General features: G+C 69.2%; 216 protein-coding genes, 3 tRNA genes and 1 pseudogene (2 of these 220 only partly in view). 157 read left to right on the top strand and 63 right to left on the bottom strand.

Annotation, left to right across the window (positions count from 1 at the left end):
• The 9 genes in view from HRC28_RS20315 to HRC28_RS20275 are tightly spaced (at most 22 nt apart) and all read left to right on the top strand, a layout consistent with a single transcriptional unit that may run on beyond the window.
• Positions 1 to 1,618, top strand: partial view of an AAA family ATPase gene (locus tag HRC28_RS20315; RefSeq protein ID WP_237111583.1) — the 3' portion only. Its footprint begins 35 nt before the window's first position; 1,618 of the gene's 1,653 nt are visible here — the last part of the coding sequence; the start codon falls outside the window, past its left edge; the stop codon is at positions 1,616 to 1,618.
• The gene (locus HRC28_RS20310; protein ID WP_182377201.1) at positions 1,615 to 2,895 is read left to right on the top strand and encodes a hypothetical protein; all 1,281 of its coding nucleotides are present in this window, start codon (positions 1,615 to 1,617) and stop codon (positions 2,893 to 2,895) included. The genes HRC28_RS20315 and HRC28_RS20310 overlap by 4 nt, the downstream gene beginning before the upstream one ends.
• The gene (locus tag HRC28_RS20305) at positions 2,892 to 3,833 is read left to right on the top strand and encodes a glutamate ABC transporter substrate-binding protein (protein WP_182377200.1); all 942 of its coding nucleotides are present in this window, start codon (positions 2,892 to 2,894) and stop codon (positions 3,831 to 3,833) included. The genes HRC28_RS20310 and HRC28_RS20305 overlap by 4 nt, the downstream gene beginning before the upstream one ends.
• 20 nt (positions 3,834 to 3,853) lie before the next feature.
• Complete coding sequence (locus tag HRC28_RS20300) at positions 3,854 to 4,966, top strand: hypothetical protein (protein ID WP_182377199.1); 1,113 nt, start codon at positions 3,854 to 3,856, stop codon at positions 4,964 to 4,966.
• A complete protein-coding gene (locus HRC28_RS20295; protein ID WP_182377198.1) occupies positions 4,963 to 7,368 on the top strand; it encodes a serine/threonine-protein kinase in 2,406 nt (801 codons plus the stop codon). The genes HRC28_RS20300 and HRC28_RS20295 overlap by 4 nt, the downstream gene beginning before the upstream one ends.
• Complete coding sequence (locus tag HRC28_RS20290; RefSeq protein ID WP_182377197.1) at positions 7,365 to 8,510, top strand: protein phosphatase 2C domain-containing protein; 1,146 nt, start codon at positions 7,365 to 7,367, stop codon at positions 8,508 to 8,510. The genes HRC28_RS20295 and HRC28_RS20290 overlap by 4 nt, the downstream gene beginning before the upstream one ends.
• Complete coding sequence (locus HRC28_RS20285) at positions 8,503 to 9,789, top strand: VWA domain-containing protein (RefSeq protein ID WP_182377196.1); 1,287 nt, start codon at positions 8,503 to 8,505, stop codon at positions 9,787 to 9,789. Before HRC28_RS20290 ends, HRC28_RS20285 begins: the two co-directional genes overlap by 8 nt.
• Entirely contained in the window at positions 9,786 to 10,553 is a 768-nt protein-coding gene (locus HRC28_RS20280; RefSeq protein ID WP_182377195.1) for an FHA domain-containing protein, read from the top strand. The genes HRC28_RS20285 and HRC28_RS20280 overlap by 4 nt, the downstream gene beginning before the upstream one ends.
• 22 nt (positions 10,554 to 10,575) lie before the next feature.
• Complete coding sequence (locus HRC28_RS20275) at positions 10,576 to 11,475, top strand: SDR family oxidoreductase (RefSeq protein WP_182377194.1); 900 nt, start codon at positions 10,576 to 10,578, stop codon at positions 11,473 to 11,475.
• Here the strand turns inward: HRC28_RS20275 and HRC28_RS20270 are convergent.
• Positions 11,449 to 12,018, bottom strand: coding sequence for a class I SAM-dependent methyltransferase (locus HRC28_RS20270; protein WP_182377193.1), 570 nt, complete (start codon positions 12,016 to 12,018; stop codon positions 11,449 to 11,451). The two genes, HRC28_RS20275 and HRC28_RS20270, sit on opposite strands and share 27 nt — an antisense overlap.
• 411 nt (positions 12,019 to 12,429) lie before the next feature.
• Between HRC28_RS20270 and HRC28_RS20265 the strand changes: the two genes are divergently transcribed.
• The 3 genes from HRC28_RS20265 (at position 12,430) to HRC28_RS20255 (ending at position 14,909) form a co-directional block, all read left to right on the top strand.
• On the top strand, positions 12,430 to 12,600 hold the full coding sequence (locus HRC28_RS20265; protein WP_182377192.1) for a hypothetical protein: 171 nt from the start codon (positions 12,430 to 12,432) through the stop codon (positions 12,598 to 12,600).
• Between the two features lie 11 nt (positions 12,601 to 12,611).
• Positions 12,612 to 13,718 carry a 3-isopropylmalate dehydrogenase gene (locus HRC28_RS20260; protein WP_182377191.1) on the top strand — a complete coding sequence of 369 codons (1,107 nt, stop codon included), beginning with the start codon at positions 12,612 to 12,614 and terminating at the stop codon, positions 13,716 to 13,718.
• Positions 13,719 to 13,829: 111 nt separating this feature from the next.
• Complete coding sequence (locus HRC28_RS20255) at positions 13,830 to 14,909, top strand: branched-chain amino acid aminotransferase (protein WP_182380822.1); 1,080 nt, start codon at positions 13,830 to 13,832, stop codon at positions 14,907 to 14,909.
• On the opposite strand, the gene HRC28_RS20250 is transcribed toward HRC28_RS20255, so the two are convergent.
• Positions 14,902 to 15,660: an alpha/beta hydrolase gene (locus tag HRC28_RS20250; protein WP_182377190.1), complete on the bottom strand. Its 759-nt coding sequence runs from the start codon at positions 15,658 to 15,660 to the stop codon at positions 14,902 to 14,904. The genes HRC28_RS20255 and HRC28_RS20250 overlap by 8 nt on opposite strands.
• On the opposite strand from HRC28_RS20250, the gene HRC28_RS20245 reads away from it, so the two are divergent.
• The 3 genes from HRC28_RS20245 to cimA all read left to right on the top strand — a co-directional run bounded on the left by HRC28_RS20245 (position 15,659) and on the right by cimA (position 19,703).
• Positions 15,659 to 16,123 carry an MmcQ/YjbR family DNA-binding protein gene (locus HRC28_RS20245; protein WP_237111582.1) on the top strand — a complete coding sequence of 155 codons (465 nt, stop codon included), beginning with the start codon at positions 15,659 to 15,661 and terminating at the stop codon, positions 16,121 to 16,123. The two genes, HRC28_RS20250 and HRC28_RS20245, sit on opposite strands and share 2 nt — an antisense overlap.
• Positions 16,124 to 16,177: 54 nt before the next feature.
• On the top strand, positions 16,178 to 17,908 hold the full coding sequence (locus HRC28_RS20240) for a serine/threonine-protein kinase (protein ID WP_237111876.1): 1,731 nt from the start codon (positions 16,178 to 16,180) through the stop codon (positions 17,906 to 17,908).
• 178 nt (positions 17,909 to 18,086) lie between these two features.
• Positions 18,087 to 19,703 (top strand): citramalate synthase, encoded by a 1,617-nt coding sequence (gene cimA / locus HRC28_RS20235; RefSeq protein WP_182377188.1) that lies wholly within the window; start codon positions 18,087 to 18,089, stop codon positions 19,701 to 19,703.
• Between the two features lie 2 nt (positions 19,704 to 19,705).
• Here the strand turns inward: cimA and HRC28_RS20230 are convergent, their stop codons facing one another.
• On the bottom strand, positions 19,706 to 20,293 hold the full coding sequence (locus tag HRC28_RS20230) for a TetR/AcrR family transcriptional regulator (RefSeq protein ID WP_182377187.1): 588 nt from the start codon (positions 20,291 to 20,293) through the stop codon (positions 19,706 to 19,708).
• 74 nt (positions 20,294 to 20,367) lie between these two features.
• Between HRC28_RS20230 and HRC28_RS20225 the strand changes: the two genes are divergently transcribed.
• Both HRC28_RS20225 and HRC28_RS20220 read left to right on the top strand, forming a co-directional pair.
• Complete coding sequence (locus HRC28_RS20225; protein WP_182377186.1) at positions 20,368 to 20,925, top strand: NAD(P)H-dependent oxidoreductase; 558 nt, start codon at positions 20,368 to 20,370, stop codon at positions 20,923 to 20,925.
• Positions 20,926 to 20,961: 36 nt separating this feature from the next.
• The gene (locus HRC28_RS20220) at positions 20,962 to 22,383 is read left to right on the top strand and encodes an amidase (RefSeq protein ID WP_182377185.1); all 1,422 of its coding nucleotides are present in this window, start codon (positions 20,962 to 20,964) and stop codon (positions 22,381 to 22,383) included.
• A 1-nt stretch (position 22,384) separates the two neighbouring features.
• On the opposite strand, the gene bioD is transcribed toward HRC28_RS20220, so the two are convergent.
• The 4 genes from bioD to bioB are packed head-to-tail and all read right to left on the bottom strand — an operon-like array spanning position 22,385 to position 26,714.
• Positions 22,385 to 23,095, bottom strand: a complete 711-nt coding sequence (gene bioD / locus HRC28_RS20215) for a dethiobiotin synthase (protein WP_182377184.1) — start codon at positions 23,093 to 23,095, stop codon at positions 22,385 to 22,387.
• Positions 23,092 to 24,219 (bottom strand): 8-amino-7-oxononanoate synthase, encoded by a 1,128-nt coding sequence (locus tag HRC28_RS20210; protein WP_182377183.1) that lies wholly within the window; start codon positions 24,217 to 24,219, stop codon positions 23,092 to 23,094. Before HRC28_RS20210 ends, bioD begins: the two co-directional genes overlap by 4 nt.
• A complete protein-coding gene (locus HRC28_RS20205) occupies positions 24,216 to 25,499 on the bottom strand; it encodes an adenosylmethionine--8-amino-7-oxononanoate transaminase (RefSeq protein WP_182377182.1) in 1,284 nt (427 codons plus the stop codon). Before HRC28_RS20205 ends, HRC28_RS20210 begins: the two co-directional genes overlap by 4 nt.
• A gap of 9 nt (positions 25,500 to 25,508) precedes the next feature.
• Positions 25,509 to 26,714: a biotin synthase BioB gene (gene bioB, locus HRC28_RS20200; protein WP_182377181.1), complete on the bottom strand. Its 1,206-nt coding sequence runs from the start codon at positions 26,712 to 26,714 to the stop codon at positions 25,509 to 25,511.
• A gap of 72 nt (positions 26,715 to 26,786) precedes the next feature.
• On the opposite strand from bioB, the gene HRC28_RS20195 reads away from it, so the two are divergent.
• Complete coding sequence (locus HRC28_RS20195) at positions 26,787 to 27,287, top strand: TetR family transcriptional regulator (RefSeq protein ID WP_182377180.1); 501 nt, start codon at positions 26,787 to 26,789, stop codon at positions 27,285 to 27,287.
• A 214-nt stretch (positions 27,288 to 27,501) separates the two neighbouring features.
• A complete protein-coding gene (gene zwf / locus HRC28_RS20190; RefSeq protein WP_237111581.1) occupies positions 27,502 to 28,941 on the top strand; it encodes a glucose-6-phosphate dehydrogenase in 1,440 nt (479 codons plus the stop codon).
• 6 nt (positions 28,942 to 28,947) lie between these two features.
• On the opposite strand, the gene HRC28_RS20185 is transcribed toward zwf, so the two are convergent.
• The 3 genes from HRC28_RS20185 to HRC28_RS20175 are packed head-to-tail and all read right to left on the bottom strand — an operon-like array spanning position 28,948 to position 32,245.
• Positions 28,948 to 30,438: an NAD(P)/FAD-dependent oxidoreductase gene (locus HRC28_RS20185; protein ID WP_182377179.1), complete on the bottom strand. Its 1,491-nt coding sequence runs from the start codon at positions 30,436 to 30,438 to the stop codon at positions 28,948 to 28,950.
• Positions 30,435 to 31,313: an SDR family oxidoreductase gene (locus HRC28_RS20180; RefSeq protein ID WP_202033135.1), complete on the bottom strand. Its 879-nt coding sequence runs from the start codon at positions 31,311 to 31,313 to the stop codon at positions 30,435 to 30,437. The genes HRC28_RS20185 and HRC28_RS20180 overlap by 4 nt, the downstream gene beginning before the upstream one ends.
• Positions 31,310 to 32,245, bottom strand: coding sequence for a patatin-like phospholipase family protein (locus HRC28_RS20175; RefSeq protein WP_182377178.1), 936 nt, complete (start codon positions 32,243 to 32,245; stop codon positions 31,310 to 31,312). Before HRC28_RS20175 ends, HRC28_RS20180 begins: the two co-directional genes overlap by 4 nt.
• 84 nt (positions 32,246 to 32,329) lie before the next feature.
• Between HRC28_RS20175 and HRC28_RS20170 the strand changes: the two genes are divergently transcribed.
• On the top strand, positions 32,330 to 32,983 hold the full coding sequence (locus HRC28_RS20170; RefSeq protein WP_182377177.1) for a TetR/AcrR family transcriptional regulator: 654 nt from the start codon (positions 32,330 to 32,332) through the stop codon (positions 32,981 to 32,983).
• A 21-nt stretch (positions 32,984 to 33,004) separates the two neighbouring features.
• Here HRC28_RS20170 and HRC28_RS20165 read toward each other — a convergent pair whose 3' ends face one another.
• The gene (locus HRC28_RS20165; RefSeq protein WP_182377176.1) at positions 33,005 to 33,178 is read right to left on the bottom strand and encodes a hypothetical protein; all 174 of its coding nucleotides are present in this window, start codon (positions 33,176 to 33,178) and stop codon (positions 33,005 to 33,007) included.
• Between the two features lie 346 nt (positions 33,179 to 33,524).
• Between HRC28_RS20165 and HRC28_RS20160 the strand changes: the two genes are divergently transcribed.
• Positions 33,525 to 33,950, top strand: a complete 426-nt coding sequence (locus tag HRC28_RS20160; protein ID WP_182377175.1) for a hypothetical protein — start codon at positions 33,525 to 33,527, stop codon at positions 33,948 to 33,950.
• A gap of 45 nt (positions 33,951 to 33,995) precedes the next feature.
• On the opposite strand, the gene HRC28_RS20155 is transcribed toward HRC28_RS20160, so the two are convergent.
• Entirely contained in the window at positions 33,996 to 35,327 is a 1,332-nt protein-coding gene (locus HRC28_RS20155; RefSeq protein WP_182377174.1) for an HNH endonuclease signature motif containing protein, read from the bottom strand.
• 72 nt (positions 35,328 to 35,399) lie between these two features.
• Positions 35,400 to 35,828, bottom strand: a complete 429-nt coding sequence (locus HRC28_RS20150) for a hypothetical protein (RefSeq protein ID WP_182377173.1) — start codon at positions 35,826 to 35,828, stop codon at positions 35,400 to 35,402.
• Positions 35,829 to 35,982: 154 nt separating this feature from the next.
• Here HRC28_RS20150 and HRC28_RS20145 point away from each other — a divergent pair, with 154 nt between their 5' ends.
• From HRC28_RS20145 to HRC28_RS20135, 3 genes are read left to right on the top strand one after another with little or no spacing between them, the layout of a single operon-like run.
• The gene (locus HRC28_RS20145; RefSeq protein WP_182377172.1) at positions 35,983 to 37,002 is read left to right on the top strand and encodes an ATP-binding cassette domain-containing protein; all 1,020 of its coding nucleotides are present in this window, start codon (positions 35,983 to 35,985) and stop codon (positions 37,000 to 37,002) included.
• On the top strand, positions 36,999 to 37,670 hold the full coding sequence (locus HRC28_RS20140) for a methionine ABC transporter permease (protein ID WP_182377171.1): 672 nt from the start codon (positions 36,999 to 37,001) through the stop codon (positions 37,668 to 37,670). Before HRC28_RS20145 ends, HRC28_RS20140 begins: the two co-directional genes overlap by 4 nt.
• A gap of 11 nt (positions 37,671 to 37,681) precedes the next feature.
• Positions 37,682 to 38,614, top strand: a complete 933-nt coding sequence (locus tag HRC28_RS20135; RefSeq protein WP_182377170.1) for a MetQ/NlpA family ABC transporter substrate-binding protein — start codon at positions 37,682 to 37,684, stop codon at positions 38,612 to 38,614.
• Positions 38,615 to 38,686: 72 nt separating this feature from the next.
• On the opposite strand, the gene HRC28_RS20130 is transcribed toward HRC28_RS20135, so the two are convergent.
• Positions 38,687 to 39,523, bottom strand: coding sequence for a 3-methyladenine DNA glycosylase (locus HRC28_RS20130; protein WP_237111580.1), 837 nt, complete (start codon positions 39,521 to 39,523; stop codon positions 38,687 to 38,689).
• A gap of 32 nt (positions 39,524 to 39,555) precedes the next feature.
• On the opposite strand from HRC28_RS20130, the gene HRC28_RS20125 reads away from it, so the two are divergent.
• The 7 genes from HRC28_RS20125 to HRC28_RS20095 all read left to right on the top strand — a co-directional run bounded on the left by HRC28_RS20125 (position 39,556) and on the right by HRC28_RS20095 (position 47,884).
• Positions 39,556 to 40,368, top strand: a complete 813-nt coding sequence (locus HRC28_RS20125; protein ID WP_182377168.1) for a fumarylacetoacetate hydrolase family protein — start codon at positions 39,556 to 39,558, stop codon at positions 40,366 to 40,368.
• Positions 40,365 to 41,828: a glutamate--tRNA ligase gene (gene gltX, locus HRC28_RS20120; protein WP_182377167.1), complete on the top strand. Its 1,464-nt coding sequence runs from the start codon at positions 40,365 to 40,367 to the stop codon at positions 41,826 to 41,828. Before HRC28_RS20125 ends, gltX begins: the two co-directional genes overlap by 4 nt.
• 37 nt (positions 41,829 to 41,865) lie before the next feature.
• Positions 41,866 to 42,840, top strand: a complete 975-nt coding sequence (locus tag HRC28_RS20115; protein WP_237111579.1) for a type II CAAX endopeptidase family protein — start codon at positions 41,866 to 41,868, stop codon at positions 42,838 to 42,840.
• 56 nt (positions 42,841 to 42,896) lie between these two features.
• Positions 42,897 to 42,968, top strand: a tRNA-Gln gene (locus HRC28_RS20110).
• 115 nt (positions 42,969 to 43,083) lie between these two features.
• A tRNA-Glu gene (locus HRC28_RS20105) sits at positions 43,084 to 43,156 on the top strand.
• A gap of 243 nt (positions 43,157 to 43,399) precedes the next feature.
• Positions 43,400 to 45,769 carry a M4 family metallopeptidase gene (locus HRC28_RS20100; RefSeq protein ID WP_237111578.1) on the top strand — a complete coding sequence of 790 codons (2,370 nt, stop codon included), beginning with the start codon at positions 43,400 to 43,402 and terminating at the stop codon, positions 45,767 to 45,769.
• A 99-nt stretch (positions 45,770 to 45,868) separates the two neighbouring features.
• Complete coding sequence (locus HRC28_RS20095; RefSeq protein ID WP_182377166.1) at positions 45,869 to 47,884, top strand: ATP-binding cassette domain-containing protein; 2,016 nt, start codon at positions 45,869 to 45,871, stop codon at positions 47,882 to 47,884.
• Here the strand turns inward: HRC28_RS20095 and HRC28_RS20090 are convergent.
• A complete protein-coding gene (locus tag HRC28_RS20090; RefSeq protein ID WP_182377165.1) occupies positions 47,881 to 48,348 on the bottom strand; it encodes a hypothetical protein in 468 nt (155 codons plus the stop codon). The genes HRC28_RS20095 and HRC28_RS20090 overlap by 4 nt on opposite strands.
• 127 nt (positions 48,349 to 48,475) lie before the next feature.
• Here HRC28_RS20090 and HRC28_RS20085 point away from each other — a divergent pair, with 127 nt between their 5' ends.
• The gene (locus HRC28_RS20085) at positions 48,476 to 49,972 is read left to right on the top strand and encodes an AlkA N-terminal domain-containing protein (RefSeq protein WP_182377164.1); all 1,497 of its coding nucleotides are present in this window, start codon (positions 48,476 to 48,478) and stop codon (positions 49,970 to 49,972) included.
• Between the two features lie 26 nt (positions 49,973 to 49,998).
• The gene (locus tag HRC28_RS20080; protein WP_182377163.1) at positions 49,999 to 50,478 is read left to right on the top strand and encodes a methylated-DNA--[protein]-cysteine S-methyltransferase; all 480 of its coding nucleotides are present in this window, start codon (positions 49,999 to 50,001) and stop codon (positions 50,476 to 50,478) included.
• A 113-nt stretch (positions 50,479 to 50,591) separates the two neighbouring features.
• On the opposite strand, the gene HRC28_RS20075 is transcribed toward HRC28_RS20080, so the two are convergent.
• Positions 50,592 to 51,314 carry an IclR family transcriptional regulator gene (locus tag HRC28_RS20075; protein WP_056714163.1) on the bottom strand — a complete coding sequence of 241 codons (723 nt, stop codon included), beginning with the start codon at positions 51,312 to 51,314 and terminating at the stop codon, positions 50,592 to 50,594.
• 51 nt (positions 51,315 to 51,365) lie between these two features.
• Here HRC28_RS20075 and leuC point away from each other — a divergent pair, with 51 nt between their 5' ends.
• From leuC to HRC28_RS20055, 4 genes are all read left to right on the top strand, one after another.
• Positions 51,366 to 52,796: a 3-isopropylmalate dehydratase large subunit gene (leuC, locus tag HRC28_RS20070; protein ID WP_182377162.1), complete on the top strand. Its 1,431-nt coding sequence runs from the start codon at positions 51,366 to 51,368 to the stop codon at positions 52,794 to 52,796.
• A gap of 3 nt (positions 52,797 to 52,799) precedes the next feature.
• Positions 52,800 to 53,399: a 3-isopropylmalate dehydratase small subunit gene (gene leuD / locus HRC28_RS20065; protein ID WP_182377161.1), complete on the top strand. Its 600-nt coding sequence runs from the start codon at positions 52,800 to 52,802 to the stop codon at positions 53,397 to 53,399.
• Between the two features lie 61 nt (positions 53,400 to 53,460).
• A complete protein-coding gene (locus tag HRC28_RS20060; RefSeq protein WP_182377160.1) occupies positions 53,461 to 55,401 on the top strand; it encodes an LTA synthase family protein in 1,941 nt (646 codons plus the stop codon).
• Positions 55,402 to 55,576: 175 nt separating this feature from the next.
• The gene (locus HRC28_RS20055) at positions 55,577 to 56,263 is read left to right on the top strand and encodes an HU family DNA-binding protein (RefSeq protein ID WP_182377159.1); all 687 of its coding nucleotides are present in this window, start codon (positions 55,577 to 55,579) and stop codon (positions 56,261 to 56,263) included.
• 66 nt (positions 56,264 to 56,329) lie between these two features.
• Here HRC28_RS20055 and cofC read toward each other — a convergent pair whose 3' ends face one another.
• Complete coding sequence (gene cofC, locus HRC28_RS20050; RefSeq protein ID WP_237111577.1) at positions 56,330 to 56,968, bottom strand: 2-phospho-L-lactate guanylyltransferase; 639 nt, start codon at positions 56,966 to 56,968, stop codon at positions 56,330 to 56,332.
• Between the two features lie 82 nt (positions 56,969 to 57,050).
• Between cofC and HRC28_RS20045 the strand changes: the two genes are divergently transcribed.
• A complete protein-coding gene (locus tag HRC28_RS20045; protein WP_182377158.1) occupies positions 57,051 to 57,812 on the top strand; it encodes a lysophospholipid acyltransferase family protein in 762 nt (253 codons plus the stop codon).
• Positions 57,809 to 58,837: an NAD(P)H-dependent glycerol-3-phosphate dehydrogenase gene (locus HRC28_RS20040; protein ID WP_237111576.1), complete on the top strand. Its 1,029-nt coding sequence runs from the start codon at positions 57,809 to 57,811 to the stop codon at positions 58,835 to 58,837. The genes HRC28_RS20045 and HRC28_RS20040 overlap by 4 nt, the downstream gene beginning before the upstream one ends.
• A gap of 3 nt (positions 58,838 to 58,840) precedes the next feature.
• On the opposite strand, the gene HRC28_RS20035 is transcribed toward HRC28_RS20040, so the two are convergent.
• Positions 58,841 to 59,926 carry a PLP-dependent aspartate aminotransferase family protein gene (locus tag HRC28_RS20035; protein ID WP_182377157.1) on the bottom strand — a complete coding sequence of 362 codons (1,086 nt, stop codon included), beginning with the start codon at positions 59,924 to 59,926 and terminating at the stop codon, positions 58,841 to 58,843.
• A 24-nt stretch (positions 59,927 to 59,950) separates the two neighbouring features.
• Between HRC28_RS20035 and HRC28_RS20030 the strand changes: the two genes are divergently transcribed.
• Positions 59,951 to 61,075, top strand: a complete 1,125-nt coding sequence (locus HRC28_RS20030) for a D-alanine--D-alanine ligase family protein (protein ID WP_182377156.1) — start codon at positions 59,951 to 59,953, stop codon at positions 61,073 to 61,075.
• A gap of 1 nt (position 61,076) precedes the next feature.
• Here the strand turns inward: HRC28_RS20030 and HRC28_RS20025 are convergent, their stop codons facing one another.
• Both HRC28_RS20025 and HRC28_RS20020 read right to left on the bottom strand, forming a co-directional pair.
• Positions 61,077 to 61,562 carry a DUF3515 domain-containing protein gene (locus HRC28_RS20025; RefSeq protein WP_182377155.1) on the bottom strand — a complete coding sequence of 162 codons (486 nt, stop codon included), beginning with the start codon at positions 61,560 to 61,562 and terminating at the stop codon, positions 61,077 to 61,079.
• Between the two features lie 3 nt (positions 61,563 to 61,565).
• Positions 61,566 to 61,799, bottom strand: coding sequence for an Lrp/AsnC ligand binding domain-containing protein (locus tag HRC28_RS20020; RefSeq protein WP_200954689.1), 234 nt, complete (start codon positions 61,797 to 61,799; stop codon positions 61,566 to 61,568).
• A gap of 123 nt (positions 61,800 to 61,922) precedes the next feature.
• Between HRC28_RS20020 and HRC28_RS20015 the strand changes: the two genes are divergently transcribed.
• Positions 61,923 to 62,891, top strand: coding sequence for a thiamine-phosphate kinase (locus HRC28_RS20015; protein ID WP_237111875.1), 969 nt, complete (start codon positions 61,923 to 61,925; stop codon positions 62,889 to 62,891).
• 106 nt (positions 62,892 to 62,997) lie between these two features.
• Here the strand turns inward: HRC28_RS20015 and rpmB are convergent, their stop codons facing one another.
• Positions 62,998 to 63,183, bottom strand: coding sequence for a 50S ribosomal protein L28 (gene rpmB, locus HRC28_RS20010; RefSeq protein ID WP_056714197.1), 186 nt, complete (start codon positions 63,181 to 63,183; stop codon positions 62,998 to 63,000).
• Positions 63,184 to 63,326: 143 nt separating this feature from the next.
• On the opposite strand from rpmB, the gene HRC28_RS20005 reads away from it, so the two are divergent.
• The 14 genes from HRC28_RS20005 to ftsY all read left to right on the top strand — a co-directional run bounded on the left by HRC28_RS20005 (position 63,327) and on the right by ftsY (position 77,319).
• Positions 63,327 to 65,018 carry a DAK2 domain-containing protein gene (locus tag HRC28_RS20005; RefSeq protein ID WP_182377153.1) on the top strand — a complete coding sequence of 564 codons (1,692 nt, stop codon included), beginning with the start codon at positions 63,327 to 63,329 and terminating at the stop codon, positions 65,016 to 65,018.
• A gap of 12 nt (positions 65,019 to 65,030) precedes the next feature.
• Positions 65,031 to 67,292 (top strand): ATP-dependent DNA helicase RecG, encoded by a 2,262-nt coding sequence (locus tag HRC28_RS20000; RefSeq protein ID WP_182377152.1) that lies wholly within the window; start codon positions 65,031 to 65,033, stop codon positions 67,290 to 67,292.
• A gap of 10 nt (positions 67,293 to 67,302) precedes the next feature.
• A complete protein-coding gene (gene rsmD / locus HRC28_RS19995) occupies positions 67,303 to 67,896 on the top strand; it encodes a 16S rRNA (guanine(966)-N(2))-methyltransferase RsmD (protein ID WP_182377151.1) in 594 nt (197 codons plus the stop codon).
• Positions 67,893 to 68,384, top strand: coding sequence for a pantetheine-phosphate adenylyltransferase (gene coaD / locus HRC28_RS19990; protein WP_182377150.1), 492 nt, complete (start codon positions 67,893 to 67,895; stop codon positions 68,382 to 68,384). The genes rsmD and coaD overlap by 4 nt, the downstream gene beginning before the upstream one ends.
• A gap of 82 nt (positions 68,385 to 68,466) precedes the next feature.
• Positions 68,467 to 69,033 carry a YceD family protein gene (locus tag HRC28_RS19985; RefSeq protein WP_182380797.1) on the top strand — a complete coding sequence of 189 codons (567 nt, stop codon included), beginning with the start codon at positions 68,467 to 68,469 and terminating at the stop codon, positions 69,031 to 69,033.
• 43 nt (positions 69,034 to 69,076) lie between these two features.
• A complete protein-coding gene (gene rpmF, locus HRC28_RS19980; protein ID WP_182377149.1) occupies positions 69,077 to 69,262 on the top strand; it encodes a 50S ribosomal protein L32 in 186 nt (61 codons plus the stop codon).
• A 10-nt stretch (positions 69,263 to 69,272) separates the two neighbouring features.
• The gene (gene rnc / locus HRC28_RS19975) at positions 69,273 to 70,001 is read left to right on the top strand and encodes a ribonuclease III (RefSeq protein WP_182380795.1); all 729 of its coding nucleotides are present in this window, start codon (positions 69,273 to 69,275) and stop codon (positions 69,999 to 70,001) included.
• Positions 70,002 to 70,019: 18 nt separating this feature from the next.
• Positions 70,020 to 70,877, top strand: a complete 858-nt coding sequence (gene mutM / locus HRC28_RS19970; protein ID WP_182377148.1) for a bifunctional DNA-formamidopyrimidine glycosylase/DNA-(apurinic or apyrimidinic site) lyase — start codon at positions 70,020 to 70,022, stop codon at positions 70,875 to 70,877.
• A gap of 84 nt (positions 70,878 to 70,961) precedes the next feature.
• Complete coding sequence (locus HRC28_RS19965; RefSeq protein WP_182377147.1) at positions 70,962 to 71,150, top strand: hypothetical protein; 189 nt, start codon at positions 70,962 to 70,964, stop codon at positions 71,148 to 71,150.
• A gap of 257 nt (positions 71,151 to 71,407) precedes the next feature.
• Entirely contained in the window at positions 71,408 to 75,001 is a 3,594-nt protein-coding gene (smc, locus tag HRC28_RS19960; RefSeq protein WP_182377146.1) for a chromosome segregation protein SMC, read from the top strand.
• Positions 74,998 to 75,381, top strand: coding sequence for a hypothetical protein (locus tag HRC28_RS19955; protein WP_182377145.1), 384 nt, complete (start codon positions 74,998 to 75,000; stop codon positions 75,379 to 75,381). Before smc ends, HRC28_RS19955 begins: the two co-directional genes overlap by 4 nt.
• Complete coding sequence (locus HRC28_RS19950; protein WP_182377144.1) at positions 75,378 to 75,851, top strand: thioesterase family protein; 474 nt, start codon at positions 75,378 to 75,380, stop codon at positions 75,849 to 75,851. The genes HRC28_RS19955 and HRC28_RS19950 overlap by 4 nt, the downstream gene beginning before the upstream one ends.
• A gap of 114 nt (positions 75,852 to 75,965) precedes the next feature.
• Positions 75,966 to 76,154 carry a hypothetical protein gene (locus HRC28_RS19945; protein ID WP_182377143.1) on the top strand — a complete coding sequence of 63 codons (189 nt, stop codon included), beginning with the start codon at positions 75,966 to 75,968 and terminating at the stop codon, positions 76,152 to 76,154.
• A gap of 34 nt (positions 76,155 to 76,188) precedes the next feature.
• Positions 76,189 to 77,319, top strand: a complete 1,131-nt coding sequence (ftsY, locus tag HRC28_RS19940) for a signal recognition particle-docking protein FtsY (RefSeq protein ID WP_182377142.1) — start codon at positions 76,189 to 76,191, stop codon at positions 77,317 to 77,319.
• A gap of 73 nt (positions 77,320 to 77,392) precedes the next feature.
• Here ftsY and HRC28_RS19935 read toward each other — a convergent pair whose 3' ends face one another.
• Together HRC28_RS19935 and HRC28_RS19930 are read right to left on the bottom strand one after the other, a co-directional pair.
• Positions 77,393 to 77,674: a choice-of-anchor J domain-containing protein gene (locus HRC28_RS19935; RefSeq protein WP_182377141.1), complete on the bottom strand. Its 282-nt coding sequence runs from the start codon at positions 77,672 to 77,674 to the stop codon at positions 77,393 to 77,395.
• A 152-nt stretch (positions 77,675 to 77,826) separates the two neighbouring features.
• Positions 77,827 to 79,221 carry a S8 family peptidase gene (locus HRC28_RS19930; protein ID WP_182377140.1) on the bottom strand — a complete coding sequence of 465 codons (1,395 nt, stop codon included), beginning with the start codon at positions 79,219 to 79,221 and terminating at the stop codon, positions 77,827 to 77,829.
• A 209-nt stretch (positions 79,222 to 79,430) separates the two neighbouring features.
• On the opposite strand from HRC28_RS19930, the gene HRC28_RS19925 reads away from it, so the two are divergent.
• The 5 genes from HRC28_RS19925 to HRC28_RS19905 all read left to right on the top strand — a co-directional run bounded on the left by HRC28_RS19925 (position 79,431) and on the right by HRC28_RS19905 (position 85,133).
• The gene (locus HRC28_RS19925) at positions 79,431 to 80,768 is read left to right on the top strand and encodes an ammonium transporter (RefSeq protein ID WP_202033133.1); all 1,338 of its coding nucleotides are present in this window, start codon (positions 79,431 to 79,433) and stop codon (positions 80,766 to 80,768) included.
• A complete protein-coding gene (locus tag HRC28_RS19920; RefSeq protein ID WP_056714250.1) occupies positions 80,765 to 81,103 on the top strand; it encodes a P-II family nitrogen regulator in 339 nt (112 codons plus the stop codon). The genes HRC28_RS19925 and HRC28_RS19920 overlap by 4 nt, the downstream gene beginning before the upstream one ends.
• Positions 81,104 to 81,200: 97 nt before the next feature.
• The gene (locus tag HRC28_RS19915; RefSeq protein WP_182377139.1) at positions 81,201 to 82,550 is read left to right on the top strand and encodes an ammonium transporter; all 1,350 of its coding nucleotides are present in this window, start codon (positions 81,201 to 81,203) and stop codon (positions 82,548 to 82,550) included.
• A complete protein-coding gene (locus tag HRC28_RS19910) occupies positions 82,547 to 82,885 on the top strand; it encodes a P-II family nitrogen regulator (protein WP_056714252.1) in 339 nt (112 codons plus the stop codon). The genes HRC28_RS19915 and HRC28_RS19910 overlap by 4 nt, the downstream gene beginning before the upstream one ends.
• 19 nt (positions 82,886 to 82,904) lie before the next feature.
• Complete coding sequence (locus HRC28_RS19905; RefSeq protein WP_182377138.1) at positions 82,905 to 85,133, top strand: [protein-PII] uridylyltransferase; 2,229 nt, start codon at positions 82,905 to 82,907, stop codon at positions 85,131 to 85,133.
• On the opposite strand, the gene HRC28_RS19900 is transcribed toward HRC28_RS19905, so the two are convergent.
• Positions 85,120 to 85,395, bottom strand: coding sequence for a hypothetical protein (locus tag HRC28_RS19900; protein ID WP_182377137.1), 276 nt, complete (start codon positions 85,393 to 85,395; stop codon positions 85,120 to 85,122). The genes HRC28_RS19905 and HRC28_RS19900 overlap by 14 nt on opposite strands.
• 101 nt (positions 85,396 to 85,496) lie before the next feature.
• Between HRC28_RS19900 and ffh the strand changes: the two genes are divergently transcribed.
• The 13 genes and pseudogenes from ffh to HRC28_RS19840 all read left to right on the top strand — a co-directional run bounded on the left by ffh (position 85,497) and on the right by HRC28_RS19840 (position 97,221).
• The gene (gene ffh, locus HRC28_RS19895; protein ID WP_182377136.1) at positions 85,497 to 87,065 is read left to right on the top strand and encodes a signal recognition particle protein; all 1,569 of its coding nucleotides are present in this window, start codon (positions 85,497 to 85,499) and stop codon (positions 87,063 to 87,065) included.
• A 13-nt stretch (positions 87,066 to 87,078) separates the two neighbouring features.
• Positions 87,079 to 87,822, top strand: coding sequence for a hypothetical protein (locus tag HRC28_RS19890; RefSeq protein WP_182377135.1), 744 nt, complete (start codon positions 87,079 to 87,081; stop codon positions 87,820 to 87,822).
• Complete coding sequence (locus HRC28_RS19885) at positions 87,819 to 88,199, top strand: NYN domain-containing protein (protein WP_182377134.1); 381 nt, start codon at positions 87,819 to 87,821, stop codon at positions 88,197 to 88,199. The genes HRC28_RS19890 and HRC28_RS19885 overlap by 4 nt, the downstream gene beginning before the upstream one ends.
• Before the next feature lie 161 nt (positions 88,200 to 88,360).
• Complete coding sequence (locus HRC28_RS19880) at positions 88,361 to 89,434, top strand: amidohydrolase family protein (RefSeq protein ID WP_182377133.1); 1,074 nt, start codon at positions 88,361 to 88,363, stop codon at positions 89,432 to 89,434.
• 100 nt (positions 89,435 to 89,534) lie between these two features.
• A complete protein-coding gene (locus HRC28_RS19875; RefSeq protein WP_182377132.1) occupies positions 89,535 to 91,436 on the top strand; it encodes a S8 family serine peptidase in 1,902 nt (633 codons plus the stop codon).
• The gene (locus tag HRC28_RS19870; RefSeq protein WP_182377131.1) at positions 91,433 to 92,149 is read left to right on the top strand and encodes a hypothetical protein; all 717 of its coding nucleotides are present in this window, start codon (positions 91,433 to 91,435) and stop codon (positions 92,147 to 92,149) included. Before HRC28_RS19875 ends, HRC28_RS19870 begins: the two co-directional genes overlap by 4 nt.
• On the top strand, positions 92,146 to 93,018 hold the full coding sequence (locus HRC28_RS19865; protein ID WP_182377130.1) for a hypothetical protein: 873 nt from the start codon (positions 92,146 to 92,148) through the stop codon (positions 93,016 to 93,018). The genes HRC28_RS19870 and HRC28_RS19865 overlap by 4 nt, the downstream gene beginning before the upstream one ends.
• Before the next feature lie 155 nt (positions 93,019 to 93,173).
• Positions 93,174 to 93,689, top strand: coding sequence for a 30S ribosomal protein S16 (gene rpsP, locus HRC28_RS19860; RefSeq protein ID WP_182377129.1), 516 nt, complete (start codon positions 93,174 to 93,176; stop codon positions 93,687 to 93,689).
• A 4-nt stretch (positions 93,690 to 93,693) separates the two neighbouring features.
• The gene (locus HRC28_RS19855; RefSeq protein ID WP_182377128.1) at positions 93,694 to 93,933 is read left to right on the top strand and encodes an RNA-binding protein; all 240 of its coding nucleotides are present in this window, start codon (positions 93,694 to 93,696) and stop codon (positions 93,931 to 93,933) included.
• Between the two features lie 87 nt (positions 93,934 to 94,020).
• Positions 94,021 to 94,608: a ribosome maturation factor RimM gene (gene rimM, locus HRC28_RS19850; RefSeq protein WP_202033132.1), complete on the top strand. Its 588-nt coding sequence runs from the start codon at positions 94,021 to 94,023 to the stop codon at positions 94,606 to 94,608.
• A pseudogene (gene trmD, locus HRC28_RS25675) lies at positions 94,605 to 95,294 on the top strand (tRNA (guanosine(37)-N1)-methyltransferase TrmD); the annotation flags it as partial. The gene rimM and the pseudogene trmD, both read left to right, overlap by 4 nt.
• Positions 95,295 to 95,360: 66 nt before the next feature.
• Positions 95,361 to 95,777 (top strand): GNAT family N-acetyltransferase, encoded by a 417-nt coding sequence (locus HRC28_RS25670; protein ID WP_272902685.1) that lies wholly within the window; start codon positions 95,361 to 95,363, stop codon positions 95,775 to 95,777.
• A gap of 172 nt (positions 95,778 to 95,949) precedes the next feature.
• Complete coding sequence (locus tag HRC28_RS19840) at positions 95,950 to 97,221, top strand: ammonium transporter (RefSeq protein WP_182377126.1); 1,272 nt, start codon at positions 95,950 to 95,952, stop codon at positions 97,219 to 97,221.
• 69 nt (positions 97,222 to 97,290) lie between these two features.
• On the opposite strand, the gene HRC28_RS19835 is transcribed toward HRC28_RS19840, so the two are convergent.
• Entirely contained in the window at positions 97,291 to 98,514 is a 1,224-nt protein-coding gene (locus HRC28_RS19835; protein WP_182377125.1) for a Fic family protein, read from the bottom strand.
• A 185-nt stretch (positions 98,515 to 98,699) separates the two neighbouring features.
• On the opposite strand from HRC28_RS19835, the gene rplS reads away from it, so the two are divergent.
• The 11 genes from rplS to HRC28_RS19780 all read left to right on the top strand — a co-directional run bounded on the left by rplS (position 98,700) and on the right by HRC28_RS19780 (position 109,655).
• Positions 98,700 to 99,062, top strand: coding sequence for a 50S ribosomal protein L19 (gene rplS / locus HRC28_RS19830; protein WP_182377124.1), 363 nt, complete (start codon positions 98,700 to 98,702; stop codon positions 99,060 to 99,062).
• A gap of 158 nt (positions 99,063 to 99,220) precedes the next feature.
• Positions 99,221 to 100,093 (top strand): signal peptidase I, encoded by an 873-nt coding sequence (gene lepB, locus HRC28_RS19825; RefSeq protein ID WP_182377123.1) that lies wholly within the window; start codon positions 99,221 to 99,223, stop codon positions 100,091 to 100,093.
• A 12-nt stretch (positions 100,094 to 100,105) separates the two neighbouring features.
• Positions 100,106 to 100,828 carry a ribonuclease HII gene (locus HRC28_RS19820; RefSeq protein WP_182377122.1) on the top strand — a complete coding sequence of 241 codons (723 nt, stop codon included), beginning with the start codon at positions 100,106 to 100,108 and terminating at the stop codon, positions 100,826 to 100,828.
• A gap of 10 nt (positions 100,829 to 100,838) precedes the next feature.
• Positions 100,839 to 101,156, top strand: coding sequence for a DUF2469 domain-containing protein (locus tag HRC28_RS19815; RefSeq protein WP_056714307.1), 318 nt, complete (start codon positions 100,839 to 100,841; stop codon positions 101,154 to 101,156).
• Between the two features lie 114 nt (positions 101,157 to 101,270).
• The gene (locus HRC28_RS19810) at positions 101,271 to 103,037 is read left to right on the top strand and encodes a pilus assembly protein TadG-related protein (protein WP_182377121.1); all 1,767 of its coding nucleotides are present in this window, start codon (positions 101,271 to 101,273) and stop codon (positions 103,035 to 103,037) included.
• Between the two features lie 167 nt (positions 103,038 to 103,204).
• Positions 103,205 to 103,627 carry a TadE/TadG family type IV pilus assembly protein gene (locus HRC28_RS19805; RefSeq protein ID WP_182377120.1) on the top strand — a complete coding sequence of 141 codons (423 nt, stop codon included), beginning with the start codon at positions 103,205 to 103,207 and terminating at the stop codon, positions 103,625 to 103,627.
• Between the two features lies 1 nt (position 103,628).
• Positions 103,629 to 105,410: a hypothetical protein gene (locus HRC28_RS19800; protein ID WP_182377119.1), complete on the top strand. Its 1,782-nt coding sequence runs from the start codon at positions 103,629 to 103,631 to the stop codon at positions 105,408 to 105,410.
• A gap of 128 nt (positions 105,411 to 105,538) precedes the next feature.
• Positions 105,539 to 105,907, top strand: a complete 369-nt coding sequence (locus HRC28_RS19795) for a YraN family protein (protein WP_182377118.1) — start codon at positions 105,539 to 105,541, stop codon at positions 105,905 to 105,907.
• Positions 105,907 to 107,535: a YifB family Mg chelatase-like AAA ATPase gene (locus tag HRC28_RS19790; RefSeq protein ID WP_182377117.1), complete on the top strand. Its 1,629-nt coding sequence runs from the start codon at positions 105,907 to 105,909 to the stop codon at positions 107,533 to 107,535. Before HRC28_RS19795 ends, HRC28_RS19790 begins: the two co-directional genes overlap by 1 nt.
• Complete coding sequence (dprA, locus tag HRC28_RS19785; protein WP_182377116.1) at positions 107,532 to 108,665, top strand: DNA-processing protein DprA; 1,134 nt, start codon at positions 107,532 to 107,534, stop codon at positions 108,663 to 108,665. The genes HRC28_RS19790 and dprA overlap by 4 nt, the downstream gene beginning before the upstream one ends.
• A gap of 48 nt (positions 108,666 to 108,713) precedes the next feature.
• The gene (locus HRC28_RS19780; protein ID WP_182377115.1) at positions 108,714 to 109,655 is read left to right on the top strand and encodes a tyrosine recombinase XerC; all 942 of its coding nucleotides are present in this window, start codon (positions 108,714 to 108,716) and stop codon (positions 109,653 to 109,655) included.
• On the opposite strand, the gene HRC28_RS19775 is transcribed toward HRC28_RS19780, so the two are convergent.
• A complete protein-coding gene (locus tag HRC28_RS19775; RefSeq protein ID WP_182377114.1) occupies positions 109,603 to 110,178 on the bottom strand; it encodes a M23 family metallopeptidase in 576 nt (191 codons plus the stop codon). The two genes, HRC28_RS19780 and HRC28_RS19775, sit on opposite strands and share 53 nt — an antisense overlap.
• Positions 110,179 to 110,425: 247 nt before the next feature.
• Here HRC28_RS19775 and HRC28_RS19770 point away from each other — a divergent pair, with 247 nt between their 5' ends.
• On the top strand, positions 110,426 to 113,356 hold the full coding sequence (locus tag HRC28_RS19770; protein ID WP_182377113.1) for a BTAD domain-containing putative transcriptional regulator: 2,931 nt from the start codon (positions 110,426 to 110,428) through the stop codon (positions 113,354 to 113,356).
• A gap of 20 nt (positions 113,357 to 113,376) precedes the next feature.
• Here the strand turns inward: HRC28_RS19770 and HRC28_RS19765 are convergent, their stop codons facing one another.
• Positions 113,377 to 114,636, bottom strand: a complete 1,260-nt coding sequence (locus HRC28_RS19765; RefSeq protein WP_182377112.1) for a hypothetical protein — start codon at positions 114,634 to 114,636, stop codon at positions 113,377 to 113,379.
• A gap of 176 nt (positions 114,637 to 114,812) precedes the next feature.
• Between HRC28_RS19765 and HRC28_RS19760 the strand changes: the two genes are divergently transcribed.
• The 17 genes from HRC28_RS19760 (at position 114,813) to HRC28_RS19680 (ending at position 134,068) form a co-directional block, all read left to right on the top strand.
• A complete protein-coding gene (locus tag HRC28_RS19760; protein ID WP_182377111.1) occupies positions 114,813 to 115,442 on the top strand; it encodes a response regulator transcription factor in 630 nt (209 codons plus the stop codon).
• 105 nt (positions 115,443 to 115,547) lie between these two features.
• On the top strand, positions 115,548 to 118,928 hold the full coding sequence (locus HRC28_RS19755) for a DUF11 domain-containing protein (protein ID WP_182377110.1): 3,381 nt from the start codon (positions 115,548 to 115,550) through the stop codon (positions 118,926 to 118,928).
• A gap of 2 nt (positions 118,929 to 118,930) precedes the next feature.
• Positions 118,931 to 119,797 (top strand): DUF4255 domain-containing protein, encoded by an 867-nt coding sequence (locus tag HRC28_RS19750; RefSeq protein ID WP_182377109.1) that lies wholly within the window; start codon positions 118,931 to 118,933, stop codon positions 119,795 to 119,797.
• Positions 119,797 to 121,845 carry an ATP-binding protein gene (locus tag HRC28_RS19745; protein WP_182377108.1) on the top strand — a complete coding sequence of 683 codons (2,049 nt, stop codon included), beginning with the start codon at positions 119,797 to 119,799 and terminating at the stop codon, positions 121,843 to 121,845. The genes HRC28_RS19750 and HRC28_RS19745 overlap by 1 nt, the downstream gene beginning before the upstream one ends.
• A gap of 109 nt (positions 121,846 to 121,954) precedes the next feature.
• The gene (locus HRC28_RS19740) at positions 121,955 to 122,704 is read left to right on the top strand and encodes a DUF4157 domain-containing protein (RefSeq protein WP_182377107.1); all 750 of its coding nucleotides are present in this window, start codon (positions 121,955 to 121,957) and stop codon (positions 122,702 to 122,704) included.
• A 126-nt stretch (positions 122,705 to 122,830) separates the two neighbouring features.
• The gene (locus HRC28_RS19735; protein WP_182377106.1) at positions 122,831 to 124,387 is read left to right on the top strand and encodes a phage tail sheath subtilisin-like domain-containing protein; all 1,557 of its coding nucleotides are present in this window, start codon (positions 122,831 to 122,833) and stop codon (positions 124,385 to 124,387) included.
• A gap of 13 nt (positions 124,388 to 124,400) precedes the next feature.
• Positions 124,401 to 124,847 carry a phage tail protein gene (locus HRC28_RS19730; protein ID WP_056714350.1) on the top strand — a complete coding sequence of 149 codons (447 nt, stop codon included), beginning with the start codon at positions 124,401 to 124,403 and terminating at the stop codon, positions 124,845 to 124,847.
• Positions 124,847 to 125,293 carry a hypothetical protein gene (locus HRC28_RS19725; RefSeq protein ID WP_182377105.1) on the top strand — a complete coding sequence of 149 codons (447 nt, stop codon included), beginning with the start codon at positions 124,847 to 124,849 and terminating at the stop codon, positions 125,291 to 125,293. The genes HRC28_RS19730 and HRC28_RS19725 overlap by 1 nt, the downstream gene beginning before the upstream one ends.
• The gene (locus HRC28_RS19720; RefSeq protein WP_182377104.1) at positions 125,290 to 125,448 is read left to right on the top strand and encodes a DUF6760 family protein; all 159 of its coding nucleotides are present in this window, start codon (positions 125,290 to 125,292) and stop codon (positions 125,446 to 125,448) included. Before HRC28_RS19725 ends, HRC28_RS19720 begins: the two co-directional genes overlap by 4 nt.
• 129 nt (positions 125,449 to 125,577) lie before the next feature.
• The gene (locus HRC28_RS19715) at positions 125,578 to 127,773 is read left to right on the top strand and encodes a hypothetical protein (protein WP_182377103.1); all 2,196 of its coding nucleotides are present in this window, start codon (positions 125,578 to 125,580) and stop codon (positions 127,771 to 127,773) included.
• Positions 127,774 to 127,842: 69 nt separating this feature from the next.
• Positions 127,843 to 128,280 (top strand): phage tail protein, encoded by a 438-nt coding sequence (locus HRC28_RS19710; RefSeq protein ID WP_182377102.1) that lies wholly within the window; start codon positions 127,843 to 127,845, stop codon positions 128,278 to 128,280.
• An 11-nt stretch (positions 128,281 to 128,291) separates the two neighbouring features.
• Positions 128,292 to 129,074, top strand: a complete 783-nt coding sequence (locus HRC28_RS19705; protein ID WP_182377101.1) for a LysM peptidoglycan-binding domain-containing protein — start codon at positions 128,292 to 128,294, stop codon at positions 129,072 to 129,074.
• The gene (locus HRC28_RS19700) at positions 129,061 to 130,854 is read left to right on the top strand and encodes a VgrG-related protein (RefSeq protein ID WP_182377100.1); all 1,794 of its coding nucleotides are present in this window, start codon (positions 129,061 to 129,063) and stop codon (positions 130,852 to 130,854) included. Before HRC28_RS19705 ends, HRC28_RS19700 begins: the two co-directional genes overlap by 14 nt.
• Complete coding sequence (locus HRC28_RS19695; RefSeq protein ID WP_182377099.1) at positions 130,854 to 131,138, top strand: PAAR domain-containing protein; 285 nt, start codon at positions 130,854 to 130,856, stop codon at positions 131,136 to 131,138. The genes HRC28_RS19700 and HRC28_RS19695 overlap by 1 nt, the downstream gene beginning before the upstream one ends.
• Positions 131,139 to 131,140: 2 nt before the next feature.
• A complete protein-coding gene (locus HRC28_RS19690; protein WP_182377098.1) occupies positions 131,141 to 131,548 on the top strand; it encodes a GPW/gp25 family protein in 408 nt (135 codons plus the stop codon).
• A complete protein-coding gene (locus HRC28_RS19685) occupies positions 131,545 to 133,497 on the top strand; it encodes a putative baseplate assembly protein (protein ID WP_182377097.1) in 1,953 nt (650 codons plus the stop codon). Before HRC28_RS19690 ends, HRC28_RS19685 begins: the two co-directional genes overlap by 4 nt.
• Before the next feature lies 1 nt (position 133,498).
• Positions 133,499 to 134,068 carry a phage tail protein I gene (locus HRC28_RS19680; protein ID WP_182377096.1) on the top strand — a complete coding sequence of 190 codons (570 nt, stop codon included), beginning with the start codon at positions 133,499 to 133,501 and terminating at the stop codon, positions 134,066 to 134,068.
• A gap of 67 nt (positions 134,069 to 134,135) precedes the next feature.
• Here the strand turns inward: HRC28_RS19680 and HRC28_RS19675 are convergent, their stop codons facing one another.
• Positions 134,136 to 134,366 carry a hypothetical protein gene (locus HRC28_RS19675; RefSeq protein WP_182377095.1) on the bottom strand — a complete coding sequence of 77 codons (231 nt, stop codon included), beginning with the start codon at positions 134,364 to 134,366 and terminating at the stop codon, positions 134,136 to 134,138.
• A gap of 87 nt (positions 134,367 to 134,453) precedes the next feature.
• On the opposite strand from HRC28_RS19675, the gene HRC28_RS19670 reads away from it, so the two are divergent.
• The 9 genes from HRC28_RS19670 (at position 134,454) to HRC28_RS19630 (ending at position 142,668) form a co-directional block, all read left to right on the top strand.
• Positions 134,454 to 135,380 (top strand): zinc ribbon domain-containing protein, encoded by a 927-nt coding sequence (locus tag HRC28_RS19670; RefSeq protein ID WP_182377094.1) that lies wholly within the window; start codon positions 134,454 to 134,456, stop codon positions 135,378 to 135,380.
• A 228-nt stretch (positions 135,381 to 135,608) separates the two neighbouring features.
• Positions 135,609 to 136,547, top strand: coding sequence for a 30S ribosomal protein S2 (gene rpsB / locus HRC28_RS19665; protein WP_182377093.1), 939 nt, complete (start codon positions 135,609 to 135,611; stop codon positions 136,545 to 136,547).
• Positions 136,548 to 136,637: 90 nt separating this feature from the next.
• The gene (gene tsf, locus HRC28_RS19660) at positions 136,638 to 137,447 is read left to right on the top strand and encodes a translation elongation factor Ts (RefSeq protein WP_182377092.1); all 810 of its coding nucleotides are present in this window, start codon (positions 136,638 to 136,640) and stop codon (positions 137,445 to 137,447) included.
• Positions 137,448 to 137,624: 177 nt separating this feature from the next.
• The gene (locus HRC28_RS19655) at positions 137,625 to 138,815 is read left to right on the top strand and encodes an SPFH domain-containing protein (protein WP_182377091.1); all 1,191 of its coding nucleotides are present in this window, start codon (positions 137,625 to 137,627) and stop codon (positions 138,813 to 138,815) included.
• A gap of 1 nt (position 138,816) precedes the next feature.
• Complete coding sequence (locus HRC28_RS19650) at positions 138,817 to 140,073, top strand: TFIIB-type zinc ribbon-containing protein (RefSeq protein ID WP_182377090.1); 1,257 nt, start codon at positions 138,817 to 138,819, stop codon at positions 140,071 to 140,073.
• Positions 140,070 to 140,375: a hypothetical protein gene (locus HRC28_RS19645; RefSeq protein ID WP_182377089.1), complete on the top strand. Its 306-nt coding sequence runs from the start codon at positions 140,070 to 140,072 to the stop codon at positions 140,373 to 140,375. Before HRC28_RS19650 ends, HRC28_RS19645 begins: the two co-directional genes overlap by 4 nt.
• 78 nt (positions 140,376 to 140,453) lie before the next feature.
• The gene (gene pyrH, locus HRC28_RS19640; RefSeq protein ID WP_182377088.1) at positions 140,454 to 141,167 is read left to right on the top strand and encodes a UMP kinase; all 714 of its coding nucleotides are present in this window, start codon (positions 140,454 to 140,456) and stop codon (positions 141,165 to 141,167) included.
• 40 nt (positions 141,168 to 141,207) lie between these two features.
• Positions 141,208 to 141,762 carry a ribosome recycling factor gene (gene frr / locus HRC28_RS19635; RefSeq protein WP_202033447.1) on the top strand — a complete coding sequence of 185 codons (555 nt, stop codon included), beginning with the start codon at positions 141,208 to 141,210 and terminating at the stop codon, positions 141,760 to 141,762.
• Between the two features lie 21 nt (positions 141,763 to 141,783).
• Positions 141,784 to 142,668 (top strand): phosphatidate cytidylyltransferase, encoded by an 885-nt coding sequence (locus HRC28_RS19630; RefSeq protein ID WP_182377086.1) that lies wholly within the window; start codon positions 141,784 to 141,786, stop codon positions 142,666 to 142,668.
• On the opposite strand, the gene HRC28_RS19625 is transcribed toward HRC28_RS19630, so the two are convergent.
• The 5 genes from HRC28_RS19625 to HRC28_RS19605 form a co-directional block, all read right to left on the bottom strand.
• The gene (locus tag HRC28_RS19625) at positions 142,658 to 143,818 is read right to left on the bottom strand and encodes an aminotransferase class V-fold PLP-dependent enzyme (protein ID WP_202033131.1); all 1,161 of its coding nucleotides are present in this window, start codon (positions 143,816 to 143,818) and stop codon (positions 142,658 to 142,660) included. The two genes, HRC28_RS19630 and HRC28_RS19625, sit on opposite strands and share 11 nt — an antisense overlap.
• The gene (locus tag HRC28_RS19620; protein WP_182377084.1) at positions 143,815 to 144,606 is read right to left on the bottom strand and encodes a tryptophan 2,3-dioxygenase family protein; all 792 of its coding nucleotides are present in this window, start codon (positions 144,604 to 144,606) and stop codon (positions 143,815 to 143,817) included. The genes HRC28_RS19625 and HRC28_RS19620 overlap by 4 nt, the downstream gene beginning before the upstream one ends.
• Before the next feature lie 32 nt (positions 144,607 to 144,638).
• Complete coding sequence (locus HRC28_RS19615; protein ID WP_182377083.1) at positions 144,639 to 145,310, bottom strand: hypothetical protein; 672 nt, start codon at positions 145,308 to 145,310, stop codon at positions 144,639 to 144,641.
• Complete coding sequence (locus HRC28_RS19610) at positions 145,307 to 147,358, bottom strand: hypothetical protein (RefSeq protein WP_182377082.1); 2,052 nt, start codon at positions 147,356 to 147,358, stop codon at positions 145,307 to 145,309. The genes HRC28_RS19615 and HRC28_RS19610 overlap by 4 nt, the downstream gene beginning before the upstream one ends.
• 113 nt (positions 147,359 to 147,471) lie before the next feature.
• Complete coding sequence (locus HRC28_RS19605) at positions 147,472 to 148,575, bottom strand: hypothetical protein (RefSeq protein WP_182377081.1); 1,104 nt, start codon at positions 148,573 to 148,575, stop codon at positions 147,472 to 147,474.
• A gap of 147 nt (positions 148,576 to 148,722) precedes the next feature.
• On the opposite strand from HRC28_RS19605, the gene HRC28_RS19600 reads away from it, so the two are divergent.
• The gene (locus tag HRC28_RS19600; protein ID WP_182377080.1) at positions 148,723 to 149,088 is read left to right on the top strand and encodes a hypothetical protein; all 366 of its coding nucleotides are present in this window, start codon (positions 148,723 to 148,725) and stop codon (positions 149,086 to 149,088) included.
• 65 nt (positions 149,089 to 149,153) lie between these two features.
• Entirely contained in the window at positions 149,154 to 150,287 is a 1,134-nt protein-coding gene (rlmN, locus tag HRC28_RS19595) for a 23S rRNA (adenine(2503)-C(2))-methyltransferase RlmN (protein WP_182377079.1), read from the top strand.
• Between the two features lie 16 nt (positions 150,288 to 150,303).
• On the opposite strand, the gene HRC28_RS19590 is transcribed toward rlmN, so the two are convergent.
• Entirely contained in the window at positions 150,304 to 152,049 is a 1,746-nt protein-coding gene (locus tag HRC28_RS19590; protein WP_182377078.1) for a TIGR03767 family metallophosphoesterase, read from the bottom strand.
• 120 nt (positions 152,050 to 152,169) lie between these two features.
• On the opposite strand from HRC28_RS19590, the gene HRC28_RS19585 reads away from it, so the two are divergent.
• The gene (locus HRC28_RS19585) at positions 152,170 to 153,300 is read left to right on the top strand and encodes a glycosyltransferase family 1 protein (protein ID WP_182377077.1); all 1,131 of its coding nucleotides are present in this window, start codon (positions 152,170 to 152,172) and stop codon (positions 153,298 to 153,300) included.
• Here the strand turns inward: HRC28_RS19585 and HRC28_RS19580 are convergent.
• Positions 153,269 to 154,234: a Rossmann fold nucleotide-binding protein gene (locus HRC28_RS19580; protein WP_182377076.1), complete on the bottom strand. Its 966-nt coding sequence runs from the start codon at positions 154,232 to 154,234 to the stop codon at positions 153,269 to 153,271. The genes HRC28_RS19585 and HRC28_RS19580 overlap by 32 nt on opposite strands.
• Before the next feature lie 118 nt (positions 154,235 to 154,352).
• On the opposite strand from HRC28_RS19580, the gene HRC28_RS19575 reads away from it, so the two are divergent.
• Both HRC28_RS19575 and HRC28_RS19570 read left to right on the top strand, forming a co-directional pair.
• Positions 154,353 to 155,639, top strand: coding sequence for an O-acetylhomoserine aminocarboxypropyltransferase/cysteine synthase family protein (locus HRC28_RS19575; RefSeq protein ID WP_182377075.1), 1,287 nt, complete (start codon positions 154,353 to 154,355; stop codon positions 155,637 to 155,639).
• Between the two features lie 7 nt (positions 155,640 to 155,646).
• Complete coding sequence (locus HRC28_RS19570; RefSeq protein ID WP_182377074.1) at positions 155,647 to 156,780, top strand: homoserine O-acetyltransferase; 1,134 nt, start codon at positions 155,647 to 155,649, stop codon at positions 156,778 to 156,780.
• Here the strand turns inward: HRC28_RS19570 and HRC28_RS19565 are convergent.
• From HRC28_RS19565 to HRC28_RS19555, 3 genes are read right to left on the bottom strand one after another with little or no spacing between them, the layout of a single operon-like run.
• Positions 156,739 to 157,524 carry an SDR family oxidoreductase gene (locus tag HRC28_RS19565; RefSeq protein ID WP_182377073.1) on the bottom strand — a complete coding sequence of 262 codons (786 nt, stop codon included), beginning with the start codon at positions 157,522 to 157,524 and terminating at the stop codon, positions 156,739 to 156,741. The two genes, HRC28_RS19570 and HRC28_RS19565, sit on opposite strands and share 42 nt — an antisense overlap.
• Positions 157,521 to 157,994: a nuclear transport factor 2 family protein gene (locus HRC28_RS19560; RefSeq protein WP_182377072.1), complete on the bottom strand. Its 474-nt coding sequence runs from the start codon at positions 157,992 to 157,994 to the stop codon at positions 157,521 to 157,523. Before HRC28_RS19560 ends, HRC28_RS19565 begins: the two co-directional genes overlap by 4 nt.
• Positions 157,991 to 158,845, bottom strand: coding sequence for a TIGR03619 family F420-dependent LLM class oxidoreductase (locus HRC28_RS19555; RefSeq protein WP_182377071.1), 855 nt, complete (start codon positions 158,843 to 158,845; stop codon positions 157,991 to 157,993). The genes HRC28_RS19560 and HRC28_RS19555 overlap by 4 nt, the downstream gene beginning before the upstream one ends.
• 192 nt (positions 158,846 to 159,037) lie before the next feature.
• On the opposite strand from HRC28_RS19555, the gene HRC28_RS19550 reads away from it, so the two are divergent.
• On the top strand, positions 159,038 to 159,883 hold the full coding sequence (locus HRC28_RS19550; protein ID WP_202033130.1) for an IclR family transcriptional regulator: 846 nt from the start codon (positions 159,038 to 159,040) through the stop codon (positions 159,881 to 159,883).
• A gap of 3 nt (positions 159,884 to 159,886) precedes the next feature.
• Here the strand turns inward: HRC28_RS19550 and HRC28_RS19545 are convergent, their stop codons facing one another.
• Genes HRC28_RS19545 through HRC28_RS19535 form a run of 3 tightly spaced genes read right to left on the bottom strand, consistent with a single transcriptional unit; the run spans position 159,887 to position 162,140 of the window.
• Positions 159,887 to 160,678, bottom strand: coding sequence for an SDR family NAD(P)-dependent oxidoreductase (locus HRC28_RS19545; RefSeq protein ID WP_182377070.1), 792 nt, complete (start codon positions 160,676 to 160,678; stop codon positions 159,887 to 159,889).
• Positions 160,678 to 160,980, bottom strand: a complete 303-nt coding sequence (locus tag HRC28_RS19540; protein WP_202033129.1) for a hypothetical protein — start codon at positions 160,978 to 160,980, stop codon at positions 160,678 to 160,680. Before HRC28_RS19540 ends, HRC28_RS19545 begins: the two co-directional genes overlap by 1 nt.
• A gap of 17 nt (positions 160,981 to 160,997) precedes the next feature.
• Positions 160,998 to 162,140: a Rieske 2Fe-2S domain-containing protein gene (locus HRC28_RS19535; protein ID WP_182377068.1), complete on the bottom strand. Its 1,143-nt coding sequence runs from the start codon at positions 162,138 to 162,140 to the stop codon at positions 160,998 to 161,000.
• A gap of 139 nt (positions 162,141 to 162,279) precedes the next feature.
• Here HRC28_RS19535 and HRC28_RS19530 point away from each other — a divergent pair, with 139 nt between their 5' ends.
• Both HRC28_RS19530 and HRC28_RS19525 read left to right on the top strand, forming a co-directional pair.
• Positions 162,280 to 162,900: a TetR family transcriptional regulator gene (locus tag HRC28_RS19530; protein WP_182377067.1), complete on the top strand. Its 621-nt coding sequence runs from the start codon at positions 162,280 to 162,282 to the stop codon at positions 162,898 to 162,900.
• Entirely contained in the window at positions 162,897 to 163,664 is a 768-nt protein-coding gene (locus HRC28_RS19525) for an SDR family oxidoreductase (RefSeq protein WP_182377066.1), read from the top strand. Before HRC28_RS19530 ends, HRC28_RS19525 begins: the two co-directional genes overlap by 4 nt.
• A gap of 51 nt (positions 163,665 to 163,715) precedes the next feature.
• Here the strand turns inward: HRC28_RS19525 and HRC28_RS19520 are convergent, their stop codons facing one another.
• On the bottom strand, positions 163,716 to 164,474 hold the full coding sequence (locus tag HRC28_RS19520) for an SDR family oxidoreductase (RefSeq protein WP_182377065.1): 759 nt from the start codon (positions 164,472 to 164,474) through the stop codon (positions 163,716 to 163,718).
• A 101-nt stretch (positions 164,475 to 164,575) separates the two neighbouring features.
• On the opposite strand from HRC28_RS19520, the gene HRC28_RS19515 reads away from it, so the two are divergent.
• The 8 genes from HRC28_RS19515 to HRC28_RS19480 all read left to right on the top strand — a co-directional run bounded on the left by HRC28_RS19515 (position 164,576) and on the right by HRC28_RS19480 (position 174,139).
• Entirely contained in the window at positions 164,576 to 166,228 is a 1,653-nt protein-coding gene (locus tag HRC28_RS19515) for a class I adenylate-forming enzyme family protein (RefSeq protein WP_182377064.1), read from the top strand.
• A complete protein-coding gene (locus HRC28_RS19510; protein ID WP_182377063.1) occupies positions 166,225 to 167,478 on the top strand; it encodes an NADH:flavin oxidoreductase in 1,254 nt (417 codons plus the stop codon). The genes HRC28_RS19515 and HRC28_RS19510 overlap by 4 nt, the downstream gene beginning before the upstream one ends.
• Before the next feature lie 49 nt (positions 167,479 to 167,527).
• The gene (locus HRC28_RS19505) at positions 167,528 to 168,481 is read left to right on the top strand and encodes an ABC transporter permease (protein WP_202033128.1); all 954 of its coding nucleotides are present in this window, start codon (positions 167,528 to 167,530) and stop codon (positions 168,479 to 168,481) included.
• Positions 168,468 to 169,505: an ABC transporter permease gene (locus tag HRC28_RS19500; RefSeq protein ID WP_202033127.1), complete on the top strand. Its 1,038-nt coding sequence runs from the start codon at positions 168,468 to 168,470 to the stop codon at positions 169,503 to 169,505. The genes HRC28_RS19505 and HRC28_RS19500 overlap by 14 nt, the downstream gene beginning before the upstream one ends.
• Positions 169,502 to 170,557, top strand: a complete 1,056-nt coding sequence (locus tag HRC28_RS19495; RefSeq protein WP_182377060.1) for an ABC transporter ATP-binding protein — start codon at positions 169,502 to 169,504, stop codon at positions 170,555 to 170,557. The genes HRC28_RS19500 and HRC28_RS19495 overlap by 4 nt, the downstream gene beginning before the upstream one ends.
• Positions 170,547 to 171,530 carry an ABC transporter ATP-binding protein gene (locus HRC28_RS19490; protein ID WP_182377059.1) on the top strand — a complete coding sequence of 328 codons (984 nt, stop codon included), beginning with the start codon at positions 170,547 to 170,549 and terminating at the stop codon, positions 171,528 to 171,530. The genes HRC28_RS19495 and HRC28_RS19490 overlap by 11 nt, the downstream gene beginning before the upstream one ends.
• Before the next feature lie 3 nt (positions 171,531 to 171,533).
• Positions 171,534 to 172,943 carry an amidase family protein gene (locus HRC28_RS19485; protein WP_202033126.1) on the top strand — a complete coding sequence of 470 codons (1,410 nt, stop codon included), beginning with the start codon at positions 171,534 to 171,536 and terminating at the stop codon, positions 172,941 to 172,943.
• Between the two features lie 212 nt (positions 172,944 to 173,155).
• Positions 173,156 to 174,139, top strand: coding sequence for a type IV toxin-antitoxin system AbiEi family antitoxin domain-containing protein (locus HRC28_RS19480; protein WP_182377058.1), 984 nt, complete (start codon positions 173,156 to 173,158; stop codon positions 174,137 to 174,139).
• A 191-nt stretch (positions 174,140 to 174,330) separates the two neighbouring features.
• On the opposite strand, the gene HRC28_RS19475 is transcribed toward HRC28_RS19480, so the two are convergent.
• Entirely contained in the window at positions 174,331 to 175,950 is a 1,620-nt protein-coding gene (locus HRC28_RS19475; protein ID WP_182377057.1) for an ABC transporter substrate-binding protein, read from the bottom strand.
• A 119-nt stretch (positions 175,951 to 176,069) separates the two neighbouring features.
• Entirely contained in the window at positions 176,070 to 176,969 is a 900-nt protein-coding gene (locus tag HRC28_RS19470) for an RIO1 family regulatory kinase/ATPase (RefSeq protein WP_182377056.1), read from the bottom strand.
• Between the two features lie 169 nt (positions 176,970 to 177,138).
• Here HRC28_RS19470 and HRC28_RS19465 point away from each other — a divergent pair, with 169 nt between their 5' ends.
• The 5 genes from HRC28_RS19465 (at position 177,139) to HRC28_RS19445 (ending at position 181,207) form a co-directional block, all read left to right on the top strand.
• The gene (locus HRC28_RS19465) at positions 177,139 to 178,596 is read left to right on the top strand and encodes a M1 family metallopeptidase (RefSeq protein ID WP_182377055.1); all 1,458 of its coding nucleotides are present in this window, start codon (positions 177,139 to 177,141) and stop codon (positions 178,594 to 178,596) included.
• A 114-nt stretch (positions 178,597 to 178,710) separates the two neighbouring features.
• On the top strand, positions 178,711 to 178,881 hold the full coding sequence (locus tag HRC28_RS19460; RefSeq protein WP_156392224.1) for a hypothetical protein: 171 nt from the start codon (positions 178,711 to 178,713) through the stop codon (positions 178,879 to 178,881).
• A 24-nt stretch (positions 178,882 to 178,905) separates the two neighbouring features.
• A complete protein-coding gene (locus HRC28_RS19455; protein WP_237111575.1) occupies positions 178,906 to 179,442 on the top strand; it encodes a PH domain-containing protein in 537 nt (178 codons plus the stop codon).
• Between the two features lie 23 nt (positions 179,443 to 179,465).
• Positions 179,466 to 180,440 carry a tetratricopeptide repeat protein gene (locus HRC28_RS19450; protein ID WP_182377054.1) on the top strand — a complete coding sequence of 325 codons (975 nt, stop codon included), beginning with the start codon at positions 179,466 to 179,468 and terminating at the stop codon, positions 180,438 to 180,440.
• Between the two features lie 35 nt (positions 180,441 to 180,475).
• Complete coding sequence (locus HRC28_RS19445) at positions 180,476 to 181,207, top strand: EI24 domain-containing protein (RefSeq protein WP_182377053.1); 732 nt, start codon at positions 180,476 to 180,478, stop codon at positions 181,205 to 181,207.
• Between the two features lie 66 nt (positions 181,208 to 181,273).
• Here the strand turns inward: HRC28_RS19445 and HRC28_RS19440 are convergent, their stop codons facing one another.
• On the bottom strand, positions 181,274 to 181,933 hold the full coding sequence (locus HRC28_RS19440) for a hypothetical protein (protein ID WP_182377052.1): 660 nt from the start codon (positions 181,931 to 181,933) through the stop codon (positions 181,274 to 181,276).
• Complete coding sequence (locus HRC28_RS19435; RefSeq protein WP_182377051.1) at positions 181,930 to 182,838, bottom strand: LysR family transcriptional regulator; 909 nt, start codon at positions 182,836 to 182,838, stop codon at positions 181,930 to 181,932. Before HRC28_RS19435 ends, HRC28_RS19440 begins: the two co-directional genes overlap by 4 nt.
• A gap of 72 nt (positions 182,839 to 182,910) precedes the next feature.
• On the opposite strand from HRC28_RS19435, the gene HRC28_RS19430 reads away from it, so the two are divergent.
• Positions 182,911 to 183,891: an EamA family transporter gene (locus tag HRC28_RS19430; protein ID WP_237111574.1), complete on the top strand. Its 981-nt coding sequence runs from the start codon at positions 182,911 to 182,913 to the stop codon at positions 183,889 to 183,891.
• Here the strand turns inward: HRC28_RS19430 and HRC28_RS19425 are convergent.
• The 3 genes from HRC28_RS19425 to HRC28_RS19415 are packed head-to-tail and all read right to left on the bottom strand — an operon-like array spanning position 183,815 to position 188,655.
• Positions 183,815 to 184,594 (bottom strand): NUDIX domain-containing protein, encoded by a 780-nt coding sequence (locus HRC28_RS19425; protein WP_182377049.1) that lies wholly within the window; start codon positions 184,592 to 184,594, stop codon positions 183,815 to 183,817. The two genes, HRC28_RS19430 and HRC28_RS19425, sit on opposite strands and share 77 nt — an antisense overlap.
• Positions 184,595 to 184,598: 4 nt before the next feature.
• Complete coding sequence (gene glgB, locus HRC28_RS19420; RefSeq protein WP_182377048.1) at positions 184,599 to 186,497, bottom strand: 1,4-alpha-glucan branching protein GlgB; 1,899 nt, start codon at positions 186,495 to 186,497, stop codon at positions 184,599 to 184,601.
• Positions 186,498 to 186,507: 10 nt separating this feature from the next.
• On the bottom strand, positions 186,508 to 188,655 hold the full coding sequence (locus HRC28_RS19415) for an alpha-galactosidase (RefSeq protein WP_182377047.1): 2,148 nt from the start codon (positions 188,653 to 188,655) through the stop codon (positions 186,508 to 186,510).
• Between the two features lie 71 nt (positions 188,656 to 188,726).
• On the opposite strand from HRC28_RS19415, the gene HRC28_RS19410 reads away from it, so the two are divergent.
• The 4 genes from HRC28_RS19410 (at position 188,727) to HRC28_RS19395 (ending at position 192,023) form a co-directional block, all read left to right on the top strand.
• On the top strand, positions 188,727 to 189,989 hold the full coding sequence (locus HRC28_RS19410) for a multidrug effflux MFS transporter (RefSeq protein ID WP_202033125.1): 1,263 nt from the start codon (positions 188,727 to 188,729) through the stop codon (positions 189,987 to 189,989).
• Between the two features lie 106 nt (positions 189,990 to 190,095).
• A complete protein-coding gene (locus HRC28_RS19405; RefSeq protein ID WP_202033124.1) occupies positions 190,096 to 190,776 on the top strand; it encodes a CPCC family cysteine-rich protein in 681 nt (226 codons plus the stop codon).
• A 127-nt stretch (positions 190,777 to 190,903) separates the two neighbouring features.
• The gene (locus tag HRC28_RS19400; protein WP_182377046.1) at positions 190,904 to 191,383 is read left to right on the top strand and encodes a DUF6584 family protein; all 480 of its coding nucleotides are present in this window, start codon (positions 190,904 to 190,906) and stop codon (positions 191,381 to 191,383) included.
• Positions 191,384 to 191,408: 25 nt separating this feature from the next.
• Positions 191,409 to 192,023 carry a hypothetical protein gene (locus HRC28_RS19395; RefSeq protein ID WP_202033123.1) on the top strand — a complete coding sequence of 205 codons (615 nt, stop codon included), beginning with the start codon at positions 191,409 to 191,411 and terminating at the stop codon, positions 192,021 to 192,023.
• A 9-nt stretch (positions 192,024 to 192,032) separates the two neighbouring features.
• On the opposite strand, the gene HRC28_RS19390 is transcribed toward HRC28_RS19395, so the two are convergent.
• The 4 genes from HRC28_RS19390 to glp are packed head-to-tail and all read right to left on the bottom strand — an operon-like array spanning position 192,033 to position 198,363.
• Positions 192,033 to 193,367 carry a hypothetical protein gene (locus HRC28_RS19390; RefSeq protein ID WP_237111573.1) on the bottom strand — a complete coding sequence of 445 codons (1,335 nt, stop codon included), beginning with the start codon at positions 193,365 to 193,367 and terminating at the stop codon, positions 192,033 to 192,035.
• Positions 193,364 to 195,106 carry a maltose alpha-D-glucosyltransferase gene (gene treS, locus HRC28_RS19385; RefSeq protein WP_182377045.1) on the bottom strand — a complete coding sequence of 581 codons (1,743 nt, stop codon included), beginning with the start codon at positions 195,104 to 195,106 and terminating at the stop codon, positions 193,364 to 193,366. Before treS ends, HRC28_RS19390 begins: the two co-directional genes overlap by 4 nt.
• Complete coding sequence (locus HRC28_RS19380; protein ID WP_182377044.1) at positions 195,103 to 197,127, bottom strand: maltotransferase domain-containing protein; 2,025 nt, start codon at positions 197,125 to 197,127, stop codon at positions 195,103 to 195,105. The genes treS and HRC28_RS19380 overlap by 4 nt, the downstream gene beginning before the upstream one ends.
• A gap of 9 nt (positions 197,128 to 197,136) precedes the next feature.
• Complete coding sequence (gene glp / locus HRC28_RS19375) at positions 197,137 to 198,363, bottom strand: gephyrin-like molybdotransferase Glp (protein ID WP_237111572.1); 1,227 nt, start codon at positions 198,361 to 198,363, stop codon at positions 197,137 to 197,139.
• A gap of 304 nt (positions 198,364 to 198,667) precedes the next feature.
• Here glp and glgP point away from each other — a divergent pair, with 304 nt between their 5' ends.
• Positions 198,668 to 201,274: an alpha-glucan family phosphorylase gene (gene glgP / locus HRC28_RS19370; RefSeq protein ID WP_182377043.1), complete on the top strand. Its 2,607-nt coding sequence runs from the start codon at positions 198,668 to 198,670 to the stop codon at positions 201,272 to 201,274.
• A 10-nt stretch (positions 201,275 to 201,284) separates the two neighbouring features.
• On the opposite strand, the gene HRC28_RS19365 is transcribed toward glgP, so the two are convergent.
• From HRC28_RS19365 to glgX, 3 genes are all read right to left on the bottom strand, one after another.
• Positions 201,285 to 202,736, bottom strand: coding sequence for a S28 family serine protease (locus tag HRC28_RS19365; RefSeq protein ID WP_182377042.1), 1,452 nt, complete (start codon positions 202,734 to 202,736; stop codon positions 201,285 to 201,287).
• A 68-nt stretch (positions 202,737 to 202,804) separates the two neighbouring features.
• The gene (locus tag HRC28_RS19360; RefSeq protein WP_182377041.1) at positions 202,805 to 203,410 is read right to left on the bottom strand and encodes a hypothetical protein; all 606 of its coding nucleotides are present in this window, start codon (positions 203,408 to 203,410) and stop codon (positions 202,805 to 202,807) included.
• Position 203,411: 1 nt separating this feature from the next.
• The gene (gene glgX / locus HRC28_RS19355) at positions 203,412 to 205,520 is read right to left on the bottom strand and encodes a glycogen debranching protein GlgX (RefSeq protein ID WP_182377040.1); all 2,109 of its coding nucleotides are present in this window, start codon (positions 205,518 to 205,520) and stop codon (positions 203,412 to 203,414) included.
• 118 nt (positions 205,521 to 205,638) lie between these two features.
• On the opposite strand from glgX, the gene HRC28_RS19350 reads away from it, so the two are divergent.
• The 6 genes from HRC28_RS19350 (at position 205,639) to HRC28_RS19325 (ending at position 211,482) form a co-directional block, all read left to right on the top strand.
• Entirely contained in the window at positions 205,639 to 206,424 is a 786-nt protein-coding gene (locus tag HRC28_RS19350; RefSeq protein WP_182377039.1) for an enoyl-CoA hydratase-related protein, read from the top strand.
• A gap of 5 nt (positions 206,425 to 206,429) precedes the next feature.
• Positions 206,430 to 206,798: a hypothetical protein gene (locus tag HRC28_RS19345; RefSeq protein WP_237111874.1), complete on the top strand. Its 369-nt coding sequence runs from the start codon at positions 206,430 to 206,432 to the stop codon at positions 206,796 to 206,798.
• 172 nt (positions 206,799 to 206,970) lie between these two features.
• The gene (locus HRC28_RS19340) at positions 206,971 to 207,771 is read left to right on the top strand and encodes an electron transfer flavoprotein subunit beta/FixA family protein (protein ID WP_182377038.1); all 801 of its coding nucleotides are present in this window, start codon (positions 206,971 to 206,973) and stop codon (positions 207,769 to 207,771) included.
• A 12-nt stretch (positions 207,772 to 207,783) separates the two neighbouring features.
• Positions 207,784 to 208,746 (top strand): electron transfer flavoprotein subunit alpha/FixB family protein, encoded by a 963-nt coding sequence (locus HRC28_RS19335; RefSeq protein ID WP_182377037.1) that lies wholly within the window; start codon positions 207,784 to 207,786, stop codon positions 208,744 to 208,746.
• 118 nt (positions 208,747 to 208,864) lie between these two features.
• On the top strand, positions 208,865 to 210,145 hold the full coding sequence (locus tag HRC28_RS19330; RefSeq protein WP_182377036.1) for a phospholipase D-like domain-containing protein: 1,281 nt from the start codon (positions 208,865 to 208,867) through the stop codon (positions 210,143 to 210,145).
• A 68-nt stretch (positions 210,146 to 210,213) separates the two neighbouring features.
• The gene (locus HRC28_RS19325; protein WP_237111571.1) at positions 210,214 to 211,482 is read left to right on the top strand and encodes a glutamate-5-semialdehyde dehydrogenase; all 1,269 of its coding nucleotides are present in this window, start codon (positions 210,214 to 210,216) and stop codon (positions 211,480 to 211,482) included.
• On the opposite strand, the gene HRC28_RS19320 is transcribed toward HRC28_RS19325, so the two are convergent.
• A complete protein-coding gene (locus tag HRC28_RS19320; RefSeq protein WP_182377035.1) occupies positions 211,402 to 212,322 on the bottom strand; it encodes a DMT family transporter in 921 nt (306 codons plus the stop codon). The genes HRC28_RS19325 and HRC28_RS19320 overlap by 81 nt on opposite strands.
• A gap of 100 nt (positions 212,323 to 212,422) precedes the next feature.
• Between HRC28_RS19320 and HRC28_RS19315 the strand changes: the two genes are divergently transcribed.
• The 7 genes from HRC28_RS19315 to HRC28_RS19285 all read left to right on the top strand — a co-directional run bounded on the left by HRC28_RS19315 (position 212,423) and on the right by HRC28_RS19285 (position 215,535).
• On the top strand, positions 212,423 to 213,073 hold the full coding sequence (locus HRC28_RS19315; RefSeq protein ID WP_182377034.1) for a CDP-alcohol phosphatidyltransferase family protein: 651 nt from the start codon (positions 212,423 to 212,425) through the stop codon (positions 213,071 to 213,073).
• 13 nt (positions 213,074 to 213,086) lie between these two features.
• Complete coding sequence (locus HRC28_RS19310; protein ID WP_182377033.1) at positions 213,087 to 213,548, top strand: VTT domain-containing protein; 462 nt, start codon at positions 213,087 to 213,089, stop codon at positions 213,546 to 213,548.
• A 19-nt stretch (positions 213,549 to 213,567) separates the two neighbouring features.
• The gene (locus HRC28_RS19305; protein WP_182377032.1) at positions 213,568 to 213,732 is read left to right on the top strand and encodes a hypothetical protein; all 165 of its coding nucleotides are present in this window, start codon (positions 213,568 to 213,570) and stop codon (positions 213,730 to 213,732) included.
• A 7-nt stretch (positions 213,733 to 213,739) separates the two neighbouring features.
• Positions 213,740 to 214,387 (top strand): nicotinate-nucleotide adenylyltransferase, encoded by a 648-nt coding sequence (gene nadD, locus HRC28_RS19300; protein ID WP_272902642.1) that lies wholly within the window; start codon positions 213,740 to 213,742, stop codon positions 214,385 to 214,387.
• Positions 214,384 to 214,767 (top strand): ribosome silencing factor, encoded by a 384-nt coding sequence (gene rsfS / locus HRC28_RS19295; protein ID WP_182377031.1) that lies wholly within the window; start codon positions 214,384 to 214,386, stop codon positions 214,765 to 214,767. The genes nadD and rsfS overlap by 4 nt, the downstream gene beginning before the upstream one ends.
• Before the next feature lie 5 nt (positions 214,768 to 214,772).
• On the top strand, positions 214,773 to 215,387 hold the full coding sequence (locus HRC28_RS19290) for a histidine phosphatase family protein (protein ID WP_182377030.1): 615 nt from the start codon (positions 214,773 to 214,775) through the stop codon (positions 215,385 to 215,387).
• 75 nt (positions 215,388 to 215,462) lie between these two features.
• Positions 215,463 to 215,535: transfer RNA gene (locus tag HRC28_RS19285), tRNA-Ala, on the top strand.
• A 42-nt stretch (positions 215,536 to 215,577) separates the two neighbouring features.
• Here the strand turns inward: HRC28_RS19285 and HRC28_RS19280 are convergent.
• The gene (locus HRC28_RS19280; protein ID WP_182377029.1) at positions 215,578 to 216,951 is read right to left on the bottom strand and encodes a cytochrome P450; all 1,374 of its coding nucleotides are present in this window, start codon (positions 216,949 to 216,951) and stop codon (positions 215,578 to 215,580) included.
• Positions 216,948 to 217,289 (bottom strand): hypothetical protein, encoded by a 342-nt coding sequence (locus HRC28_RS19275; RefSeq protein ID WP_182377028.1) that lies wholly within the window; start codon positions 217,287 to 217,289, stop codon positions 216,948 to 216,950. Before HRC28_RS19275 ends, HRC28_RS19280 begins: the two co-directional genes overlap by 4 nt.
• A 183-nt stretch (positions 217,290 to 217,472) precedes the next feature.
• Here HRC28_RS19275 and HRC28_RS19270 point away from each other — a divergent pair, with 183 nt between their 5' ends.
• Positions 217,473 to 219,263, top strand: coding sequence for a histidine kinase (locus HRC28_RS19270; protein ID WP_182377027.1), 1,791 nt, complete (start codon positions 217,473 to 217,475; stop codon positions 219,261 to 219,263).
• Positions 219,260 to 219,919: a response regulator transcription factor gene (locus tag HRC28_RS19265; RefSeq protein WP_182377026.1), complete on the top strand. Its 660-nt coding sequence runs from the start codon at positions 219,260 to 219,262 to the stop codon at positions 219,917 to 219,919. The genes HRC28_RS19270 and HRC28_RS19265 overlap by 4 nt, the downstream gene beginning before the upstream one ends.
• 69 nt (positions 219,920 to 219,988) lie before the next feature.
• On the opposite strand, the gene HRC28_RS19260 is transcribed toward HRC28_RS19265, so the two are convergent.
• Positions 219,989 to 220,558 (bottom strand): TetR/AcrR family transcriptional regulator, encoded by a 570-nt coding sequence (locus HRC28_RS19260; RefSeq protein WP_272902684.1) that lies wholly within the window; start codon positions 220,556 to 220,558, stop codon positions 219,989 to 219,991.
• 144 nt (positions 220,559 to 220,702) lie between these two features.
• Here HRC28_RS19260 and HRC28_RS19255 point away from each other — a divergent pair, with 144 nt between their 5' ends.
• The 4 genes from HRC28_RS19255 (at position 220,703) to HRC28_RS19240 (ending at position 224,127) form a co-directional block, all read left to right on the top strand.
• Positions 220,703 to 221,500: an SDR family oxidoreductase gene (locus tag HRC28_RS19255; protein WP_182377024.1), complete on the top strand. Its 798-nt coding sequence runs from the start codon at positions 220,703 to 220,705 to the stop codon at positions 221,498 to 221,500.
• A gap of 13 nt (positions 221,501 to 221,513) precedes the next feature.
• Complete coding sequence (locus tag HRC28_RS19250) at positions 221,514 to 221,930, top strand: ester cyclase (RefSeq protein WP_182377023.1); 417 nt, start codon at positions 221,514 to 221,516, stop codon at positions 221,928 to 221,930.
• Between the two features lie 84 nt (positions 221,931 to 222,014).
• On the top strand, positions 222,015 to 223,184 hold the full coding sequence (locus HRC28_RS19245) for a glycosyltransferase 87 family protein (protein WP_182377022.1): 1,170 nt from the start codon (positions 222,015 to 222,017) through the stop codon (positions 223,182 to 223,184).
• 52 nt (positions 223,185 to 223,236) lie between these two features.
• The gene (locus HRC28_RS19240) at positions 223,237 to 224,127 is read left to right on the top strand and encodes an SGNH/GDSL hydrolase family protein (protein WP_182377021.1); all 891 of its coding nucleotides are present in this window, start codon (positions 223,237 to 223,239) and stop codon (positions 224,125 to 224,127) included.
• Between the two features lie 9 nt (positions 224,128 to 224,136).
• Here the strand turns inward: HRC28_RS19240 and HRC28_RS19235 are convergent, their stop codons facing one another.
• The 3 genes from HRC28_RS19235 to HRC28_RS19225 form a co-directional block, all read right to left on the bottom strand.
• The gene (locus HRC28_RS19235) at positions 224,137 to 225,183 is read right to left on the bottom strand and encodes a M36 family metallopeptidase (RefSeq protein ID WP_237111570.1); all 1,047 of its coding nucleotides are present in this window, start codon (positions 225,181 to 225,183) and stop codon (positions 224,137 to 224,139) included.
• A 69-nt stretch (positions 225,184 to 225,252) separates the two neighbouring features.
• A complete protein-coding gene (locus tag HRC28_RS19230) occupies positions 225,253 to 225,639 on the bottom strand; it encodes a hypothetical protein (RefSeq protein WP_182377020.1) in 387 nt (128 codons plus the stop codon).
• A 78-nt stretch (positions 225,640 to 225,717) separates the two neighbouring features.
• Positions 225,718 to 225,846, bottom strand: partial view of a hypothetical protein gene (locus HRC28_RS19225; RefSeq protein WP_182377019.1) — the 3' portion only. The gene runs 153 nt beyond the window's last position; the window shows 129 of its 282 coding nt (coding positions 154–282); its start codon lies off the right edge, out of view — the gene reads right to left on this strand; the stop codon is at positions 225,718 to 225,720.

The raw sequence follows: 225,846 nt of genomic DNA, 5'->3' as shown, positions 1-225,846 counted from the left end.
GCTCGCCGCGCTCGTCGCTGCGGCCCGCGCTGCTGGCGTCGACGAGACGGCCGCACGCGCTGAGGGCGAGGCCGTGGCAGCGACCGTGTCCGAGCGCTCCCGCGGTGCGTTCGTGGTGTGGTCGGAGCAGACCGGTCGCGCGGTCTCGGCCGAGGAGCACGCCCAGGCGGCCAAGCGGGGCAACCGGTTCCGCGCCGGCCCGACGCCGCTGATGGCGCAGTTGCTGCTGGCGAAGTCGACGCACTCGGCTGACTACGCCGGCGCACTGGCCGACGTGGCCCTCGCCGGGAGCGCACTGGGGGAGCCCGGTCCTGACGCGATCGGTGCCGCAACGACGGTGACGACCGCGCAACTGGGTGGCGGGTTCACCGTCCGCAATCTCGAAGGTCCCGCGTCGGGCAGGGGAGCGTTCGACCTCCCCGAGCGCCAGCCGGTCCCCGGTTTCGGTGACGACATGCTCGACCAGGTCCGTCGCGTCGGTGAGCAGGTACGACGCCAGCTGGGTGCGCTGGACGGCGCCGTGCCGCCGGACCCGTCGCTGGTTGAGGTGCGAGGTGCGCCAGCACCGAGCCTCGAAACCACCGAGGGGACACAGGCCCAGGCCGCCGAACCGGAGACCCCGGTCGTCGAGGAGCCCGAGCCCGAGGAGCCGACGAAGAGCGTCGAAGAACTCCTCGCCGAGCTGGACGCCCTCACCGGCCTGAAGAACGTGAAGGGCGAGATCCACCGGCAGGCCGCCGTACTCCGGGTGGAGGGGCTGCGGAAGAAGGCCGGCCTCGAGAGCCCGACCATCACGCGGCACCTCGTCTTCAACGGCAACCCCGGCACCGGCAAGACCACGGTCGCGCGACTGGTGGCCGGCATCTACCGCGCCCTCGGGCTGCTCTCCAAGGGTCAGCTCGTCGAGTGCGACCGGTCCGAGCTGGTCGCCGGCTACCTCGGGCAGACCGCCCAGAAGACGGCCGAGCTGGTGAAGTCCGCCGAGGGCGGTGTGCTGTTCATCGACGAGGCGTACTCGCTCTCGGGTGACCAGTACGGCAAGGAAGCCATCGACACCCTGGTGAAGGAGATGGAGGACAAGCGCGACGACCTCGTCGTCATCGTCGCCGGCTACCCGCTCCCGATGGCCATCTTCATCTCGGAGAACCCCGGCCTCGAGAGCCGGTTCCGCACCACCATCGACTTCGCCGACTACACCGACGACGAGCTGGCCGAGATCTTCGCCGGCATGGCCAAGGGCGCCGATTACGACGCCGGTGACGACGTGGTTGCCCGGCTGCGCGAGATCCTCGGCGAGGCCCACCGCGGCCCGTCGTTCGGCAACGCGCGCTTCGTCCGCAACCTGTTGGAGGCGGCCATCGGCCACCACGCCTGGCGGTTGCGGGAGATCACCGAGCCGACGCTCGAGCAGTTGCGCACCCTCGAACCGGACGACCTCGTGGTCGACCCGAACGAGGCGTCGGCCGAGCCTGCCGTCGAGGACGGCGTCGTCGTACCGCCCGAGGACGCCGCGCCGGCCGAACCGGTCGACCCGTTCGGCGACGACGCCACGGCCGCCCGCCCGGCCCCTGAACCGACCCCGTTGGTCGAGCCTGTCGAGACCCAGGAGGAATCGTGAGCCAGACCGCCACCCCCCAGGCGGCACCGCCGCCCCCGGCTGCCGCACCGGCACCCGCGCCGGCGCAGGCGACCGCAGTCCAGCCCGCACCAGGTCTCGTCGACACCCCCGCGCTGCTGAACCGCTGGCAGTTGATCGGCATGTCCGTCGCGATCCTGTTCGGGATCCTGAGCGCACTGATGCAGTTCCTTGGTTGGCAGTCCGACGGTCGAGCGGCCGACGACACCGAGCAACTGGTGCGGGTCCAGGAGATCCAGTCCTCGCTGCTCCGCGCCGACGCCCTCGCGACGAATGCGTTCCTTGTCGGTGGTCTTGAAGACCCCGACCAGCGCAAGGAGTACGACGACGCGATCGCGTCGGTGCTGCGCAACATCACCGATGCCGCCGATGCCCAGCCCGCTGATCGCGCGGTCCTCGCGGACCTCAATGTGCAGGTAGCCAACTACGCCACAGCGGTCGCCCAAGCCCGCGACAACAACCGGCAGGGCTTTCCCGTCGGTGCGGAGTACCTCGGCGGTGCGAGCAGTGCCCTGCGGGGCGAGGCACTGCCAATCCTCGACGCCTTGGTGAAGGCCAACACCGATCGGGCGGAGGGCGCCATGGCCGGGCAGCACCCGTTCTGGCTGTTCGTGCTCGGGATCCTCGCTCTGGTGGCGCTCGTCTGGCTCAACCGTCAGTTGGCGCAACACTTCCGTCGTCGGATCAACAAGGGCCTCGCCATCGCGGCGGTGATCGTGCTTGTCGTCACCGTCGTGACGGCATTCGCCGCACTGCTGCGCGATAATTCGAATGACAGCTTGCGCGGCGGTGACCTTGCCGTGGCGATTGATCAGGCGGACGCGCGTACTGCAGCGAACGACTCCAAGGCAATCGAGAGCCTGCGGCTCATCAAGCGCGGATCTGGCCCGGCATTCGAGGCGCAGTGGGGGGAGTCCGCGAAGTCGGTGGAAGCATCGCTCAGGCGTGACACCGGGGAGTCCTGGACGGACTACAAGGCTGTCCATCAGAAGATCGTCGAGCTCGATGACAGCGGCGACTGGGCCGCGGCACGCGACCTCGCGACGACTCCCGATACGGAAGGATCCTCTGCTGCGCTCGACCGGTTCGACAGCGCATCGAAGGAGATCGTGGCCACCGCGGGCGAGAACGTCACCGACGACCTTCGCAGCGGCCGGACTCTGGCACTGATCCTGAGTGGCGTCACGCTGCTGCTCGGTGTGCTGGCGGCCGCGGCTGTTACTCGAGGTATCGGCGAGCGTCGGAGGGAGTTCTCATGATCTGGATCCGGACACGACGCGCCCTACTCGGCGCCGCTGCCGGGGTGCTGTTGCTCGGCGCTTGTGGGTACGACGCGACGGTGGTTCCCAAGCCAGACGTTGAAGAGTCCAGTCAGGCGGCTCCGGCGGTACCCGTCGAGTGTGACAACGCTACGGAGTCGTACGCGTCGAGCGGCGATCGCACTGCGGCCCTGCGTGAGCTCACGGATCGTGGTCAACTCGTCGTCGGCGTCTCGGCGGACACACTGAAGCTCGGGTCTGCGAATCCGTTCAACAAGAGCACCATCGAAGGTTTCGACATCGATGTCGCAAAGGCGATCGCCGGTGCGTTGGGCGTCCAGCTCAAGCTGCGCGTCATTGTGGCGGCCGATCGGATCAAGCTGCTGAAGTCCGGTGACATCGACATCGTCGCCCGCAACATGACGATGAACTGCGCTCGTTGGACGGAGATCGGGTTCTCCGCGGTCTACTACAACGCCACGCAGAAGGTGCTGGTCCGAAAGGACGCCGACGGGCGCTACCTCAAGTACAAGGGTCCTCAGGACCTGGCCGGCCTCCGCGTCTGTGCGCCGGCCGGCTCGACGAGCATCGACAACATCACCAGGATCGAGCCCGACGCGGTCCCGGTGGCCGCCGCCAACCACACCGGCTGCCTGATCAAGTTCCAGAACGGTGAGGTCGAGGCGATCACCGGTGACGACACCGTGCTGGCCGGCCTCGTCGCGCAGGACAAGTACGCCGTCGTACCGGATCAGCAGAAGCTCACCGATGAGCCCTACGGCATCGGAGCCAACAAGGACGACGTCGACCTGATCAGGTTCATCAACTCCGTCCTTGACGAGCGTCGGAGCAACGGTGCGTGGCAGTCGTCGTACAACACCTGGCTCAAGCCCTATCTGGGGGACGCTTCGGCACCCGCGCCGAAGTACGGCCGGTGATCGTGGAGCAGGTGACCGCGATGACCGCCACTGCGCCGACCGCGCCCGGCAAGCTCGGGGACGCGCTGGATCCTGCTGCGATCCAGCGCTACCTCGGCGAGCTGGACGCGTGGTTGCGGGCGCGGCGCTCCGAGCTCGACGAGCTCGACCGGGCCGCCCTCGGTGCGGGCCGGGGTGCCGAGCTCACCGGCGACATGTCGCTGGCGCTCGCGTTGTGGAAGGCGACGTCGGACCGGTACCAGCTGGTTTCCGCGACCTGGGACGGCGGCCGCGTGCTCACGCAGGAACGGGAACGGATCTCCGCGCTGATCTGGGGACGCCTCGACGGCGCCACCGAACTGCCCGGCGGGTTGGCGGTCTCGCTGCCCGAAGCGGGACGGCTGTGTGACGCGCTCACCGGCCAGTTGCGTAGCCGCCTGGCGCTGGTCCCGGGTGCTGATGAGTCGGCTGCGCGGGTGCGTGAACTGCGCGCCCAGCTGGAGCGGATCCGGGACCAGGTCGGCCTCGAACCGGCCACCCGCCGCGACGACGCGGTCCACACGCTCGCCGGCCTGATGAGTCGGCTCCAGGAGATCGCGGCCCGTGCCGAGCGCGGTGCCGACGTCGGTGGCCTGCTCGGTCCCATCGAGGCCGAGGCCACGACGTTCGAACGCGACCTCATCGTCGGCAACGCGCGCCGCCGTGACGCCCGCAGCCAGGTGCTGTCGGCCCGCGAACTGCGCGCCGACCTCGAAGCCCGTGAAGCCGCGCTCGAGAAGCTTGCCGCCACCTGCGTCGCGACCGTCGACCCGGCGCCGCGGTACGCCGTCCCCGACGTCGAACTTCTCGGTCCGGTCCCGGTCACGCCGGACGAGATCGGCGCCTATCTTCAGCGCCTGGACCGGGTTTCCCAGGCATTCGAGGTCGTCCAGCACGCGTACTCCGACGCCCTCGAGGAGCACGCCCAGCTCGTCGCGCTGCTCGATGCGTACGTCGCCAAGGCCCGCGCCGCCGGCGTGGCTGATCACCCCGACCTCGTCGAGAGCGAGCGCGCCGCCCGCGGGCTCCTCGAACGACGCCCGTCGCCGATGGCCGTCGCCCGGCAACTCGTCACCACTTACCAGACCTGGCTAGCGAAAGAGAGCACCTCATGAGCTCAGGAGCCTGCACCCAACCCGGTTGCACGGGCAGCATCGTCGACGGCTACTGCGACGTGTGCGGCATGGCCGGAACCGGCGGGGTCTCGACAAGCTCGACCAACGGGGGAGGTGCTGCTCCGGCCGCGTCCACGCCCGCAGCCTCCATGCCCGCCGCGACCGGTGCCGCCAACACCTGCCAGCAGGCGGGCTGCACCGGCCGGATCCTCGACGGCTACTGCGACGTCTGCGGCTCGCCAGCCGTGCCGGGTGCCAAGGTCGCCGAGGTCGCCGCGCTGCAGGAGTCCCAGCCGCTGTCCGGCCGCGAGGGTACGGCGGCGACGGCCGCCAGCCGCGTCCAGTCGGCCGCGATCGGCTCGAAGCGGGCCGGGTCGACCGGCAGCCTCGCCACTCGCCGCACCCGCACCGGGTCGCAGCGGATGCGGTCGGCCCGCCTCGGCGCCGGCCTCACCGTCGTACCGCCTGCGCCGCCGGTGGATGCCGCCAAGGCGATCATGGCCAACCCGCAGGTCCCCGAGGACAAGCGGAGTTGCTCCAAGTGCGGCAAGGCCGTGGGCCGCGCCATCGACGGCGTGCCGGGCCGGAGCGAGGGCTTCTGCCCCAACTGTGGCCAACCGTTCTCCTTCACGCCCAAGCTCGTCTCCGGTGACCTGGTCGCCGGCCAGTACGAAGTGGCGGGCGCTCTCGCGCACGGTGGCCTCGGCTGGATCTACCTCGCCCGTGACCGCAACGTCTCCAACCGGTGGGTCGTGCTCAAGGGCCTGCTCAACTCCGGCGACCCCGACGCGCTGGCCGCAGCGATCGCCGAGCAGCAGTTCCTCGCGCAGGTCGAGCACCCGCTGATCGTCGAGATCTACAACTTCGTGACGCACGAAGGTGCCGGCTACATCGTCATGGAGTACGTCGGCGGCAAGTCGCTCAAGCAGATCCTGAAGCAGCGGATGTCGGCCAACAACGGCGCCTACGACCCGTTGCCCGTTGACCAGGCGCTGGCCTACATCCTCGAGCTGTTGCCGGCCTTCCAGTACCTCCACGACCTCGGTCTCGTGTACTGCGACTTCAAGCCCGACAACATGATCCAGGTCGGCGACGCGATGAAGCTGATCGACCTCGGTGGCGTGCGCCGGATCGATGACCAGGAGTCGGCGATCTACGGCACGGTCGGCTACCAGGCGCCCGAGGTGGCCGAGGTCGGGCCGACGGTGGCGTCCGACATCTACACGATCGGTCGCACCCTCGTCGTCCTCACGATGGAGTTCCGCGGCTACCAGGGCACCTACCTGCACAGCCTGCCGCCCGTGGACGCGACGCCGCTGTTCCAGCAGTACGACTCGCTCTACCACCTGCTCGCGAAGTGCTGTGCGCCCGATCCGGCCGACCGCTTCGCCTCGGTCGACGAACTGCGCACCCAGGTGCTCGGTGTGCTGCGCGAGATCGTCGCCCGCCGCCGCCAGGGTACGGCGACCACGTCGGCTGCCTCAGTGCTCTTCGAGTCGCCCGCCACGGCCCGTCCGATCACCGAGTGGAGCCAGCTGCCGAAGCTGCGCGAGGACACCACCGACCCGCAGTACAGCTGGCTCTCCACGATCAGCTCGGACGACCCGAAGCAGCGCCTTGCCGACCTGCTCCAGGCACCCGAGGACAGCGCCGAGGTGTGGCTGGCACGGTCCCGTGCCTCGCTGGACCTCGTCGATCCGGTGGCCGCGAAGTCCCACGCGCAGGCGCTGCTCGCCGACGACCCGTGGGAGTGGCGCGCACTGTGGATCGAGGGACTCGCCGCCGTACAGGCCGAGGACTGGGAGATCGCGAAGGCGTCGTTCAACGCCGTCTACCAGCAGGTGCCCGGTGAGCTCGCGCCCAAGCTCGCCCTCGCCTTCGCGTGCGAGCGCGGGGGACTGCCCGAGGTCTCCGAGGGGCTCTACCAGGTGTGTGCGTCCACCGACGCCGCCTACGTCCCGCCAGCCGCCTTCGGTATGGCGCGGGTGCGTGCCGGGCGCAAGGACACGGCCGGCGCTGTGGCTGCGCTGGACCTGGTGCCGACCACGAGCCGCGGCTACACCGAGAGCCGCCAGCAGCGGGCCGAGGTGTTGCTGTCCGGTGGCGGCCAGGACATTGCGGTGCTCGACCAGGCGATGCGCACCATCGAGACCTCCAGCGTCGACGGCCAGACCCGCCAGCGCTTCACCGTGCGGATCCTCGGCGAGGCACTGCCCGTCGTGTCCGGCGCGGCCAAGGTGCCGGCCGGTGCGAAGATCGGCTCCGTCGCCGCCACCGAGGCCGGGGTGCGTGACGGACTCGAGAACGCCCTGCGTTCCCTTGCCCGTGACAGCATCGACCTCAAGGAGCGGGTGGCCCTGGTCAACCAGGCCAACGCCGTCCGGAACTGGAGCCTCACGTGACCTGTCCCTCCTGCGGTGCCTCGGTCGCCGCCGGTGCTCGCTTCTGCGAGAGCTGCGGCGCGCAGATCGGCCAGCCGGACGCCGTACCAGCTGCGCCCGCGGCCGTCGACGACCACCCGCTGGGGGACGCTCCGATCAGCGCTCCGACGCGCAAGCCGGCGTCGTCACTGCCCGACCCGCCGCCCGTCGGCCGCCGCCCTTGCGTTGAGTGCGGGGGAGAGGTCGGTCCCGATCTCTATTGCCTGAAGTGCGGCACCAAGGCACCGAGCGAGCGCGACCACTTCCGTGAGCAGCCGGCGCCCTGGGTGGCTGGCGTCTGCGACAAGGGTGTCGGCAAGGCCCGCAACGAGGACTCGATGGCACTGCTCGCCGGTGCCGAGCCCGGCTCCCGTGCGGTGCTCGTGGTGATGGACGGTGTCTCGAACTCCGTCGACTCCGACGTCGCCTCCATGGCCGGCGCCCGCGCCGCACGCGAGGTGCTGCGGATGCCCCTCCCTGCCGGCATGGGTACGACGGGAGGCCGGCAGGCTGCGGGCGCGAAGGTGTTGGCGGATGCTGCGGCAGCCGCGAACACCGCGATCATCGCCGTCACCGACCCGGACTCGACGAACCCCGCGTCGGCGACGTTCAGCGCCGCCGTCCTCGAGGGAAACCAGGTCAGCTGGGCCAACATCGGCGACTCCCGCACGTACTGGCTGCCCGACGCCGGCACCCCCGTGCAGCTGAGCGTGGACGACTCGGTCGCCCAGGAGCAGATCGCCGGCGGCATGGCCCGCGAAGCGGCTGAGACCGGACCGCAGGCCCACGCGATCACGAAGTGGCTGGGCCGTGACTCGGAGGACTTCGTCCCGACGGGCGGCACCCTCGAACTCACCGAGTCCGGCTGGTTGCTGGCCTGTTCCGACGGCTTGTGGAACTACTGCTCCACGCCCGAGGCGATGGCCGAGCAACTCCGCGCGACGGCGGCGACCGATCCGGCAGCCATCGCGCTGGCCCTGGTCGCGTTCGCCAACAGTTGCGGCGGACACGACAACATCACTGCAGCGCTTGCCCGGGTCGATTTCCCTGTGCTCGGGCACAATGACCAGACCCCAACGCCCGCTGTGCCGGGCACCCCAGGAGGAGAGCCGACCGATGGCTGAGTTCACCGCCGCCGTCTACCAGAACGAGTTCCTCGCTGACGGAGGGACCGACGTCAACGCGATCGTGACGATCACCTGCAAGGGTGCCGGCACGGCCGGGCAGTCCGGATCGGGTGGTGCCGGCGAGATCATCATCGTCGACACGTCGGGATCGATGGGGCCGGCCACGATGGCTGCCGCCAAGGATGCCGCGCAGGCCGCGGTCGCCGAGATCGTCGACGGCACCTGGTTCGCCGTCATCGCCGGCGCCGACCGCGCGATGCTGGCCTATCCGCAGGTCGCCAGTGGCCCCGGCATGATCCGGATGGACGAGCGCGCGCGGGCCGACGCCTCCGCCGCCATCGGCCGTTTCGTCGGAAGCGGTGGTACGGCGATCAGCACCTGGCTCGACCTCGCCGGTCAGCTCTTCAACTCGGTGCCCGAGGCCACCCAGCGCCACGTCCTGCTGCTCACCGACGGTGAGAACCGCGAGCGTCCCGGTCGACTCGACGAGGCCATCAACCGGGCGACCGGCTACTTCCAGGCCGACTGCCGTGGGGCGGGCACGGACTGGCAGGTCGCGGAGATCCGGCGGATCTCGCAGGCCCTGCTCGGGACCGTCGACATCATTCCGCGGCCCGACCAGATGAAGGCCCAGTTCCAGGAGATCATGCGCGCCGCCATGTCGCGCGGTGTCGCGGACGCCTCGCTCCGGGTCTGGACGCCGCAGGGCTCGCAGGTGCTGTTCGTCCGCCAGGTCTCGCCGACCGTCGAGGACCTCACCAACCGTCGGACGCCGGTCAACCCGCTCACGGGCGACTACCCGACGGGTGCGTGGGCCGACGAGTCCCGCGACTACCACGTCGCGATCCGGGTGCCGGCCAAGGCGATCGGTCAGGAGCAGCTGGCCGCTCGCGTGCAGCTCGCGCTCGGCGACGACGTCGTCACGCAGGCGCTGGTGAAGGCCACCTGGTCCAACAACTCCGAGCTCACCGCCAAGATCGACCGGCAGGTCGCCCACTACACCGGGCAGGCCGAGTTGGCCGACATGATCCAGGAGGGTCTGGCCGCCAAGGCTGCTGGCGACGAGGCGACCGCAACGACCAAGCTCGGCCGTGCGGTCCAGCTCGCTGCCGAGACCGGCAACGACGAGGCGACCAGCAAGCTGAAGAAGGTCGTCGACGTCGACAACGAGAAGGAAGGCACCGTGCGCCTGAAGCGGGCGGTCGAGAAGGCCGACGAGATGGCGCTCGACACGGCTTCCACGAAGACCACACGGATCCGCAAGGACCCCTCGTGAGCACCTGCCCGTCCGGGCACGACTCGGCGTCCGACGACTACTGCGACGTCTGCGGCCTGCCGATCCCGGCGGACGGCGGATCCAGTACTCCGTCCGCGCCCGCCGAGGCACCGGCCGACGACGCGCCTGCTGATGCCGGCGCCACGGCCTGCCCGCACTGCCAGGCCACCAACCCGCCGAACGCCCTGTTCTGCGAGGCCTGCGGCTACGACTTCACCACCGGGTCGATGCCGCGACCGTTCACGCCGCCGTCGATCCTCGACCTCGGCGCCCCGGACGCGGGTACGGCGGAAGCGAAGCCTGCCGCGCCCGCTGACCCTGCTCCGGCGGCTCCCGCGGCCACCCCGCTCGCGCCGCCCCTGAAGGGCTCGTGGGTGGCGGAGATCTGGATCGACCCGGACTGGTACGCCGACCAGGAGTCCACGGACCCGCTCCCGTCCGCGGGGGTGCCGACCGTCGTACAACTGAAGACGACGTCGATCCTGGTGGGTCGGACCTCGCGCAGCCGTGGCATCCACCCCGACATCGACCTCGTCGCCGACAATGGCATCAGCCGCCGGCACTGCCAGTTGACCACCGACGGCACGCGCTGGTGGGTCGAGGACCTCGGCTCGTCCAATGGCACCTACCTCGGCACCATCGGCTCGCTGCCCAAGGACCCGATCCCGGCGGGGGAGAAGCGCGAGATCGGCCCCGACGGCCGGGTCTACCTCGGTGCCTGGACCCGCATCGTCGTCCGCAAGGCGACCCCCGGCGAATTCTGACGATCTCTGTCACGATCACCGCATGGCGATCAACGAGCAGGTCATCTTCATCACCGGCGGCGCCCGTGGCATCGGGCTCGAGACCGCGAAGGCGCTGGGGGCACGTGGCGCGAAGTTGGTCCTGACCGACCTCGACACGCCTGCTCTCGACGCCGCCGTCGAGGCCATCGGCGCGGACCGCTGTGTCGGGATCGTCGCCGACGTCTGCGACCTCCCAGCGATGGAGGCGGCCGTCGCTGCGGCCGTCGAGAGGTTCGGCCGCATTGATGTCGTCCTCGCGAACGCGGGCATCGCCAGCTACGGGTCGGTGCTGACGATCGATCCGGCTACGTTCCAGCGGACCATCGACATCAACATCGTCGGCGTCTTCAACACCGCCCGTGCGTCCATCCCGGCACTGGAGCAGAGCAAGGGCTACCTGCTGGTGGTCTCGTCCCTGGCCGCCTTCGCCGCGTCGCCGGGACTGGCGGCGTACAACGCGAGCAAGGCCGGCGTGGAGCACTTCGCCAACGCGCTGCGACTGGAGGTGGCGCACAAGGGAATCGCGGTCGGGTGCGCCCACATGTCGTGGATCGACACCCCGCTCGTCCAGGACGCCAAGGCGGACCTGCCCACGTTCAAGGAGATGATCAGCAAGCTGCCACCGCCGATCAACCGGACCACCAGCGTCGACGCGTGTGTGAAGGCGTTCGTGAAGGGCATCGACAAGCGTGCCCGCCACGTCTACTGCCCGGGCTGGGTCCGGGGGATCGGGCTCAACCGCAACGTCATGAACTCCGCGGTGGGTGCCCGGCCCATCCTGAAGCTGGTGCCGGACCTGTTGCCGCGGATGGACGCCGAGGTCCGGGCGCTGGGGCGCTCGACCAGTGCCCGCAACGTCGCGAACGACGAACGATCAGTGGCGGGTGGCGATCAGGGCTGACGCGTCGGCCGCAACCATCACCTCGACGGTCGTGAACCGCTCGTCGGTGAGCCACTGCTCGCGCAGGGTGTCGACGCGACCGCCGGTGATCGGCGGCCACATCTCGCACGGGAAGAAGTCGTCGAGGACGACGATGCCGCCCGGCTCGACCAGGTCGGCGATCTTGTCGACCGCCACGGCCGACGGGTCGCCCGAGTCGAGGAAGAGCAGCGAGAACGGGCCCTTGTCCATCAACGTCGACCAGTCGGCGGCAAGGACGTCGACCAGCGGGTCGTCGACGAAGATCTCGGTGGCTGCGGCCGCGAGCTTGGGGTTGAGCTCGGCGGTGATGATCCGCGCCTTGTCGTTGCGGACGCCGGAGCGCAGCCACGCCGTACCGACGCCACAACCGGTGCCGAACTCGGCCATCAGGCCCTCGCGGGTTGCGGCGAGCGTGGCCAGGAGCCGGCCGGTCTCGTTGCGGCAGAACGCCACGTAGCCCGCCCGTCGGCACACGTCGAAGGCGCGGCTGACCACGTCGGGCAAGTCGGGGGGCGCGCTCATGCATCGAGTCTTACATCCGGTGTCTCAGATGTTGTGACCGCGATCTCGCATACCGAACATGACCGGATCGTGGAATCGGCCTGACACACGCCGCGACGTACGGCTATCGTTCTTCCATCATGCGTGGCGCCCTTCTCGTAATCGGCTGCCGCGGCGAGGCCTGAAGAAGGCCACCTCGCCGCGGTGACTGCGGCGATCCCTTGATCCAGCTGCCTGGCCTTCGATCATCAGAATCGAAGCCTTGGCGCATCTCCGACGCACCGCGGCGGGACACACCGATCGGTCTCTGTCACCTGACAGGCAACGCGATCCGTTGATCCGACGCAGTCGACTCCCGTGAGATCCACGAGCTGACGCCCACCCGCCGCGGTGGGAGACGCCAGGGCGAACCCACCCGGAAGTAGACCCGCCATGTTCACGACCACGCACCGCACCTCGACGCCCAGCGACCTGTCGGCCGCCGAATGGGGTCCCGCTCGCCACGATCCGGAACACCCGCTGCACAGCGCGCTGCTCGACGGCGACCCGTTCGCAGCGGTTGCCCTGCGAGACGGGGACGACGCTCGTCCTGACGACAACTAATCTCTAGTCACATGACCGAATCCTCTGCTGCTGCCGGCTCCGTCACCCCCACGACCGGCCAGGTCAACCTCGCCGTCATCGCCGGTGACGGCATCGGTCCCGAGGTCACCGCCGAAGCGCTCAAGGTGCTCGAGGTGGCCGCGCCGGCCGAGGTGAAGTTCGCCCGGACGGCGTACAACCTCGGCGCCGAGAACTACCTCGCCACGGGCGAGGTGCTCCCGGACTCCGTCCTCGAGGAGATCCGTCGTCAGGACGCGATCCTGCTCGGCGCTGTCGGCGGCAAGCCGAACGACCCGAACCTGCCCCCCGGCATCCTCGAGCGTGGCCTGCTGCTCCGCCTGCGCTTCGAACTCGACCACTACGTCAACCTGCGCCCCTCGCAGCTGTTCCCCGGCGCCACGTCGCCGTTGTCCGATGCCGTGCTCGGCAAGGGCGACATCGACTTCGTCGTGGTCCGTGAGGGCACCGAGGGCCCGTACACCGGCAACGGTGGCGCGCTGCGCGTCGGCACGCCCGCCGAGGTCGCGACCGAGGTCTCGGTCAACACCGCCTTCGGTGTGGAGCGCGTCATCCGCGACGCCTTCGCCCGCGCCCAGAAGCGCCCGCGCAAGAAGCTGACGCTGGTCCACAAGACCAACGTGCTGGTCAATGCCGGGTCTGTCTGGTGGCGCCTGTTCGAAGAGGTGGCCAAGGAGTTCCCGGACGTCACGACGGACTACAGCCACATCGACGCCGTGATGATCTACCTGACCACGGACCCGCAGCGCTTCGACGTGATCGTCACCGACAACCTGTTCGGCGACATCATCACCGACCTGGCCGCCGCCATCACCGGTGGCATCGGCCTGGCTGCGTCCGGCAACGTCAACCCCGATCGCACTGCGCCGTCGATGTTCGAGCCCGTCCACGGCTCGGCACCCGACATCGCCGGTCAGCTGATTGCGGACCCGACGGCCGCGATCCTGTCCGGTGCCCTGCTGCTCGACCACCTGGGCCACCCCGAGGCCGCCGCCCGCATCGAGAACGCCGTGCTTGCGGACCTCGCTGCGCGCACGCCGGGCCAGTCGCGTCGGACGCCCGAGGTGGGCGACGCGATCGCTGCCCGAGTAGCCGGCTGACCGCCGAGGCCCCAGCTCAGTGAGCGTTGCCTCGGCGGAATTTGCACTCCGGCGAGCGCAACCAGGTCCTCGCCGTTTCGCGCTGAGTTAATGAGGACTAACCTGATGACCATGCAGATCACCACCACTCTTTCTGCGGAACAGACCGACGACGCGCGGCTGGCAGAGATCCTGTCCAATCCGGGCTTCGGCGTGCACTTCTCCGACCACATGTTCACCGTCGAATGGACCGCCGAGAAGGGTTGGTACGACGCCCGCGTCACGCCCTACGGTCCGATCACCCTGGACCCGGCTGCGGCCGTCCTGCACTACGCGCAGGAGACCTTCGAGGGCATGAAGGCCTACCGCCACGGCGATGACTCGCTCTGGCTGTTCCGGCCCGAGGCGAACGCCGAGCGGATGAAGCGTTCGAGCCACCGCCTGGCCCTGCCCGTTCTCGAGCCGGCCGACTTCGTCCAGGCTGTCGAGGAACTCGTCAAGGTCGACGCCCGCTGGGTGCCCGGCAACGAGGACGGCGGCGAGAAGAGCCTGTACCTGCGGCCGTTCATGTTCGCCTCCGAGAAGTTCCTCGGTGTGCGACCGGCCCAGCACGTCACCTTCATGGTGATCGCCAGCCCCGCGGGCGCGTACTTCAAGGGCGGCATCAAGCCCGTCACGTTGTGGCTCACCGAGGAGTACACCCGCGCCGGCCGCGGTGGCATGGGTGCGGCCAAGACGGGCGGCAACTACGCCAGTTCGCTGGTCGCACAGCAGGAGGCCTACGCCCAGGGCTGCGACCAGGTCGTCTTCCTCGACGCCCAGGAGGGCAAGTACGTCGAGGAGCTCGGCGGGATGAACATGTACTTCGTCTACGACGACGGCTCCATCGTCACGCCCGAGACCGGCACCATCCTCGAAGGCATCACCCGCGCCTCGATCATCGAGCTCGCCGGGAAGATGGGCCACCAGGTCACCGAGCGTCAGTTCGGCATCGACGAGTGGCGTGCTGACATCGCCAGCGGCCGGATCACCGAGATCTTCGCCTGCGGCACGGCCGCGGTCGTCACGCCCGTGGGTTCCTTGAAGACCAAGGACGGCGACGTGGCGGCGCCCCCGAGCCAGGACCTCACCATGCGGATCCGCGAGGCCCTCGTCGGCGTCCAGCTCGGCCGAGCTGACGACACCTTCGGCTGGATGCACCAGATCAGCTGAGGAAGTCGGCGATCGCACCGGCGACGTCGGCCGGGTGCGTGACCACCAGTCCGTGATCGGCACCGGGTACGACGACGTCGGTGGCGCCCGGGAACCAGGCGAGCACGGTGGTGCGGACCTCCGCCCACCACGGACCACTCTCGGCCGCGCCGACGTGCAGCACGGGCGTCGCGATCCGTCGGGCGTCGTCGGCGGTGAAGGTCCACCCCAGCAACGCAGGAAGGTCCTGCTCGAAGAACGTGCTGGCGTCGCGGCGCATCTGTGCCCGCGCGTCAGGCACGTGCCGTTCGAGTGCCGACCACCAGTCGGGTGTGGTGGTCCGGTCCCAGAAAGCCTCCAGCGCTGCCGTAGGTCCCAGCTCTGCGCTGACGGACATCAGGTCGGCACAGACCGCGACGAATTCGTCGCGGTGGCTGGTGATCAGCGGTGGCGGTTCGATGAGCGTGATGCTGCGGACCATGCTGGGCGTCTGCGCGGCGACGGCGAGGGCGACGGCGGCTGAGTAGGAGTAGCCGACGACGTCGACCGCCGGGAGGTGGAGGGACTCCACGAGCGCGACACAGTCGGCGGCGTCCCGGACGATCGAGCCGGGGAGCTCGGGTCCGGTGCCGGTGTAGCCGCGACGGTGGGGGAGCAGCCGTCGTCGTCCCGCCAGGGCGGGCTCCCTGGCCAGGGGCAGCAACTCGTCGGCACCCAGTCCGGTCTGGATGAACAGCACGGCGTCGCCGGCGCCGAGGTCCAGGAGCGACATGGCTCATCGTCCCACGGCCGGCGCCAAGGGGGTGTCCGTGGGAAGTGCTTCACTGGCGGGCATGGCGCACCCGATCATGTTCAGCGACGACGACCCGGGTCTCCGCGAACTGCGGAAGATCTGCCTGGCCCTGCCTGGCGCCGAGGAGAAGGTCAGCCACGGCCGGCCGACGTTCCGTGCGGGCAAGATCTTCGCCGTCTTCGGGGGGTCCGAGAAGATCCGGCCCGGCGAGCACCGGATGGTGCCGAACGCGTTCATCTTCACCCCCGACAGCGTCGACCTGCCGGCCATCGACGAGGACGACAGGTTCTTCGTCCCCGCCTACTACGGTCCGTACGGCGGCCGGGCAATCGACCTGGCTGCCCCCGACATCGACTGGGCCGAGATCGCGGAGCTGGCCGACGCGTCGTACCGCCGGGTTGCGACGAAGCGGCTGGTCGCCGAACTCGACGCGCGCGGCTGACGCCTGCAGTTGACGTTGAAGTCGCGCGCCGCTGGGTAATCTCATTTCGTGACGATGCGACCCGAGAGTGGCGCGCCCACTCGCGTGGGCGACTACACGCTGCTGACCCAGCTCGGCGAGGGCGGCATGGGCATCGTTCATCTCGCCCAGGGCTCCGACGGTCGCCGGGTGGCGCTCAAGGTCCTGCGGCCGCAGATCGTCGGCGACAAGGAGGCCCGCGGTCGCCTTGCCCGCGAGGTCAGTTCGCTGACCCGGATCCGCAGCCCCTGGGTCGCCGAGATGCTCGCCGCCGACCCGTGGGCCGAGATCCCCTATGTCGTCACGCGGTACGTCCCCGGACTCACCCTGCACGAGCACATCGCGGCCGAAGGACCGATCGAGGGCCGCGACCTGCACTGGCTGGCCGGCTGCCTCGCCGAGGGACTCGCGGCCGTCCACGCCGTCGGCGTACTCCACCGCGACATCAAGCCGGGCAACGTGTTGATGGAGGGGCGCACGCCGATCCTGATCGACTTCGGCCTGGCCCGGGTGGCCGACGACATCCGCCTCACCCAGACGGGTTGGCTGCTGGGCACGCCCGGCTACCTCGCCCCGGAGATCCTGTACGGCGACGACGCCACCCCCGCTGCCGACGTGCACGCCTGGGCAGCGACCGTGGCCTATGCCGCGACCGGGCGGGCGCCATACGGCCGTGGACCGGCGATGGCGATCATGGACCGCACCCGTCGCGGTCAACACGACCTGTCCGGCATCGAGCAACCGCTGGCCGACGTGCTCGCGCTGGCGCTGCACCCCGATCCGCTGGAGCGTCCGCTGCTCGAGGAGTTGCTGGCCTGGGTGCGTCCGTTGAGCACCCGCCCCGAGTTGCCGCCGGTGCCGCCGCCGGGTGGCGTCTTCGCCGGTCCAGCCGCTGTCGAGGACGACTTCACGCTGCCGCTGGCCCTCGCGGGTCAGGCGTCTCCGCCTGCTCCGCCGACGCCAAGGACGATCGCGGACGTGTTTCCTCCGCCGCCTCCGCCGCCCGTCGTGGGCACCCGCGCCCTGCCCACCGAGATGGGGCTCCCGGCAGCCCTGCCGCCGACCACCCTGCCGCCGACCGCTCCGGGGCCGGCCGTCCACCTGCCGCATCCGCCGCCTCCGCCGACGGCGATGGACCGCATCGAGCGGGAGTGGGACCAGGCGCACGGTTTCGATCCCGACGCGCCGTTCGCGCCGCAGCCCCAGGCGCCTCTGGGCGAGCGTCTCCGTCGCTGGACCGCCATCGGCGTGGCCGCGATCGCGCTCGGTGCCGGGTTCGCGGCGGCGCCGTGGATTGCCACCCTTGTCGTGGTGCTGGCTGTGTGGCTGCTGCGCGCCGGTTCGCTGGCTGCGTCGGCGGTCGCCGATCGCCGTACCGTCCGGGGCATCAAGTGGTACGACGGCCTCCGACTCATCACGACCAGCCCCTGGCACCTGGTCCGTGCGATCACCGGCACCGTGGTGCTGGTGGCGTGGAGCGCAGGACTCGGACTCGCCGCCGGGCTGATCTGTTACGCCTTCGCCCTCGACGTGCCGAGCACCCTGATGGCGTGCGGCGCGACGCTGGGCGTGGCGCTCTGGTCGGGGCCGGGTGCGAGTCGGTTCCGCTCGCCGATCGCGCGGGTGCTCTACCCCGTGTGCCGCCCGACGTTGCCCTGGTTGTTCTGCTGCGCCGGACTGCTCGCGGTCTCGGCGGTCCTCGGCGTGCTGGTGGCCGGTCAGGGCACCCACTGGATCCCGTGGTCGAACGGGCCTTTCGGACTCTGATCCGCTCCGCCCGCGATTCGTGGCAGACTTGGCTGCGTGACCAGCACCACGAGCATCCCCAAAATCATTATCGTGTAGCGCGTCCGCACGCCGGACGCGCCAGCCTCTCGTTCTCGGGAGGCTTTTGTTTTGCCCGGGGTCTCGACAGGCTCGACCACCGAATGGACAGAAGTATCTGATGAACCAGTTCGACCAGCCGCTCGACCTGCACGGCGCGTTCCACGTCTACGACACGACCCTGCGTGACGGCATGCAGCAGGAGGGCCTCAACCCCACCGTCGCTGACAAGCTCGCGATCGCGCGTCACCTCGATGGACTCGGCGTCGGCTTCATCGAGGGCGGCTGGCCCGGTGCGAACCCGAAGGACACCGAGTTCTTCCGGCGCGCTGCCCTCGAGCTCGACCTCAAGCACGCACGGCTCACGGCTTTCGGCGCCACCCGCAAGGCTGGCATCCGGGCTGCCGACGACCCGCAGGTCGCGGGGCTCCGCGACAGCGGTGCCGGTGTCGTCACCCTCGTCGCGAAGTCCCACATCGGCCACGTCGAGAAGGCCCTGCGGACCACGCCTGAGGAGAACCTCGCGATGGTCCGCGACACCGTCAGTCACCTGCGCGCCGAGGGGCAGCAGGTCTTCCTCGACGCCGAGCACTTCTTCGACGGGTACCGGCTCGACCGGTCCTACGCGCTCGAGGTCCTGCGGGCGGCGTACGACGCCGGGGCGGAGGTGATCGCCCTCTGCGACACCAACGGCGGCATGCTCCCCGGCTGGGTCTCCGACGTCGTGCACGACGTCGTGCAGTCGGCCGGCGTCCGCGTCGGCATCCACTGCCACAACGACACCGGCCTGGCCGTCGCGAACACGCTCGCGGCCGTCGATGCCGGTGCCACCCACGTCCAGGGCTGCATCAACGGCTACGGCGAGCGCACCGGCAACGCCGACCTCGTCAACGTCGTCGCGAACCTCGAGCTCAAGCTGGACCGCCAGGTGCTGCCGCCCGGCCTGCTCCGTGAAGCCACCCGGATCGCGCACGCCGTCGCCGAGGTGACCAACGTTCCGCCGGCCGCGCGCCAGCCCTATGTGGGGACCAGCGCCTTCGCCCACAAGGCCGGGCTGCACGCCAGCGCGATCAAGATCGACCCCGACCTCTACCAGCACATGGACCCCGCTGGCGTCGGCAACGACATGAGGTTGCTGGTGTCCGAGATGGCCGGTCGCGCGTCGATCGAACTCAAGGGCAAGGAGCTCGGCTTCGACCTGTCGGACGCGCCCGACGTCGTCAACCGGGTGACCGCACGGGTCAAGGAGATGGAGTCGCGGGGCTACACCTTCGAGGCTGCGGACGCATCGTTCGAACTGCTGCTCGTCGAGGAGGCCGAGGGCCAGCGGCCGTCGTACTTCGAGGTCGAGAGCTGGCGCGTCATCACCGAGACGCTGACCCACGCCCAGCCGGGCGAGGAGGCCGTCTCCGAGGCGACCGTCAAGCTGCAGGCGGCGGGGGTGCGTTACGTCGTCACGGGCGAGGGCAACGGTCCGGTCAACGCGCTGGATCACGCACTGCGGACGGCGATCGGGCAGGCTTTCCCGGAGATCGTGAAGTTCGAGCTGATCGACTTCAAGGTGCGGATCCTCGACCAGGGTCACGGCACGGACGCGATCACGCGCGTGCTGATCGAGACCACCGATGGTGCCTCGTCGTGGGTGACGGTCGGTGTCGGCGCCAACATGATCGAGGCGTCGTTCGAGGCCCTCGCCGACGGACTCACCTACGGCATCCTGCGCCACCACGCTGACTGACGTCAGGCGACGATGCGTCGTACCAGCTCTTCCCAGCCGGCCATGACCTGCTCCTCGGACATCTGGGCCTGGTCGAACTGCTGGCGCAGGACGGGCAGGGCGAGCGGCGCGACGAGCGCTGTGGCGAGATAGGGCAGGTTGCCCTCGACGCCGAGTTCGGCCAGCAGGATCCGTACGTGCATGGTGACGAAGCCGGTGACGGCGTAGTTGTCGCCCCAGGTGCGGCCGGCGGCGTCGATCAGCGCGCCCTGCTGGAGGTGCAGGTGCATCCGGGACGCTCCGAAGGCCAGGAGGCGCTCCATCGGTGGGGCGCCCGGGCCCAGCGGTGGCGGCCCGCTGATGACAGCTTCCTGCCAGGCTCTCTCGGCGTGGTCGAGGAGCGAGGCCATCAGTCCCTCGCGGCTGCCGAAGCGCCGGAACACGGTGCCCTTGCCGACGCCGGCCTTCGCGGCAACCGCTTCCATGGTCACCCCGTCCACGCTGCAGCCCTGGATCAGTTCGCTCGCGGCGCTCAGCAGGGCCTCGCGGTTGCGGGCGGCGTCGGCGCGTTCGGTGGGCGGTGTGGCGAGAAGAGGGAGGGGCTTCGACATGGCTTCCTCAGCCTAGTTGGCGAAAGTTTTCGCGGCACTGGAATAGAAACGGACCGTGGTCCGTTTCGACCGACATGACTGACACCAAGAACACCCGCGTCGCCGTCCTCGTCGGAAGCCTCCGCGCCGATTCCGTGAACCGCCAGATCGCCGAGATCCTCCGCGACCAGGCTCCCGCCGGTACCGAGGTCGACATCATCGACGGCCTCGACCAGGTCCCGTTCTACAACGAGGACCTCGACGCCGGTTCGGCTCCCGCCACCGCGGCTGCGCTCCGTGACCGCGTCGCCCTCGCCGACCGCGTCCTCGCCGTCACCCCCGAGTACAACGGCACCATGCCGGCCGTGCTCAACAACGCCATCGACTGGCTGTCGCGCCCGTACGGCGCCGGTGCCATCGTCGGCAAGCCGTTCGGCGTTGTCGGCGCCACCCCGACGCCGTACGGCGGCAAGTGGGCGCACGCTGACACGGCTCGCTCCGCCGGTATCGCCGGTGCTGTCGTCGTCGAGGACGTCACCGTCTCGCAGTCCGCGATCGGTATCGACCTGGGCACCGACGCCGACGTGCAGGCCAAGCTCCTCGGTGCGCTGAGCACCCTGGTCGACTTCACCCCGGTCGTCACCGCAGCCTGACCACTACGGATTCGCCTTGATGGCTAGGGTCGGGGCGTGGAACTCCACGACCTGACCGCCCTCGAGCAGGGGGAGTTGATCCGCTCCGGCGAGATCAGCCCCGTCGAGCTCACCGAGCACTACCTCGAACGCGCCGCGCGTCTCCCTCAGGAGTACGTCGACGGCGCGTTCGCCTTTCGTGACCCCGATGCCGCGCGGCTGCGCGCCCGCGAGGTCGCTGCCGTCGGGCCGGTGGGTGACGGGGCGTCGCCGCTGGCCGGCGTACCAACGGCGATCAAGGACCTCAACCTGACTCGCGGGGTGCCGACGTCGTTCGGCTCGCCGGCCTTCGCTGGTTACGTGCCCGAGGTGTCGGACGCGGTGACGCTGTCGATCGAGGCGGCGGGCATGGTCAGTCTCGGCAAGACCAGCACGCCCGAGTTCGGGTCGCCCTGCTACACCGAGCCCGAGGGTCGGCCGCCTGCGGTGACGCCGTGGGACGTCACCCGGATGGCCGGCGGATCCTCAGGCGGTGCGGCCTCAGCCGTCGCGGCCGGGCTGGTCCCGGTCGCGCAGGGCTCCGACGGCGGTGGCTCGATCCGGATCCCGGCGTCCTGTTGCGGACTGGTCGGGCTCAAGCCCACGCGCGGCCGGATCAGCGGTTTCCCGATGTACGGCGACCCGGTCGGCCTCGCCGTCTCCGGACCGATCGCGCGCACCGTCGGGGATGCGGCCGCGATGCTCGATGTCCTCGCTGGCCGCCGGGCCGGCGATCCGTCGTGGGCACCCGAACCGTCCGGCACCTTCCTGTCCGCGGTCGGGCGCGAGCCCGGGCGGCTGCGGATCGCGTGCTTCGACGAACCGGTGATCGCCGACATCGAGGTGCACCCGGACGTGCGCCGCGCGTACCAGTCGGCCATCACGCTGCTGACGTCGCTCGGCCACTCCGTGGAAGGTGTCGAGGTGCCGATGCCGCGGGAGGCCGTGCCGGTCTTCGAGACCTGCTGGGCCGTGCTCACGGCACTGTCGACGGTTCCGCTGGACGCCCAGAAGAAGGGCATGCTGCGGCCGCTGACGCGCTGGCTCGGCGACCGCGGAGCGGCCGTCACCGCGCCGGAGTTCGGGCTGGCACTCGGCCAGTTGCGGCGGTACGCGGCCGAGGCGTTGGTCGCCCTGGCGCCGTACGACATCGTGCTGACGCCGACCCTGGCCACGCCCCCGCTCGCCGTCGGGGCGCTGCGCAACGACGCCGACCCCGCCGCGGACTTCGAGGCCCAGAAGCGCTTCACGCCGTGGACCTCGGCGTGGAACGTCACCGGCATGCCCGCGATCTCGCTCCCGCTCCACCACACGCCGGATGGCCTTCCGATCGGCATCATGCTCGCGGCACGTCCCGCCGAGGAGGAGCTGCTGCTCTCCCTCGCCGCGCAGGTCGAGGCCGCAGCGCCCTGGAAGGACCGCCACCCGCCGCTCTGGTGAGTCAGGCGAACCAGGACGGCGCGGCGGCCAGGAAGGCCGACTGGGGGAGGGAGCCGGAGTTCTCGGGGATCACGGCAACCACGGGGACGCCGGTGATGCGGGAGAGGTCGGTGCGGTTGCACTCCTCGGCCAGCGCGGGGGCGTCCGGCCACGATCCGATGACGAGACCGGCCGGCTCGACCTGACAGGCGCGCAGCGCGGTGACGGTCAGCTCGGTGTGGTTGAGGGTGCCGAGACCGGCCCGGCACACGACGAACACCTCGACGGGCGATGAGACGACGTCGCCGGTACGGCGGCGCAGGGCGAAGGTCAGGTCGCGCGCGATGTCGAGCAAGGTGCCGCCCTCGGCATCGATACGGACCAGGAGCCCGCCAGCGCCCTCGACCAGCACGACGTCGTACGACGGCAGGAGCTCGCGAATGCGCAGAACGTGCTCGCGCACGGTCGGAATGGCCACGCCCTGGCGTCGGGCGGCGGTGTCGGGCGCGAGCGGCTCGTCGAGTGCGACGAACTCCAGCACCTCCACACCGCTCAGCGCAGCGACGGTGTCCGTGTCATGGGGATCCGGGTCCGTGCCGCCGACCCCGGTCTGCACCGGCTTCACGACGAGCACGCGCTGTCCGGCCGCGGCCTCGCGTGCTGCGAGTGCGGCCGTTGCGACCGTCTTGCCGACTCCCGTGTCGGTGCCGGTGACGACGACGACTCGGGTCACTGGTGTTCCTTCACGAGGGCGACCAGGGTCGCGACGGCGCGCGCCCAGTCCTCCTCGGGGATGCCGGCGCTGGCCGTGATCCGCAACCGGGAGATCCCGTCCGGGACCGACGGCGGACGGAAGCAGCCGACGCGCAGGCCGGCTTCCAGGGCGGCGGCCTGGGCGGCGACAGCGGCCTGCGGTGAGGACATCGGGACCGACAGCACGGCGCCGGTCGGAGCGACCACACCCAGGGCATCGGCCAGGTCGGCAACGCGGGTCCGCACGGTCTGACCCAGTTCAGGGCGCGCGACGATCTCCCGAAGTGCGGCCAGCGCACCGGCGGTCGGCGCGGGAGCCAGGCCGGTGTCGAAGATGAAGGGACGCGCCCGGTTGACCAGGTGCTCGCGCACCGCCGCGGAGCCGAGGACCGCGCCGCCCTGACTGCCCAGCGACTTCGACAGCGTCGCGGTGACCAGGACGTGGGGGAGTCCGGCGAGTCCGAGCGTGGCGACGAGTCCCGGCCCGTGCACGCCCACGCCGTGCGCTTCGTCGGCGATGAGGAGGGCGTCGTACAGCTCGCACAGGGCGGCGAGTTCGCCCAGCGGAGCGGCGTCGCCGAGCACGGAGTAGACCGACTCGACGAGCACCATCGCCCGCTCGCCGGCCGCCTCGGCCGCAATCAGGGCGATGCGGACGGCGTCGACGTCGCTGTGCGGCACGACCGTCAACTGCGCGCGCGACAGCCGCACGGCGTCGACGAGCGAGGCGTGGATGTGGGCGTCAGAGATGACTCGCGTGGTCCGGTCGGCCAGCGCGGTGACAACAGCGAGGTTGGTGTGATACCCGGTCGAGAACACCAGCGCAGCCGGCTGTTCGAGATAGGCGGCCAACTCGGCTTCGAGTTCGGCGTGCACCGCCAGGGTGCCGGTCACGAGTCGCGAGGCGCTCGCGCCGGAGCCCCAGGTCAGGGCGGCGTCGGCTGCGGCGCGGCAGACCGCGGGGTCGCGGGCGAGACCGAGGTAGTCGTTGCCGGCGAGGTCGATGGTTGCGTCGTCGAAGGCCCGCGCGCGCAGCCGGCGGGTCAGCCCCGCGTCCTCGCGGCTCGTCGCCTCGGCGTCGAGCCATTCACTCCACTTGCTCATCCGGCACGCACCGCCGCTCCGATTCCGGCGATGAGGAGATCGAGTTCCTCGTCGCTGGTGACGTACGGCGGCATGGCGTAGACGAGGTCGCGGAAGGGCCGCAGCCACACGCCCGCCTCGATCGCGGCGTCGGTCGCCGCCGCGACGTCGACGGGGTGGTCGAGCTGGACCACTCCGACCGCGCCGATGGTGCGTACGTCGACCACGCCCGGCAACGCCCGCAGCGGCTCGAGGCCTGCGGCGAGGCGGGTTCCGATTCGCTCGACCGTGCCCGCCCAGTCCTGCGACAACAACAGGTCGATCGACGCGGTGGCAACCGCGCAGGCGAGCGGATTGCCCATGAACGTGGGGCCGTGCATGACGACACCGGACTCACTGGCAGAGATGCCGCGCGCGACCTCGTCGGTGGTGAGGACGGCGGCAAGGGTCAGGTAGCCGCCGGTCAGCGCCTTGCCGACGCAGAGGATGTCGGGGGTGACCAGTTCGCTGACGAACAGATGACCGGTGCGGCCGAAGCCGGTGGCGATCTCGTCGAACACCAGCACCAGGCCGTGCTCGTCGGCGATCTCGCGGAACACCTGCAGGCAGGCGGCCGGGTAGGGGTGCATGCCGCCCGCGCCTTGCAGCAGCGGTTCGACGATGATCCCGGCCAGTTCGTGGTGGTGCTGGTCAGCGATGTGACGCAGCGTCGTTGCCCAGGCAGCGATCTCGGCCTCGGTGGCGTCGGCTGCAGGCGGCTGGGGTGCGAACACCTGCTGCGGCAGCAGGCCGGCCCACATCGAGTGCATGCCGCCGACCGGGTCGGTGACGCTCATGCAGTCGAAGGTGTCGCCGTGATAGCCGCCGAGGACGGTCAGCATCCGCGTGCGGTCGGGGCGCCCGACGCCCCGCTGGTACTGCAGCACCATCTTCATCGCGACCTCGACGGAGACCGATCCGGAGTCGGCGAGGAACACTCGCTGCAGCGGTTCGGGAGTGATCGAGACGAGGCGCTTGCCGAGTTCGACGGCCGGCTCGTGGGTGAGCCCGCCGAACATCACGTGCGAGAACGAGCCGATCTGGTCGACGACCGCAGCGTCGAGCACCGGGTGCCGGTAGCCGTGGATCGCCGACCACCACGACGACATCCCGTCGACGACCTCGCGACCGTCGACCGTGAGCACCGCACCGGACGCCTCCGTCACCAGGCGCACCGGCGTCGGCTCGGTCATCGACGTGTAGGGATGCCACAGGTGCTCGCGATCGAACGCGAGGGTTTCGGTGGCGGCCAGGGCAGTCATGCGGGCGACTCAGGCGTTCGCCGGAACCTCGGTGCCGGCGCCGCGCTGGCGGATCACCGGCTTGTGGTCGTCCTCGACGACAGCGGTGTCCGAGAGCCCGGCCGCGCAGCCACCGCAGCTCGAACCGCATCCGGTCGTGGCCGAACCACACGGCGTGGTCGCCACCGCGTGCGCCGCAGCAGCGGAGGAAGGTGCGTTGAAGACGTCGTCGAACGTGCCGTCGTTGAAGGCGTTCTCCTGGCCGAGGATGACGAAGCCGTTGTCGCGCATCATCTCCAGGTCCGACTTGGCGTCCTGGCCTTCGGAGGTCAGGTAGTCGCCGAGGAAGATCGAGTTGGCGACGTGCAATGCGGTCGCCTGCAGGGTGCGCAGGTGCATCTCGCGGCCACCGGCGATGCGGATCTCCTTGTCCGGGCACACGAAGCGCGCCATGGCGAGGATCTTCACGCAGCGCGTGGGGGAGAGCTCCCAGGTGTTCTCGTACGGGGTGCCGTCGAAGGGCATCAGGAAGTTCACCGGGATGGAGTCCGAGCCGAGCTCCTTGAGGGCGAAGAGCGCCTCGACGAGCTGCTCGTCGGTCTCGCCCAGTCCGGCGATCAGGCCCGAGCACGGCGACAGGCCGGCGGACTTCGCCTTGCCGATGGTGTCCACGCGGTCGTCGTACGTGTGGGTCTGGACGATGTTGTCGTGGTTGGACTCGGCGGTGTTGATGTTGTGGTTGTAGGCGTCGACACCGGCGGCCTTGAGGCGCTCGGCCTGGCCGTCCTTGAGGAGGCCGAGGCAGGCGCAGACCTCGACGCCGTCGTACTCCTCCTTGAGGGCCTCGGTCATCTCGACGACCTTGTCGATGTCGCGGTTCGAGGGGCCACGGCCCGACGAGACCATGCACACGCGGGAGGCGCCGCCCTTGAGGCCGGCGCCGGCCTGCTTGATCGCGTCATCCTTGGAGAGCCAGGAGTACTTGAGGATCGGCGCTTCCGAACCGATCGACTGCGAACAGTAGTTGCAGTTCTCGGGACACAGGCCGGACTTGAGGTTGACCAGGTAGTTGACCTTGACCCGGTTGCCGAAGTGCTCGCGGCGCAGGCGGCCGGCGGCGGCGACGATCGACATCAACTCGAAGTCGGGTGCCTGGAGTACGGCGAGCGCGTCAGCCTCGGTGGCAGCGCCACCGTCGAGGATCCGGGTGGCCAACTGGTCGAACTGCGCGCTCATGGGTCTCCTTGACAAGATAAGTTGAACACTGTTCAGGTAGTCAGGATAAGCGAAGAAGACAGGAGGCGCCACATGGGCTATCGCCGTGGAGAAATCGTGGACCGCGCGATCGCGTTCCTCGACGACGTCGGGCTCGACGCGCTCTCCATGCGCAAGCTCGCCGCCGACCTCGGGATCCAGGTGGGGGCGCTCTACCACCACTTCGAGAACAAGGCCGCCCTGTACGCCGCCGTCTCCGACGAAATCCTGCGCCGCGGACGCCGCCCCGCCGAGATCGTCGCGTGGGATGCCGAGTTGAGCCTGCTCTGTTTCGAACTGCGCGACGCCATGCGCCGCCACCGCGACGGCGCCGCCCTCATTGCCCAGGTCCACCGGTACGACGCCGAGGTGCTCGAACGTCCGCTGCGCGCGGCCCTCGAGCGGGGCGGTGCGGACGCTCACCTGGCCCGCGTCGGGGCGCGGACGTTGGTCCGGTTGACCCTCTCCCACGAGGGCGACGACGCCGACGACTTCAGTCTCGGACTGGGCCTGGTCCTCGACGGATTGCGTCACCGGCTCAGCTCGCCCGCGTGATGGTTCGATGGCGTTGAGCCTGCAGCCACCGATCTCCGGCTACTGCGCGCCCCCATTCGGGCGCCCCGGACGGCGTTGTCGCACCTCGACGGGCCTCCGGCCCGCCTTCGGCACTCCGCCTTGCCGGGACACCCGACTGGAGACGCTCGCTACGCCGGAAATCGGTGGCTGCAGGCTAAGGTCCACGAAACATCCGGGAGGCACGATGGACGACATGGCGATGAATCCAGTGACGGTCGTGCTGTTCGGCGCGACGGGCGACCTGGCGCGGCGCAAGCTCCTGCCCGGGCTCCTCCATCTGTTCGAGACCGGCCTCATTCCGGACCTGCAGATCGTCGGCACCTCGCTCGACGAGCACACCACCGAGTCCTTCGTCGCGTTCGCCCATGAGGCATCGACGGAGTTCTCCGGTACTGACGGGGACATGGCTGCGTGGCCGGAGTTCTCCAAGCGCCTGCACTGGGCGCCGGGCGCCGAGGGGGCCGCGGGACTGCGCGCCGCCGTCGAGAAGGCGGAGGGTGGCGCCACGGGCGATCGCACCCGGTTGCACTACCTCAGCGTGCCGCCGAAGGCCGCGCTGGCGGTGGTGAAGACCCTCGAGGACGCCGACCTGGTGCGTGGCAGCCGGATCATCATGGAGAAGCCGTTCGGCGTCGACCTGGCCAGTGCGAAGAAGCTCAACGGGGAGCTGCACAAGACGTTCGACGAGTCGCAGATCTATCGGATCGACCACTTCCTCGGGAAGGAAGCGGCGCAGAACATCCTCGCGTTCCGGTTCGCCAACGGGCTCTTCGAGCCGATCTGGCACCGCAACAACATCGACCACATCCAGATCGACATCCCCGAGGAACTCGGGCTCGACCAGCGCGCGAACTTCTACGAGTCGACCGGCGCCTACAAGGACATGGTGGTCACCCACCTGTTCCAGGTGCTGGCGTTCATCGCGCTCGAGCCGCCGACGGCGCTCACGCCGCACGCGATCAACGAGGAGAAGAACAAGGTCTTCCGGTCGATGTTGCCGATCGACCCGGCGGACGTCGTACGCGGTCAGTACCAGGGGTACCGCGACATCAAGGGCGTCGCGCCCGAGTCGGAGACCGAGACCTTCATCGCGCTCAAGTGCTACATCGACAACTGGCGCTGGGCCGGCGTTCCGTTCTACTTGCGCACCGGGAAGCGGCTGGCCGAGGGGGCGCGGATCATCTCCATCGCCTTCAAGGAGCCGCCGAAGTCGATGTTCCCGAAGAACTCCGGCGTCGGCGAGCACGGCCCCGACCACCTGACCTTCGACCTCGCGGACAAGGCGAAGATGTCGCTGTCGTTCTACGGCAAGCGCCCCGGGCCGGGGATGAAGCTCGACAAGCTCTCGATGCAGTTCGCGATGGGCGACACCACGTGGGCCGGCTCCGTCCTGGAGGCCTACGAGCGCCTGATCTACGACGCCGCGCGCGGCGACCAGACGCTGTTCACCTCCGCAGAGGGCATCGAACGGTTGTGGGAGGTCTCCGAGCCGCTGCTCGACAACCCGCCGATCGTCCGGCCCTACCGCCAGGGCAGTTGGGGACCGAACCAGATCCACCAGCTCATCGCGCCGTACGCCTGGCGCCTGCCGTTCGAGCGGCAGTGGCGCGACCCGAACACCCTGGGAAGTTGACCGGCCTCACGTCGTACTGAAGGCGTAGTCCTCCAGCGGGAACCGGACTGCTTCGCGGTGCGCGGACACGGTCGACGTCGGCCGCAGCAGCACGGCCTCGCCGTGCTGGTTGAAGTAGTAGCTGCGCGCGGTCGAGCAGTCGCCGGCGTTGAACACCGAGTTGCCCATCAATCCGGTCATCCGGTCGAGGAATTCCTGGTTGGCTTCCTCGGAGACCTCGAACACGTCGGCGTCCCGCTTCTTCATCGCCTTCAGTAGTCGCGCCATGTGCGCCATCTGCGTCTCGATCGTCGTGAAGTACGACAGTCCGGAGTAGGAGTACGGGCTGTTGAGCGAGAAGAAGTTGGGGAAGCTCGGCACCGAGATGCCCTCATAGGCGCTGAACCGGTTGTCCCGCCACCACTTGCCGAGGTTGCGTCCCTCACGCCCGATGATCTCGATCGCCGGGAAGTTCACGTCCCACAGGTTGAACCCGGTGGCCAGGACCAGCACGTCGAGGTCCGCGCGGGTGCCGTCGACCGTGACGATCCCGTCGGCATCGACATGGTCGATCGTCGTGGTCTCCAGGTCGACGTGCGGCTGGGTGAACGTCGGGAAGTAGGTGTTGCTGAACGTCGGGCGCTTGCAGCCGAAGTCGTAGTCAGGCGTCAGTTTCGCGCGGAGCTCACGGTCCTTGACCTGGCTCCTGAGGTGACGTTCGCACACCTGCTTCCCGATGCGGTTGGCCCACGGCAGGTCCTTGAAGTGCAGGACGCCGGCCACCATCAGCAGCTCGAGGATCGAGGCGCTGACGAGGCGGGTGGCCTTCTGGGTCAGCGGCACCCTCGCGAACGCGCCCCGGACGACGCCGGGGACCGGGCCGTCCATCTTCGGGCTGACGTAGATCGGGGTCCGCTGGTAGACGGTGAGGTGGTCGGCGACCTTCGCCAGCTCGGGGATCAGCTGGACAGCGGTCGCCCCGGTGCCGATGATGCCGATCCGCTTGCCCTCGAGGTCGATGTCGTCGTTCCAGCGGGTGGTGTGGATGACCTCACCAGCGAAGTCATTGATGCCGGCGATGTCGGGGTTCTTCGGCTGGGAGAGGAAGCCGGTGGCCGTCAACAGGAAGCGTCCCCGAACCGTCTCGCCACCCTCGATGGACACCGACCATGCCGAGTCGTCCTCGTCCCAGTGGGCGCCTTCGACGACCGTGTCGAAACGCATCATTCGACGCAGGTCGTACTTGTCGGCGACGGTCTCGGCGTACTGCTTGAGCTCGGCCCCGGGCGCGAACAGCCGTGTCCAGTGCGGGTTCGGTTCGAACGAGTAGGAGTACGTCGACGACGGGATGTCGACCGCGAGACCGGGGTAGCGGTTGACGTGCCAGGTGCCGCCGAGGTCATCCTCGCGCTCGAGGATCACCAGGTCGTCGTACCCGCTCCGGCGAAGCTGGATGGCGGCTCCCATGCCGCCGAAACCTGCTCCGACGATGACAGCGTCATGGATGTGGGTGCTCACGGGTGGCTCCGATCGGTGGTGGCGGCTGCCGCGTCGAGGCGGGCGGTGTAGGCGGCGCGGGCGGTGTCATCGGGGTGCAAAGCGCGGTCGTCGCGCACGACCCGGCGGATGCGGTCGAGGACCGGTACGGGTACGAGCTGGCTGCCGACTGAGAGGGCCCCGACGTAACGGGGCACCGCGATCTCGGCCGCGCGGTTGTTGACGGAGTCGACGACGGCGCTGGCGATCCGGGCCGGGGTGACCTTCGGGATCGGCTTCATGTCGACGCCCGACGCGAGGTCGGTGTCGACGGCCGAGGGGAGGACGGCGGTGAGGGTGACGCCGTACGGCGCCATCTCCAGCCGGGTGGCGGCGGTCAGTCCGACGACGGCGTACTTGCTCGCGTTGTAGACCGCGAGCCCCGGGATGGGGAACTTGCCCGCGAGCGAGGCGACGTTGACGACGTGGCCGCGGCGCCGCTCGGTCATGCCGGGCAGCACCCGGCGCATGCCGTTCAGGACGCCGAACACGTTGACCTCCATGGTCAGTCGGTCCACGGCAACGCTCTGGTCGAGGAAGGCGCCGTTGGGCATCACGCCGGCGTTGTTGACCAGGACGTCGACCGGGCCGTACTCGGCCTCGGCGCCCGTCACGAAGGCGTTGTACGACGACGCGTCGGCCACGTCCAGGAGGTGGGCCGAAGCGCCGGTCGCCTGTGCGGTTGCCTTCGCGACGTCGAGGTCGAGGTCGCCGAAGGACACGCGGGCACCCCTTGCGAGGAAGGCCTCGACGGTCGCGCGGCCGATGCCGCGGGCGCCGCCGGTGACGACGACATGGGCGTCCTTGAGGTCGATATGCGTGGGGCCCTTCGACAGGCTCAGGACGGCGCGCTTCATCGGGCCACCTTCGGGGTCGTGAGGCTACGGGTGACGAGGTCAGGCGCCTGGGCGCGGGCGACCTCGCGGACGTGGTCGCGGCGCGAGCCGTCCATGAAGTTGGCCCCCATGGCAGCAAGGTCCGCGGTCGTGGGTTCGATCCGACGTACATGGGCACCTGCGCGGCGAAGCGCCTCGACTTCGTCGTCGACGCGGCGGGTCATCGGCTTGCGCAGTGCCCGCTCGAGGCGCTGCAGGCCACGAGCAGGGGCGCCGTCTTCGTTGGACATCGGCGCGACGATGACGACCTCGTCGATCCGGCCGTCCTCGACGGCAGGGAGGAGCAGGTCGGCGGAGGTGGGGGAGATGGTGCCGCCGTCGAGGTACGGACGGCCGCCGATGTCGACGGGCGGGAACCAGCCCGGGATCGCCCAGGAGGCCGCGATGGCCTGGCTGAGCCGGGTGGCGGGGGAGTCGGCGCGGCCGAGTGGGACCCGGTGGCCGGTGCGGGCGTCCGCGGCGATCAGCCAGGTGTCGGGGTGGTCGACCCAGCCGCCGGGAGCGAGGGCGTCGCCGAGGCGGACGAGCCAGTCGGCGTTTCCGCGGCCGCGGGGCAGCAGGCCGGCGATCCCGGCGAGCGGGTCCACCTTCCCGGTCAGTGCGGCGCGCGCGATCCCGAGTCCGGGAAGACCCAGGCCAGGCATCCCGGGCAGCGAGCCCGGAGCGCCCGGCGAGTGCAGATGCGAACGCACGCGCGGATCGGACTCGGAAGCGATGGCCCCGGCGGTGATCCCCGCACCGAGCATCGCGACGAGTTCGGCACCCGCCGACGTACCGACGAGGACGTCGGCAGTCGTGGGGTCCCACCCCTGTTGTTCGAGCTCCGCCAGCACCTCAGCGGTCCAGGCGAACCCGAGCGTGCCTCCGCAACCAATGACCAGTGCGCGCCCCATCGGACCCCCTGAAAGCAAAACGGAATGGAATGTCAGTTACGGAACGTATCGTCAGATTGGCCGCGAGGCAATAGGATGTCCGTCATGACGGCCGAGGTGGAGACCAGCGAATCAACCGCTGTGCGTCCGCCTTCGCGGCTCGAGTTGCGCAAGGCGCAGACGCGGCGCGAGATCATCGACGCCGCCTTCACCTGCTTCGCCGAGCAGGGTTATCACCCGACCGGGATCGCCGACATCGCCGCGCGGATCGGCATCGGCCACGGCACCTTCTACCGCTACTTCGAGAACAAGCGCGACATCGTCGAGCACGTCATCAACGACCTGATCGAGCGGATCGTCGAGACCCTGGGGGCCGAGAACGCCCCCGACGCCGTCGACACGCTCGAGGACTACCGTGCGCAGTCGGCGCGGATCGGCGAGGGGCTGGCGCGGATCTTCAGCCAGGACCCCCGCGTCCCGCAGTTGCTGCTGTCGGCAGCGGGCATCGATGACGCGATGCGCGAGAAGATGCTCGACCTCTTCGACCTGACCACCCCGCTGACGGCTGCGTATCTCGTTCACGGTGTCGAGGGCGGCTACCTGCGCAGCGACCTCGACGTCGAGCCCACGGCGCAAGCCATCAACGGGATGATCCTCGGCTCCGTTCTCGCCGCCCTGCGTGACCCGACACCCGAACGCCAGGCCCGGTTGAGCGCCGCCATTCGGGCTGTCATGTACGACGGCATCTCGGCCCGATGACGCCTGCGGGAAGGGCTGGCCTCAGGCCGCCATGTCCCGTAGTGCGTACTCGGCGACCGCAGCCCTGCCCGGGCCGGTCCACCTGAACACGAACACGCCCCGGGCGATGTCGAGGTAGAGGTCGAGTGCCATCGTGCCGAAACGGTCGAGGAGGACAGGCGCGTATTCGTTGCGGAAGTCGACGGGGTTGGCCACGAGTAAGCGGTCCTCTCGGGGATTGACTTGGTCGTCCGGGCGGTCAGGGGTGCGCCGCCGTCGGTCCCGCCGGTGCGGGTGTGGCGACAGAGCCTCTGAAAGGGCTATCGGCCGCGCCGGACCTGAAGTGAGATCTGTGTTCTCGCACCTGGGAGTTGGCAGGCCAGCCGATCAGCCCGTGACGAGCCACCCGGTTGCCTAGACTCTCGGTATGTCAGGGGCTGCTGCGCGAAGGTCGGGTGACCGCGAGTGGCGACCTAGTCCCGGCACCCGGATCACCTATGTGGCCTTGGTCCTTGCTGTCGCCGGGTGCACCCTGTGGCTAGGCAGCGAAGGTGCTCTGTCGATGAAGGAGCGCATTCTCTACGGCACGGGCGCCGTCACCTTGTTGTCCTTGCTTCCCGTGGTCCTGTTCCGCTGGCGAATCGTGGTCGAGCGGGACGATTTGCTCCTCGTGTTCCTGCGCGTGCGGCGGGTCTCTCTCAAGGAAGTCGTCGAGGCCAAATCTGTTGCACGCGAAGGCTTGGTCTTTGTCTGCCGCGACGGCTCGGAGCATTCCTTCGGTGGGCTCGGCAACTCGGCGTGGGCGCACCGGCGAAAGTGGCCGACTCACACGGATCTCGTTGCGCGGGACGTGTTGCAGGCCGCGGCAGGAGCCCGCGGCGAGGAAGGGCCGCTTGACTATCGCCTTCCGCCGGTGCGGGGGCTGATGGCGGCGGCGATGCAGTGGTCCGTCGGCGCCGCCATCGTCGGGTTCTTCCTGCGCGACTGACAGGGATCTCTGCGAGGGCATCACGGCACTCGCGCCTGAAGCACATCAGGCGGCGAGGTAGTTGACGAGTGTCTGTGTGAAGTGGAGTTCTGCGGGCGTGAGGCACTGGCCGCCGGGGGTGCCGGTGACTCTCCGTGTGCCGGTCGCATCGACCAGGTAGTGCGCCCCGTAGGGATCTCGCCACACGACGATCCCGGGGAAGGGTTGTCGCACTTCCCAACCCGCATGGGTCTTGATCCGGTGGTGGGTTCTTGTGAGTGGGCCGAGGTTCCCCACGGCGGTCTGACCGTCTTCGGAGTACGGGATCGCGTGGTCGAGGTCCATGCGTCTGCTGGTGTTGGCGGCGTAGGGGAACACGTCGCCGGGATGGATCAGATGGACCGCTTCGCGCATCCGATCGGGGATCTCGTACGCGTCGACCGGGGCCTGGTTGTTCAAGTCGATCACGGGCGTGATGCGTACGTTGGTTGAGGTGCGAGCGCCAGCGAGCCTCGAAACCTGGTGTGGCACCCAGTCGGTGGTCACGGGGCCGTGGCCTTCGAGTCTCGCGATGGGTGAGTCGCCGTACAGGTGGAGGTAGGCCTTCACCTTGACCTTCACCGGCCCCACGACAGGGTCGACGTGCGCGGCGGGGTTCGCGAGCAGTGCGATCGCTGCCACACGGCGTTCGTTGAGGGTCGCGTCGGGCATCGCCTCCTTCAGCTCCTCTGAATCGGCAACCGCGTTCACCGCGGCATCGATCCCCGCAATGGTGAAGACGTCGCCGTGGACCGTGTAGGTGGCCATGCCGTGCTTGTTGACCCGCGACATCCGCGCGAACACCTCACGCGCGGCAGCTTCTTCCTTCAACCGCGCCAGCTCAGGTGCAGCAGCGGCGACCTTGCCCTCGACCAGGGCCTCGAACCGGGCCCACGCCAACCTTCCGTCGCAGGACTCGGCGACCTCGGCATCGACCCACGCCGCCTCGGACTCCGACAGTTCACGGGTCGCCTCGGCGACGTGGCGGGCGTGGCGGCTGCTGGCCTCACCCGTGTCGATCAGCCCCTGGATCCGCGGCAACCGCAGCACGATGTCGACCGCGTCCGCGATCAACTTCCTCGCACCGAACGGCGAGGTCTGGATCCGGGCCCCGAACGCTGCGGCGGCGTACTCAGTGATCAACGGAGTCCCCGCACCACCAGCGCGTTTCGCCCGCTCCCGACCCCGCTTGTCCCCCGGTGGCAACCGGTCCGGGTGATGCAGGACCGCCCACTGATACGCAGCCTTCAACAGGTTCCGCTCAGCATCCAGACGCCTCGCGTGCTCGGCCTCGGCGAACGCCAGAACAGCAGCAGGCGACATCTCCACCACCTCGTCCTGCCCGCACCCGATTGCCATACGAGTATTGGATCACCGAGCACCGACAGTTCGAGTCGATCGGCCCGAGTTGTCCACAGGCGGTCCCGACGGTCAGGTCAGCGAGACCGTGCCCCTACACCAGTTGCCGTCGCCGCCAGCAACTCGGAGCGACACCAGTCGGCTCGGCCCATCGTCCGTGTCGCCGTCAGCCAGTTGCAGGGGTCGGTAGCTGCCATCGGCAAGCGGCTCCAGATCGGTCCGGGAGTAGTAGGGGGATTCCATCAACTCCCACCCCCGATGCTGGTGGTCGGTCAGTGACAGGTGGACCTGGACGATCCCGTCATCCAGTTCGGCGACGGCGACAACCTCGGCACCGCTGCATTGCCAGATGGCCGCGCCCGGATCGGTCTTGCTGTAGGCCTCTGAATCGAGTTCGGCCCTCACCGCCTGCACTCCTATCGTCGCCCCGGTGCCCACGGCAAGGCCCAGGCACAGGGCAACGGCGACGGTCGGGCCGAAGTGCCAGCGCTTGTTGGTCACCTCCGGACGATATCCGCGCCCGCAGTGACAGGTCCCCCTGATCGGGGGATCGGTGCTGCCGACGTCGTTTTGTGACCTGCATCGCTCGCCGCCCGAGCAAAAGTCCATAAAGTCAGTCGAGTAACATCGGTAACTCGAGTGGGGGAAGCTCCGGATGATCGAAATCGCCGGACTGACGAAGTCCTATGGCGCGACGACCGTGCTGGACGGCATCGACCTGACGGTCGGCGAGGCGCAGATCGCCGCCGTTGTCGGGCCGAGTGGTGCCGGCAAGAGCACCCTTGCTCGTTGCATCAACCTCCTCGAGCGACCGACCAGCGGGACCATCGCCGTCAACGGCCAGGACCTCACCCGCCTGTCCCGTCGCGACCTGCGTCAGGCTCGGCGCCAGATCGGAACCGTCTTCCAGTCAGCCAACCTGCTCCGTCGGCTGACCGCGGCCCAGAACGTCGCGCTGCCGATGCGTCATGCCGGTGTGTCCGACACCGAGATCCGTTCGCGTGTGGCCGACCTGCTCGACCGCGTGGGCATGCTGCACCGCGCCAACCACTACCCGTCACAACTCTCCGGCGGCCAGCGGCAGCGGATCGGCATCGCGCGCGGCCTCGCGCTGCAACCGGCAGTCCTGCTCTCGGACGAGGCGACCTCCGGCCTGGACCCCGACACCACGCGGTCGATCCTCGACCTGCTCACCGAACTCCGCGACGACCTCGGCGTCACGATCCTGGTGATCACCCACGAGATGGACGTGGTACGTGCCATCGCCGACATCGTCGCCCAACTCGACCATGGCCGGATCGTCGAGCAGGGCTCGGTCGCCGACGTCGTACGACGAAGCGACTCGCCGCTCTCGAGGGCACTCCTGCCGATGCCGCCCGTCCCCGCCGACGCCGCGCTTCGTCCGTGGAGCGTGCGTTACCGGCACGAGCAGGTCTCGCCCGTGTGGTTGGCGAAGGCCGGTCGCGAACTCGACACCGACATCGCCGTACTCGCCGCGCTGGTCGAGGCTGCGGGGGAGACCCGGGTCGGTCGGCTCACCCTCGGACTCGATCCCCGGCTCGACGACCGCCGAGTGGTCGAGGTGCTGGGTCGCCACGGTGTCGTTGCCGAGCCCGTCGATCGGGCGGTGCTCCGTCCGGTACCGGCCGCTGCCGACGAGGAGGGCGTGGCATGACCGTCCTGCTCGGTACCCCGTGGCCCGACGTACCGGACCTGCTGCTGCCCGCCCTCGGTGAGACCCTGCGCATGGTCGTCGTCGTGATGTCGGTCGTCGTCCTCCTCGGCGGCCCGCTCGGCCTCGTCATCTTCAACACCTCACCGCTCGGGCTCACGCCGAACCGGGCCGTGCACGTGTCGATCAGCTGGATCGCGAACCTTGGTCGCTCCCTGCCCTTCCTCGTCCTGATGGCCGCGGTGATCCCGGTGACCAAGCTGGTGTTCGGCACGACGATCGGCTTCAAGGCGGCGCTGATCCCGATGTCGATCGCCGGCATCGCGTTCTTCGCGCGCCTCACCGAGAGTGCCGTGCGCGACGTACCGCGCGAACTCCTCGACGTCGGCCTCGCCGCCGGCAGCAGCAAACGGCAGATCATCACGTCGATCCAGTTGCGCGAGGCACTGCCCGGACTCGCCGGCGGCCTGACCCTCAACGTCGTCGCAATGATCGAGTACTCCGCCATCGCGGGCGCCATCGGCTCCGGTGGCATCGGCTACCTGGCCGTCAACTACGGCTACCGACGCTTCGACGACAACATCATGATCGCCTGCATCGTGCTGCTGATCGCGATCGTCCAGCTCATCCAGTTCTCCGGTGACCGGATCGTCCGGGCTCTCACCCACTGAAAGGAACCAGCATGTCCACCACCCAGCAGCCCGGTAAGAAGATCGCCGAAGAGGTCGGTGACCTCATCGACCTCGGCGGCGCCCGCAAGAAGTGGCTGTGGCCCGCGGTCGGCGCGGTCGTCGTCCTCGCCCTGGCACTCTTCCTCATCTTCAAGGTCACCGGCGATGACGAGAAGGCCGTGGCCGGCAGCCACTTCGGCAACGACTTCGAGATCGCCTACCAGGCGAGCAGTGCCAGCGAGAAGGCGTTCCTCGACTACCTCAACAAGGAGGTCGCGCCCGACTACGGCGTGACCATCAAGGGCGTCGGCATCGAGGACGGCAACCAGCTCGACCAGGCCACCGCCGACGGCAAGTACATCGCCAACATCTACCAGCACAAGCACTGGCTCAAGCAGGTCACCGACGCCACCGGCATGAAGCTGTCGGCACTCGGCGAGGTCTTCCAGTGGTCGTACTCGGTCTACTCGAGCAAGTACTCCTCGCTCGACCAACTCCCCAACGGCGCCGAGGTCGCACTCCTCAACGACCCCGCGAACACCGCGCAGGCACTGTGGATCCTCGAGCGGGCCGGCAAGCTGACCTTCAAGGACGGCGTCGACCCGTGGGCCGCCACCGAGCAGGACATCGACAAGAACATCGGCGGCTACAAGTTCACCTACATCGAGTATGGCGCAGGCCCGCGCACCCTCGATTCCGTCGACGCGGTCATCGACTACAACATGTCCTTCGTCGACGCGGAGACGCCTGAGAAGTACCGCATCTTCGAGCCGGACGCCCCCAAGGAGTTCGCCGGCCAGCTCGTCATCGGCAGTGAGTACGCCGACGACCCGCAGATCGAGAAGCTGAAGAAGGTCTTCTTCGACGAGCGGGTCCAGCCGTACCTGGCCGAGAACACGGACCCGAACCTGTCGGGCCAGTTGGCCCCGGTCTCGGCCAGCTGAGGCTCGACGTACCAACCGGATTTGTCGCGATCGCTCCCATTTCGCAGCAAATTCGGTTGGTACGTCGCCCGTTCAGGCCAGCAACCGCTCGCACTCGGCGACCAGCCGCTCCCGCAGCGGCGCACCCCGCTCCGCGAACCCACGCTGCGCGTCGACGTACTCGGACTTGCCCTCAGCGGTCTCGATCCGGACCGGCTCGAAGCCCAGGTCGGCGAGGTCGTACGGCGCCGCGCGCATGTCGAGCGTCCGGATGTCCCAGGCGAGCTCGAAGCAGTCGGCCACCAGGTCCGACGAGACCATCGGTGAGAGCCGGAAGGCGTGCTTGTAGAGGTCCATGCCGGCATGCAGGCAGCCGGGTTGCTCGAACGACGGTCGGTCGTCGGGGCCGGGGGTGAGTGTGTTCAAGGGCCGCGCCGGCGGGGTGAAGAAGCGGAACGCGTCGAAGTGCGAGCAGGCGATCCGGTGCTCGGTGACGACCTGGTCGGTCCCAGATGGGCCGAGGCGCAGTGGCCAGTCGGCGTGCCGGGTCGCGTCCTCGGTGAGGCGGTAGACCATCGCCCACTCGTGCAGGCCGAAGCAGCCGAAGTGCGGGGCGCGGCCGGCGGTCGCGGAGAGCAGGCGGTGGAGGGTCTCGATCAAGGGCTGCTGCGAAGCGACGTACTCGGCAGTGACGGCGGGACCGGGCCCGTAGCCCTTGAGGCCGGCGTACTCCTCGGCACCCTCCAGCGCGACGCCGTACCCCGGGTGCCAGCGGCGCAACTGTGCCGGGCGGTGCGAGTAGTAGGTGAACAGGAAGTCGAAGACCGGATGCTTCACGCCGGTGTCGCGGCGGACCAGGTGCGGGGCGACGTACGCATCGATGCGCGCCGCGTGGGCCGTGGCCCGCTCCCGCCATTCCTCCGCATTCACGACGAGCAAGCCTAGGTCGATAGTCTCGACCAGTGCGCATCGTCAGATTCACCACAGGCGAGGAGCCGTCCTACGGCGTCCTGACCGGAGACCTCGACGAGTACGGTCAGCCGGACGAGGACGCGGTTGTCGTCGCCCTCGTCGGCGACCCGCTCTACGTCGGCATCAAGCTGCTCGAGAAGGAGCACCGGCTCGCGGACGTCCGCCTGCTGGCGCCCGTCCTGCCGCGCAGCAAGGTCGTCGGCATCGGCAAGAACTACGCGGCCCACGCCGCCGAGATGGGCGGTCCGGTCCCCGACGAGCCGCTGATGTTCCTCAAGCCGAACACCAGCGTGGTCGGCCCCGGCGACGCGATCCAGTACCCCCGCCAGTCGAAGTTCATCAGCTTCGAGGGCGAGGTCGCCGTCGTCATCGGTCGCATCTGCCGCGACGTCCCGGCCGAGCAGGCCACCGACGTCATCCACGGCTACACGATCGCCAACGACGTCACCGCCCGCGACCTGCAGAAGACCGACGGCCAGTTCACGCGCGCCAAGGGGTTCGACTCGTTCTGCCCGCTCGGCCCGTGGATCGAGACCGACCTGGACCCGCAGGACTTCATCGACGGCCGCCGGATCCAGACCTACCTCAACGGCGACCTCAAGCAGGACGGCTCGACCGCCGACATGATCCACGACATCCCGGCGCTCATCGCGCACGTCTCCAGCGTGATGACGCTGCTGCCCGGTGATGTCATCCTCACCGGCACCCCCGAGGGTGTCGGTCCCATGGAGGTCGGTGACGAGATCGAGATCTCGATCGAAGGCCTCGGCACCCTCACGAACAAGGTGGAAGCACGCGCATGACGAACGTACGGGTCCGGATGGCTCCTTCTCCCACGGGCAGCCCCCACGTCGGCCTGGTCCGCACGGCCCTCTTCAACTGGGCGTTTGCGCGCCACCACGGCGGCACCTTCGTGTTCCGCATCGAGGACACCGACAAGGAGCGCAGCACCGACGAGTCGCTCCGCTCGATCATCGACCTGTTCCGCTGGCTCGGGCTCGACTGGGATGAGGGCCCCGAGGTCGGCGGCCCGCACGCGCCGTACCAGCAGAGCGAGCGCAGCGACCTGTACGTCGACGCGCTGGCCAAGCTGAAGGGCAGCAGCTTCACCTACGACTGCTACTGCACGACCGAAGAGGCCACCGCGCGCCGCAAGGCCGCCGGCTCCAAGGTCCAGGGGTACGACGGCTTCTGCCGCGAGCTCGCGCAGAGCCAGGTCGAGACCTTCCTCGCTGAGGGGCGCAAGCCCGTCGTGCGCTTCCGGATGCCCGACGGTGCGATCACGTGGACCGACCTGGTCCGTGGCGAGGTGACCTTCGAGACGGAGTTCGTCCCGGACTTCGCGCTCTGTCGTGCCAACGGCGACCCGCTCTACACGCTCGTCAACCCGGTCGACGACGCGCTCATGGAGATCACCCACGTCCTCCGGGGCGAGGACCTGTTGTCCTCCACGCCGCGCCAGATCGCCCTCTACGAGGCGCTCAAGGAGGTCGGCATCGCCAAGGCGACGCCGGAGTTCGGCCACCTTCCCTACGTCATGGGCGAGGGCAACAAGAAGCTGTCCAAGCGCGACCCCGAGGCGGATGCACTGGGCTACCGCGAGAAGGGCTACCTGCCCGAGGGCCTGCTCAACTACCTCGCCCTGCTTGGCTGGTCGATCGCCGCGGACCGCGACATCTTCAGCCTCGAGGAGATGGTCGAGGCGTTCGACATCGCCGACGTCGTCCCGAACCCCGCGCGCTTCGACCTCAAGAAGGCCGACGCCATCAACGCGGCGCACATGCGGCTGCTCTCGGTCGAGGAGATCACGCACCGCGCGCTGCCGTTCCTCAAGGCCGCGGACGTCGTGTCCGATCCCGTTTCCGACGCGGACGCGCAGCTCCTCGAGCTCGCGATGCCGCTGGTCGCCGAGCGGATCAACAAGTTGTCCGAGGCGCCCACGATGCTGGACTTCCTGTTCGTCGACGAGGCCGACTTCGCGCTGGACCCCGAGGACGCCGAGAAGCTCCTCGGTGAGGCCGGGCTTCCCGTCATCCAGGCGTCGTACGACGCCGTGAAGGATCTGTCGACGTGGTCGACCGAAGCGATCCAGACGGCCCTCCAGGCCGCGCTGGTCGACGGCCTGGGCCTCAAGCCGCGCAACGCCTTCGGGCCGGTGCGTGTGGCGATCACGGGTCGCCGGATCTCGCCGCCGCTGTTCGAGTCGATGGAGCTGCTCGGTCGTGACCGCAGCCTCGGGAGACTGCAGCGTGCCCTTGCCTGATGCAGCAGTGGAGCCAAGTGGAGAGCGCCAGTCGGCCGTGACAGTGCGGTACGACCAACTCCAGCGGCTCGGTCCGCGGGGAGTCTGGCGGCCGTGGGTCGGCATTCCGATGCTGGTCGTCATGGTCATGGCGGCCCAGCTCGTCATGGCCGTCGTGGTGAGCCTGTTCCTGGCCGTCAGTGGCACCTCGGGCGACGCGATCACCGCCAAGCTCGACGGAGACCCGGTGACGCCGAGTTTCCTGGTGCTGGTCAACCTGGGCTGGGCCGTCGCCATCCCGGCCGTCTGGCTGGTGGCGCGTGCCCTGCACGGGCAGACGCCGGGCTGGATCGCCTCGGTCGTGGGTGGCATCCGCTGGCGCTGGCTGCTGACCTGCCTGGGCCTCTCGGTGCTCGCGTTGGCGGCAACCGTCGTGATGGCGAGCGTGCTGCCGGACCAGGGTGCGTCGGGCGTCGAGATGAGTGGGGAACTGAACCCCTGGACCTCCGCCGCTCGTGACTTCCTGCTCGTCACCCTCCTGCTCACCCCGCTGCAGGCGGCCGGGGAGGAGTACGTCTTCCGTGGGTACCTCGCGCAGGCGTTCGGCGGCGTCGCCGCCCGCTTCGGTCCCCGGGTGAGCGCGACGGTGGCGGTCGTCGTACCCGCGCTGTTGTTCGCGCTGGCCCACGGCCTCGGCCAGGACGTGCCGACGTTCTTCGACCGCTTCGCCTTCGGCCTCGTGGCGGGCGTGCTGGTGCTGCTCACCGGTGGTCTGGAAGCCGGCATCGCGATGCACGTCCTCAACAACTTTCTGGCCTTCGGACTGGCGTTGTCGTTCGGCGACATGACCGAGGCGCTGAACCCCTCTGGCGGCACCTGGTGGTCGATCCCGGTGACCCTCACGCAGTCCTTCGCGTACCTCGGTCTGGCCGTCTGGGCAGCTCGCCGGATGGGTCTGACGACCCGTGCAGACAGCACCCTGTCCGGGCCAATGGGTGGGGCCATTTTGGAGGCCCGGCAGGGCCGCGTGTAATGTTCCCCCTCGGCTCGCTCCCTCGGGAAACGGGCTGAAAGCAAGCAGTTCTGCAGTGGCCTATGGTGTAATTGGCAACACGACTGGTTCTGGTCCAGTTATTCTAGGTTCGAGTCCTAGTAGGCCAGCGAGTTCTTCCGAGAACCGCTGAAGCGGGGCCTGAATTTGGCCCGGTCGAAGCGTGATCGCTAGAGTTCACGTCGTTGTCAGCGGCCCCGCAAGGGATCGCGAACGACACGAGATGCCCCCGTTGTGTAGCGGCCTAGCACGGCGCCCTCTCACGGCGTTAGCGCCGGTTCGAATCCGGTCGGGGGTACAGAACAGCAGGGCCCGGTCCACCAGGACCGGGCCCTGCTGGCCTTTTGCGTTCTTGGCTCATCTTCTTGCATTGCGCTTACTCGCAGGTCCCGCTCCATTGACGCCGAATCAGCCGGGCAACAGGTTTACCTGTGGTCGGCCCTGCATTCATCCTCGCCGGGTTGGCCATCGGCCGGCTCGCCTGACTTCCCTGACCCGGGGAGCGACGAGCCCAACTCTCAAGAGGAGTGTGGGTTCAGAAGTGAAACGCAATTTGATGGGCGGCCTCGTCGCCACCCTTGTGACCGCCTCGGCACTTGCCGTGGCACCTCTCGCAGTTCAGTCCGCGAACGCGGATTCCGTCGTCGCCTCGGCGCCCGGCAAGGACGACCCTCACAAGCGGGCGCACCAGTCTGCGCAGGCGCTGGTCAGCAGCCGGGCCCCGCAGCTCAAGGTGAGCGGTAGTGAGAAGTTCGTCGCCGAACCCGTGATCAGCGGTGGAGCCGGCCTGCAGTTCGCGCCGTACACGCGGACCTATGAGGGCCTTCCCGTCCGCGGCGGCGACTTCGTGGTCGTCACCAACCGGGACGGCCAGATCCTCGACACGACCGTGGCGCAGAAGCGCGCGATCGGAGACCTCGCGGTGACGCCGAAGGTGGCTGCGGCATCGGCCACCACGACGGCGAAGGCGACGTTGAGCAAGGGCGAGCTGCGCGGTACGCCGGAGCTCGTGGTGCATGCGCTGACGACGCCCCAGCTGGCGTGGAAGGTCACCATCAGTGGCCTGACGACGGACGGCGACCGCTCGGTGCGGGACATCTACGTCGACGCCGTCCAGGGCGACGTCGTCGAGGCGGACGAACTGGTGCACTTCGCGACCGGCACCGGAAACGGCCACCACAACGGGCCGGGCCTGGCGCTCGAGACCACCCAGGGTTCCGGCACGTACTCGATGGCCGACCCCAACACCCCGGGCATCGACTGCCGCATCGACAACAACGCCACCACCAACGTCCCGGTCCTCTCGGGCCCGGACAACGTCTGGGGCGACGGCACCGGTCTCAGCAAGGAGACGGGCTGCGTCGACGCCCTCTATGCCCTGCAGACGCAGGACAAGATGCTCAGCCAGTGGCTGGGCCGCGACGGGTTCAACGGGACCGGCGGCGGCTGGCAGACCCGCGTCGGCAAGGACGAGGTCAACGCGTTCTACTGCCCGCCGGGCCTGAGCGAGCCGGGCTACTGCAACGGCACCGAGTGGGTCCGGATCGGCCACAACCAGGCCAACACGGAGTGGGTGACCAACCTCGACGTCATGGGCCACGAGTACGGCCACGGCATCGACCAGAACACGCCGGGCGGCCACTCCGGTGGGCAGAGCAGCGAGTTCGTCGGCGACGTCTTCGGTGCGTTGACCGAGCACTTCGCCAACGAGTCCAGCACGTACGACGAGCCGGACTACCTCGTGGGCGAGGAGGTCAACCTCGTCGGCGACGGCGAGATCCGCAACATGTACAACCCGTCGGCGAAGGGTGACCCGAACTGCTACTCCAGTTCGATCCCGAACACCGAGGTGCACTCGGCCGCCGGACCCGGCAACCACTGGTTCTACCTGCTCGCCGAGGGCACCAACCCGGTCGGCAAGCCGTCCAGCACCACCTGCAACAGCGGCGGCACGCTGACCGGCATCGGCATCCAGAAGGCCGGCAAGATCTTCTACAACGCGATGCTGATGAAGACCAGCAGCTCGAACTACCTGAAGTACCGCACCTGGACGCTCACCGCCGCCAAGAACCTCTACCCGGGTTCCTGCGCGGAGTTCAACGCGGTCAAGGCGGCATGGAACGCCGTCTCCGTCCCCGCCCAGACCGCTGACCCGACCTGCACCACGGCCGGCAACACGGTCACCGTCACCAACCCGGGCAACCGCACCGGCACCGTCGGCACGGCCACCTCGTTGCAGCTGACCGGTTCGTCTTCGGGCGCCGGCCAGACCCTGACCTGGTCGGCCACTGGCCTGCCGGCGGGCCTGTCGATCAACGCCAGCAGCGGATTGATCTCGGGAACGCCGACCACGGCGGTCACGGCCAGCGTCACGGTCACCGCCCGGGACACCACCGGTGCGACGGGCTCGACGAGCTTCACGTGGACGATCAGCGGTGGCGGCACGCCGTCGGGCAACCTGTTGAAGAACCCCGGGTTCGAGTCGGGATTCGTTGACTGGACCGGCACCAGCGGGCCGATCACCAACAACACCGGTCGTCCCGCACGCACCGGCACGTGGAAGATGTGGCTCGGCGGCAACGGCTCCACGTCGACGGAGAACGAGAACCAGTCGGTCTCGATCCCCGCGACGGCGACCACGGCGTCGCTGACCTTCTGGGTCAGGATCGACACGGCGGAGACGACGGGCTCGACGGCGTACGACACGGCGAAGGTGCAGATCGTCAGCGGTACGACGACGAGCACCCTGGCGACGTACTCCAACCTCAACAAGTCGAGCAGTTACGTCCAGAAGACGTTCGACCTGTCGGCGTACAAGGGCAAGACCGTCACCTTGAAGTTCCTGATGAACGAGGACTCGTCGCTCCAGACGAGCTTCGTGATCGACGACACCGCGATCAACGTCGGCTAGTCGAACGCACCACGAATCGGGCGGTCATCGGGGAACCGGTGGCCGCCCGTCGGCGCGCATCGATCAGGTGGGCGCCTTCCGTCGCTAGCGTGGGGATCGATGACCGCGGTGGCTCCCGACCCGGAGGTACTCGACGACGCCAGCGTCGCCGGGGGTCCCGTGCTGCGGGTGCGCGTCGGCTCCGCCCTCCATGTGTACGACGACGCGCGGGCCGCGCTCGGCAGGCTGACGTTCATGCGCCGCGACGCCTGCTGGTCGCTCGTCGACGACGGCGTCCGGGGCGGGGTGTTCCTCGACGGATGTCGCGTCCAGCAACTCCCGCTCTTCCCCGACCGACCGGTGAGCGTGCGCATCGGTGCGGCCGACGGGCCGACCGTGGACCTGGCGGTCGACCTGCCCGTGGAACCGGTCGTCGAGCCGGTCGTCGAGCCCGCGCCGATCGCCGTACCAGCGCCCATCCAGGGCCGTCGCGCCCTCGTCGCCGAGCACCTCGTGGTCCGCACGGCGACCGGACGTGTCCTGCTCGACGACGTCGACCTCGTCCTCGGCCCGGGCACCCTCACTGCGCTGATCGGACCCTCGGGTGCGGGCAAGTCGACGTTGCTGCGGGTCCTCACCGGCCAGCAACATCCCGCCGGCGGCTCGGTGCGCTGGCGTGGCGTCGACGTCCACCGTGACTACGACGCGGTGCGTTCCCAGATCGGCCTGGTGCCCCAGGAGGAGATCCAGCACCCGCAGCTGGAGGTGCGCCAGTCCCTGGAGTTCTCGGCGCAGTTGCGGCTCCCGTCGGGCACCACCGAGAGCGAGCGGGACCGTCGGGTCGAGGAGGTCATCAGCCAGGTCGGACTCGACCGGCTGCGCGGGCACCGGATCGGCAGCCAGTTGTCGGGCGGGCAACGCAAGCGGGTGTCGATCGCCACCGAACTGCTCACCGCTCCGCCGCTGCTGTTCCTCGACGAGCCGACCTCCGGCCTCGACCCCGGCATGGACCGATCGGTGATGCAGGAGCTGCGCGGCCTGGCGGAGGCCGAACGCGTCGTTGTCGTCTCGACTCATTCCGTGCTCGGGCTGGAGGCCTGCGACAACGTCGTGGTGCTCGCCCGTGGCGGTCGCGTCGTCCACGTCGGCCCGCCGGACGGCCTGCTCGAGCACTTCGGTGTGCCGGACCACCCTGCCCTGTTCGACCTCCTGGATTCCTCCCGGCCGCAGCCCCGCCACACCGAGGCGAAGGTGCGCACCCCGATCGTGGGGGCCGCGCCGTTCCGGCCGGTGGCGAGGTCGGCACAGGTCGCCACCCTGATCCGTCGCAATGTCGCGCTGCTGCGCGCGGACCGTCTGCACCTCGGCATGCTCGTGCTGATGCCGCTCGTCCTGGCCGGTCTCAGCCGGCTCGTCCAGGGCTCGGCGGGCCTGTCCCTGCAGGTCGCCGAGCGACTGCCCGGTGGCGCCGCGGACGGCACCGAACTCACCCAGCGCCTGACCCTGCTGGTCATCGCAGCGTCCCTGATGGGTGCTGCGATGACGGTGCGCGAACTCGTCGGGGAGCGTGCGATCTTCCGACGCGAGTACGCCGTCGGCCTCTCGCCCGGCGCGTACGTCGCCAGCAAGGCCCTCGTCCTCGGCCTCGCCTGCTTCGGGCAGGGCGTGCTGGTCACCTGGCTGTCGCTGATCGGTCTGCCCGAACAGGACCACGGTGGGGGAGTCCGTGGTTGGGGTTGGTGGGAGATCGCGCTCCCGATCGGACTGCTCGCTGCGGTCATGGCGCTCGCCGGACTCTGTGTCTCGGCGGCCGTGCGCACGGTTGAGCAGACGGCACCTGCCCTCGTGGGCCTGGTGATGAGCCAGATCGTGCTGGCCAGCGCCCTCGTCCAATTCGCTGGTCGACCGGGGCTCGAGCAACTCTCCTGGCTGGCGCCCAGCCGCTGGGCCTACGCCGCGATGGCGTCGAGCACCGACCAGCAACGGACGTTGAGCGGTGACACGGACGCGGTACGCGACCCGCTCTGGTCCTACGGCGCCGCGCAGTGGGACCACGCGATCCTGGCGTTGCTGGCGGCCGGCCTCGTCCTGTGGCTGGTCCTGCTCCGGACCGTCGGGCGGTCGCGCTCGGCCTAGGAGTCCTTCGGCGTTTCTCGGGGAGCAGTGGCCTTGCTCGGCTTTGCCCGGGACGCGCGGGTCTTCGGCGTCGTCGGCTCGGTGCCGACGAGGGCGAAGACCGGAGCAGTCACCTTCTCGAGTGCGCTGACCGCCTCGGCATGGCGCTCGGCCAGTGCCCGGACGACGCCCGCGAGGTCCTCCTGCGCCTCGGCCAGGGTGGCGACGGTGTCGGCCAGCTCGCGCTGGCGCACGATGAAGTCCTGGAGCGGCTGGGCCGTGGATCCGGCCAGACCCGTGACGGCGGTGGCCATTCCGGCGACGACGCCGGCGAGGTCGCCGACCTGGCGGGCGAGTTCGTCGGGCTGCGTCACACCGGTGATCGCGGTGTCGCGAACGGTGCGCAAGGTGTCGGCGGCGAGCTTGATGGCCAGCTGGTTCGACTTGATCAGCAGGTCCAGCGGGTTGAGCGGGGATTCAGCCATGGCGACAGGGTGGCAGACCGTTGGCTCGATGGGGAGGGAATGCGCTGCGCCGCGCCGAGAACGCCCCGTCCACCGCTGTGTCCGATTTCCGCGAGTCGTTGTCGGTGGCGGGAGGCAGGATGGACGCATGGAGATCACCACAGGGACCGAGCGGCTGGACTTCGACGGGTGCTACGTCGCCGTCCAGTCGCGGGATCGCCGGTTCGACGGGGTCTTCTACACCGCGGTCCGCACGACGGGGATCTACTGCCGTCCTTCCTGCCCGGCCCGCACGCCCGCTCCCCGAAACGTCTCGTTCCACCGGACCGCCGCGGCCGCCCAGACGGCCGGCTACCGAGCCTGCAAGCGGTGCCTGCCCGACGCCACGCCCGGCAGTCCGGACTGGGACCTCGCCGCCACCGTTGCCGGTCGCGCGATGCGCCTGATCGCCGATGGTGTGGTCGACCGCGAAGGGGTCAGCGGGCTGGCCAACCGGCTGGGCTACACCTCGCGCCACCTCTCACGCCTGCTCACGACCGAGCTCGGTGCCGGCCCTCTCGCCCTGGCTCGCACCCAGCGAGCGCAGACGGCCCGCGCTCTTGTCGAGAGCACGGCGCTGAGCCTGACCGACGTTGCGTTCGCGGCCGGCTTCTCCAGCGTGCGGCAGTTCAACGAGACGATGCAAGAGGTCTACGCCGCGACGCCGAGCGAGTTGCGGGGCCGGCGGGCCTCCAGCGGGAGCGCCGCGACCACGGGCGCCATCGAACTCCGGATCGCCGTCCGCACACCCTTCGCAGGCCGCGCCCTGTTGCGCTTCCTCGCCGACCGGGCGGTGCCCGGCATCGAGGTCACAGAGGTCCGCCCGGACGGCACCGGCTGGTACGCCCGCACCCTCGACCTGCCGCACGGCCCGGGCACTGCCCGCGTCGAGCTCGCCGACGTCGACGGAGTCGGGTCGTCGTACGTCGCGATGGTGCTGCGGCTCGACGACCTGCGCGACACGGCCGCCGCCGTCGCACGGATGCGGGCGCTCCTCGATGCCGATGCTGATCCCGTCGCCATCGACGCCCACCTCGGAGCCGACCCGGTGCTCGCACCTCTCGTCGCCCGACGTCCCGGTCTGCGCGTGCCCGGCCATGTCGACGGCACCGAGCTCGCGGTCCGCGCGGTCCTTGGCCAGCAGGTCACGGTGGTCGCGGCACGCACTGCCGCGGCCCGGCTCGTCGCCAACCACGGTCGACCGATCACCACACAGGTCGACGGTCTCACCCACCTCTTCCCGACGGCCGCCGCGGTGGCCGCCATCGACCCGGAGGAGTTCCGGATGCCACGGGCTCGCGCGCGGGCGTTGATCGGACTCACCGCTGCGTTGGCGGACGGCACGCTCGTTCTCGATCGCGGCCCGGACCGCAACGACGTCCGCCGGAACCTGGTGGCCCTCCCCGGCATCGGACCGTGGACGGCCGACTACATCGCGCTGCGGGCGCTCAGTCACCCCGACGTGTGGCTACCGACCGATGTCGGCGTGCGCAACGCACTGGTCGGCCGCGAGCCGGTCGACCCCGAGCGCTGGGCGCCCTGGCGCTCGTACGCCCTGCTCCATCTCTGGACGTCCCTCGCGGACGCTCCTGTCGCCCAGCTGTGACACCGACTGGAAGAATGAGGAACACCATGTGGACTGTCGTCGAATCGCCCATCGGGCCGCTGCGCATCGTGGAGCAGGCCGGTGCCATCACTGCGATCGAGTTCTCGCCCTTCCGTGACAACGACGGTCGGCCCCGCGGCCCGCAGGCCGACGAGGCACCCGTGCTGAAGAAGGCGGTCGGCCAGTTGGCGGAGTACTTCGCCGGCGACCGCACCGAGTTCGACCTGCCGCTCGCACCTTCAGGAACCAGTTGGCAGCGTTCGGTGTGGGAGCAGCTCGAGAAGATCGCGTACGGCGAAACGGCGTCGTACGGCGAGATCGCGCACCGGCTCGGCAAGAGCAACGCTGCGTCCCGGGCCGTCGGCACCGCCAACGGTTCGAACCCGATCCCGATCGTCATCCCGTGCCATCGCGTCATCGGCGCGGACGGCACGTTGACCGGCTACGCCGGTGGGATCCAGCGCAAGCAGGCCCTGCTCGAACTCGAGCAGGACGCCCTCTTCTAGGCCGACTTGGGGTTTGTGACCGTCGAGTTGTACGTAGTTACGCGGGTCGCCGAACACAAACCCCAACTCGGCGGTCACAAACCCCAAGTCGGCGGTCACAAACCCCAAGTCGGCTATTCGGCCGCAGCGCGGCGCAGCGACTCGGACAGCCGCTCGGCGGCCGCGAGCACGGCCGGTGCGTGCATCCGGCCGGGCTGGCGCGAGAGGCGCTCGAGCGGACCGGACACCGACACGGCGGCGATGACCTTGCCGCCGGGGGAGCGGACCGGGGCGGAGACCGAGGCCACGCCCTGTTCGCGTTCGCCGACGGACTGGGCCCAGCCACGGCGACGGATCGCGGACAGCTCGGCAGCCGAATAGGCGGCGTTCTGCAGGCCACGGTGGATGCGCTCCGGGTCGTCCCAGGCGAGCAGCACCTGCGCGGCGGAACCAGCGCGCATGGTCAGCTGGGAGCCGACCGGGATCGTGTCGCGCAGGCCGGAGGGACGCTCGGCGGCCGCGACGCAGACACGGTGGTCGCCCTGTCGGCGCCAGAGCTGGGCGGATTCGCCGGTGATGTCGCGCAGTCGCGCCAGCACGGGGCCGGCGGTCGCGAGCAGACGGTCCTCGCCGGCCGCAGCGGAGAGCTCCGCGAGGCGCGGGCCGAGCACGAAGCGGCCCTGCATGTCGCGGGCCACCAGCCGGTGGTGCTCGAGGGCCACGGCCAGACGGTGGGCCGTCGGCCGGGCCAGGCCCGTGCCGGCCACCAGGCCGGCCAAGGTCGCCGGGCCGGACTCCAGTGCCGTGAGCACCAGGGCCGCCTTGTCGAGTACGCCGACGCCGCTCGAGTTGTCCATATGGCAATACTGCCGTCTCGGATGATGGGATGCAAGTTGTACAGTGGTGCCATGGCAAAGACGCTCAGTGAAAAGGTCTGGGATGAGCATGTCGTCCGATCGACGGCAGGCGAGCCCGACCTCCTCTACATCGACCTCCACCTCATTCACGAGGTCACCAGCCCGCAGGCCTTCGATGGCCTGCGACTCGCGGGCCGTCCGGTCCGTCGTCCTGACCTGACGCTTGCGACCGAGGACCACAACGTCCCGACGCTCGACTGGGACAAGCCGATCGCTGACCCGGTCAGCAAGACCCAGGTCGACACGCTGCGCAAGAACGCTGCTGAGTTCGGTGTCCGCCTGCACCCGCTCGGCGACATCGAGCAGGGCATCGTCCACGTGGTCGGCCCGCAGCTCGGCCTGACCCAGCCCGGCATGACCATCGTCTGCGGCGACTCGCACACCAGCACCCACGGTGCCTTCGGTGCGATCGCGTTCGGTATCGGCACGTCCGAGGTCGAGCACGTGCTCGCGACCCAGACGCTGATGCAGGCCAAGCCCAAGACCATGGCCGTGACGATCAACGGCAGCCTGCCCGACGGCGTCACCGCCAAGGACATGGTGCTCACCCTGATCACCCACACCGGCACCGGTGGCGGCCAGGGCTACATCGTCGAGTACCGCGGCCAGGCCATCGAGGAGCTCTCCATGGAGGGCCGGATGACCGTCTGCAACATGAGCATCGAGTGGGGCGCCAAGGCTGGCCTCATCGCTCCCGACCAGACCACCTTCGACTACATCGAGGGCAAGCCCGAGGCGCCCAAGGGTGCCGACTGGGACGCTGCCGTCGCGCACTGGAAGACGCTCGTCACCGACGAGGACGCCGTGTTCGACAAGGAGATCGTCCTCGACGCCTCCGTCATGACGCCGTTCGTCACCTGGGGCACCAACCCGGGTCAGGGCGTTGCGCTGGGTGGCGTCGTGCCGACCCCGGCCGACTTCGAGGACGAGCAGGACCGCATCGCGGCCGAGAACGCCCTGACCTACATGGGCCTGGTCGCCGGTACGCCGATGCGCGAGGTCAAGGTCGACACCGTCTTCGTCGGCTCCTGCACCAACGGCCGGATCGAGGACCTGCGGCTCGCCGCCGACATCCTCAAGGGCCACAAGGTCGACTCGAACACCCGACTGCTGGTCGTTCCGGGCTCGGTCCGGGTGCGGATGCAGGCCGAGGCCGAGGGGCTGCACGAGATCTTCATCGCCGCGGGCGCCGAATGGCGCGGCGCCGGTTGCTCGATGTGTCTGGGCATGAACCCCGACCAGCTCACGCCGGGCGAGCGCAGCGCGTCGACGTCGAACCGCAACTTCGAAGGCCGTCAGGGCAAGGGTGGCCGTACCCACCTGGTGTCCATCCCCGTCGCTGCCGCCACTGCTGTGCGCGGCACCCTGTCGTCACCTGCTGACCTGGTCTCGACAAGCTCGACCACCGGATTTGGAGCCTGAGTCATGGAGAAGTTCACCAACCACACCGGCATCGGCGTGCCGCTCAAGCGCAGCAACGTCGACACCGACCAGATCATCCCGGCGGTCTACCTCAAGCGCGTCACGCGCACCGGCTTCGAGGACGGGCTGTTCGCCGCCTGGCGCAACGACCCTGACTTCGTGCTCAACAACGACGTGTACGCCGCCGGGTCGGTGCTCGTCGCCGGTCCCGACTTCGGCACCGGCTCCTCGCGGGAGCACGCCGTGTGGGCGCTGCAGAACTACGGCTTCAAGGCCGTCATCTCGGCCCGCTTCGCCGACATTTTCCGCGGCAACTCCGGCAAGGCCGGCCTCGTGGCCGCGCAGGTCGACGAGAAGGTCATCCAGCGTCTCTGGGACCACCTCGACGAGAACCCGGGTGCGCAGATCACGGTCGACCTCGAGAACAAGACGGTCAGCACGCCGGGCGGCGAGGTCGAGGACTCCTTCGACATCGACGACTACACCCGCTGGCGTCTGCTCAACGGTCTCGACGACATCGGCATCACCTTGGGCAACAAGGACGACATCGCGGCCTACGAGGCCGGACGGCCGTCCTGGAAGCCGGTCACGCAGCACGCCTGAGCGGCCCCAGCAAGCCTCAGCAATACGCGAGGGCACCCGGTGAACACGTAAAGTTCACCGGGTGTCCTCTGTCGTTGAGCCCCGTGTGACGGAGGGGTCTGCGCCCGACGACGAGCGGACCGCGTCCGGACCGGCACCGCTACGAACGGTGCTGCGCCGTGGCGTGATCGGCAGCCTCCAGGCCGCGGTGGCCGTGGCCGTCGTACTCGAGGCCTCGACGCTGGGCCTGTTCTACCCGCGCTGGTTCAAGGACCAGTTCTTCGACGGCGGTGCGTTCTACCTCGACACCCTGGTGATCTGGATCCTCATCGGATTCCTCTGGGCGGTGCTCGGGCGGCTGTGGTGGTCGATCGGACTGGTCATGGCGCTGGCGTTGGCCGTCGGCATCGGCAACCTGGTCAAGATCCAGATCCGCGAGGAGCCGGTCTACCCGAGCGACCTGGACTTCGTACGCCAGCCCGAGTTCCTGACGTCGATGGTCTCTCCGGTGTTCCTGGTCGTCGCTCTCGCGCTGATCGTGGGTGTCTTCGTGGCGGCCGTGCGGATCGGGCGACGGATGAGCGTGCGCTATCCGCGTCCGCGCCTTCGCTCCCTGCCGCGCGAGCACGCCCTGCTCGTCCTGGGCCTGCGGCTGGGCGTCGGCGTGATGGCGGCCCTCCTGTTGATGCAGACCACCCAGTTCAACCAGCCCGGCAACGTGTGGCGCGGCCTCTACGAACTGCGCGGCAACGACTGGCGCTACTGGAGCCAGAAGACCAACTACCGCTCCAACGGCTTCGTGGGCGGGTTCCTGTTCAACATGCCGGTCAGTGCCATGGCCAAGCCGCAGGGGTACGACGAAGCCGAGATGGCGCGGATCGCGGACCGCTACACCGCGCTGTCGAAGGACCTCAACGCCGAACGCACCGGCAGCCTCGATGACGTGAACATCGTCCTGGTGCTCAGCGAGTCCTTCACGGACCCCACCGAACTCAAGGGCTTCGACCTCGAGCGCGACCCGATCCCGCGCACGAGGGCCCTGATGCAGGACACGACCTCGGGCCACATGCTCGCCCAGATGTACGGCGGCGGCACGGCCAACATGGAGTTCGAGACCCTGACGGGCCAGTCCCTCGGGCTGTTCCGTCCGCAGATGCTGTCGCCGTACCAAATGCTCGTACCGGGGAAGGCGAACTACCCGTCGGCGGTGGGCTGGTTCAAGAGCCACGGGCACGACGCGATTGCCGTTCACCCCTATCGGGTGGGGATGTACAAGCGCGAGCAGGTCTACGAACGCTTCGGCTTCGAGTCGTTCATCCACGACACGACCATCGGCGAGACCGACACGATCGACGACAACCCCTTCATCTCGGACAAGGCGGCGTTCGACGAAGTCCTCACCCAGATCGACGATCACGACAATCCGTTGCTGGTGAATCTCGTGACCATGCAGAACCACATTCCCGTCGATCACAACTACGACGACCCGATCAAGGTGCACGGCGCCGGCGACAACGGCAAGAAGATCGGCCAGTACGCACGCGGCCTCGAACACACCGATGAAGCGCTGGCTGCCTTCCTCGAGAAACTCACGACGAGTCCCGAGAAGACGATCGTGCTGTTCTACGGCGATCACCTGCCGGGCATCTACGGGTCGAAGGTCAAGAACGACAACGCCGGTCTGTCGCTTTACCGAACGCCTTTCCTGATCTGGAGCAACGAGCCCGGACGCAACGTGGCGCGTCAGGTTCCGACGACGAGTCCGTCCTTCTTCCTGCCGTTGTTGTACGACGTCGCGAACGCGCCGATGCCGCCGTACCTCACCTTGCTCGACCAGGTGCATCAGCACGTCCCCGCCATCCAGCAAGGGCGCCTTCTCGACACCAGTGGTGAGCCGATCAAGGAGTCCGAACTGGACCCCGAAGCCGCGCAATTGCTGGCAGATCTTCGTCTCGTGCAGTTCGATTTCTCCATCGGTGGGCGTTTTGCGTTGGACCGGATGTGGCCCGGTTCGGCCTCCTGAAGGGCCAAATCGGCCGAAATACCGTGGTTTCAGGGAAAAAACAGGGCCAAACACGGCGTGGTGATTGTGAGTGTGGCCACTAATGCCTAGCGTGCCCTGAAAGGACGGCTGGGCGAGGGCTCGGCTGCAACAGCCCAAGGGACGCCCGATGAGGCGCGTTTCGGAAGGACAAGTAGTGAACAAGTCTCAGTTGATCGACGCGCTGGCCGACCGATTCGAGGGCAGCCGCAAGGACGCTTCCCACGCGCTTGACGCGGTTCTCGACACGATCACCCGCCAGGTTGCCAAGGGTGAGAAGGTCGCCATCACGGGCTTCGGCTCCTTCGAGAAGGCCGTGCGCAACGCGCGTTGGGTGCGCAACCCGCAGACCGGCGAGCGGGTCAAGACCAAGAAGAAGGCTGTTCCGAAGTTCAGCGCTGGCGCTGACCTGAAGAACGTCGTCTCCGGTGCGAAGAAGCTCGCGCCGCTTCCGAAGAAGGCCGCCGTCGCCACGAAGGCTGCTGCGACCAAGAAGGCTGCTCCGGCGAAGAAGGCTGCTGCTCCGGCCAAGAAGGCCGCCACCGCAGCGGTCAAGAAGGCTGCTGCTCCGGCGAAGAAGGCCGCAGCTCCCGCCAAGAAGGCGGCGGCTCCGGCCAAGAAGGCTGCCACCACGGCGGTCAAGAAGGCTGCTGCTCCGGCGAAGAAGGCGGCGGCTCCGGCCAAGAAGGCTGCCACCACGGCGGTCAAGAAGGCTGCTGCTCCGGCGAAGAAGGCCGCAGCTCCCGCCAAGAAGGCCGCTCCGGCCAAGAAGGCACCGGCCGCCAAGAAGGCACCGGCCGCCAAGAAGGCTCCTGCCAAGAAGGCTGCTGCTAAGAAGGCCTGACTTCACGCAGTTCCTTGATCGGGCCGTCCTCCTTCAGGAGGGCGGCCCGATTGCCTTTTCGTGCGGTCAGTCCCGGGTCAGTTGTACGACGGCCAGGGCCCGCGCGGTCGCAGGTCCGACGCCGAGCGTGACGGCGTCGCGCAGGTCGGCGAGGTCGTCGACGTCCCGCCGAAGCGTGGGCACTGCGCCAGGGACCTCCTGCGCATCGGAGCCATGGCGTTGCGCGGACTCCGGACCGAAGCGCGGGTCGAAGTCGTCGTACCCGGCGGAGTAGAAGGTGGTGCCCGTTCCGTCGGCATCCCTGACGAAGCAGGCCGTCGTCGTTGCTGCGAACTCCAGGGCTGCGGCGAGGTCGATCGGCGCGAGGGCGGGGAGATCGGCGCACAGTGCGACGGGTCGCAGGTCCGGCCGTTCGTCGTGGATCACCGTGGCTGCATGGCGCAGGGCAGCGTTGAGGCCGCCGCCGGGATCGGCGCAGGTCGTGGCGCCCCGATCGGCCAGGGTGGCCGCGAAGCCGGCGTCGTCGCTGACCACCAGGACCCCGGCGACACCGGGGGTCTGCAGGCAGGCATCGACCGCATCGGTGGCAAAGGCGCCGGCCAGCAGTCCGCGGTCCGTGTCGCTCAGCGTGGCCATGCGGGACTTCGCAGTGCCCGGGGACTTCACGGGCAGCAGGATGACGAAACCGCCCGGACGCGAGACCACGGCGTCCATCTTCGCAGGCACGTGAAGCGGCGCGTGTCGCGCCCTGAAGTGGTCGGGGTCACTGACCGGTAGCCTGCGTCTCGTGAAGGTGCGCAAGTTCCAGGAGAAGCGTGGCTGGGCGTTGAACGTGGCAGTCGCAATCGTGAAGCCGACGATGCTGGCCACCACGCGTCGGACCTGGCTGGGGAGTGAGAACTTCCCCGAAACGGGCGGCTACCTCATCGTGCTCAACCACCTGTCGCACGCGGATCCCCTGACTGCGGCCCACATGGTCTACGACCACGGTCGCCACCCGCGCTACCTCGCCAAGGCCAGCCTTTTCAGCAACCGCGTGCTGGGCACCTTCCTCACCTCTGCTGGCCAGATCCCCGTGAAGCGCGAGACCAAGGACGCCGTCGGCGCCTACGCCGCGGCGGTCGAAGCGGTCAACGCCGGCCAGGTCGTGGTGATCTACCCGGAGGCGACCATCACCCGCGACCCCGACCTGTGGCCGATGAAGGGCAAGTCCGGTGCGGCACGGATCGCCCTCGAGACCGGCTGTCCGGTGATCCCCGTCGGCCAGTGGGGCGCGCAGGACCTGCTGGCGCCGTACGACAAGCGGCCGCATCTGTTCCCGCGCAAGAAGGTCGAGATGCGGATCGGGTTGCCCGTGGACTTCACCGACCTGCGTTCCCAGCCGCGGACCCCGGCTGTCGTCAACGAGGCGACCGCCAGGATCATGGCCGCGATCACCCACGAGCTCGAACTGATTCGTGGCGACAAGGCTCCCGCCGAGCGCTACGACATGGCGGTGCAGGGTGACCGGTTCAAGAAGCAGAAGAAGACGAAGGCGAAGGGCGCGTGAACGGACTCGTGGGGAATCTGTCGGGCAACAAGGTTGCCGTGCTGGGTGCTGGTTCGTGGGGGACGGCGTTCTCCATCGTGCTGGCCGATGCCGGCAACGACGTGAGCATCTGGGCCCGCCGTGAAGAGGTGTCCGCCTCGATCAACGAGGGACACGAGAACGTCGACTACCTCCCCGGGATCGAGTTGCCGCGCACGATCACCTCGACCCCCGACCCGGAGGAAGCGCTCGCCGGTGCCGACATCGTCGTGCTGGCCGTGCCGTCCCAGTCGCTGCGGGAGAACCTCCCCGCCTTCCTGCCGTACGTCGACAACGACGCCGTTTTCGTCTCCCTGATGAAGGGCGTCGAACTCGGCACCCTGAAGCGGATGTCGGAGGTGATCGCCGAGGTCGGTGACATCGGTGCCCACCGGATCTCCGTCGTCAGTGGCCCCAACCTCGCCCGCGAGATCGCCCGTCGTGAGCCGGCGGCATCCGTCGTGGCGTGCGCGGACGAGAACGTCGCGACGCTGCTGCAGAACCGGATGCACTCGTCGGCCTTCCGCCCCTACACGAGCGTCGACGTCCTCGGCTGCGAGTTCGGTGGCGCCTACAAGAACGTCGTGGCGCTGTGCGTTGGCATGGCCGTGGGCCTCGGCTTCGGTGACAACACGACTGCCTCGCTGATCACCCGCGGGCTGGCCGAGACGGCCCGGCTCGCGATGAACCTCGGTGCCAATCCGCTGACGCTGATGGGTCTGGCCGGACTCGGCGACCTCGTCGCCACCTGCTCCTCGCCGCTGTCCCGCAACCGGACCTTCGGCGAGAAGATGGGCCAGGGCATGACGGTCGAGGACATCTACGCGTCGACCCGACAGGTCGCGGAGGGCGCGAAGTCCTGCTCGTCGCTGCGGGCCCTGGCGGCGCAAATGGGCGTCGATGCGCCGATCGTTGACGCCGTCGACGACGTGGTCGCCGGCAACCTGACGACGTCGGGCCTGATGGAGGCCTTCATCGCCCGCGACACGAAGTCCGAACTGTCGTAGCCGTCAGGCGTTGATGCGGTCCAGCGCCTGCACCAGGTCGTCCCAGAGGTCCTCGACGTCCTCGATGCCGACGGACAGTCGCACCAGTCCTTCGGGGATGGTCGTCGCCTCGAGCTTCCAGCGACGGCGCCGCTCGAACGTGGACTCCACGCCACCCAGGGACGTGGCGTGGACCCACAAGGACGTCGCACGGACCAGGAAGTCGGCTGCATCGGCACCGCCCACGATGACCGGGGCGATGATCGCGCCGAAGCCGGGGTAGCGGACCTCTTCGACCAGCGGGTGCTCGGCGAGGCGCCGGGCGAGCTCGACGGCATTGGCCTGGGCGCGCTCCAGACGCACGTGCAGGGTGCGCAGGCCCCGGAGTGCCAACCAGGCCTCGAACGGCCCGGGAACGGCCCCCATGAGGTCGCGGCGGCCCTTCAGGGCGGCGTACACGTCCTCATCGGCCGTGACGACGGCGCCCATCAGGACGTCGCTGTGGCCGGCGATGTACTTCGTCGCCGAGTGCACCACGATGTCGGCGCCGAGGGAGAGCGGCTGCTGGAGCAGGGGAGTGGCGAAGGTGTTGTCGACGATCACCCGGATCCCGAGTTCGTGCGCCGCGGTCGCCAAGGTCGCGATGTCGGCGATCTCGAGCGCGGGGTTGGTGGGCGACTCGAGCCAGAGCATCGCGCAGTCCTCGTCCGCCTCCATGGCGGCGATCACGGCAGCCGTGTCGGTGATGTCGAGGAGGGTGGCGTGCAGGCGGCCGCGTGACTCGAAGTCGGCCAACGCCGCGATGGTTCCGCTGTAGGAGTGGCGCGGTGCGATGACGCCGCCGTCCTGTCCGACCAGGTCCAGCAGTGTGGTGGCCGCAGCCATGCCCGACGCGAAGGCCAGGGCGCGGCCGCCCTCGAGTGCGCCGAGCGCTTCCTCGAATGCGGACCACGTCGGGTTGCCGTACCGGCCGTACTCCAGGTCGCCCGTCGCGACGTACGTCGACGTCATCGTGATCGGGACATTCAGCGGCTGGTCGGGGTCGTGGGGCGGACGGCCCGCGGTCACCGCGATGGTCGCCGGGTGGAGCCGTGACGTGGGAAACGACATACCTCAAAGGTAGGGTCAGCCGCGATGAATGCTCCCACCGGCCGCCGTATCCGCGTCGCCATCGTCTTCGGCGGTCGCTCCACCGAGCACGCCATCTCGTGCGTGACCGCTGGCAGCGTGCTGCAGGCGATCGACCGGGAGAAGTACGACGTCGTCCCCATCGGCATCGCGACCGACGGCCGCTGGGTACTGGAGGCCGACGACCCCGACCGGCACCGGATCACCGGTCCGGGACAGCTGCCGGCGGTCGACGGCGAGCGCGCCACGGTCAGTCTCACTCGTACCTCCGCGGGCACGGGTCTGGTGGTCAGCGAGCCCTCCGCACCGCCGCAGGCGTTCGGCGAGGTCGACGTCGTGTTCCCGTTGCTGCACGGTCCCTGGGGCGAGGACGGCACCATCCAGGGACTCTTCGAGATGTCCGACGTGCGCTACGTCGGCTCCGGGGTGTTGGCCTCGGCCCTGTGCATGGACAAGGCCTTCATGAAGGTCGCCCTCCAGGCCGCGGGTCTGCCCGTCATGCCGGGCACCACGATCACCGCACGCGAGTGGGCAGACCAGCAGATGGTCGTGCACCTGCGTTGCCAGGAGCTCGGCTACCCCCTCTTCGTCAAGCCGGCGCGCGGCGGCTCCAGCATCGGCATCGCCAAGGCGCACGGTCCTGACGACCTCGCCGCCGCGATCGAAGGTGCGCTCGCGCACGACCCGAAGGTGCTGGTCGAGGTGTCGGCCGAGGGAGCCCGCGAGATCGAGTGCGGTGTGCTCGAGGACCTCGACGGCAGCGTCGAGGTCAGTGTTCCCGCCGAGATCCGGATCACCGGCGACCACGAGTTCTACGACTTCGAAGCGAAGTACCTCCCCGAGGAGGCGACCGAGCTCGACGTCCCGGCGATCCTCGACGAGGACACCCGGCTGCGCATGCAGACGCTGGCGGCCGACGCCTTCCGTGCGGCCGGCTGCGAAGGCCTCGCGCGAGTCGACTTCTTCCTGATGCCCGACGGTTCGCTCGTCATCAACGAGCTCAACACGATGCCCGGCTTCACGCCCTTGTCGATGTTCCCGCAGATGTGGGCCGCGACAGGTCTGCCGTACAGCGATCTGATCGACCGCTTGCTGACCCTGGCCCTGCAGCGTCCCACCGGACTCCGCTGACCTACGCGCAGTCGTCGACCAGGGTGAAGTGCGCCTTGATCAACGGCGCGAGCACCGCCATGGCAGCCGGTCCCGCGTTGGGCCGGTACGTCGCCGGGATGCTGATCTCCACGCGCGGCTCGTAGCCGGCGGCGGTCAGCGTCAGGTCGAGCCCCTGGTCGTCGTACTGCTCATCGGGGATGAAGTAGCCGACCCCGTTGGCGGTCTCGCAGGAGGCGGTCAGGTCGAAGCCGTCGGGCGTGGGTACGCCGCAGCGCACCACGATGGCGGGATCGCCGTACGCGGCAGCCGGTGCATCCGCCGGCTCGATGTCGACGCGCATCTGTTCGGCCAGGGACTCCGGCAGTTCGGCCGCGAAGGCCTCGCACGCCTCGCGGTCGGCACCCGACAGGTCGGGTACGTCGACCTCGACCGGACCGCCGCATGCCGCCAGGACGACTCCGGCGGCAACCAGAACGGTCGCCAGCCGGCGTCGACGCAGATGCACTCGTCAGATGTGGACGACGGGGCAGGTCAGCGTGCGGGTGATCCCGTCGAGGTTCTGCACCTTGGAGACGACCAGCTTGCCGAGCTCGTCGACGTTGCGGGCCTCGGCGCGCACGATCACGTCGTAGGGCCCGGTGACGTCCTCGGCGAGGGTGACGCCCTTGATGTTGCCGACCTCGCGGGCGACATCCGCCGCCTTGCCAACGTCGGTCTGAATAAGGATGTAGGCCTGAACCACCATGGGTCATAGCTCCCGTCGACGAGATGATGAACGCTTCAACCTACATCGCGCAGGCGCCGCAGCAGAACCGGCGAGCACTCGGGCCGATCGGTCTGGTGGGATGGACCCATGACATCGGGGATCGACCGCGACGCGACGCTTTCCGACCTCGGCGAATTCGGGCTGATCAACAAGATCACCGCGATCGTCTCCAGCACCGCTCCGGGCGAGGACGTCCTGGTCGGTCCGGGCGATGACGCGGCCGTGCTGCGGGTCCGCAAGGGCCACGTCGTGGTGTCCACGGATGTGATGGTCGAAGGCCGTCACTTCCGCCGCGACTGGGCCGAGGCGGCCGATGTCGGCCACCGCGCCGCGGCCCAGAACCTCTCCGACATCAACGCCATGGGCGGACGCGCGCAGTGGCTGACGGTTGGCCTGGCCGCACCCGCCGACCTCCCCGCCTCGTGGGCCCTGGACTTCACCCGCGGCTTCGCCGAGGAGTGCGCCCTCGTCGGTGCCGGCCTCGTCGGTGGCGACGTGAGCCGCTCCGACCAGGTCGTCATCTCCGTCACCGCGATCGGCGCCTGCACCATCTCGCCCGTACTGCGCTCCGGTGCGTTGCCCGGCGACGTGGTCGCGATCTGTGGCCGCCAGGGCTGGGCCGCAGGCGGCCTGGCCGTGCTCGGCCGGGGCTTCCGGTCACCCCGCGTGCTGGTCGAGTCGTATCGGCGCCCCGCGCCGCCGTACGACGCAGGGCCGAAGGCCGCAGACGCCGGCGCGACCTCGATGATCGACATCTCCGACGGCCTGCTGTCCGAGGCGGCACACCTGGCCAGTGCTTCGGGTGTCAGCCTCGACATCGTGACCTCCTCGTTCGAGATCCCCGAGCCGCTCATCGCTGTCGGGGCCGCACTCGGCGCGGACCCGCTCCAGTTCATCCTGGGCGGGGGAGACGACCACGCGCTGCTCGCGACCTTCCCGGCCGGCGTCGCCCTCCCGGACGGCTGGACGCGGATCGGGTCGGTCAGTGCGCTGCCCGCCGGTGGGCAGTCCACGGTCACGGTCGACGGGGCGTCGTACGACGGCCCGACCGGCTGGTCCCACTTCTGATCTTCTCGCTACGGGTTCATACCTTGATGAACCGGCAGGGCGAGTGAAACGACGAAGGCCGCCACCGGTGAGGGTGACGGCCTTCGACGAAAACTGTGGATCAAGGTCAGCGGGAGACCTTGCCGGCCTTGAGGCAGCCCGTGCACACGTTGAGGCGCTTGGGGGTGCCGTTGACCGTCGCGCGGACGCGCTGGATGTTCGGGTCGAAGCGGCGCTTCGTGATCTTTCGCGACCACGGCCGGTTGTTACCGAACGAAGGCTTCTTGGCGCAGATGTCGCACACGGCGGCCATGGTGAACTCCTGAGGATTGCGGATCAAAGTCTGGTGTCGACCGGGCGCGCAACGCACTCCAGACAACCGGAAGAGAATAGCCGACGGGAGGCCGTGGGCAGAAATCGTCAGGTGGTCCGCGCCAGCCACTAGTGTGACCCCCGATGGACGAGGGGACGGGGCAGGAGACGGCCGGCAAGCCCGGAAAGAGCATCTCGCTCGACACCGTGGTGCGCTTCATCGACATCGCGGTCGACGCCCTGGCACAGGCCCGCGAGGAGATCGACGCCCTCAACGTCTTCCCGGTGCCGGACGGTGACACCGGTACGAACATGTACCTCACCGTCGTCGCCGCGCGCGACGCGCTCAAGGCCGCGATCGCCGACACCTCCGACGACCCGCCCCATCCGCTCGTGGCCTTCGCCCGCGGCGCACTGCTCGGTGCCCGGGGCAACTCCGGGGTGATCCTGAGCGAGATGCTCGGAGCGGTCGCCCGCCGGATCAGCGCTGCCGCGCCCGATGAACGCAATGCCATGGTGCTGGCCGATGCGCTGGCCCAGGCCTGCACGGCAAGCTATGCCGCCGTGGGGGAGCCGGTCGAGGGCACGATGCTCACCGTCCTCCGCGCCGCGTCCGAGGAGGCCGTGCAGTGCGCGGCCGACCCGGCGGCACGCAGCAGCGACGTGCTCGCGGCGGCCGCGGCGGCTGCGCGCGAGGCGCTCGGCCACACGCCCGAACAGCTCGAGGCCCTGGCCATGGCGGGCGTCGTCGACGCCGGCGGCCGCGGTCTGTCGGTCATCCTCGACGCCGCCGTGACCGTGCTGACGGGCCACCGGCCGATTCCGGTCACCGTGCCCCTCGGCAGCCATGTGATCCCGGTGCCGCTCCGGCCCGCCGCGGACCACGACCTCAGCGAGGACGGTCCGTCCTACGAGGTGATGTACCTCCTCGACGCGCCCGACCCGGCGGCCGGTGACCTGCGCGGGCGCCTCGGCGAGCTCGGTGACTCGGTGGTGGTGGTCGGGGGAGACGGCCTGTGGAACGTGCACGTCCACACCGACGACGTCGGGGCCGCGATCGAGGTCGCTCTCGAGATCGGACGACCGCACCGGATCCGGGTCACCCACTTCGCCGAGCAGATCGCTGCCCAGAACGCCCAGCCGGGCGAGCCCAGCATCCCCCTGGCCGGCCGCTGCATCGTGGCCGTCGCCGCCGGTCCCGGACTCGGCGAGCTCTTCGCCGAAGCAGGAGCCGTCGTGGTGCTCGGCAGCCCGACGCGTCGCCCGTCGACCGGTGAGTTGCTGGCCGCGATCACCGGCAGCGGGGCCAGGGAGGTCGTCGTACTCCCGAACGACGAGCCGACCGTCCGGGCCGCGCTCGCCGCCGCCAGTACGGCGGAAGCCGACCACCGGGCCCAGGGCCTGCGGGTCTCGGTCATCCCCACCCACGCGCAGGTCCAGGGCCTCGCGGCCGTCGCCGTCCATGAGCCCGGCCGGGCCTTCGACCAGGACGTCACCGAGATGACGGCCACCGCCCGCCACGTGCGCCACGGCGCCGTCACGATCGCGGCCAAGCAGGCCATCACCACGGGAGGTCCGTGCGAGCCGGGCGACGCCCTCGGCGTGGTCGCCGGCGACTTCGCGGTCGTCGGGCAGGAACTGGGCGCCGTGGCGATCCAGGTCCTCGAACGCCTCCTGGCTGCCGGCGGCGAACTGGTGACGATCGTGAGCGGCGAAGACAGCGACGGCCTCGCCGAGCGCACCGCCGCGTGGGTCGAGGAGGTCCACCCCGGTGTCGACGTCATGGTGTACGACGGTGGTCAGGAGCGATACCCGCTCCTGATGTCCGTCGAATGAGCTGAGGCGTAGGTGGCGATTACCTTCGATTCGTCCCTGACGACCGTGCTCGGCGCCGCGACGCCAGCCAAGCGCAAGAAGTTCAGCGACGGTCTCGGGCTGCACACCGTCGGCGACCTGTTGCGGCATTTCCCGCGGCGCTACCTCGAGACCGGCTCACTGACGAAGATCGACGACCTCCGGGTCGGCCAGATGCTCTGCGTGGTCGGCGAGATCACCGACTGCCGCACCGTCACCTACAACGACCGACGGACCGGCCGCCCGGCCGCTCGTGTCGAAGCAGTGCTGCGCACCGGCGGGCCGAGCCTGAAGATGACCTTCTTCGCCCGCAACGCCGGCACCGCGGCCTGGCACGCCAAGCGGGTCGCCGTCGGCAACCGCGGCGTCTTCCTCGGCAAGGCCGACCAGTTCCGGGACCAGTGGCAACTGGTCAACCCGCAGATGACGATCTTCGGCCAGGGCGACGGTGCTGAGGGCGACGAGGGCGAGCTCTCCGAGGACGTCCTCGACCTCGGCGCCTACTACCCGATCTACCCCCTCACCAAGGGCCTGGAGTCCTGGGACGTCGCCCGCGCCGTGAAGTTCGCACGGTCGGTCGTCGACAGTCCCACCGAGGTCATCCCCGAGCCCATCCGGGAGAAGTACGACGTCGTCGGTGTCGAGCGCGCCTACGACTGGGTGCACCAGCCGGAGGACGAGGACCAGGTCGAGCAGGCGCACCACCGGTTCCGGTTCGAGGAAGCGCTGATCACCCAACTGGTGCTCGGCCGGAGGCGCCGGGCGACGCGGTCCCTGGGTGCGACGGCCCGCGACGGCGGCGACGGGGCCCTGCTCGCGGACTTCGACGGGCGGCTGCCCTTCACGCTCACCGCCGGCCAGGTCGAGGTGGGTGCGCAGATCGAGGCCGATCTGGCCGCACCCCACCCGATGAACCGGTTGCTCCAGGGTGAAGTCGGATCGGGAAAGACGCTCGTCGCCCTGCGCGCGATGCTGCGGGTGGTCGACTCCGGCGGCCAGGCGGCCCTGCTCGCACCGACCGAGGTGCTCGCCCAACAGCACTACCGCTCGATCGTCACGATGCTGGGCGATCTCGCCATGGGCGGCACCATCTTCGGCTCCGGCGCCGGCACCCACGTGGAACTGCTCACCGGCTCGATGAACAAGACCCAGCGCACCGCGCCGCTCTCGCGCATCGCCAGCGGCGAGGCAGGGATCGTCATCGGCACCCACGCCCTGCTCCAGGACAACGTCTTCTTCGCCGACCTCGGCCTGGTCGTGGTCGACGAGCAGCACCGCTTCGGTGTCGAGCAGCGCGCGGCGCTCACCGACAAGGCGATCAACCCGCCGCACCTGCTGGTGATGACGGCAACCCCGATCCCGCGCACCGTCGCGATGACCGTGTTCGGCGACCTCGAGTCCTCCACGCTGACCGAACTGCCCGCCGGACGCGCACCGATCCAGACCAATGTCGTGCCCCTGGTCCAGCAGCCTGCGTGGATCGACCGGGTCTGGGCCCGGGTGCGCGAAGAGGTCGAGAAGGGCCATCAGGTCTACGTCGTGTGCCCGCGGATCTCCGGCGACGAGGCGGAGGCCGGTCAGGTCGACGCGGTGAACGTCGTGATCGACGAGGACGGCGAGGCCGTGGAGGTCGCCCCTCCGCCTGCCGCGGCAGCGGTCGAGGAAGTCATCGAACAGCTGGGCCACGGCCCACTGGCCGGGCTGCGGATCGGCCGTCTCCACGGCCGCCTCGCCAGCGACGAGAAGGACGCGACCATGCGCGCCTTCGCCGCCGGCGACCTCGACGTGCTGGTGTCGACCACGGTGATCGAGGTCGGCGTCGACGTCGCCAACGCCACCGCCATGGTCATCCTCGACGCGGACCGGTTCGGTGTCTCCCAGCTCCACCAGCTGCGCGGTCGGGTCGGTCGTGGCGGATTCCCCGGCCTGTGTCTGCTGGTCAGCCACACCGAGGTCGGCACGCCCGCACGCGAACGCCTCGACGTGGTCGCCTCCACCACCGACGGGTTCCTGCTCAGCCGGTTCGACCTCGAACAACGCCGCGAGGGCGACGTGCTCGGCGCCTCGCAGGCCGGACGTCGCTCCAGCCTCGAGAACCTCCGGGTGCTCCGCGACGAGGACACCATCGTGGCCGCACGTGAGGCCGCGGAAGGGCTGCTGGACCAGGACGCCGATCTCGCGCACGCAGCGGAACTGGCGGACGCCGTACTCGATCTGGAGCGGTCGCAGCAGGCCGGCTTCGTGGACAAGTCGTGAGGACACGCCCATGACACGCATCATCTCGGGAGTGGCCGGCGGGCGCCGCCTCCAGACGCCCAAGGGCGACCAGACGCGGCCGACCAGCGACCGGGTCCGCGAGGCACTGTTCTCCAGTTTCGAGGCCTGGGCCGGCTCGCTGCAGGGCCTGCGCGTCCTGGACCTGTACGCCGGATCGGGGGCCATCGGGCTCGAAGCCTGGTCCCGTGGCGCCGCAGCGGTGACGCTCGTCGAGTCCGACAGGAGCACCGCCGAGTTGATTCGCGGCAACGCCCGCAGCATCGGCTGCGAGGTGGCCGATGTGCTGGCGCGCAGTGTCACGGCTGTCCTCGCCGAGCCGCCTCGGGCGCCGTTCGACCTGGTCTTCTCCGACCCGCCGTACCCGCTCGACGACGCGACGGTGGCCGAGGACCTGGCCCTGCTCGCCGTGCAGGGGTGGCTTGCCGATGACGCGCTCGTGGTGGTGGAGCGTTCGCGGCGCAGCCCGCAGCCCTCGTGGCCCTCTGGCGTCGTACCGCTGTCGGGCAAACGGGGGCAGAAAAGGTACGGCGAGACGACCGTGTGGTTCGCCGAGCACCCGGGTACCACTAGCCTCGCCCCATGACCCGTGCGGTGTGTCCCGGTTCCTTCGACCCCGTGACCAACGGGCACGTCGACATCTTCCGGCGCGCGTCGGCGCTGTTCGACGAGCTGATCGTCGCCACCGGCACCAACATCTCGAAGTCGCGGCTCTTCGAGCCCGACGAGCGGCTCGAGATGCTGCGTGAGGCGTGTGCCGACCTCCCCAACGTGACCGTGATGGGCTTCACCGGCCTGATCGTCGACTTCTGCCGCGAGATGGACGCCCAGGCAATCGTCAAGGGCCTGCGCGGCGGCAACGACTACGAGTACGAACTGCCGATGGCGCAGATGAACGCCCACCAGACCGGGGTTGAGACGGTGTTCATCCCGACCACCGCGTCGCTGGGCTACGTCTCCTCCAGCCTCGTCAAGGAGGTCGCGGCACTCGGCGGCAACGTCTCCGAACTGGTGCCGCCGGCCGTCCACAAACGGCTCGTCGAGCGCCTCGCAGAACGGACGGGTCAGGAGTGAGCATCGACCGCGTTTTGCCCGGTCAGAGCGCTGACCCTAAGATTGATCCGATCTGTTGTGCCCGGACCTGGAAGTGATTCACCTGAACGACCTGGACCCGAGAGCGCCGCTCGTGCTCGATACACGCGAGCTCGGCCGCCGTCCGGGGTCCCAGCGTGAGGTGTTGCTGACAGTGCCGGCTCCGGCAGATCTGGGCATCGAAGTCCTTGCCGTACCCGAAGGCGCGCCGGTTGAACTCGACTTGCGCATGGAAGCGGTCATGGAAGGTGTGCTCATCACCGGTACGGCGCAAGCCGGGCTGGAGGGTGAGTGTGCGCGGTGCCTGGAACCGATCCGCGAAGACCTCGTGGTGAATTTCCAGGAACTGTTCGTCTACGACGACATCCGGGATTCCGCTGACGCGGAAGAGGACGACGAGGTCAGCATGCTGCGGGACGACCTGGTCGACCTGGAGCCGCTGCTGCGGGACGCGGTGGTGCTTGCACTGCCGTTCCAGCCGCTGTGTGAGGACGACTGTCCGGGGTTGTGTGTCGAATGTGGCGCACGGCTGGCGGATGACCCGGACCACACGCACGAGGCGGCGATCGACCCGCGTTGGACGGCGCTGACAGCGCTGACCGAAGAAGCCCACGAAGACCACAAGGACTAGCGCTCACCCGAGCGTCGACGTTCCCCGATTTCAAGGAGAAGACATGGCTGTTCCGAAGCGGAAGATGTCGCGCAGCAACACGCGGCACCGTCGTTCTGCGTGGAAGGCCGTCGCCCCGGTGCTGGTCACCTGTGCCAACCCGGCGTGCGGTGCCAAGCACCTCCCGCACCGTGCGTGCGGCACCTGCGGCCAGTACGGCGCGCGCGCCGCCCGTCGCCAGGTCCTCTGAGGCCTGCAGCATCACCGACTACGTCGAGCTGCGTCGAGCGCTCGGGGATCCCACGCTGGACCCCGAGCTGCTCGACCGCGCCCTGACGCACCGCTCCTACGCCTACGAAAACGGTGGTCTTCCGACCAACGAAAGGCTGGAGTTCCTCGGTGACTCGGTGCTCGGCGTCGTCGTCACCGAAACGCTCTACGTGATCCACCCGGACCTCTCCGAGGGCCGGCTCGCCAAGCTCCGTGCTGCGGTCGTCAACGCCCGCGCGCTGGCCGGTGTGGCCCGCGACATGGGTCTCGGCAAGCACATCAAGCTCGGTCGCGGCGAGGAAGCCACCGGCGGTCGCGACAAGGCCTCGATCCTGTCCGACACCGTCGAGGCCGTGATCGGCGCGATCCACCTCAGCGGAGGCGGCATCACCACCTCCTCGGAGGTCGTCCACCGGCTCTTCGACCCGCTCATCGAGGCTGCCTCGGCCCTCGGTGCGGGCCTGGACTGGAAGACCTCGCTGCAGGAACTCGCGGCCGAGCAGTCGCTGGGCGTGCCCGAGTACGTCATCGAGGACGACGGCCCGGACCACCTGAAGACCTTCACGGCGCAGGTCCGCGTCGGCGAACGGCTCTACGGCAACGGCACCGGCCGCTCCAAGAAGGAAGCCGAGCAGGGCGCCGCCGAGACGGCATACGGCGAGATCGCTGCCGACCTGGGCCTCGACGCCCACGGTCGTCCGATCGCTGCCGGCAGCTGATCCACCGCCGGTTCCACCGTGCCTGAACTTCCCGAGGTCGAGGTTGTCCGCGCCGGGCTCGAGCGCCACGTGGTCGGCGCAACGATCACCGCGATCGACGTCCTGCACGACCGTCCCGTACGACGCCACCCGTCCGGCGCTGCGGGCTTCACCGCCGCGCTGACCGGCCGCCGGATCGACGGCGCTCGCCGTCGCGGCAAGTACCTCTGGCTTCCTCTGGACAACGGCGACGCCATCTTGGGCCACCTCGGAATGAGCGGCCAGATGCTCGTGCAGCCCGTCGACGCCCCGGTCGAACGGCACCTGCGGGTCCGTTTCCGGCTGGACGGCGCGGCCGAGGGACGTGAGCTTCGCTTCGTCGACCAGCGCATGTTCGGTGGCCTGTCCGTGTCGCTCGGCGGTGCTGAACTGCCGCCCGAGATCGCCCACATCGCCCGGGACCCCATGGACCCGGAGTTCGACGACGAGCAGTTCATCGCCCGCCTCCGCAAGCGCACCTCCGGCGTGAAGCGCCTGCTGCTCGACCAGGGCCTCATCTCCGGCGTCGGCAACATCTACGCCGACGAGGCGCTCTGGCGCGCCGGCCTGCACGGCGAACGGCCGGGGGACCGGCTCACCCGCAAACAGGCGGTCGACCTGCTCCGCCACGCCCGCGAGGTCATGGGCGCTGCGCTCGCCCAGGGTGGGACGTCCTTCGATGCGCTGTACGTCAACGTCAACGGCGAATCGGGTTACTTCGACCGCTCGCTGCACGCCTACGGGCGCGAGGACGAGCCCTGTGACCGATGCGGCACGGCGATCCGGCGGGTCGCGTTCATGAACCGGTCGTCGTACTTCTGCCCACGATGCCAGCCCACTCCTCGTCGTAGGCTCTGAGATTGACCCGCGCACGCTGAAGTGGGACTCTTGTAGACGGCCCCCACCCCTCGGGCCGACCCTCGAACCGGAAGGCTCAACTTCATGGCCAAGGCGCTGATCGGACACCTGAACAGCGACCTCCGCGACCCCCGCCTCGCGCTTGAGAATTCTCGCCTGCGCAACCGGGTCGCCGAGTTGGAGTCCCTCGTCCTCCGTCTGTCTGAGGAGAACGACAAGTTGGTGTCGGCGCGGGCTGCCGAGATCCTGACCGGCGACATGCAGCCGGCGTGACTTGTAGCTGACTCCTGACGGCAGGTTTCCTGCCATTCAGGTGCACCACCCCGGACCACCCTCGCTCCAGCGACGGTGGTCCGTTTCATTTGTCGACATCCGACGACACCCGGATGCACGAATCCGACGGGGTCGCGGGGTAGCCTGAGTCCGCCGAGCTTCCCCCGCGACGGTCCGTTCCTGCACGAGGTGACAGGATCGACCGCCTGTGTCCGGCACACCGACACGTGTGCACTGGAACAAGCTAGGGAGATTGCGTGTATCTGAAGAGCCTGACCCTCAAGGGGTTCAAGTCCTTCGCGTCCGCGACGACCCTGCAGCTGGAGCCGGGGATCACGTGCATCGTGGGCCCCAACGGCTCGGGCAAGTCGAACGTCGTCGACGCCCTCGCCTGGGTGATGGGTGAGGCCAGCGCCAAGAGCCTGCGCGGCGGCAAGATGGACGACGTCATCTTCGCCGGTACGACGGGGCGCCCGCCGCTCGGTCGCGCCGAGGTGATGCTGACCATCGACAACTCCGACGGTGCGCTCCCGATCGACTACTCCGAAGTCACGATCAGCCGCACCATGTTCCGCACGGGTGGCTCGGAGTACGCCATCAACGGCACGTCCTGCCGGTTGCTCGACGTCCAGGAACTGCTGAGCGACTCCGGTATCGGCCGCGAGATGCACGTCATCGTCGGCCAGGGCCAGCTCGACCAGATCCTGCACGCGACGCCGGAGGACCGGCGCGGGTTCATCGAGGAAGCGGCCGGTGTCCTCAAGCACCGCAAGCGCAAGGAGAAGGCGCTCCGCAAGCTCGACTCCACCGAGGGCAACCTGACCCGCCTCAACGACCTGCTGAGCGAGATCCGTCGCCAGCTCAAGCCGCTGGGCCGCCAGGCCGAGGTCGCCCGCCGGGCCGCCACGGTCCAGGCCGACGTCCGTGACGCCAGGGCACGCCTGCTGGCCGACGACCTCGTCACGGCCCGTACCGCGCTCGAGCAGGAGCTCGCCGACGAGAGCGTGCTGGTCACCCGGCGCGCCGAGGTCGAAGCCGCGGTGGCCGTGGCCCGCGAGCAGGAGGCCGTCCTCGAGGCGGCCCTGCGCGAAGACCTCCCCGCCCTCTCCGTGGCGCAGGAGACCCTGTCGTCGCTCAACGCACTGCGTGAGCGGTTCCGCGGCACCCACAGCCTCGCGACCGAACGAGTGCGCAACGCTGCTGGAGCTGACGCCGACGGCACCCCGGACGGACGCGATCCCGACGAACTCGAGGCCGAGGCCGCGCGTCTTGCCGAGCAGGAGGCCGGGATCGTTGCCCAGGTCGCCGAGCAGCAGACCGCTCTCGAAACGGCGGTCCAGGGTCGTCGTACCGCTGAAGAGGCGGCAGCCGCCGAGGAACGCCGGGTTGCCGGCCTGCTCCGCGCTGCTGCAGACCGACGTGAGGGGCTGGCTCGCCTGCACGGCCAGGTCAACACGCTCCGCTCCCGCGCCAGCGCCGCTGAGGAGGAGATCGGTCGCCTCTCGACCGCCCGCGCCGACGCGACGACGCGCGCCGACAAGTCCCAGCGCGACTTCACCGCCCTCGAGACCCGCGTCGCTGGACTGGACGCCGGCGAGGAAGGCCTCGACTCCGAGCACGAAGCCGCGGTCGCCCAACTCGACGACCTGGCCGAGCGTCTCGGCAAGTTGCGCGAGGAGGCCCAGCAGGCCGACCGCGACAAGGCGGGACTGACCGCTCGCAAGGAAGCCCTCGAACTCGGCCTCGCCCGCAAGGACGGCGCCGGAGCACTGCTCGCGGCCAGCGACACCGTCTCCGGCCTCCTCGGCTCCGTGGCCGCCCTGATCAACGTGCGCTCCGGCTACGAAGGCGCGGTGGCCACCGCGTTGGGTGCCGCCGCCGACGCCGTCGCCGTCACCGACGCCGACACCGCCCTTGCGGCGATCGACCACCTCAAGGCCGACGACCTCGGCCGCGCCGGTCTGTTGCTCGGTGGGGGAGAGGCCGAGGACGTCAGCCAGTGGCCCGGGTTGCCGGCCGGGGCGTCGTACGCCGCCTCCGTCGTCGACTGCCCGGCCCAGGTCCGCCCGGCGCTGAACCGCCTGCTGCGCAAGATCGCCGTCGTCGACGACCTCGCCGCTGCCCGATCGCTGGTCGCCGACCTGCCCGACGTCGTCGCAGTGACCCGCGACGGTGACCTGCTCGGTGCGCACTTCGCGTCTGGTGGCTCGAACGCCAGCCAGAGCCTGATTGAGATCCAGGCGGCGGTCGACGAGGCCACCTCGTCGCTGGCCGAGGCCATCGCGTCGTCCGAGCGGTTGTCGTTCGACCTCGCCCGGATCGAGAACGAGAAGTCCGCTGCCCAGCAGCGGGTCGACGTGGCGCTGGCGAAGCTCCACGAGTCCGACGCCACCCTCGCAGCGGTGGCCGAGGAGCTCGGCCAGCACGGTTCGCTGGCCCGCGCCGCGCGCGCCGAGGCCGAGCGGATGACCGAGGCGATCAAGCAGGCCGAGACGTCCCGCGAACAGGCGCTCGTCGGGCTGGCCGAACTCGAGCAGCGCCTTGCCAGCGCCGAGGAGGACGGCGAGGAAGAGCCCGACACCACGGAGCAGGAACGCCTCGTCGAGGTCACCCGCGCCGCCCGCCAGTCCGAGATGGAAGCGCGGCTCTCGCTGCGCACCTCCGAGGAGCGCGGCCGTGCCCTGCACGGTCGGGTCGACCAGATGCGCAAGGCCGCGCAGGCCGAGCGGCAGGCACGTGCGCGTGCCGCCGAGCGTCGCTCCCGTCTGATTGCCGAGGGACGTGCCGGACAGGCCGTCGCCACCGCAGTGACGTTCGTGCTCGCGCGGCTCGAAGGTTCGGTCGAGCAGGCCTCCCAGCGTCGTCAGGCCGTCGAGGACTCCCGCCGCGGCCGCGAGCAGGAACTGATGACCGTCCGGCAGTCGCTGCGCGACCTCGGTCGCGAGCACGAGGAGCTCGTCAGCTCGGTGCACCGCGACGAGATGGCCCGCACGCAGCAGAAGATGCGGATCGAGCAGATCGAGATCAAGGCGCTCGAGGAGCTCGGACTGGAAGCCGACGGGCTCGTCGCCGAGTACGGCCCCGACCTGCCGGTGCCGGTGCTCTACGTGCCCGAGGACGAGGCCGCCGAGGCCCCGGCTGCTGCAGCCGAGTCCGAAGAGGAGGCCGAGCCCCGCACCGTTCCCTACGTGCGCGAGGAACAGATCAAGCGCCTGCGGTCGGCCGAGCGCGCGCTGAACATGCTCGGTCGGGTGAACCCGCTCGCCCTCGAGGAGTTCACCGCGATGGAGGAGCGCCACCAGTTCCTCTCCGAGCAGCTGGAGGACCTGCGGGCCACCCGCAAGGACCTCCTCGACATCGTCAAGGACGTCGACGTACGCGTGGAGCAGGTCTTCACCGAGGCGTTCGCGGACGTCACCAAGGCCTTCGACCAAACCTTCGCCCGCCTGTTCCCGGGCGGTGAGGGCAAGCTGGTCCTGACCGACCCGTCCAACATGCTCACCACCGGCATCGAGGTCGAGGCCCGTCCGCCGGGCAAGAAGGTCAAGCGGCTCTCCCTGCTCTCCGGTGGCGAGCGCTCGCTCGTCGCGGTCGCCTTCCTGGTCGCCCTGTTCAAGGCCCGTCCGTCGCCGTTCTACATCCTCGACGAGGTCGAGGCGGCGCTCGACGACACCAACCTCGGCCGCCTGCTGGAGATCTACGAGGAGCTGCGCGAGAACTCCCAGCTCCTCGTGATCACCCACCAGAAGCGGACGATGGAGGTCGGCGACGCGCTCTACGGCGTCACCATGCGCGGCGACGGCGTCTCCGCGGTCATCAGCCAGCGCCTGCGCGAGGCCGAGAGCGCGTGACCCTGCCACTCCGGATCCGGTTCCCCTTGGGGCTCGCGATCGGCTTCCTCGCGCTCGGACTGCTGCTGCTCGTCTGGGGCCTGGTCAACGACCGGATCCCCAACGCGGTGCTGGGCGCGATGTTCCTCGTGCTCGGCGGCCTGCAGTACACGGGGGTGGCAATCATCGTCGGCGCCAAGGAGGTCCAGGTGAAGAGCGCACTGCGGACCACTGCCCGACGCGTACCCATCGAGGGCCTCGCGGACCTGAAGATCGATGGACTCAAGTTGCTCCGGGCCAGCGACGGCCTGCGGATCACCAGCATCAGCGGTGTGGCCGCCCGGTCCTCGGACGTCGAGGAACTGCGCGCCGCCATCACCGAGGCCGGAGGCACAGCATGAGTGTCTCGACAGGCTCGACCACCGGAAAGGAGCGGCCCGACCGGGCATCGTACAAGGCGTGGCGGACCGCGACCACGCGCTGGTCCGACGACGATGTCTACGGGCACCTCAACAATGCCCGGTACTTCGACCTGATCGACACCGCGGTCAACGCGCATCTCGCCGACGCCACGGGCATCGACATCCGGAACCTGCCAGCGATCGGCGTGGTGGCCGAGGTGTCGTGCCGCTACTTCGCCGAGATGGGCTACCCGCGACCCATCGAGATGGGTCTGGCGGTGGAGCGGCTCGGCAACACGTCGGTGATCTATCGGGTGGGTCTGTTCCAGGGTGACCCCGACGGCGAGGGCGCGTTCGCGTGCGCCGAGGGCCGCTTCGTCCACGTGTACGTCGACAACACCGATCCCGCACGTCCACCGACGCCGATTCCGGACATCGTCCGCGAGGCCGTTGCGCCCTTGCTGGTCTGACGGGTGGTGTGACGCTCGCCTCCCGGGCGCCTTTCCGGCGCTGTCAATGCCGGATTCCTTGAGCGCTCCGTGCACGATGGGGGAGGAAGCGATCCCTACTCGGAGGAGTCGAAAGTGCTGTTCGTCGTGCTGGCCATCCTGCTCAGCCTCGCCATCTCAGGTGTCGTGGTCCTCTACGTCGCGTATCCGCACCGCGGCGAGGCCGTCCCGTACGCCCCTTGGCTCGGCGACGCCCTCGGCAAGGCCGTCGACGCCGCGCCCGTGATCGCTGACGACGAGCGGGACCTGCTGCGCATGCAGTAACTGCCGCGTGAGCGGAGCCTGATTGGATGGGCCCATGCCTGAGTTGCTCTATCTCATCATCGGGATCGCCGTCGTCGGCGTGCTGGCCATTGTCGGCTTCGTCGGCACCCGTGTACGACGTCCCGGTCGGCTGCCCGACAAGGCACCGACCGACGTCCTCGCGCCGCCGCGCGACGCGCCGGTGGTCGAGCCTGTCGAGACTCCGACCCTCGAGGTCGAGGAACCGAGTGAGCCGACCCTCGATCGCCCCGAGAAGCCGTCGTCGCGCCTGGTTCGCCTGCGCCAGCGGCTGGCCGGCTCCAATGCGCTGGGCCGCGGCCTGCTCGGGCTGCTGAGCCGGGAGAAGCTCGACGAGGACACCTGGGAGGCCATCGAGGACCTCCTGATCGGTGCCGACATCGGCGTCGCCCCCACCCAGGAACTGGTGGAGAAGCTCCGCACCCGGCTCCGCGTCGAGGGCGGGCAGGTCCCCGACGCCCGCGCCGTCCTGCGTGAAGAACTGATCAACCTGGTCGACCCGACCATGGACCGCGCCCTGCAGGTCACCGGCGCGGACGGTGCCCCCGGCGTCGTACTCGTCGTCGGCGTGAACGGCACGGGCAAGACCACCACCGTCGGCAAGATCGCCCGGATCCTGGTCGCCGACGACCGCACCGCGCTCCTCGCGGCCGCCGACACCTTCCGTGCAGCCGCCACCGAGCAGCTCGCCACCTGGGGTGACCGGGTGGGCGTCGAGGTCGTGCGCGGCCCGGAGGGTGGCGACCCGGCCAGCGTCGCGTTCGACGCGGTCAAGCAGGGCATGGACCGCGGCGTCGACACCGTCGTGGTCGACACCGCCGGCCGCCTGCAGAACAAGCAGGGCCTGATGGACGAGCTCGGCAAGGTCAAGCGCGTCATCGAGAAGCAGGCGCCCGTCACCGAGGTGCTCCTCGTTCTCGACGCGACCACCGGCCAGAACGGCCTGATCCAGGCCAAGGTGTTCTCCGAGGTCGTCGACGTCACCGGCATCGTGCTCACCAAGCTCGACGGCTCCGCCAAGGGCGGCATCGTCATCGCCGTCCAGCGCCAGCTCGGCGTACCGGTCAAGCTGGTCGGTCTGGGCGAGGGCCCCGACGACCTGGCGCCGTTCGACGCCGCTGCGTTCGTCGACGCGCTGCTGAGCTAGCAACTGTGGGTGACCGCGCGGCTCGTCATGAGCCGCGCGGCCACCACTGCTTCATGCCCGTATCAGCCGGGTGTCAGCCGAGCCCCACGTCGTCGACGTAGAAGCTCGTGACCAACGACGAGTCGCTGCTGAACTCAAAGCTGATCACGACCTGCTGGCCCGCGTAGGCCGACAGACTGACGGAGTCCGCGACCCACGCGTTCCGGCTGGCCGTGTTCGAGCGGGTCCGCACCGTCGCCAGCAGGGTGCCGGCCGTGTTGCGGACGCGGACGTACATGTAGTCGAACGCGGTGGTCGTGCCCTCGCTCGAGTTCATCCACCACCAGTACGTCAGCGTGCCGGTGCCGCTGACCACGACCGGCTGCGAGATCCGCTCGGTGCCACTGTTGTAGCCGAGCGCCCAGACGGAATAGCTGCCCGTGCGCGGCTTCGAGGTGGTGATGAGGGGATAGCCGGCAGCGGAGTACTGCGTCCAGCCGGTGGTACCGGACTCGAAGCCGCCGTTGATCAGACCGCTCGGGGGCGGCGGCGGGGGGGCGGAGGCGGCGGGGGCGGCGGCGTCCCGCCGCCGGTGATGAACGCGGTGTAGAGCAACCGGTTCGGTGAGCCCGTGCCGGCAGCCGTCACCTTGCCCTGCGTGCTCTGGTTGACGAGTGCGTCCCGGACCGCAGCAGGTGTCGCGGTGGGGTTGGCCTTGAGATAGAGCGCCACCGCGCCGGCGACGTGGGGCGAGGCCATCGACGTACCGCTGATGGTGTTGGTGGCCGTGTCTGCCGTGGACCAGGCACCCGGGATGTTCTGACCGGGGGCGAAGATGTCCAGGCAGGTGCCGTAGTTGGAGAACGAGGCGCGTGCGTCGGTGTTGGTGGTCGCGCCGACCGTGATCGCGGCGGGCGTCCGTGCGGGCGAGACGTTGCAGGCGCTCTGGTTCTCGTTGCCGCCCGCGACGACGAAGCTGATGCCGCTGTTGATCGCGTTGGTGACGGCCGTGTCGAGAGACGAGCTCGCGCCACCGCCCAGGCTCATGTTCGCGACGGCCGGCTTGGTCGCGTTCACGCGGACCCAGTCGATTCCGGCGATCACGCCGGCGTTGCTGCCGCTGCCGTTGCAGTCCAGGACCCGCACCGGGTGGACGATCGCCTTGTCGGCGACGCCGTACGTCGCTCCGGCGACGGTGCTGGCGACGTGGGTGCCGTGACCGTTGCAGTCGTTGGCCGTCCCGCCCGACGTGACGGCGTCGAACCCGTTGCCCACACGACCTGCGAACTCCGTGTGAGTCCGGCGGATGCCCGTGTCGACGATGTACGCGTGGACCCCGGCGCCCTCGTTGATGTCGTTGTAGGAGTTGTTCAGCGGGAGGTCGCGCTGGTCGATGCGATCCAGACCCCAGGTGGGCGCTGGCGTGACGATGTCCTGCGGCCCGACGTAGTAGTCCTGTTCGACGTATGCGACGTTCGGATGGTTGCGGACGTTGTCGATGCGGTCCGGCGGGATGACCGCGGCGAAGCCCTCCAGCGCGTGGCCGTAGCTGAACTTCACCGTGGCGTTGTTCTTCGCCACCATCTCCTTCTCGGTGTCCTTCGGGGAGGCGAGCCCCGGCTTGAACACGACGATGTACTGGTTCGGCACGGGTTGGCCGGCGTTCGGGTTGCTGATGCGCGCGGACTCGGCGTCGTAGTCCGGCAGGTCGCCGGGGTGCTCGGCGCCCGGAACGCGCTTGCCGCGCGGACCGTCTGCGGGTCCCGGGCGAGAGGGATCGTCGGGCTTCGGCGCGGCCGACGCAGGGTCGGCGCCGAAGCCGGTGACGATGAGGGCGAAGAACAGCAGTCCGATGGCCGAGGCTCGGCTGCGTGATGGTGAATGCGCGGCCGCGCTACGCGCAGCCCGAACTGAGACGTGCATTGAGAAACCGCCTGTCATGGGGAGTGAGGTTCCCTCCCTGCTCCCTCCGTTCGTGACGCTAGGCCGGTGCACCGCCAGGGGCAATGGCACATCAGCACTACGTGCCAGCACGGGTGCGTCATCGCCACGCCATCGCTTCGGAGAACTCGTTACACGGCCGTAACGCGACCCCACTCCGACCGAAACCAACGGCCAGCAGTGTTCGGAGCATGGAAAACGGCTACTACACCTGGATGCTGGTGTCGGCCTCGCTCGTCCTCTTGATGACCGCGCCCGGCCTGGCGCTCTTCTACGGCGGCATGAGCCGGACCAAGTCGGTCCTCAACATGATGATGATGTCGTTCAGCGCGCTCGGCGTCGTCGGCATCGTCTACGCGTTGTGGGGCTGGTCGATGTCGTACAGCACCACGTACCTCACGGCCGACGGCGAAGCGGGCAAGGAGATCGGGAAGCTGTTCTCCAACCCGTTCAAGCAGTTCGGCCTCGAGACGACCGACCCGACCAACTACGTCTTCGTCGCGTTCCAGTTGACCTTCGCGGTGATCACCGCAGCCCTGATCAGCGGTGCGATCGCCGACCGGATGAAGTTCTCCGCCTGGCTGGTCTTCCTGCCGATCTGGGTCACCCTGTCGTACTTCCCGCTCGCCCACATGGTGTGGGGCGGCGGCTTCCTCAGTGGCGTCGAGGGCGGCCTGGCCGACCTCATCTTCTCCGGTCCCGAGGGCGCCGAGGTGGCGCCGATCGACTACGCCGGTGGCACGGTCGTGCACATCAACGCCGGTGTCGCGGGCCTGGTGCTCGCCCTGCTGATCGGCAAGCGCATCGGGTTCGGCAAGGAGCCGATGAAGCCGCACAACCTGACGCTCACGATGATCGGTGCCGGCCTGCTCTGGTTCGGTTGGTTCGGCTTCAACGTCGGCTCGATCGTCAACCTCGACGCCTACACGACCGAGACGGCGCTGGTCTGGCTCAACACCACGCTGGCCACCAGCGCCGCGATGATGGGCTGGCTGCTGATCGAGAAGATCCGCGACGGCAAGTCCACCTCGCTCGGTGCCGCGTCGGGTGTGGTCGCCGGTCTGGTCGCCATCACGCCCGCCTGCGGCAACCTCGTGCCGTGGAGCTCGATGGTGCTCGGCCTGTTCGCCGGTGGCCTCTGCGCCCTGGCGGTCGGCCTCAAGTACAAGTTCGGGTACGACGACTCGCTCGATGTCGTGGGCGTCCACCTCGTCGGTGGCCTGGTCGGCACGATCGGCGTCGGTTTCCTGGCCTCCAACGAGGGCGGACTCCTCACCGGCGGCGGCGCCCAGCAGCTCGTCGTCCAGATCGCGGTCGCGCTCTTCGCGATCGTCTGGTCGGCTCTAGCCACCCTGATCGTCGGGCTGGCGATCAAGTACACCCTGGGTCTCCGTCTCGAGGACGAGGACGAGGTCGAGGGCATCGACTTCGTCGAGCACGGAGAGTCTGCCTACGATCTGGGTACTGGCGGCGGCGCCCGTCGTGCCTCGGTCCTCACGTCGTCCACCGCATCGGAGGGAAGCGCATGAAGCTCGTCACCGCAGTCATCAAGCCGCACAAGTGGGAGGACGTCCGCGAGGCCCTCGAGGCCTTCGGCGTCACCGGAATGACCGTCAGTGAGGTCAGCGGCTACGGCCGCCAGAAGGGCCACACCGAGGTCTACCGCGGCGCGGAGTACGACATCGCCCTGGTCCCCAAGATCCGGATCGAGATCGTCGTCGACGACCCCGACACCGAGGACGTGGTCGGCATCATCACCAAGACCGCCCACACCGGCCGGATCGGTGACGGCAAGGTCTGGGTCAGCCCGGTCGAGACCGTCGTACGCGTGCGCACGGGGGACAAGGACTCCGAAGCACTCTGAGCTCGGACCGCCGAGCCAGATAGACCCTTCACGTCGGCGTAACACGTGAAGGGGGTCCTGTTACGCCCGCGAAACATTTCGACCTCAGAGTTGGCGGATGCCTGATCTGCTCCTGGTGGCCCTGTCCAATGGCACAGCCGCCGAAACCGTGTCCACAGCGGACGGCGACACCGCCTGGCTGCTCGCTGCCGCTGCGCTCGTCCTGCTGATGGCGCCCGGCCTGGCCTTCTTCTACGGCGGCATGGTCCGCTCGAAGAGCGTGCTGAACATGATGATGATGGTCTTCGGTGCACTCGCCGTCGTCATGATCGTCTGGGTGCTCATCGGCTACTCGATCGCCTTCGGTGACGACATCGGTGGGGGACTGCTCGGCGACCCGTTCCAGTACGCCGGCTTCAAGGGCATGCTCGAAGAGGTCCCCGGGGCGCCGTACCCGATCACCCTCTTCGCGGCCTTCCAGGGCCTGTTCGCGGTGATCACGGTCGGCCTGATCGCCGGTGCGATCGCGGACCGCACCCGTTTCGGCACCTGGCTGATCTTCGCCGGGCTCTGGACCGTCCTGGTCTACGCGCCCGTCGCGCACTGGATCTTCGACTTCAGCGCCGGTGACCACGTCGGTGGCTGGATGGCCAACGAACTCGGCGCCCTCGACTTCGCCGGTGGTACGGCGGTCGAGATCAACTCCGGCGCCGCCGGCCTCGCCGCCGCGCTGGTCCTCGGTCGCCGGGTCGGCTTCGGCCGCGACCCGATGAAGCCGCACAACCTGACCCTCGTCATGGTCGGCTGCGGCCTGCTGTGGTTCGGCTGGTTCGGCTTCAACGCCGGTTCGGCGCTCGGCGCCAACAACACCGCCGCCATCGTCTTCGTGAACACCCTGCTCGCCGGTTGCACCGGCCTGCTGGCCTGGCTCGGTGTCGAGCGGATCCGCGACGACCACGCCACGTCCTTCGGTGCCGCCTCCGGCGTCGTCGCGGGTCTGGTGGCCATCACGCCGTCCTGTGGCTCGGTCACTCCGATCGGCGCCATGCTGGTCGGCCTCGTCGCCGGCGCGGTCTGCGCGCTCGCGGTCGGCCTCAAGTTCACCTTCAAGTACGACGACTCGCTCGATGTGGTGGGCGTCCACCTCGTCGGTGGCCTGGTCGGCACGATCCTGATCGGCTTCCTCGCCTCGTCGTCGGTCACCAGCGTCGACGGCCTGTTCTACGGCGGCGGCGCGGACCAGCTCGGCAAGCAGTTGATCGCGGCTGGCGCGACCCTCGCGTTCTCGTTCACGATGACCGCGATCCTGGTCTACGTGCTCGACAAGACCATCGGTTTCCGGATCGATCCCGAGCACGAAATGGCGGGTGTTGACCTGATCATCCACGGTGAAACGGCGTACGACCTGAACATCACCGGCGGTGCTCGCCCCCACTTCGGTCACGGGACTGGCACCCTGCAGTCATGAAGCTCATCAGCGCGGTCGTCAAGCCGCACAAGTGGGAAGACGTCCGACAGGCGCTCGAGGCCGTCGGCGTGAACGGAATGACCGTCAGTGAGGTCAGCGGCTACGGCCGCCAGAAGGGCCACACGGAGGTGTATCGCGGTGCGGAGTACGACATCGCGATGGTGCCGAAGGTCCGAATCGAGATCGTCGCCGACGACGCCGACGTGGAGCAGATCGTCGAGACGATCACCAAGGCTGCGCAGACCGGCAAGGTCGGCGACGGCAAGATCTGGGTGACGCCCGTCGAGTCCGTGGTGCGCGTGCGCACCGGGGACACCGGATCTGCTGCGGTCTGATCGGAGCTGATCAAGCCGGATGACTGCCGCTGACCGCGTTGTACGCACCGAGGCCGCCGACGCCCTGTGCGGCAAGGCGTACGCCGACGCGGGCGGCCCGGACAGCGGCGTGGCCCTGGTCGCGGTCGGAGGGTTCGGGCGCGGCGACATGGCGCCCTACTCCGACCTGGACGTGGTGCTCGTCGCCGAGGACGACGTCCAGCAGGACTGGTTCGGCGAGTTCGCGGCGCAGGTCTGGTACCCGCTGTGGGACTCCGGCAGCAAGCTCGACCACTCGGTCCGCACCCTGTCGGAGACGATCACCGCGGCGCAGAACGACATCCGCGTCGCGTCCGGCCTGCTCGACATCCGGCACATCGCGGGTGACTACAGCCTCGCGCTCCGGCTGCGCGCCACGGTCCTGGCCCAGTGGCGCCGGCAGGCGCGGCAGCGGTTGCCGGAACTCCACGAGATGGTGCGCACCCGGCACCGCCTCATCGGTGAGCTCGCGCACCTGTCGATGCCCGACCTCAAGGAGTCCGAAGGCGGGCTCCGTGACGCGACGGTCCTCAAGAGCCTGACCGCGACCTGGTTGGTCGATGTGTCTGCCGCCGACCTCGAACGCTGCCGCGGCCAGTTGCTCGACGTCCGCGACGTGCTGCACACGGCCGCCGGACGCGGCACCGACCGGATCGCGCCCGAGCACTGGGGCCCGGTCGCCGAGGGACTCGACCTGCCCGACGAGCGCGCCGCACAACGACACGTCCGCGAACTCGGTCGCCGGGTGACCCACCTGTCGCGGCTCGCCTGGCGCCGGACGGACGACGCCCTTCGTCGTACTCCTGCGGCGAAGCCGCGGCGCCCCGAGCTCACCCGACTGGCGCCGGGAGTGGCGCTGTCGCAGGGCGAAGTGGTGCTCGACAAGGGCGCGCGGCCCGCGAGCGACCCGGTGCTGCTGCTGCGTGCTGCGGCCGAGGCGGCCACCCGCGACGTGGTGCTCGCACCGCCGACCGCGGCCCGCCTGGTCCGGGAGTGCCCGCCGCTGCCGGTGCCGTGGCCCGACGAGGCCCGCCAGCAGATGGTGCGCCTGCTCGCGGCCGGTCACGGACTGCTCCCCGTGTGGGAGACCCTCGACGAGACCGGCGCGCTCGCGATGATCCTTCCCGAGTGGGAACGGATCCGGTTGCTGCCCCACGCCTCGGTGATCCACCGCTTCACCGTCGACCGCCACGTCGTCGAAACCTGCGTCGAAGCGGCCTCGCTGATCCGCGGCGTCTCGCGCCCGGACGTCCTGGTCGTCGCTGCCCTGCTGCACGACATCGGTAAGGGGGACCTGACCGAGCACAGCGTCGCCGGAGCTCCGATCGCCCGCGAGATCGCGGGCCGGATGGGCTTCGACGACGACGAGGTCGACCTGATCAGCCAGCTGGTGCGCTGGCACCTGCTGCTCGCCGACATCGCGACCACCCGCGACCCCGACGATCCGGCCACCCTCGACGCACTCACCGAGCACATCCGGACGCCCGAGGCGCTCGCCCTGCTCACCGCGTTGACCGAGGCCGACGCAAAGGCCGCCTCCCCGAAGGCCTGGTCGTCGTGGCGGGCCGGTCTGGTCCTGGACCTGTCCCGCCGTGCCCGCGCCTCGCTGGAGCGGGGGAGCGTGCCGCCCGCGTTCCGGGTCGAGGAGATCGAGATCCCGGCCGCGGCGACCCGCGGCGAACTCGCCATCTCCATCGAACCCGTCGCCGACGGGTCCCGCGTCACCACCGTCGGCCCGGACCGGGTCGGCCTGCTGGCCAGCGTCGCCGCGACCTTCGCCCTTCGCCGGGTCCCGATCCGGGCCGCGCGCATCTGGTCCCAGGGCGAGTACGGGGTTTCGGTGTGGGACGTGGCCGACGAGTTCCTCAACGCCGGCGCACTGCGCGACCAGTACGACGCGATCTCGGAGGGCCGCGTCGACGTCGCCACCCGACTGGCCCCGCGACCTCCTGCCCCCGGCGAACTCGCGCCCACGGTCGTCGTACGACCGGAAGCGAGCGACCACGCCACGGTCATCGAGGTGCGCGCGGCCGACCGGCTCGGCGTGGTCTTCCAGGTCAGTTCGGCGCTCGCAGCGATGGACATGACGGTGCGCTCGGCGCACGTCTCCACGCTCGGGCCGCAGGCGGTCGACGTGTTCTACGTGCAGGAGGCGTCGGCCGGCGCACTGTCGGAGACCCGATCGGCCGAGGCTGCGCACGCGGTGCGTGCGGCGATCACCGGCGCCTGATCCGCGCCGTCCCCTTCACCAGGTCGACCTTGACCGGCAGGTCGTCGTCATCGGGGCTCGGGATGACCGGGCCCTGGTTGTTGTGCGACTTCAGGTCACGATCGGCGCGGGCCCGGGCGGGGTCGAACACGTCGATGAAGTTGCCCAGACCGTCGGCCACGCCGCCGCCGACACCGTTGTCCGAGCGCAGGATCCGGTGGCCCGCCGCGATCACCAGCACCAGGACCAGAAGTCCGGCGATGGTGAAGACGGCGATGGTCATGCAATCGAGTCTAGATCCCTGAACTAGAGTGGTTTCCGGCCTGCAACGGCCGCCCCTGCACTTCGACCCGGCTCATTTCCCGTCTCCGCGAGGACCCGCTCTTGTTCGCCACACTGTCCGACCGCCTCACCGCGACCTTCAAGAACCTCCGCGGCAAGGGCCGGCTCTCCGAGGCCGACATCGACGCCACCGCCCGGGAGATCCGGATCGCGCTGCTCGAGGCCGACGTCGCCCTGCCCGTGGTCAAGGACTTCGTGGCGGCGATCAAGGAGCGCGCCCGCGGCGAAGAGGTCAGCGGTGCGCTGAACCCGGCGCAGCAGGTCGTGAAGATCGTCAACGAGGAACTGGTCCAGATCCTCGGCGGCGAGACCCGTCGCTTGCGCTACGCCAAGACCGGCCCGACCGTGATCATGCTCGCCGGTCTCCAGGGTGCCGGTAAGACCACGCTGGCCGCGAAGCTCGCGCTCTGGCTCAAGGAGCAGGGCAAGACCCCGCTCCTGGTGGCCTGCGACCTCCAGCGCCCCAATGCCGTCCAGCAACTCCAGGTCAACGGCGAGAAGGTCGGCGTCCCCGTCTTCGCGCCCGAGGTCGGCAACGGCGTCGGTGATCCCGTGTCCGTCGCCCGTGCCTCGATCGAGGAGGCCAAGCGCAAGCTGCACGACGTCGTGATCGTCGACACCGCGGGTCGCCTCGGTGTGGACAGCGAAATGATGGCGCAGGCCATCGGCATCCGCGACGCGGTCCAGCCGGACGAGACCCTGTTCGTCGTCGACGCGATGATCGGGCAGGACGCCCTGACCACCGCGCAGGCGTTCCTCGACGGCGTCGGGTACGACGGCGTCGTGCTCACCAAGCTCGACGGTGACGCCCGCGGTGGTGCAGCGTTGTCGATCCGCCACGTCACCGGCCGCCCGGTCATGTTCGCCTCCACGGGCGAGAAGCTCACCGACTTCGACGTCTTCCACCCCGATCGGATGGCCTCGCGCATCCTCGACATGGGTGACGTGCTGACCCTGATCGAGCAGGCGGAGAAGGCCTTCGACCAGGAGGAGGCGCTCAAGACTGCGCAGAAGCTCAGCGACGGCGACTTCACCCTCGATGACTTCCTGTCGCAGATGCAGCAGCTGAAGAAGCTGGGCTCGATGACCAGCATCCTCAAGATGCTCCCCGGCATGGGTCAGATCCGTGAGCAGCTCGACAACTTCGACGAGCGCGAGATCGACCGCGTCGAGGCGATCATCCGATCGATGACCCCGGCCGAGCGGGCCAACCCCAAGCTCATCGACGGCTCGCGTCGCTCCCGCATCGCCAAGGGTTCGGGTCGCTCCGTCACCGAGATCAACGGGCTGGTGGACCGTTTCTTCGAGGCCCGCAAGATGATGATGCAGATGGCCCGCGGTGGCGGCATGCCCGGAATGCCGGGGATGCCCGGCATGGGTGCCGGTGCCGGTGCCAAACGCGTCACGGCCAAGCAGAAGGCGAAGACCAAGGCCAAGGGCGGCCAGCGCAAGTCCGGCAACCCGGCCAAGGCCGCGCAGGAAGCTGCCGCAGCCAAGGCAAAGGCAGCCGAGGCCAAGCCGAACCCGTTCGGCATCGGCGAGGACATCGACTACGAAGCCGCCGCGGCCCAACTGGAACTCCCGAAGGACTTCTCGAAGTTCCTGAAGTAGGCGGCGCCGCGACATGTCGACCGTGAGCCGGGCACTCCGCCTGGCAGGCGAGAACCCCGGGAGCCCGGTGCCGTGTCCGGTCTGCGTCGCCGGCGTGAAGGGTGCGAACCTCGAGCGTCACCTCGGCAAGGTCCACCAGGGCGTTGCCGAGGCCGATGGCGCGCACGGGTCGCGTTGGGGAGGGCCTGAACGCATCGGCTCGCGTTGGTTGCTCGGTGTCGCCCTCCTGGCGGGTGCCGCGGCAGCCGCGTACACCGTGGCGTCGGGGAACCAGGACGACCGGATCATCCTCGGTGGCATCGGCCTGGTCGCCGTGGCAATGATCGTCTGGGGTGCCGTGGCCTGGGGTGCGCCGTTGTTCCCCGGCCGGTTGCGCGTCGACGAGCGTGGCGTCGTACTGCGGCACTCCTACGGGCTGGGTCGGCGTCGGCTTCGCACGATCGACCGGGTGGTTCTCGGTGGGGCCTGGGAGAGTCGGCCGACGGGCAACTCCGGCAATGACGACACCTACGAGAGTGTTGACGTCCGGGTCGGCAGCTACCTCCAACTGGTTGCCGGGCGTCGGCGGATCACGGTTCACTGCCGCACCGCGGGCGTCGTACGCACGACCTGGACCGGCTGGCAGCAGGGCGCGAAGCGCAAACGCGTCGACATCACCCTTGACCCCGCCGAGTTCGTCGCGCTGCAGTTCGCGCTCTGGGAGATCGGTGTCCTCGCTCCCCGCCCGGCCGGCGGAGCAGACGGGGATTCCCGATGACCGCCACCCTGATTGTCGACGGCGCCAACGTCGTGGGCGCTCGCCCTGACGGTTGGTGGAAGGACCGCGCCGGCGCGGCCCTTCGGCTGCACGACCAGTTGCTCGTCGCCGACATCGAGTACGACGTCGTCGTACTCGTGCTCGAGGGGCAGGCCAAGGGCGGCGTGCGCGCAGGCCGGGACGCCCACGTACGCACCGTCCACGCCCCCAAGGACGGCGACGCCACGATCGTCGAGGAAGCGCGCAAGGCAGTCGAGAAGGCCGCCGCGAAGGGTGGCCGGGTCGTGGTGGTGACCGCCGATCGCGCCCTCGACGCCCGCGTCCACGGCGCGGGGGCCACGACGCTCTCACCCACCTGGCTGCTGTCCCGCCTCTGACGCACGCGAGGTGCGGAGGTTTCTCTGTCGAAGTGCGCCGGTTTCTCACTCGAGGTGCGGAGGTTTCTCCGTCGGGGCAGAAACCCTCGAACCTCGAGTGAGAAACCCTCGCACCTCGAGTGAGAAACCCCCGCACCTCGTGCATTGGTAGCGTCGGCCGGGTGAGTGCGCTGAGGTTCTCCGGACCGGTCCTGCCCGACGGTGACGTGCGGGAGGTGTACGTCGTCGACGGCCTGATCACCTACGAACGGCCATCGGGCGCGGAGACGGTCGGCGAGGGGTGGATCGTGCCCGGTCTGGTCGACGCGCACAACCACCTCGGTCTCGAGGACGGGGGAGCGACGTCCGACGAGGTCATCGAGGAGCAGGCGCTGGCCGACCGCGCCAATGGTGTCCTGTTGGTGCGTGACTGCGGCTCACCTGCGGACACCCGCTGGGTGCACGAGCGCGAGGACCTGCCGCGGTTGATCCGCTGCGGTCGCCACGTCGCCCGGACACAGCGCTACATCCGGAACTACGGCCACGAGGTCGAACCCGATGGCCTGCCCGACATCGTGGGGGAGCAGGCGCAGGCCGGCGACGGATGGGTGAAGCTGGTCGGTGACTGGATCTCCCGTGACGCCGGCGACCTGGTGCCGTCGTTCCCCGACGATGCCGTTGCCGCAGCGATCGGCGTCGCCCATGCGCACGGCGCGAAGGTGACGGCCCACTGCTTCGGCGAGGCGGCCCTGTCGCCGCTGCTCGATGCCGGGATCGACTGCATCGAGCACGGCACCGGCCTCACCGAGGCGCACATTGCCCGGATGGTCGCCCAGGGCGTCGCGCTGGTGCCGACCGTGTTGCAGACCGACAAGCTCTCCGGGTTCGCCGACGCGGGCCGCAGCAAGTTCCCGGCCTACGCCAGCACGATGGAATCGCTGCACCGCACCCGTCGCGACGTCCTCATGAATGCGTACGACGCCGGGGTGGCCCTCTACGTCGGCAGTGACGGTGGAGGGTCGACCCGCCACGGAGTCCTTCACGAAGAGATCCGCGCGATGGTGGAGATGGGCCTGCCGGCCGAGTACGTGCTGGGCGCCGCGTCCTGGCGGGGCCGGGCCTGGCTCGGCTGGAACCCTGGCCTCGACGAGGGCGACCCGGCCGACTTCGTGGTCTACCCCCGCGACCCCGTCGCGGACCTGTCGGTGCTGGCCGAGCCGGCGTACGTCGTACTGCGCGGCAAGGTCGTCAGCTGACCCCTTCGGGCAATGATCCGAAAGGGATGTATCAGGGCGGTCGGTAGCGCCTCCTCAGGGTGAGTGGCACAAGTCACTCTCATCCTCGGAGGAGAACACCATGCCCAGCTTTCCCGACAACCTGGTCCACCCGTCTGGTGTGCCGCTCTCGCTGAACCCCGACCGCGTCCTGCTCGCGCCGCGGTCCACGCCCGTGGCCGGTGGCCAGGGCGACGTCCTCGCCTCTCTCGGTCTTGTTGCCGAAGGTGCTGAGGGTGCTGAAGGCACCGCTGGCGGCGCTGTCGCGGATGCCGCCGATGGCTCGGTCGCCGACAAGCAGCCCGTCAACGCTGGCCAGGACTTCGTCTTCGCCCGGACAGCGGACGGTTCGGCCGTCGACACCGACGCCCTCGACGCCGCGACCAGCGGCGGTTCGGTCGCCTGGTCCTCGCCGGTCTACACCGCCGACTTCGGCGCGGGTGCCGAGGAGCTCTCCCCGGCCGCGGACGCCGTCGTCCTCCTGGACGCCGACGTGGCGACCCCCGAGGACCTGGCCGCGGTCGAGGCTCTTGGCCTCCAGCGCGACGAGGTCCGTTCCTCGCTCCTCGGGGACCTCGACTACTTCAAGGTCGTGGACCCGGCAGCGACGCCGGCGTACGACCTGTCGGACCGGATCACCGCAGCCCTCGGCCGCGAGGTGGAGGTCCGGCTCGAATGGGTGCCGCTGCGCGTTCCGGTGGCCCACACTCCCAACGACCCGATGTACGTCGACCAGTGGGGCCTGCGCCAGATCGGGGCCGGTGGCCCGGGCACGACCGGATGGGACCTGACCATGGGTTCGCCCTCGGTCACGGTCGCGATCCTCGACGAGGGTGTCGAACTGGGTCACCCCGACCTGGCCGGTGCGTTCCTGCACAACGGCATCAACCTCGGCACCATGTCGGGCACCGGTGCTCCGACCGGAAACCACGGCACGCCGTGCGCCGGCATCGTTGCTGCGCGGACCGGCAACGGGGTCGGTGTGGCTGGTCTGGCCGGCGGCTGCCGCCTGCTGCCGATCGCCTTCGACCGGTGGACCGACACCGAGGTGGCGGCGGGTCTTCGCTACGCCCGACTCCAGGGTGCGCAGGTGGTCTCGATGAGCTTCGGGTGGAATGCCTGGAGCCACGCGGTCATCGATCCCGCGATCCAGGAGGCCCACAACGCGGGGATGATCATGTGCGTCGCCACGCACAACCACAACACCCTCAACGGCATCACGTACCCGGCGACCAACCCGCTGGTCATCGCGGTCGGCGCCAGCGACCAGGCCGACAACCGGAAGTCCCCGAGCAGCCCGGACGGTGAGGGTTGGGGATCCAACTACGGCCCGCAGATGTCCGTCGTCGCTCCTGGCGTCCGGATTCCGAGCACGGACCGTCTCGGCAGCGCCGGTTACACCGGCACGGCCTACACGGGCACCTTCAACGGGACCTCGGCGGCGACCCCGCACGTCGCAGCCCTGGCGGCGCTGATCCGTTCGCGGAACTCCTCGCTCAGCAACGTGGCGGTCCGCAACATCATCGAGAAGACCGCGGCCAAGGTCGGCACGGTGGCCTACGCCAACGTGTCGGGTCACCCGAACGGCACCTGGAACAACCAGATGGGCTACGGCCGGATCGACGTCCACGCCGCCCTGATCGCCGCCCGTCGGATCCCCAAGCGGTACTTCGAGAACGACCTCGTCAAGCACGTGCGGGACAACGTTTTCGTCGAGAAGCGGGTCAAGGAGATCCGCGAGATCGACGACTACAAGCTCGCCGGCCGCGAGATCGACGACATCTTCAACCCCGGCGAGATCCTCGTGAACCCGGTGCACGAGGAGTTCGACGGGATGAAGGAGGTTCTCGAGCGCCTGGACCGGATCGAGAAGCGAGTGGGCAGCCTCGGCAGCCCGTTCGTCGACGCCGAGGACCGGCCGGACGTGTCCGGCGAGGTGGTCGAGGCGGCCCTCGCCTCGACCAACGGCAACGGACCGTCGTGATCCTGATCCTTGCCTCCCAGCAGGACCCCGGCGCGGCAGCGCTGGTCGCGGGGTGGGCGGGCGCACGCCTGCTCACCCCGGCGGACCTGTCGCTGCCGGGCTGGGCGCTCGCTGCCGGCCCGTCCTCGGGGACGGGCCCGGCGGCCGGCCGCGGGATCGCCGACGGCGAACCGTTCGGGACCGATCAGGTGCGGTGCCTGGTCAGCCTGCTCGCGAGCGTGGAGGCAGCCGACCTCACCTGGATGTCCCCGGAGCACCGCGAGTACGTCGCCTCGGAGATGACGTCCTTCCTGGGCCACTGGCTCACCACCCTCGACCACCGCTGCCTGGTCGCGCCGTCGTACGCGAGCCTGGCGGGACCCTGCCCGCCCACCGCCGCATGGGCCGCAGCGGCCGGGGTGCCGCTGGCCACCGATGATGACGCCGACGCGCCGCGTGCGCTCGTGACCGTCGTGGGCGACCAGGTCTTCCGCGTCGGGGGATCGCAGACGTGCAAGATCGACGAGGCATTGACCCGACGGCTGTGCCGGATGGCCGCTTCGCAGGGCGTGGCCCTGCTCTCGGCCGTCGTCACCCGTGAACCGGGCGATCCGCTGGGGCGACTGGAGGCCGTTCTGTCGGCACCGGTCGTTCGAACGACCGAGGTGCGCCTGGCCGTCCGAGACCTGGTCGCCGACCGAGACAGGAATGCGCTCATGGAGGTGGCGTCGTGATCGTGCTCTACGGACTTCGCACGGACGAACCCCTCGAGAACGTCCGCCGGGTGCTCGCCGACCGCGGCACCCCCCATCTGTTCCTCGACCAGGCCTCCTGCGATCGCGTCGCGGTCGAGCCGGTCGGGAACCGGCTCGCGCTGCGGGTCGGTGACCTCGAGGTCCCGGTCCAGAACCTGCGTGGTGTCTACCTGCGCTCCTACGACCTGGGCGACGCCGTCGATGCCGCCGAGCACGACCGTCTCGCCCGGCTGTCCTTCGGCCTGAGGGAATGGGCCGAGGGAGTGCCCGAGCACGTCCGCGTGGTCAATCGGCCGTCGGCGGGACTGAGCAATCACTCGAAGCCGCGCCAGGGGACCGTGATCGAGCGGGTCGGGTTCGCCGTACCCGAGACCCTGCTGACCACGGACCCGGAGGCGGCGGCGGCGTTTGTCGCCCAGCACGGCCGGGTGATCGTGAAGTCGATCAGCGGAACCCGCAGCATCGTCCGGATCGTCGGGCCCGACGACGACCTGGGCGCCGTGCGGTGGTGCCCGACCCAGTTCCAGAGGTTCATTCCGGGCGTGGAGTACCGCGTCCACGTCGTCGGTACGCGCCTGTTCGCCCACCGGGTCCGTTCGCAGGCCGTCGACTACCGGTACGGCGGCTTCACCCTCGAACCCGTCGACCTCCCTGCACCCGTCGCCGAGCGCTGCCGCGCCCTTGCGCAGGCCCTGGACCTGGAGTTGGCCGGCATCGACCTCCGGTTCGGGAGTGACGGTCGCTGGTACTGCTGGGAGGCCAACACCTCGCCGGCGTACACGAGCTTCGACGGCCCCGACCACGAGATCGCCACCGCCCTGGCCGACCACCTGTCAGCCGATTCGTGAAGGGCCCGGGTCATCTGGCAGACTTGGCGGCTGAGTTCTGCAACGTCGGTCCCTCTCAACCGTCTGCGTGGAACCCATCCGAGTCCGGGCCCCGGTGTCCCCACCTGGTAGCCCGCGCCTCACCCACCACAAATCGTCAAGGAGACACCACAAACGTGGCCGTCAAGATTCGTTTGAAGCGCCTGGGCAAGGTCCGGGTTCCGCAGTACCGCGTCGTCATCGTCGACTCGCGCAAGAAGCGCGATGGCGCCGTGATCGAGGAGATCGGCAAGTACCACCCCAAGGAAGACCCGTCGTACATCGACATCGTCTCCGACCGGGCGCAGTACTGGCTGACCGTCGGCGCGCAGCCGACCGAGGCCGTCGAGGTCCTGCTCAAGATCACCGGTGACTGGCAGAAGTTCAAGGGCATCGATGGCGTTGAGGGCACCCTCAAGGTCAAGGAGCCCAAGCGCGCCAAGCTCGACATCTTCAACGAGGCCCTCAAGGAGGTCGCCAGCGAGCCCAAGGCCGCTGCCACGACCGCCAAGAAGAAGGCTTCGAAGAAGGACGAGAAGGTCGAGGAGAAGGTCGAGGAGGCCGCCGCTGAGGCGCCCGTCGAGACCCCTGCTGAGGCCCCCGCCGAGGAAGCTCCGGCCGCTGACGCTGCCGAAGCCACCGAAGAGGCCTGAGTAGATGCTCGCCGACGCGCTGGAGCACCTCGTCCGCGGAGTGGTTGACCACCCCGATGACGTCGTCGTGCGCGACAAGCAGCTTCGCCGTGGTTCGGTGCTCGAGGTCCGGGTCCACCCCGACGACCTCGGCAAGGTGATTGGTCGGAGCGGTCGCACGGCGACTGCCTTCCGCACGGTCATCTCCGCGATCTCCGGCAACAGCGGCACCCGGGTCGACTTCGTCGACACCGACCGCCGCTGAGTTCCACCCAGCATCATTCGAACGGGCGTCTCCCCTCGGGGAGGCGCCCGTTCGGCGTTCCCGCCCCTACCGCCTAATCTCTGACCCGTGGACAGCATTGAGGTCGTCGTCGGCCGGATCGGCAAACCCCACGGCATCCGTGGCGAGGTGACCGTCGACGTACGCACCGACGAGCCGGAGCGTCGGTACGTCGACGGCGCGGTGCTCGAGGTCGAGCCGCCCAAGGGTTCGGCCTTCTCTGGCCGCAAGCTCACGGTGTCCCGTACGCGCTGGCACCAGGGCGTCCTGCTCGTGACGTTCGCCGAGCTGGCCGATCGCAACGCCGCCGAGGCGGCCCGCGGATCGGTGCTGCGCGCGTTCGTGTCCGCCGACGAGGTGCCCGAGGACCCCGAGGAGTTCTACGACCGGCAGTTGATCGGCCTGGCGGCGCACAACCTCGAGGGCGAGGAGATCGGCAAGGTCTCCTCCGTGGTCCACGGCGCCCAGGACCTGCTCCAGATCCGTACGCCGGACGGCCGCAACACGCTGGTGCCGTTCGTGTCGGCGCTGGTCCCGGAGGTCGACGTCGCCGGGGGTCGTGTCGTGATCGCGGACCGTCCCGGACTGGTGACGCCGTTCCCCGATGACGCCGACGAGGCCGACGCTGCACCGGAGGCCACGGAGGCCGACGCGTGAGGCTCGACTACCTCACGATCTTCCCGGACTTCTTCGCGCCGCTCGAGCTCTCGCTGCCCGGCAAGGCGGCCGACAAGGGGTTGCTCGAGTTCCACGTCCACGACCTCCGCTCCTACGCGCACGACAAGCACCGCCGCGTCGACGACACCCCCTACGGCGGCGGTGCCGGCATGGTGATGAAGCCGGAGCCCTGGGGCGAGGCGTTCGACTCGCTGGTCTCGACAGGCTCGACCGACGGTCCAGCCACCACGATCATCTTCACGACGCCCTCGGGCGAGCCGTTCGACCAGCGCCTCGCGGAGGACCTCGCCACCCGCGAGCACCTCGTCTTCGCCTGCGGCCGCTACGAGGGCATCGACCAGCGCGTCATCGACCACGCCCGCGAGCGGGCGGAGGTGCGCGAGGTCAGCCTCGGCGACTACGTCCTCAACGGGGGTGAGGTCGCTGCGCTCGCGATCACCGAGGCCGTCGTACGTCTGCTGCCCGGTTTCATGGGCAACGCCCAGTCCCTCGTCGAGGAGTCGCACACCGAGGGCGGACTGCTGGAGTACCCCGTCTACACGAAGCCGGCCGAGTGGCGCGGCCGCGAGGTGCCCGCAGTCCTCCTGTCCGGTGACCACGGCAAGGTCGAGCGCTGGCGCCACCAGGAGGCGGTACGACGGACCGCGGAGCGTCGCCCGGACCTGCTCGCGCCGTCGACGCTCGATGACGGCACCCCGATCGTCCGTGCCAACGCGGGTGACGCGGCCGAGTTGCTGACGCTCCAGCGGGCCTGTTGGGTCCAGGAGGCCCTGGCCAACGACTCCCTCGACATCCCGGCCCTGCACGAGTCGCTCGACGACGTACGTGCGTGGCTGGGGGAGTGGGACACGTGGGTGGTGCGCCGCGCCGGGCGACTGGTGGGCGCCGTGCGCGGGCGTCTCGAAGGTGACTCGGCGTGGGACATCGGCCGGATCATGATTGCCCCCGACCTGCAGGGTGCGGGCCTCGGACGGGTGCTGCTGGACCACATCCAGGCCGTGGCTCCGGCCCGGGCGACGTCGTACGTCCTCTTCACGGGGGCCGACAGTGTGCGCAACCAGCGGATGTACAAGAAGGCCGGGTTCCGGCTGCGGGCGGATCTCGAAGCACCCCCAGGGGCCGTCGTCCTCACCAAACGACGTGCGTGAGCCTGCGTTCACGGCGATGACACACACCTGACGAACCTGTAACAAACCCGAAACGCGAGCCGGGGCTCGGTGAAACGACGGCACTTCAGGATCGGCGTCAGACGCGGCCCACCAACGACGGTGGCCTCAGTGGGTCGCAATGCTGGCCCGATCTCCCGAGGAGTTAGTTTCCATGAGCCTTCCTGTTGTCTGGCTGCTGATCACAGCAGCCCTCGTGCTCTTCATGACGCCAGGTCTGGCGTTCTTCTACGGCGGCTTGGTGAAGTCCAAGAGCGTCATCTCGATGATGATGCTCAGCTTCGGCTCGATCGGCCTCGTCGCTGTGCTGTGGATCCTGTTCGGCTTCAACCAGGCGTTCGTCGACGGATCGTCGGGCGACTGGATCCCCGAGGTCCTCGGCAACGCGTTCTTCGACTTCGGCATGAACGACGCCGCCAAGGCTGCGTTCGCGGGTGAAGAAGGATCGGGCCTCGTCATGGCCTTCGTGATCTTCGGCGGCACCTTCGCGATCATCACGGTGGCGCTGATCTCCGGCGCGATCGCCGACCGCGCCCGGTTCTGGCCGTGGATGCTCTTCGTGGGCCTGTTCTCGGTCCTGGTCTACTTCCCGGTTGCTTCCTGGGTGTTCTCCTTCGTCACCAACGAAGACGGTTCGGCCACCTTCACCGGCTGGGTGGGTCAGCTCGGCACGCACCTCGGCTACGACACCAGCACCATCGACTTCGCGGGTGGCACGGCCGTCCACATCAACGCCGGTGCTGCTGCCCTGGCCCTCGCGCTGGTTCTCGGCAAGCGCAAGGTCGGCTTCTCGAAGGAAGAGGCGCAGCCGCACAACGTGCCGCTGGTCCTCATCGGTGCCGCCATCCTGTGGTTCGGCTGGTTCGGCTTCAACGGCGGCGCGGCCACCTCGGACGGCCAGGCCGGTCTGATCTTCGTCAACACGCTGGTTGCTCCGGCTGCTGCGCTCGTCGGCTGGATCGTCGTGGAGCACTTCAAGGAGGGCAAGGCGACCGCTGTCGGTGCCGCCTCGGGCATCGTGGCCGGTCTGGTCGCGATCACCCCGTCCTGCGCCAACCTGACGCCGATGTGGGCGATCGTCCTGGGCCTCGTGGCCGGTGCGGTCTGCGCCGTCGCCATCGAGCTCAAGTACAAGATCGGTGTCGACGACACCCTGGACGTCGTGGGCATCCACCTCGTCGCCGGCATCATCGGCACGCTCTACCTGGGCTTCTTCGCCATCGACACCGGCCTGTTCACCGGTGGCAACATCGAGCAGCTGGTCGTCCAGGCCATCCCGGCGTTCGCGATCGGGGCGTACTCCTTCGTGATGGCCTTCGCCATCGGAACCGCGATCGAGAAGACGATCGGCTTCCGTGCGAAGGAAGAGGACGAGGTCGCCGGTATCGACCTGGCCCTGCACGGCGAGGGCTACGCCATCAACTGATGCGCAGCTGATCGAACCTGCTTCACGTCGCAGGCCCGTCCCGGTTCACCGGGGCGGGCCTGCGGCCGTTCAGGCCTCGCGCATCCGGCGACTCGACGCCTGGATCCGGACGCTGAGGTCGTGCACCTCGTCGAGGACGCCCTTGGCGAGCCACACCGGCGCCTGGCGCGAGCGCGCCGTACGGGTGAGCACCTCAGCATCGACGAGGGTGTCGATCGTCGTCCGCGCCGTTTCCTCCGACGCATCGATGCGTTCGGCCACGAGGGGAACGTTGATGATCGGCTCCTCGGTGAGCAGGTCGAGCAACCGGTGGACCGGCGTGCCCGCCCGCGGCTTCGCGAGTGCGTCGTGCCATTGGCCGCGTATTGTCTGGACGTTCTTCGCCGTGGTCCACGACTCCGCCGTCGCGATCCGGACGGCAGTGGAGAGCATGGCGACGAGGGTTTGCGCGTAGCCGTCGCGGTAGTCGTTGAGGGCGGCGAAGTACCGCTCGCGGTGCGAGACCAATGCCGAGGCGATCGGCACGGTCAGGTGCCGGGTCGCCCGCCGGCGCCGCAGCACCGCATGGATCAGCGCGCGCCCGATCCGTCCGTTGCCGTCGACGAACGGGTGGATCGACTCGAACTGGGCGTGCACGACCGCGGCCTGCACCAGGGGCGGTACGTCGTCCCGGTGGGCGAAGGCGAACAGGTCCTCCAGGTAGCCAGGCACCGTCTCCGGTGGCGGGGGCACGTGGAGGGCGCCCGTGGGGGAGTAGTCGCTCCCGCCGACCCAGTTCTGGCGGGTGCGGAACTTCCCGGCCCGCTCGGCCTCGTCGGGGTTGCGGCGGAACAGGTCGTGGTGCGCCTTGAGGATCGCCTCGGGTCGGATCTTCCGGGTGGTGTCGGCGTCATGGATCATCCGGGACAGCGCAGCCGTGGCCGAAGCCATGGACACGGCCGACGCGTTGGCGCCGACCCCGAGCAGCGCCCGCCCGTAGTCGGCGAGGCTCGCGTCGACGTTCTCGATCTTTGACGAGTCGACCGACTCGGTGCGCAACTGCAGGTGGTTCAGCGCCTTGAGCGTGCGTCCGTGGACGAGATCGAGGTGGCCCAGGTCGCCGGCGCTGGCCATCACCATCGCGGTGAGCGGTCGGTCCATCGCGTAGTTGAGGTCGCGGATGTACGGCGGCAGCGACACCGTGACCTCGCGTACCTTGCGCTCCGCTCGCGGTCCACGAGGGACGCTCTGCCGCCAGGGGCGGGTCTCCTCGGTGTGCGGCGCCCAGTCGCGGCGGGCCGGGGCGTCGGTCATGGGCGCCATTGTCGCAGCGGTCCGCTCTGGATTTTCGCGGTCTCGCTTCCTTGTGGGAGGATCGGAGGTCGGTGCAACGAACGCTTCTGCCACAGGGGAATCGCCGATCGCGCACCACCTTCCATCCCGATGATCCGTCATCACTATGTTCCGCGGCTGACCTGTGTGCATTCGCGAGGAGAATCATGACCAAGTTCAGCCCCTCCCTCGTCACCGACCTGGGCAACGCCCTCAAGCGTGACGACGTCCCCGCTTTCCGCGCCGGTGACACCATCAAGGTCCACGTGAAGGTCATCGAGGGCAGCCGCTCGCGTGTCCAGATCTTCCAGGGCGTTGTCATCCGCATCCACGGTGGCGGCATCGGCGAGACCTTCACGGTCCGCAAGGTCTCCTTCGGTGTCGGCGTCGAGCGGACCTTCCCGCTCCACTCGCCGATCTTCGAGACCATCGAGATCGTGACCCGCGGTGACGTGCGTCGCGCGAAGCTCTACTACCTGCGCAACCTCAAGGGCAAGGCCGCCAAGATCAAGGAGCGCAGGGAGATCTGACATATTGCGCGAGCGCGTCTCCGGCGTTGATCCGGGGCAGCAAGCTGCCCGAGGACGCCTCCCGCCGCGCTGCCGCGCTTGTCTTTCGCGAAGGCCCGACCGTTCAAGGTCGGGCCTTCGTGCATTTCACACCCACGGCGTGCCTAGACTCGACCATCGTGACCACCGAGCAGCCGGACGACATCGCCGACGCGCCTGACACGGGCGCCACGGGTGCCGACGAGCCCCGTCGCGGCCACAGGGCAGCGGACAAGGACGAGCGCAAGCACCTTCCGGTGTGGCAGGAGAGCATCCTTCTGCTGGCCGTCGCCCTCGGCCTTGCGGTGCTGATCAAGGCCCTGTTCGTGCAGGCGTTCTACATCCCCTCGGAGTCCATGGAGCCGGGGCTGGTCAAGAACGACCGGATCCTGGTCCAGAAGGTCTCCTACTGGTTCGGCAAGCAGCCCCAGCGCGGCGACGTCGTGGTCTTCGAGGACCCGGGCGAGTGGCTCGGCCCGACCGACAACGTGGGTCCCACCGGCATGGCGAGCGTGCTCTCCAAGATCGGCCTGTATCCCACGGGCGGCCACCTCGTGAAGCGTGTCATCGGTACGGCGGGCGACGTGGTGGTGTGCTGCGACGAACAGGGCCGGATCTCGGTCAACGGGCAGGTCCTCGACGAGTCCAGCTACCTCGGCCCCGACCCGGGTGCCTGCAACGCCGTGGTCGACGAGTGGATCACCAAGGAGAAGACCGCTCTCGGCAGCTCGTGTGGCTGGACCATCGGCCCGATCCCGGACGGCAAGCTGCTGGTTCTCGGCGACAACCGCGGTCACTCCGCAGACTCCCGCGCCCACCTGTGCGGCCCGGACGAGGACCCGTGCACCCAGAGCCCGTGGGTCGACACGGACCTGGTGGTCGGCAAGGTGTTCACGCTGATCTGGCCGCGCGACCGGTGGACCTGGGTCAGCCGGCCCGAGGTCTTCAAGGATGTTCCGGACGACCCGCCGGCCGACGTCCGCGAGCGAGCCGAAGAGCTCGCCACTCCCTGAGCGAGGTCGCAGATGTCGAGGCTTCCCACCGGAGCGACGGTACGACGCGACGCAGGTCTGTATGGCTACGAGCGGGCACTGCGACGCCACGGTCTCGAGCCGATCGCCGGCGTCGATGAAGCGGGTCGCGGAGCCTGCGCGGGACCGCTCGTCGCCGGTGCAGCGATCCTGCCTGCGGGCAAGGCCGGTGTGATCCCCGGTCTCGCCGACTCCAAGCTGCTGACCGCGGCTGCTCGCGAACGCTGCTACGACGAGGTCGTCAAGCGCGCGCTGGCCTGGTCGGTCGTGGTGATCTCCCACGACGAGTGCGACCGGCTCGGCATGCACGTGGCCAACGTCGAGGCGTTGCGCAGGGCGGTTGCGAAACTGGCCCTGCCGCCGGCGTACGTGCTGACCGACGGCTTCCCGGTCGACGGACTCGGTGCCCCCGGACTGGCGGTGTGGAAGGGCGATCGCGTGGCGGCCTGTGTCGCGGCCGCGTCCGTGCTGGCGAAGGTCACCCGCGACCGGCTGATGGTCGAGCTCGACAGCGAGTGGCCGTCGTACGACTTCCGCACCCACAAGGGCTACATCACTGCGACGCACACGGCAGCGCTCGAGGAGCACGGCCCTTCGCCCGTGCACCGGATGCGGTTCGTGAACGTGCGGCGCGCGGCGGGACTCGAGCCCTTTCCCGAGTCCTTTCCCGAGTCCTCTCCTGGGTCACTGCCGGACCTCGAACCATCCGAGGGCTAGGGTTGCCTGCGTGAGTGCCGAGGAGCTCGAGAAGTACGAAACCGAGCAAGAACTGAACCTCTACCGGGAGTACCGGGACGTCGTCGGCATCTTCAAGTACGTCGTCGAGACGGATCGCCGGTTCTACCTGTGCAACACGGTCGATGTGAAGGCCCGCTCCGAGGGGGGCGACGTCTTCTTCGAGGTAACGATCGCGGACGCCTGGGTGTGGGACATGTACCGCCCGGCGCGCTTCGCCAAGAACGTCAAGGTGCTCACCTTCAAGGACGTCAACGTCGAGGAGCTCGCGACCTCCGACATCGAGCTCCCGAAGATCCCGAAGCCCTGAGGACCTTCGTCCTGACTTCGTCCCGAGTACTGGATTGCTGGCCGGAATCGGCCGAACCTGCCTGTAGAGGGCGGTAAGCACTGCCCTCGTTGCACCGGTAGCGGGGGAGGCACCATGCAGCTGTCGCGTGGTCGCGGGCGTGAGCGGGACGAGCGCGGATCAACGCTCCTGTTCGCCACGGTGTTCCTCGCAGTGCTGATGATGAGCGGCGCGTTCGTGGTGGACCTCGGCATGCAGCGGGTCGCCCGCGCCGACGTACAGGCCGTCGCTGACGTCATCGCGCTCGACCTGGCGCGCCAGCTCGATGGGCGCACCGTCGCCGAACTGGAGCCGGTGCTCGACGCCCTGAGCGAGAAGAGCCTGTCCCGCAACGCGGGGATCATCGGTCCCGATGCCCCCGGCCTCGACTACGAGCTCGGCACCATGGCAGCCGGCGAATTCGTTCCCATGAGCGAGGGCGTCCCCACGGCGGTCCGGGTCGTCGCCCAGGCCGAGGTTCCGTACGCGTTCGCCGGAATCACCGGCGAGAACAGTGGCACCGCGACCCGGTCGGCGGCCGCGGAGAGCTCTTCGACCGCCTGCTTCAAGCTGGGGTCCTTCGTCGCTGCGATCCGTGGTGGCGACGAGACCGTCCTGGACCCGCTCAACGACCTGCTCGGCGTGAACCTCGACCTCGTGAGCTATCGCGGTCTGGCAGATGCCGACGTGCGGCTGTCCCAGCTGACAGCCAACCCCACCATCGGTAGTCCCGAGGCGCTGTTGCAGGGCTCGATCCTCTACAGCGACCTGCTCGCCGTGATGCTCGATGCCCTCGCCAAGGAGTCAGGCGGCAACAACACCGTCGCGATCACGGCACTCGGCAAGCTCATCAACTCCTCGGTGACCACCTCTGTGGGCGAGATCAGCCTGTCGAATGTCCTGCACATCTCGCCGACCGACCGCGCCGCGCTGGAGGTCGAAATGAGCGTGCTGGACCTGATCGGGTCGGCTCGCCTGTCCGACGGGCAGTACTTCGTCGGGGTCCCGAACATCCAGGGTGGTGTCCCCGGGGTCGGGTGGCAGTACACCGGTGCGATCTACCTCGTGTCCGCCGCCGAACTCGCCTGCGGCGCACCCAACTCGCCGGGCGCGACCGCCGACACCGCGCAGCTCGACGGGACCCTCGGCATTGAGTTCACCAACCTGCCCAGCATCAGTCCACCGGGTCTCGGCACGTTGCAGACGCCCAAGGGTGCCGGGTTCCTCGAGATCGAGGCCGGCAGCGGCACCGGGGCGCTGGTCTCGCCCCCGCCGGTGCATTGCGGGGTGAACACAGTGGCTGACCCCTCCACGTTCAGCGTCCGCGTCGCGAGCGCCCTGGCGTCGTACAAGTTGAATGCGAACGTCACCGTCAGCGCGGACGTCAAGCTCACCGACCTGGTCGGGCTCGGGCTCACCTCAGTGATCACCAACCTGCTCGGCAACATCTTGTTGCTCGGGACCAAGCTGTCGCTCGATGTGGAGGTGACGCTCAGCGTCGGTACGCAACTCTCCCCGTCGACGTCGACGGTGGGGCTGTCGTTACCGCCGAACGACGTCACGCCGGTGACGACAGGCGGCTCGATGAGCCTCAGCATGGCGACCCTCATGCCCACGGTGACGTCGGTGAAGATCGGCGGCAAGGCGGCCAACCTCGCTTCCGTCACCGCGGTCACGAACCTGATCGCCCACGAGCTGGTGACCGCCGGGCACGGGTTCGTCGAGAAGACCCTGACGCCGCTGGTCAACAACATCAACACGATGTACATCGGGCCCGTTTCCCGCATGATCGGACTCCGTCTCGGCGGGGCTGACGTGTTCGCCGTCGAGGCCACCTGCGGGCGTCCGAGACTGGTCGGCTGAGCGTCCCGAGAGCGACTAGTCAGAACGGACTACGCCATCTCCTTCGACCGGGCAGAATGACCCGGGATCGGTTCCGTCGTTGTACAGAAGACGATTAGTGTGTGCCCAACGCCGTTCGGGGGGCGTCATGGGAGCGATGGCGGGGAGGCCGGCCGATGAGGCGTTGTGTGTCCAGGGGGTTCGCTCGTGCGCGCCGTGACGTACGAGGGGCCGCGGCGGTCGAATTCGCCCTGCTCCTTCCAGTTCTGATGGTTCTGGTCTTCGGAATCATCAACTACGGCGACATGCTCAGCGTGCGCCAGTCGGTCAGCCAGGCGGCCTCGGAAGGTGCGCGTGCCGCGGCGGTGAACCCCGGTGACAACGCTGCGAAGCTCGCTGCCGGCAAGAAGGCCGTCGACGCGGCACTCGCCGCCCAGGACCAGAAGTGCAGCGCCTCGGGCTGCACGATCACCATCGCCCCGTGTGCGGGCGAAGGCACCAAGAGCTGCGCGACGGTCGTCGTCGAGATCGACTACGAAGGGATGATCGCCGGGTTCGGGCTCGTCCTGCCGGAGACGTTGACGTACACCGCCGTTGCAAGGGTGAGCTGACATGGCGACCCGCCGGCGGGACGAGCGCGGGGTCACTGCGGTCCTGATGGCCGTGATGATGAGCGGCGTCCTCCTCATGTCCGCAGCCTTCGCGGTTGACCTCGGGCAGCAACGGGTCGTGCGTCGCGACATGCAGGCCATAGCCGATGTCGTCGCGCTCGACCTCGTGCGCCTGCTCGACGGACGCACGGCGGCTGCCTACGACAAGTCTGCCTTCGACGCAGCCAAGAACAAGAGCGTCGCGCGCAATGACACGGCGCTGGGCGGAACTCTCGAGGAGAGTGACGTCAACTGGGACTTCGTCGTGCGGGATGCCGCCGACACCAAGTGGGACGTCATCGACAAGTCGTCCAGCATTGCTCCTGACGCCATCAAGGTCACCGCCAAGTCAGACACCGCGTTTGCCTTTGGCGGTGTGTCGGGGCTCGCCCGCGGCGGTTCGACCCGGGAGGCCGTGGCATCGCTCGAGCCATTCGTCTGTTTCTCGGTCGGCGCCAACCTCGTTGATCTGGACACCTCGTCGAACGTGCTGGTCCAGGCGTTGCAGACCTTCCTCGGCATTGATCTTCTTGCCGTTTCGCTCAGTGCTGTGGGCCCGGACGGGATCGCGAGCCTCAAGCAGGCCAAGGTGCCGCTCCTGGACCTCGCGGCCGCGCTCGACGTCGGTACCGTGGATGCGCTGGTCAGTTCCCCCACTCCGATCACGGTCGGGCAACTGCTCACCGCGAGCGCCGAGGTGCTGAACAACAAGGGCACCTTGGCCGACGCCAACGCGGCCCTCCTCCTCAATGCCCTGGCTGCCAAGGCGAACCTCGCCACGCCGACACTGCTGGTGTCGGACATCCTGACGCTCGGCCCCGGTGGCGGTTCGGCGCTCAATGCTGACCTCAGCGTCGCGGACCTGCTGGAAGTGCTGGTCTATGTCGCGGGTGATCACGCCGTCGGTGTCACGGTTCCGCTTGCCGTTCCTGGAGTGGCCAACATGTTGACCACGGTCGAGATCATCGAGATCCCCAAGGTCGCCTGTGCGCGCCCGAATCAGACGCCGGCGGTGGAGGCTGAGTCAGCCCAGATCAGGCTCACGTCCACCATCGACCTCGGTGCGGCGACGTTGGTGACGAATCTCCTGACGGAGTTGAACAACACGTTGTCGGCCCTGCTCGGTGCGCTGCTTTCGACGCGCGAAGAGCGGGTCAAGCCCGGCACATTGGCGAGCACACTCACGTTGTCCGTGACGTCCGCTCAGGCAAAGGCGAAGCTCAAGAACCCCGGCGGGCTGCGTTGTTCAGACCCTGCAGGTCAGACGGCGTCCTTCGACGTGACCACCTCGTTGGCGAATGTCGACCTGGCCCTGCGCCTGGGCTACGTGGTGCAGCGGCGCACGCGGACCCTTCCGCTCCTTCCCTGGGGTCCTTGGACCGACATCAAGACCGTGTCGGACACGATCCTCGGGCTGGGCGCGAATCTGGGCGACGCGACGCCGCGCGACGTGGACCTGGTCTACCCGGCTCCGCCGGACGAGACCATGCCGTTCAACTCCCACGACGCGGCGCTGGCGTTGACTCTGGCAGTGACGACGTCCCAGCAGAACGGCATCCTCGCGATCGTCGGCAGCCTGCTGACGCCCGTGATGAACACGTTGGTGAACCCGTTGGTGAGCAGTCTCAACGCCGGCCTGCTGCCGGCGCTGCGCACCACTCTCGGCACCTTGGGCATCAAGTTGGGCAACACGACGCTGAAAGCCAGCGGCCGTCCCGGCTGCAGCCCCCGACTCGTCGGCTGACCTACCGCGTCACTCGCGTCACAGCGGTGGCCACGAACTGACAACAACCCTGTGGATGACTCCGGTCGTCCACAGGGTTGTTTCGTCGTACTCCCGCGGAGTCGGGGCGCTCGTCGACGCTGGCACGCATGACAACCACGGCACAGGCGAAGCAGGCGCTCGGCGCGTACGGCGAGGAGGTGGCCGCGCGGCATCTGGGTGACCTCGGGATGGCGGTCCTCGAACGCAACTGGCGCTGCACCGAGGGCGAGGTCGACATCGTGCTCCGCGACGGCACGACCCTGGTGGTGTGCGAGGTGAAGACGCGCACCAGCCTGGTCGCCGGGACGCCCCATGAGGCGATCACCGACGCCAAGCTGGCCAGGCTGAAGCGGCTGGGTGAACGCTGGGCTGAGGAACGCGGCATCCGCCCGGCCGGCATCCGGGTCGACCTCGTCGCCGTGATGCGGCCGCGACGCGGACCGGCGCAGGTCGATCACGTCCCGGGGCTGTGCTGATGCCGTTCGCGACGGCGCACTGTGTGGCGCTCAACGGTGCGCTCGGACACCTGATCGACGTCCAGGCCGACGTCTCGCCCGGGCAGGCCAACGTCATGGTCGTCGGCCGGGCCGGTGCCGCCCTCCGCGAGGGCCTCGACCGGGTGCGGATGGCCATCATCAACAGCGACCTCGACTGGCCGGCGTCCAAGCGCACCACGATCCTGCTGTCGCCGGCCGACCTCCCGAAGTCCGGCACCCAGTTCGACCTGGCGATGGCGCTCACGGTGCTCGCGGCCGATGGGCAGCTCGAGCACCGCGACATTGCCGACACCGCCTTCATCGGCGAGCTCACGCTGGCGGGGGGACTGCGGCCCGCCATCGGCGTGCTCCCGATGACCCTGGCCGCGGCAGCCCGCGGCGTCCGACGGGTCTACGTCCCCGAGCCACAACTCGAGGAGGCCGCGATGGTCCCCGACGTCGACGTGATCGGTGTGCGGTCGCTGGCCCAGGTGGTCGCGTCGGTGCGCGGACACGCGGTGCCAGATGCGCCGCCCGTCGCGGAATCGTCCGGATCGCGACTGCTCAGCTGGCGCGGCGACGAACGTCTCGACGAACTGGACTTCGCTGACCTGCGGGGGATGGTGGACGAGAAGTACGCCGCAGAAGTAGCGGCTGCCGGCGGGCACGCCCTGTTGCTGTCGGGCGCCAAGGGATGCGGGAAGACCAGCATCGCCGAACGGATCCCGACCATCCTTCCGGACCTGACACCCGGGGAATCCCTCGAACTGACCGCTCTGCATTCGCTGGCAGGTGTCCTGGAGCCGGGGCAGGGCATGGTGGTGCGCCCGCCCTTTGCTGCTCCGCATCACGACGCGAGCAAGGCGAGCATCATCGGGGGCGGCCTCGGCCGCGTGCACCCGGGCGAGATCAGCCGGGCCCACTGTGGCGTGCTCTTCCTCGATGAATTCCCCCTGTTCAGGTCCGACGTCATCGACGCGCTGCGCCAGCCGCTGGAAAGCGGCGACATCACGATCGCCCGGCGCGACGAGTCCGTCACCCTCCCGGCCGGCGGAATGCTCGTCCTGGCCAGCAATCCGTGCCCCTGCGGCAACTGGGCTGCCAGCGCGCGGGCGAATCGGTGCACCTGTGCGCCGCCCGTTCGGCGGAGCTACGAGAGCCGGCTGACCGGACCGATCGCTGACCGGATCGACGTGCTCCGGCACGTGCAGCCGGCGACCGCAGCGAGCCACGATCCGTTCCGGCCGGTCGAGACGTCGGCCGATGTTCGGGTCCGGGTCACCGCGGCCCGCCTGCGCCAACAACGTCGCTTCGCGGACGCCAGTTGGCGTCTGAACAGCCAGATCCCGAGTCCACGGCTCAAGGACACCTGGCCCGTCGCCGAGAAGGCCCAGCAGATGCTGGACCAGGAGACCTACCGCGGCAAGCTCAGTGCACGCGGAGCAGTGCGCGTCCTGCGAGTGGCGTGGACGGTCGCCGACCTCGCGTCGGTGCGCACGGGCCGCGACGTCGTACCCGGACCGGCCGAGGTCGACACCGCGCTGCGCCTGCGCCGCGGCGAGGCCCTGGACCTGCGGGCGATCCACGGTGCGTACGACGACCTCGACGATGCGGAGCAGGCCGGATGACGACCGATGACGAGCGCCTTGCCCGCGCCACGATCAGCCTCGTCGCCGAGCCCGGCGATCTCCGCTGCCTCGGCCTGACCCGGGAGCTCGGGGGAGTGGAGTTCCTGCGGGCCCTGCACGAACATCCCGACCTCGGTTCGGTGCTCACCGCGGTGACGGCCCGGCTTGCCGACGTACGCCCCGAGCGCGAACTGGAGCGAGCGGAGCGGCTCGGCGTCCGCTTCGTGATCCCGGGCGACGCAGAGTGGCCCGTCCAGCTGGACGACCTGGCGCATCGTGCGCCGTTGCACGAACGGGGCGAGGTGCCGGTCGGACTCTGGGTGAAGGGCCCGCTGCGCCTGAACGAGCTCGACGGGTCGGTTGCGGTCGTCGGAGCGCGCGCCTCCACGACCTACGGCGACCAGGTCGCCGCCGAACTCGCCGCTGTCGTCGGAGCCGCCGGCCGACCCGTGGTGTCCGGCGCGGCATTCGGGATCGACTACGCCGCCCACCGCGGCGCGCTCAGTGCCGGTGCACCGACCGTGGCCGTGCTCGCCTGTGGCCCCGACCGCGCCTATCCCGCTGCCCACCGGGAACTGCTCGCCCATCTGGCGCAGCACCATGCGGTGATCTCGGAGTCCCCGCCGGGGGCGTCGCCGTTCCGGATCCGGTTCCTGGCGCGCAACCGGCTGATCGCGGCACTGGCGCGCGGCACCGTCGTGGTCGAGGCCGCCGTGCGCAGCGGTGCCCTCAACACCACCAACTGGGCAGAGCGCCTCAACCGGGTGGTGATGGGGACGCCCGGCCCGCTCACGAGCGTGGCATCCGTTGGCGTGCACCAGTTGATTCGCAGTGGAGCGGCGACGCTGGTGTCCAGCGGCGAGGAAGCCCTCGAGTTGCTCGGGTCGGCCGGCGACGATCTCGTGGTGGAGCCGCGCGGTCCCGAACGGGAGCGCGACCGGCTGCCGATCCGGGCGCAGCAGGTCCTCGATGCGGTGCCGGTGGTCGTGGCCGCGTCGACCGAATCGATCGCCCTGGTCGCGGGCCTGGCTGTGGCCAGCGTCGGCGAGGTCCTCCGTGGCCTGGCCGACGAGGGCTACGTCGAGCAACTCCCCGTCGGCTGGCGGTTGGCCGAGCGTGCGCGGTGCTGACGTGCGTGGCACCTCCGGGGACGACGGGCGGCGACCTACGATCGATCAGTGACCGCGACCGCCGACAGCCGCGATGCGTTGCCCGAGGGCTTCGCACGAGTGCTGGGTGACTACGAACGGCACCTCGTGTCCGAACGCGATCTCGCGGCACACACCGTGACGGCGTACCTCGGCGATCTTGTCGGGCTGCTGGACCATGCGGCGCGCCTGGGCCTGCACGACGTGGCCGACCTCGACCTGCGGACCCTGCGGAGTTGGCTCGCCAAGCAACAGACCATGGGCCTGTCCCGTACGACGCTCGCCCGTCGCGCCACCGCAGCGCGGGTCTTCACGGGCTGGCTGGCCCGGACCGAGCGTGCCCCGACTGATGCGGGCTCGGCGCTCGGCTCACCCAAGCCCCACCACACCTTGCCCTCGGTGCTGCGCGTCGATGAGGCCAACGAACTGATCGCCGCCGCCGCCGCGCTCGCCGACGACGGCAGCCCGATCGGCGTGCGGGACGTCGCGATGCTCGAACTGCTCTACGCAACCGGCATGCGGGTGGGGGAGTTGTGCGGGCTCGACGTCGACGACGTGGACCGGGACCGCAACGTGGTCCGGGTCTTCGGCAAGGGGCGCAAGGAACGGACCGTTCCCTTCGGGCATCCGGCAGCTGCGGCGATCGACCGCTGGGTCAGGACCGCCCGGACTGATCTCGCCCGACCGGGGTCAGGGGCTGCGCTGTTCCTGGGCGCGCGAGGTGCCCGGATCGACCAACGCGCGGTGCGCACGTTGGTGCACCGACGTCTTGCCGATGTCCCGGGGGCGCCGGACCTCGGGCCCCACGGCCTGCGCCACACCGCCGCCACCCATCTGCTGGAGGGCGGTGCGGACCTCCGTTCGGTCCAGGAGGTGCTCGGGCACGCGTCGCTGGCGACCACGCAGCGCTACACCCACGTCACCACCGACCGACTGCGAAGGGCCTACCAACAAGCCCACCCGCGGGCCTGATTTCCTGGTCCCGCCACAGCGGCAGCAGGCGGACGGGTCCACCGCCGACCAGGCGCAACGGATCGAGGTAGGTCTCGCCCCGGAGCCAGCCCCAGTGCAGGCACGCCCGCGGGAAGCAGTGTGAGCCGACCACCTCCAGATGGCCGATGGCGTCGCCTGCAACGAGCGCGTCCCCGGCTGCGACGTCCGCGGTCACCGGTTCGTACGTCGTCCGGGTGTCGCCGTGGCTGACCACGACCACACCCCGTCCGGCAATCCGCCCGGCGAACGCCACGCGCCCCGGCAGGGCGGCGCGGACCGGTTGGGCGGCGCGGCCGAGCAGGTCGACGCCTCGGTGTCCGGAGCCCCAGGGATCGGTCGGTGGGTCGAAGCGCTCGATGACCTCAGGGACAGGGGCCAGCGGCCACACCCCGACCGGATCGTCGGCTGCCCGGACGGGGCCGGGGCTGCCCAAGAGGGCAACGAGGGTGGCGACGGCGAGCATCAGGACTCGGGTCGAAGACCGCGGGGATCGGCTGGACATGGCGCTCAGGGTGCCCCGCGGCCCCGCAGAGGAGCCCTTTGGGGCCACCCGCCTGTGGACAAAATGCTGCCCGATTTGTCGTTGTGTCTGACAGAGGGACAATTTTCCGCTATGCAGGGAATCGAGGGTTTTCCCTGTATCGGGACAGGAGCCCTTGCCTGAATACTTCTCGCGGGACAGCGAGGACATGCCGGTCGGTGGCGTGACGGATGTCCCGCTGTCGACGGGACGACGAAGGAGGCGGGTGATGGGGCCGGGACTACAGGCTGAACCCACGCCCACCGCACCCGCGACCCCCGGGGCGGTCGTGCTGACGGCCGCCGACCGGATCAGTCTTCCGGGCCGGACGCCCCAGCGCGTCGAGCGCCCCGAACTCACCGGTGTGCCGGAGGTTCCCGGCCTCGTCAGGGCGCGCCTGAACCGTGCCTTTGACACCTTCCTGCGGGCCCGGATCGGCGCCGTGATCGCGCCCGCCGGCGTCGGCAAGACAACCGCGCTGGCCCACTGGGCACGCACATCTCCTGTCGACATCGCCTGGTGGCGCGCCACCTCACGCGACGAGGACCGGATCGCGCAAACCATCCGTGGCCTCGCGGATGCCGTGCACCTCCTGGCCCCCAGCCATCCGCGGGCGACCTGCCGCGAGTCCCTCATCGATCGCCTTGCCGAGTACGACGGCGCGCCGGTCATCGTGATCGACGACTTCCACCACGTCGACCACCCCGAGGTCGGCCGCCTGATCGAGGACATCCTCCAGATGACGACCACTCGGGTCGTGGTGGTGTCCCGGGCCGAACTGTCTCTCAACCTCGCGCGCTCGGAGTTCCCCAGTGTGGTCGTCGGCATCGACGCCCTGCGCTTCCGGCAACCCGAGACCGACGAGTTGTTCCGGTCCGTGCACGGGGAGCCGCTGACCAATGACGACGGCTGGCTGCTCACCCGTCAGACCGACGGCCTCGCTGCGGCGTTGCACATGTTCAACCAGGCCACGCATGGCTCGGGCGACCACGCCCGCCGGCACGCGTTGCAGGACCTGTCCGGCGGCGCCACCTTTGCGATGGGGTACGTCGCCCGCGAGATCCTCTCCGGCCTCGACGCCGCGGACGTGCGTCTCCTGCGCCAGACCGCGCCGCTCGAATTGCTCACCGCTGACAGGTGCCGGGACCTGACGGGTGCGGACTGTGGCGCCTGGCTCCAGCGCCTGGTGCGCCAGGGGCTGGTCCGGGGCGTGCCCGGTGGCTATGCCCTGGCCCGGGTGGTGCGCCGCCAGCTCCTGGACGAGCTGTGCGACGAGCTCGGCTCCGACGACTTCGATGCGCGGGTGCGGGCCTGTGCCGAGCGGATGGCTGCCGACGGCCAGCCCGCGTCGGCCGTGCGCACCTACGTCTCGGCGGGCGCATGGGATGCGGCGGCCGCCGTACTCGAAGCCAACGCGCGAGCGGTGCTGTCCGACCCCGACCTGGACTGGGTGGGTGCCGCGTGTGTGAAGGGTCCGTGGCGCCAGGTCGCACTCGCCGTGCGCGAACTGCGCGCGGGCCGACTGGAGTCGGCGCAGGACGAACTCGGTCCTGCTGAGTCGCACTCCTCGCCGGCTCTGACGGCGGCAGACGAATGGATGCGTCGTGCCCTGCGGATGTGGATCGAGGGCGACCTCACCCCGGGCCGTCCCTGGTTCGAACGGCTGCGTGCCACGGTGCACCGCCCGAATCCGCTGCGCTACTCCGGGGGAAGCCACGGGCACCAGGACCTGGATCACCGGTTGCTCCAGGCCGTGGACTGCGCCGTTGCAGGCGACCTCGTGTCGGCGCGCCGCCTGGCCGACGTACCACCGTCGGAACAACCCGTTGCCCTGGCGCTCTCCGCGCTGACTGCCCTCCTGTCCGGGCCGGCCGGGGTCGAACGCCTCGTCGACGAAGCCGAGCGCGGTGGCGTTCCGTGGGTCAGCAGGCTCGCCGGCGGCATCGCGGACCCGGTGAGTCTTCCGCGGCGCCGGGACGAGGCTGACGCGATGGGGGACCGGTGGGGAGCACTCGTGCTCGCCGGTCTGCACGCCGTCCTCAGCGCCCGCGCCGGCCAGCCATCGGTCCCCGAGTTCGACGACCTGGTCCGCCGTTGCCGACTGCTCGGTGCGCCCGCACTCGAAGCCTGGGCGCGGGGCGGCCTGGCGCTCGCCGGAGCCTGGACGGGTTCGCCCGACGCTGCCCGTGAGGCCGAACTGGCCGTCGGCTTCGCCCACACGGCCCAGGTCCCCGGAGCCCTGGCTCTGGCGTGGGGCGTACTCGGCACGCTGCGTCGCGACCCCAACCTGCTCGCGGACGCCACTGCGGAGGCCGATCGGGTCGGATTCGACTGTCGCCCGTGGGAATGGATGGAGAAGAGCGCCGACCGACGGCCCGACGTCGTCGTGACCGACCGTGCGGCCCCGATCGAGGTCCGTTGCTTCGGTGGCTTCGAGATCCTGGTGCGGGGCGTTTCCCCCAGTTTCGACGGCGTCCGGCCGCGGGCCCGTGCCCTGCTCCGCGTGCTCGCGTTGCACGCCGGAACCTCGGTCCACCGCGAAATGCTGGTCGATGCGATGTGGCCGCAACTCGACAGCAACGCAGGAACCCACAACCTCCACGTCTGTGTCTCCAGCCTGCGGGCCGCCCTTGAGCCCGGCGTTGCTCGCGGTGCGAGCCATCTCGTCGTCCGCGACGGTGATCGCTACTCCCTTGCCCTGCCGGACGGGTCGGTTTCCGACCTGCGCGACTTCGACCTCCGCACCCGTGAGGCCGACGAGTGGCGGGCCCGGGGCGACGTCGGTCGGGCCGCGATGGCCCTCGACCTCGCCCTGCAGATCTACACCGGAGACGTCCTTCCCGAGGACGGACCGTCGGAGTGGGCCGTCGGCGTGCGGGACCGCTACCGGGTGCGGGCAGCCCAGGCGGCCGCACTGCTCGGTGAACTCCGCCTCGCCGAAGGTCGTCCGGCCGACGCCGCCGAGGCCGCCCAGCGCAGCATCGAGATCGAGCCCTGCCGCGACGCCTCCTGGCGTCTCCTGGTCAAGGCGTACGACGCCGCGCAGGATGTCGCGGCAGCCGAGCGCGCCCGACGGTCCTATGCCTCGGTGCTCGCCTCGCTGGGCGTGGTCGAATCGACCGCCGACCTGCTGAAGGGCGCCGGGATCTCCCGGCCCTGACGCCCCTCGCGGTCTTCAGATCAACTGGCCGGCACCGACAGTTCGCCCCCGAGCAGGGCCGACGTGTCGCACCGCGTCGCCGGCGGGGCGTCGGGAGGTGTCCCCGGCGTCCGGCAGGTCACGACCAGACGGATCTGGTCGGTCGCGACGATCGGTGAGACGAAGTGGAAGTCGAGGTCGCGGAAGTTCTCCAGTGCGACGTCCATCTGCACCTCGCCGTCGACGGACAGCACCGCGCGGCCGAAGTCGCCCTGGGGATTGCTGAGCACCACGTCGGTCAGGCGGTAGACGCCGTCCTCGACGATCGGGTACGTCGCGGCTTCCGTCGCATTGTCCAGCGGGTCGGCGAAGAGCCGCCGGGACACGTCCGTGACGATCACCTTGGGCGCGGGCTTCGCACCGGCAACCGCGTCGGCCTTGTCCGCAGACTTCTGGGCATTCGTCGCAGCACCGTTGGCCGCTTCGGCGTTCTTCTTGGCTTCTCCCGCCGCCTTCTCCGCGTCGGCAGCGGCTTCCTCGGCGGCTTCCTTGGCCTGTGACTCGATCGTCGGCTTCAGGAGCGTGAACCACAGCGCGGTGAGCAGCGCGAGCAGCGCGATCAGGCCGATCAGCGCCCAGATCAGCCACTTCGGGATGACCGGCGTCTGGACGTAGGAACCAGCGAGCTCCACCGGGGTGCTGTTCTCCGGGGTGACGTCGACGACGAAGTTGTGGGTGACGGGCTGACCTCGCCAGATGGCGCGACGACCCTTGGCGCGGACCTTGGTGAAGCGGGCCTCGCCCGGCGGGATGATGAGTCCGACCGGATCGACGCTGAGTCGGGCCCGGTTGCCTTCGGAGGAGGCGTTGACCAGGACGTTCACCGGCACGTTGCCGCGGTTGTCGATGGCCACCTGGTGCTTGCCCCGCCGGCCCTGGGAGGTCCGCGGGACCAGCTCGGCCGTCGTGTCGAGGAACGGGAGGATCTCCAGGACCCCTTCGGGCACCACGGCGTTGTTCGGGTTGTCCCGTGGCGTGATGACGACGCCGAAGCGCTGGGAGCCCACGGCCGTGCTCGCGGAGCGGGGCGGCCGGAACGTCACGGTCGCCGTCGTCGCCGTACCGGGGTAGAGCGAGACCTGTGCGGGCTCGACCGTCGCCCAGCTGGCAGGCCCGCCGACAACGGTGATGTCGTAGCCCTCTACGACGCTGCCGTTGTTCTTGATCTGGAGCGGGATCACTGCCTCCGACCCGGGGTCCAGTTGGACCGTCGGGGATTCAAGGCTTGCAGTAGTCGTCACGCTGGCAACGCTAGGACCTCTGGACGATCCGGCCACCCGTCGCAGGGGAGGACTTACGGGCAATCGGATGTGCCCGTTGAGCCACTGTTGAGTGCACAGAGAGTGCCCTCTGGTGTGCTCCTCAGGACCGTCCCTCCCAGCGGTCATGTTCGAGCCGACAGGAGTGCATCCACATCATGGATCGTCACGTCAGAGTCCACGTTCACGCCATCGACCCCATTCTCAAGGCGGGCGTCGTCAGTCACCTGCGCCCGCGTCCCGAGGTGCGGATCGTCACCGAAGAGGAAGCCGGGCAGGCCGCGGTCGCCGTGGTCGTCGCGGACCGTGTCGACGAGGAGTCGTTGCACCTGTTGCGCAAGTTGCGCCGGGACAGCACCGGCCCGAGCACCGTGCTCGTCGTCGGGGGTCTGGACGACACCGACCTCGTCAACGTCGTCGAGGCCGGAGTGGTCGGTGTGCTGCGGCGGCCCGACGCCAGCGCCGACCGTCTGGTCAATGCCATCCTCGCTGCCGCCCGCAACGAAGGAACGGTCCCGCCGGACCTCCTGGGTCGACTCCTGGACCAGGTCGGTGCGCTCCAACGCGGCGTCCTGGGGCCGAAGGGGATTGCCTTCAACGGGCTCGCGGCACGCGAGATCGAGGTGCTGCGCCTGGTGGCGGACGGCTGCGACACCGGCGAGATCGCCTGCCAGCTGGCCTACTCCGAGCGGACCGTGAAGAACGTCCTGCACGACATCACGTCGCGCCTCCAGCTGCGCAACCGTTCGCATGCGGTGGCCTATGCGTTGCGCCAGGGACTCATCTGAGATTGCCCGAACAGCCGGAGGGGTCGCCCCTCCTGCTGCCCCGGCGCGCACCCGCGCGTCCTTCGGGCGTACGACGATCGATCCATCGCGATGAGGAGACGACTGGTGAAGAGCAAGCGCCTCACGGCGGTGGCACTGGCATGTGCGGTGTCACCGGTGGTCGTGCTGCCTGCACTCGTCACCGGCGCGCTCCCGTCGCCCGCAGCACAGGCCTCCGCCGCTGCGGCGCTCCCGCCCGAGTCGCGCCTTGCCTTCACCGACGAGCGGGACCAGGTCTATTCGCGCGGCGTGGAAATGAGCACCTTCCACGGCGGCTTGTCGGGCGACACCGGCACCGTGGAGTCCTTGGGGCTCGTGGACGAGCCGGAGTTGGGGTACGTCGACCGGCCGGTCCACGAGGGTGAGCTGTCGAGGACGCCAGGCGAGTCCGCTCTGGCCTGGGTGAGCACCGTGGACACCCCCGAGGGCGAGGTGTACCACGAGGATTCCGACGGCGGCGTCACGCGGATCACCTGCGACAACGACGACGTGGAGACCCATCCCGTGCCCGGCACGGACGGGGACCGGGAGGTCTTCTTCGCTTCGGACGCCGACGGTGACTGGGACATCTATGCGGCCATCCGGTCCGACGACGGCGACTGCAACTGGACCATCTCGAACCTGACCCTGGATTCCCCTGGCGACGACCTCTGGCCGAGTCCGTTCGTCGAGGAGAACTTCGATGGCGGCGGCACCTACGGGATCGTCTACAGCACCGCGGAGGAGGGGGAGTTGCCCGACCTGGCGGTGATCAGCTTCCAGTTCACGGCCAGTTCTCCTCAGTGGGACGGCGACCCGGCGGCGTTCGGCCCGCCCGAGGTGATCACCTTCACCCCCGGGCACGCAGAGACTCAACCGGCCGTCGCTCCGGACCTCACGGGCGCACTCACCGTGGCCTTCACCTCGGACGAGGACCGCCCAGAGGGCTCGATCCGGCTGCTCGAGGTGTTCAACCCCGAGAACAACTGGAACCCCTGGACCGACGAAGAAGTCCCTCCGGCGTCGAGCGAGGCGGCCTGGGTCCAGAACTTCGGGGAGATCAACCCCTACATCGCCTACACCCGCCGCGAAGAGGATCCCTACGGCGACATCGCCACCGCCCGCTATGACCCGCCCGACAGTCTGGAACCGGAACCCCACTTCTTCCGCGACAGCCCGGTCTTCACGACGCCTGGGGTCGCGGAGACCCACCCGACCTGGCTCGACGGCTTCGTCGGTGGATCCACGAGCGACACCGCCGGCGAGATCGCGTACACCGCCCGCGCCCTGCACATCAACATCGACCCGACGGACAGTCGGGTGCTGGATGCCGACATCTCCGACGTCCGTGTCGACGGCACCGAACGCACCGTGCTGGTCGACGAGGTCGTGGAAGACGACTCCGGACCGATTCGCGCCGACGAAGCGGGGCCGGACTACTCACCGGACGGCTCCAGGATCGCCTACAGCCGCCAACTGGGGGTGAGTGACAACACCGTGCCCTTGCCTCGTGAGATCTGGATCGCGAACGCGGACGGAACCGACCCGGTGTCGCTGGCCGACGTCACGGCCCATCAGCCGACGGATCGCGATCGAGATCCCGTCTGGTCTCCGGACGGCACCCGGATCGCCTTCGTGCGCGAGTCACTGCCCGCTTCGACGGCGTCGACCACCACCCCGAGGGTGTACGTCGTCGACCTGGTCGCAGAGAGCATCTTCGTGGTCACGCCGCGCCTCGACTTCGACGCGGTGGACCCCGAACTGGACCACCATGCGTGGGCGGACACGGACCCCGACTGGTCGCCCGACGGCACGCAGCTGGTGCTCCGCAGAACCATTCAGCCGTGCTGCAATCCCGATCCCGGGCCGTTCCTCAACCGCCCGGCTCCCGGCTGGGCACCGGACGGCGACCTGCTGCCGGCCCGCGGCGAGACGCTCGCCACCAACGACGACGGAATCTGGGTCGTGCCGGTGCAGACCGAGAGCGTCGGGGTCCGGGCGAGGACCTGCCCGGAGTTCTGCGACGACCTCGTCGGCCGGCATCCGGCCTGGGCGCCGGACGGTTCCGCCATCGTCTTCGTCAATTCGGGTGCCCTCGTCCTGGGCACGATCCAGGACAACAGCCTCAACGAGTTCACCGTCGAGACCGAGGGGCTCACTCGTCCCGGCTGGAACGGCAACACCACCGAGTCGCAGGCGACGCTCGCTTGGGCCGACAATCCAGCCTGGGCACCGGACAGCACCGAGATCGCGTTCAGCGGACAGCCGATGGGCCAACCCGACCAGCGGGGGATCTACAAGATCCTGCCGGATGCGACCGGCCTGGCCGTGATCACCGACGAGCGCGGCCCGGAGACCGAGCCGACGTACCAGCCCACCCCCCGCGCTGATGTCGCGGTGACGGCTGCCGTGGCCGGGTCGCCGGCCAGCGTCAATGCGCCCCTGACGGCCACCTTCACCGTCACCAACCTGGGACCCGAGACCGCGCTGGGCGTGACGCTCGCAACCGCTCTGGCGCCCGGCGCGACGATCATCTCCGCGACCACCGCCAGCGGCCCGCCGGTCGTGTGCGCGGCCGACGGCACGGGTTGCACGATCCCGTCGTTGCCCGTGGACGCGTCGGTCACCTATGTGGTGATCTTCAGCCATCCCGTGCCGGTGGCCGCAGGCACCGCCACGGCGATCGTGACGACCTCGACCGTCGATCCGGCCGAGGGCAACAACACCGCCACGGCGACGTACCAGGTGATGCTGGTGGCGCCCCCCAAGGCCGATCTGGCCGTCTTCCTCGGGATCGACAAGCCCACCGGGTACGTCGGTGGGAAGCGCACCGTTCTGGTCCGGGTCCGCAACCTCGGTCCGCAGATCGCGCAGGGTGCGAAGTTGATCGTCACCTGGCCCGCTGGCGTCGGTGCGGGGGTCCCGACCCCCGGCCCGGACCCCCTGACGCCGCCGCTCACGCTGACTCCGCCGTGCCTGCCCGGCGGCGTCCTGTGCTCGCTCGGGAACATCCCACCGGGCACTGATGTGGTGTTCCACGTCGTCCTCAGCACTCCGACCGAAGGCGACTTCACCCTGACGGCCAAGGTGAATGCCACCACGATCGACCCGGCGCTCCCGAACAACAAGGACACGCTCGAGCTCCCGGTCCTGCAGCCCGCTGTCCGACTGGTGCCTGCGGTGGCACGGCCCGGCCAGGTCGTCCTCGCGTACGGCGAGAACATGCCTCCGGGCACGGAGGTCGTCCTGAATTGGGGCGTGGGTGAGGGCCTCCCGATCGACGCTGCTCCGATCACGGTCCTCGCGGACGGCACGATCCGGCGGCCGGTGCTGATCCTGCGCCGCGAGCAACTGGGCGATCGGGTGATCACCGCGACCAGCACCACCGAGGAATTCTCTCCGGTCACGGGTGACATCCTGATCGTGCTGCGCTCCCTGTCCCCACCGGATCTGGTCGGACGGGGGTAGCCGTGATCTCTCAGGTCGACGACGCGCTGCGGGAGATCGTCCGTGCGGATGCGGTCGACGGGGACATCGATGTGGTGTTCGACGCGCCCACCAAGGACTGGGCCGCGCGTCGGAACGCACCGACGGTGAACCTGTACCTCTACGACATCCGTGAGGACCTGAAGCACCGGGCTGCGGGCTTCCTCGACACGCTCGACCCGGAGACCGGCCAGGTCATCGGCCGGGTTCCGGCGCCGCGGTTCTACAAGCTCAGCTACCTGCTCACGGCGTGGACCCAGCGTCCCGAGGACGAGCACCGCGTCCTCGACTCCCTCCTCCGTGCCTTCCTGCGGTACGACGCCCTGCCCCAGAACCTGGTCGTCGGACCGCTGGCCGAACCGCGCGAGCCGGTGAAGGTCACCATCGGTCTGCCGCCTCCGGAGGATCGTGCGTTCGCCGACGTGTGGTCGGCGCTGGGTGGCGAATTGAAGCCCTCCCTGGACCTCGTCGTGGTGGCTCCGATGTGGACCGGTCGGACCTTCGCTGCGGGCCCGCCCGTCGAGGGCGGCATCACCATCGACACCACCGACGTGGTGTTCGGGGGCAAGGACAGGCGCCAGGCCCACGACGCGCCGGCTCCCTCGAAGGAGGCCGCCGCACGGCTGGGGCTCGAACTGGACGAGGACGGCAAGGTCGTCGGAGGGCTGGCCTTCGAGGGCAGGGCGGCCGCGTTCCGGAAGGCCGGCGGCGGGTCCCTCGTCGCGAAGACGCCCTCCGGTGGCGGCGGTGGCGGCGGCGGTGCTGGAGGGGCTGGCGGTGCCGGCGGCGCAGCCGGCGGAGGTCTGATGAACCTGGGCAACGCCCGCGCACGAGGTCGAGGCAAGACCTGATGTCACGCCGCAGTCTGGCCCACGTGCTGGGCCGTCTCGCCGTGATCGAAGAGCGGATCCGGGCGCTGGTCGAAGCCCGGCGCGGGGTCGACCCCAATCCCGATGACCCGTTCCGGGGCCTCTACCTCGATGACGCCGCGGTCGACCGTTTGTTGGCCGGACCGCGCCTCCTGGCGGACTGGTCGGCGTTGACGAGCGTCGCGGCGGTCGAGACCGCAGCCGACGAGGCCGAGGACGCTGGCGTCCCCCTGCGGTTGCGGGACCTGGCGGCGAACTTCGCTCTCGACACGGTCGACATCGACCTGCTCCTGATCGGGATGGCGGCCGACGTGGACCCGCGCTTCGAGGGACTGTTCGGCTACCTCAACGACGACGTCAGTCGGCGCCGGCCATCGGTGGCCGTCGCGCTCGAACTCGCAGGCGTGCCGCTGGGTACCCCGGAGGGCTACGCCCACCTGCTGCACGGACCGCTCGTCTCCGGCGGGCTGGTCGAACTCGACGAACCCGGTCGGCCCTTCGGTGGGCGGTCGGTCGGGGTGCCCGATCGCGTGGTGTCCCACCTCCTCGGCGGCGATGCGGTCGACGTCGCCCTGGCTCCCGTCCTGATCGAGGTGCCCGACGTCCCGTGGGGTGACCCGTCCCCGCTCGCCCGCGCCATCGAGAAGACGGTTCCCCTCATCTACCTGCGGGAACCGGAGACCGGGTCGGGGCGGGTCCTCGCTGCGGAGGCGCTGCGGCTCACGGGGCATCGTGCCCTCCACCTGGACCTCACCCGCCTGCTGCGTCAGCCCGATCCCGACCGGCTGGCCCGGATCGCGGCACGTGAAGCGCGGCTGTCCGGAGCGGGCATCGTCGCCGGGCCCGTCACGGTCCTCGAGGAGCGCCCGGTCCTCGCGACGCACCTCCTCGCGGAGCCCCGTCCTCTGATCATGGTCGGTGCACGGGTCTGGGACCCCGAATGGTCGGTCCAGTCAGTGCTCCAGCTGGCGGTTCCGGACAGTACGACGTCCGAACGCCGCGAACTGTGGCGCTTCGCGCTCGCGGGTGCGGGTGCCGGCGCCGACGTCCTCGCCGCCACCGACCAGTTCCGGCTTCGTCCCGAGGACGTCCTGCGGGCGGCGAAGTCCGCCCAGCTGCAGGCGTCGGTCGCCGGCGGTGCGATCGGTCCCCATCACATCGTGCTGGGTGCCCGGGCGGAGAACGGATCGGCACTCGACCGGCTGGCCCGGCGCGTGGAGCCCGCTGTCTCGTGGGCCGATCTCGTCGTACCCCCGACGGTGCTGACGGCCCTGCAGGAAGTGGCGCTGCGATCCCGGCATCGCGAGAAGGTCCTGGTGGAATGGCGGATGCGGCCCGGGGGAGGGCGCGGCATCGGTGTCGCCGCTTTGTTCGCCGGCGACTCCGGAACCGGCAAGACGATGTCCGCCGAGGTGATCGCGCATGACCTCGGGCTCGAGTTGTACGTCGTCGACCTGGCCACCGTCGTGGACAAGTACATCGGCGAGACCGAGAAGAACCTGGAGCGCATCTTCACGGCGGCGGCCGGCGTGAACGCCGTACTCCTGTTCGACGAAGCCGACGCGGTCTTCGGGAAGCGGTCGGAGGTCCAGTCCTCCCACGACCGCTACGCCAACGTGGAGAGCGCCTACCTGCTGCAGCGGATGGAGTCGTTCGACGGCCTGATCATCCTGGCCACCAACCTGCGCGCGAACATCGACGACGCGTTCACCCGGCGCCTGGACGTCGTCGTGGAGTTCCCGGTGCCTGACGAGAGCGGCCGGAAGTCCTTGTGGGACAGCTGTCTGGGCCGCACCATCCGGCGCGAGCCGGACGTGGACATCGCCTTCCTTGCGAAGTCCTTCGAGCTGGCCGGCGGGTCCATTCGTTCCTCCGCGGTCACGGCGGCGTACCTCGCTGCCGCGGACACCGGAGTCATCGGGATGAAGCACCTGGTGACGGCCGTGCACCGCGAGTACCGCAAGCTCGGCCGCCTCTGTCTCGAGTCGGAATTCGGCGTCTACTGGCAGGTCCTGCGCGAGAACGGCTGACGCGTTGCCCGAACGGGCAGCAGCGTCTGCCCCGGGGGATCGTGGCTCCGACCTTGGCGAGAGGGCGTCATCGGAGCAACGTGGACACCAGTCCGACCTGGAGGCAGCCATGCACCTGCACGATCACGAACATGCCGACGATCTCGCGGGCGCCGAAGCTGCACGCGCCAAGGTCGAAGGCCCCGATGCGATGACGATGAAGGCGGCGATGGCCGGCCGTCAGGACGTCCTGGGCCGGAGCGGGGTGATCGGTCTGCAGCGCGCCGCCGGCAACGCCGCGACAGCGCAGTTGATGGAGGACGAGGGGCCATCCGTGCACGACGTCGTGTCCGGCAGCGGCAGCCAGCTCGACACCGGCGTCCGCAAGGACATGGAGTCGCGGATGGGACACGACTTCAGCGACGTCCGTGTCCACACCGGCGACAACGCCGACGCGTCCGCGAAGTCGGTGAGTGCCCACGCTTACACGGTCGGCTCGAACATCGTCTTCCAGCGTGGTGCCTACGACCCGGAGTCATCGGCCGGAAAGACGATGCTCGCTCACGAGCTCACGCACGTGGTGCAACAGCGCAACGGTCCGGTCGAAGGGACCCCCGTCGGTGGCGGTGTCTCGGTCAGTGACCCGTCGGACAGGTTCGAGCGGGAAGCGTCCTCCAACGCCGAGGCAGTGATGGCGCAGCCGGTCCAGCGCCATGCCGAGGACGAGGACGTGCAGACCGCGCACGACGCCAGTCTCGGGCCCGTGGTGCAGCGTGAGGAGGCCGAGGAGGAAGAGGCCGTCCAGGGCTCCCACGACTCGAGTCTCGGCCCCGTCGTACAGCGGGACGAAGAGGGCGAAGAAGAGGAAATGACGTCCTGAGCCGGACCAGTCCCCGGTACCTGCCTCATCGGGCACGAGACGCTTCCTGACCGGGCGGCCTAGGGGACCTGCCGGTGCTGGTCAATCAGGGCCACGCTGAAGGCAGTCGATAGCTCAGGAGGCACCATGCCGAACTACCTCTCGCCCGGGGTCTACGTCGAGGAGATGCCGGCGGGGACACGGCCGATCGAGGGTGTGGGGACCTCGGTCGCCGCATTCGTTGGTCTGGCAGCCAAGGGACCGGTCAACGAACCGACCCTTGTGTCCAACTGGTCGCAGTTCTCGGAGAACTTCGGAGATTTCGTCGAGAACTCCTACCTCGCCCATTCCGTGTACGGCTGGTTCCTCAACGGCGGAGGCAACTGCTTCGTCGTACGGATCGCGCCGAACAGCGGACGCAAGGGCGGCCCCAACATCCCCAAGGCCATTGCGGCCCCCAAACAGGCCGCGCTCGGCGGCTACAACGTCACCTCCATCGCCAAGGGCGCCCAGGCCGACAAGTCGATCGAGATCTCGGTCGAACCGGCCAGCGGCGAGAAGGCGGCTGAGGGTGAGTTCAAGCTCGTCGTGAAGGTGGACGGAAAGCCCACCGAGACCTACGACAACGTGACCACGATGGGCTCGGACAACAACGTCGCCACCAAGGTCAACCAGGCGTCGAAGGTCATCACGTTCGAGGAGATCTCCCAGGGCAGCGCGCTCACGCCGATCGCCCAGGGCAGTGTCGAGTTGACCGAGCCCAAGACGGCCCCGGTGCCTCCGACCACCGAGAACCTCGGTGCCGGCGACTACGTCGGCGACGTCGCCCAGCGAACAGGATTCGGCGGCCTCGAGGCCATCGACGAGGTCACCATGATCTCGGCACCCGACCTGGCCGCAGCACTGGAACAGGGCGCCATCGACCTCGACACCTTCAAGGCCGTGCAGTTGGGCATGATTGCCCACTGCGAGTTGATGGGTGACCGGATAGCGATCCTCGACACCCCGCCGGGTCTCAACGCCCAGCAGGTCCACCAGTGGCGGGTCCACGACGCGGGCTACGACTCGAAGTTCGCGACCATGTACTGGCCGTGGGTCGAGGTCTTCGACCCGGCCGCGGGTGCCAACACCTTCGTGCCTCCGTCGGGCCACATGGCCGGCATCTGGGCCCGCAGCGACAACACCCGGGGCGTGCACAAGGCGCCGGCCAACGAGGTCGTTCGTGGTGCCCTCCGGCTCCAGACGGCGATCACGAAGGCCGAGCACGACCTGCTCAACCCGGTCGGCATCAACTGCGTACGCACCTTCCCCGGACGTGGCGTCCGGGTGTGGGGAGCGCGCACCCTCTCCAGCGAGGCGGAATGGCGGTACCTGAACGTCCGCCGGCTCTTCAACTACCTGGAGGAGTCGATCCTGATCGGCACCCAGTGGGTGGTGTTCGAGCCGAACGACCCCGACCTCTGGGCCCGGATCCGTCGGACGATCTCGTCGTTCCTGGTCAACGAATGGCGCAAGGGTGCCTTGTTCGGCACCACTCCCGACGAGGCGTTCTTCGTCAAGTGCGACGACGAGACCAACCCGTCCGAGGGAATCGACGCCGGCCAGGTCGTCTGCCAGATCGGCATTGCTCCGGTGAAGCCGGCTGAGTTCGTCATCTTCCAGCTGTCGCAGTTCTCCGGCGGCACCAGCCTCGTAGCAGAGTAGGTAGGAACCAGTAATGGCACTTGCAGACGCCCTTGACTCCGCGCCAGCGCATTCGTTCAAGGTCACGATCGACGGGATCCAGGTCCCGAAGGTCAATCAGGTCAGTGGTCTCAAGCAGGAGGTCGACAAGATCGAGCTCAAGCAGCAGACCAGCGACGGCAAGTACGTCGTCCGTCAGCTGATCGGGCGGCCCAAGCCCGGCGAGTTCACTGTGACGCGTGGCCTCACTGACTCGAAGACGGTCACCGACTGGCTCAAGTCGGTCAGCCAGGGCGACGTCGCCGGATCCCGCAAGACGGCGTCGGTGGTGCTGCTCGACTACATGGGTGCACCGATCAAGACCTACAGCTTCACGAACTGCTGGGTGCGCACCGTCGAGGTCAACGAACTCAAGGCCGGCGCCGCCGAGCAGGCGACCGAGAAGTTCACGGTCTGCTTCGACGAAGTGACGGTGACCTGATGCAGCGGGGTCCCGCGCTCGCTGACGCCTCCCCGGAGGTGTCAGCGGCCGTGCGCCCCGCGGCCCAGGAGGCACCGTTGCGCACGTCGTTCGACTTCGAGCTGCCCCGCGGTTTCGTCGACGCCAACGGAGTCACCCATCGGCAGGGGACGATGCGGCTCGCGACGGCACGCGACGAACTGCTGCCGCTCTATGACGAGCGGGTCCAGGAGAACGCGGCCTTCACGACCGTGGTCCTCCTCGGGCGCGTGATCACCCGGCTCGGCGGACTTCCCGTCATCGACGCCAATGTCGTGGAGAACATGTTCGCCAGCGACGTGGCGTTCCTGCAGGACTTCTACCGGCGGATCAACGCCGAGGGTCACACCCGCGCGGCGGTCACCTGCCCCGAGTGCGCGCACCGGTTCGCGATCGATCTGTCGGGCGGGCGCCTGGGGGAATCGTGACGTACGGGGCCGACCGTATCTACGCGGAAGTCTCGTACGTCGCCTATCACTTCCACTGGCCGCCGGACGCGATCCTCGACATGGAGCACGCCCAGCGGTTGCGGTACGTCCAGGAGATCGCCGCGATCAACAACCGGCTCAACGAGGAACGCTGAGCGATGGCCTGGTCATGGCCCTGGAGTCGGGACAAGGCTCCTGCGGCGCCGCCGCCTTCCGAGGCACCCGGCGCGACGTCTGTTGCGCCATCGGCCCAGCCATCAGCCCAGCCACCTGCTCCGTCCCCGATGGGGTGGGCCTTCCTGCCACCCATCCAGCGCCAACTGGCCGAGCCGATCAGGCCGCTGAGTCGTGGGTTCGAGCCGGGAGCGTGGGCGTCGCCGATGTTCACCGGGGCGATGACCCACGCCGTGGCGGACGGCGCACCGCACGGGCTGATCGACGGCGACGGCCGTGGCCTCGGCACTCCGATCCAGCGCTCTGCTGCGGGTCCGGAGCTCACCCTGCTGCCGCCGCCCCGACCGCGCGCCCAGCGATCGATCCAGCGCGCGACGGATGCGGAGGTCGCCGAGATTGACGCCGCGAGTGACGCTCCGCCGCCCGAGACCTGGTCCACCGACGACTCGGCTGGAGGGGCGGACGGGGGTTCCGGCGGTGGCGCCGAGACTCCGGTGACCGTCGCCCGGTTGGCGGCGAGCGGTGCCCCCGCAGCGGTCCCCGAGCCACCGCGGTCCCTCGTGCGGGCCAGTCCGGTCGGCCTGCCCTTCGTGCAGCGCGCTGCGATCGCCGAGCCCGCATCAGCGCCTGCGGTGGCGCACGAGCACGCGGACGAGCACCAGCACGCGCACGAGTCGGCCACGTCCGGCCCGGCCGCGCCCGCGGCCGCCGAACCCACGTTCCCCGTCACCTCGACCCTGGCGCCCGGAGCCCCTGCCGCTGAGCCGCTGGGAGGTGCGGGTCCTCCGTCGGCGATGCCGTCGACATCGGCCGCCGCGCTGCCGATCCAGCGGATGTCGTCGGCCGCGACAGCAACCGGCCGACCCGTCGCCGGGGAGCGCCCACGCCTGGGGTTCGGTGCGCCGATGTCCCAGGTGCCGTTGACTGCCCAGGGCTCGCCGCCCGACGACCTGCCCGGTCCCGCACTCCAGGCGCAACGGGCGGGCGACAACGGCTTCACCGAGGTCTCGTTGCCGGGTGTGGGTGCCGGTGAGCCGACACCGAGGCCAACACCGAGGCCAGCGCCGGGCATGCCGCTGCAACGTGCCAGCGCGCCCGACGCGCCGCCGATGGAGGTGGCCGCCGTCGCTGCGGAGTCCTCGGCCGAGCCCGCCGAGCACGCCGAGCCCGCCGAGCCCGCCGAGCCGGCGGAGGCGATCCACCCGGAGGACTGCGCCGACCCGGGCCACGGGCATCCCGCCGCCTCCCCGACCGTCGTCGCGAGCGCAGGCCCACCGGACGTCGTACCCGCGACGGAGGCGGAGGTCCCGATCTCGCCGACGATGCGCGGCGACGTCGCGCCCCTGCACGTCGGCGGCCTCAACACCTCGATCCAGCGCTCGAGCGTGTTGCCGGGTCCGGGACTGCCGTTGCAACGGCTGGCAGTGCGTCCGGCAGGTGTCCCGACTCCTCCCGCTGCCCGCGTCGTGCGGGTGCAGCGGGTGCCGTCGGCGATTCCCTCGGCATCGTCGGCACCGACGGCACCATCGACACCGTCATCCTCGGCCTCGCTCGCGCCCTCGACTCCTTCCTCAGCGCCACCCGCGCCGGCTCCGTCGACGTCGTCCTTCCCGGCGCAGTTCGCCGCGCCAACTGCTGCTGCCGACACCGTGGACCCACCGCCCTCCCTGGTGGACGCGGCACAGGGCGCCGCGCCGTCGCCGTTGTCGGCGGCAGCAGTCATCCCCGCGTACGACGTCCCGGCCACCCCCGTTCTCCAGCGGAGTACGACGACCGGCGGGCCGCTGTCGGTGCCGGCTCGTGCTTCGGTGGCTCCCGGCAGCCTGGCGCGAGCGGACGCCATGCCCGTGGCGGTCGAATACGCCACCATCCCGCTCGCGGTTGATCGAGCGACGAGCCCGCCCGTGTCGGACGGCGCCGTTCCAGGTTCGTTCCTCCAGCGGTCGGCCGTGTCGATGCCGAGCGCACCGGCGCTGCGTGCGCCCGATCGGGTGGCCCCGCCGGCCCTGGTCCTGCCGCAGCGCGCCAGTGCCGCCGAGGTCGCGGACACGCAACCGGCGATGGTCCAGCGCGCCGAGATGGAGGAGCCGGCGCCTGAGCCCGAAGTCACGCCACCTGCCGCTGATGCAGGTGCGACCGGTTCGACTGCGGCTGCTCCCGCCGCACCGGCCGCCGCCGGCGGGGCCCAGTCGCCCGAGCAGGCCGAGGCGATGGCCCGGCAGCTGTTCCCGTCCTTGCTGCGGATGCTGCGCGGCGAAATGGTTGTCGACCGGGAACGACGGGGGGTCCGTACCGACCGCTGGTGAGTGCCTGCTGAGTGAACAGACGGACCGTGTCCTTGAGCGCGGTCGAGACGACGAAGGGAGCGGTATGCGATGAGCCAGTTGCAGGACGTCGACACCGCCGTCAGCGTCTCCTACAAGGTGAAGATCGACGGTCGCGAACTCGGCGACTTCACCAGTTGCGAGGGCCTGGGCGTCGAGGTCGTCCTGGAGAGCCGCGAAGAGGGCGGCAACAACGGGTTCGTGTGGCAGTTCCCGTCCCGGTTGAAGTTCTCCAACGTGAAGCTGTCCCGTCCACTCGGCAAGCAGACCGAACAGATCACGAACTGGATCGGGGAACTGGTGTCCGGCTACAAGCGCTACACCGCAACGATCGAGGCGCAGACGGCGAACGGCACGGTCGTGGCGAAGTGGTCGCTCAACGAGGTGATCCCGGTCCGCTGGACCGGGCCCCAGATGACACCCGACCAGCCCAAGGTGCTGACCGAGACCCTCGAGATCGCCCACCACGGCTTCCTCCCGAGCGGCTGAGGAGACGCGAGATGAGTAGTAGTCCGGTCGGATTCCAGGCTGCCGGCGCCGGCGGCGGTGGGGGAGCGAAGCTCGAGCAGGCCTACCTGCAGGTCTACGAGCCGTCGAAGGACGGGTCGCTCGCTGCGCCGGGCCCGAAGCTGGAACCGATCACGTTCCAGTTCAACCCGAAGGAACTGTCGCTGCAGAAGACGGCGAACTGGAAACGGGAAGAGGCCAAGGGCAACAAGTCCGCCTCGCCACCCGAGTTCAAGGGAGCGCAGCCGTCCAAGCTGACCCTCGAGTTGTTCCTGGACTGCAAGGGCGAACACGACACCGCCGTGGTGCAGACCGTGGAGAAGCTCTTCATGTTGACGGTGCCCCTCGAGAAGACCCTCACGTCGAAGAAGCCGTCGCCGCCCTGGGTGGTGTTCCGCTGGGGTTCGCTGACCGGGTTCCTGGGCTACGTCAGCCAGGTTCAGGCGAAGTACACCTTGTTCACCAGTGGGGGAGTGCCCATCCGCGCCACCTGCACGATCACCCTGGAGGAGCTGTCCGGCGGACCGCCGAAGCAGAACCCCACGTCCGGTGGGCTCGTGCCGCATCGCGTACACCAGGTCGTCGAGGGCGATTCGTTGCCCGCCATTGCGTACGCCGAGTACGGCCAGCCCTCGCTGTGGCGCCCGATCGCCGTCCTCAACCGGATCGACGACCCCACGCGGCTGCGCCCCGGCACCGAACTCCTGCTCCCGGCCCTGGAGGAGATCGAGGAGTCCCGACCTCGCAGGAAGGCGCTGGGGCATGCCTCACGGTGAAGAGTTCAGCAACACCCTCCTGGTGAAGGTCAACGGAACGTCGTTGCCGTCCGACATCGCGACCCAGATGGTGTCCGGGCTGATCGACGAGAGCACCCGGGTCCCCGACCTGTTCGTGCTGCGTTTTCGCGATCCGGACGGGACCGTGCTGGCCAAGGGTCACTTCGAGATCGGCGCGAAGGTCGAATTGACCCTGCAGAACACGGCGCCGGGTGGACCCGAACCCTTGCACGTCGGTGAGGTCACCGCGCTCGAGGTGGAGATCGGCGAGGCCGGTCTCCACACGGTGGTGCGTGGCCTGGACGTGGCCCATCGCCTCTACCGGGGAACCCGGGTGCTGGCGTTCCTCAACATGACCGCCTCGGACATCGTGCGCAAGGTGGCAGGGACGGCCGGGGTGCAGGTGCAGCAGATCGACCCCACGACAGCGATGCTGGAGCACACCACCCAGGCGGGGGAGTGCGACTGGGACTTCCTGTCCCGGCTCGCCACCGAACACGACCGGATGCTGACGGTCACCGCGGGCAAACTCCACTTCATCGAGCGCCCCGAGGCAGCCGGGGCCCCCTCCGGGACGGACTCCCGCTCGGACCAACTGGTGCTCCAACAGGGCGTCAACCTGGTTGACCTGCGGGCCACGATCACCGCGTCTGGCCAGGTGAAGGACGTCAACGTCCGTGGCTGGGACCCGGCAACCAAGGCGGCCGTGATCGCCACCAAGCCCTGCGCGACGCCGAGTGCGCAGACCGAGGTCGGCATCACTCCGGCGAAGATCGCTTCGGCATTCCCCAGCCCGTCGTACGTCGTCGGCGATGCCCGCCTGGCCAACCAGGATGTCGCCACGGCGTCGGCGGCCTCCCTCGCCGACCACGTCGCCGGCGGCTTCGCCGAGGTCGAAGGCATTGCCAAGGGCAATCCCGCGCTGCGTGCAGGGTCGGCGGTCAAGCTGGCAGGAGTCGGCGCCCCGTTCGTCGGTCGCTACGTGCTGACCTCGACCCGCCACGACTTCCGGCCCGCGACCGGGTACCGCACCCACTTCACGGCGAGCAACACCTCGGAACGATCGCTCTACGGCACCCTCCAGGATTCGCCGGCCAACGACCCGCGCATCGTCGGCGTCGTACCGGCTGTCGTGACCAACGCCAAGGATCCCCAGAACCAGGGTCGGGTGAAGGTGAAGGTTCCCTGGCTCTCGGACGACTACGAGTCGGGCTGGTGCCGCACGGTCCACGCTGGCGCAGGATCCAAGCGTGGTCTGGTGATCCTGCCCGAGGTGGACGACGAGGTGCTGATCTCGTTCGCCCACGGCGACCTCGGGCATCCCTACGTCCTCGGCGGAGTGTTCAACGGCAAGGACCTGCCCAAGCAGGCGTGGTCCGGCCAGGTCGACGGGAGCAACGGTGAGATCACCACCCGGGCCTGGGTCTCCCGGACCGGAATGCAGGTGGTCTTCCTGGAGAAGGCCGGTGCGGAGAGTCTGGAAATCAGCACCAACAACGGCGCCCAGAAGGTGCTGCTCGAGCAGACCACCAAGGGCATCAAGATCATCTCCGAGGGCCCGACCGAGCTCACGGCGAAGCAGGACGTGACCGTGAAGTCGAACACGACCGTCAAGGTCGAGGGCATCAACGTGGAGATCACCGGTTCGGCGGGCGTGAAGATCAAGGGAGCGACGGTCGAGATCGAGGCCAGTGGCCCGCTGAAGCTCAAGGGTGCGGTCACCCAGGTCGAGGCCAGCGGCCCGTTGACCGTCCAGGGCGCGATCGTGAAGATCAACTGATGCCGACGCCCGCTGCCCGCGTGGGGGACCTGTCGCCCCATCCCGGGGTGATCACCGGACCGGGCGTCCCGACGGTCCTGATCGGGGGCCTGCCCGCCGCGACGATGGGAGACCTGCACACCTGTTCCTGGGCGGTCGGGACGCCGCACCCCCCGTCGCCCATCGTCAAGGGATCGGTGACCGTCCTGATCGGCGGCAAACCGGCGGCCCGAGTGGGAGATCCCATCGGCTGCGGCGCAGTGATCATTCCCCCGGGTTGTCCGACCGTGCTGATCGGAGGTTGACGATGGGCTCGGAGTTCGTCGGTTCCGGATGGTCCTTCCCGTTGCGCACCGACCCGACCGGCCGGGTCGCCCTGGTGAGCGGGCGCCGGGAGATCGAGGAGAGCATCCGGCTGATCCTGATGACCGCGCCGGGCGAGCGCCCGATGCGGCCCGAGTTCGGTTGCGCGGTGCACGACTACGTCTTTGCCCCTGCCGACGCGTCGACCGCGGGCGACATCGCCTATGCCGTGCGCGTTTCGCTCAATCGCTGGGAACCGCGGGTGGACGTCGAGGACGTCGCGGTGCGCTTCGACGCGGTCGACAAGGGCGTCCTGTACATCGACATCTCCTACTCGCTGCGCGGCGAGAACGACCCGCGCAACCTCGTTTTCCCGTTCTACGTCATTCCGCCCCATGAGGAGGACGCATGACCCTGCCGGTCCCGAATCTCGACGATCGCCGGTTCCAAGACCTCGTCGACGACGCCAAGCGCATGGTCCAGCAGCGCTGCCCCGAATGGACCGACCACAACGTGTCGGACCCCGGCGTGACGCTGATCGAGACCTTCGCGTTCATGACCGATGAACTGCTGTACCGGCTCAACCGCGTCCCGGATCGGCTCTACATCACCTTCCTCGACCTCCTCGGTGTCACCCTGCACCCGCCGACCCCCGCACGGGTCGAGGTCACCGCGTGGCTCTCGGCCGCCGCGAAGGAGACGACGGTGCTGCCGGCCGGTGCGGAGGTGGCGACCCTCCGCACGCCCCAGCAGGAAGCGGTTGTCTTCGCGACCGCGAAGTCGTTGACGATGCCGCCCCGCGCCCTTGCTCACGTGATGACCCACAACGCTGGCGGTGAGCCCGAACGCCGCGACGACGAGTTGAGCCTCGGCACGGAGTTCCCTTGCTTCACCGAGCAGCCGGCCTACGAGGACATCCTCTACATCGGCCTCGACGATGCCGCCCCGTCCTGCGCCATCGGCCTGCGGATGACCTGCCACCTCCAGGGAGTCGGCGTCGACCCGACCCGGCCGCCGATCGTGTGGGAGGCCTGGGACGGCAAGGCGTGGACGGCCTGTGACGTCGACCGCGACACGACGGGCGGTCTGAACCGTCCGGGCGACGTGATCCTGCACGTCCCCGAGACCCACGCGGCATCGGTGGTGTCGCAGGTGCGAGCCGGCTGGCTGCGCTGTCGCGTGGTGGCGCCGGGGGAGGGCTACCCGTTCTACAGCTCCTCGCCCACGATCACCGAGATGTCGGCGTACACGATCGGAGGGACGGTGCCGGCGACGCACTCCGAGACGTTCACCGACGAGATCCTCGGACTGTCCGAGGGCGTGCCGGGCCAGGTGTTCACGCTGGTCCGCGGCCCCCTCGTTGCCGACGGTGACCCGTTCGTGGTCGAGGTGGCGTCCGGTGCGGGCTGGGACGAGTGGGAAGAGGTGTCCTCCTTCGCGGACTCCGGACCCGACGATGCGGTGGTGCGCGTGGATCGGGCGACGGGCGAGGTGCAATTCGGCCCTGCGGTACGCGAGGCCGCGGGCACCATGCGCCAGTACGGCGCGGTGCCGCCGAAGGGCGCACCGATCCGGGTGCCGTCGTACCGGATCGGCGGTGGTCCGTCCGGCAACCTCGCAGCCGGTGCCATCAAGATCCTGCGGACCACGGTGCCCGGCATCGACCGCGTCGAGAACCGTCGCGCTGCGGTCGGTGGCGTCGCACCCGAGACCGTCGATGAGGCCAAGCTGCGCGGACCACTCGCCCTGCGCACGCGCGACCGGGCGGTCACCTGCGAGGACTACGAGCAGCTCGCCAAGGCGGCCGCCCCCCAGGTCGCCCGGGTGAAGGCCGTGCCGGCGGGCGCCGGCGGGGAGGAGAGCGGCGTCCGCGTACTGCTGGTGCCGGCCGCCTCGGCCGACGTCGAGGGCAGCCTTCGTTTCGAGGACCTCGTTCCGACGGCCGCCACGCTCCAGACGGTCACGTCCTTCATCGAGCCGCGCCGCACGGTCGGCGCCCGCGTCGTCGTCGAGCCGCCGTTCTACCAGGGCGTCACCGTCGTGGCGACCCTCGTCGCGCGGGCCAAGACCGCGTCGGCCGAACTGGAAAAGGCCGCCCGGATCGCCCTCAACCGGTACTTCGACCCGCTGACGGGCGGGATCGACAGCAAGGGGTGGCCGTTCGGTCGTCCGGTCCAGGCCGGCGAGGTGTACGCCGTCCTCCAGCAGGTCTCCGGGACCGAACTGGTCGAGGAGGTGCTGCTGTTCGCCGCCGACCCCATCACGGGCAAGCGGGGTGAGCCGGTGCAACGCATCGACCTGGACCGCTTCGCGCTCGTCTTCTCCTACGACCACCGGGTCCGGGTGATCCGTGGTGGCTGAGATGACCACGACCAGCCACCGGGGCATGCTGCCCGGCCTGATCTGCCCCGCGCCGCTGGCCCATCGGCTGCCCGGGGTGCTCCAGGACGACGACTTCCTGGTGCGGTTCGTGGGTGCCTTCGACGACGGCTATGCGCCGATCCACGCGACGCTCGACTCGCTCGCCGCGTACTTCGACCCGAATCTGGCGCCGGAGGACTTCCTCGGCTGGCTGGCGATGTGGGTCGGCGTCGAACTCGACGACGCCTGGTCGACGCCCGACCGGCGCCGGATCATCACCGACGCCGCGCGACTGCACCGCCAACGGGGGACCGTCGCCGGCATCCAGGCCGCCCTGGAACAGGCGCTGGGCGCCCAGGTGACCGTCAGCGACACGGGCGCCTGCGACTGGTCGCAGAAGCCGGGGGCCGATCCGGGCGGCACTGCTCCGCCCGCTGTCACGGTCACGGTCACCGTTCCCGACCCGGCCGCCGTCGACGTACGACGGGTGGAAGCACTGCTCGAGGACGTGTGTCCCGCGCACGTCGCCCGGCAGTACAAGGTCGTCCGCGCAGGAGGTGGGAAGAAATGAGCCAGTCGTGTCCGGTCTGCGCCGTCGCCCTCGAGGAGGGGGAGCGGTTCTGCGGTGAATGCGGTGCCTACGTCGACTGGTCCGACAGCGCGCACGCGGAGCACCCCTCAGCCGTCGCCGAACCCGATCCCGTGGCGGCGCCGAACCTCACCCTGGTGCCCTCCACTCCGCCTCCGACCGGCCCGCCGACCGGCCCTCCGACCGGCTTGCCGTCGGGGCCGCCGCCGTCGGGCCCGCCGCCGTCGTCCGGTCCGCCGTCGCGTCCGGTGGCTCCGACGGAGGTGCCGAAGGTGTCCACGGCGGAGCGGCCCGACGAAGGGCCGGCCGCCGCTGCCGGGGCCGCTGCGCCACCCCCGCCTCCGCCGCCCGCCAAGCCCGGTGCGGAGTGGAAGCCCCGCCTCCCCGCGACGCCCTGCAGGCCATGGTCGTCCCGGTCTCGGACAAGCAGGCGGGACGGCAGCCCGGCGCGCAACAGCCGGCCCCCCAGAAGCCCGGTGCACCGCTGGCGAAACCCAAGCGCCCCCGCCCGCCGGTCGACGACCCGATCCAGCAGGGCGACCTGGTCTGCGGCAACTGCGGCATCGGCAACAAGCCGACCCGGAAGTTCTGTCGACGCTGCGGTACGACGCTCGCCGAGGCCGAGGTCGCGAAGTTGTCGTGGTGGCGCCGCTGGCGGAACAAGCGGCGGCTCCGCAAGGTCAAGCACGCTGGCGCGCGGCCGCGGGAGGCACGCACGGGCGGGTTCCGGTTCCGGTTCCCGACGCGACTGCTCACGATGATCCTGGTCATCGGTGCGTTGAGCATCGGTGGTTTCGCCTTCCGCGACGTCCTCGGCGGCCTCTACGGCACGGTCCGCGACCGGATCGCCGGGACGGTGGAGGTCAACCCGACGGCGATCGAGGCGTCGAGCAGCCAGCGAGGTCACGGCGCGGAGGAAGCACGCGACGGGGTGTCGAACGAGTACTGGGCGCCCGCCAAGGCCGGCGACGGTCGGGGCGAGAAGCTCAATCTCGAGTTCGAGGACCCGATCCGGCTGGTCTACGTGATCATCACGCCGGGGATCACGGCCGTGGACGAGGAGCTGTTCCTCACCCAGGGTCGCCCGAAGGAGATCAACGTCGTCGTGAAGCGCAGCGACGGCACGACCGAGATCAAGGAATTCACCTTCGAGGACAAGCTCGGTCCGGCGAAATTCGGGGTTGGAGTGAGCGACGTCGTCGACATCACCTTCGAGATCCGGTCCGCTTACAAGGGCACGGCTGCGGGCAGTCACACCGCAATCGCGGAGGTGGAGTTCCAGGCCCGCAAGTGAGGGTGCAGCTGGTGGCCGTCTCACGATTGGCTCGCGGGGCGGCGGAGGTCGTACGCTGACCTCTACCGGTCCGTCCTGGGCCGGAATTCGCACGTCCGCAGACCACGACGGGGCCAACGCATCAACTGGCCCCGATCGCCCGTGGGTGACTTGCCTTCAGTCCTGGGAAATCAGGTCAGGTGAGCACGCAGGCGTCAGGACCAACTGAAAACACACAGGAGAACCATTATGGCTGTCGTGACCATGCGCCAGCTCCTTGAGAGCGGCGTCCACTTCGGACACCAGACCCGTCGTTGGAACCCGAAGATGAAGCGATTCATCCTCACGGACCGCAACGGCATCTACATCATCGACCTGCAGCAGTCGCTGGCCTACATCGACCGCAGCTACGCCTTCATCAAGGAGACCGTGGCCAAGGGCGGGACGATCATGTTCATCGGCACGAAGAAGCAGGCGCAGGAGTCGATCGCCGAGCAGGCGACCCGCGTCGGCATGCCGTACGTGAACCAGCGCTGGCTCGGTGGAATGCTCACCAACTTCCAGACCATGAGCCAGCGGATCGCCCGGCTCAAGGAGCTCGACGACGTCGACTTCGACACCGTTGCCGGTTCGGGTCGTACGAAGAAGGAACTGCTCCAGATGCGTCGCGAGCACGTCAAGCTCGAGCGCACCCTTGGTGGCATCCGCGAGATGACCCGGACCCCGTCCGCGGTCTGGATCGTCGACACCAACAAGGAGCACCTCGCCGTTGAGGAGGCCCGCAAGCTGCGGATCCCGATCATCGCGATCCTCGACTCCAACTGCGACCCGGACCTGGTCGACTTCCCGATCCCGGGTAACGACGACGCCATCCGCGCGGTCGGCCTGCTGACCCGCGTGATCGCCGACGCCGTGGCCGAGGGCCTCATCTCCCGTTCGGGTGCCGGTTCGTCTGCTGCCCCGACCGCCCAGGAGCCCCTGGCCGAGTGGGAGCGCGAGCTCCTCGAGGGTGACGCTGCCCCCGCCGCTGACGCTGCCCCCGCCGCTGACGCGCCGGCTGCCGAGGCGCCCGCCGCCGACGCTCCCGATGCTGACGCAGAGGTCGTCGAGGCGCCTGCCGCCGAGGCCGCCGAGGCCCCTGCTGCTGACGCCGCCGAGGCGCCTGCCGACGCTCCGGCCGAGGCCTGAGAGTCACCAACTCGACATCGAGGGGGAGTGTGACGCCGGATCGGCGTCACGCTTCCCCTCACCCACGATCTGATCCGAGGGAGGATCCCCATGGCTTTCACTGCTGCTGATGTCAAGAAGCTCCGCGAGCTCACCAGCGCCGGGATGATGGACTGCAAGAAGGCGCTCGACGAGACCGACGGCGACTTCGACAAGGCCGTCGAGCTGCTCCGCGTCAAGGGTGCCGCCAAGGCTGCCGCCCGTGGCGCCGAGCGCGAGGCCTCTGCCGGCCTGGTTGCCAACGCCGGTGGCGCGCTCATCGAGCTGAAGTCGGAAACCGACTTCGTCGCGAAGAACGAAGACTTCATCGCTGCCGCCCAGCAGATCGCCGAGGCGATCAACGCGGGCAAGGCCACCGACACGGAGGCCGCCAAGGCCCTGCCGCTCGGTGACAGCACCGTCGGCCAGGTGGTCGAGGGCCTCGCCATCACCATCGGCGAGAAGATCGAGCTCGGCCAGGTCGCGTACTTCGACGGCCCGGTTGCGGTCTACCTGCACAAGCGCTCCGCCGACCTGCCGCCCGCCGTGGGCGTCATGGTTGCCTACGAAGGCGACGAGGCTGCCGCCCGCGGCGCCGCGATGCAGGTTGCTGCCCTCAAGGCGCAGTACCTCACGCGTGACGAGGTCCCGGCCGACGTCGTCGCCGCCGAGAAGAACGTCCTCACCAAGAAGACGATCGAGGAGGGCAAGCCCGAGGCTGCCGTCGCGAAGATCGTCGAAGGCCGCATCGGCGGCTTCTTCAAGGAGATCGTCCTGCTCGAGCAGGAGTCGGTTTCGGAGTCGAAGAAGACCGTGAAGGCCGTCCTCGACGCTTCCGGCACCACCGTGTCGCGGTTCGCCCGCTTCGAGGTTGGCGCCTGACGCAGATCCACCCCGAACGGCCGGTCCCCACGCATCGTGGAGGCCGGCCGTTCGTGCGTTTTGTTGAGCGGGCGTTAAGTCGTGGGGGTAGGTTTGCGCTCGCCGGCAGCGGACATCGTCGGTGACGTGCGTGCGCACCAGTGCAGGCGCTTTCGGATCGGTTGAAGGAGAGCTTCAGTGGGACTCATTCAGGCTGCGATCGGCGCCATCGGCGGCACCCTCGGTGACCAGTGGCTCGACTTCTACGGCGTTCCGGACGGCATCGGCTCGACGGTGGCGATCTTCCCCGCCGTGGCCAAGGGTCAGAACGCCGGCCGCGGCAGCAACACCAGCGGATCCGAAGGCGTCATCACCAACGGCTCCAAGATCATCGTGCCCGAGGGCTACGGCCTGGTCCTGCTCGAGGACGGCGCCTTCACCGGGTTCGCCGCCGAGCCCGGCGCCTACATCTGGAACTCCGAGGACCCTGCCTCGAGTTCGGTGTTCTCCGGCGGCGGACTGGTCGACTCCCTGATCAAGCAGAGCTGGGAGCGGTTCAAGTTCGGCGGTCGTCCCTCGGCCCAGCAGTCCGCCGTGTTCGTGACGCTCAAGGAACTGCCCAACAACAAGTTCGGCACCCAGTCGGAGATCTACTGGGACGACTCCTTCCTCAACACCCAGGTCGGCGCGATCACCCGAGGCACCTACACCCTCAAGATCACCGACCCGCTCACCTTCATCCGCAACTTCGTGCCGGCCGAGGTCATCAGCGGACACGCGACCTTCGACTTCACCGACATCGACAACCCCGCGGGCGAGCAGCTGTTCAACGAGGTCGTCGGCTCCCTGGCGCCCGCGTTCTCGATGTACACCAACGACCCCGCCAAGGGGAACCGGATCACCAAGCTGCAGCAGGACTCGATCGGGTTCGCCCAGTCGCTGTCCGCGGCGGTCGAGGCGAACTACCAGTGGCGGTCCGACCGCGGTATCGAGATCGTGAAGACGGCGATCATCTCCATCGAGTACGACGCCAACACCCGCGAGCTGCTCAAGAACGTCCAGCGTGCTGACGCCCTGTCCGGCTCTCGCGGCAACGCGAACCTGCAGGCCTCCGTTGCGGCCGGTATCGAATCGGCCGGTGAGAACGCCGGCCCTGGTGGCCTGATCGGCATGGGCATGGCGACCGGTGGCATGGGCCTCGGCGGCCTGCAGCAGCCGGTTGCACCCGCGGCTCCGGCTCCGGCTCCGGCTGCTCCCGCCGCTGCTCCGGCTGCTCCCGCCGCGGACGACGCGATGACCGTCCTCAAGCGCGCCAAGGAGATGCTCGACGCTGGCCTGATCACCCAGGCCGACTACGACGCGGCAAAGGCGAAGGCACTCGGGCTCTGACATGGCCGAGGAGTCTGGGGATCCACAGCAGCCCACCTTCGACGGGCCCCCGTTGTCGCTGGAGGAGGAGCTCGCCGCAGCAAAGGCCGAGCCCGAGGCGGGGCCGAGCATCGAGACCGTCAACGAGTCCCTCAAGGACGGCCTCAACCGGTGCCCGAAGTGCGGGTCGACCGACGTCAAGTTGCGCGGGTCGACCGGGAATCTGGTCTGCCTCTTCTGCCGCAACGAGTGGCACGAGGCGCGGGTCGAGGAGGAGTTCGGCCTCGGTGAAGGCATTGACACGCTCGAGGGCACGGTCATCGCCAGCGGCGCGGAGGAGATCCTCGCCGATGCCGCGGACGTGCTCACCTTCAAGTGCGAGTCCTGTGGCGCCGAGGTGGTCGTCGACACCGCGCACGCGCTCAACGCGCGCTGTCACTGGTGCCGCCACACGCTCAACGTCAACCAGCAGATCCCCAACGGGGCGGTGCCCGATGCCGTCCTGCCCTTCAAGTTGACGAAGGACCAGGCGGTCGAGGCGATCCGCGGATTCGCCTCCAAGCGCCGGCTCTTCGCGCACCGCCAGTTCAAGAAGGAGTTCGTGCCCGAGAACGTCCTCGGCGTCTACCTTCCCTACCTGGTGATCGATGCCCGCGCCGAGTCCCAGTACTGGGGCAGGGGGGAGGTCCAGACCCGGCGCTGGACCGAGAAGCAGGGCGACAACACGGTGACCTACTACGCCGCCGACGTCTACCAGGTGTCGCGGCAGGTCAACTTCACGGTTGACGACCTCACCGTCGAAGGTGCCTCCGAGCGCGCCGACTTCAGCGGCGCCAAGACCAACAACATCATCAACACGATCCTGCCGTTCGACACGAAGAATGCGGTCAAGTGGAACGCGAACTATCTCGTGGGCTTCACCAGCGAGAAGCGCGACCGCAACGTCGAGGGACTGCAACCGGTCCTCGAGGACCAGTTGCTCTCGATCGGTCGGTCCCAGGTGAGCGGCTCGCTGGGCAAGTTCGACCGCGGCGTGCGCTGGGAGCAGGAGAAGGTCGACGTGGGCGGGTCTCGCTGGGTGTCGATGTATCTCCCGGTGTGGCTCTACTCCTACCAGCAGGAGAGCAACGGGATCCTGCACTACATCGCGGTCAACGCGAGGACGGGTGAGACCATGGGCAGCATTCCGGTGTCGCAACCGAAGTTGCTGCTGGCCGCCTTCACGGTGGGCACCTTCCTCGAGGGCATCGCTGGCGCATTCCTGGTGGCGACAGCATGAGCATCGACGTGATCGCGGCGTTGGCCCAGGTCGTCCCCGTCCTGGTGCAGGCCTCCAGCGACGACGGTGCCCTCTGGCTGCTCGCTGCGGGACCGGCTGGTGGTGCGGCGACGTACTGGGCCTTCTTCCGTTACTACCGCAACACCGACAAGTCCCATGAGTTCGAGCGCGACACGATCATCGCGGCGCAGCCGGTGCAAGGTGGCGAGCAGATCGTGGACACGATCGAGCGCACACGTGACTCGAACATCGACGGCGACAACAGCCGAAAGCATCGTGGGCGGGTGCAAAGGGTCCGTTGACCCGCCGACACGGTAACCTCGGCAGCGCTCCCTGCAGGTGGGGACGCATGACGTGGCGATCGAGAAGGAAGGACCCAGGTGGCCGGCTACAAGCGAGTCCTCCTCAAGCTCTCCGGTGAGGTTTTCGGCGGTGGCAAGGTCGGGGTCGATCCCGATGTGGTCCAGGCGATTGCCCATGAGATCAAGGCAGTCGTCGATGCGGGCGTGCAGATCGCCATCGTCACCGGCGGCGGCAACTTCTTCCGCGGCGCCGAGCTCCAGCAGCGCGGCATGGACCGCGTCCGCGCCGACTACATGGGCATGCTCGGCATCGTGATGAACTGCCTCGCGCTCCAGGACTTCCTCGAGAAGGCCGGCGTCGAGACCCGTGTGCAGACCGCCATCACGATGGGCCAGGTCGCCGAGCCGTACATCCCGCGCCGTGCCATAAGGCACATGGAAAAGGGCCGCGTCGTGATCTTCGGCGCCGGCATGGGCATGCCCTACTTCTCCACCGACACGGTGGCAGTCCAGCGTGCGCTCGAGAGCAAGTGCGACGTCGTACTCGTGGCCAAGAACGGTGTCGACGGGGTCTACTCTGCCGACCCGAAGGTGGACCCGACGGCGACGAAGTACGACGAACTCACCTATGACGTGGCCATCGCAGAAGGCCTGCGCATCATGGACCAGACCGCTTTCGCCCTCTGCGGCGAGAACAAGCTCCCGATGATCGTCTTCGGCATGGAGCCGGAAGGCAACATCCTGCGCGTCGTGCAGGGTGAGAAGATCGGTACCCGGGTCAGCGCAGGATGATGCGCGGAACGATGCGCAGAATGATGAAGGAGAACCGGTGATCAACGACACCCTCAACGAGGCCGACCAGAAGATGGGCAAGTCGGTCGACGCGACCCGCGAGGAGTTCGCAGCGATCCGCGCCGGTCGTGCGCACCCGAGCATGTTCTCGAAGATCATGGTCGACTACTACGGCTCGCAGACCCCCATCCAGCAACTGGCGTCGTTCACCGCCCCCGAGGCGCGCATCATCATCGTCGCGCCCTTCGACGTGGGCGCGATCGGCAACGTGGAGCGCGCGATCCGCGACTCCGACCTGGGCGTGAACCCGTCCAGCGACGGCAAGCAGCTGCGCATCGTCTTCCCCGAGCTCACCGAGGAGCGCCGCAAGGAGTTCATCAAGCTCGCCAAGGAGAAGTCCGAGGGCGGCAAGATCGCCGTGCGTCAGGTCCGCCAGAAGGCCAAGCAGAACCTCGAGAAGCTCGAGAAGGACGGCGAAGTCGGCAAGGACGACGTCAACGGTGCCGAGAAGAAGCTCGACGGCCTCACCAAGAAGCACACCGAGGCGATCGACGAGCTGTTCAAGGCCAAGGAAGCCGAGCTGCTCGAGGTCTGAGACCTCGACCCTCGCCCTGACATGACCTCGACAACGCCGTCGACGGACCCTGCCCCCAAGAAGGACCATGGTCGCGCCGGCCGTGACCTGAAGGCCGCGGTGACCTCCGCCGTGGTGCTGCTCAGCGCCATCGCGGCCTCGCTGGCCTTCTGGAAGACGGCCTTCATGGTGATCGTGGCGATCGCCGTCGCGGTGGCTGTGTGGGAACTGCGCAAGGGCCTGCTCGCCAAGGACATCGACCTTCCCGAGCAGCCGCTCATCATCGGTGGCGTCACGATGGTGGTCGTCGCGTACTTCTGGGGCTCGGCCGCTCTGGTCACGGCGACTGCGGTCAGCGCGCTGGCCATCATGTTGTGGCTGCTGCGCCGGGGCATCGACGGCTACGTCCAGAACGCCACGGCTGCGGTCTTCGCACTGATCTACGTGCCGTTCCTCGGCTCGTTCGTCGCGCTGATGCTGGCGGAGGGCGGGCACACGGGCGGCGGCTTCGACGACGTCGGGGTCAAGGGCATCCTGACGTTCATCGGTGTCACCATCGCCTCCGACACCGGCGGCTACATCGCGGGTGTCCTGTTCGGCAAGCACCCCATGGCACCGGTGATCTCGCCGAAGAAGTCGTGGGAAGGCTTTGCCGGGTCCGCGATCGCCACGGTCGCTGCGGGCACCGCGCTGGTCGTCTACCTGCTCGAGGGCGACTGGTGGGTCGGCGTCTGCCTGGGCCTGATCGCGGTCGTGATGGCCACCCTCGGCGACCTGTGCGAGTCGGTCATCAAGCGCGACCTCGGCATCAAGGACATGAGCCAGGTGATCCCCGGCCACGGTGGCCTGATGGACCGCCTCGACTCACTGCTGGCCACGATCGCCCCGATCTGGCTGCTCCTGCACTACGGCGTGTTCACGCGCTAGTTCCGACCTCGCCGAGGGCAGCCATGGCTGCCCGCAGTTGGTCGTCGGTGAGGTACGGCGCCGGGCCGAACCTCAGGTGCGGACCGCGACTGTCGGTCAGCACCCCGCGCGTGGCCAGGGCTGCCTGCAGGGTCGCCGCCTCGGGAGCAAAGAGCGTGAGGAAGCCGCCGAAGCCGTCGGCGGGCGTTTCCCGGTCGCGGGTGACGACGTGGTCGGGCAGGTCGAGATCGTCGAAGGCCTGGGCCAGGAGGCCGCGCTGGTGCAGGGAGATCTCGCGCAGTCGCGGGGGCGTGAGCCCCTGTTCGGCGAAGAAGTCGAGGACCCGGCTCGCGCGATAGTGGCTGCTGGGGTCGTACGTCGACCCGGCGAAGCCCGCAGCACCGACCGCGTAGCTGACGGTGCCGGGCGCGGCATGCTCGAGGTCGCCGAACTCGGCGTACCACCCGGTGACCACCGGCCGCAGCCCCACGGCGTGGGCGGGGAGCCGGAGGAAGCAGTTGCCCTCGCCGAGCTGGAGGTACTTGTAGCCGCCACCCACGACCCAGGCGTGGGCCAGGCCCGCGGCGTCGAGGGACAGGGGGACCACGCCGAGCTGGTGGTAGGCGTCGACGAGCAGTTCGGCGCCGTGGCGCGCACAGGCGTCCGCGACGATGCGGAGGTCCGGTACAACCTGCGAGGTCTCGAAGAGCACCGAGGAGGCCACCACGGTCGCCGTACGGCGGTCCACGGCGGCGGCGAGCCGCTCGGAGAGTGTCGCGACGGGTTGGGTGGGGACCTTCACGACCTCGATGCCGGCTTCGGCCAGTCGGTCGAGCTGGCGGCGAGCGGAGTGGAACTCGCCGTCGGTCGTGACCACGCGAGGCCGGGCGCGCAGGTCGAGAGCGGAGAGGAAGCGCACGACGAGCTCGTGGGCGCTGGCGCCGAGCGCGATCTCCGCATTCGGGTCGCCGAGCAGCGACCGGACTCCGTCCCGCACCCGGTCAGCGCGGGCGAAGGCCCGCTCCCACTTCTGGTCCACCGCGAGGGCCGCGTCGTCGTACGCCTCCAGAAGACCCTCGCGAGCGACGTCGGGCCATGCTTGGTGGGAGTGGCCGGTCAGCAGCAGTCGGTCGGCGACGCGGAAGTGGGTGTAGTGCTGAGCGAGGGTCACATCTCGCTCCGGATCGCCCACAGGTCGGGGAAGAGCTGGTGCGTCACGGTGCTCCAGAGGTACGTCGCGCCCGACGAGCCGCCGGTGCCCATCTTGGCGCCGATGGTCCGCTCGACCATCTTGACGTGGCGGTAGCGCCACTCCTGGAGACCCTCGTCGAGGTCGACGAGCCGCTCGGCGACCTGTGCGGCGCCACCGTCGTCGGCGTACAGGGCCAGCAGCAGGGTCTGGACCTCCGCCGACGGCTCCCAGGGCGTGGAGAGGTCACGTTCGAGGGCGGCCGACGGGACGTCGTACCCCTGCGTGACGAGGTAGCGCAGGTACGAGTCGAACACCGACGGCCGCGACATCGCGGTGGCAATCCGCTCGCGACCGGCGCTGCCCTCGGGGTAGTGCTCGAACACGCGGCGGTCCCGGCGCCCCAGCGTCGCCTCGAGCTCACGGAACTGCTCCGACTGGAAGCCGCTGGAGGCGTCGAGGCGGCCACGGAAGCTGGTGAACTGGCGGGGTGTCATGGTCTCGAGGACGTCCACCTGGGCGACGGCCACCTTGAGGATCGCCAGCACCCGCCCGAGCGTGTGGAGGGACCGCGGCGTGTCCCCGTCCTCCAGCCGGTGCTGGAGTCCGGTGAGCTCGTGGAGCATCTGCTTGAACCACAGTTCGTAGACCTGGTGGATCACGATGAAGAGGAGCTCGTCGTGCTCGTCGGAGCGCGGTCGCTGGGCCGCGAGGACCTCGTCGAGGGCGAGATAGTGGCTGTACGTCAGTGACGGATGCGGTTCGTTCACGGGACCACTGTCACAGAGCGGTCAACCCCTCATCACTCGGTGGTGACGGTGACCCTCAGTCCGACGTCGTACCGCTCGGCGCCCGACGACATGGTTCCCGTCAGATCGAGGCCCTGGGTGCCGGACTGGCGGTTGCGCAGGACGCCGACGGCGCGCAGTTCCGGAGGCAAGGAGAGGGCTGCACCGAGATACCCGACGACCTCGGCCTCGTCGGTGATGAAGACCGTCGTCTCGCCGTCGACGAACTCCGCATCGCGCAGGCTGAGGTCGATCGGTGCGGTCCCGCGCGACTCCACGGTCAGCATGACGGGGCCGTCGGCGCCGGACTGCCGGGCAGAGAGGGCGGCCACGGCAACGGCGTCCCGCGCGACCTTGGAGCACTCGGACTGGAGCGAGCGCAGTGCAGCGCCGATCTCGTCCGTCGCGCCCCACAGCCCACGTCGTCCGCCGGCGCCGGTTGCCGACCACGCGGCCGCCGCGGGCGGGCGGCTGGCTGTGATGTCGGGCCACGCCGAGGTCGCCAGCGACTGGGCCAGGGCGAGCACGGAGCCGTCGATCGACCCCTGCCACCAACCCACCTCCGGATTCTCGGTGTCGCCGGGCCGTGCGTTCACGCGGCTGACGACACCGTCGTCGCCGAGCACGATGGTCTGGTGGACGGTCGAGGTGACGGTGAGGGTGAAGGTCAGCAGGACCTGGCTCATCGGGTGACCTTGGCAGTGAAGTTCTCTTCGTCGGCCTTCTTCAGCAGGGTGTTGAACTGGCCGACGACCGGGGCAATGAGATCGGAGCGGAACCCGGCCTGGCTGATGTCGTTGGAGCTCATCACCGAACTGCTGCTGTGCCGTACGTCGGTGCCCGCACCTCCCGTACCCGGGTTGATCTCGCCCACCTTCGGATCGTAGTTGGCCTTGTTCTGCTGCGCCTGCAGCATCGCGTGCAGCTTCGTGGCGATCGCAGTGACGTTGGGGTCCGGAGGCCCCTTGGCCGCCAGGGCGCCGGCCTTCATGCCGAGGGTGCTGCTCACCTCGGTCTCGATCTGGGCCTTGAGCTCGGAGAACTGCGCGTCGACCTTCTCCCGCACCGCACCGTCCACGAAGGCCAGGGCCGCCTTGTTGGCACTCACCTTCGCCGTCGAGTCGATCAGCCGCCGGAGGCGGATGTAGAGCTGGCCGGTGCCGTTGATCTTGGGGAAGATGCCGGCCGCGACCGCGGCGTCGACGGCGGCCGTGACCTGAGGGGTGACCACCGCAGGCGTGTACGCCGAATCGAGACCCTTCCCGGGTTCCGACCACCGCTTCGGGATCTCCTCGAGCTGTCCCAGCAGCGTCGTCGAGGGAGCGATCTTCGGCAACCCGGGACCACCGATCATGCTGTCGGCGAGCTGGGCCGCTTCCGACTTGCCGCCCCCGGTGGTTCCGAACTCCTTGACGTTCGCCGAAAAGCTGGTTCTGATCTTCACGTCGGAACCGTCGGCCCCCGTGGCCTTGAAGCTGCCGTTCATGGAGCGCTCCCAGTTCGAGAACGTCCCCAGCACCAGGTCCGCGAGGTACTTCGTCGAGGTCGCCGCGAGGGCATCCGTGGCCCGGGTCAGGTTCGACAGGTTCTGGCCCGTCTGGAAGTCGACGACGGACGCCAACTGGTGCTTCATCGACTTGGACATCAGGTGCGGCTCGATCTGGGACACGATGCCGGACCGCAGGCCGCTGTCGGCCCATGTGGTCCGTACGGCGCCGGTCAGCTGCTTGCGCAGGGTGGGGAACGACTTCGCGAACGTCTCCGCGATGGAGCCGATGTTGTCCGTCATCCTTGCCTCGATGACGGGCATCAGCGCGGCGGTGACCATCCGTCGTACGGTGTTCTGGTCCAGTTCCTTGTCGGCGGTCGCGGCGCCACCGCCCATCTTGTGCAGCATCTGGTGGGTCTGGTCGTCGCTGCGGAAGTACTCGTCCTGGAGACCGAGCAGGTGGCCATACTCGTGGGCAGATGTCTTGATCATGTCCAGCTTGGTGGAGTCGCCGTAGTTCTTCTTGGTGTTCATGTACCAGTGGCCCGAGTCCACGGGGTGCGCCCCGTCGCGATCGGCGTCGATGTTCGGACCGAACACCCGGATCGTGGCGTGGACGCCCTTGGCCGTGAGGGAGTACTCCGGCTGTGCGACGAACTTGAGCGGCAGGTTGATCGGGGTGGGCGGCGGCGCGGGAGCCGCCTTGCCGTCCGGCCCCGGTGGTCCGGCCTTCGGCACGGTCTTGCTGTTGAGGTCGAAGTGGTTCCACGCCGCGGTGATGCCCTTGACCTGGGCGCCGATGAAGGACCGGCGCTTGTCGCCTGCCGGGATCTCCTTGGGTGTGCCGATGTCCTGGGTGAAGGTCGGGTCCGGGATCCGCTTGCCGGCCTTGTCGAGCGCGATCCGGCCCTTCGTGTCCTTCATCCACTCGTTCTGGCCACGGTTCTGCTGGATGAACAGGATCTTGACGGTCACCAGGGCATGGTCGGCCTTGCGGTCGATCTCGTACTCGACGTTGGGGTTGTCGTTCGCATAGGGGGACGAGACGAATTGCTTGGCCGCGGCGGTCGGCGCCGTGGTGACGGAAGGGTCCTGCTCCGGGGGGTTCTCGTACAGCGTCTCGCCCGTGTCGGCGTACTTCACCGGCACCCGCTGGAGGACCTCACCGGATTTCGCGCCCATCCAGCTGGTCAGACGGGTGTTCCCGAGGTCCCTGCCGAGGCGTTGCATGGTGGTGGGGCCCATCGGTCCAGTGACCGGGGTCTGTTCCGGAGGTTGGAGGTGGGCCTTCGAACGCAGGTCGTCCTCGCGGTGGACGGGTTCCGCGCGGGTGGGTTCGGGTTCCCGTGCCCGCTCCCTCATGTCGGGGCCTGCTCCAGCCCCGCCGCCTTGCGCCACGACGCTTCGATCTGCGCCCGGGTGTCGTCGACGGGGGCGATGGTCGCGATCTTGCCGTTCTCGTCGACCACGATGCACTCGGTGAGCGCAGACAACTCGTCCAGACGAACTCGCACGCTCGCGGTCGGGCGGGGTTGCAGGTACTTGTCGCGGTAGGTGCACTTCCAGGCGTCGTAGTAGCGGCAGAACAGCGGGCGCTCAGGCTGCCCGTAGACACCGCAGCGCCCGTCGGTCAGGTGGCGGCAGGTGGTCTTGATCGCCAGGGACCACCCGGCATCCGACACGGACAACTCGACGCCCGGGAAGCCGAGGCAGAACTGGAAGAAGTCGAGCGAGCTCTTCGTGGTGGGGAATCCCTGGGCGAACTCGAGGGTCTCGCAGCAGGGAGCCGAGCAGGTGGAGCACGGGCTCGGGTTGTCGGCGAACGGCAGGAGGCGCCGATGGGCGGGCGTCGGGTCCTCGGCGCCGACGACCTCGGCCTGCCAGCGCTCGTAGGCGTGATCGGAGGGGACCGGTGTCGCTTCGTCCCACGGCACCTCGTCGCTCACGCTCGCGAGCGCGTTCACCAGCTCGTCCCAGTCCGGAATGCCGATGACGTTCCTCGCCTCGTCGAACTGGACCCGTTCGGTGATGAAGTCGAGACGCGCCCGGTCGACGAACACGAAGTCCTCGGTCACCGACTTCGTCATCGATCGCTTGTACCAGCACTGGTAGGGGCTGTAGTTCTGGCAGATGTTCGGCTGCTTGTCCGTGGCGTGGACCGTGCAAGCCATCCGCTCGGTGTCGAGGAAGCGGCATGGGTTGACGTAGTAGACGCTCCACTCGCCGACCCGGGTCACGCCGAGCCGGATTCGGTCGAAGTTGAGCAGGTAGGCGGCGTACGACAGGTCGCCGACGGTGCTGACGCTGAAGGTGTGCACCGGGAGGTGCGTGCAGCACGGGGAAGTGCTGCAGGTCGCGCAGGGCGATTCGAGTGCTTCGCCATAGCTCAGCGTGCGCGCAGAGGGATCCACGACGCCGGCCGCGATGCTCCGCCACGGAATGAACACGGGGGCCTGCGTCATGAGCTGACCGCCCACCACGACATGGCGAAAATCTAGGCCGGGAGCGACCTGCGTCGCGACGACCGGGCGGCGGACGATCGGGCGCCCTGCATTGCCCCTTCGGGCAGTTGGGCGCCATGTGGTCGGCACCGATACGATCGCTCAGACATGGATGAGGCAGATCAGGCGCGCGACGCCGGCACCCAGGCGGAGGACCGCTCGCGGCGACCCGACTGGTTCCACCGCGGGCATCCGGTGTTCTTCCCGCTCGCGGGCTTCTTCACCGGCATGGTCTCGATCATCGTGGTCCCGGGCCTGTACGCCGCCGTCCTCCGCTGGCTGGTGGGCTACCACCGCGCCGAGGAACTCTTCCCCTTCGTGCTGCTGCTCCTGGTGGTCCCCATCGGGCTGCTCGTGCCCCGCCACACCCGCCGCTTTGCGCGCTACATGCTGCTCGGCACCCTGGCGACCCTCATCGTCGCCGTCGGGGTGGCTGGCGCCGTGTTGTGGTTCCTGCTCAAGCGCGACGCCTGACCCCTCCCGGTCGCCTGATCTGACGTTTCGGCATCCGTCGGCGCAGGTGGGACAATCGATCCACCATGACCGACCAGCCCGAGTCCGGCCCCCGCCCCCTTCCCCTCGTCTTCGACGAGCCGCGCGGGCGCAAGAAGCCGCCGCAGCACCTGGCTGACCTCGATCCCGCCGGGCGCAAGGCGCTGCTGGTCGAGATGGGCCTCCCGGGCTTCCGCGCCAAGCAGGTCGCCACGCACTACTTCTCGCGGCTCGCGGACGACCCGGAGCAGATGACCGACCTGCCGGCCGCCCAGCGCGCCGAATTGGTCGCGGCCCTGCTGCCCGACCTGATGACGCCGCTGCGCACCCTCGAAGCCGACAAGGGCACGACCCGCAAGACGCTCTGGAAGCTCTTCGACGGGTCCCTCGTGGAATCCGTGCTGATGCGGTACCCGGGCCGCGTGACCATGTGTGTCTCGAGCCAGGCCGGCTGCGGCATGGCCTGCCCGTTCTGCGCCACCGGCCAGGGCGGCCTCCAGCGCAACATGTCAACCGCCGAGATCGTCGAGCAGGTGCTCGCCGGGGCGCGTTCGCTGGAGCGTGACGAGGTGCCCGGCGGCAAGGGTCGCGTCAACAACGTCGTCTTCATGGGCATGGGCGAGCCGATGGCCAATTACAAGGCTGTCATCGGCGCCGTACGACGCCTCACCGAGCCCGCCCCCGACGGCTACGGCATGTCGGCGCGGGGCATCACCGTCTCCACCGTCGGCCTCGTGCCGCGGATGAAGCAGCTCGCCGACGAAGGCATCCCGGTCACGCTCGCGCTCAGCCTGCACGCGCCGGACGACGAGCTGCGCAACACGCTGGTCCCGATCAACACCCGGTTCTCCGTGGCGGAGACGGTCGACGCCGCCTACGAGTACTTCGTGAAGACCAAGCGTCGCGTCTCGATCGAGTACGCCATGATGCGCGAGATCAACGACCAGGCCTGGCGCGCCGACCTGCTGGCCGACGTACTCAACGAGCGCGGCCACGGCTGGGTCCACGTCAACCTGATCCCGCTCAACCCCACGCCGGGGTCCAAGTGGACCGCGTCCGACCCGAAGGACGAGCGTGAGTTCGTCCGCCGGCTCGAGGCCAAGGGCGTGCCGACGACGGTCCGCGACACCCGTGGCTCCGAGATCGACGGCGCCTGCGGTCAGCTCGCCGCAGTCGAGTAGGTCTCGAGACGGTCCGTCAGAGCGGGTTGCCCACCAGCAACTCGACGTTGCGGTCGTCTGCTGTACCCAGGCCACCGCTGTGGTCGTGCCAGTCGTTCGCCGCGAGCTCGCGGGCCAGGCCGGCCAGTTGGGTCGGGTTGTTGAGGTTCGCGTTCGACGCCGGGCCACTGTGGTCGACCATCGTCGTGAAGATCGACAGGGAGCCGTCGGTGTTGTCCGCGATCTCGATGATCCGGGCCTGCTGTGGCCAGTCGATGTGCGAGGCCGTGGTGATCTCCCACAGGCCACCGCCACCCGTGCGCACGCGCGGGGTGATCTTGTTGGTGTGGGTGTGGCCGTTGATCCACGCGATGACCTGCGGGTGCGAGAGCAGCGTGGTGAGCACCGTCCCGCCGGTGACGCGCGGCTCGAGGCTGCCGCCGGTGGCGACGAGCGGGTTGCCCATGGTGTCGGACGTGTGGTGGCTGAAGACCATCACGATCTTGTCGGCCGAGGCGGCCAGCAGGTTCGAGAGCCAGGTGAACTGCGTCTTGTCGAGGGAGCCGTCGGCGTACCCGTTGGGGTTGACGGTGTCCATGACGATGAAGCGGAAGTTGCCCTGGTCGAACGAGTAGTACGCCGTGCCCTGTTGCCGGTTCGTCGTCGTGAAGCCGTGGCCGAACGGGGCGCCGCCCATCGAGAAGTGCTGCTCGACGACCTGCTTGCGCGTCAGCAGGCGACGGTTGAGGTCGGGGGTGACGACGCGGATGCCCGCGTTGGTGACGCCGGAGAGCAGGTTCGTGATCACCGCAGCCGGGTCGCTCATCAGGTTGTCGAGGACCTCGGCCGGGTTGATCCCGGTCGGCGGCGACACGACCTTGAGCGTGCCGAGGGCGAGCAGGTTGAGTTGGAGGGTGCTGGTGGGGAAGTTGCCCTGGACGAGACCGTCGTGGTTACCGAAGACGGAGTACCACGGGATGTCGAGTCCCTCCGCCTGGAACGGGGCCCGGGCAGCGGTGAGCAGGCCCGGAACGACCGGGAAGCCGTACTCCTTGCGCGGGCGGTCGACCGGCTTGCCGGCGGGTGCGCCTTCCGGGTGCCAATAGGCAGTGTCGTACGTCAGGGCGTTGCCATCGGCGACGCCTTCGTACCGCGTCAGGTTGCCGGAGTCGAAGCGGACCTGACCACCGTTGAGGACGCCGATGTTCCAGCGGACCTCGTTGAGCTGGGAGTTGTCCGAGTTGTCACCGGTCTGGATGGCCAGCGCGAGCGACTTGCCCGTGACGGGGCCGCTCGCGACCTGGTTGATCGCGCGGACCATGGAGTCGGCGACCTGGCCGGTCAGCATCTCCTGAGGGCGGTACGACGACGAGAGGAGCCCCGTCGCGACCGGTGAGCCCGGGTCCTCGAGCCGGTCGACCCACTCCAGCCGCAGCGGCGACTGGGCGTCGACGATGTGGACGTCGCTGAGCTGGACGAACGCGAGCAGGCCTTGGCGCGCGGCCGCGCGACCGTCGCCGGCAGCGACGCCGAGCGCGGTGCGGGTGCCGTGGGGCTCACCGGCGACGGCGAGCACCTTGCGGTAGCCGAGCGCGTTGGGTGCACCGGTCGTGAACGTCTGCTGGAGCGTCGCAGCAGCGTTCTCGACGGGGGCAGAGGCGGCGGCCGTGGTCGCGGCTGAGGCCGCGCCTCCCCGCATCACTCCGGGCAGCGCGGTGGCGGCTGCGGCGAGCCCTCCGGCGGCGATGGTTTGGCGGATCAGGTTACGGCGAGAGATCTCCACGGGACTCAAACGACGTGGGGGTGACCGGGGTCACGTCGTCTTCAGTCGTTCATGAGGCGGTTGCCGGACACTCTCGCGCCTGTAGGCGTGTGTTGCGGAAGATTCTTTACCGTCCGAGCCATGAACAAGCTGCGCGTGATGGTGGTGGCCGAGTCGTTCCTTCCACAGATCAACGGTGTCACGAACTCCGTGCGCCGGGTGCTCGAGCACCTCTCCGCCCAGGGGCATGAGGCCGAACTGGTCGCCCCGACCGGCCCCGACACGTACGCCGGCTTTCGGCTGCGCCGCGCCCGCGGTGCGAACCTGCCGTTCTACCCCGACTTCCGGGTGGGCCTCGAGACGCGTCGCCGCCTGCGGGCGATGATGCTGCAGTACGGACCCGATGTCGTCCACATCGCCTCGCCGGCCACCCTCGGCTACCAGGCCGCGCGCGCCGCGGAGGAGCTCGGGATCCCGACCGTCGCGATCTACCAGACCGACCTCGTCGGCTTCGCCGAGCGGTACGACGTCCCGGGCGGGGTCCGTGCGGCAGCCAGCCTGACCCGCCGGATCCACCACCACGTCGACCGCACCCTCGCGCCGTCGACCGCCAGCATCGCCCAACTGGAGGAACTCGGTGTCCCGGCCGTGCACCGCTGGGGCCGCGGCGTCGACCTGGCCGCCTTCCACCCGCGTCACCGCGACGGTGCGCTGCGCCGCCTGCTCGCTCCCGAAGGCCAGTTGCTCGTCGGCTACGTGGGTCGCCTCGCTGCCGAGAAGGAACTGGACCTGCTCACGCACATCGCCGACGACCCCCGCTACCAGTTGGTGCTGGTGGGCGGCGGCCCCGAGGAGCAGCGGCTGCGTGGTGTGTTCGGCAACCGAGCGACCTTCCTCGGGCTGCTGCACGGCGACGACCTGAGCCGGGCGTACGCCTCGCTTGACGTCTTCGTCCACACCGGTCGCTACGAGACCTACTGCCAGTCCGCACAGGAAGCGCTCGCCTCGGGCGTGCCGGTCGTGGCGCCCGCCCAGGGCGGTCCGGTCGACGTGATCGCCCACGGAGCGACCGGCCTGCTCTACCAGCCGGGCAACGGTGCCGACCTCGCCGCGTCCGTCGACCGCCTCGCGACCGACGGCGCGCTGCGACGGGCGATGGGTGTCACGGCCGTCCGCGCCGTCCAGGAGCGGTCGTGGTTCTCGATCAACGAGCAACTGCTCGGGCACTACCGCGCCGTGCTCAGCGAGCGGGTCGGTGCCCAGGTCGCCTAGCGACGAACAGGGCGGCTGCTTCGTCGATCGTCTCGACGAGGTGGATGTGCTGCTCCATCGGCCGGCCGCGCGCCAGCGCCTGGAGCAGCGGCCACGCCGGCAGGTCCTCGGTCCAGTACCGCCGCCCGACCAGCACCATCGGTGCCACTGCGTCCTCGGCCGCGTAGTAGTTCTCGCAGGCGTCCTGGAAGATCTCCTGCACCGTGCCGCCCGCACCCGGCAGGAACACGATGCCGGCGTCGCAGACCTGCAGCAGGATCGCCTCGCGCAGGGCGTTGCGGAAGTACTTCGCCACCGCGGTCGCGAACACGTTCGGTGGCTCATAGCCGTAGTGCCAGGTCGGCACGCCCAGCGTCGGCGCCGGATCGGGACACAGCTCGAGGGCCTGCCGGGCCGCGGTCGTCCACGCATCCACCGAAGGCAGGAACGACGGCACGGTCGCCACGGTGGCGAGCGCGGCCAGGAGGGCTTCGGTGGATCCGTGTGCGAACCGGCCGCCGAGGTTGGCCGCCTCCATCGCGCCCGGACCGCCGCCCGTGGCGATCACGTGCGTGCGACCGAGCAGGGCGCCGAGGCGAGCCGCGTCGTCGTACTCGGTGCTGCCGCGCTGGGCCGCGTGTCCGCCCATCACGCCGACCAGGGTCTGCTCCCGGACCCAGGTGGCGAGCGCGGTGTCGATCGCCTGGTCGTGGAGGACCTCGGCCAGGGCCTCGGCGGGGCCGGAGGTGGATCGCGCCCACAGGTCGGCACGGGCATCGAAGGACGCGGCGTAGGTGGGCTGGTCGAAGAGTTCGTCGGGGGAGTAGAGCGTCGTTCGCTCGAGGTCCAGGCCGGCGAGGTGGGCGCAGGCGACTGCCGAGGCATCGGCTTCGAGTTGGCGATCGGTGTCGGTCCGGGACGCGACGACGACGGACCGGGCGCGGGTGCTCCTCACGGGCGGTGACGCTACCGGTCCGAGGAGTGGACGTCGCCTGCTCAATAGTGGATTAACTAACTAGACTTTAGAGAGAAAGCCCACGCCGCCGACGGTGGCATCTCGACAGGAGTCAACGATGACCTATCGCCCCGAGACCCTCGCGGTCCACGCCGGCCAGGAAGAGGCCGATCCCGCGACCAACGCCCGCGCCGTCCCGATCTACCAGACGACGTCGTACGTCTTCAACGACACCGAGCATGCCGCGAACCTGTTCGCCCTGGCCGAGCCGGGCAACATCTACTCGCGGATCATGAACCCGACGCAGTCGGTCTTCGAAGATCGTGTCGCGCAACTCGAGGGTGGCGTCGGCGCCCTCGCGGTGGCATCCGGGTCCGCTGCGATCACCTACGCCGTGCTCAACCTGACCTACGCCGGCGACAACATCGTCGCGATCTCCACGCTCTACGGCGGCACCTACGCGCTGTTCGCCCACACGCTGCCCCAGTACGGCATCGAGGTGCGGTTCGTGAACCCGGAGAAGCCCGAGGACCTCGCGAAGCACGTCGACGAGAACACCAAACTGGTCTTTGCGGAGACGATCGGCAATCCGAAGATCAACGTCGTCGACACGCGGGCCTGGGCTGACGCGGCCCACGAGCACGGTCTGCCGCTCATCGTCGACAACACGGTGACGACGCCGTACCTCGAGCGCGTCTTCGACCACGGCGCCGACGTCGCGGTCCACTCCGCCACCAAGTACATCGGGGGGCACGGCACCTCGATCGGCGGCGTCATCGTCGACTCGGGCAACTTCGACTGGGCCGCACACTCAGAGCGGTTCCCCGGTCTGACGGGACCGGACAAGGCGTACCACGGCGTCGTGTGGACCGAGGCCGTCGGCAACCTCGCCTACATCATCCGGGCGCGCACGGTGCTGCTGCGCAACACGGGTGCTGCGATCGCCCCGCTCAACTCGTTCCTGTTCCTCCAGGGCCTCGAGACATTGCACCTTCGCCTCGAGCGACACAGCGCCAATGCATTGGCCGTGGCGCACTACCTCCAGGGACACGACGCCGTCGCGTGGGTGTCCTACCCGGGCCTCGAGGACAGCCCCTACAAGGCGCTCGCCGACCGCCTCTTCACCGGCAAGGGGTACGGCGGCCTCGTCTCCTTCGGGCTCAAGTCCGGACGTGACGGAGGCAAGCGCTTCATCGAGTCGGTGGAACTGTTCAGCCACCTCGTGAACATCGGCGATGCCAAGTCGCTGGCCGTCCACAACGCCACCACGACGCACTCCCAGCTGACGCCCGAGGAGCTCGAGGCGGCCGGTGTGACCGAGGACCTTGTCCGACTCTCGGTCGGCATCGAGAACATCGAGGACATCATCGCCGACCTCGAGCAGGCCCTGATCGCAGCGAAGTAGGGGCCGCGTGTCCGACTCTGTTGGCGTCGTTGCGACCCAGCGGGCCGTCCTCACGCAGGGCGGCCCGCTGGAGCTCGCGTCCGGGGAGATCCTTCCGGAGGTCGAGGTTGCGTTCGAGACGTACGGCGTCCTGTCGCCAGAGCGCGACAACGCGATCGTGGTGTGCCACGCGTTGACGGGGGACGCGCACGCCGCCGGCTGGCACGACGGTGCGCGCCGACCCGGCTGGTGGGACAACCTGATCGGCCCGGGCAAGGCGGTCGACACGAACCGGTTCTTCGTGATCTGCGCCAATCTCCTGGGCGGCTGCTCGGGCACGACCGGTCCGCTGTCAACGGATCCCCGGACCGGGTGGGCCTACGGTCCGGACTTCCCGTTGCTCGACATGGCGGACTTCGTGGCGGTCCACCGGCTGCTGCTGGACCATCTCGGGATCGACCGTCTCCACGCGGCTGTTGGTGGCTCGCTCGGGGGCATGCAGGTGCTCGAGTGGGCGCTCGAGGAGCCGGATCGGATCGACCGTGCCGTCCTCGTGGCGGCGAGTTCGCAACTGACGACCGAGAACATCGCGTTCTCCTCCGTCGCTCGCAGCGCGATCCTCGAGGACCCGGACTACCGCGAGGGGCGGTACGCCGACCACGGCGTCACGCCGCGCCACGGACTCAAGGTCGCCCGGATGCTGGCGCACATCACCTATGTCTCAGGGGCCTCGCTCGGTGCGAAGTTCGGTCACCTCCGGGACACCCATGGCAGCGGCAAGCGGCTGGCTGCAGATTTCGAGGTCGAGCAGTACCTCCAGCACCAGGGGGACAGCTTCCTCGAGCGATTCGACGCATTGTCCTATCTGCACCTGACCCGGCCGATGGACTACTTCGACCCGTTCGCGGACCACCCGGGAAGCCGCCCGGCGACGCGTTTTCGGCTGATCTCCTTCGACTCCGACTGGCGATTCCCGACGGCCCACTCGTTGCGGATCCGCGAACAGCTCGAAGCGCGCGGCGTCGCGGTCGACCACGTGGAGGTGGCCTCGCCGTGGGGGCATGACTCGTTCCTGCTCGAGCCCCCGGGATACCACGACTTGGTGCGCGCGCACCTCGCCTCAGGGCAGGTCGGGCGCCCAAGCCACGCCGTTGATGTGTGACCCGCCGTCGGCGTACAGGGTGTTGCCGGTCAGGTAACGACAGTCCTCGGAGGCCAGGAAGACCGCGATCGGTGCGATGTCGGCCAACGGATCGCCGAGCCGTCCCATCGGGTTGGCTGCCTCGGCGGTGGCGGCGATCTCGGGATGCGCTGCAGCCATCCGGTGGAAGGCCGCGCTCTTGGCGCCGGGGCAGATCGCGTTGACGACGACGCCGGTCGGCGCCCATTCCCGGGCAGCGGTCCGGGTCAGCGTGCGGAGCGCCTCCTTGGCGGAGTTGTACTCCAGGGTGCCCATGTGTGCGTTGACGCCGTTGAGGCTGCACATGTTGATGATGCGCCCCCAGCCGGCTGCCTTCATGTGCGGGAAGGCGGCTCGCATTGCCCAGAAGGGCCCGTAGTAGCCCATCGCGAAGCCGCGCTCGAGCATGGTGTCGGTCTTGTTCTCCACGCGGCCGACGTCGCCGGCGCCCCAGGCATTGTTGACGAGGACGTCGACCGACCCGAGTTCATCGACAGCGGTCGCGATCATGGCTTCGACCTGCACCCGGTCGGTGACGTCGACGCGCAGGAACAGGCCGTTGATCTCCCCGGCCAGTGCACATCCCTGGTCCTCGGACACGTCGGCGACCAGGACGCGGGCGCCCTCGGCCGCGTACGCCCGGGCGATGCCGGCCCCGATGCCGTCGGCGGCACCGGTGACGACGGCGACCCGGCCGTCGAGTCGCCCGTTGCCGGTGGGCTTCATGATCGGCCGGTCGAGGCGAGCAGGGTGCGGGTCTCGGCACTGCCGTCGAGTCCGCGGGTCGTGCGCCGGGTGGTGCGCCAGCCGTCCGACGTCCGGGTGAGCTCCCAGTGGTTCACGCCGATCCGCGCCGGGAACACGCGGTCCTTGTGGCGCACGAGCAGCACGGACTCGCAGACCGCGACGGCGGTGTCGCCGTCGACGGTCACGTGGGCGGGGCCGAGGAAGTGGCTGCAGCCGGCGCCGATGAGGCCCTGGTGGGCGTCGGAGCGCACCATCGCCTCGATCTCGGGCCGGTTGCCCATGTAGTACTCCTCGACGTCGTACACGCCGTCCTCGGTCCAGAGTGCGGCGACGCGCTCGGCCTCGCCGGCGTCGACGAGCGGTCCGTACGACGCGACGAGCTGGCTGATCGCCTGCTGGTCCTCGAGGAGCTGGAGGCGGGCCTCGAGTGCTTCGAGCCGGTCGGTCATCGGTTCTCCTCCAGTGCGGCGAGCGCTTCGAGCTGTTCGACGTAGTGGTCCGCCGAGGTGGCGGCGATCTGGACGTTGACGATGGTCGCGCCGGCATCGCGGGTGCGGTCGATGGCGCGGCGGGTGCGGTCGGCCTCACCGATCGGGTCGATCGGGCGCCCGGCGCCGAGGACGACCTCGAAGCCGTCCGGCAGGGGAGCCGCGTCGAGCATTTCCCGGAGCTTGTCGTGGGGCAGTCCGAACGGCACCCAGCCGGTACCGAGTTCGCGGGCCCGGCGCAGGCTGCGCGGGGTGAAGCCGCCGATCCAGAACGGCACCTGCTGCTGCACGGCGTGCGGGTCGATGACCAGGCCGTCGTACGTGAAGTGCGTGCCTTCGTACGACGGTCGTTCGCGCGACATCGAGGCGCGGAGAGCGGCCAGTGCGTCGTCGGCGATGGCGCCGCGGCCGGCGAACTCGCCACCGAGCAGGTCGAACTCCTCCTCGATGGAGCCGACGCCGAAGCCGAGGACCAGGCGGCCGTTGCTGATCAGGTCGAGGGTGCCGTAGCGCTTCGCGATGGCGAGTGGATGGTGGTAGCCCAGCACGAGGACCTGCGTCACGAGCCGGATGTTCGTCGTTCGCGCGGCCAGGAAGCTCAGCGTGGCCAGCGGGTCCCAGTAGGTCCCGCCGCGCTGCTCGGCGATCTCGACGGGCACGGCGACGTGCTCGGAGCAGGTGAGGTGGTCGAAGCCGAGACGGTCAGCGGCCTCGGCGATCCGCGCCAGTTCGTCGATGCCGGCCGTGCGTTCCCAGGGGGAGTGGAAGCCCGGGACGGCGGTGACGATCGGGCTGGTGATGCCCAGCAGCATGTGGACTCCTTCAGGGGGTACGGCCCCGTTGCGAGGTTGCCGTCCATCCAAGCCGACGCGGCTCCCGGGGAGGTCGGGCCGTCCCGGTCAGCGGCAGTAGAATGAATTTCAGAAATGGTCTTTTCAAGACCTGTGACGGGTGTTACCTTCAGAACTAGAATTCATTTCAGTTCTGAACCACGGAGGCAGATCATGTCGGCGCTGACGATCGAACGGACCGAGACGACCACCGAGCGGGAACTCCCGCCGTCGATGGTCGAACGGATGACCCTGATCCTCGACCTGTTCACCTCCCGCGAGTCCCGCGAGACGCTCGAGCAGATCGCCCGCACCACGGGCCTGCCGCGGTCGACCGCGCACCGCATCCTGGACCAGTTGGTCCGCCTCGAGTGGCTCGAGCACTCGGCACAGGGCTACGGCCTGGGGCGACGCTCGCTCGTCCTCGGCGGCGGCAGCGACGACCACAGTGACTTGCGGTCCGCGGCGTCGCCGTACCTCCACGACCTGCTGATCCGTACCGGTGCGGTCATCCACCTCGCCGTCCTCGACGGCGACCAGGTGCGCTACCTCGACAAGTTCGGTGGCCGCTTCGCCGCCACCGTCCCGTCGCGCGTCGGCGGTACGGCGCCCGCCCACTGCACCGGTCTCGGCAAGGCGATGCTCGCCTGGCTCGAACCGGAGTACGTCGACGAACTGGTCGGGGAGCAGATCCCCGTCCGCACGCCCGCCACCATCTCCGAGCTCGACGCCCTGCACCGCGAGCTCGGCCGGATCCGCGGCCGCGGTGGCCTCGCGCTCGAGCGCGGCGAGTGCTTCCCCGACATCGCCTGCGTTGCTGCCGCGATCCGTGGTCCGCGCGGCCCGGTCGGCGCCATCTCCGTCGTGGCCGCCGCCGGCACGGCTCTCGAGCGGGTCGCTCCGCTCGTCGTGGACGCGGTGCGTCGCATCGCCGCCGACCTGTACCCGGACATGCCGCAGCGCCCGGCCCACCGCAGTGGCCGTGCCGCGACGGTGACCCGGATCCGCAACGCTGGTTGAGCGTCAGTGCTGGGGGACCAGCATCCGCATGACCTTCTCGGTCCCGGCGACGAGCCGGGCACGGTCGGTGCTCATCCGGCGCTCGACCATCGGCTCGTTGCCGCTGATCACGTGCACGGGGCCGTTCGCCAGGGCGGCGAGGCCTTCGCGGGCAACGTCCGCAGGCTCGGAGACGTGCATCCCGGGGACGTCGAAGTTCAGCCCCGCGCGCTCCATGGCCGGGGTGCGGGTGACGCCCAGGACGAGTTCGAGCACGTCGACGTCGTACTCACGGAGTTCGGCCCAGAGGCCCTCCGCGAAGATCCGGCCGAACGCCTTGACGCCGCCGTAGATCGCCTCGGTCGAGGTGCCGACGTAGCCGGCCAGTGAGCCGACGAGCAGGATGCCGCCGCGGCGACGCTCCCGCATCGGGCCTGCGTAGTGGTGGGTCAGCGCGAGCATCGCCGTGATGTTGAGGTCGATGACGCCCTGGAAGCCGGGCAGTTCGCCGGCGGTGAAGGCGCGGCCGTAACTGTTGGCGCCGGCGTTGTAGACGAGCAGGCCGATCTCGACGTCGGTGGTCGCGTCGGTGATCGCCGCGATCGCGGCCGGGTCGGTCAGGTCGGCCGCGATGGTGCGGACTTCGACGCCGAGTTCGCAGATCGCTTCAGCGGTCGCTTCGAGCGGCCCGGGCTTGCGGGCGATCAGGACGAGGTTGAAGCCGTCGGCCGCCAGGTGCTGGGCGAACTCGGCGCCCACGCCCTCGGAGCCGCCGGCGATGACGGCCCAGGGGCCGTACTTCTGGACGTCGACCATCAGCGCGCCTCCGGGTTGGTGGGGAGCGGCTCGTCCGACTGGACGTCGAGAGCACCTGCGACAGCAGCCGCGCGGATCGCGGCCGTCAGCGCCGAGCACCCCGTGAACGCATTGCGGTTGGGTCGCTCGGAGCTTTCGGCCGCCGTACGACGCTCTGCGCAGGTCGCCAGTGCATCGGTGCTCCACTGCAGCGTGGTCTGGTCCCAGCTGCTCTTGCGAGCAAGGACCGTGGCGCCACAGGCGCCGCAGTCGACCGGCTGCATCGGTGCGGCCTCGAGCCGCACGTCGGGACGGACAGACATGCCCATCAGCCCGGCCATCAACCTTGCGCTGGTGCTCGGGCGGCGAGGTTCTGCTCGACCTCGGCACGCCAGGCTTCGTTGGGCCGCGTGGTGTCGATCTCGAACTCGAAGCGGTCGGTCATCTCGGGTGTGACGTCGTCGACGTCGACGTAGAACTGCTGGTACCAGCGACGCAGCTGGTAGACCGGGCCGTCCTCCTCGCACAGCAGCGGGTTGTCGATCCGGGCCTTGCTCTTCCAGATGGCGACGTCCTGCTCGAAGCCGTACTTGATGAACTTGCCGGTCTTGGCGGCCATCAGGTCGGCATCCTCGTCGGAGATGCCTTCCTTCTTCTCCACGATGATCCCGTACTGGAGAACGAACGAGTTCTCATCGATCGGGTAGTGGCAGTTGATCAGGATGGTGTCCACGTCGAGGTCCTCGTAGTGGTACGTCACCTCGTCGATCATGAAGCTCGGGCCGTGGTACGCCGCGACGCTGGTCGTGCCGAGCACCGTCGGGTTGGTCTTCGACGGGGTCACCGGACGGACGTCCTCACGTCCCGCGCCATCCATGTACTGGTAGGCCGCGGTGCCCTCGAAGACGTTCTTGAAGTACGTCGGGAAGGAGTAGTGGATGTAGAAGAAGTGGGCCATGTCCACGACGTTGTCGACGATCTCGCGGCAGTTGGCGCCTTCGATGACCGTCTCGTACCAGATCCAGTCGGTCCACTTGTCGGAGTCGACCTGCGGGATGCGGGGGATCGTCACGTCGGCCGGCGGCGGATTGCCCTCCGGGTCGTTCCAGACGAAGACCATGCCGTCCTGGACGAGCGTCGGCCACGCTGCGGTGCGGGCGCGCAGCGGGACGCGGCGGGCGTAGGGGATCTGCTTGCAGCGACCGTCGCCGCCCCAGCGCCAGTCGTGGAACGGACACGCGATCTCGTTGCCCTTGACGGTGCCCTGCGACAGGTCGCCGCCCATGTGTCGGCAGAAGGCGTCGAGCACGTTGATGGTGCCGTCCTCGCCCGTGAACACGACGAGCTTCTGGCCGAACGCGTTGATCTGGTGGGGCTTGCCGTCCGCGAGGTCGCGGGCGAGTCCCAGGCAGTGCCAGCCGCGGGCGAACCGCCGCGGACCTGCGTCCACCTCGATCTGGCGGATCTGGTCGTTGGTCGTCATGGTCCGAGTCTGCGACGTCTGGTGCGATGAGCGCCGGATCCGGTCCCACTCAGCGGTAGCCTGCCAACGCCCGGGGTGGACGCCGACCGAGGATGATCAGGCCCGCTACCCGGGCTCCACGACAGAGCAGGAGAGACGCGTGCCGCGAATCGCCGAGGCCCGGCAACCCGCTGAGCCCACCTCTGACGAGCAGAAGGACCGCTACCGGCGGATCCTGAAGGCCGCCAGCAAGCTCGGGGCCGTCCACGGTCTCGAGCGGATGCAGATGGCCGACGTCGCGAAGGAAGCCGGCGTCGCGATCGCCACGCTCTACCGCTACTTCCCGTCCAAGACCGACCTGTTCGTCGCCGTACTCCACGGCCAGGTGAACACCCTGAGCGCCTCCGCGGTCAAGGAGCCGGACAGTGTCGGGAACGCCGGGGCCGTCGCGGACGTCCTGATCGCCGCCGGCCGACGGCTGCTCGAGCGGCCCCAGCTCGCGACCGCCATGCTCCAGGCCAACAACGCCGCCCAGTTGCAGGGCGGACGGGAGTACACCGAGGCGAACGCCGCCTTCCACCGTGTGCTGCTCGACGCCCTCGGTGTCGACGAGCCCGTCGACGAGGACCTGCGGATGGTCCGGATCATCGAACAGACCTGGTACGGCGTCCTGATCTCCGTGCTCAACAAGGTCATCAACATCGAACAAGCCGAGGAAGATGTCCGGCTCGCCGCGCGTCTGCTCCTCGGTCCGCGCTACGACGAAGGACAGACCTCATGAGCCGTGTCATTGCCGTCACCGGAGCAGCGTCCGGGATCGGAGCCGTCACTGCCGGCCTGCTGCGTGACCGCGGCGACCGGGTGATCGGGGTCGACCTGAAGGACGTCGAGGTCTGTGCCGACCTGTCGACCGTCGACGGCCGTGCGGCTGCGGTGGCGCAGATCGGCGAGCTTGCTAGGGGGCAGCTCCACGGGCTGATCACCTGCGCCGGCCTCAGCCGCGCGGGAGCCCCTCAGGTCAGCGTCAACTACTTCGGTACGACGGACCTGGTCACCGGGCTGCAGCCGGTGCTCGCCGCTGCGTCCGCTCCGCGGGTCGCCCTGGTCGGCTCGATCTCCGGCACCCACCCGAACGACACCGCGATCGTCGAGGCCTGCCTGGCCGGCGACGAAGCCGCCGCACTCGCTGCCGCTGAGGCGGCGGTTGCGGCCGGTCGCGCACACGAGATCTATTCCTCGACCAAGGCCGCCCTGGCGCAGTGGCTGCGACGCATCGCCGTCACGCCCGAGTTCGCCGGAGCCGGGATCCCGGTGAACGCCATCGCGCCCGGCGTCGTCCTCACGCCCATGACGGCGGAGCTCGTCTCCGACCCGCAGTGGAAGTCGATCATGGACGCGGCCGTCCCGATGCCGCTCAACGGCTACGCCGAGCCCGAGGTCATCGGCAACGCGCTGCTCTGGCTGATCGCCCCCGAGAACTCCCACATGGCCGGTCAGGTCGTGTACGTCGACGGCGGCGCGGAAGTCGTCACCTCGGCTGGCTGAACCACCCCGTTCGCGAGGTTGATTGATGTCAATCAACCTCGCGAGGGCACCTCAGAAGTGCGCCTGGCCGCCGTCGAGGGGGATGGTCGCGCCGGTGAGGTAGGCGAGGTCGGGGCCGACCAGGGCGACGACGGCGCGGCCGATGTCGGCCTCCGGGTCACCGATCCGCTTCATCGGGATGGCGGCGACGAACTCGGCGGCTTCCTCGGGGTTGTTCTCGGTCCACCACTTCAACCCGGGGGAGAGGGCGTGCGGGGCGATGCTGTTCACGCGGATCCCGTCGCCGGCCCACTCGACCGCAGCGGAGCGGGTCAGTGAGCGCAGGGCGGTCTTCGCGGCGGCGTACCCGCCGTAGGTCGTCGGGTCCCAGCGCACCATCGCTGAGGTCACCAGGTTCACGATCGAGCCGCCGCCCGCAGCGACGAGGTGCGGGTGCGCGGCCTTCATGAAGGCGAACGCGGCGAACGGGCCGGAGACGAAGCCCTTGGTGAAGTTCTTCATGCTCATGTCGAGCAGGGGCATCATCGAGCCGGAGTACGCGTTGTTGACGAGCAGGTCGACGCGGCCGAAGTCGGCGGCGATCTGGTCGACCAGCGGGGCGATCGCATCGGTGTCGAGGACGTCGAGACCGTAGGCCTCGGCGCGCACGCCACGCTCGCGCAGGAGCGCGCAGGTGGCCTCCAGCTTGGAGACCGTGCGGCCGACGACGGCGACCGAAACGCCCTCGCTGGCGAGGGCGAGGGCGATGCCCTGCCCGACACCCTGACCTGCGCCGGTGACGATCGCGACCTGTCCGTTCAATGCGTTCATGCAGACATCCTGAGCGCGTCCGACGGTGCCCGGCTGGCGGTGATCCCGGTCACCGGGAGCGTGCGCGGCCCGGCCGTCGCTGCTTGCGAATACTCGATGACATGACCACCCAGACTGACCCTGTGGCGTCGGCGCACGCTGCCATCGCGGCGATCTCCGGCCCCGGCGGCCCGAGCGAGATGCGGATCGAAGAGGTCCTCGGCGCCCCGATTCCCGTGTTCACCCACCGGTTCCGTGCCCTGCACGAGGTTCTCGCCGCTTCGGTCCAGTACGGCGATCGCACGTACCTCGTCAGCCTCGAAGGTCGTCTCACCTTCGCCGAGCACGCCAGCCGGGTCTCGTCGCTCGCCCACGCCCTCCGGGAGGAGTACGGCGTCCGGCGTGGCGATCGCGTCGCGATTTCCGCTGCGAACTCGGCCGCCTGGATCGAGTCGTTCTGGGCGGTGGTCTCGATCGGGGCGATCGCGGTCGGTTGCAACGCGTGGTGGTCTCCCCGCGAACTGGAGTACGCGCTGGAACTGACCGACCCGGTCGTCGTCCTCGCGGACGCGAAGCGGAAGGCCGCCCTGGGCGACCGGGACATCCCCGTGATCGAGTTCGGTGCCGAGCACGAGCGTCTCGCCACGGCCCGTCCGGACGCGCCGCTGCCCTCGGCGGACGTCGCCGAGGACGACCCGGCGGTCATCCTGTTCACCTCGGGCACCTCGGGCCGCCCGAAGGGCGCGGTTCACACGCACCGCAACCTGTGCTCCGTCATCGGCTTCCACCGCTACAACGACGTCCTTGCGGCGACCTTCGGTGACCCGGTGGCGCCCGAGGACAAGGTGTACCTGCTGGCGATGCCGCTGTTCCACATCGGCAGCCTGCACAACCTCGCAGTGCCGCGCCTCGCCAACGGCAGCACGGCTGCCCTGCACCTGGGTGCCTTCAACCCGGCGACCGTCCTGGAACTCGTGCAGGGCGCTCGCGTCACCCACTGGGGCGCCGTACCGACGATGGCCAACCGGCTGCTGGAGTTCGACGGGGTGCGGGACTACGACACGTCGTCGCTCTCCGCGTTCTCGCTCGCGTCCGCGCCGTCGTCGGCGGCCTTCAAGAAGAAGCTGCGCGAGCACCTGCCCTTCGCGGGGGCCCTGGTCGACAGCTACGGCCTGACCGAGTCCTGCACCGCGGTGGCGCTGGCGACTCCGATGGACCTGGCGGAGTCGCCGGGCACCCTGGGCCGGCCGATCGTCGGCGTCGAGATGGAGGTCCGCGGCCCGATGGGCGCCGTCCTCCCGGCCGGCGAGGAGGGCGAGATCTGCGTCCGCAGCGCTTACAACATGCTCGGTTACTGGCAGAACCCGCAGGCCACCGAGAACGCGATCGACGCGGACCGCTGGCTGCACACCGGTGACATCGGCACGATGGATGAGCAGGGCCGGATCCGGCTCGCGGCCCGTCGTTCCGACCTGATCATCCGCGGCGGCGAGAACGTCTATCCCGCCGAGGTCGAGGGCGTCCTCGTCGACCACCCCGCGGTCAGCGAGTGCGTGGTGATGGGCGTACCGCACGACGACCTCGGGCAGGAGGTGGCAGCGGTGATCGTCCCGGCCGACGCCACGGCCGACGCCGACGAGTTGATCCAGGTGCTGCGGGAACACGTCGCCACCGAGCTCGCGCACTTCAAGGTGCCGAGCCGCTGGCGCGTGGCGCCGCAGCCGTTGCCGCGCAACGCCACCGGCAAGGTCATCCGACCGGCGGTGCAGCCGTGACCGCCCCGACGGTGGTGCCCGATGTCTTCTCGGCCGGCCGGATCGGCCCGGTGCAGTTGCGCAACCGGGTGATCAAGGCGGCGACGTACGAAGGGCTCGCGCATCGCGGGCGCGTCACCCGTGACCTCGTCGACTTCCACGTCGCCTACGCGAAGGGCGGGGTCGGCATGACGACCGTCGCCTACCTCGCCGTCGCCAAGGACGGTCGCACCGACCGGCACCAGGTCCTCTGGACCGACGAGGCGATGCCCGGACTGCGCACGCTGACCGACGCCGTCCACGACGCCGGCGCCGCGGTGTCGGCCCAGATCGGCCACGGTGGACCCGTCGCCGAGGCCCGGAGCAACAGGTCCCCGGCGTTGGCCCCCAGCCGGCGCGTCAACGCGATCGCGATGAACACCTCCCAGGAGGCGACCGTCGCCGACCTCGACCGGATCGTTGCCGCGCACGCGCACGCCGCGGGTCGCGCGGCGGAGGCTGGCTTCGATGCCGTCGAGGTGCACCTCGGCCACAACTACCTGGCCAGCGCGTTCCTGAGCCCGAAGCTGAACAAGCGCACCGATGAGTACGGCGGCAGCCTCCGCAACCGTGCCCGGCTGGCGCGGCAGATCATGCAGGCTGTCCGCGACGAGGTCGGCGACCGGATCGCGATCATCGCGAAGATGAACATGGACGACGGCGCCCCCGGCGGCTTCTGGCTCGACGAGGCGATCCCGGTCGCCCAGTGGCTCGAGGCCGACGGCACCCTGGATGCTCTGGAGATGACGGCGGGCAGTTCGCTGCTCAACCCGATGTACCTCTTCAAGGGTGATGTCCCGCTCGACGAGTTCGCGGGCGTCATGCCGCAGCCGATCAAGGCCGGCGTGAAGATGATCGGCCACCGGTTGCTGAAGAGCTACCCGTACACGGACGGCTACCTCCTCGAGGACTCCCGCCAGATCCGGGCCGCGGTCAACCTGCCGATGATCCTGCTCGGTGGTGTCACCGATCGCCCGATGATGGACACCGCCATGGCGGAGGGCTTCGGCTTCGTCGCCATGGCCCGCGCCCTGCTGCGCGAGCCCGACCTGATCAACCGGCTCCAGGCCGACGCGGCCACCCGTTCGCTGTGCAACCACTGCAACAAGTGCATGCCCACGAACTACACTGGCACGCGCTGCGTCCTGGTCGACCGCCGTACCACCCGTGGAACGGACTGGGGCAAGCCCGCCGGCTATGCGGGACCGAACGGTGTCGACCCCATCCGGTGAGTGGGATCGGTCACAACGCCGCTCCCACCGAAAGTGCGAGATTGTCCGGGTGGCGCGCCGCATCCTCCTTCCGATCCTCGAGCTGATCGCAGTTCTGCTGCTGGTCAGCCTGGGTGTCTTCCTGCTGCTGTCGCTCGTCCCCGGTGACCCGGCGATCGCCGTACTCGGTGAAGGCCGCACACCGCAGGAGTACGACGCCCTGCGTGAGCAGCTGGGGCTGAACGACCCGCTGCTGGTGCGGTACGGCGACTGGCTGGGCGGTGTTCTCCACGGAGACTTCGGCACCTCGCTGGTGCCGCCGCAGACCTCGGTCCTCGACCGGATCCTGTCGGCCCTGCCCGTGAGTGCCCAGCTGGCCGCGATGGGCCTGGTGATGGCCCTGCTCATCGCGATCCCGCTGGCGATGTGGTCGGCGTACCACGAAGGTGGCCGGGCGGACCGGGCCATCAGTGCCGCGACGTTCGGACTGCTCTCGATGCCGTCCTTCCTCGTCGGACTCCTGCTGATCGCCGTGCTCGTCAACTCGCTCGACCTGTTCCCGCGCAACGAGTGGGTGCGCCTGGGCGACGGCATCGGCGGCAACCTGCAACACGCCTTCCTGCCGGCGCTGACGATCGCGCTGATGGAGGCGGCGATGTTCACCCGCATCCTGCGCAACGACCTCGTCACCACGCTGCACGAGGACTTCATCCTCGCGGCCCGTGCCCGGGGCATGTCGCCCCTGCGGATCATGGTCAGCGACGCGCTCCGCCCATCGTCGTTCTCGTTGGTGACGGTGCTCGGCCTGAGCATCGGTCGGCTCGTCGGCAGCACCGTGATCGTCGAGTACCTCTTCGCGCTGCCCGGCATGGGCAAGCTCGTCATCGACGCCGCCAACCAGGGCAACTACCCGATGGTGCAGGGCGCCGTCCTGGTCATCGCCGTCATCTACGTCGGCAGCAACGCCCTGATCGACCGTTCCTATGGCTATCTCGACCCGAGGACCCGCCGTGCTCGCGCCTGAACCGACCCGTCGCCGCGACGGTCGCACCCTGCTCGCCCTGACCGGGGCCGCAATCCTGGTCGTCGGTCTCGGCTTCGCCGGCTGGGCCTTCACCACCGACGTCGTGGTCACCTTCGTCCGGATGGTGCTGCTCGCCGCCGGCATCCTGCTCGCGATCACCGGTCTGGGCCGGTTGTGCCGCGGCCTGCTCGGCCGCAAGGTCGACGTCGTGTTCTGGCTCGGGATGACCTGGCTGGTACTGGTGCTGGGCGCTGCCCTGTGCGCGCCGCTGCTGCCGCTCGGCAACCACAACGACTCCGTGGCCGGTCTGACCGAGCCGATCTTCGCCCGCCCGGACCTCGGTTCGAGCCACCCGTTCGGCACCAACAACTACGGCCTCGACGTCCTCTCGCGTGCCGTGTACGGCGCCCGTACGTCGATCCTGGTTGCGCTGCTGGCGGTCCTGATCGGCACCGTGGTCGGTGGCCTCGTCGGCATGGTGTCCGGCTTCGTCCGCGGCACGACCGACCGGGTGGTCGGCATCTTGTCGAACGCGCTGCTCGCCGTACCGCCGCTGATCCTGCTCATCGCGCTGGGCTCCGTGCTGGAGCCGAGCGTGCGCAGCATCGCGTTCGCCCTGTCCCTGCTGACGATTCCGAGCATGGTGCGACTGGCGCGGGCGAACACGATCACCGTCGCCGAGCGCGAGTTCGTGCTCGCAGCGCGGGCCCTGGGTGCCGGCCGGGTGCGGCTGTTGCGCCGCGAGGTGCTGCCGAACGTCGTACTCCCGGTGCTGTCGCTGGCCGTCGTGATGATCTCGGTGCTCGTGGTCGCGGAGGCATCACTGTCGTTCCTCGGCATCGGCATCGAGCAGCCTGAACCGACCTGGGGCAACATGATTGCCGAGGGCCAGAGCGGCGTGATGGAGAAGCACCCGTTCATCGTCGTCGTACCGGGCGTCTGCCTGTTCCTGACCGTGTTCTCGTTCAACTTGTTGGGGGAGAAGGCGCAGAAGCGCTGGGATCCGAGGAGTGCCAAGCTGTGACCACCTCATCTGCTGCGGCTGCTGCTCCGCTGCTGGTCGTCGACGACCTGCACACCGTCTTCCACACCCCGCGTGGTGACGTCCGGGCTGTCGACGGCGTCTCGTTCCAGGTGGCCCCGGGCGAGACCCTCGGCCTCGTGGGCGAGTCGGGCTCGGGCAAGTCCGTGCTCGGCCGCACCGTGATGGGCCTGATCGCCAGCGGCCCCACGACCACCGTGTCCGGCAAGGTGCTGCTCGACGGCCAGGACGTGCACGCCCTCAAGCCCGGTCAGCGGCGTCAGTTGTGGGGACCCGAGATCGCGATGGTCTTCCAGGACCCGATGACCTCGCTCAACCCGGTCAAGCGCGTCGGCACCCACCTCACCGAGACCCTGCGCCGCCACCTCAAGTGCTCCCGCAAGGAAGCCACCGAACGCGCCGTCGACCTGCTCAACCAGGTGGGCATCCCCGAGCCGGTGCGCCGACTCACGCAGTACCCGCACGAGCTGTCCGGTGGCATGCGGCAGCGTGTGGTGATTGCCACCGCGCTGGCCTGCGACCCGCGCCTGCTGATAGCCGACGAGCCCACCACGGCGCTCGACGTGACCGTGCAGAAGCAGATCCTCGACCTGCTGGCCACGCTGGTCAGTGAGCGCACGATGGCGATGATCCTGATCAGCCACGACCTGGGCGCCGTTGCGGGACGCACCGACCGGGTGCAGGTGATGTACGCCGGACGCACCGTCGAGGCCGGACCGACGCGCGCCGTGTTCGACACCCCGGACCACCCCTACACCGACGCACTGCTGGCCTCGATCCCGCAACTGTCCGACGCCCCGCACACGGTGCTCCGGGCGATCGAGGGCAACCCGCCCGACATGACTCGTCCGCCCCGGGGCTGCCGTTTCGGCCCGCGGTGCGGGCGCTCCAGCGACACCTGTACGGACCTGATGCCCGGGTTGGTCGACGTACTCCCTGGTGGAGCGGTGGCCACCGGTCCGGCTCGTCAGGTCGCGTGCCACCACCCCCTCATCCCCATCGAGCCCCTGACGGAGGTCGGTCATGGCCGGTAGCGGCACCGCCCATCTGCGGCCCGGGCAGACGCGCGCCCTGGCTGTCGACGACCTCGTCGTCGAGTTCCCTGTACGACGCGGCACGGTGCACGCCGTGTCCGGTCTCAACCTCGACCTGCTGCCGGGGGAGACTCTCGGCATCCTCGGCGAGTCCGGCTGTGGCAAGTCCAGCGCCGGACGTGCAGTGATGCAGTTGCCGCCGCCGACCAGCGGGTCCGTGCGGTTGGGCGAGGTCGAGCTCACCGGCATGAAGGCACAGGAGATGCGGCGGGCCCGTGCCCGGATGCAGTTGATCCTGCAGGACCCCGTGTCCGCGCTGAACCCGCGCCGCAAGGTCAAGGACCTCGTCGTCGAAGGACTCGAGATCTGGGGCTGGGGCGACCGGGACCGCGCGACCTTTGTCGACACGCTGTTGACGTCGGTGGGCCTGGACCCCGAGGCGGTCCGCGACCGTCGTCCGCACGAACTCTCCGGCGGCCAGTGCCAGCGGGTCTGCATCGCGCGGTCGCTGGCACTCGAGCCCGACGTCCTCATCTGCGACGAGCCCGTGTCGAGCCTCGACGTGTCCGTCCAGGCGCAGATCCTCAACCTGCTCGAGAAGGCGCGCGAGCGGCTCGGGCTGAGCATGGTGTTCATTGCCCACGACGTCGCCGTCGTGAAGAACATCAGCGACCGGGTGATGGTGATGTACCTCGGCAAGACCTGCGAGGTGCTGCCGTCGACCGACCTCGAGAACGCCGCTCTGCACCCGTACACCCGGTTGCTGCTGGCGTCGGTGCCGAGCGAGGCGGACGCCGACCGGGCGCCCGAGCCGACCAAGGCCGTCGAGATGCCCTCGCCGCTCGACCCGCCGTCCGGCTGCCGGTTCCGGACCCGCTGCGTGCTGGCGACCGAACGATGCGCTGCCGAGGAACCGCAGTTGCGCGAGATCCGTCCGGGCCAGTTCGTGGCCTGCCACCACGTTGAGGAGTGACCAGTGATCCAGTACGACGACGCCATCGCGACCGCTGAGGCGATCCGGACCGGCGAGGTGTCGGCGCGCGAGGTGGTCGAGGACTCGATTGCGCGCATCGAGAAGCACAATCCGGTGCTGAACGTGGTCGTGGCCGAGCGGTTCGAGAAGGCGCTCGCCGAGGTCGACGCCGGCCTCCCGCGCGGACCGCTGCACGGTGTCCCGACGCTGATCAAGGACCTCGGCATGCAGGTCGCCGGGCTGCCGTTGACCCGTGGCAGCAAGTTGTGGGCCGACGACATTCCCGCTGTGGACAGCGAGCTGGTGCGGCGTTACCGCCGGGCCGGCATGGTCGTGCTCGGGATGAGCAACAGCCCCGAGCTCGGCAAGAACGCTTCGACGGAACCGCTCCATCACGGCCCGACCCGCAATCCGTGGTCACTGGCGCACTCGTCCGGTGGATCGTCCGGTGGATCGGCGGCTGCCGTGTCGGCCGGCCTGGTCCCCGTGGCCCATGGCAATGACGGAGGTGGCTCCATCCGGATCCCTGCTGCCATGTGCGGCCTGTTCGGCCTGAAGCCGAGCCGGGGGCGCATCACCGCCTACCCCGCGGCGACGTCGCTCGCCGCTCCGTTGTCGGCCAACCACGTCGTCAGCCGCTCGGTCCGCGACAGCGCACTGTTGCTCGACCTCACCTCCGCGCCGATGTCCGGCGATGCCTTCGCCGCGCCCACGCCTTCGGTGGCGTTCGGGGAGCAGGCGTCGCGGGCTCCGCTCTCGTTGCGGATCGGCCTGGCCACCCGCCGCGCAGACGGTGGCGTCGTCGACCCGGCAGTCGTGGCCGCCGTACGGGCGACAGCGGAGCTGTGTGAAGAGCTCGGCCACGTCGTCGAGGAGACCGAACTGTCGTACGACGCCGAGCTGATGATGAGCGGCTTCGGCACCCTGATGGGTGTCTCCTTGCTGGCCGATGTCACGCACCGCCTCGCCGCGCTGGGCCGCGACCTGCGCGACGACGACCTCGAGCCGTTCACCCGGATGCTGTTCGACCACTACTCCGCGAACATGACGCCGGTGCAGGTGTACGACGCCCACGCCGCCATCCAGCAGGTCGGTTGGCAGCTCGGCTCGTCCTTCGACCAGTTCGACCTGTTGCTCACCCCGACCCTGCCGCTGCCGACCCCCGAGCTCGGCGTCCTCGACACCAGCCGCCCCGAGGTGATGTGGGAACGCGGCGGCGACTACTCGTCGTTCACCGCCGTCATCAACGCCACCGGCATGCCTGCGATGTCCCTCCCGTGCGGACTGGATGCGGCCGGCCTGCCCCTCGGTGCCCACTTCGTCGGCCCCCTCGGCGCCGAAGGCACGTTGCTCTCCCTGGCCACCCAGCTGGAATCCGCCAACCCCTGGCCCCTCCTCGCCCCCTCGTACTGAGGGTTTGCGCGAGGTGCGTGGGTTTCTTGCACGAAGTGCGCCCGTTTCTTGGTCGAAGTGCGGGAGTTTCTCCCTCGAGGTACGGCGGCTTCTGTCCCATCAGTCTCATTGCGGGCCACGACGGGGGGTGCAGGTTGTGGACCATGCCGGGCCGTCCACAGGCCTGAGCTGGCGGGGGCACGTGTGCTGATCCGCTGACCGACGCTGTCGCGATGACAGCTCTGGAATCGTTCGACGGACGCCCCTTCACCGCCTCGATGGCCCGCGACGCCGGGATCGACCGCAATCGACTGCACCTGTTGGTGAAGTCCGGTCGCGCTCGACGTGTTGTGTACGGCGTCTACGTGGCGGCGTCCACACCGGACTCGTTGGACCTGCGCGCCCACGCCGCGGGCCTGGCGCTGCCGGCCCACGCCGTGGTCGCTGACCGCTGCGCCGCCTGGCTCCACGACGTCGACATCCTCGACTTCGAGGAGCACGACGTCATCCCCGAACTCGATGCCGTGTCCCGCGGCGGCAAGGGCAGGTCGACCCGCAAGGGAGTGTTCGGAGGGAAGCGGGATCTTGCTGGTTCGGAGGTGATGACGCTCCCCGGCGGCGTCCGCGTGACCACACCGCTGCGAACCGCCTGTGATGTCGCGTGCCTGTTCGGCCGTTACCGCGCCATCGCGACGCTGGACGAGTTCCGTCGAAAGCACCGGATCTCGCAGCTGGACCTCGCGTTGATGCTGCCCCGGTTTCGCGGCCGACGCGGCGTGATCCAGTTGCGCGAGCTGATCCCGCTCTCGACCGATCGAGCAGACTCGCAAGCCGAGTCCTGGGTGCGGTTGATGATCCACGACGAGGGACTGCCGATGCCCGAAGCGCAGGTCGACGTGGTCGTGCCCGGCTGGGGCGCGGCGCGGATGGAGAACGCCTACCCCCACCTGCGCATCGCTGTTGAGTACGACGGCGAGAAGGACCACACGTCGGAGCGAGACCGCGATCGCGACGAGACGCGGAGGGCTGCGTTGGAGGCCGCGGGGTGGATCATCTTCGTGGTCCGCAAGGGCGACCTCAAGGCGGCGAGGCGGGCGATCTGGCTGGCCCAGCTCGCGCAGGCGATCACCGAGCGCTCGCCCGGTCGGCCGTCGAAGCGGATCTATTCGCGCGGGCCCGACCAGCCGTCGTACCGCTGGCGCCGGAGGCAGGACTAACCCTGCCTGAGCGAGAAACCAACGCACCTCGAGGTAGAAACCAACGCACCTCGCGTCAGAAACCAACGCACTTCGACCAAGAAACCAACGCACTTCGCGCAAACCAAGACACCCCCCGCCCGGTGGGGCGGAGGGTGTCTCGAGGTGGAGCAGGGGGAGCAGGTGATGCGGTGAGGGGAGAGGGGAGGGGGTCAGCCCTTCCAGGCTCCGCCGAACAGCATCAGGGTCTCGGAGGTGCTGGTGATGCCGTGCACGTCCTTGTTCCAGGGCTGGAAGAAGGCGCCGGCGCCCATGGCGACTCCGGGGACCGTCTCCTGCCACAGCTCGTTGATCTGGGTGAGCAGCTTGGTGGCGTCGTCACCCTCGGCGGCCTGGAGCTGGACGATGAGCTTGTCCATCTCCGGGTTGCTGTAGCCCGTGGGGTTCTGCGGCGACTGGCCGTTGAGGGTCGTCGAGATCCGCGAGTATGGGTCCTCGTCGGGGATGCTCATCGCGGACACGGCGAGGTCGTAGTCGTGGGTGACGTAGATCCGCTGAGTCTGGTCCGCGATGTTGCGGAGCAGGTCGGTCTTGACCGTGAAGCCGGCCGCTTCGAGCATCGCCTGGATGGTGACGGCCGCGGTCTGCGACGCCTGGTCCGACTGACCGATGTAGGTCAGCTTGCCGTCGTACCCGTCGGCCTTGGCCTCGGCGAGGAGGTCCTTGGCCTTCTGCAGGTCGTAGTCGGCCGTCTTCACGTCGGTGAAGTACGGCGCGCTCGGCGAGTAGATGTTGCGGCTCGGGAGACCCGAGCCACCGCTGACGCGGTCGAAGTAGACCTTCGGGTCGATGGCGTAGTTGATCGCCTGACGGACGCGAACGTCCGAGGTGGCGCGGCCTTCACGGTTGTTCAGCCAGAACATGTTGGCCAGGCCGGACGGCGCCATGATGCCGGCGAAGCCGTCCTTACGGGCCTTCTCGAGCGTCTGGGGTGCGCGCAGGTTCGCTGCATCGACCGATCCACCCGCGAGCGACTCGAGACGGGCGTCGTCACTGCCGAGCCAGACGAAGCGGAGCGCGTCGAGGTGCGGCTTGCCGTCCCAGTAGTCCGGGTTGGCCTTGAGGACGAGCTCCTCGGCCGGCTTGTACGTGTCCTCGACGAACGGACCCGCACCGATCGGCTTGAACTTCTCCGGACCACCGGCGTACGCCGCCGGGGCCATGATCATGCCCGGGCCGCTGGCCAGCATGTTGGGGAACTTCACCCACGGCGCGTTCAGGGTGAACACGACCGTGTCGGTGCCGGCCGGCTTCATGTCCTTGATGTTCGTGGCGAGCAGCAGGGTGTTGAAGCCGACGTTCTTCATGTAGTAGCCGAGGCTGCCCATGACCGCGTTGGCGTCGAGGGGCGTGCCGTCGGTGAACTTCACGTCCTTGCGGAGCTTCAGCGTCCAGGTGGTGTTGTCCTCGGACGTCAGCGACTCGGCGAGCCACGGGTCGAAGGAGTTGGTCTCCTGGTTGTAACGCATCAGCACGTCGTAGATGGCCGCGGTCGCGTTGCCGCCGGCAGCACCGTTGCCGTAGGTCTTGGTGGGGTCGAGGCTGCGGGCCTCGGAGTAGTCGGCCAGGGTCAGCGTGCCGCCGTCCTTGGGGTCGCCCTCGTCGCCCTTCACGCCGACGACGCCAGCGGTGTAGATCTCGTCCTTGGTCAACGACGAGCTGTCGCTGTCCTTGTCACTGTCGCCGCCCGAGCTGGCGCATCCCGCTGCCAGCAACGTGGTCGCCAGGAGTGCGGTTGCGACACGTGTCCGTGTCGTGATGCGGTTCCTCACTGATCCTCCAGGTGGTAGTCCGGGACCGCTGAGGGCCGCTCCGGGGGTGTGTCTTCGATCACGCTAGGAGGCAGCGCGCCGCTGCCTCCCAGCCGATCCCGCTCACCGGGAGGCCCTGATCAGAAGGCGTGCGCGACCAGGTCCCCGAACAGTTCTTGCGCGTCGACGGCCAGCCCCCGCCGCTCGAACCATCCGCACACATTGGTGCAGTCTCGCTGCAGGAAGTCGAACCCGCCGGCATTGCCCACCAGGTCGACGAGCTGCGGCAGATCGATGATCACGAGGCGCTCGCCCGCCGCGAGGATGTTGTACGCCGACAGGTCGCCGTGCACGATTCCTGCCTGCGCGAGCGTCATCATCGCCGAACGAAGTTGTTCGAAGTAGGACGCGAGCAGCGCCGGATCGGGTCGCGTCTGCGCCAGGCGCGGAGCCGTCTGCGGCCCGTCGTCCTCGTCGCCGTCTGCCCCGGGCACCGTGATCCATTCCATCAGGATCTCGGTGCCGTCGATCTGGACCGGATAGGGCACGGGGAGACCGAGCTCCCAGCAGCGTTGCAGCGCACTCCACTCGGAGATCGCCCACTCGGCCGCGGCGACCTCGCGACCGAAGGTGCTCTTGCGCTTGAGGGCGCGCTCGTCCCGGGACCGCTTCATGCTGCGGCCCTCGGTGTAGGTCGCCGAGCGGTGGAAGGTGCGGTGCTCCGAGGAGCGGTACCGCTTGGCGGCCATCACGACGGACTGCGCCGGATCGTGGGGGTCGGTGCGATCGAGCAGGAAGACGTCCGCTTCCTTGCCGGTCTTGAGGATGCCGAGATCGGTGTCGATCGCACCCTGGGACGTCACGACCCAGTCGGGGCGTGGCTCGGGTCCGCGGGACAGTGGCTCGATGTCGAGCCAGCTGGACCAGCGCTGGCCGGGACCGAGGTCGTCGTACGCCTGGAAGTCGAAGACGAAGCGGGGGTCCAGATCAGCGGTGGGGTCTGCAGTGCGGTCAGGTGTGGAGAGGTTCTCCGGAAACACTTCGGGTGCTCCTGTGGGTCGAGGGGATTCGGTCTGCGGGCAGGCCGGCAACAGTCATGGACATGTCACGCTCCTCTCGACGAGCTCCGCGGAGGCGCGGAGTCAGATCCAAGGCTGACTCACGTCGGTGGGCGGAATCAACCGAATATTGCTGACGTAGATTGGGCCAATGCGCTGGCGAACCGTTCTCGTGGTGTTCCTGCTCCTGCTGGTCCCCGGGCTCTCGGGTGCCGCGGCCACCGTCTCCGGTGCCCCGGCGACCGTCTCGACACTGACCAGCGCGCCGGCTCCGGGCGGGATCAGGGGCCCCGACTCGTACTGGCCCTACGACGGCAACGGCGGCACCAACGCCCTGCACTACGACGTGCGGATCGCCTACAACTTCAGTGAGCGGATCCTGCGCGGACGCACCGTCGTCACGATGCGGGCGAACCGGGCGCTCAGCAGCTTCTCCCTCGACCTGTTGCTGCCGGTGAGCGCGGTCAAGGTCAACGGCTGGACCGCCCGGTTCACGCGGCCCAATCATCACGAACTCAAGATCATTCCGCGCAGTGCCATCAGTGCCGGCAAGACCTTCAAGGTCGAGGTCGTCTACCGCGGCAAGCCGTCGCAGCGCGGCTACGCGGGCGAGCGCAACTGGCTGGCGGACCGCCACGAGTTCGTCACGATGAACCAGCCGCACATGGCTCCGTGGTGGTTCCCGTCCAACGACCACCCCAGCGACAAGGCCACGTTCGACATCCGCGTCAACCTGCCGAAGGCCAAGCGGGTGATCAGCAACGGCATCCGCGTCTCGCGGAAGGTGATCGGTACCCGCGCGGTCACCCACTGGCGGATGTCGGACCCGATGGCGACGTACCTCGCCGTCGTGGCGGCAGGTGACTTCTTGATGGAGGCCAGTCGGACCTCCTCGGGGATCCCGGTCTACAACGCCGTTTCCTCGCGCCTCTCGTCGGCCGAGCGCCGCAGTTCGCTGCGGGCCCTGCGTCGTACGGCGGGCATCACCGAGTGGCTCAAGGGCCAGTTCGGCCCCTATCCGTTCTCCTCCATCGGCGGCGTGGTCACGAACCTCGACGTCGGGTTCGCGCTGGAGAACCAGACCCGGCCGACCTACGGCTCGTGGATCTACACGGGCGTGATCGTCCACGAGGTCGCCCACCAGTGGTTCGGGGACAGTGTCTCGGTGCGCAAGTGGCGCGACATCTGGCTCAACGAGGGCTTCGCCACCTATGCCGAGGTCCTGTACGACGCCACGCACGGCGGCAAGAGCGTCGAGGCCTGGCTGGACGGGGTCTATGCCAGTGCCTGCCAGTCACCGACGTCGTCGTTCTGGACCCTGAAGCTCGACAACCCCGGTGCGGCGCACATCTTCGACGGCGCGGTGTACGACCGGGGCGCGATGGTGCTTGCGGCCCTCCGCAACCGCATCGGCGCGGCCGAGTTGCAGCGGGTGCTGCGGTTGTGGGTCACCGCGCACCGCGACGGCAATGCGTCGGTGGCGCAGTTCGAGGCGTTCACCGAGGCCCGGACGGGGGAGGACCTCGACGGCTTCTTCGACGCCTGGCTCCGCGGTGCGCGAGCCCCGGCCGGAACCGCGGAGAACGGGCTGCGGCACGCCTGTCCGTGACCGCCGGGTCGCCGTCTTGGGCGCGCCTCCCGCCCCACGGGTGGGGCATTTGGTACCAATGTGTCGATCTGTGTCCTCGGGGGCACAACCACACCAGGATGGAGACACCCACGCATGGACGCCAAGAAGTTGATCGGTGTCGTGGTGATCGTGTTCCTCGGCTTCTGGATGTTCACCGATCCCAACGGCCTGGCCACGACCGCCAAGAGCACCGGCGCCGACGTCTGGTCGCTCACCGAGCAGGCCTTCACGGGGATCATCGACTTCCTCGGTGCCCTCGGCTAGTGCCGCTGTCGTGATGAGTCCCAGGTGAGTTTCGTGTCGGGATTCATCGCGCGCCTCGGTGACCCCCGGATCGGCAAGCACCTGCTCCGCGAGGAGGGTGAGGTCGTCGTCGACGAGGTCACCCACCACTGGTTCGCCTATCTCCGCCCGGGCGGCGAAGCCCTGCTCGCGCTGGTCTTGTTGATCGCGAGCTGGTTCGTCGCGATCGCGGTCGCCTGGTTCTTCATCATCGTCGCGGCCGGCCTGCTGCTGCACGCGTCCTGGGGTGGGCTGGCCGTCCTGCGCGACCGGTTCGTGATCACCAACATGCGGGTGTTCCGTGTCCACGGCGTGCTGTCGCAGAGCCTCGCGACGATGCCGTTGAGCCGGATCCTCGACATCTCGGTCAAGAAGCCGCTCCACGGCCGGATCCTCGGCTTCGGCCACTTCTGCTTCGAGTCCGCCGCCCAAGAGCAGGGCCTGCGCGACATTCGGTACGTCGGCCGTCCCGACGACCGCGATCTCTCGATCCAGCGCGTCGTCCAGCGGGCCGGCCTCCGCGGCCCCCGCGTTCCCAACTGACGGGCGTCCGTAGGATTGCGTCCATGACGCAGCAGCCGTTCTCCCGTCCCGGCGCCATTGATCTCTCGGCGCTGAAGCAGCGTCCGGCCCCGGCCGGCGCGCCCGCCGCCCCAGCTGGTGGTGGCGCGAGCGGTTCCGGCGGTGGCCGGGCCTCGTCGGCGTACTCCGTGGCCGTCGACGAAGCGAACTTCCAGACCGTCCTCGAGGCGTCGATGAACGCCCCGGTCGTGCTGGTGTTCCACTCGGCCAGCCAGGTGCCCGAGAGCGTCGACATGGCCGCGGACGTCATCCAGGTTGCCAACGAGTACGACGGCCGGTTCCTCGCCGCAACGATCGATGTGGACGCCAACCCGCAGATCGCGCAGGCGATGCAGATCCAGCAGGTGCCGCTGATGCTGGTGATCCTCGACGGTCGCCCGGCCACGCAGCCGATTCCCGGCGCGGCCCCGATCGACGACATCCGCGCGCTCTTCAACCAGCTCGCACAGCAGTTGACCGCGCAGGGCATCGCCGGTCGCCACCAGCCCAACGCCTTCGGGGCCCCCGTGGCCGCGGTCGAGGGTGAGGAGGGCGCCGAGCCCGAGGTCGACCCGCGTTACGCGCCCGCCCAGGACGCACTCGCCGACGGCAACATCGACCAGGCCGTCGCGGAGTACCAGAAGCTCGTCGACGGCAACCCCGCCGACCACGAGGCCGCGGCCGGTCTCGCCATGGCCAAGGTGCTGCAGCGCACGCAGGGCGTCGACCTCGATGCCGCCCGTGCTGCTGCGGCCGCCCACCCCGACGACGTCGACGCCCAGACCCTCGTCTCCGACCTGGACATGCTCGGCGGCCACGTCGAGGACGCCTTTGCGCGCCTCATCGAACTGGTTCGCCGTACCGCAGGCAAGGACCGTGACAAGGCCCGCGAACACCTGCTGGCGCTGTTCGGTGCGGTCGGCAACGACGACCCGCGGGTCCTCAAGGGACGCGCCTCCCTCGCCTCTGCCCTGTTCTGAGTCGGCGGATCGTGATGGCAGGCGCAGCGCGGGGCATGGGGTTCGGGCAGGGCGCGGGCTTCCTGCTCCAGGGGATCCGGTTGTGGCGCACGCGCACCCGCCTGATGGCGCTGGGCATCGTGCCTGCAGTGATCGCGATGATCCTGCTGACGGCGGCGTTCATCGGGCTGGTCCTGGTCCTCGACGACCTGATTGCCTGGGCGACCCCGTTCGCGAACGACTGGGCCGACGCAGCGCGCTCGACCTTTCGAACGGTCGTGTTCATCGGCGTCCTCGCCGGCGCGGTGATGCTCTCGATCGTCACCTTCACCGGACTCACCCTCGCTGTGGGTGATCCGTTCTACGAGAAGATCTGGAAGCAGGTCGAGATCTCCCTCGGCGGCGAGATCCCCGAGCGGGGCGTCGGCTGGATCCGGGGTGCGCTCGACGGACTGGTGCTCGTCGCGATGGGCCTGGCGACCGCCGTGATCGTCTTCGTGATCGGCCTGTTGCCCGTGATCGGCGCGATCATCGGAGCAACGCTCGGCCTGATCGTCTCGGGGCGCCTGCTGGCTGGCGAACTCGTCTCCCGACCCCTCGAGGCCCGCGGCATGGACCGCGCCGCCCGCGCCGACCTGATGCGCCAGCACCGCGGCGCCATGCTCGGCTTCGGTGTCTGCGTGCAGGCCTGCTTCCTGGTCCCGTTCGGCGGCATCCTGGTGATGCCCGCCGCGGTCGCCGGGGCGACGTACCTCGCCCGCCAAGCGCTGGAGTCTCAGCCCAGCTGACCGCGACTTGGGGTTTGTCGCCGCCGAGTTGGGGTTTGTCGCGCGCGAGTTGGGGTTTGTCGTCGTTCAGCAGGACTCCAGGACCTGACCGCCGAAGGTGCCGGAACCCTCGTCGATGGTGGCGTCGTTGATGGGTCGTGCCCGTCCGATGTGGCCGTCCTCGTCCACGGGCACTGCGACCGTTCCGGCGGAGGTGTCGACGATCAGTGATCCGCCTGACCAGGCCAGCCGCTCTAGTGAATGCCCGTCGCCGTTCACGCAGCCAACGGTGAATCGCCGGTTGAGCAGTCCTCGATCGGTCTGCTCGACGCGGATCTCCCAGTAGGGATCCACGAATCCGCCGAGAAGGACATGCGTCTGCATCGTGCCGTCAACGTCCGCGATCCCGGAGAAGCCGGCGAACTCCTCGGACTGAAAAATCTCGATGGACCACACGCCACCGACCCAGAAGAGAAAGATCCCGCCTGCGGTCAACCCCGCCAGCACCTGTTGCCAGGTACGGCGCGGGATCAGGCACCCAGCGATGCCCACGAGGGACCAGCCCACGGCGCCGAACATCATGGGGTGATCGAGGAGTCGTGCAGCCCAGACATAGCTGTACTCGAGGCCGGCGGCCGGCAACGCGATGATGGCAAGAAGAGTCCCGGCAGCCAGCAGGGCCCACCCGCAGAGCCGGCGCGTGGACCGCGCCGCTCGCTGCTGCGAGATCGCTGTGCCGGTGCTCATTCCCCGACGGTAGTGCCGACGTGGTCGAACGCGTTGAGAACCGCCTGCACGGCCGGTGAGTCCGCCATCGTCCGGCGGTGCAGGGCGTCGATGAGCCGGATCGGTTCCGGATCGGTCACGGGTACGGCGACCAGTTGGTCACCGAGCGGGGCGCGACCCATCCGCGGGACGAGGGCGACGCCGAGCCCTGCTGCGACGAGGGCAAGGTGCGAGTCGAACTCTGCTGACACGTGCGCGATCCGGGGCGGACGGCCGGTGCCGTCGTACATCCGGGACAGCCACTGGCGGCAGATGGTGCCTTCGGGGGTGGCGATCCAGTCCACGTCGATCAGGTCGTGCGGCGTGACGCTGCGGCGCCGGGCGAGCGGGTCGTCGCGGTGCACGATCAGGTCCGCGACGTCGCCCGGCAGGGGAGTGGCGACGACGTGGTCGGGGATCGGCTGCGGCACGCCGCCCCATCGGTGCACGATGCCGAGTTCGACCTGGCCGCTCGCGACGAGGTCGACGACGTCCCACGGCTCGCCCTCGCGCAGGGTCAGGGTCAGGTCGGGGTGGGCGTCGCGCAGGCCGCGGGCGACGGGGGCGACCAGGCCGCGCATCGCGGTGGAGAACGCGGCGAGACGGATCCGGCCGGCGACGACTCCGGCGCGCTGCTGGAGGTTGGTCTCGAGGAGTTCGAGGTCGGAGAGCACCTGCTGGCCGGCGTCGACGAGGTGGTGGCCGTGGCTGGTGAGCATCACGCCGCGGCCGACGCGTTCGAGCAGCGGCACCCCCGTCTGGCGTTCGAGGCGCTTGACCTGTTGGGAGATCGCACTCGGCGTGAAGCCGGTCGCGGCGGCTGCGGCAACGACGGAGCCGTGGGTGGCGACGGCCTGCAGTCCGGCGAGGGCGTCCAGATCAATCATGTAGCAATGCTACATCAAATGGCACACATCTATTCGCTGGTGCTTCATGGTTGTGGCGGCAATGCTGGTCACGTGAATCGCAAGGACCAGTCCCTCGCCGCGCTCGTCGCCGTCATCTGGGGCTTCAACTTCGTCGTCATCGACTGGGGCATGGGCGACGTACCGCCGTTGCTGTTCCTCGCTGCCCGCTTCCTCGCGGTGATCGTCCCGGCCGTGTTCCTGCTCGACCCGCCGCCCGTGCCGTGGCGCACGGTCGCGGCCGTCGGTGTCTTCATGTCGCTCGGCCAGTTCGGCTTCCTGTACGTCGCCATGGATGCCGGCATGCCGCCCGGGCTCGCCGGTCTGGTGCTCCAGGCCCAGGTGGGCCTGACGATCCTGCTCGCCACTGTGGTGCTCCGGGAACGCCCCACCGGCCCACAGATGGTCGGCGTCGCGCTCGGTGCCGCAGGACTGGTCGTCGTGGGTTTCGGCCGCGGCGGGCACGTGCCCCTGATCGCCCTCGTGCTGTGCCTGATGGGCGCGCTGATGTGGGCGATCGGCAATGTCATCTCGAGAGCCTCCGGAGCCACGGGCGGCCTCGCGCTCACCGTCTGGTCAGCCCTGGTCGTGCCGATCCCGCTGATCCTGCTCTCGATGATCCTCGACGGGCCGGGGGCGCTGGCTGACGGTGTCGCTGCATTCGGCTGGAAGGCGGCCGTGTCCACGCTCTACACCGCCGGCCTTGCCTCGCTGGTCGGTTACGGCATCTTCAACGGGCTGTTGTCGCGCAACACCTCGGCCTCGGTCGTGCCGTGGATCATGCTGGTGCCGCCCGTCGCGATCGGGTCCGCGTGGCTCCTCCTGAACGAGGTGCCGTCGACGGGCGAACTGGTCGGCGGCGCGATCCTCGTGTTCGGGGTGCTGGTGGCCTCACGCACCAACCGAATTCGTCGTGAACCGGCCCGTCAGGCAGCAAATTCGGTAGGTGAACCGAACCTCAGTGACCCGACTCCGTGTACGCCGGACCTTCCCCTGCCAGGGACGCCAGCGCAGCCCGCACCCGCCGTGCCGTGAAGTCGGCCGCACGTTCGTCGACCTCGGCCAGCGTGAGGAACGCAGCAGTGCGGATCTCCCGCGCCTGCGGCACGACCTGATCGGTGATCGTCGCTGGATGCACGCCGCCGTCGAAGACCAGGCAGATGGCGTCGTCCCAGCCACCCCACGGCGGCAGCCAGTCGGTGAGGACGAGCGATCCGGCCTCGATCTGCAGGCTGAGCTCCTCCTCGACCTCGCGGCCCACGGCCAGGCGCGGTGACTCGCCCGGCTCGACCACGCCGCCGGGCAGGTCCCAGTCGTCCTTGTAGGTCAGCTGGCACATGAGCACGCGCGGCCCCGATGGATCCGGCGAGTCGTCGCGGATCAGCATCTGCCCGATGCCGCGCTTGCGGGGGAGGAACGAGTTGAGGAGCGCGCGGAACCCACCGGGCTCGTGCACGGGGGTGTCGTCGGCGAGCCGGGCGTACACGACGACGTCGCCGGTCCGTCCGCGCTGCACGCCTTCGCGGCGCATGCCGGACCACGTCGCGATCCGCTGCGCCTCGGCGTCGTTGACCGCGACCTTGACCTCGACCCGCTCGTGGTCGAGCAGCGCGGTGGCCACCTGTCGTCGTACGACGTCGACGGCGGCCTGCCAGCCGCGCTCGGTCAGACCGGAGGTCCAGGTGAGCCTGGCGATGCCGTCATCGACAGTCGTGTGGCGGATCTCCGGGTCGGACACAGGATTACCTTATGGGGGACCTCAACCACAGCGTCGCAAGTGGTGGCAGGACGAGCGTTGCGTACGCCGGACTGCCGCCCGGAGCGTTCGCCTCGAGCGGCCCGGCGGCGATCGCCTCGACGGTGCCGAGGTTCCCCACTCCCGTTCCGCCGTACGACGTCGCGTCGGTGTTGAGCACCTCGGCCCACGCGCCGGCGGACGGGAGGCCCAGGCGGTAGTCGTGGGGGATCGCAGCGAAGTTGGAGACGCACACGAGATCGGGCACGCCCGACCCAGCAGCAGCGCGTCGTACGAAGGAGAACGTGTTGTGACCGGCGTCCTGGGCGTCGATCCATGCGAAGCCGGCGGGGTCGTTGTCGAGGCGCCACAGCGCCGCCTCGTCGCGGTAGCGGTGGTTGAGGTCGCGCACGAAGTCCTGCATGCCGCGGTGGTCGGGCTTCGCGAGCAGCCACCAGTCCAGCTCGCGGGACTCGGCCCACTCGGTCTCCTGCGCGAACTCGCAGCCCATCATCAGCAACTGCTTGCCGGGATGCGCCCACATGAACGCCAGATAGGCCCGCAGGTTGGCGAGTTGCTGCCAGCGGTCGCCGGGCATCTTGCGCACCAGCGAGCCCTTGCCGTGCACGACTTCGTCGTGGCTGAGCGGCAGCACGTAGTTCTCCGAGAACGCGTAGACCATCGAGAACGACATCTCGCCGTGGTGGTAGGCGCGGTGGATCGGGTCGTGCTGCAGGTAGCCGAGGCTGTCGTGCATCCAGCCCATGTTCCACTTGAAGCCGAAACCCAGCCCGCCGCCCGAGGTGGCACCGGTGACGCCGGGCCAGGCCGTCGATTCCTCGGCGATCGTGACGACGCCGGGCATCCGCTTGTAGGCGGTGGCGTTGAGTTCCTGCAGGAAGCGGACGGCTTCGAGGTGCTCGTGGCCGCCGTACTGATTGGGCGTCCACTCACCGTCCTTGCGGCCGTAGTTCAGGTAGAGCATCGATGCGACGCCGTCGACGCGGAGCCCGTCGACGTGGAACTCCTCGAGCCAGTACAGCGCGTTGGCGACGAGGAAGTTGCGCACCTCGGGCCGGCCGAAGTCGAAGATGTGCGAGCCCCACTCGGCATGCCAGCCGCGCTGGGGGTCGGGGTGTTCGTAGAGCGCGGTGCCGTCGAAACGGACCAGCGCCCAGTCATCGGTCGCGAAGTGGCCGGGCACCCAGTCGAGGATCACGGAGATGCCCGCTGCGTGCAGCGCGTCGACGAGTCGCCGGAACCCGTCGGGGTCGCCGAACCGCGCGTCCGGCGCGAAGTACGACGTCACGTGGTAGCCCCAGGACCCGCCGAACGGGTGCTGCATGACGGGCATCATTTCGACGTGCGTGAAGCCGAGGTCGCTCAGATAGGCGGGGAGGTCCGCGGCGAGTTCGTCGTAGGTCCAGAACGAGCCGTCCGGGTGCTTCTTCCACGAGCCGAGATGCATCTCGTACGTCGCCATCGGCTCGTTGACCGGCTGCCGTCCGGCCCGCTCGGCCAGCCACGCCTGGTCCTGCCACACGTGCGAGGAGGCGAAGACGCGCGAGGCCTTCTCCGGCGGCGGCTGGGCGTGGAAGGCCATCGGATCGGCCTTGTGGCGCCACACGCCGTCGGCGCCCTCGATCACGAACTGGTACGTCGCGCCCGCTCCCACACCGGGGACGAACGTCTCCCAGAGCCCCGAACCGATCGGCGCCATCCGGTGGGTCGAACCGTCCCAGCCGTTGAAGTCACCCGCGACGGCGACCTGGCGTGCGTTCGGTGCCCAGACCACGAAGTTGGTGCCCGCTACCGGCTCGATGCGGATGTGGGCGCCGAGCACCTGCCAGAGCTGCTCGTGACGGCCTTCCGCAACGAGGTGGAGGTCCATCTCGCCGAGGGTCATCCCGACCACTCTAGCGAGCGGTGGCTCGTAGCAGGCAGGTCTGCTGCGGCTTCATCGCCGGCACCTGCACGCCAGCACTGCCCAGCACCCGTCCCGGCAGGCGCACGCCCTTGCCGGCCAACCAGCTGGGCACGGCCCACGGCGGCTCACCCGCCCCGTCGGGGCTGAGCAACCGGACGTCGTACGACGTCGACGGGTCGAGGCCGGGCAACCGGACCCGGCCACGGGGCGAGGTGGCGGGCTTGCCGAGCGACGTCATCGCGAACACCGCATCGCGCTGGTCCTGCGCGACCACGCCGTGCACCCACAGGGTCGGATCCGGGTGGTCGGCCACGACGACGCGACCGCGGTGCAGCAACGGCCGCAGGCTCTTGTGGAGCTCGACCCAGCTGCGGACCACGGGGAGGTCTTCGGGCGCGAGCTTCGCGAGGTTCCACTCGATGCCGAAGTGGCCCCACAGCGCCGTGGCGGCGCGGAAGTCGAGCGGCTGGGTGCGTCCGGTCGAGTGCGCGGTCTCGGGGCCGAGGTGCGTGCCGACGAGTTCGGGCGGGACCAGCAACTGCGTCCAGCGCTGCACCTCCTGCCGGTCGAGGGCGTCGATGCAGTCGCTGGCCCAGATCCGGTCGGTGCGGGCGAGGATGCCGAGGTCGATCCGGGCGCCGCCGCTGGCGCACGACTCGATCTCCAGGCCCGGGTGGCGCTTCTTCAGTTCGTCGATGAGCCGGTAGACGGCGAGCGTGTGGGCCCGGACGCCGGGCGTGTGGGTCGGGCCGTGACCGGCCTCGGTGACCGGGCGGTTGTGGTCCCACTTGAGGTAGCCGATGGGGTGCTGGTCGAGCAGCTTGTGCAACGCCTTGGCGACGAACCTGTACGCGCCGGGGTTGGCGAGATCGAGGACGTACTGGAACCGCGACGGCAACCCCAGCGAGTCCGGTCCGTCGCCCGGTCCGGGCCGGAGGATCCAGTCCGGGTGGGCGCGCGCGAGGTCCGAGTCGGGATTGACCATCTCCGGTTCCACCCAGATGCCGAACTCCATGCCCGCAGCGGTGACCTTGTCGACGAGCGGCTTCAGTCCGTCGGGCCACTTCGTCCGGTCGACCTCCCAGTCACCGAGTGCGGCGCGCGCGTTGTTGCGGCCGCGGAACCAGCCGTCGTCCACGACGAACCGCTCCACCCCGACGGCCGCAGCTGCGTCGACGAGCGGCATCAGTCGCTCGGGGGTGGCCTTGAAGTACACGGCCTGCCAGGTGTTGAGCAGCACCTTGCGCTGGGCCTTCGGGTGGGTGGAGCGGGCGCGGATCTCCTGGTGCAGGCGGCCGGACAGTTCGTTGAGGCCGTGGCCGTGGCTCGCCCAGATCTCGGGCGCCGTGTAGGTCTCACCGGGCGCGAGGCTCACTTCGCGGGGGAGCAGGAGTTCGCCCGAGGCCAGCACCGCCTCGCCGTGGTAGAGCCGTTCAGCGGCCTGGACCTGATTGCCGGACCACGCCAGGTGTACGCCCCACACCTCGCCCGACTCCCAGCCGAACCCGCTCTCGCCGGCGACCAGGACGAGCGGCGAGTCGTGGCCGGGGCGGCCCTTGCGGTTCTCGCGCACGTGCGCGCCGACGCCGAGCGGGAGCCGTTGCGGGACGCGCTCGTGGCCCTGGCTGCCGGCCAGGCTGAGCACCTCGGTCGCGTGGCTCGGCACCGGCAGGGACAACCCCAGATGATCCAGTTCGTACGACGTCCGGCCGGTGTTCTTCAGTTCGGCACCGAGTCGCGCCACACCGTGCGGGGACAGCGTGACGGTCAGGTCCAGCGAGATCTCCGCCGCCTCGTCGACGACGTGGAACCGGACGCCCTGCGGGATCGTCTCGTGGCCGGTGACCGCCAGCCGGGTGACGTGGCCCGCGCCCTGGCGGCTGCCGATCAGGCCGGGACGGCCCAGCCAGCCTTCCGACTCGACGGGAACCAGCGACGGAATCCCCGGGACGCTGAACGCGCTGTTGCCGCGGCGGGGACGGGCGGCCTCCGCCAGATCGGCCAGCTGGCGCGAACCGAGGCGCCCCAGGTCATCGCCCCAGTGCAGGACGCGGGGCAGACCGTTGGCCCAACTGGCGTCGTACTCGAGAACGAGGCTGACGCCTCCGTCGCGCACATGGATCCGCGTGGCCGTCATGGCGATCACCCTAGGGCTCGAGTCCCTTGGCCGACTGACGCTCGCGGCGGCAGGAGTGATGTGATGCGGGGGTGACCGCGACCCGAGAAGCCACGTCCGCCCGGCTGCTGGTCGTCGTGCCGATCGTGCTGGCCTGCCTCTCGATGATCGGGCCGTTCAGCATCGACACCCCGTTTCCGGCGTTCCCGGAGATGCGCGACGACTTCGGCGTGGGATCCGGCGCGCTGCAGCTCGTGGTGACGGTCTACCTCGCTTCGTTCGCGGCGATGAGCGTGCTCCACGGTCCGATCTCGGATGCCGTCGGCCGGCGACCGGTCATGGTCGTCTCCCTCGTCGTGTACGTCGCCGCGTCGATCGGCTGCGCCTTCGCGCCGAGCCTCTCGTGGCTCCTGGTGTGCCGCGCGTTCCAGGGCCTGAGCGCCGGCGGCGCCACCATCGTCAGCCGTACGGTGATTCGCGACCTGTTCGAGGGTGCCACCGCGCAGCGGTTGATGAGCCGGGTGGCCGTCATCTTCGGCATCGCACCGGCGATCGGCCCGATCATCGGCGGACTGGTCCTGCAGCTGGGCGAGTGGCCGCTGGTCTTCGTCTTCCAGGCGGCTCTCGGCGTGGCCCTGATCCTCGCTGTGCTGGTGCTGCTGCCCGAGACCCTGCCGCGCGAGCGCCGGGTCGAACTGCGCGTCGGCGCGGTCCTGCGCAGTCTTGCGGCCGTCGCGAAGGAGCCGGCATTCCACCGGCTCGCGTGGGCGACGTCGCTGATCTTCGGCGCCCAGTTCCTCTACATCGGTGGTGCGGCGATCTTCGTCGTCGACGTCCTCGGTGAGGGCGAGCTCGACTTCTGGAAGCTGTTCGTCCCGATGATCGGCGCGATGATGCTCGGCTCGTGGCTCTGCGGTCGCGCGGCCGGCCGGATCACGGCGCGCCGCCTCATCTCCATCGGCTGCACGATCTCGTTCATCGGCGGTGTGGTGGGCGTCCTGATCGCGGCGTCGCCTGTCGCGGCTGACCTGCCCTGGGCCGTCATCGGCGTCAGCCTGATCGCCCTGGGCAACGGCCTGACCTACCCGACGATGCAGCTGATGCTGCTCGACCTGTTCCCCGCACGCCTCGGCGCCGTCGTGTCCCTGTCGTCGTTCTTCGCGCTGGTGCTCAACGCCATCACCGCCGTTGCTGTCACCCCGTTCGTCGGCACCTCCGCCATCGGCTTCGCGACCGCAGCCCTTGTCGGGGTCGGTGGCGGCCAACTGCTGTGGGCCTGGCACTGCGCCCTCGAGGACCGCGACTGCGCGGTGCAGGGGCACGCCGTCGATCGGGAGCCGATCGAGCTCCTGTAGCGCGAGTTGGGGTTTGTGACCGTCGAGTTGGGGTTTGTCACCCTCGAATTGTTCTCACCACGGGCGAGGGCGACGAGGCGAGAGCCGCGGCGATGGGCGAATGGGAATGCCGCTGAGCACCGGAACGCGCCATGATCGCCAGATGTCGTCCTTGTCGATCTGTCCGTGCTGTGGCTTCCGCACGCTTCTTGACGAGCCGGGGTCGTACGAGGTGTGCGCAGTGTGCCGCTGGGAGGACGACGGCGCGCCTGCCTGGGCCTGCGGGGGACCGAACGTGGTCAGTCTTGTCGAGGCGCAGCACGAGTTCCTCTCGCTCGGACCCATCGGGAGACTGCGTCATCGGGGCCGCCGACCGCGCACGGGCGAGGCACGAGAGGCCGGCTGGCAGCCGTTTGCGCGAACCGACGAACTTCTGGGACTCGTCGCGTCGGCGAGAGCTGAGCACGAGCGTGCGATTGCTCGGATCGAAGAACGTGAGGACCTCGATGAGACCCGGTTTGTGGACGCGTTCCATGCCTTCAGTGCGGGGATGGACGCGCTTCGTATCCAGGCCCGATCGATTCCTTACCCCGAAGTTGAGCGGCGGTTCCGTGCGCTGTGCCTTGCTCACGGGCTGGACATGCCCGAAGCCGAGCTCGAACTCATGGCGCGCATGCTGTGGGACGGCCACTGGCAGTTTCGTCACCCGCTTCAGGCAATCGGGTGGGTATGGCGGCATCGCCGTTCGCGGCCGGTCACCTTTCGGGTCCGACAGGTGGTGACCGGGGTTGTTCGCTTCTCTGGTTGACCGGCCGGCTGATCAGTTGGCGCGCCGGGCTTGCCGAGGTGCGAACCCGCTCCTCCGCAACCAGTGCTCGGTGTAGAGGATCCGAATCGAGTGGCGGGGGTACCTCCGCCCCTGCGACGATCCGCCGGTGACCAACGCCCTTGTCCGCGCCCGCGCCGACCTCGAAGCCGGCCGTGCATGGAAGGCGCGGGACCGGCTGACGAGCGTGCTCGTGACCCGTCAGGACGACGAGGTTCTCGAACTCCTCATCCAGGTGCACCTGCAGATGGGGGATCTGCCGAAGGCCGGTGCGCTGCTGTTCGTCCTGGGCCGTGAGGACGACGTGGCCCAGGAGGCCATCGCGGCCTGGCGTCAGCGCTTCGGTGATGGTGACGCTCGGTGGCGCAGCATTCCTGCGCCGGTGCGCTACTCCCGCGCCGACCACCTGTACGCGCTGCAGGACGAGGGTCTGGCTGAAGGGCGCGAGCCCGACCTTCCGCCACGCAGAGACGTGGACCCCAGCGACAACAGCGAGCTCGCCGCCTGCCTGTTCGCCGGGTTGGTGGGCGCAGTCCTCCTGGCGCTGGTGGTCATCGGCCTGATCACCGTGGTGCGCGCGGTTTTCTGACCACCGGGGTGCTTTCATGGCTGCCATGGGAGCCAAGTGCTGGATGGTCGTGTACGCCGATGGCCCGGTGCCGCAGTTGTTGCGCGCGGAGCCGAGCATCGATGACGAAGCAACCGAGGCGCTGGTGGCCAGGCTGCACCCAGGCGTGCCGTTGACCGATCTCGGGTACGGCGACCTGCTCGACAACGCGAACCCCGCGGACAACGAGGTCTACGCCGCTGTCTATGACGGCGTCGCCATCGTCTGCACCTCGAAGGTGGCGCGCGACCGGCCCTCCGAGATCGACCCGGCCATCATCGGAGCATTCCCCGGGCGCACGACGTACGTTGCCTCGATGCACAGCGTGGTCGACTGGTTCGCCTACGCGATCTGGGGCCCGGACGGGGAGCTCGTGAGGTCGGTGAGCCTGTCGCCCGACGACGGCATCATCGAGAACGTGGGCGAGCCGCGTGCGTTCGAGGCGCCGTACTGGGCGGGCGAGCACGCGGAAGAGGACTACCCGCTGCCGTTCCATCCGCTCGACTTCGGTGAGGATGCGCTCGTCGACCTGTTCGGGTTCTGCTTCGAGGGCATCGTTCCTGCCGACCCCATCGACCTCGAGGAACTCACCCTGCTCGGGTTCCGGACGGGCCGGGGCTGACCGGACGGGTCAGCCAGCGACCAACCGCGCGACCCCCGCCAGCGGGATCGGCAGCCAAGCCGGGCGGTTCCGCGCCTCGTAGACGCACTCGTAGACGGCCTTGTCGACGACGTACGCCGTCAGCACCGTGCGGTCGGCGTCGCTGAGCCCACCCTCCCCGCAGTACGACGCCAGGAAGGCCTTGCGGTTGCGGCGGGCCCATTCCTCGGCGCGGATCGCCCGCTGATGGGCCACGTCGGGGTCGTCGTCGGGCAGCGAAGCGTCCACGGCATGGGGTGCGTAGTCGAACGAGCGGGTCATCCCGGCGACGTCGCGCCACGGTGAGTCGGGGAGCAGCCGCTCGGCGAGTGACTTGGCAGGCTCACCCTCGAAGTCGACGAGCTTCCAGCCAGCGACCGTGCGCAGCGTCTGGCCGAGGTGGAGGTCACCGTGCACGCGCTGCACGGGGAGATTGCCGAGTCCGGCCATGGCGGCGAACACGGCCCGTGCCCCGTCGGCGTACTCACCGAGGTCGGGGACGACCGCGATGGCTTCGTCCAGGCGGCGGGACATCGTGCGGGCCACCTCGGCAGCGTCGATCTCCGTGGTCGGGAACGCCCCGCGCAACTGGCCGTGCACCTCGGCGAGTGCTTCGCCGAGCCGGCTGGCCTCGCTGGCGAAGTCGCCGCCCACCTCCTCGGCGTGCAGGTCGCCCTCGGCGAACAGGTCGCGGACGCTGGCCAGCGCCTGCTCCCAGCCGTCGCTCGCGGTCCGCAGGAACTGTTGCAGCATCGCGAGGTGGAGGTCGTCGGACTCGACCCAGCCATACAGCGCGGCGACATGCGTGGAGCCGGCCTCGGTGAGGACCTGGTGGGTGGTGATGTCGGGGTTCTCTCCCGGTGTCACCTTGCGGAAGATCTTGAGGACCGAGTCGTCGCCGAACAGCACGGACGAGTTGGACTGCTCGCCGCTGAACAGCGCCGGCACCGCGTCCAGGTCGAGGTCGTGGCCCTCGAGTCGGACGAAGTCCAGGCCGGTGTGCGGGCCGTCGAAGGCCCGCAGGTAGGCGGACATCGCGGCCCGGTCGTGGACGGCGTCGTACGCGAAGGCGCCCTCCTCCGACCCCTCGAGGCCCTCCGGCCAGCGCCCTACCAGGGCATGGTCGAGCCGGTCCTGCGGGGCGTCGTACAACGAGAGCGGCAGCTGGTAGAGATCGCGGTCGCCCTCCGCGTAGGTGACCTCGACGAGCGCCACGACCACCTCGGGCTCGCTCCCGACAGAACCGACCTGGCGTACGCCGGTCACCGTGAACGTGCGGCCCTTGCCGCCGAACCAGCGCCTCTGGGCAAGGAATTGCTCGATCACAGCACCGGCCTCCCCGAGGTCTCGGGGTTGGTGAGGCGGAACCAGTAGAACCCGTGTCCGCTCAGCGTCAGCAGGTACGGCAGTTCTCCGATCCGCGGGAAGGGCACGCCGCCGAGCAGCTCGACGGGCACCCGGCCTTCGTAGCGACGCAGGTCGAGCTCGACCGGCTGGGGGAAGCGGGAGAGGTTGTGCACACAGAGGATCACGTCATCCGAGCCGTCCGCGGCGACGTGCTCGCGGACGTAGGACAGCACCGTCGGGTTCGACCCGCCCAGGTCGGTGAACGTCCCGAGCCCGAAGGCATCGTGGCCGCGGCGGATGTGGATCATCCGGCGCGTCCAGTGCAGCAAGGAGGACGGGTTCTCCAGTTGGGCCTCGACGTTGACGCTCTGGTAGCCGTAGACCGGGTCCTGGATCGTCGGCAGGTGCAGTTTGCCGGGAGTCGCGGCGGAGAAACCGGCGTTGCGGTCGGGTGTCCACTGCATCGGCGTACGCACGCCGTCACGGTCGCCCAGCCAGATGTTGTCGCCCATCCCGATCTCGTCGCCGTAGTACAGGACGGGGGAGCCGGGCAGCGACAGCAGCAGGGCGGTGAACAGTTCGATCTGGTTGGTGTCGTTGTCGAGCAGGGGAGCGAGCCGGCGCCGGATGCCGATGTTGGCCTTCATCCGCGGGTCCTTGGCGTACTCGCCCCACATGTAGTCGCGGTCCTCGTCGGTCACCATCTCGAGGGTGAGTTCGTCGTGGTTGCGCAGGAAGATGCCCCACTGGCAGCCCGACGGAATGGCCGGCGTCTGCTCCATGATCTCCGAGATCGGGAAGCGGGACTCGCGTCGCACGGCCATGAAGATGCGCGGCATCACCGGGAAGTGGAACGCCATGTGGCACTCGGTCCCGATGACCTCACCGTTGTCGAGCAGTTCCGGTCCGAAGTACTCCACGACGTCGGTCGGCCACTGGTTCGCCTCGCACAGCAGCACCCGGCCGGGGTACTTGTCGTCGACGAACTTGCGGACCTTGCGCAGGAACTCGTGGGTCTCGGGGAGGTTCTCGCCGTTGGTGCCCGGGCGCTCGTAGAGGTAGGGGACCGCGTCGAGCCGGAAGCCGTCCAGACCCATGTCGAGCCAGAACGACATGGCCTCGATCATCGCGTCGTGCACGGCAGGGTTGTCGAAGTTGAGGTCCGGCTGGTGGTGGAAGAACCGGTGCCAGAAGTACTGGCCGCGGACCTGGTCCCACGTCCAGTTCGACGGCTCGGTGTCGACGAAGATGACCCGCGCGTCCTGGTAGAGCTCGTCGGTGTCCGACCACACGTAGAAGTCGCCGTAGGGGCCTTCGGGGTCGGAGCGGGAGGCCTGGAACCACGGGTGCTGGTCACTCGTGTGGTTCATGACGAAGTCGATGATCACGCGGATCCCGCGCTCGTGCGCCGCATCGAGGAACGCGTGGAAGTCCTCGGCCGTGCCGATCTCGGGGAGTACGCCGGTGTAGTCGGCGACGTCGTACCCGCCGTCGCGCAGCGGCGAGGGGAAGAACGGAGGCACCCACAGGCAGTCCACGCCGAGCCACTGGAGGTAGTCGAGCTTCTCCGTCAGCCCGCGGAAGTCACCGGTGCCGTCGCCGTTCGAGTCGCGGAACGACCGGACGAGCACCTCGTAGAAGACGGCGGTCCGGAACCACTCCGGCTCGTCGTTCAGGACGACCTGCCTGTTGGCCGAGCCCGTCGAGACCTCCGTCATGCGTTTCCCTTCACGATCAGGATGTGTGCCGGCTCGGTGGGATCGAGCCGGACGTAGTTGTCGGCGCCCCACGTCCAGTCCGCGCCGCTGATCTCGTCGTGCACGCTGAACGAACTGCCGGGCGGCAGCCCGAGGGCGGCCAGGTCGAGATGCACCATCGTCTCGCGCACCTGGTGGGGGTCGAGGTTGAGCACCACGATCACGGTGTCCGTGCCGGCCCTCTTGCTGAAGCACAGCACGTGCTCCTCGTCCGTCGGATGCACCGTCAGGTTGCGCAGCAACTGCAGCGCCGGATGCGCTCGCCGGATCTCGTTCAGTCTGGTGATGTACGACGCCAGCCCGGTGGCGTCCGTACCCCACTCGCGCACCCGGATCTGGTACTTCTCCGAGTCGAGGTACTCCTCGCTGCCCGGCTTCACCGCCACGTGCTCGCCGAGTTCGTAGCCGGCGTACATGCCCCACGTGGGCGACGACATTGCCGCGAGCACGGCCCGGATCCGGAAGGCAGCCGGGCCGCCGTACTGCAGGAACTCGTGGAGGATGTCGGGGGTGTTGACGAAGAAGTTCGGCCGCATCCGGTGCGCGGACTCGTGGGACACCTCGCGCAGGTAGTCCTCGATGTCGACCTTCGCGGTACGCCACGTGAAGTAGGTGTACGACTGGTGGAAGCCGATCGCGCCGAGGGTCTGCATCATCGGCGGCTTGGTGAACGCCTCGGCCAGGAACAGCACGTCGGGGTCGGTTCGTCGTACCTCGGCCAGCAGCCACTCCCAGAACGCGACCGGTTTGGTGTGCGGGTTGTCGACACGGAAGATCCGCACCCCGTGGGCCATCCAGTGCCGTACGACGCGCAGCACCTCGGTGGCGAGGCTGTCCGGGTCGTCGTAGGGGTGCGCGTCGAAGTTGACCGGGTAGATGTCCTGGTACTTCTTCGGCGGGTTCTCGGCGTAGGCGATGGAGCCGTCCGCGCGGGTGGTGAACCACTCGGGGTGCGCGGCCACCCACGGGTGGTCGGGGGCGGCCTGCAGGGCGAGGTCGAGGGCGACCTCCAGATCGAGCGCGGCGGCGGCAGCGACGAAGGCGTCGAAGTCCGCGAGCGTGCCGAGGTCGGGATGGACGGCGTCGTGGCCGCCGGCGGCGCTGCCAATGGCCCAGGGCGACCCCGCCCAGTCGTCCGGCAGAGGTTCGCCCTCGGCGAGCACCGCGTTGTTCGGGCCCTTGCGGTTGACCTCGCCGATCGGATGGATGGGCGGCAGGTAGATGACGTCGAAGCCCATGGCCGCGACGGCCGGCAGCCGCTCCGAAGCGGTCCGGAAGGTCCCGCTCACCACGGTGTTGGTCTGCGGGTCGTAGGTCGCACCTTCGGAGCGCGGGAAGAACTCGTACCAGCTGCCGAAGAGCGCGCGCGAGCGGTCGACGTGGACGGGGAACGGGCCCTCGACGGTGAGCAGGTCGCGGAGCGGGTGTGCGCGCAGAACCCCCACCAGGTCAGGTGATTCGAGCTGCGCGAGCCGGGCCTCGGCTGGGCGCTTCTTGTCGCTGGTGGCCTTGATCGCGGCGCGGAGCACCTGAATGTCGGCTTTCGGCATTCGTTGGTCGAGCTTGTCGAGACCCGCGACCACCCGCTCGAGCAGCAGTCGCCCTTCGGCGAACATCAACTCCGTGTCGATGTCGGCCCGGATCTTGATGCCGGCCGCGTGCTGCCAACTGGCGATCGGGTCCGACCAGGCCTGCACCTCGAAGGTCCAGGCACCGACGCTGTCGGCCACGACCCACGCCTCGTACCGGCTGACCAGGTGCCGATCGGTCGCCGGGAGTGCCGTCATCGCGACGGGTGGGCGACGGGTGCCGTCCGGGGCGATGAGCACGACCTCGGCGCCGAGCCGGTCGTGACCCTCGCGGAACACCGTCGCACTGACGGGGAAGGGCTCGCCGACGCTCGCCTTCACGGCCAGCCGGCTGCCGGTGGCACCGGCCTCCAGCAGCGGCTTGACGTCGATCACGGGGATGCGTCCGACCATGGTTCGAACCTAACTGAAGCTGAGATCCCACACGTCGACGGCATCGCCGGCCTGCAGGGGGTTGCCGTCGGCGGGCAGGTCGATGAGGGCGTCGGCACCGGCGAACCAGCCGAGGAAACCGGAGCCGGGCGGACCCCACGGAGTGACGGTGCCGGCGGTGCGGTCGAGCCGCGCGCGGCGCATCTGGCGCTTGCCCTTGAGCGGCGTGAGGGGTTCGGTCAGGGTCGCGCGCACGACGGGGCGTTGCGGGTGGGGATGGCCGGACGTCGTACGCAAGGCCGGGCGGACGAAGACCTCGTACGACGTCAGCGCACTCACCGGGTTGCCGGGCAGGCACACGACGGGGACTCCGCCGACGACGCCCGAACCCTGTGGCATCCCGGGCTGCATCGCGACCTTCACGAACTCCACGCCGCGCGGTCCGAGTGCGTCCTTCACCACCTCGTAGGCGCCGGCGCTGACGCCGCCGGACGTGAGGACCAGGTCGACGTCGCCGGTCGCGGTCTCCGCGTCGAGCAGGGCGAGGAACGCGGGCACGTCGTCGGCGACCCAGAGCTTGCGCACGGCGATCGCTCCCGCTTCCTCGACGGCTGCGGCCAGCAGGGCGCCGTTGGCGTCGCGGATCTGCCCGGACCCGGGGGTCGGGTCCTCGGCGAGTTCCGAGCCGGTCGAGCAGACCAGCACCCGCAACCGGCGTCGTACGGCGACCTCGCGGACGCCGAGCGCCGCCAGCACACCGATCTGGGCCGGTCCGATCACCGCACCGGCAGCGAGGACCTCCTGACCGACCGCGACGTCGGAGCCGGCCGGACGGACGAAGGAACCGAGGGCACGGGCCTCGCTGATCGCAACCTTGTCGGTGCCGCCGTCGGTGATCTCGACCTCGACGATCGCGTCCGCGCCCCGGGGGACCGGCGCGCCGGTCATGATGCGCAGCGCCGTACCGGGTGCCAGTTCGCCCACGGTGGCTCCGGCCGGGATGTCGCCGGCGACCGGGATCAGGGCGGGGGAGTCGGGAGTGGCATCGGCGATGTCCGCGGCCCGCACGGCGTAGCCGTCCATGGCCGAGTTGTCGAAGGCGGGCAACGCCTCGGGTGCGGTGACCGCGGCAGCGAGGATGCGACCGCGGGCCTCGGCGAGAGCGACGGTCTCCTGCCCGGCAGCGCGCGGTGCGAGGAGCGCAGCGACGTGCTGCTGGTGCTCGGTGACGGAGCGGAGGGCGGGCATCGTGGTCATTGGTTCCACCCTAGGACCCCGGGGCGAAAGCGCGCTCGCGCAGAACGGCTTCGCAAAAATCAGCAGGCGAGGTGGCCCCCATGACCGCCCCGCCTGCTAGTACCAGTTCAACGGAGTGGCGGCCCGATCGTTACGGGCCGCCGACTCTTACCGCCAGCGCAAGGTGAGTCCTGCACAAGCCAACTGCGGGCGCGGCAGCGCGGCGGGAGCCGCTCCCCGGCAGCTTGCTGCCCCGAAGGCAGCGGCGAAGACGCGATCGCGCCAACACTTGGAACGATCCATACGGGTTGGCTACGGTCGGAGCATGCGTGCGATCCGAAGGTTCACGGTCCGCCCCCTCCTCCCCGACGCGCTTGCCTCCCTGGGCGAGCTCGCGGCCAACCTGCGCTGGTCATGGCATCCACCCACCCAGGAGTTGTTCGCGACCGTCGACCCCGACCTCTGGCTGAGCACCGGGCAGGACCCGACGCGGCTGCTGGGCGAGGTCTCGGCCGAGCGCTGGGCTGAGCTGGCCGCCGACGAGGCCTACCTGGCGCGGGTCGCCGAGGTGCGCGCCGACCTGTCGTCGTACCTCGACGGGGAGCGCTGGTACCAGCGCGCCAGCGCCGCCGAGCCGGATGCCACCTGGCCGGCCGCGATCGCGTACTTCTCACCCGAGTTCGGCATCACCGCCGTGCTGCCGCAGTACTCCGGCGGCCTCGGCATCCTCGCCGGCGACCACCTCAAGGCCGCGAGTGATCTCGGCGTCCCGATCGTCGGCGTCGGTCTGCTCTACAAGCACGGTTACTTCAAGCAGGCGCTGTCGCACGAGGGTTGGCAGCAGGAGAGCTACCCCGTGCTCGACCCCGACGGCCTCCCGCTGTCGCCGCTGGTCGAGGCCTCCGGCGAACGCGCCACCGTGTCCCTCCGGATGCCCGACGGCCCTGACCTGCTCGCCCGGATCTGGGTCGCCTCGGTCGGCCGGGTGCCGCTGCTGCTCCTCGACACCGACCTCGAGGAGAACCCCGAGCACTACCAGCTGATCACCGACCGCTTGTACGGCGGCAACACCGAGCACCGGTTGCGCCAGGAACTCCTCCTCGGCGTCGGCGGCGTCCGCGCCCTGCGTGTGCATGCCCGGATCACCGGCGCCCCGGCTCCCGAGGTGTTCCACACCAACGAGGGCCACGCCGGGTTCCTCGGTGTGGAGCGGATCCGTGAACTCACGGTTGGCGAACAGGGTGCCGGTGACCCCGACGCCGTCGACTACGCCACGGCGCTCGAGATCGGCCGTGCGTCCACGGTCTTCACCACGCACACGCCTGTCCCGGCGGGCATCGACCGCTTCCCGCGGACCCTCGTCGAGCAGTACCTCGGTGACCACGGCGCCACGCCCGGTGTCCCGGTCGACCAGATCCTCGCGCTCGGTGCAGAGGACTACGAAGGCGGCGACCCCGGCGTCTTCAACATGGCGGTGATGGGTTTCCGGCTGTCCCAACGCGCCAACGGCGTCTCGCAACTGCACGGCCACGTCAGCCGCGGGATGTTCAACGGACTCTGGCCGGCCTTCGACGAGGCGGAGGTGCCGATCTCCTCGATCACCAACGGCGTGCACGCACCCACGTGGGTGGCGCCCGAGGTGCTGGCTCTGGCCGCTGCCGAGGGCGGCGACTCCGAGGACGACGACGCTGAGGCGTTCTGGGCAGCGTTCGCGAAGGTCTCCGGCCCCGACGTGTGGCGCACCAAGCGCGCGCTGCGCGAGCGACTCGTCGTCGACGCGCGGCGTCGTCTGCGCCGGTCGTGGGAGAAGCGCGGCGCAGCACCGGCCGAACTCGGCTGGATCGACGAGGCACTCGACCCGGACGTGCTGACCATCGGGTTCGCTCGTCGCGTGCCGTCGTACAAGCGACTGACGCTGATGTTGCGCGATCCCGAGCGGCTCAAGGCCCTGCTGCTTGACCCGGAGCGACCGATCCAGCTGGTCGTCGCGGGCAAGTCGCACCCGGCCGATGACGGCGGCAAGCGGCTGATCCAGGAACTGGTGCGCTTCGCGGATGCCGAGGACGTGCGGCACCGGATCGTGTTCCTGCCGAACTACGACATCGCCCTGGCGCTCCCGCTCTACCCGGGCTGCGACGTGTGGCTCAACAATCCGCTGCGCCCGTACGAAGCCTGCGGTACGTCCGGCATGAAGGCCGCGCTCAACGGCGGCCTCAACCTCTCCATCCTCGATGGCTGGTGGGACGAGTGGTACGACCCGGAGTTCGGCTGGCCGATCCCGTCCGCCGACGGACTGGAGGACTACTCCGACAAGCGCGACGACCTCGAGGCGTCCGCTCTCTACGACCTGATCGAGTCCGAGGTCGCACCGCGGTTCTACGACCTCGACCACGAGGGCGTCCCGGCCCGTTGGGTCGAGATGCTGCGCCACACCTGGACCACCCTCGGCCCCAAGGTGCTCGCGACCCGGATGGTGCGCGACTACGTCGCCCAGCTCTATGCGCCGGCCGTCCGCAACGCCCGCGCACTGGCCGCCGCCGATCACGGCGCCCGCGACCTCGCCGCATGGAAGGCCCGCGTGCGTGCGGCCTGGCCGCAGGTGCGCGTCGAGCACGTCGAAGCGCAGGGCGTCGAGGACGCCGCCGAGGTCGGCGCCACCCTGGCCGTGCATTCGTACGTCGCCCTCGGCGAACTGTCACCCGAGGACGTCCAGGTCCAGCTGGTCCACGGCCGCGTCGACGCCGAGGACGACATCGTCGACGCGACCACGACACCCCTCACCCTCGTCGAGTCGTACGACGGCGGGCGGCACCGTTTCGATGGCGAGCTCGAGCTCGGCCGCTCGGGCCCGTTCGGCTACACCGTGCGGGTGCTGCCGACGAACCCGTTACTGGTCGCAACGGCCGAGCTCGGCGTCGTGGCGCTCGCCTGAGCGCCCCGGCTCAGCGTCCCGGCGGGCGCAGGTAGTCCGGCGCCCGGTCGAGCGACGGGTGGCGCTGGGGGCGTGCGCCCGCAGCGTCGAGGCCTGCCCACGCCCGGATCTGCGCAGTAGCGCTCACACGCTCCGCCTCCGGCAGTTGGGCGATGCGGGCGCCGTGGGTGCCGCCCTCGACGACGTGCACCGAGCACGCCCGTTGCGCGGCGCGTCGGCCGCAGTCGAAGGCCTCGGCGCCCCACGGGTCGTTGCCGCCGTACACGTAGAGCATCTCGGTCGAACGGGTCCGGACCCAGCGGTCGATGTCGGCCATGGCCCGGCGGTCGAAGTCGATCGGCTTCAGCTCAGCGGGGACGAAGTTTGCCCCGCCCCAGCCGCCCGGGTGCTGGAGCACGTCGGCCAACGGCTCCTCGTACGCCTCGTACCAGCCGAGCTGGTAGGCCGCCTGGTAGTAGTACGGCAGCGTTCCGAGCAGGCCCTGGTCGAGGTATCCGGTCAACGGAACGACGCCCAGGGTCCAGTCCCAGACCTCCTCCTTGGTCGCGTCGGCCTGCGGGACGGCCGCACATGCTGACTGTGGCGAGTACTGCCAGAAGGTGAAATAGAGGTCGATGACGGCGATCTCCATGCCGCGGTCGAGACTGCCGAGTACGTCCCAGGTGTCGCCGGTCGCCTCCGCGTCCTGGCGGGTGCGTTCGAGGAACCATGCCCGGTCCGGACCGAGGATCCGGCGCTGGACGGCGGTCAGATCGGTGCGGCACTGCGGGTCGGTGCCGACGTTCGCCAGGAACTCGTTGTACGAGTCGTCCTCGTTGTCGACGTCGTTCGGGGCGACGTAGGGCACCGTGCCGTCGACGTCGTCGGGGAAGAACCGTCGGTGGTACGTCGCGGTCATGCCGCCCTTGGAACCGCCGGTCGTGAGCCAGTTCTCGCGGTACAGCCGCTTGAACGCCTTGATGATGCGGTGCTGGTCGGAGGCCGCCTGCCAGATGGTGAGCTGTTCCGACCAGTTGGGCTGCGCCGGGATCGACGTCGAGAAGAAGCGGTACTCCATGCTCAACTGGTTGCCGTCGACGATCTGGGTCGGCTCGCTGCGGCTGGGGTTGCTGGAGACGTTGTAGCCGCTCGTGTACATCACCATCGGACGTGCCGCGTCCTTGTGCAGCAGGGTCAGGCGCTGCTCGAAGGTGCCCGCCTCCGGGTCACGGTGATCGACGGGCTGGCGGAAGGTGAGCTTGAAGAACCGGTAGCCGGCGGGGGCGGTGGCCTCGATGACCGAGGTGACGCCCGGCAGGTTCTGGACGGCTTCGAGGATGTCGCCCTGGGCAGCGGGCGAACCGGACGGGCTGGATGACGCCGATGGGCTGGACGTGGCGGGCGTGACCGCGAGGGTGGCGGTGAGCCCGGTCGCGACTGCCGACGTGAGGATGGCGCCGACAAGGGACCTGAGGCTGGGCATGGGTGAACCTCCCGAGAGTTGGTGAAGCGTTCCCACAACCTAGTCACGGTCTCCGAGTGGGGGAAGGGTCAGCGCCCGGCAAGCCGGGAGCGGACGAACGCGGTGAACGCTGGGTTGAAGTCGGGCCAGTCGGGGTCCTGGTCGAACGCGAGGAGCATCGCGTCCAGCTCCGGTGACGGCCCTTCTGTCGCAGCGAGCAGGGTGGCGACGACCACCGCGCGGCGGCTGCCGAGCCCAGGGAGGTACGGGTTCGAGTGGACGTGGGTGAGCAGGGCGGACGGTTCGAGGAAGGACACGGCGGTGTGCGCCAGCTGGGCCAGTTCCTCGGTGAGCGAGGCTCCGGCCTCGAGGTCGCCGAGGTCGAAGGACCAGTGGTCCCGCATCGTTCCCGGTGCACCGGGAACCAGGACGCGTTGACTCCAGAGGTGCCAGTCGGGGTCGCGACCCTCGAGCGCCATGAAGTCGCGCCAGACACGCGGCTGGGCGAAGAAGTCGACGTGGAACTCGGCGTCGTTCCTGCCGAGGGTGAACGGGCGGACGGTCGCGACGGCCCGGGCGCCGTCCGGCCGCTCGAACGTGAACCTCCGACCCTTGCGGGTGAACCCGAGGTCCTTGAGGGGTGGGGCGATCCGGTTGCGGACCACCTGGTCCAGTGCCTTCGCGGGCCGCACCATGTCAGGCCTCGGTCTCCTGCATGACCACCACACTCCGCGGCCCGATGACCAGTTCCTCGCCGACCACCAGCTTCGTCCCGGACGGCAGGCCGGTGTCGGTCGAGAGCACGACCTTCCCGGCGCGCACCCAGTCGTTGTCGGGCAGGAACACCGTGACCGGGTCCGCGCCGGCGTGGAACCACAGCAGGAACGACGTGTCGATCTGCTGTTCGCCGCGGGGTCCGGGGGAGCGCAGGGGCTTGCCGGAGACGAACATTCCGATCGTGTCGAGGTCGGCGTCGTACCACTCCTGATCGGTCATCTCGCGCCCTGACGGGTGCAGCCAGGCGAGGTCCTTGGGGCCGCCGATGATCGTGGGCCGTCCCTCGAACCAGTGCCGTTGGCGCAGGGCCGGGTGTTCGCGGCGCAGTTGCAGGGCAGTCCGGGTCACGTCGTAGACGTCGAGCCATGCGTCGTCGCCGCGCCAATCGATCCACGAGATCTCGTTGTCCTGGCAGTACGGGTTGTTGTTGCCGCCCTGGGTGCGGCCGCGCTCGTCGCCGGCGGTCAGCATGGGCACGCCATTCGACAGGCACAGCGTTGCCATCAGGTTCGCCGCCTGCCGCCGTCGCAACGCCACGATCTCCGGATCGTCCGTCTCGCCCTCGATGCCGTGGTTCCAGGAGCGGTTGTTGTCGGTGCCGTCGCGATTGTCCTCGCCGTTGGCCTCGTTGTGCTTGTTGTCGTAGGAGACCAGGTCGCGCACGGTGAAGCCGTCGTGGGCCGTCACGAAGTTGACCGAGTTGTACGCCGACCGGCCGTCGTCCGCATACAGGTCCGCCGATCCGGCGAGCCGGGTGGCGACCGCGTGCGAGCCCTGGGTCTGGCCGCGCCAGAAGTCGCGGATGGTGTCGCGGAACTGGTCGTTCCACTCCACCCACGGCGGCGGCATGCCGCCGACGAGGTACCCGTCCATCGACACGTCCCACGGCTCGGCGATCAGCTTCACGTGCCGCAGCACGGGGTCCTGGCCGATCGCGATGAGCAACTTGCACGCCATGTCGACGCGGATCGCGTCAGGCCCGGCGGTCCGGGTGATCGCCGACATCAGGTCGAACCGGAAGCCGTCGACGTGCATCTCGCTCACCCAGTACCGCAGCGAGTCGAGGATCAGCCGCAGCGCCAGCGGGTCCTCGGAGTTCACCGTGTTGCCACAACCGGTCACGTCCCAGTACGTGTCGTCGTACACGCCCTCGTTGGCGCTGCCGGGTGGGACCCGGCGGTAGAAGCCGCGGTCGTCCAGTCCCCGGAAGGAGTACGTCGGTCCGTCGGGCCCGGCTTCGGCGGTGTGGTTGTAGACGACGTCGAGGATCACTTCGATCCCGGCTGCGTGCAGATCCTTGACCATCTGCTTGAACTCGGTGACCTGCTGTCCGCGGTCACCGGACGCGGAGTAGCCGGCGTCCGGGGCGAAGTAGCTGACCGGGTTGTAGCCCCAGTAGTTGGTGACGCCGCGCTCGACGAGCGCCGGTTCGGAGAAGAACTGGTGCACCGGGAGCAGTTCGACGGCGGTGACGCCGAGGTCGCGCAGGTAGTCGGTGACGACGGGGTGCCCGAGCCCCGCGTAGGTGCCGCGCAGGTCCTCGGGGATCCGGTCGTGCAGCTTCGTGAAGCCCTTGACGTGGAGTTCGTAGATCACCGAGTCGAGCCAGCGCCGACGGTGTCGGGTGTCGCCGGACCAGTCGAAGGACGGGTCGACCACGACGCTGGCGGCGTTGCCCGCGGTTCCGGACACGGCCAGGCCGTACGGATCGAGCAGCAGGATGTCCGGGTCGAACCGCATGCCTTCGGCTTCATCGCTCGGCCCTTCCGTGCGATAGCCGTAGCGAGTGCCCGGGGCGATCTCGGGCAAGGCGCCGTGCCAGATGCCCAGGGACTGCTCGGTCAGGGCGAAGCGCTGCTCCCCGTCGCCGGGGGCGTCGTCGAGCAGGCACAGCCACATGCCGGTCGCGTTGGGGGAGTAGACGGCGAAGTTCGTCGACTCGGCCGACCAGGTTGCACCCAGTGGCCAGTTGCGACCGGGCCACACCGCGGCACGTTCATCGAGGGATCGCCAAAGTCCGGGAGTCACGCCGTCATTGTGCCGTCAATGTGTTCAAGTCCCGGGGTTCTGTACCTCGACGGGGTGAGGAGCGGCACAATGCGGGAGGGGGAGCCCCAGTAGAGCGTCACCACACGAGAGGGAGCAGATGACCAGCGAGTTCGTGCGCCTGGAAGTTGCCGACGGCGTCGGCACGATCCGACTCGACCGCCCGAAGGCGATGAACGCCATCAGCATCCAGGTCCAGGACGAGCTGCGTGACGCGGCTGCCGAGGCCGCGGGACGCGCCGATGTGCGGGCCGTGGTGGTCTGGGGTGGCGAGAAGGTCTTCGCTGCCGGCAACGACGTCAAGGAGATGTCGACGATGTCCTACGCGGACATGGTCGACCGGGTCGAGGCGCTGCAGGGTGCGGTGAACGCCATCGCCCGCATCCCGAAGCCCGTGGTCGCCGCGGTCAACGGCTACGCCCTTGGCGGTGGCTGTGAGCTCGCGCTGGCGGCCGATGTCCGCTTCGCCGCCGAGAACGCCGTCCTCGGTCAGCCCGAGGTCCTGCTCGGCATCATCCCGGGAGCCGGCGGCACCCAGCGCCTGCCGCGTCTGATCGGCCCGAGCCGGGCCAAGGACCTGCTCTACACCGGTCGCTTCGTCAAGGCGGAGGAGGCGCTCGCGATCGGCCTCGTCGACTGGGTGATCCCGGCTGCCGATGTCTACACCGAAGCCGTCGCCTGGGCTGCGCGCTTCGCCACCGCGGCGCCGTACGCCCTGCGTGCCATCAAGGAGACGGTCGACCGTGGACTCGAGTCCGACCTCGAGACCGGCCTCCAGATCGAGCGTCAGCACTTCTCGTCGATCTTCGCGACCGAGGACAGCCGTACGGGGATGGCGTCCTTCATCGAGAACGGGCCGGGCAAGGCCACCTTCGAAGGGCGGTGAGCGACATGTCGGACGACATCGAGGGGACCGGGGCGGCGACCGTCGACCCGGCATCGTCGAGCCGCGCGTTGACGGCGGCCCGCTGGCGGGATCTCGGAGCGCGGGTGATCTGGGGGGTCTGCGTGACCCTCGCCCTGATCCTCGCTGCCGCTGCCTTCACGTTCGCGCTCGAAGCCAACGCCAACAACGACCTGGTCAAGATCGTGCGTGACCTGGCCAATGCCTTCGATCTCGGATTCTTCGACCTGGACAACCCGGTCAAGGAGTTCACGGGCAAGAACGACCTGGTCAAGACGGCGCTGTTCAATTACGGGATCGCCGCGGTCGTCTACCTCGTCGCTGGGCGGCTCGTCGAGCGGATCGTTCGTCCCTGACCGCCACTTGGGTCAGGGACATGTGAGGTAGTCCACTGCCATGCGGTTTCCGCGGCGGGGTACCGGACGGTAGCCTGCCGAACGCTGTCCTGAACAGGACCACACAGTTGTTCCCTGCGCCAACTACGGCGCGGGGCTCGTTGCACAGGAAGGGGCCGGTCCGGCCACAACCATGACTCTCTCCAACATTGTCGTTCTTGTGAAGTACGTTCCCGACGCGACGGGCGACCGGAAGTTCGAGGCGGACAACACTGTTGACCGCGTCGGCGTCGACGGTCTCCTCTCGGAGCTCGACGAGTACGCCGTCGAGCAGGCTCTCCAGATCAAGGAGAAGCGCCCCGACGAGGAGATCACCGTCACCGCGCTGACCGTGGGTCCCGCCGCCGCTGAGGCCGCCGTGCGTAAGGCGCTGCAGATGGGCGCCGACAAGGCCGTCCACGTGCAGGACGACGCCATCGCCGGTTCGGATGCCATCGCCACGTCGCTGGTGCTCGCCAAGGCGATCGAGAAGATCGGTGTTCCCGAGCTCATCATCGGTGGCCTCGCGTCGACCGACGCCGGCCTGAGCGTGGTGCCGGCGATGCTCGCCGAGCGCCTCGGCCTCCCGCAGGTCACCCTCGCCGCCGTCGTCGAGTCGCAGGGCGACCAGGTCCGCATCAAGCGTGACGGTGACTCCGCGACCGAGGTCGTCGGCGGCACGCTGCCGCTGGTCCTCTCGGTCACCGACCAGTCGGGCGAGGCGCGCTACCCGTCCTTCAAGGGCATCATGGCTGCGAAGAAGAAGCCCCTCGAGGCGCTCACTCTTGCCGACATCGGCGTGGACGCTTCCGAGGTCGGCATCGACGCTGCCTGGACCAAGGTCGAGACCGTGACCGAACGCCCGGCGCGCACCGCCGGCGAGATCGTCAAGGACGAGGACGGATCGGGCGCCACGGCGCTGGTCGAGTTCCTTGCGTCCAAGAAGTTCATCTGAGGAGCCTGAGCCATGTCTGAAGTTCTCGTTCTCGTCGACCACGTCGACGGTGCTGTCAAGAAGCCCACGTACGAGCTGCTGGCGATCGCCAAGCGGATCGGCTCCCCGTCGGCCGTCTTCATTGGTGGGGCCGACCAGGCCGCTGCCGCTGCTGACGCCGTCAAGGCCTACGGCGCAGACAAGGTCTACGTCGTCGACGACGCGGAGATCAAGGGCTACCTGGTGGCCCCCAAGGCCGAGGTGCTCGAGCAGATCGCTGCTGCGTCCTCGCCCGCCGCGATCCTGATCCCGGCCTCGGCCGAGGGCAAGGAGATCGCCGGTCGCCTCGCGATCAAGCTCTCCTCGGGCCTGATCACCGACGCCGTGGACGTCCAGGTCAACGGTGACGACATCGTCACGACCCAGTCCGTCTTCGCCGGTAACTTCACCGTCGAGGCCAAGGTCGTCAAGGGCACGCCGATCATCGCGGTCAAGCCCAACGCTGCCGCTCCTGAAGAGGGTGCCGGCGCCGGCGCTGTCGAGCAGTTCGCTGCGACGATCTCCGACGCCGCCAAGACCGCCCAGATCGTGGCCTCGCAGCCGCGTCAGGCCACCGGTCGTCCCGAGCTCACCGAGGCCGCGATCGTGGTCTCCGGTGGTCGTGGCACCGGCGGCGACTTCACCGCGGTCGAGGGCCTCGCCGACGCACTCGGCGCAGCCGTGGGCGCCTCGCGTGCCGCCGTCGACTCCGGCTGGAAGCCGCACGCCTTCCAGGTCGGCCAGACCGGCAAGGTCGTCTCGCCGCAGTTGTACGTCGCGAACGGCATTTCCGGTGCGATCCAGCACCGCGCCGGCATGCAGACGTCGAAGACGATCATCGCCGTCAACAAGGACGAAGAAGCCCCGATCTTCGAGCTCGTCGACTTCGGCGTCGTGGGGGACCTGCACTCCGTGCTGCCCGCCGTGACCGCCGAGATCGTCAAGCGCAAGGGCTGACAGTTTCGTTTCGACCGAGGGACGTCGTACTTTGGTGCGGCGTCCTTCGGTTTTGTCCGGCGGTTTGTATGGCCGCGTATGACCACGCCTGTAAAACTTCTCGGTTAGGGTTCTCTCCATGAAGATCGTTGCTGCAGCTTCCCTCCTCGTGCTCGGCCTGCTCACAGGCTCGGGGCAGGTGGCGGGCGCCAGCGCCGCGCCCGAAGCGTCGGTCGCATCTGCGACGGCCGCCTCCGTCCCCACCTGGCTCCCGCCCGTCGGTCCGGTCTTCAACACGCCGAACGGCACCTACGAGGGTCGTACGGCGATCCTGAAGCGCGTGCACGACGGCATCCGCAACACGCCGCCTGGTGCGACGATCCGGTTCGCTTCGTACAACATCGACCGCAGCGACACCGCCACCCTGCTGAAGGCGGCGAAGGACCGCGGGGTCAACGTCCAGATCGTTGTCAACGCGAACCTCATCGGCCCGGTGGAGAAGGGCCTGCAGGCCAAGTTCGGCAAGAACCCGAGGGCCAAGAGCTTCCTGATCATCTGCCGCAAGGCGTGCCGCAACGGTTCGCGTGGCGGCAACATGCACATGAAGACGTACACGTTCAGCCGGGCGGGTGCGGCCACCAGTGTGGTCATCAACAGCTCGGCCAACCTCAGCGGTGGCGCCGTTCGCGGACAGTGGAACGACGCCTACACCGTCTACGGCAACCACGACCTGTACCGAAGCTTCCTGGCGATCTTCAACCAGTTGAAGTTCGACCGGGCCGTGTCGCCCCGACGAGTCACCTACCGCACCGAGACCCTCGGCGTGTTCTACCAGCGCCTGTCGGCCCCGCGCGAGAGCGTGCGGTTCACGAGCTCCGGAGATGCCGTGCTCGACCGCGTGCGCCAGATCCACTGCCGGACCAAGCCCGGCTACGGTGCCAGCGGCAAGACCGTGGTCCGGATCGCGATGTACGCCTGGTACGGCACGCGCGGGAACCGGATCGCGAAGGCCGTCGCCGCGCGCAAGCGCGAGGGCTGCACGGTCGCGGTGATCGGTTCGGTCATCAGCAAGGAAGTCGTCCGGATCCTCAAGGGCTCCCGCATCAGCGTGAAGGCTGCCGACTGGGACTTCGGGATGAAGCTCTCGACCGGTGGCGAGAAGCAGGTCTACGGAACGCGGTGCTACTCCCACCTGAAGGTGATGACGATCGACGGCACCTTCCGCGGCCGCGCCGACAAGGTCGTCTTCACCGGCTCGGAGAACTGGTCGGCGCCCGCACTCGGTAGCGACGAGGTCACCTACGAGATCCACGACCCGGCCGTGCTCAGGACCTACAACCTCCGTTGGCGCGCGATGTGGGACAACCGCAACGTCACGCACCGGACCGGCATCGAGCCGAAGCGTCGTCCCTGCGCCTGACGCTCGACACTTCGATAGGGCCTGAGACGCCGTCCGTGTGACGGCGTCTCAGGCCCTAATCTCTTCCAGTGAGCAGTACTCCCGAAGTCCCCGGCCGGTTGTCGGTCATCAGCGCGGCCCAGCGTTCGCGCGTTGCCAGCCGAGGGCTGGCACTCGCCACCAGGGCGGCCAAGGACGCCGCGTTGCAGGCCATGGCCGACGCGCTCCTGTCGCGGTCCGGGGAGATCCTCACGGCCAACGCGGAGGACGTCGCTCGGGCGGTCGAGGGCGGTACGCCGGACAACATCATCGACCGCCTGCGACTCACCGACGCGCGCCTGGCCGACATGGCCCAGGGCCTGCGTGACGTCGCCGGCCTGGCCGACCCCGTCGGCGAGGTGGTGCGCGGTGGGGTGCTCGCCAACGGGCTCGAGTTGCGCCAGATCCGGGTGCCGTTCGGTGTCGTCGGCATGATCTACGAGGCCCGGCCCAATGTCACCGCGGACGCGGCCGGCATCTGCCTGAAGTCCGGCAACGCCGTGCTGTTGCGCGGCAGTTCCTCGGCTCGGTCGAGCAACGCCGCCATCGTGGCGGTGCTCCGGGACGCGGTCGAGGCCTCGGGGCTCGACCCCGACGTCATCCAGCTGGTCCCGGGTGACACCCACGACAGCGTCAAGGCGCTGATGCGGGCGCGCGGCCTGGTGGACGTCCTCATCCCGCGTGGGGGTGCCGGCCTGATCCAGTCGGTGGTGAACGAGTCGACCGTGCCGGTCATCGAGACGGGCGTCGGCAACTGCCACGTGTACGTCGACGCGGCCGCCGACCTCGAGAAGGCGCTGTCGATCGTCCTGAACTCCAAGACGCACCGCACCAGCGTCTGCAACGCCGCCGAGTCGCTGCTGGTCCACGCCGACGTGGCCGCCGACTTCCTGCCGCGCGTGGTCGCTGCGCTCCAGGCTGCCGGCGTCGTCCTGCACGGCGACGACGCGTTCGCGGCCCACGACGGAGTCCTCCCGGCCACCGACGCCGACTGGAGCACCGAGTACCTGTCGCTCGACATCGCCGCCCGCGTCGTACCCGACCTGGACGCCGCCCTCGAGCACATCCAGACCTGGTCCAGCGGTCACACGGACGCGATCGTCACCGAGGACCAGGGCGCTGCACGCCGGTTCGTGGCGGAGGTCGACTCGGCTGCGGTGCTGGTCAACGCATCCACCCGTTTCACCGATGGCGGCGAGTTCGGCTTCGGGGCCGAGATCGGCATCAGCACGCAGAAGCTACACGCGCGCGGTCCGATGGGGCTGCCCGAGATGACGTCGACCAAGTACGTCGTCATCGGCGACGGGCACACCCGCTAGCTCCTCCAGGCGTGCCAGGCGCCACAGGCCCCACGCCATCGCCAGCAGTGCCGCAAGGGACGTCAGAGCCGACCCCGGGGTGTGAGCGGGGACCTCGCGGAAGACGACGTGGGCGAATCCGAGGGTGAGCAGACAGTTCACGACGTTCAGGACCGGCATCGAGGCGGACAGCCGGGCCGAACGGTAGGCGAGCTGATTGACGGAGATGCCGCCGAGGCCGGCCGCGACGAGGGCGTAGGGGAGCCAGGTGGCGGCGAGTCCGACCCAGCCGTGTTCGTCGCGGTGCAGTTGGCAGGCCTCGATCAGGACGGCCATGAGGCCGAAGAGAACGCCCGATGCGCAGCCCAGCACGAAGGCCCGGGGCACCGGTCGGGTGAGGGCTCCGGCGATCACCAGGGCCGCGAGAGCGGCCATCCCGCACGCGCAGGACGCGACCAGCAGGGTGAAGGGGTCCGGCCCGCTGGCGGTCTGACGGACGTCGGAGGCGAGGAGCAGTACGGCGATGGCGAGCGCCGTCACGGCCACGGCGCCGAGTTCGGCGCGCGCTGGCCAGGTTCGTGCGAGGGCGGCCCGGATCGGGACGGCGAAGACGATGCCCATGATGGCGATCGGTTGCACGATGGCGATCGGCCCGTTGTCGAGCGCCAGCACGTGGAAGGTGAAGCCGACCGGCCCCAGGGCAAGGGCGAGCAGCCATTCGGGTCGTCGTACGAGGAACCGCATGAGGCCTGTCGCGCCGGTGCCGGAGGGTGCCTTTCCGGTGGCGAGGTGCTGGGTCGAGGTCGACACCGCGGTGGTCGCAGCGCTCGCGAGCGCGAAGACGACAGCCAGCCAGATCACGTTGCGACGCTAGGCAACGGAGGTGGACGGTCGATGAATCCCGGGAACTACTGGGGGTGTGTCGTCGGACGTTCTTCGGGCGCGCGGTAGGTTTCGCGACATGGCAGGCTCCCCGGACCGGATCTACGCGGATCCGTCCGTTGAAAGGCTCTTCACCGGAGCCACCATCATCACGTTCATCCGGACGGTCATCACCCTGGCCATTGCCGTTTGGGCGGCGTACGACGAAAGCCTCACGCTGATCGTCGTCGGACTCGTCGTCTACTGGGTGGGCGACAGCATCGATGGCGAGTGGGCGCGCTGGTTCGACTGCGAGACCCGGATGGGTGCGGTCGTCGACATGATGTGCGACCGCCTCAGTTGCGGTGCGCTGTACGTCGGGCTGATCTGGCTCGAGCCGACCGGCTACCTCAGCGACGAACCGATGACGTGGATCGGGATCCCGATCGCGATCTACCTGTTCGAGTTCATGGTGATCGACATGTACCTCTCGCTGGCGTTCCTCGCCTGGCCGATTCGCAGTCCCAACTACTTCCACGTCGTCGACCGCCGGATCTACCTCTGGAACTGGTCGCGGATCGGGAAGGCCGCCAACTCCGGCGCCTTCGCGGTGATCCTGCTCGTGACCGGCTGGGTGTGGCTCGGCATCGTGATCGCGGTGGCCCTGCTGGTCCTGAAGTGCGTTTCGCTGGGCTGGCTGTTGAAGCTCGGGGTTCCGATTCCCGCGCGCGAGCAGGTCGCGGACCAGTGACGCGGGGGCCGGCATGATCCTGTGGCTGACGACCTTCGCCTTCAGCATTGCCTCGGCCCTGCTTCCCTTCCTCCCGATGGAGGTCTACATCGTCGGCGCCGGCGCCGCCGACGGTGGTACGGCGACCGCGATCGCGCTGGGTATCGCGGCCGGCGCGGGCGCGACCGTCGGCAAGGTGGTCTGGTACGAAGCGGCCCGTCGCGGGGCCGATTCGGCCTGGGCCCAGAAGAAGTTGTCCTCGCCGAAGGTGAAGGCCGGCTACGAGAAGTGGGTCGCCCGGATGCAGGGCCGCCCCTGGTACGCGATCTTCGTGATGTTCGTGGCGGCCTCGGTCGGCATTCCGCCGCTGCTGGTGATGGCCGCGGTGGGCGGACTGCTCAAGATGCCGATGTGGGCGTTCATTCCGACGGTCTTCATCGGTCGCACGATCCGTTTCACGCTGTTGTTCCTGGGCGTCGACTTCGCCCTGCACTGACATTGGATAGGATCCGGCCATGCTCAGCCAGATCAGCACCCTTGCTCTCGTCGTTGCCAGTGCCGCCGAGGAGCACGGCGAGCCCGCCGTCAACCCGTGGCTCATCGGTGGCGGCGTCCTGGCGCTCCTCCTGCTCCTGTTGATCGGTCTGGTCGCCTTCGGCGGCGGCCGCGAACACAGCTGACCTGCCGGTGACGCCCACCGAGCCCGGACGCCGCGCCCGGGTCGGGGTGATGGGCGGCACCTTCGACCCCGTTCACCACGGCCACCTCGTGGCGGCGTCGGAGGTCCAGGGCTGGTTCGACCTCGACGAAGTCGTCTTCGTCCCGACCGGCCAACCGTGGCAGAAGGCCGACCGCGAGGTCGCGCCAGCCGAGCACCGCTACCTGATGACGGTGATCGCCACGGCCGCGAATCCGCGGTTCACGGTGAGCCGGGTCGACATCGACCGGGACGGGCCGACGTACACGATCGACACGCTGCGCGACCTCCGCAAGGAGCGCCCGGAAGCCGATCTCTACTTCATCACCGGCTCGGACGCATTGACCGACATCTTCAGCTGGCGCGACGCCGAAGAGCTCTTCGAACTGGCCCATTTCGTCGGGTGTACCCGCCCGGGCGCAGAGATGGACCCTGCGACGTTGGCAAAGATTCCGTCTGAGCGCGTCACCATGGTGGAGATCCCCGCACTGGCGATCTCCTCGACCGACTGCCGCGAGAGGCAACGAAGGGGCCAGCCTGTCTGGTACCTCGTGCCTGACGGCGTCGTGCAATACATCACCAAGCACGGGCTCTACCCACGTCCCGTGTCACACCAAGTTCAGTCCGGAGACTCATGACCGCCACCGACCACGCCGTCGAACTCATCCGCGCAGCGTCCCTCGCCGCTGCCGACAAGCTCGCCACGAACCAGCTCGCCTTCGACGTCAGCGAGCAGCTCGCCATCACCGACGCGTTCCTGCTCGCCTCGGGCGCCAACGACCGCCAGGTCCGCGCCATCGTCGAGGAGATCGAGGACAAGCTGCGCGACCTCGGTTCCAAGCCGATCCGCCGTGAGGGCCACCGCGACGGCCGCTGGGTCCTGCTCGACTTCGGCGAGATCGTCATCCACGTGCAGCACAGCGAGGAGCGCGAGTTCTACGCCCTCGAGCGCCTGTGGCGTGACTGCCCGGTCATCGAACTGCCGGCCGAGATCGCGGGCCCTTCGGTCGTCGAGTAGCGCTGGTGGGGAACGAGACGCCTGCGCGTCGGATCGTGCTGCTCCGGCATGGCCGGACGGCATGGAACGCCGCCCACAGGATCCAGGGACAGATCGACGTCGAACTCGATGACGTCGGGGTCGACCAGGCACGCTCGGTCGCCCCGCTGATCGCGGCGCTGGAGCCCACCCTGGTCTGGTCCAGCGACCTGGCCCGGGCCCGGATGACCGCGGACGAGGTCGCCAAGGAGGCAGGCCTCGTGCCGTCGTACGACGCCCGGCTGAGGGAGTTCACGCTGGGGGAGTTCGAGGGGCTGACCCACGACGAGCTCCGCGTGCGCGACGCGGGCGCCTTCGACCGGTTCCGTCGCGACGAATGGGTCGGCATCCCCGGAGCGGAATCGCCCCTCGAGGTGGCTGATCGCATCAGTGCCGCGCTCCACGACCTGGCCGACGCGCTGGGGCCGGGGGAGACGGGTGTCGCGGTCACCCACGGTGCGGCTGCGCGCGCCGGACTGGTCGCTTTCCTGGGCTGGCCGCTCGCGACCGCACGGGATCTGCGGGCGATCGGCAACTGCGGACGCGTGTTCCTGGAGCAGCGACCGACGGGTGACTGGCTGCTCGCGGCGTACAACCTCTGACCCCGATTTCACCTCCTCGGGCAGGGTTGGTTAGTATTCCGCAGGTTGATCCGCTCCGGCGGAGAAACTGAGTTTGGGGCTGTGGCGCAGCTGGTAGCGCACCTGCATGGCATGCAGGGGGTCAGGGGTTCGAATCCCCTCAGCTCCACCGAAATGCAAGATGCCGTCCCTCGGGACGGCATCTTGCATTTCAGCGTGGTGTGAACCGCAGCGGGACGGGTTCGGCCGCGGTGAGCGTGGCGCCCAGCGCGAGGGGGAAGCCTGGCCGCACCGACTTGATCGCCGTCGAGCGGACCACCGTCGCCAGGGCGAGCGTGGCCTCCAGCATCGCGAAGTGGTCGCCGATGCAGCTGCGGGGACCACCCCCGAAGGGGAGGTACTGCCAGCGATCAATGCCCTTGCGGCGCTCGGGCGCGAACCGGTCGGGGTCGAAGGCCAGCGGTGCCGCCCAGGCCCTCGGATCGCGGTGCAGCGCGTAGATCGGCACGATCACGGTGTAGCCCTGCGGCACCCGGAAGCCGTCGACCTCGACATCGCGGGTCGCGGACCGGGCCACCCCGGGAACGGGCGGGCACAGTCGCATCGCCTCGTGGATGACCTGGACCGTGTACGGCAGGTTCGACACGTCGTCGGTGGTCAGCGACCGCTCGCCCAGCGCGTCGACCTCGGCATGCAGACGCGTCTGGATGTCGGGGCGGTGGCCCACCTGCCACAGCACGTAGGCGAGCGTCGTCGACGTGGTGTCGTGACCGGCGAGCAGGAAGGCGAGCAGGTCGGCGCGGCGTTGTTCGTCGCTGAGAGCCTGCCCGGTCTCCGGGTCCACAGCCGCGAGCAGTTGGCGAATCAACGGCGCCTCGTGATCGGGATCCTGTCGGCAGGTCGTCATCGCTTCGTTGCTGAGCTCGTCGATCGCTGCCCAGGCCTCGAAGAACCTGCCGCGCACCGGCGTCGGGAGCCAGTACGGCGCCCGAGCGGGTCGCACCGCGCGTTCCAGCAGGTACGTCATGATCACGTCGACGTGCGGGGCCAGCACCTCTGCGCGATCGCCCAGATGCAGCCCGAACACGGAACGGCCGAGCACTTCCAGGGTGAGTACGCGAGTGGCTCTACCGACGTCGACCTCCACTGCCCTTGCCCACCGCTGCACCTGTTCCTCGGCGATCGCCGCCATGCCTCCGCCGTACGTTGACACCTGCGGCTTGGTGAAGACCGGCTGGAGGGCACGCTTGCGGCTGAGCCACGGTTGGTAGGTCATGTGGAACAGGTCATCGGACGGGCGTCCGCTGTGCCTCCCGAGAAGCCGTCGCTGCACATTGAAGGGCGTGTTCTTGTCCAGGGCGTCGTCGTGCCGTCCGAGGACGTCGTGAGCGGCGCGAGGACTGACGGCGAGGGCGACCTGGGGCACGAGCCCGGCCGGCCCGAGCCGCATGTCGGCCACCCGGAGCCCCTGGTCGCGGACCCACTCGCCGCCCGTGTGGTATTCCGCGACAGCGGCGAGGCGCTGGCGCCAGGTTCCTTGCGCGCGGGGGAGCGTCGCCGTACCGACGACCGACGGGGTTGTCATCGGTGCGCCGACGCGGGACGGGGCTCGGTCCCGTCGTCAGTGAGCGCGCCCAGGACCGCGCCGAGGCCGCCGACGACGATGCCGATGGCGCCGCCCTCCTCGTCGGCGACGATCGCCGCGACACCAGCCACGACGTTCAGTGCGCCGACCCCGATCACGGCGAGCCGGCCCCAGGACTGGCGGAAGACAAGACCCAGGACGGCGGCGATCCCGAGGACGGCGAGCACGCCGCCGGCGGCCTGGACACTGTCGGCCTGTTCCGGGTCGATGGCGGCGCCGAGGTTCATCAGGACGAAGAGTGCGGTGACGGCGATGGCGGCCCAGCGGATGATCTTCATGACGTGCTCCTTGGGGAGAGAAACGGTTGGTTCTCCGACCGTGCTCCGTCCGCGGTTCCCGCGAACAGGGAGACGTCTCACCGGCGCACCGCCCGGTTCCCGGAACAGCGGGAAGGTCTTCCCGTACGGGCGGGAGCGTTGGCCATTGCCGCGCCGTTGAGCAGGGTGCAGGCTCGGCTCATCGTGCGAAACTCACTGCGGCAACTTGCTCTGCGCCAGGCCAACGGGCTGGCGATTGTCGTGCTGCTCTGCACGGTCGCCGGCTTCGCCGCTTTCCTCCTGCTGGCGCGCAACGTCGATCCATCGAGCGGTCTGGCGTCCGCGGAGTTCGTCTACAGCGCCTGCCAGGTCCTTCCCTATGGACTGATGGGCGCTGTGTTGATGGCCCGCCGTCCCGACCTGCCGTTCGGTTGGTTGCTGGCACTGGCGGCGATGTCGCTCGTTCTGATGTTGGTGGTGGTCGGGCCGTCGTACTGGGCGCTGGACGAGGGGCACGGCGGCGAGCTCGCGCTCTGGGGGCTGACGTTCGGCTCCCTGGCTTTCGTGCCGGCGGCGCTCGAGGGCCTGATCAACGTGCGATTCCCCTCGGGGCGTCCGACGGGACGCTGGGGTCGCTGGCTCGACCGGGTGCTGATCTGGGGGATCGGGGTCGTGCTGGTCGGCGGCTTGCTCGGGGACTCGGCGATCCGTTCGATCCAGCCCGACAGTGACGCCGATCCGAACAGGTTCATCGACGGCACGCCGATCGTCGACATCGGGAACGCCCTCGGCTTCGCCACGCCCCTGGTGATCCTGCTCGGCGTGCTGGCCGGGATCGGCGTGGTCATCCGCTGCTTCCGCTCGAGCGGCCTGGAACGCAAGCAATTGCAGTGGCGCGCTGCCGGTGTCGTGGGGGCCCTGGCGCTGTTCCCGTTCGCGGTCGCCGAGACCTTGCCCGACTGGGCATCGGGGCTGGCCCCCTTGCTGTTCGTCGTGACGCTCGCGGTCCCCGTGCTCCGCTATGACCTCTGGGCCATCGACAGCCTGATCCGGCGTTCGGCTGGATACGCCCTGAGTTCCGAGGGCTCGGTCGTGGAGAACCTGGTCCGGTCAGCGGCGGAGATGCTGAAGCTGCCGTACGTCGCCGTCCTGCGCAACGACGTCGTCCTCGCGTCGTACGGCGAGCCGACGGATCTGGCTCAGACGTGGCCGTTGTTCCATCAGGGCGAGCAGGTCGCGTTGATGGGAGCGGCTGCACCGCACGGCCTCGCCGCCATCGGTGACCGGGACCGTCAGGTGCTGGCGACGATGGCGCAGCTGATCGCCGGCTCTGTCCACGCCGAAGCGCTCAATGCCGACCTGCTGACCACGCGTCATCAACTGGTCGCCGCTCGCGAGGAGGAACGACGGCGGCTTCGACGCGACCTCCACGACGGACTCGGACCGCTGCTCACCGGACTCGGGCTCAATCTCGATGCAGCCCGGTCCAGCATCGCTCAGGACGCTGACCGCGCCGGCACCTATCTGGACCGGGCGAAGGACGCATCGAGTCAGGTCATCAACGACCTGCGAGGTCTGGTCTACGGGCTGCGCCCACCGGCCCTCGACGACCTCGGCTTCATCGGGGCAGTTCGGCTGCACGCGGAACGGATCGCCGACGAAGGCGGTCTCGCCCTCGACCTTCGGCTGCCCCGTGAGGTCGTCCTGCCGGCTGCGGTCGAGGTCGCGGCCTTCCGGACCGTGGTCGAAGCGGTCACCAACGTGGTGCGTCACTCGGGCGCCTCGTCCGTGACGGTGACGGTCGCACCCAGTGAACGAGATGTGGTGGTCCTGGTGACCGATGACGGGGTTCCGGCCGGGGAGTGGCAGCCGGGCGTGGGGCTCAGCGGCATGCGGGAGCGTGCCGAGGAACTGGCGGGGACGTTCACCGCCGGATCGTCACCTGGTGGCGGCCGTATCGAAGTTGTCTTCCCCTTGCGGACAATGACGCCATGACGACCGTGGTCCTGGCAGATGATCATCCGCTGGTCCGGCAAGGACTCCGCGCGGTGTTCGACAGCACCACCGACATCCAGGTCGTGGCCGAAGCCGAGGACGGCCTCGAGGCGGTCCGGCTCTGTGTGGAGCACCGGCCGGACGTCGTACTGATGGACCTCCAGATGCCCGTCCTGCACGGCCTCGAGGCGACCGGGCAGGTTCGCGCGAAGAGTCCCGGGACGGCTGTGCTGGTGCTCACCATGTTCGACGATGACGACACGGTCTTCGCTGCGGTCTCGGCCGGCGCTGCGGGCTATCTGCTCAAGGGGTCCGACGGCGGAGACATCGTGGCGGCCGTGCGGGCAGCAGCCGCAGGTCAGGCTGTCTTCGGTGCAGCGCTCGCCCAGCGTATGCAGTCGTGGTTCGCCCGGTCGGCGGAAAGGTCGGACAAACCGCCCTTCCCGGAACTGACGGCGCGTGAGCGCGACATCCTGAACGGCGTCGCCGGTGGTCTCACCAATGCCGAGATCGGAGCGAGCCTGTTCCTGTCGCCGAAGACCGTGGCCAACAACGTCACCACGATCCTCGACAAGCTGCACGTCGCCCATCGGACCGAAGCGATCGTGAAGGCCCGTGACGCCGGCCTCGGACGAGGCGTGCGCGACGACGGCTGAGCTGCCGTTCGCCGGCCGTGGACCAGTCGGGTCATCGATCCGTCGGGTCTGCGACGGACCGGTGAAGTCTCACGGCGGCGTGATCACCGCACGCAGCATCTTCATCAGGAGCGCGCCGCCGCTCTCGAGTTGGCGGGCGGCGGCACCCGGGTCGTCGGCCAGCACCTGCACCGTGGCCTTCAGGCCGTCGAAGGCGCCGACGAGGAGGGTGGCCACTTCGACCGGGTCCACCGGGGGATCGGCCGCGGCGGGCAGGGCGTCGCGGACCAGGGCCGCGACGTCGTCGATCCAGCGCCGCGTCAGTTCGGCCGCGAGGGAACGGGTGGCGGGCAGTTCGGAGAGGTTCTGCGTCAGGCGCGCGACCGCCCAGGCGTAGGGGTCCTCCTGGTGCAGGCCCAGCATCGCTGGCAGGAGGGCTTCGAGACGTTCGGTACCCGGCGGTGTGGCGGCCAGCCGCGAGCGAACCTGGTGGAGCCAGGACGCATGCTTCTCGGTGAGTACGGCGACCGCCAGCGCTTCCTTGTTCGCGAAGTGGAAGTACACCGAGCCCTTGGTCATGCCGCTCGTCTCGACGACGTCGTCCATCCGCGCCTTGTCGTACCCCATCTGGGCGAACACCGCCGCCGCGGCGTCGAGGATCCGCCCACGCGAAGCGGCGCCGTGCTGGGTGGGCCCGGGTGGGCGGCCGACGCGTCGGGGAGCCGGGGGCGCTCGAAGACCTTGTCATGTGCCTACCCTACTGCTATTAATTAAACCGACGAGTCGGTTTAATTAAGGAGTGAGATGGCAGGCTATTTCGAGAAGCAACACGTGCTGGTGACCGGGGCCTCGTCGGGAATCGGGCGCGCCCTGGCCGAGCGGGTCGCTGCCGAGGGCGGTGACCTGGTGCTGGTCGCCCGGCGGGAGCCGGTGCTGCGGGCGCAGGCCGAGGACCTCGAGAGGCGCTTCGGCGTCCGGGTCGACGTCGTGCCCGCTGACCTCAGCGTGGCTGGGGCGGCGGCAGGGATCGTCCGGGCGCTGTCGGAGCGGGGTCTTTCTGTCGACGTACTGGTCAACAACGCCGGACTCGGCATCCACGGGGACCTGGCGGGTGCGCGCCTGGTGGACGTGTCCACGCAGATCGCGGTGAACATCACTGCGCTCAGCGAGCTCACTGCTCTGCTGCTGCCGCCGATGGTCGCTCGTGGGCATGGGGCGATCGTCAACGTGGCCAGCACGGCGGCGTACCAGCCGGTTCCGCACATGGCCGTGTACGCCGCGACCAAGTCCTACGTGCTGTCGTTCACCCGTGCCCTGTGGTCCGAGACGCGCGGCACCGGAGTCCGGGTGCTCGCTGTCAGTCCGGGTGCCACGGACACCGCGTTCTTCGATGTCGCAGGCGACGACGCATCGGTGGGGAACCGCCGTACGCCCGAGCAGGTCGTCGACGTCGCGATGAGCGCCCTCAGGGCCGACCGCCGCGAGGTGGTCGACGGCGCTGCGAATGCGCTTCTCGCCCGCGTGGCAGGCCGTCTGCCCACGCGATGGGCGATCACCCTGGCCGAACGCTCGGTTCGGCCGCAATCCACCACCACCAACTGATCCAGGAGCCACCATGTTCATCAACGACTTCGCCGCCGCAGCGGCAGCCGCCGTCAACAACCACGACGTCGAGGAGATCCTCGGGTTGTGGCGCGAGCCGGCCGCCTACGACTCGCCCATGACCGGTCCCCAGCAGGGTCTCGCCGCGCTGGCCGAGCGCGAGACTGACCTGTTCGCGGGATTCAGCGACCTCGCCGCCACCGTCCAGCCCCTTGGCCAGGAGCAGTCCACGGGCGTCGCGCTCGTCCGCTTCACCGGCACGCATGACGGCTGGTACGCCGGCTTGGCGCCGAGTGGGAACACGATCTCCCTCGAGATGGTCGCCGTCATCACCTTCGACGACGACGGCCGCGTCGTCGGCGAGCGCGTCTTCATCGACAGTGCGACCGTCGCCGCTCAACTCACCGGGTCAGGTGTCGCCACGCGGTGAACCCGTGAGGACGGGCAGGTGAAGTCTCGATACTTCGCCTTCCACGAGACCGAATCGGGTGTTCAGTCCACCTAGCCTCGACAGGTGGACTCTCCCCGCACCGCCCGTCGTGTGACCGTCGCCCTCGCCGTCGGTGTCGGGCTGTGGTGTGCCCTGCTCGCCTGGCGCTGGGACTGGTTCATCGACCTGCGGGTCTACGAACTCGGTGCGAGTGCGCTGTTCGGGGGAGACCTCTACGACGTCCGCTTCCACGTGGCTGATCTGCCGTTCACCTATCCGCCGTTCGCGGCCGTGTTGATGCTGCCCGTGGCCGTGCTGCCGCTGTGGCTGACGGCGGCGCTCTGGTCGGCGGCGTGCGTGCTCGTGCTGGCGTGGGCGATCAACGCGACGCTCAAGGCCTGCGGGTCGACGTACCCGGCTGTCGTCGTGCCGATCCTGACGGCCGTTGCGCTGCTGAGCCAGCCCGTGTGGTCGACACTGTCGTACGGCCAGGTCAACCTGTTCCTGATGGCCGCGATCCTGGCCGACGTCCTGCGCCCCGAACGGCGGCACGCGGGTTGGCTCGTCGGGATCGCCGCCGGCATCAAGCTGACGCCGTTGTTCTTCGTGGCGTTCTTCCTGGTGATCGGCCAGCGTCGCGCTGCCGGGGTCGCCCTGGGGAGCTTTGCGGCCACCGTGCTCGTCGGGGCGGCGTTCGCGCCCAGCGCGTCCGTCGCGTACTGGACGGAGATCCTGTGGGACCCGGGCCGGATCGGCGGTGTCGAGTACGCCGGCAACCAGTCCGTGCTGGGCACGCTGAGCCGGCTCCTCGGCCACGAGGCGCCCACCTCGCTCTGGTTCGTGGTCGCGGGTGCGATCGCGACCCTCTCCCTGCTCGCAGCCGCCCTCCTGTGGCGCTCGACGTCGCCCGCTGCCCGGCCGCTGGCCGTGGGCATGGCTGCCCTCGGCATGGTGCTCGCGTCGCCGATCTCGTGGGACCACCACTGGGTCTGGTTCGTGCCGATCACGCTGGCGCTGTGGTTCAGCGACCTGCCCCGGGCCCGGGTGGTCGCGGGCGTGGTTGTCGTCATCGCGGCGTCACGAGCGATCTGGTGGGCACCGTTCCGGAACGGGGTCGAGTACGACTGGAACTTCTGGCAGGGGATGTCGGGCAACCTCTACGTGCTGACGGCCGTCGCGCTCATCCTGGCGGGCGTCGGCTGGGGTGGCCGGGTCCACCATGTGAGCAATGAGGGACAATTACTACACAAGTGAAGCAAGTGGACGTAACGTCGGCGCGACCTGCTGGTCAGCCAAGGAGAGACGTATGCGCACACGCTCGATGAGGTCGGCCACGGCCCTGTTGGCCTTCGGTTCGTTGATGTCGGCCACGGCTGCCGTCGCTCTGGTCACGGGCCCGGCGACCGCGGACTCGCCGGTGGATCCGGTCGAATACGTCAATCTCGGGGACAGCTACAGCGCGGGCAGCGGGGTCTTCCCGATCGCACCCCGCACCAACCCGATCTGCTGGCAGTCGTCGAACAACTGGGCCCATGACATTGCCTCCGAGCACGGGTACCAGCTGATCGATGTCAGCTGCGGGGCAGCGCAGACCAAGGACTTCTTCACGTCGCAGATGCAGGGGCTCGCGCCGCAACTGGACGCCCTGTCCGCGTCGACGGACCTGGTCACGATGACGATCGGCGGCAACGACAGCGACACGCTCGCCAACGCGGCGATCTCCTGCGGGGCACTCGCCGTGGCTTCCCTCGGACAGGGGAGTCCGTGCAAGGCGAAGTACGGCTCCTCGTTTGCCGACACGGTGCGCACCACCACCTACCCCGCGCTGGTCAATGCCCTGGGTGCGGTGCAGGCCAAGGCGCCCAATGCCAAGGTGGCCATCGCCGGCTACCTCTGGCTGCTGCCGCCCACGGGCGGATGCTTCCCGCTGATGCCGATCGCCCGGGGTGACGTGCCCTATCTGCGCGACCTGCAGGCCACCTTGAACGACGCCGTCCGCCGCGCCGCCGAGGTCACCGGCGCCACCTACATCGACGTCTCGACGATCTCCGAGGGCCACGACGCCTGTCGACCGATCGGCACGCGCTGGGTCGAGCCGGCGCTGGGTTCGGTCCAGCTCGTTCCTGTCCACCCCAACCTCCGCGGCGAACAAGCCATGGCCGACCAAGCGGTCGCTGTCCTCGGCCTGGGCCAGTGACCTACCTGCTCAGAACGTGATCCCGCGGTCGGCGAACCGGCTCTTGACTGCGGCGGCGAACGCGGGACCATCAGCCAGCGCCTCGGCGTACGTCGCGGCGGCCGCAGCTGAGAAGGACGTGTCGGGCGCGTAGTTGAACTGCGAGGCCACCAGGGTCCGGTCCCAGTCCCTCGTGGTCCCGCCGAGCGTCACGTAGTCGCTGCGGATCTCCCACAGTGCCTGGGACCAGATCTGCCCGTCGTGATGGACCTGGTCCTTCTTGTCGGCCACGGTCAGGTTCGTGTGGAAACTGCGGATGCAGTGCGGCGCGTCCGTGTACGACGTCGCGTCCCAGTCCATCGGGCAGGACGGGTCAGCGGCGACCGGCCAGCCTTCGGTGGCGGCTGCATCGAGGCCGACCGTCACGGCGAGGTAGTCGCCGAAGGACTCGCCGATCGACCCGGCCTCGAGGCTCTGGCCGTAGCCGGGGACCTGCGACTGGTGCACGGCGTGGCCGTACTCGTGCACGATCACCTCGGCGTCCTCCGCGTCGTCGACCCCACCCTTGCCCAGCCGCACGCGGAAGGGCTTGTCGGTCTGGTAGCTGTTGTCGCCGCCGTACTGGTTGATCTTCACGGGGAACGGCGCGTGCAGGATGTTGTCGAAGCCCAGGGACTGCAGGTACTCCTGGGCCTGGTTGACCCAGAAGTACGCCATCACCTGCTCGAACTGGTCCTGCGAACGGTCGTAGAGGAACGTGTTGGTGCGGCTGAAGGCGGGCGTGCCGGTGCTCGACTCCACCGTGACCCACGCGCCGCGCAGGTAGCCCGAGCCGTCGAGGTTACGCAGTTCGGCGTCGGCGTACGCGCTGTCGGGTACGGCGCCCGCGGAGTCCTTCTGGTCGGTCAGTCCCTGGTCGTTGCTCGACTGGACCGGGTTGACCATGAAGATCCGACCCGTACCGGTGTCGCTGTTGCTGCCGCCCTTGTCGGCATCGGCCGGACCGGTCGCGACCACGGTGGTGGCCAACGACAACGCACCGACGAACACCATTGCTGACTGACGCAACCGACTCACGAGGGACCTCCTGCTGGGCTCTGGACGACCTTGCGCACAGTACGCCCGTCCGGCCCACCTGGTCACCCGTCACCACGCGTGCCAGTCGCCCGCTCTCGACCAGTCGCCGGAGTAGCGATGCGTCCTGATCCGGTGCACGAGGGCCTTCGGTACCGGCACCTGAATGCCGTGTTGCACTGCGTGGATCTGTTCGTCGCCCACGGGCGGAGCGCCCGTGTTGGTCATCGCCGACACCGGCCGACCGTGGGTGTCCAGGCGGATCACGACGGTGCGTGGAATCGTCGCCGAGAGGTTCCCGCCCGACGTCGTGACGTCAGCCGGTGTCGGTTGCGCGGAGACGGGTGTACTGCGGACCTGCTCGGTCCTCGCGTCGTGCCGCGCAAGAGCCCACTGGCTGCCGCCGACGGCGATGGCTGTCACGACGCAGCCGGCGACGATGGTCGACCGAAGTGCCATGCGAGTGTCCCGTCCCTGGGCGCGCAGCGGGCGCTGCGTACGGACCTCATCGGCCGGGCGGCGGGTGCTCCTGAGGGATCACTCCGGCTGTGCGGAGCTGCGCCCACTCGCCAGTCGGAGCGCGAGAATCCCTGCACACACCGGCGTGATCACCAGGTTCGGCAGCAGGATCGGCAACAAGTCGTTCGCGGCGCCGTACACGATCCA

Source organism: Nocardioides sp. WS12, from assembly GCF_014108865.1.
In the GTDB taxonomy this organism is placed as follows: Bacteria; Actinomycetota; Actinomycetes; order Propionibacteriales; family Nocardioidaceae; genus Nocardioides.
This window is presented reverse-complemented; position numbering and strand designations above follow the sequence as displayed.

Excerpts from the sequence above, each read along its gene's own strand:
- HRC28_RS20305 (WP_182377200.1), top strand. The coding sequence starts at position 2,892 with ATGATCTGGATCCGGACACGACGCGCCCTACTCGGCGCCGCTGCCGGG.
- HRC28_RS20300 (WP_182377199.1), top strand. The coding sequence starts at position 3,854 with ATGACCGCCACTGCGCCGACCGCGCCCGGCAAGCTCGGGGACGCGCTG.
- HRC28_RS20295 (WP_182377198.1), top strand. The coding sequence starts at position 4,963 with ATGAGCTCAGGAGCCTGCACCCAACCCGGTTGCACGGGCAGCATCGTC.
- HRC28_RS20285 (WP_182377196.1), top strand. The coding sequence starts at position 8,503 with ATGGCTGAGTTCACCGCCGCCGTCTACCAGAACGAGTTCCTCGCTGAC.
- HRC28_RS20275 (WP_182377194.1), top strand. The coding sequence starts at position 10,576 with ATGGCGATCAACGAGCAGGTCATCTTCATCACCGGCGGCGCCCGTGGC.
- HRC28_RS20270 (WP_182377193.1), bottom strand. The coding sequence starts at position 12,018 with ATGAGCGCGCCCCCCGACTTGCCCGACGTGGTCAGCCGCGCCTTCGAC.
- HRC28_RS20265 (WP_182377192.1), top strand. The coding sequence starts at position 12,430 with ATGTTCACGACCACGCACCGCACCTCGACGCCCAGCGACCTGTCGGCC.
- HRC28_RS20260 (WP_182377191.1), top strand. The coding sequence starts at position 12,612 with ATGACCGAATCCTCTGCTGCTGCCGGCTCCGTCACCCCCACGACCGGC.
- HRC28_RS20255 (WP_182380822.1), top strand. The coding sequence starts at position 13,830 with ATGCAGATCACCACCACTCTTTCTGCGGAACAGACCGACGACGCGCGG.
- HRC28_RS20245 (WP_237111582.1), top strand. The coding sequence starts at position 15,659 with ATGGCTCATCGTCCCACGGCCGGCGCCAAGGGGGTGTCCGTGGGAAGT.
- HRC28_RS20250 (WP_182377190.1), bottom strand. The coding sequence starts at position 15,660 with ATGTCGCTCCTGGACCTCGGCGCCGGCGACGCCGTGCTGTTCATCCAG.
- HRC28_RS20240 (WP_237111876.1), top strand. The coding sequence starts at position 16,178 with ATGCGACCCGAGAGTGGCGCGCCCACTCGCGTGGGCGACTACACGCTG.
- cimA (WP_182377188.1), top strand. The coding sequence starts at position 18,087 with ATGAACCAGTTCGACCAGCCGCTCGACCTGCACGGCGCGTTCCACGTC.
- HRC28_RS20230 (WP_182377187.1), bottom strand. The coding sequence starts at position 20,293 with ATGTCGAAGCCCCTCCCTCTTCTCGCCACACCGCCCACCGAACGCGCC.
- HRC28_RS20225 (WP_182377186.1), top strand. The coding sequence starts at position 20,368 with ATGACTGACACCAAGAACACCCGCGTCGCCGTCCTCGTCGGAAGCCTC.
- HRC28_RS20210 (WP_182377183.1), bottom strand. The coding sequence starts at position 24,219 with ATGAGCAAGTGGAGTGAATGGCTCGACGCCGAGGCGACGAGCCGCGAG.
- HRC28_RS20205 (WP_182377182.1), bottom strand. The coding sequence starts at position 25,499 with ATGACTGCCCTGGCCGCCACCGAAACCCTCGCGTTCGATCGCGAGCAC.
- bioB (WP_182377181.1), bottom strand. The coding sequence starts at position 26,714 with ATGAGCGCGCAGTTCGACCAGTTGGCCACCCGGATCCTCGACGGTGGC.
- HRC28_RS20195 (WP_182377180.1), top strand. The coding sequence starts at position 26,787 with ATGGGCTATCGCCGTGGAGAAATCGTGGACCGCGCGATCGCGTTCCTC.
- zwf (WP_237111581.1), top strand. The coding sequence starts at position 27,502 with ATGGCGATGAATCCAGTGACGGTCGTGCTGTTCGGCGCGACGGGCGAC.
- HRC28_RS20180 (WP_202033135.1), bottom strand. The coding sequence starts at position 31,313 with ATGAAGCGCGCCGTCCTGAGCCTGTCGAAGGGCCCCACGCATATCGAC.
- HRC28_RS20175 (WP_182377178.1), bottom strand. The coding sequence starts at position 32,245 with ATGGGGCGCGCACTGGTCATTGGTTGCGGAGGCACGCTCGGGTTCGCC.
- HRC28_RS20170 (WP_182377177.1), top strand. The coding sequence starts at position 32,330 with ATGACGGCCGAGGTGGAGACCAGCGAATCAACCGCTGTGCGTCCGCCT.
- HRC28_RS20160 (WP_182377175.1), top strand. The coding sequence starts at position 33,525 with ATGAAGGAGCGCATTCTCTACGGCACGGGCGCCGTCACCTTGTTGTCC.
- HRC28_RS20155 (WP_182377174.1), bottom strand. The coding sequence starts at position 35,327 with ATGGCAATCGGGTGCGGGCAGGACGAGGTGGTGGAGATGTCGCCTGCT.
- HRC28_RS20145 (WP_182377172.1), top strand. The coding sequence starts at position 35,983 with ATGATCGAAATCGCCGGACTGACGAAGTCCTATGGCGCGACGACCGTG.
- HRC28_RS20140 (WP_182377171.1), top strand. The coding sequence starts at position 36,999 with ATGACCGTCCTGCTCGGTACCCCGTGGCCCGACGTACCGGACCTGCTG.
- HRC28_RS20135 (WP_182377170.1), top strand. The coding sequence starts at position 37,682 with ATGTCCACCACCCAGCAGCCCGGTAAGAAGATCGCCGAAGAGGTCGGT.
- gltX (WP_182377167.1), top strand. The coding sequence starts at position 40,365 with ATGACGAACGTACGGGTCCGGATGGCTCCTTCTCCCACGGGCAGCCCC.
- HRC28_RS20095 (WP_182377166.1), top strand. The coding sequence starts at position 45,869 with ATGACCGCGGTGGCTCCCGACCCGGAGGTACTCGACGACGCCAGCGTC.
- HRC28_RS20090 (WP_182377165.1), bottom strand. The coding sequence starts at position 48,348 with ATGGCTGAATCCCCGCTCAACCCGCTGGACCTGCTGATCAAGTCGAAC.
- HRC28_RS20085 (WP_182377164.1), top strand. The coding sequence starts at position 48,476 with ATGGAGATCACCACAGGGACCGAGCGGCTGGACTTCGACGGGTGCTAC.
- HRC28_RS20080 (WP_182377163.1), top strand. The coding sequence starts at position 49,999 with ATGTGGACTGTCGTCGAATCGCCCATCGGGCCGCTGCGCATCGTGGAG.
- HRC28_RS20075 (WP_056714163.1), bottom strand. The coding sequence starts at position 51,314 with ATGGACAACTCGAGCGGCGTCGGCGTACTCGACAAGGCGGCCCTGGTG.
- leuC (WP_182377162.1), top strand. The coding sequence starts at position 51,366 with ATGGCAAAGACGCTCAGTGAAAAGGTCTGGGATGAGCATGTCGTCCGA.
- leuD (WP_182377161.1), top strand. The coding sequence starts at position 52,800 with ATGGAGAAGTTCACCAACCACACCGGCATCGGCGTGCCGCTCAAGCGC.
- HRC28_RS20035 (WP_182377157.1), bottom strand. The coding sequence starts at position 59,926 with ATGTCGTTTCCCACGTCACGGCTCCACCCGGCGACCATCGCGGTGACC.
- HRC28_RS20030 (WP_182377156.1), top strand. The coding sequence starts at position 59,951 with ATGAATGCTCCCACCGGCCGCCGTATCCGCGTCGCCATCGTCTTCGGC.
- rpmB (WP_056714197.1), bottom strand. The coding sequence starts at position 63,183 with ATGGCCGCCGTGTGCGACATCTGCGCCAAGAAGCCTTCGTTCGGTAAC.
- HRC28_RS20005 (WP_182377153.1), top strand. The coding sequence starts at position 63,327 with ATGGACGAGGGGACGGGGCAGGAGACGGCCGGCAAGCCCGGAAAGAGC.
- rsmD (WP_182377151.1), top strand. The coding sequence starts at position 67,303 with ATGACACGCATCATCTCGGGAGTGGCCGGCGGGCGCCGCCTCCAGACG.
- coaD (WP_182377150.1), top strand. The coding sequence starts at position 67,893 with ATGACCCGTGCGGTGTGTCCCGGTTCCTTCGACCCCGTGACCAACGGG.
- rpmF (WP_182377149.1), top strand. The coding sequence starts at position 69,077 with ATGGCTGTTCCGAAGCGGAAGATGTCGCGCAGCAACACGCGGCACCGT.
- HRC28_RS19965 (WP_182377147.1), top strand. The coding sequence starts at position 70,962 with ATGGCCAAGGCGCTGATCGGACACCTGAACAGCGACCTCCGCGACCCC.
- HRC28_RS19950 (WP_182377144.1), top strand. The coding sequence starts at position 75,378 with ATGAGTGTCTCGACAGGCTCGACCACCGGAAAGGAGCGGCCCGACCGG.
- ftsY (WP_182377142.1), top strand. The coding sequence starts at position 76,189 with ATGCCTGAGTTGCTCTATCTCATCATCGGGATCGCCGTCGTCGGCGTG.
- HRC28_RS19930 (WP_182377140.1), bottom strand. The coding sequence starts at position 79,221 with ATGCACGTCTCAGTTCGGGCTGCGCGTAGCGCGGCCGCGCATTCACCA.
- HRC28_RS19925 (WP_202033133.1), top strand. The coding sequence starts at position 79,431 with ATGGAAAACGGCTACTACACCTGGATGCTGGTGTCGGCCTCGCTCGTC.
- HRC28_RS19920 (WP_056714250.1), top strand. The coding sequence starts at position 80,765 with ATGAAGCTCGTCACCGCAGTCATCAAGCCGCACAAGTGGGAGGACGTC.
- HRC28_RS19915 (WP_182377139.1), top strand. The coding sequence starts at position 81,201 with ATGCCTGATCTGCTCCTGGTGGCCCTGTCCAATGGCACAGCCGCCGAA.
- HRC28_RS19910 (WP_056714252.1), top strand. The coding sequence starts at position 82,547 with ATGAAGCTCATCAGCGCGGTCGTCAAGCCGCACAAGTGGGAAGACGTC.
- HRC28_RS19905 (WP_182377138.1), top strand. The coding sequence starts at position 82,905 with ATGACTGCCGCTGACCGCGTTGTACGCACCGAGGCCGCCGACGCCCTG.
- HRC28_RS19900 (WP_182377137.1), bottom strand. The coding sequence starts at position 85,395 with ATGACCATCGCCGTCTTCACCATCGCCGGACTTCTGGTCCTGGTGCTG.
- HRC28_RS19890 (WP_182377135.1), top strand. The coding sequence starts at position 87,079 with ATGTCGACCGTGAGCCGGGCACTCCGCCTGGCAGGCGAGAACCCCGGG.
- HRC28_RS19885 (WP_182377134.1), top strand. The coding sequence starts at position 87,819 with ATGACCGCCACCCTGATTGTCGACGGCGCCAACGTCGTGGGCGCTCGC.
- HRC28_RS19875 (WP_182377132.1), top strand. The coding sequence starts at position 89,535 with ATGCCCAGCTTTCCCGACAACCTGGTCCACCCGTCTGGTGTGCCGCTC.
- HRC28_RS19855 (WP_182377128.1), top strand. The coding sequence starts at position 93,694 with ATGCTCGCCGACGCGCTGGAGCACCTCGTCCGCGGAGTGGTTGACCAC.
- HRC28_RS19840 (WP_182377126.1), top strand. The coding sequence starts at position 95,950 with ATGAGCCTTCCTGTTGTCTGGCTGCTGATCACAGCAGCCCTCGTGCTC.
- HRC28_RS19835 (WP_182377125.1), bottom strand. The coding sequence starts at position 98,514 with ATGACCGACGCCCCGGCCCGCCGCGACTGGGCGCCGCACACCGAGGAG.
- rplS (WP_182377124.1), top strand. The coding sequence starts at position 98,700 with ATGACCAAGTTCAGCCCCTCCCTCGTCACCGACCTGGGCAACGCCCTC.
- HRC28_RS19820 (WP_182377122.1), top strand. The coding sequence starts at position 100,106 with ATGTCGAGGCTTCCCACCGGAGCGACGGTACGACGCGACGCAGGTCTG.
- HRC28_RS19810 (WP_182377121.1), top strand. The coding sequence starts at position 101,271 with ATGCAGCTGTCGCGTGGTCGCGGGCGTGAGCGGGACGAGCGCGGATCA.
- HRC28_RS19800 (WP_182377119.1), top strand. The coding sequence starts at position 103,629 with ATGGCGACCCGCCGGCGGGACGAGCGCGGGGTCACTGCGGTCCTGATG.
- HRC28_RS19795 (WP_182377118.1), top strand. The coding sequence starts at position 105,539 with ATGACAACCACGGCACAGGCGAAGCAGGCGCTCGGCGCGTACGGCGAG.
- HRC28_RS19790 (WP_182377117.1), top strand. The coding sequence starts at position 105,907 with ATGCCGTTCGCGACGGCGCACTGTGTGGCGCTCAACGGTGCGCTCGGA.
- dprA (WP_182377116.1), top strand. The coding sequence starts at position 107,532 with ATGACGACCGATGACGAGCGCCTTGCCCGCGCCACGATCAGCCTCGTC.
- HRC28_RS19775 (WP_182377114.1), bottom strand. The coding sequence starts at position 110,178 with ATGTCCAGCCGATCCCCGCGGTCTTCGACCCGAGTCCTGATGCTCGCC.
- HRC28_RS19770 (WP_182377113.1), top strand. The coding sequence starts at position 110,426 with ATGGGGCCGGGACTACAGGCTGAACCCACGCCCACCGCACCCGCGACC.
- HRC28_RS19760 (WP_182377111.1), top strand. The coding sequence starts at position 114,813 with ATGGATCGTCACGTCAGAGTCCACGTTCACGCCATCGACCCCATTCTC.
- HRC28_RS19745 (WP_182377108.1), top strand. The coding sequence starts at position 119,797 with ATGTCACGCCGCAGTCTGGCCCACGTGCTGGGCCGTCTCGCCGTGATC.
- HRC28_RS19740 (WP_182377107.1), top strand. The coding sequence starts at position 121,955 with ATGCACCTGCACGATCACGAACATGCCGACGATCTCGCGGGCGCCGAA.
- HRC28_RS19735 (WP_182377106.1), top strand. The coding sequence starts at position 122,831 with ATGCCGAACTACCTCTCGCCCGGGGTCTACGTCGAGGAGATGCCGGCG.
- HRC28_RS19730 (WP_056714350.1), top strand. The coding sequence starts at position 124,401 with ATGGCACTTGCAGACGCCCTTGACTCCGCGCCAGCGCATTCGTTCAAG.
- HRC28_RS19725 (WP_182377105.1), top strand. The coding sequence starts at position 124,847 with ATGCAGCGGGGTCCCGCGCTCGCTGACGCCTCCCCGGAGGTGTCAGCG.
- HRC28_RS19715 (WP_182377103.1), top strand. The coding sequence starts at position 125,578 with ATGGGGTGGGCCTTCCTGCCACCCATCCAGCGCCAACTGGCCGAGCCG.
- HRC28_RS19710 (WP_182377102.1), top strand. The coding sequence starts at position 127,843 with ATGAGCCAGTTGCAGGACGTCGACACCGCCGTCAGCGTCTCCTACAAG.
- HRC28_RS19705 (WP_182377101.1), top strand. The coding sequence starts at position 128,292 with ATGAGTAGTAGTCCGGTCGGATTCCAGGCTGCCGGCGCCGGCGGCGGT.
- HRC28_RS19700 (WP_182377100.1), top strand. The coding sequence starts at position 129,061 with ATGCCTCACGGTGAAGAGTTCAGCAACACCCTCCTGGTGAAGGTCAAC.
- HRC28_RS19695 (WP_182377099.1), top strand. The coding sequence starts at position 130,854 with ATGCCGACGCCCGCTGCCCGCGTGGGGGACCTGTCGCCCCATCCCGGG.
- HRC28_RS19690 (WP_182377098.1), top strand. The coding sequence starts at position 131,141 with ATGGGCTCGGAGTTCGTCGGTTCCGGATGGTCCTTCCCGTTGCGCACC.
- HRC28_RS19685 (WP_182377097.1), top strand. The coding sequence starts at position 131,545 with ATGACCCTGCCGGTCCCGAATCTCGACGATCGCCGGTTCCAAGACCTC.
- HRC28_RS19680 (WP_182377096.1), top strand. The coding sequence starts at position 133,499 with ATGACCACGACCAGCCACCGGGGCATGCTGCCCGGCCTGATCTGCCCC.
- rpsB (WP_182377093.1), top strand. The coding sequence starts at position 135,609 with ATGGCTGTCGTGACCATGCGCCAGCTCCTTGAGAGCGGCGTCCACTTC.
- tsf (WP_182377092.1), top strand. The coding sequence starts at position 136,638 with ATGGCTTTCACTGCTGCTGATGTCAAGAAGCTCCGCGAGCTCACCAGC.
- HRC28_RS19650 (WP_182377090.1), top strand. The coding sequence starts at position 138,817 with ATGGCCGAGGAGTCTGGGGATCCACAGCAGCCCACCTTCGACGGGCCC.
- HRC28_RS19645 (WP_182377089.1), top strand. The coding sequence starts at position 140,070 with ATGAGCATCGACGTGATCGCGGCGTTGGCCCAGGTCGTCCCCGTCCTG.
- HRC28_RS19630 (WP_182377086.1), top strand. The coding sequence starts at position 141,784 with ATGACCTCGACAACGCCGTCGACGGACCCTGCCCCCAAGAAGGACCAT.
- HRC28_RS19615 (WP_182377083.1), bottom strand. The coding sequence starts at position 145,310 with ATGAGCCAGGTCCTGCTGACCTTCACCCTCACCGTCACCTCGACCGTC.
- HRC28_RS19610 (WP_182377082.1), bottom strand. The coding sequence starts at position 147,358 with ATGGGCCCCACCACCATGCAACGCCTCGGCAGGGACCTCGGGAACACC.
- HRC28_RS19605 (WP_182377081.1), bottom strand. The coding sequence starts at position 148,575 with ATGACGCAGGCCCCCGTGTTCATTCCGTGGCGGAGCATCGCGGCCGGC.
- HRC28_RS19600 (WP_182377080.1), top strand. The coding sequence starts at position 148,723 with ATGGATGAGGCAGATCAGGCGCGCGACGCCGGCACCCAGGCGGAGGAC.
- rlmN (WP_182377079.1), top strand. The coding sequence starts at position 149,154 with ATGACCGACCAGCCCGAGTCCGGCCCCCGCCCCCTTCCCCTCGTCTTC.
- HRC28_RS19585 (WP_182377077.1), top strand. The coding sequence starts at position 152,170 with ATGAACAAGCTGCGCGTGATGGTGGTGGCCGAGTCGTTCCTTCCACAG.
- HRC28_RS19575 (WP_182377075.1), top strand. The coding sequence starts at position 154,353 with ATGACCTATCGCCCCGAGACCCTCGCGGTCCACGCCGGCCAGGAAGAG.
- HRC28_RS19565 (WP_182377073.1), bottom strand. The coding sequence starts at position 157,524 with ATGAAGCCCACCGGCAACGGGCGACTCGACGGCCGGGTCGCCGTCGTC.
- HRC28_RS19560 (WP_182377072.1), bottom strand. The coding sequence starts at position 157,994 with ATGACCGACCGGCTCGAAGCACTCGAGGCCCGCCTCCAGCTCCTCGAG.
- HRC28_RS19555 (WP_182377071.1), bottom strand. The coding sequence starts at position 158,845 with ATGCTGCTGGGCATCACCAGCCCGATCGTCACCGCCGTCCCGGGCTTC.
- HRC28_RS19550 (WP_202033130.1), top strand. The coding sequence starts at position 159,038 with ATGTCGGCGCTGACGATCGAACGGACCGAGACGACCACCGAGCGGGAA.
- HRC28_RS19545 (WP_182377070.1), bottom strand. The coding sequence starts at position 160,678 with ATGGTCGACGTCCAGAAGTACGGCCCCTGGGCCGTCATCGCCGGCGGC.
- HRC28_RS19540 (WP_202033129.1), bottom strand. The coding sequence starts at position 160,980 with ATGTCTGTCCGTCCCGACGTGCGGCTCGAGGCCGCACCGATGCAGCCG.
- HRC28_RS19535 (WP_182377068.1), bottom strand. The coding sequence starts at position 162,140 with ATGACGACCAACGACCAGATCCGCCAGATCGAGGTGGACGCAGGTCCG.
- HRC28_RS19525 (WP_182377066.1), top strand. The coding sequence starts at position 162,897 with ATGAGCCGTGTCATTGCCGTCACCGGAGCAGCGTCCGGGATCGGAGCC.
- HRC28_RS19520 (WP_182377065.1), bottom strand. The coding sequence starts at position 164,474 with ATGAACGCATTGAACGGACAGGTCGCGATCGTCACCGGCGCAGGTCAG.
- HRC28_RS19515 (WP_182377064.1), top strand. The coding sequence starts at position 164,576 with ATGACCACCCAGACTGACCCTGTGGCGTCGGCGCACGCTGCCATCGCG.
- HRC28_RS19490 (WP_182377059.1), top strand. The coding sequence starts at position 170,547 with ATGGCCGGTAGCGGCACCGCCCATCTGCGGCCCGGGCAGACGCGCGCC.
- HRC28_RS19480 (WP_182377058.1), top strand. The coding sequence starts at position 173,156 with ATGACAGCTCTGGAATCGTTCGACGGACGCCCCTTCACCGCCTCGATG.
- HRC28_RS19465 (WP_182377055.1), top strand. The coding sequence starts at position 177,139 with ATGCGCTGGCGAACCGTTCTCGTGGTGTTCCTGCTCCTGCTGGTCCCC.
- HRC28_RS19460 (WP_156392224.1), top strand. The coding sequence starts at position 178,711 with ATGGACGCCAAGAAGTTGATCGGTGTCGTGGTGATCGTGTTCCTCGGC.
- HRC28_RS19450 (WP_182377054.1), top strand. The coding sequence starts at position 179,466 with ATGACGCAGCAGCCGTTCTCCCGTCCCGGCGCCATTGATCTCTCGGCG.
- HRC28_RS19445 (WP_182377053.1), top strand. The coding sequence starts at position 180,476 with ATGGGGTTCGGGCAGGGCGCGGGCTTCCTGCTCCAGGGGATCCGGTTG.
- HRC28_RS19440 (WP_182377052.1), bottom strand. The coding sequence starts at position 181,933 with ATGAGCACCGGCACAGCGATCTCGCAGCAGCGAGCGGCGCGGTCCACG.
- HRC28_RS19435 (WP_182377051.1), bottom strand. The coding sequence starts at position 182,838 with ATGATTGATCTGGACGCCCTCGCCGGACTGCAGGCCGTCGCCACCCAC.
- glgB (WP_182377048.1), bottom strand. The coding sequence starts at position 186,497 with ATGACCCTCGGCGAGATGGACCTCCACCTCGTTGCGGAAGGCCGTCAC.
- HRC28_RS19415 (WP_182377047.1), bottom strand. The coding sequence starts at position 188,655 with ATGACGGCCACGCGGATCCATGTGCGCGACGGAGGCGTCAGCCTCGTT.
- HRC28_RS19405 (WP_202033124.1), top strand. The coding sequence starts at position 190,096 with ATGCCGCTGAGCACCGGAACGCGCCATGATCGCCAGATGTCGTCCTTG.
- HRC28_RS19395 (WP_202033123.1), top strand. The coding sequence starts at position 191,409 with ATGGGAGCCAAGTGCTGGATGGTCGTGTACGCCGATGGCCCGGTGCCG.
- treS (WP_182377045.1), bottom strand. The coding sequence starts at position 195,106 with ATGACGGAGGTCTCGACGGGCTCGGCCAACAGGCAGGTCGTCCTGAAC.
- HRC28_RS19380 (WP_182377044.1), bottom strand. The coding sequence starts at position 197,127 with ATGGTCGGACGCATCCCCGTGATCGACGTCAAGCCGCTGCTGGAGGCC.
- glp (WP_237111572.1), bottom strand. The coding sequence starts at position 198,363 with ATGACCACGATGCCCGCCCTCCGCTCCGTCACCGAGCACCAGCAGCAC.
- glgP (WP_182377043.1), top strand. The coding sequence starts at position 198,668 with ATGCGTGCGATCCGAAGGTTCACGGTCCGCCCCCTCCTCCCCGACGCG.
- HRC28_RS19365 (WP_182377042.1), bottom strand. The coding sequence starts at position 202,736 with ATGCCCAGCCTCAGGTCCCTTGTCGGCGCCATCCTCACGTCGGCAGTC.
- HRC28_RS19360 (WP_182377041.1), bottom strand. The coding sequence starts at position 203,410 with ATGGTGCGGCCCGCGAAGGCACTGGACCAGGTGGTCCGCAACCGGATC.
- HRC28_RS19350 (WP_182377039.1), top strand. The coding sequence starts at position 205,639 with ATGACCAGCGAGTTCGTGCGCCTGGAAGTTGCCGACGGCGTCGGCACG.
- HRC28_RS19345 (WP_237111874.1), top strand. The coding sequence starts at position 206,430 with ATGTCGGACGACATCGAGGGGACCGGGGCGGCGACCGTCGACCCGGCA.
- HRC28_RS19340 (WP_182377038.1), top strand. The coding sequence starts at position 206,971 with ATGACTCTCTCCAACATTGTCGTTCTTGTGAAGTACGTTCCCGACGCG.
- HRC28_RS19335 (WP_182377037.1), top strand. The coding sequence starts at position 207,784 with ATGTCTGAAGTTCTCGTTCTCGTCGACCACGTCGACGGTGCTGTCAAG.
- HRC28_RS19330 (WP_182377036.1), top strand. The coding sequence starts at position 208,865 with ATGAAGATCGTTGCTGCAGCTTCCCTCCTCGTGCTCGGCCTGCTCACA.
- HRC28_RS19315 (WP_182377034.1), top strand. The coding sequence starts at position 212,423 with ATGGCAGGCTCCCCGGACCGGATCTACGCGGATCCGTCCGTTGAAAGG.
- HRC28_RS19310 (WP_182377033.1), top strand. The coding sequence starts at position 213,087 with ATGATCCTGTGGCTGACGACCTTCGCCTTCAGCATTGCCTCGGCCCTG.
- HRC28_RS19305 (WP_182377032.1), top strand. The coding sequence starts at position 213,568 with ATGCTCAGCCAGATCAGCACCCTTGCTCTCGTCGTTGCCAGTGCCGCC.
- rsfS (WP_182377031.1), top strand. The coding sequence starts at position 214,384 with ATGACCGCCACCGACCACGCCGTCGAACTCATCCGCGCAGCGTCCCTC.
- HRC28_RS19280 (WP_182377029.1), bottom strand. The coding sequence starts at position 216,951 with ATGACAACCCCGTCGGTCGTCGGTACGGCGACGCTCCCCCGCGCGCAA.
- HRC28_RS19275 (WP_182377028.1), bottom strand. The coding sequence starts at position 217,289 with ATGAAGATCATCCGCTGGGCCGCCATCGCCGTCACCGCACTCTTCGTC.
- HRC28_RS19265 (WP_182377026.1), top strand. The coding sequence starts at position 219,260 with ATGACGACCGTGGTCCTGGCAGATGATCATCCGCTGGTCCGGCAAGGA.
- HRC28_RS19255 (WP_182377024.1), top strand. The coding sequence starts at position 220,703 with ATGGCAGGCTATTTCGAGAAGCAACACGTGCTGGTGACCGGGGCCTCG.
- HRC28_RS19250 (WP_182377023.1), top strand. The coding sequence starts at position 221,514 with ATGTTCATCAACGACTTCGCCGCCGCAGCGGCAGCCGCCGTCAACAAC.
- HRC28_RS19240 (WP_182377021.1), top strand. The coding sequence starts at position 223,237 with ATGCGCACACGCTCGATGAGGTCGGCCACGGCCCTGTTGGCCTTCGGT.
- HRC28_RS19230 (WP_182377020.1), bottom strand. The coding sequence starts at position 225,639 with ATGGCACTTCGGTCGACCATCGTCGCCGGCTGCGTCGTGACAGCCATC.